Here is a 230,686-nt window from a genome sequence, read left to right as displayed (position 1 = left end):
CAATAAGAAAATCGAACGTTTCATTGGAATACTATACCTCATTTTATCCTGTATTGTCTATCAATACGGTATGTGTAACAACAAAGAATTATATTTGAAGGTTACGGGTTGCGTGACAAGAAATTTTCAAAAATACCGGCCAGTCCGGGAGTTCCGCAGGTTTTCATCTGTCTGTTTGGCCGCTTTTTACAAAAGGCCGCTGTTTTGGACAGCCCTTACCTGACAAACCTGAAAAAATTGTGTATAACCATAGTATAATCAAACCGGCTGCAGAATTCCGTTCCCGTCCGCCGGGCAGAGTTACGGTATCTCACTGTATATAAAAGAGGATGATATGAGTGCTTTTGTTATAGATGGTTTTTCAATTGCGGCTTCTGTCCGCTCCCGGATCACTTCCGAAGTGTCCCTGCTTAAGGAAAAGACCGGCGTCCATGCCTGTCTGGCTGTTATTCTGGTAGGCGAAAATCCTGCTTCAGTGTCTTATGTTACCGGCAAGGAAAAGGCTCTGGCTGAAACAGGCATGATTGACCGGAGTTACCGGCTGCCTGAGTCAACAACGGAAGATGAATTGCTTGGTTTGATTAAGACGCTTAACAGCGACGATAGCGTCCATGGAATCCTGGTCCAGCTTCCCCTTCCCGGACATATTGATGAATCCCGGGTAATTATGTCGATAGTACCTGAAAAAGATGTAGACGGATTTCATCCGGTTAATGTGGGAAATATGGTAATAGAACGCCCTGGTTTTTTACCCTGCACGCCGAGGGGAGTGCTGGTTTTGCTCAGAGAAGCAGGCATTGAAACAAAAGGCGCACATGCAGTGGTTGTCGGGCGTTCCAATATTGTAGGAAAACCCCTGTCGATCCTGCTTGCCCGCAGAGAATATAATGCGACCGTTACTGTTTGCCACACCGGGACGCGCAATCTTCCTGAAATGACCAGGCAGGCCGATATTCTGATAGCTGCCGCCGGCAGCCCCGCCATGATTACAGCCGGTATGGTAAAACCGGGAGCCGCGGTAATTGATGTGGGGGTTAACCGTGTTGAAGATCCTGCCGCAAAAAAAGGCTTCCGGCTGTGCGGTGATGTTGATTTTGGACCTGTCAGTGAAATAGCTTCATATATAACGCCTGTTCCGCGCGGGGTAGGGCCAATGACAATCGCAATGCTTATGGAAAACACGCTTCAGGCGGCAAAAAACACTGCGGAAAAATGAAGTACCCTGCCGCAAGACAGCGGGGGAGTTTCTGTTTTCCCGTGGAATTGTTCTCGGGTTTAATACCATGGAACCTATAAAAAACACCGCAAACCGGCGGGGTATTAAACCCTCGGCACGAATAAACAAGGAGTATTTTTTTGGTTGATATCCAGAATGAACCGGACAGCCGTGATGTTCCGCTGGAAAAAGTGGGAATAAAGGGACTTAAATATCCCGTACATGTGCTTGACCGGGACAGAAAAATCCAGAATACCACTGCGTCTGTCAATTTATATGTTAATCTGCCCAGACATTTTAAGGGTACCCATATGAGCCGATTTATTGAAGTTTTCCACAGTCACCGTGAAAAACTTTCAATGCCCCATTTTCTTGATATGCTTGAAGAAATACGGCTTTCACTTGATGCTGCCCGCGCTTTCGGAGAAATGACCTTTCCTTTTTTTATAGAAAAAAAGGCTCCTGTTTCGGGCCAGAGTGCCATGATGAGTTATGAATGTTCCTTTGAAGGCACTGTTTCAGGATGTGGCGGCCAGGGCGTTTTGTCTCCGGTTGCCGAACGGAGTACCTTTTATGTATCAGTGGCGGCCCCGGTTCAAACGGTTTGCCCCTGTTCAAAGGCAATTAGTGACTACGGCGCGCATAACCAGCGGGGCATGGTCAGGGTAAAACTTGAACTGGGTCCGTTTTTCTGGATTGAGGATATGGTCGCACTTATAGAGAGCTGCGCTTCAAGTGCTGTATACACCCTTTTGAAGCGCGAAGATGAAAAATATGTAACTGAAACAGCCTATGATAACCCGAAATTTGTGGAAGACATGGTCCGGGATGTTCTGCTTGCTATTCCCCAGCTGGGAGCTTTCCCCTGGTACAGTGTCGAAGCCGAAAATTTTGAAAGTATCCACAATCACAGCGCTTTTGCCTACGCCGAATACCCGCCGGGAATCCAAAAAGGAGATATCTGTTGACCTACTTCTTTGAAACGTACGGGTGCCAGATGAATCACGCCGAATCAGCCTCGGTCGAGCAAACCCTTATTTCAAGAGGCTGGACCCGGGCCGGAGCAGCAGAAGACGCCGATCTGGTAATTATTAATACCTGTTCGGTACGGATAACAGCGGAAACCAGGGTTTTTGGCCGTCTTGCGCATTTTACTGCCCTGAAAAAAAAGAGGGCATTTACCCTGCTTGTAATGGGCTGTATGGCGGAGCGCCTGCATGAAGAATTACAACAGCGATTTCCGAAAGTTGACTTTGTAGTCGGAATGTTTGAACGGCAGATTTTTATTGATATATTCCAGGCCCTTGAGGAAAAAAGGCCCTATATCAGCATTGATGAAAAGCCTGTAAATGAATATTTCTTCGCTCCCTCATCATACGAATCAGGCGCGTTTCAAACTTTTGTTCCTATTATGAACGGATGCAATAATTTCTGTTCATATTGTATTGTTCCCTATGTCAGAGGGCGCGAAGTTTCCCGCGCCGTCGATGAAATTCTTGCCGAACTTGATGTTCTCGCGGACAAAGGAGTACGCGAAATAACCCTGCTGGGGCAGAATGTTAATTCCTACCGTTTTTATGATCCTGAAACAGAAAAAACAGTGAATTTCCCCGCTCTGTTAACGGCAATTGTCCGGCATATAGAAAAAAAAGGCTCCATCCGCTGGGTTCGTTTTATGTCCAGCCATCCCAAGGACCTTTCCGATGAACTGATCGAGGTAATCGCCCGGGAAGAATTGGTGTGCAGCTTTATACATTTGCCGGTACAGCATGGTTCAAACCGGATTTTGCAGGCGATGAACCGCCGCTACACACGTGAATCATACCTCTCTCTGATCGGACGCATCCGGGAAAAAATACCCGGCGTTACATTTTCCACGGATATTCTTGTCGGCTTTCCCGGAGAAACCGAAGAAGATGTGGAACAGACCATCGATCTGATAAAAACAATCCGTTTTGATGCCGCCTATATGTATTATTATAATCCCAGAGAAGGAACAAAAGCCTGCTCCTTCCCTGATCAGGTCCCGGAATCCGTGAGAAAGGAACGGCTTGCCCGGATTATAAAATTGCAAAACAGTCTCTCCGCGGATTTAATGCGGAAACGGGTCGGTAAAACGGTTCCGGTACTGGTCGAATCAACGTCCAGAAACAACCCGGAAGAATTATTCGGACATACCGAGCTTGGCGAAATGGTTGTTTTTGAGGGAAAAAACAATACCGGATTAATCGGAAATTTTGTTGAAGCTGAACTCATATGCTTGCGCGGGAGAACATTTCGTGCGAGAATAAAAGAAGCCGGAACCGATATCCTCAGCCGGTAAGGGGAGATACATATGCCGTATAAATTAATTTTATTTGTAATAATACTTGTCTTTGCCGCTTTTTTTATCGGTTATAATCTTGAGAACAGCTGCAGTGTTTCCGTTGTTTTTCATACCTTCAAGGATGTTCCCGTTTATCTGAGCGTCCTCCTTGCTTTTATTGCGGGAACGCTCTGTTCCATTCCTTTTTTTATAGGATTCCGGAAAAACAATCATTCTGATACCGTACGCAGGGACCAGAAACCGTCAGGTACTTCACCTCTGCCTCCGGGGAAAAAGCCCGCGGAACAGAATCCCGGTACTCCGGGACCAAAAGAAGTAAAATGAACCGGTTAAAGAATAAAGGATTTTTCTTCGGCATTTGTTTTTTTTTATCTTTTGTCCCGCTCTTTCCGGAGCAGTATTCCGTTGCTGTAGCGCGGATCCTTACTTCAGCCTTTGAATCCGGTTCTCCTGAAACCATTATTCCTTCACTGCTGGCTGCCGCAAATGAAATTACAACTCCGGCTGAAAAAAAACAGCTTTTGGCGGCGCTCGCGGGGTACGAGGAAAGAATAGGCTTTCTCGGGGAAGCCTCACAGCATTTTGCCCAGGCGGCTTTTGCCGATCCTGAAGGCCGGGATGATTCCCTGATTCTCGACGCGGCCCGCTGCGCTCTTGCCTGTAATGATATATCACAGGCAGAAGGCTTTGTCCGGGCTGTGCTTTTGACCTGTTTTGATGAAAAAATACTGACGCGGGCTCGTGTGTACAGCGCCTGGATACAGCTCGCATCCGCCGCTGACCGCGATTCGGCAATAAGCCTTATCAAAGCGTACACCCAGCAGCCTGCATATTCCGACTACGCTCCCGGTTTGCTGTTTACACTCTGGTGGTCGGACAATGATAAAAAAGCGAAGGATGATCTGATACGCCTGTATCCGGAAAGTCCGGAAGCCGCAATAATAAACGGAAACATGGAACTTGCCCCTGTTTCTTTCTGGTACCTGATGGAACGGAAACAGGAAAGCCCATTTCCGCAGACAGCAATTCAGATAGCAGAAGTCCCGGGAAAGGTCACTGATATCCAGACTGTTCCCGAACAGCCGGCTTCCGCCGGACCTGAGGCTGAAAAGAGTGATATGTGGCAGCAGGTCGGTTTTTTCAGGAGCAGGGAAAACTCGGAAGACCTTGTGCGGAAACTCCAGAGCCTCGGCTTTAAACCCTTTATCAGAACCACTACGCGCCCAAGCGGTACGGTATACTATCAGGTGCTTGTTCCTGAAGACGCATCCCATTCAACCGGAGCCCGTCTTAAAAATGCCGGGTTTGAATGTTTTCTTGTATTTGAATAGGCCAAGCAGTAAGCTTTCCTGAAAAGGTCCTATATTTTCCGCAAAAAAGTCAGGGCAGGACTCCCTTCAAACAGAATAGTATTCATTGAAATGCTTACCTCTGAAAGGGTAAGGGTCTGTATTGTTTCACCTTTTTCCATTTTCGATCCTGCATCTACAAGATAAAATGTCGATTTTCCATTGGCGGAATCCGGTTTGAACTGAAACACCGGCCTTCCCTGAACACTCAGCAGCGCGCACCGGCCTGTTTCAGACCCCGTCGTTCTGTTCAGGGTATATGCATTATTGGAGAGAATGATTGTCTGACCGGCTGCCGATATCCATTCCTCCTGCGACACGTCAATAATTTGTCTGACCTGCGAAAGAAGCCGTGTGCTTTCATTAACCGGCATAGCCGCCGTATTCTGCATTTTCCGGTATGTTCCGTCCCAGTTTGACCCGACCCCGATTTTCAGCTGAACATCTTCATGAACTTTCATACGGATTTCATCTGTACCCGCCAGCTCGATATCCATCAGCCGCCGGATACTGGCTATGGTCTCATTATGGGTAACCATATAGACCCCGTTTCTTCTGGGAGATATGGAATCCCGTGCAAAGATCTCTTCGGTTTCGCCGGTGTAAAAAACGAGTTCGTTTTTTGCGTTATCAAAAAACAGATAGCGGGAATCCGGTGCTGCAGAGGTTATATACCACAATCCGTCAAGGAAATCTTCAAATGCATTGATATTACCGTTTCTGAGCTGGATCAAAAGCACACTTTCAATTTTTTTACCTTTGATTTCCCTTTCCGAAGCCAGTTCGTATCTCCCTGATATCCTGTTCCATCGGTATGTGCGTTCAATCTGATCAAGGGATTGGGGCGCGGCGGGATCGGAATTAAGGCTGATAATAGGAAAACTATCACCCGAAGTCAGCCCAAGATTATAGGCGGAAGAGCGGCTGTTTTCCTGAATGGTTATTGATCCGTCCGACTGTATTTCAGCCACTGACTGCAAAAAAGTCTTTCCTTCCCGGATTTCAGGCCGGAAAACAGAGAGGACCTGTATGATATCATCAGTCAAACCCGAACAGACTATTGCATAATTCCGGTCTCCGATAACATCCATGGAATAAAAAATAAAGGTCCTTGTCTGTGTGATTGCCGTAGGGACGCTTTCCAGCCGGGTATATACACCTGTTATTGGGTTCTGTATGCCGGGAACCAGGTATATTTCAGGCCGGGTACTTTTTTTTACCGCGCAAATCTGGTCGGGCGTTTCATCCTTGTTTAAATCAACGGTAAGCGCCTGAACAAAAATTTCATCGGGCTCAAGTACAATGAGCGGCTTTACCTGAAGCTCATCATAGGTAAGAATTTCCTGCAAATTGCTTGTTTCTTCTCCGGAAGCAGCGTCTGCATCCGGAATAATAGTCCTTGCCGCCTGTTTTTCGGTGTCCGGACCGGAATTGTTATTCCGTGTGACCAGAACCAGCACAAAAACACCGGCCAGCAGGACCGCGGCAAGTATAATACCTATCAGTTTTTTCATTATATCCCTGTACCAGCTGTTTTTTTCTTCTTTTTCTCATCATCATCTCTCCCCCGTGTAAGACCGGGCAGGATAAATATGAAAAAGCAGATAATCACTATTATGACAACAACAATAATAATAACAGGTATCAGCCACGCAGGTCTTTCTCCTGCCGTTTTAACCTGTTTTTCTGTTTTCTGGCGTGTCTGGGGTGTTTTTTCTTCTATTGAATGGGCAACGGAGTCTCCCGGAAGCATCGGTCCCGCAATTCCGGTTCCGTCTTCGAGTTCAAGATCGGACGCCCCGGGATATGATGAGGCGTGTTCCGCTCCCTGCAATTTTAAAATATCCGAAAAGAGGTCCCGGGTAGTTTTTACGACCTTTTCCTGTATATCCATATCGAGTGTTATTTCATACCAGTTATCATGCTTCACAGACCGCGCCTGTGCGAGATAAGGGCTTTTAAATGGATCAATGACACCGGCATACCGCGATGTCCAGGGGCTTCCTGCCGCAAATCGGTCAAAAGAAGCATTATTTTATACCGGTCATTTTCTCCCCGCTGTTTTAAAGCATCCTTGAGCGTATCCAGCGCAAGGCCGATATCGGTAAAACGTCCGTCAGGCTCAATGGAATTGAAAACCTGTATAATTTTTGCCCGATCCGCCTCTCCTGCAATCGTCAGGGTAAGCAGATGGTCCGGTTTCCCGTAAAAACTGTAAAGGGTAATCCAGTCGCCTTCTATCAGCATTTGGCCGAGCAGCTGTTCCTGCACCCATGTATGCATAGTTTCAAACTTTCCGGGTTCTTCCATTGAAAGGGATTTGTCTATCATAAGGAACATATCAACAGGAATCGTTCTCTCACCCGCAAATACCGGAAAAATTATGGAAAAAAGAGGTATGAGAAGAAGCGCTAATCCATTTTTTTCATCATTACATACTCCTGGCATCAGTTTATCATAGTTTATACCATTATACAGAAAAATGCATCTCACAAAAAAAAAAAATGCTTTACATAAATTTTTCTATGGATATAATAATAGTATATGATTTGTATCTGAATTTCATTGAGATATAATATAGAAGGAAGGAGATGACATTATGGGAAGCATAGATCTGCCCCGGAGTCCGAATGTTTTTCACCCGGAAAAACCCAGTGCCGTAGGGTCCCGAAATTCGCTCGCGCAGGATTATCGTGATCAGCAGAAAGAAGTAAACCAAATAATTGAAGAAGAAACAAACAAGGTTCTTCATCACCTGAATACAAAACTGCCCAAGGAAGTCCTTGAAAGACTTGACGTAATGGGCGGTGTCAAGGAAAAACTCTATAACTATTTTAACCAGAATTACCAGAATATGTTTAACCGCTATATGGTAACCGCTGAAGATGAAATGGTGAAAAAAGTCCGCGGCTTTATTGACCGCGAAGAAATGAAGGTTTTAAACCGCTATACGCCGAAGGAAATTGCCACGCTTCTTGATGAAGTCGGCGGCGCGGACAAGTTTAATACCGGTGAAATTGAAAAATCCATGGTTAACATGTACGGACACCTGCAGGGACATATCCAGCGCGGTGTTAACGACCTGGAAACCCTTACAAACTCCCTGCTCCGGCAGAAGACCGACGTCGGCGCCTTTGTCCGCGGTGAAAACGCATATTCAATTGTAAAATGCGCTTTTAAGGACAATATTTACAAGCCAAAGACCGTTACCGATGTAAAACTGTCGGTTAACATTCTTGATTCCGAACTGATAAGCCCTATTTTCCAGTACCAGGCTACGGTTCAGTATCTTATAAAAGACCTTATCGCGAAACATTATATGGATGAAATTGATAAGGAAATTGAAAAACTGAAAGATGACCGCATCGATCAGGGTGTCGAGGAAATGTCAGACGGCGAAATCATCTTTGCCAAGATGAACAAGGTACGGGACCATGCGAGCGATGACATGGATAATCCGAAGAGCCTCCGCTATGCGGTCATTGCCAAAGATCTGATGGAACGTATCGATAATCTCCGCGCTGAAATTGATCCTGAAACATTTGACCAGCTCAATATCCGTGAAAACCTGAAAAAAATCGTTGATACGGAAAATATCCGGAACCGCGGATTCAATACCGCTATAAATTCCCTTACTTCAATCCTTGATACCTCAAAAATGGGATATCAGTATATTGAGAACCTCAAAAACGCCCGCGAACTGATTCTGCGCGAATATGACGATACGGATGCCGCCCATCTGCCGGATGAACGCTATCAGATCCGTCTGCGCTATTTTGACAACGCCCAGCTGAATGAAGAACGCAAGGCCTATGAAGTCATGATCCGTTCCTTTGAAACGGAAGTGGAACATTTATGGGACGTTCTCGGCATACGTTATGAAGACTCGAAGTTCCTCAAACGCGTTACCGATTTCAACGATCTTGCAAGGCTGTACAAGAAAAAATCAAGAAAAACAAGGACCAGTCGGGCGATCCCGTTTATGAAGGCATAGCCAAGGTATGGGATGAAATTTCCTTCGTAAAGGCGGGTGAAACCGAAGTCGAAAAAATGAACCGCACGTTTGTATATGAAAAAGACAAACTCCGGAAAAGACTTATTATCATGCGCGACAAACTGAAAGGTATGTATGACTACCAGTACCCGATTGAACGCCGCGTAATGGAAGAACGCCTTGATTTCCTTGAAACTGAATTTAACAAATTTGATTATCTTATCAATCCTTACCATCTGCAGCCGGGACTTCTGCTTGATATTGATATTACTTCAATCAAGCGCAAAAAAGCCACTCTCGATGGAATGGCAAACGTTCTGAATGAATTCCTGCATGGAGTCTCAAAAGGCTTCCAGGATGCGGCATTTGCCTCATTCAGCCGCCGCCGTTCAACCGTACGTGCCGACATTGCCCAGACCTTCGGTGCTGATGAAGATCCTGCAGCCGGCGAACCTTCCGCACGCGCTTCATATCTTGATATGATTAACGACAGTCCGTCGGAAGTTCCTGCCATTGAAGCTGCCGCGGCTGACGCTCCGGCAGCGGCCCCCGCTGCTTCCAGGCGCAAACCTGCGAAAACAGCAAAGGCCGGTGTTGTGGATTCTGACAGGAGCCGCAGAGGCAGACCAGCGGCAAAGAAGAGTTCCAGAAAGGGCCTTAAGGAAATCTAAGGTATAGCCGGGAACAAAAGGCGCCCCCGTAAACGAGCTGAAACGTTTCGGGGGCTTTTTTATCAAAACCATTAACGGGAAGCGATTTCAAAACCGGGAAAGTTTTGAAATCGTAACCTCAGATGTAACAAAAGAAAAATCTGTTTCTATCAGGTATAAAGAAATGGATTTTTCTTTGAAAAACTTCTTTCAAAGCTAACCGAGTTTTGAAAGAAGCTCGGGATTTAGCGTATAAATCAGGAGGAAAGTGATGATAGCATCATCAAATTTTTATGCTCGTCTGGCCATGAGGGAAACATTCAATGCTTCTGTCAGGCACATAAACCGGACACTGGATCTTCTGGATGCCAGCAATCCGAAAATGAACCTTGCCGACAATATTAACAGTTTTCTGGACAGCAAGGAACTTGAAGCGGAAGAAATACCTGCGGTAGTAAATATGCTGCTCGTTGAAAAATGGAAATATACGGCTGTCTCACGGAATTTATCCGCGCTGACAATGTATCCGGAACAGATTGCAACTGAAACTGCAAAATGGAAGGCTATTGACCTTATTATCGGGTATCATCATCCCGATCTTGGATTTATTGTTATCAATCCCAAGAACCCCGAAAGTGCGGCGATAATTTCAGGATTCAGAAAGAATGAACTGGTCGTGGTGTATGCCGGTACTCAGGATGAGTCCGCCGGGACAAAAACAACCAAAGCGGCTGCGGCAGCCCTCATGAATCTGCTTGAAAACAAGGCCGCAAAGCCTTCTCCTGATTTTCTTTCAGGCCCCTATATGTATGTGGTTCCGAAAAAGCCCGCAGCAAAAAAAGCTGCGCCGGCGAAACGCCGTGTTTCCGCAAAGGGCGGCGCCGCGCAGGAACCCATGGTCCCTGTATATACGTCCGCTCCTCCTGCGACGGTATCAAAGGATATGGGATATACGTATCAGCCTGAGGCCCCGTCCGCCGTTACCGCTGCTCCAAAACCGGCGGCACCGTCTCATGCGAAAATGTCTAACCTTGTTTCGGTCGTTGTTACCAACGAACTGTTCCATAATGGAAATGTCGAGGCATGGAAACGTATAATACGAAGCTATAATGCAAAATATCCGAACCTGGAAGTGTTTATTTATTATGACGGAGAGCGCATTGTTGATATCAATACGCTGTTTAAATGGGGTAAGGTAAAACACGGCAGTACGATTCAGTTCAGCGTGGCCGGTGAAAATATCCAGGACCTGGCAAAACTGTCCAGATATTTCAAACAGGGTGCAAGTCCCCAGTTTGAAGCCTTCCTTCACGGATCACCTGATACGGTTATGAATCTTTTCTAGGAGCAGAAAAATGACTTCAATAAATTCAATATACTTTTTTAGTCAGAAAGACACACTCAGCAAGAAAATCGATAAGAATGCGCTGGGAATACGGGGCCGCCGTGCACTTGAGTTTACGGAACTTGGCCTTCCGATTCTCCCCGGATTTATTATTGATTCTTCACTTGCTCCGATCCTTGACCGGATTCCGGTCGGCAAGCTGGTTGAACCTCTTTTAACTAAATGCAGCGCTATTGTCGGAAAGCAGTTCGGTGATCCGAAAAACCCTATGCTGGTAAAGCTGGTTATTTCTCCGAATCTTGCCATAACGAATTACCCGACGCTGCACAATTTTGGTCTGACCAGAACAACAATTACCGGTTTTGAAAATGGGGTAGGGGTTAATTTCGCAGCGCACGAAGTATTCTTCCTTTTAAAAGGTATTCTTGCGATTGAAAAACAGTGCGCGGAAATTGAAAACAGGACTGTTGAACTGGAAGCCCTTTCTTCTGCCCTGAAGGAAGTAAGCGAATCTCTTAATGATTCCAAGCTGGCTCTTTCCGGAAGGGAAATCATGGACCGTTACAGTCCTCTTCTGCCGGCCGGTTTCTTTGATTCCGCAGAGGATCAGCTTGAAATTTCCCTTCGGGAAATCAGCCGCCTGCTCCGCCTTGACGATCAGAATGACGCCGATACTGCAATCCTGGTTCAGCCCATGGTGTATGGTAATTTCGGCAAAGGTTCCGGTTCCGGGTCCTTTTTCAGCAGAAATATTGTTACCGGAGAAAAGAAGCTCCAGGGTAAATTCTTTGAAGAAAAATTTGATGATATAAATGCCCAGGGAAAAGATATTAATCAGATGGATCCTGTCTTCCTCAAAAAACTCCAGCAGATTGCCTGGATGCTCGAGGACAATACCTGTGATATACGGAATATCAGGTTTACCATTGAGAATGGCAAACTCTGGCTTATCGAGCAGAAATCGGTAGAATCAAAGAGTACTATTTCCCTGATCAAACTTCTGCTTGATTTGAATAAGCGGAAAGTTGTTGATGACGCTTACGTTGTAAAGGCAGTGAACCCCGGACTCCTGAATGAGATTCTGCACCCGGTTATTAATACTTCCAGCACCAGGGATCTGAAAAAAACAACAGGCGGTATAGCCGGCGCTCCGGGCGCCGCGGTCGGACGGGTCTATTTTACTGCTGATTCCCTTATTGACGCCCAGCGCGTTGCCCGGCAAAACGGAGAAGATACGCGCTGTATTCTCTTGATGCCTGCAACTTACGCCGGCGATGTTAAGGGTATTGAAGTCGCCACCGGTGTCCTTTCAAATGAGGGTGGATATTCGGCGCACGCTTCGGTTGTCGCACGGCAGTACGGAAAAATTTCTCTGGTTCGTTCCGATATGATTATCCGCGGAAAGAAAGCAATTGTTGACGGACATACCATCAATGAGGGCGACTATATCTCACTGAATGTTCCCTATTATGGGGAATCAACCGTTTATTTTGGCAAAGTTGAGCTTATTGAGCCGGATCCGGAAACATCAGGTCTTTTGGATTTTATCAGACTGTCACGTTCCTTTATCCAGGATTTCCATGTCAGGGCAAATGCGGACAGCCCCCACGATGCCAAACTGTCAATCCAGTTCGGCGCCGAAGGGATCGGGCTGTGCCGGACCGAACACATGTTCTTTGACAGTAAAAGAATTAATGTATTCAGGGATATGATCCTCTCAGAGGATGCCTCTGAACGCACAAATGTGCTTAAAAAACTGCAGAAGATGCAGGCGGATGACTTTTACGGAATATTCAAGGCTATGGACGGCAGGGAAGTTACCATTCGTCTGCTTGACGCCCCTCTCCATGAATTTCTTCCGCATAATGCCGCAGAGCTTTCCGAATTTGTTACCTACCTTTCGGAAAAGAAAAAAACAAAGATCAGCCGCGGCGAAATTCAGGAAAAAATTGATGCCCTTGCTGAGATAAACCCCATGCTCGGACACCGCGGCTGCCGTATTGCGATTTCATATCCTGAAATCTATGAAATGCAGATCCGCGCTATTTTCGAGGCGGCCTACGCGCTTCAGAAAGAAAAAATATCAGTTAAGCCTGAAATAATGGTCCCTATTGTGATGAACTTCCGCGAATTAAAGCAAATAGTATACGGAAAGAAAATTGAAGGACATGAGTACAAGGGCATTGTAGGAATTGCGGAAATGCTTCGCGCTGAAAACGGAGGCAAGTCTGTCGATTACCGTGTCGGTACTATGATTGAACTCCCTGCGGCCGCCCTGAGCGCCGGTGAAATTGCACGTTATGCCCAGTTCTTCTCGTTCGGAACAAATGATCTCACCCAGACGACCCTCGGGCTGTCCCGGGACGATTTCAATTCCTTCATGCCCGATTATACCATGTATGATCTGATAGACGGAAATCCCTTTGCGGTGCTTGAACCGCGCGTAAAGGAACTGATTGAAACTGCGGTAAGAAGAGGCAAAACTGCCCGTCCCGATATTGTCATCGGTCTTTGCGGTGAACATGGGGCCCGCCCGGAAAATATCCGGGCCTGTATGGACATAGGTCTCGATTATGTTTCCTGTTCATCGTATTCCGTTCCCATTGCTCTGCTGGCGATAGCCCAGTTAGAGCTTGAAAAAGCCGAAAGTGAGGGGCGGAAACTGGAACCAAAATCCGTAAAGATTATTCCGGCGCCTGTTGTTGAAAAAGCTCCCGCGAAACCCAGTGCTGTAAAAGCTCCTGTGAAGTCCGCGGCCAACCCGGCAGCAAAAGCCCCTGTAAAGAGCGCTGCCAAGCCCGCGGCTGACAAAAAAGCTGCTCCCGCGAAACCCAGTGCGGCAAAAGCTCCTGTGAAGCCCACGGCCAACCCGGCAGCAAAAGCCCCTGTAAAGAGCGCTGCCAAGCCCGCGGCTGACAAAAAAGCTGCTCCCGCGAAACCCAGTGCGGCAAAAGCTCCTGTGAAGCCCACGGCCAAACCGGCAGCAAAAGCCCCCGTAAAGAGCGCTGCCAAGCCTGTTGCGGACAAGAAAGCCGCTCCCGCGAAACCCGGCGCTGCAAAAGCTCCTGTGAAGCCCATGGCCAAACCGGCGGCAAAAGCCCCCGTAAAGAGCGCTGCCAAGCCTGCGGCTGACAAAAAACTGCTCCCGCGAAACCCAGTGCGGCAAAAGCTCCTGTGAAGCCCGCGGCCAAACCGGCAGCAAAAGCCCCCGTAAAGAGCGCTGCCAAGCCTGCAGCGGACAAAAAAGCCGCTCCCGCGAAAACCAGTGCAGCAAAAGCTCCTGTGAAACCGGCGGCAAAAGCCCCCGTAAAGAGCGTTACTAAGCCTGTTGCGGACAAGAAAGCCGCTCCCGCGAAACCCGGCGCGTCAAAAGCTCCTGTGAAGCCCGCGGCCAAACCGACAGCAAAAGCCCCCGCAAAGAGCGCTGCCAAGCCCGCAGCTGACAAGAAAGCCGCTCCCGCGAAACCCGGCGCGGCAAAAGCTCCTGTGAAACCGGCGGCAAAAGCCCCCGTAAAGAGCGTTACTAAGCCTGTTGCGGACAAGAAAGCCACTCCCGCGAAACCCGGCGCGTCAAAAGCTCCTGTGAAGCCCGCGGCAAAACCGGCGGCAAAGGCCCCGCAAACAAAAAAGAAATAAGAAATAATGAGATTGCCATGAGCAAGGCAGGGATATCCTTCATGTCTTGCTCTGTAAAGCAAAGAAGCTGCCGGAAAGAATCCATCTGATTCCCAGGCAGCTTCTTTGTTTTAAAATACCTGATAAATACCAAATTCAGAAAAATCCAGTTTAAATCATGCACAAACAAGCTCCCGCCTCTGCAGAATTATTGCAGGCTGGGAAGAAATGTGATAAAATAAAACATAATGAAACAATTTCTTTTATTTTTGCTTACGGCGTTCTGCCTTACAGCCGTTGTAATGAGTATTTTCGCAGGCGGATTTCTGCATTTACCGGTATGGATTCTTAATGCCAATCCTCTGATGGTAGTAATTGTATGGGCGGCATGTTTTTCAGCCTGTTCTTTCTTTTTCGGGATTTTCACCGGTGATTATTCATGGGTTGACCGTCTTTGGAGTACTCTGCCTGTTGTTTTTGCCTGGTATTATGCCCTGCGCGGCGGATTCTCTCCCGCGCTTCTCATAGCGGCTTCCCTAATTTCTGTCTGGGGCGTGCGGCTGACATGGAATTTTGCGAAAAAGGGCGGTTATACCGGCACCGAAGATTACCGCTGGAGTATTCTCCGCGGCCGCATTAAAAGTCCTCTGCTCTGGCAGGTATTCAATCTTCTGTTTATTTCATTTTCCAGATAGGACTTTTTATTCTGTTTACCTTCCCTGTGTATTATCTGACCCTGCTTCCATCCGGGCCATTGCCGGTGTTCTTTATTCCGGCCGCGGTTCTGTCAGGGCTTTTTATTCTGGTAGAAACAATTGCAGACCGCCAGCAGGAGGTTTTCCAGACGGCAAAGCATTCCGGCGGAAAAGCTGATGTTCCGGAACAATATGAGGAAGACATTCCCCGGGGATTTTTAACCCATGGTCTGTTTTCCGTAAGCCGGCATCCGAATTATTTCGGCGAACTCGGTTTCTGGTGGTCTGTCTGGCTGATGGCCCTTGCGGCCGGTTCGACCGTGGGTTTTGCTGGAACTTTTACCGGCCTGGTTATACAGTCCGGCCTTTTCGGTCCGCTCGCTCTGACCGCGCTTTTTATCGGATCAACTATTTTTACCGAAAGTATCAGTGTGGAAAAATACCCGGCCTATAAGGATTACCGGAAAGAGGTGAGTCCCATTATTCCCTGGGTCCCGCGGAAAAAAACAGCGGCGGCTATGCCGCAAAATCGGAAGGCGGAAAACTAAATCATTGACAAATCCGCCTTCATTCTCTACTATATATAGAATCTATGACAGCTAATGAACTCAGAAAAAAATACATAGAATTTTTTAAAAGTAAGGGTCATGTGGAAATATCAGGGAAATCTCTTATACCTGAAAATGATCCGACCGTACTTTTTACAACAGCCGGTATGCATCCTCTTGTTCCCTATCTGATGGGCGAACCCCATCCTGCAGGAACAAGACTGACCGATTATCAGAAGTGCATACGGACAGGCGATATAGATTCCGTGGGAGACACCAGCCATTTGACCTTCTTTGAAATGCTCGGGAACTGGTCTCTGGGGGATTATTTTAAAAAAGAATCAATAGAATTCAGCTATGAATTTCTTACAGGCGCTGAATATCTGAATATACCGCCGGAAAAATTGTCTGTGACCGTATTTGCCGGGGACGAAGATGTCCCCCGGGATGAAGAATCCGCGCAGATCTGGAAGGATCAGGGAATTCCGGAAGACAGGATACATTTTTTGCCGCGTTCGGATAACTGGTGGGGACCTGCCGGTGAAACGGGCCCCTGCGGTCCTGATACGGAAATATTTATCGATATTGGAAAGCCTTCCTGCGGTGATTCCTGCTGCCCCGGCTGCAATTGCGGAAAGTACCTCGAAATCTGGAATAATGTATTCATGCAGTATAAAAAAATGCAGGACGGAACATACGAGAAGCTTGCAAGAAAGTGTGTCGATACGGGGATGGGCATTGAACGGACTATAACCATTCTTCAGGGCAGGCAATCGGTATATGATACTGAACTTTTCAGGCCTCTTATAGCCTGTGTTGAAAACCTCAGCGGAAAAAAATACGGCGCACAGGAAGCCGATGATATATCCATTCGCATCGTCTGCGACCATGTCCGGGCTTCGACTTTTATTTTGGGTGATCCGAAATGTGTTGCGCCTTCAAATGTCGGAGCCGGTTATGTTCTCCGCCGTCTGATCAGGCGCGCTGTCCGGCACGGAAAAAAACTCGGCATTGACGGCAATTTTCTGTCCGGCATTGCGCAGGCTGTTATCGATATGTTCAGGGAGCCATACCCTGAAGTCGCGGGCAGTTCGGATTTTATCTGTTCTGAGCTTAAAAAAGAAGAAGACAGATTTTTGCAAACCCTCCAAAAAGGCGAAGCCGAATTCGGGAAAATGCTTCCGAATCTCCTCCGGAATCCACAGAAAACCATTCCCGGACGGCTCGCGTTTAAATTATATGATACGTACGGATACCCTATAGAACTGACTGAAGAACTTGCCGCCGAAAACGGTCTCAGAGTCAACCGTGAAGAATTTGACGAAGCTTTTAAAAAGCACCAGGATCTTTCCCGGGCGGGCAGTGAACAGATATTTAAAGGCGGTCTGGCGGATAATTCCGAACAGACGACTGCATATCACACGGCAACCCACCTGCTTCAGCAGGCCCTTCAGGAAGTCCTGGGCGACCATGTTAACCAGAAAGGTTCAAATATCACCGCCGAAAGAATGCGTTTTGACTTTACACATCCCCAGCCAATGACCCAGGAAGAAATCGCCCGGGTAGAGCAGATTGTAAACGACCAGATCGCTGCCGATCTCCCGGTAAAAATGGAAATTCTGCCGCTTGAAGAAGCAAAAAAAATGGGCGCGAAGGCCTTGTTCGGCGAGAAATACGAAGATATAGTAAAAGTATATTGCATAGGGGAATTTTCAAAGGAAGTATGCGGAGGGCCGCATGTGGGCCGGACAGGAAATATGGGTGTTTTTAAAATAGTAAAAGAGCAGTCATCGTCGGCCGGTGTCCGCCGAATTCGTGCCGTTTTGGAGAAAAATAACCGTAACTAGTTGCAATAAAGTCTGTTATACTTTATATGATAAAACCGGTTTTAAATTCCGGTGCAGAAAGAAGGAAAATATGAAGCGAGTAAGTGTCTGTGTAGTTTTATCTCTGTTGAGCCTTAGCGTTTTGACTGCCCAGTCAAATTTGCAGTCAATAGCAAATGTTAAGCTCTATAAAACCGAACCCATTACTATTAAGCAGGTAAAATCACGTGTTGAAGCTTATGAAAAGGAAATGGGACGGAGTTTAACGGTTGAAGAGCGCAAACAGGTGCTTGATTCACTTATTAATGAACGGCTCGTCGTACAGGCTGCTGAAAGGGACGGTATCAGGGTATCGGATAACGAAGTTAACCAGTATTTTACGCAAAACCTTTCCCAGATGGTCGGAAGACCGATAACTGAAGCGGAATTTGCCCAGATGATCAAACAGCAGACCGGAATGAGCCTTGACGACTATATCAAGGCCCAGAACAATATGAGCCTCGTTGAATACAAGGGCTTTATGAAAAACCAGCTTGTCGCCCAGCGCTATGTTATGACAACGAAACAGGCTGAACTCCAGTCCATTTCCGGACCATCCGATACGGAAATACGTTCAAATTATGAATTATATAAACAGAATTTTGTCCAGCCGGATATGGCCAAGCTGTTTCTGGTGGTAGTCCCGAAGGGGGATAACAGTACCGCTGCAAAGAAAAAAATTGAGGAATTGCGCGCCCAGCTTGTAAAAGATCCTTCCGCGATAAATGATGTTAAAATCCGTTCCCAGGCCGCGAATTCCGGCTACCAGGCGGGCGATATTTATCTGAACAAGAACGCGACCGCGGCCCAGCAGATGGGGCTGACTATGGACGCTCTCCTGAAGATTTTCCAGATTAACGTTAATTCGGTTTCTGAAGTGACTGAGACGGCAACCGACTTCCAGTTTTTCCTGGTCCAGGAAAAATATCCTGCAAAAATCCTGGAATTGAGCGATATTGTAAGGCCGGGAACGACAATTACTGTTTATGAATACATAAAAGGTAATTTAACGGAGCAGGCGCAGCAGATCGCGGTCAATGAGGCCCTTACCCAGATAATAAATGAACTGCGAAAACCTGAAAATTTTCAGATACTTAAATCAGGTGAAGAGCTCGATAAAGCTCTGACATGGTAAAATGGCCAGCAGGCGAAAAGGACGGATCATCGCATTCCAGGCCCTGTATGCCTGGGATGTTTCCGGTTTGGAGCTTGCCGATCTTCTCGAATTTGAATGGATAGAAGAGGAAAAACGCGCCCGTCTCGGTGAAGACGGGATTGTATTTTCACGGCTGATGATATCCGGAACAATCGAGAATGTCGACGAAATTGACCGGATAATCAGTGAACACATAACAAACTGGGATTTCAGCCGTTTGAATAAGGTTGATCTGTCCATTCTCCGCATGAGCGTATATTCTCTTTTGTATCAGAAATCCATGCATCCTTCGATAATTATCGATGAGGCTATAGATATTTCCAAGGAATTCGGAACTGATGAATCCTACAAATTCATAAACGCCGTCCTTGACAGTATCAGAAAAAAACAGGAAGGAATTTCCGTGCAGTAATGAAAGGGCAGACAAAGCTCATAATTATTTTATCCGCATTTGCCTGTATTCTTCTGGGCATTTCATTAACTGTTTTTTTTGTCAGCCGTTCGTCATCCCGCGCCGGCACACAGTTTTCTGCCTCTCTATCCGGAATAGATGAATTGATTATTTCCGGGAAAAACCATGAAGCTCTTAACAGACTTCAGCGGCTCCGCAGAAGCGCGGGCAATACCGGCCAGTGGCTTTCAATTGTAAAACGCGAACGCTCCATATCCGCATACGGACAGGCTGCTGAAACCCTGTATACGGCGTTAAAACAGTTTCCTGTAAACGAAATCCTTTTGGCCGTACTTGTTGATACCCTGATCCTTGCCGGCCGGGAACAGGAGGCCGAAGAGTATTCGGATGTTTTGATTTCAACCCCGCTTTCCGCTTTGCCTGCCTATGTCCGGATTAACGCGACTCTGGATAAATCCCCTGCTATTCCTTCGCTTGATCCAAAGTATGCTTCCGCCGCCTATTCTGTTACAGCTGACCCTGTTTTCCGGCGAAACGCCGCGGTGTTGTATGCCCGGCAGGGCGCTTTCCGTCCTGCAATCAGCCTGTACCCGCCTGCGGTGCTTCTTGATGAAGACTTTGCCGGTTTCCCTCCCCAGGAGAGATACTTCGCTTCGCTGTTATATTATGACGCCGGTTTGTATGAACGGGTGTTTCTTTTTTTGCAGGAACAGGACCTTGAAAAGATGAGTTTTGATGAACTTATGCTCTCGGCCGATGCGGCATGGGCGCTCAGGGATTTCCGGTATGCCCGGGCATGCTGGCAGCTTGCTTCAGAGAAATATTCCCGTCTGTCGCCTCTTCCCTGGTATAACAGCGCCGCTGCCGCAGAAGACCCTGTACTGAAAAAAACTATCTTGAAAATTGTTTTCTGTATTTCCCCGCGTTTTATCCTGCCGTTGCGCTGTATGTCCGAAGTGTTCCTGCACCCTTTCCGGCAGATCCTGACGCTATTACCTCCGATCTGGAAAGAGCGGGCTTTTTTACGCTTGAGCGTGAGCAGGAACTCGAATATTCGCCGATTACAAAACAGGATGCGGTCCGGGTACTCGGCGAGGCTGTTGCCGCCTCCGGCGGGGAACCGGACATCCGCATATTGCTTGAAAGATTCAGGTTCAATCAGCGTAATTCAGGTGAGGTTTTTTCTTCTGCGGAAGAACTCTGGAATCTGATGGAGCTGTATCCTGATGAGCCTCTGGTATATGAATACGCGTTATGGTTTTTCGCCGAGAGAGGCGATTTTGACGCTGTTTTTGAATTAAATAATTCCCTGCCTGAGCATGTGCTTTTTTATACAGCCATTGAAGAAGCGTCTTACGGTAATCTGGATTCTGCAGAAGAGAGTTTCAATTTTTACGCAAATGATAAAAAGAATGCCTGGACGGCCCTGGCAAATATTGGTTTGCTGTATAACAAGAGGGGAGAGGCAGAGAAGGCCGTCGATACTCTTTCACTTGCCGCCGGCATGGCCCCTGATAATATCCAGAAAAGCAAACTGCATTACAGGATTGCCGTAATTCTGGTTTCAATACGGGCTTTCGAACGTGCCAAAAGTGTTCTGGGCTATGCCATAGAACTTGACCGGTTCAATTATCCTGCCATCGCGCTCCTGAGGAAGATTGATACGGAAATTATTTTTTAAAATAAAATACCCCGCCGCAAAGCAGCGGAGTATTAACCCTCGCCACGAATAAAAAGCCGCCCGGTAAACGGACGGCTTTTCCGTGTTATCGACTGAAATTATTCAATTACAGCAATAATATCAGCAGCTTTAAGGATAAGATGGTCTTCACCATCAATTTTTACAGGCGTTCCGGCGTACTTATCATACATTACTTTCTGTCCGGCGGAAACGGTTATTTTTTCCTTGTCATCGCCTACTGCGACAACAACGGCTGTCTGGGTTTTTTCCTGAGCCGTATCGGGAATAATAATGCCGCTTGCCGTTTTTGCTTCCAATTTATCAGTTTTTACTAAAACACGGTCTGCCAATGGCTTCAATTTCATTATATTGCCTCCTGATTTGCTTAATAATATACGAATAAAATCCGGCTATGGTCAAGTAATCATGATGGCGGGAAAAATGATTCATAATGAACCAAAAATGCCAGCTATAGCTGTAATTGTGTCAAAATTACACAAATTTAACTTTTTGATGTTTTTCTGTTATCTGTAAATCTATACAATACAAGTATTTATTATTTCTTCTTTGTTGGCACAAAACTTGCTTATATAATGCTACAGGGCATATGACCCTGGGAGGTTATTATGAGCAACACAACAATTGAAAAAAACAGACCGCAAGATGAGAATGTTCTTTCAACATATTTGAAAGAAATAAATGCTATCCCGCTGCTGACCCGTGAAGAGGAATATTCAACAGCGATGGCTGCTGCGGCTGGTGATCCGGCTGCTAAGGAAAAATTGGTGAAGGCAAATCTGAGATTTGTGGTTAATGTTGCAAAAAAATATCAAAACCAGGGGCTTCCGCTTCTTGATTTGATTAGTGAAGGCAATATAGGCCTTCTTAATGCGGTAGAACGTTTTGATGCGACAAAGGGTTATCATTTTATTTCCTACGCAGTATGGTGGATCCGTCAGGCTATTCTTAAAGCTATCTGCGAAAAATCGCGCATGATCCGCCTTCCCCTTAACCGCGCAAATGAACTTGTCCAGATTGAAAAGGCCCGCAAGGAAGTATCGCGGAACCAGTCTGAAGAATCAGAGCTTCGCGAAATTGCCGAGTTTCTTAATATGAAACAGGAACATGTTAATGACCTTGTAAATATCACCAGGGAAATGGTTTCCCTTGATTCTCCCGTATATTCCGACCGTGAAAGCAGCAATGTCGGGGATTTTCTTGAGGATACCCGGTATGAGCAGCCTGAAGATTATGTTATTACTTCAAGCCTCCAGGAAGAAATTGATTCCGTACTTGAAACCCTGACTCCAAAGGAAGCGGAGGTTATCCGTTACCGTTATGGGTTAAACGGTTACCGGGCAATGTCTCTGAAGGAGATAGGCAATAATTTTAACCTGACGAAGGAAAGAATACGCCAGATTGAGAAAAAAGCCATCCGCAGACTGCAGCATCCGGCACGGATGGACCGGCTGCAGGCCTATGTTGCCTAATGCCTGCTGATAGCCCTATAGCGGCTTTTCAGGTATAATCCGCTGTATGATATGTGCAGCGGTTTTTGATATGGACGGGATTCTGTTTGATACGGAGCGCCTTTACGGCGAGGCCTGGAAAAAGACGGCCGGACTCCTTGGGTATCAAATGGATGACCGTCTTTTTTTGTCCTGTGTAGGGCGGAATGCCCGGGACACAAAGCTTACTGTTCTTAAAGCAATGGGCGAAGATTTTCCGTATGATGACTTTTATGCCCGTACCGATACATGGGTCCGTTCCTATATAGCTGATTACGGCCCTCCTGAAAAACCGGGGGCGAGGGAAATATTACAGTTTCTTTCTGACCGGAATATTCCCGCGGGGCTGGCCACCTCGACAGGATCTGATGACGCCAAGGGAATGCTGGAAATGGCCGGTTTTCTCAGGTTTTTTAAAGCCTGTGTTTTCGGAAATGAAGCGGCCAGAGGGAAGCCCTTTCCTGATATTTTTCTCCTCGCACGGGACAGACTGATACAGGCTGCGGGCTTTGATATTCCGGCCGATGCTATTATTGTTTTTGAGGACTCGCCGCCCGGGCTTCAGGCCGCATCTGACGCAGGAATGAAGCCTGTTTTTATTAAAGATCTTATCGATCCTCCCCGGGAAATCCTTGACCGTGTCTGGCGGTCCGTTCCTTCTTTTTATGACGCGCTTTCCTCTGATTTCTGGGCTTGATTTTTTTGAATAAATATACATAAAAATATATAAAAAACGAATAAATATACTTGACAGATAAAAACCTTTTCATTATGATACTATTCATCGGAAAGAACAAAGACGTTCCCGTATTTAATATATGGGGATGTCTTTTTTTTGTGCCTGCGGATATTGTGACAGCAAAAAGTATTTGTATATACTGTTGTTATGATTATGCTTTTTTGTCGTTTGAAAAACAGCTCAATGGATTTGTTCAGACCGGTCTGAACAAAAATAACATGACATGAGGTGAGGAGTCAAAATGCGGAGTATTATTATAGCGTTTTCAAATCCCTTACTGTCGGAGTGGGTAAAAACCATTCTGCTCAGGGAAGGCTATAACATAGAATACTCATGCAAAACAGGCGCCGAACTGATCCGTGTAGCTGACTTCTGTACCAGTATGGTTGTTGTAAGCGGGTTCCAGTTTGCCGACATGACTGCAGAAGGCCTGCAAACTGCCCTGAACGGACGGCTGGCTATGGTCACTGTGGTATTGCCCCACCAGGACGATTTAATAACAAGGGAAGATATGGTTGTTATCTCATATCCTCTCGGATCAATAGACCTGATTGATGCAATTGAACGGGCCGAAAAAGCTGCTGCGGCCGAAGCGGCTTTAAAGGGTTTCCGTCCCGCCGGCAAAGAGTATATTCATGAGCGGTCTGCGGAAGAGAAGCTTCTGATCCTGCAGGCTAAAAAAATGCTTATGGACCGCTATCAAATGACGGAATCGCAGGCGCACCGTTTTCTGCAGAAATCAAGTATGGACCGCGGACTGAAACTGATTCAGGCCGCCCGGATGGTTATTGATGATTCTTTCGCAATGTAGCGCGGAAACAGGAGTCAGTCAATTACTGAAGGAAAAACGGAATTTCATGGAGGTGCTATGAAAAAGCTGGAGATTATTATCCGCTCCGAAAAACTTGAAGTAGTCAAGAATATTCTGAATGATTTGGGCGCGTCAGGTATGATGGTCACAAATATTATGGGTTTCGGAAACCAGAAGGGTGTGACCCATTCATACCGGGGTACCGAATATACGGTTAATCTGCTGCCGAAAATAAAAGTTGAGACGGTTGTTGCGAGTGAAAAAAACAGGAAATCGTTGATGCTCTATGCCGGCAGATTTCCACGGGAGTCCAGGGCGACGGTAAGATTTTCGTATATGACGTTGAAGATGCAGTCAGAATCCGGACAGGAGAAAACGGAAGAACTGCCCTGTAGCAAAAAGAAAGGATCGCCATCAAAGAAGATTGGTGTGGCTTAAGGTTTGCGGAAATAGCAAAACCTGCCATATCAATCTTTTTTTTGACCCGGCAGATTGGAGGTGTTGATATGGATTTAATTGATATTGTTCAGAAAATTGATATGATGTGGGTAATACTGGGCGGTGTTCTGGTATTTTTTATGCAGCTTGGTTTCGCGCTTGTTGAAACCGGTTTTACCCGTTCAAAAAACTCTGTAAACATCATAATGAAAAACCTTATGGATTTTTCACTTGGAACGGTGGCCTATTATGTTGTGGGCTTCGGACTGATGTTCGGCAGCAGTTTTGCGGGTTTTATGGGAATTTCAGGTTTTTTCCGGCCTGAAACATTGAAAGTGGATGTTTTTGAATCCCTTTCACCCGGAGTTTTCATTTTCTTCCAGACAATGTTTGCCGCAACCGCAGCTACGATTGTTTCCGGCGCCATGGCCGAACGGACAAAATTCAAGGCTTATATTGTTTACAGCATAGTTATAAGCCTGTGTATTTATCCGATAAGCGGACACTGGATTTGGGGCGGCGGCTGGCTTTCAAAGATCGGATTTATCGATTTTGCAGGTTCTACAGCAGTGCATTCCGTCGGCGGCTGGGCTGCCCTTACCGGAGCGGCTCTTCTCGGTCCCCGCATAGGAAAATACGGTCCGGACGGAAAGATAAACGCCATTCCCGGACATAACCTGCCGCTCGGCGCCACCGGTGTGTTTATCCTCTGGATGGGATGGTTCGGGTTTAATCCCGGTTCGACTCTTGCTGTAACTCCGGAAATAGGGTATATTGCAATGACAACAAACCTTGCGGCCGCTGTAGCAGCAATTGTTACCATGTTTTTAACCTGGTTCCGCTATGGAAAGCCGGACCTGTCAATGACTTTGAACGGTGCGCTTGCAGGCCTTGTGGCTATTACCGCGGGCTGTCAGGTAGTGACTTTCTATGGCGCGATTGCGATCGGCTTTGTGGCCGGTATTCTGATAGTCTTTGGTGTCGAGTTCTTTGACAGAATTCTTAAGGTTGATGATCCGGTAGGCGCTACCTCCGTTCATCTTCTTTGCGGCATCTGGGGAACCCTGGCTGTCGGACTGTTTGCCCGTTACGGTGAAGGCTCTGACGCAATCCGCGGGCTGTTTTACGGCGGCGGCTTCGCTCTGCTGGGCGTTCAGGTCCTTGGGGTAATAGCTGTAGGCGCGTGGGTCCTTCTGACAACCGGCATTATGTTCTTTCTTATCAAAAAGACCATAGGACTCCGGGTTCCGGCTGAAGAAGAAAAGGCGGGTTTGGACCTTACTGAACATGGGAACAGCGCGTATCCGGAGTGGGGCATTGACAAGAATATCCAGTAGATTCAGTTCCGGTTTATGATAAAACAGATGGTATTCTTGAAAAAATAAGTATATAATATATATTATAAATTGTGCCCGGTCCTACGGCCGGGTGCTTTTTGTTTTATGCCTGTATTCAGAAAAAAGCGTTTTAAGGTTTTCTATAGTATTATTGATTTTTTGGGAAAGGGGATTAAAGGATGGCTACAAAATTTATTTTTATTACGGGTGGTGTTGTTTCTTCTCTGGGGAAGGGTATTGCCGCAGCATCTATCGGACTCCTGCTGAAAAGCCGGGGTCTGAAAGTAGAGAACCAGAAATTTGATCCCTATCTTAATATCGATCCGGGAACCATGGACCCCTTTCAGCATGGTGAAGTTTTTGTCACGATTGACGGAGGGGAAACAGACCTCGATCTCGGCCATTATGAACGTTTTACCGATGTAACCCTGCACAAATTCAATAATACAACATCAGGCAAGGTGTATAAATCCCTGCTTGACAGGGAACGGGCCGGAGATTTTCAGGGAGAAACTGTTCAGGTAATACCTCATGTAACGGATGAAATAAAAAGCCGTATACTGCAAACCGCAACTGAAACCGGCGCCGATGTTGTTATTACCGAAATCGGAGGCACTGTCGGTGACATAGAGTCCCTTCCGTTTATCGAGGCGATCCGCCAGATAAAGTTTTCCGTTGGAAGGGAAAATTGCGCATTTATTCATCTTGGCCTTTTGCCCTATCTGAAGGAATGCGGGGAAATCAAAACAAAACCAATGCAGCACAGCGTCAAGGAGCTTCTTGGTTTTGGAATCCAGCCTGATATAATAATGTGCCGTAGCGAAAAACAGCTGACAAAATCAATAAGAGAAAAACTGGGCTTGTTCTGCAATGTTTCCCAGGACTCAATAATCGAAAATCTTACCGCGAAATCAATTTATGAAGTGCCTCTTATGCTTGAAAGGGAAGGGATCGGGAAAAAACTCATATCCCTTTTGAACCTTCCTGACGCCGAACCCGCCCTGACCGAATGGAAGGCAATGGTTCACAAATTTTATCATCCTGAAACTGAAATAACCATTGCCCTTGTGGGAAAATATATTGATCTGCATGATTCCTATCTCAGTGTCGCGGAAGCATTAACCGCCGGCGGTATTTTCCATAACACACGGGTAAAAATTGACTGGATCGATTCCGAGAATATACAGACTCCCGAAAAAGCCGCCGAACTGCTTGAAAAAGCCGACGGCATAATCATTCCCGGCGGCTTCGGGGACAGGGGAACGACCGGTATGATTCTTTCCGCGCGTTATGCCCGCGAACATAAAATCCCTTATTTCGGGATATGTCTTGGAATGCAGATTTCTGTTATTGAATTTGCGCGGAATGTTCTTGGAATGGATGATGCGAATTCCACGGAATTTTCAAAAAACACTGAACATCCGGTTATTGATCTTATGCCTGATCAAAAAGATGTTGACCTGGGCGGAACACTCCGGCTCGGCGCCTGCACCTGTCTTCTTTCCGAGGGAAGTCTGTCGGAAAAGGCTTATAAGGTCCATGAAGTTCAGGAACGCCACCGTCACCGCTATGAATTCAATAATCTGTTCAGGGAACAGTTTGAGTCTTCAGATATGATATTTGCCGGAAGAAATCCTGACCGTAATCTTATTGAAATTGTCGAACTGAAAAGCCATCCCTGGTTTGTAGGGGTGCAGTTTCATCCGGAATTTGCGTCGAGGCCGAACCGGCCCCATCCGCTTTTCCGTGATTTTATAGGCGCCGCCCTGCAGAATAAATGATCCGCAGGGCTTCCATCCTACTGGACTGTTCCCTGAAGCGCGTCTATTTTGACGGTCAGGTATAGCCGGGTATTTTTGGTAAATTTGAATTCAGTCTTATCATTAAAATGCATAACGACCCCGGCAGCGAAACTGTTTCTGCCGGTCCTGAGTTCAATTTCCAGGCCTGTATGGATATTTGCTTCTTTTGCAAAATTTATGAAGGTATTGTTATCCGGAGTTTCCATCCCCGCTGAATTTTTTCCGAACGAAAAAAGCGTTTCCGCAAATATCCGTTTATTGAATACACCGGGAAAGACGATTCCGGTTTCCAGAATGATTCTTCCCGGATATAAGCAATCGAGTACAGCCCCCGAATTGTTGCGAGCGAACCTGTAAGAGGCGCTTCTTCAGGCAGGTCAAGCCAGCGTGACCGCAGCCCGAATTCCGCCTGAACAAATTCTGTTCCCGCTGAAACTCCCGCAAGCAATTCCCCTGAAACATATGTCCGTGTTGAAATGGTCGGATAAATGGAGATCAGCAGAGCCGGAGTTGCCTTTACTGTTAAAAATAAATCAGTGAGTATATTTTTCCGGAAATAGAAATCGACTCCGGCTCGTCCCCCGATTCCCGCATCATAGGAAATTCCTGCTCCTACTGAAAAAACTTCAGTGTCGTTTCGTCCTGTCAGCGCAAAAAGCCCCAGAAAGGCGGCAAACTCGGTCCTGTTATAGTAAAAAGATCTTGAGTAAAAGGGAACCGCATATGAAAGCTGAAGAGAATTTGTTTCATAAAAAACGGTACCGTCATAGTTTTTTTCAAGGTCCCGGCCAAGGCAGATAATAAACTGACCGGTATACAGCGGGATATTTGACAGGAAAAACAGGGAGAACTGGCCGATGGCCGGATACCATGACCCTCCGGTAACTATTGCCGAATCCGGCATTCCCCTTCGGAGCGGGGCGGAACTGAATATGGCAAATGCGCCTATACCGAAACTCACCGAATCTTCCGGCAAAAATATAATTGTGGGAAGGGGAAGCCACAGATCCAGTTTGGGAATGTTTACAAACCGTTTTTCATTCTGAAGGTTCTGCTGTGTGCCTGTGTCATACAGTGTGGAAATTCCGGGTTCAGGGATATTCTTTTCAGCGCCCGTTGCGGGATATGGGTTAAAACCGGGATAATCAGAAACCAGAGTCCCCAGCGTAATTACTGAACCCGGCGCGGAAGGTCCCTCAAAATCGGGAACAATGGCCCATTCTTTTGCCGGTTTGATTTTTACCACATATCCTGTTGAAGCATAGGACGCGTATACTATACCCTTGGATATTGTTTCACTCCAGAGCGCCCCGACCGGATCTGAAACCACAGGTCTTTTTTGACCGTTTTTATATTCCCAGACTTCCAGGCGTCCCCGTTCATTTGATGAAAACTGTATTGAGCCGTCTTTTTTCCACGATGGATATGCTATGTCTGAAATTCCGCCATTGATATTGACCAGCCGGTTAATATTCCGTTGGGGTACCGGATACGCAAATTCATATTTCGGCATTTGCGATGAGGCAAGTATTGCCCTCTCGCCCGTGATTATCAGAAAAGCTATTTCTGATCCGTCCTGGGATAGGGCCGGTGAAATATAGCTTTCAGTCTCAGACTCTATGAGGACTTTTCGTTCGCCTGTTCTGAGATCAACTTCAACAAGCCGGTAATGAAGCCCGGCAAGTTCAACTGCAACCAGTCTGCTGCCGTCCCGGCTTATTGCCGGCTGAAAAAGACTGGTCCCGCTTGTTAACGGAATTAAACCGGTTTCTCTTCTCCACTTATACAGATCGGTTGAAACCATAAAGCCGGGCATTTTATCCCTTCTGACCGACTGAAGCGCGGCAACAACAGTTCCGTTTTCCGCAGCCGTCAGGGATAATTCGTCAGCAAAATCCGCTTCAAATAAGACGGTTTCTTCTCCGGTATCAGCGGAAAAACTGACAGCTGCCCTCGGCTCATTTCTGGTATCGCGCAGGGTTATAATTGTATCTTCAGTTACCAGCGCCGGCGGAAAGTAATTTGTTTTCGGACTTCTGGGCGAAATTGTTTTTCCTTCCGGAATGGTCCGTTCTTCGTGATATTTTTTTGTAAGAGCGATGCGGACATCCTGGTAAATTTCTTCCGGTGTATATCCGGTAACCATCTTTACTGATGCAGCGTAAGTAAATCCTTTTGACTTATTCTTTTCAATCTCCGCGAGGCTGCTGATACCCCAGCGGTCTGCAATACTCCGCATGATTAAGTAACCCATTACATAAATCTGACCCTCCGGAGGTTCAGTTTCCCTGCCTATTTCCCTGAACTTTATAAAGCCGTTTTCAAGCGCGGGCGCCTTGAAAAGCAATTCAAAGTAAGGACTGCGGCCCCTTCCTCCGTTTGTAAGCTCGGTTTCCAGAACAGTACCCAGGCCTTCAATGGCCCAATCAGGATGGGACATAACACTAAAGGTGTTCCAGAAAGGGCCAAATATAGTTGAAAAAATATTTTTGTGTCCGTTAAAAGTGAAATTGGCTATATGTGTCAATTCATGGGTAAAAAATATTTTTGTCCATTCATCCCTGTATCCGAAAACAGGTGAAAGGGGCGGGTTTACATAGAGTCCTATGTTATACCGGTATGTGTGGGCATAACCGTTAACAATATCCTGTCTTCCTGAAAGAATTATATCGGTTTTCTGCGGAGGACTGCCGTAGATTTTCGAAAGACTGTTCCATGTACTGTCTGCGATTTCAGCGAATGCTTCCGCCTGCGGGCGAAAAGCGTCCTCATAAATGAACCTGAAATGATTTGTGCTGGCCTGTTTCCAGCCCTTATACGGCAGTTCTTCCCCACCGGTTTCTTCTGCAACGGCCCCTGGCACGAATAATAAGATACAGAACAGGGTAAAAATGAGAAATCTGCAGGCCTGTGTAACCTGTTTGGTTTTCATAAACAAATCCCGGAATAAAATAAAGATATTTCAAAAATCGATAACACGATAATAGAATATCGGTAATTGCGGCCCACATCTTAGTCTGTTGTTCCGAAAGTTTTTTATTTTTAACAGTGTTCAGCGGCGGAATTACCGGAGATAGGTATAAAAATTGTAAGTATATTTTGATCTGACGGTTTGAAAAAAGGAATTTGCGGAGAATGATTATAAGGCTTATTCGAGCAGAAGTGAAAAGGCCGCTCTTCGTGCTTCTTCGAGTATTTTCTGATCGCGGACCGGATCGGCGAGAGTGAATGCGGTATATCCTGATTGCTGGAGGCCGGTAATGTCACCGGGGCCGCGCAATTTTAAATCCTCCTCGGCAATAATAAACCCGTCTGTTGTTTCATGCATTATCCTGAGGCGGGCCTTGCCTTCCTCAGTCAGATTTCGGGCGTATACGAGAAAACAGTAAGACTGCAAATCGCTTCTTCCGACCCGGCCCCTGAGCTGGTGCAGGGCTGAAAGTCCGAAACGTTCGGCGTGTTCAATAACCATACAGGTGGCATTTGCGACATCAACGCCGACTTCAACTACACTGGTTGCGACAAGGATATGGACTGTTCCCGCCTTAAACCGCTCCATTATTTCCCGCTGATCGGTCTCGGGAATTTTGAATGAATCAGGGCCAGAGTATTTGCCGGGAAGATTTCTTTCTGCAGAAAAGCAAACATCTCTTCCGCTGATTTTAATGAAAGCATTTCCGACTGTTCTATGAGGGGATACACAAAATAAGCCTGCCTGCCTTCGGAAAGCTGGGTGCGGATAAAATCATATACTTTCTGCTCATTGCCCCTGCGGGCAAGATGAGTAATAACCGGTTTGCGTCCCGGAGGCATTGTTTTTATTACTGAAACATCAAGATCCCCGAAAACAGAGAGTGCCAGCGTCCGGGGAATGGGCGTCGCGCTCATCATTAAGAGATGGGGCGGTCTGTCGCCGCCTGACGTTTTGCCTTTTTCAATAATTGCCGAACGCTGAAGGACTCCAAAGCGGTGCTGTTCATCAATGATAACCAGTTCAAGATTTTTGTACCGGACATCAGCTGAAAAAAGCGCGTGGGTTCCGATTACCAGATCAATATTGCCTGCCTGTAATTCTTCGAGCAGCCTGTTCCGCCCGGCTGCCCTGATATTTCCGGTTAAAAATGCCAGACGGATCCCCGCCGGTTCCAGAATCTTTGCCGCGTTTTCCGCATGCTGCCGGGCCAGGAGTTCGGTGGGGCGAGCAGGGCGCACTGAGCCCCATCTTCAATAATTTTCAGCGCCGCTAGAAAAGCTATCAGCGTTTTACCGGAACCTACATCGCCCTGAAGAAGACGCGCCATAACGGCAGCCCCGGAAAGATCTTTGTTTATTTCATTCAGAACCCTGATTTGATCCGGCGTGAGCGTGAATGGCAGCCGTTCAAGTACTTTTTCCTGCACAGGAAAAAGATGCGGCTGAGGGTTTTCTTCAGGAGCTTTTTTGTTTTCAGAATTATCCCGCGGTTCTGATATATCGGGGAGTCTTCCGCGTCTTTCCAGCGAATTCCTTCCGATTGTATATTCAAAGAAAAAAAGTTCTTCAAAATAAGAGCATACTGTGCGTTCCCGGCTTCCGAGATAGTGACCGGCTTATGCATCATCAGGACTATCTGCTGTTTTGAAGGGAGTTTGTACTGTTCTCTGACTTTTGCAGGAAGTTCCGAATTAATTCCTTTTGCATATTCCGATACTGCGTTTGAAATAATTTTTCTTATTTGGGCCTGTGTTATGCCGCTTGTCAGAGGATATACCGGGAGGACCCGTTCCGGGGCCTTATCCGCCATGTCTATTTCAAATGATGCAGACTGAATAGATCCGTATTTCCACTGGAAACTTCCGTATACAAGAATTCTTGATCCCGGAGGAAACTGTTTCTCCAGAAAGGGCCTGTTAAAACAGATCAGCTCTGCCGCGGTATCTTCGTCATCGCGGATAATGATTTTCAGGGTTTTCATCCGTCCGTAACCGAACCAGTCATGAGCGATAACAGTAGCATGCGTATTGATTTTCCGCGCAGAGTTAAAATGTGACAGAGCCACATATTCTGTTCTATCTTCCCAGTCTCTCGGCCAGTATGAAAGAATATCACCGACTGTACGGAGGCCCATCGAAGAAAGCTGTTTTGTCATTGCCTGTCCGACACCCCGTATGCTGGATACGGGGACGGTAATTTCACGCAAAAACATTTATATAGGAAGTCTTATAAGGAGATTATACAGATATTCAACTCCGATTCCGAGTCCGACACGGATAACAAGCAAAATGACCAGCGTTACAATCAGGGACGCGCGGTATGATATGCCTCTGCCGAAAAAACGGGTCACATATGAGATAAGAGGATTCAGGAACCGGTCGAGCATTGCCCAGAAGGAAGAATATCCGTAACGGTTGAATAAATCATACACAAGTCTGATGATGAGGAAAATAATGAAAAACAGAAGAAGAAAACTGAAAAAGGACCAGATCACTCTCAAGAGCGCGCCCAGAATAAATCCGATTGAAATACGCCCGGTCTGGGCAATCATCGAGAAAATCATGGACACGGCGGACAATACGCCGAGCGCGAGTATGGGAGAGAAATCAACAACCCCGATTCTGGTAAAGGAAAAGCGTCTGAACCAGTTCAGGTACGGGTCACAAATTCTGGATATGAATCTGCCGAAAGATGTGTCTGCCGTCTGGGGAAGCCAGGACATTAAAATACGTATAATGCAGACAAATGAATAAAAAGAAACAAGAATACTGATAACATTAAAAAGAGATTGCATATTATAAATCCTTTAATTTAAGTTTCTGATGTAAGGAATTGGTTAATTCTTTACATCAGAAACACGTACTAGCGGAAACAGTCAAATAATTTAAATTATTTGACTATATAAATCCTTTAGTACAGGGCCTTTCAAAATGTGATTTGAAAAACCGCAGTATATTTAGCTGAAGGAAAAATACTATTTTCTCCGGAAGTACAGAAATAGCATTTTTTTCATAAGCTTTTTTCAAAACTGACTGAGTTTCTAAAAAGCTTTTTACCATTGCTTCCACACTGATGTGAACAAAGCAAAAAAACGGATGGTTTGAGTTTCAGGTTGTTTTTATTCCCTCCATACCTGAACTACTCCGGGTTTTGTCTGGACTTCTTCAAGAAATTCATCATTAGCCGAGGCGCATATCTGGGTTGCCGTCTTAATCATAAACTGCCGGTTCGCATCGTTCATGTGCAAATATACAGAACAATTGCCGCTGGAGCCAAATAAAAAATCCCTGAGCGGATTCAGAATATGGGCTTCCCGTACCGCCGAATCTATTTTTATATGGATTTCGCGGATTGACTTTGTCTGAAGTTCGTCCGGACTTATAAGTGTTTTTACAAGGAAAACAGGAGCGTTTCGCGATAAATCTATTGTTCCGGTCAGTCCCCACACCGTATCAGGCTGAACCTTGTCTCTGCACTGTTCCCAGATTCCCGGAAAAAAAGTCAGATCAATTGTTCCGTTAAAATCTTCAAAAGTCCCGAAACACATCCACTTTCCGGCCTTTGTCTGGTATGGGCGGAGGGACCTTACCATTCCGACAATGGTATATATCTTGTCTTTTTGCGCCCTTTCGGGAAACTGGATATCAAAGGTTGCGGCCCTGTCAAATGCTTTCCGGTATTCATCAAGCGGATGTCCGGAAATATAAAAACCTATAAGTTCTTTTTCTTTCCGGAGCTTTTCTTCCTTGGGCCAGTCTTCTATTTCATCAAAAATAAATTCGGCGAATTCTTCAATTCCCGTATCCTCAAAAAGGCTTACCTGTCCGAACCGGGCCGATTCCTTTTTGTGGGAAGCATAGTCTACCGCCCGTTCAAGATTCTGCAGCAGAACAGAACGATGCTGCCCGAGATTGTCAAAACAGCCGGTCTGGATTAATACTTCCGCCGCCTTTTTATTCAGGGTACGGAGATCGGCGCGGTCAAGAAATTCCATAAACGATTTATAAGGTCCGTTTTTTTCGCGTTCTTCAGTAATCATCTCGGCCGCCTGTTCGCCCAGGCCCTTTATTCCCAGCAGGCCATATACGATCCGGCCTCCGACAACAGTAAAATAGGCTTCGGAACGGTTTATGTCAGGCGGATCGATAATCAGTCCCATCTTCCGGCCTTCGGCAATATATTCCGGCAGTTTTTCCGTAGAAGCTATTTCATTGGTAAGGTTCGCCGCAATGAATTCCGCAGGAAAATTGGCTTTGAGCCAGGCTGTTTGATAGGCGACTATTGAATAGGCCGCGGCATGGCTTTTGTTAAATCCATACCCCGCAAAGGGAATCAGTATTTCAAAGATTTCATCGGCATGGTTCGCCGCAAATCCATTTTTTACGGCGCCTTCCCTGAAAGTGATTTTCTCCTTTGCCATGACATCTTCTTTCTTCTTGCTCATAGCCCTGCGCAGCAAATCTGCCTGTCCGAGAGTGTACCCGCCTATCCGCTGGGCGACCTGCATAACCTGTTCCTGGTATACAATTACTCCATAGGTTTCTTCCAGAATATCCTTCAGACAGGAGTCAGGGTATTTTATTTTTCCCGGATCAAATTTTGATTCAATAAACTGATCGATGTTTGCCATCGGTCCCGGTCTGTACAGGGCATTAAGAGCGATAAGGTCTTCGATTTTGTCAGGTTTTGCCCGTTTAAGGATATTCTGCATACCCTGACTTTCAAACTGGAAAACGGCCGCGCTTTTTCCCTCTCCAAGCATTTTATATGTTGCCGGGTCCCTTTCGCTGATTGTTGTTATATCGAAATCCGCATATGTGCCGCCCCGTTTTCTGATGAGGTCCGTGGTATGCTGTATAAGGGTGAGTGTTTTCAGCCCCAGAAAATCCATTTTTACAAGGCCGCAGCCTTCAATCAGGTCCATGGTAAACTGGGTCGCAATTTTTCCCGTTTTCGAATCCTTGTACAGAGGGACATAGTCCGACAGATCCGTTTTTCCGATTACAATACCTGCGGCATGCAAACTGGTATTACGGTTAGCCCCTTCAAGCGCGAAGGCGATTTCGAACAGTTCTTTATATTTCGGGTCATCTTTCAGGTGGGCCAGCTGCCCGGAACCCGGAATATCATCATTCGGGACAAAGGCATCGGTCAGGCAGGTTTTAGGAGCGTCGGGAATCAGTTTTGTAATCATATTAACATCAGCCAGCGGAATATCAAGGACCCTGCCGACGTCCTTAATGGCGGCCTTTGCCTTCAGCGTTCCGAAAGTAATAATCTGTCCGACCCGGTCGTCTCCGTATTTGCTCCTCACATATTCAATAACTTCCTGCCTGCGTTCGAAGCAAAAGTCAACATCAAAGTCCGGCATTGAAATACGTTCAGGATTAAGAAAGCGCTCAAACAGCAGTTTGTATTTAAGCGGATCAATATCGGTTATTGCCATCGCGTAGGCAACTATGGAACCGGCGCCGGAACCCCGGCCCGGCCCGACGGGAATTTCATGGACCTTTGCCCAATTGATAAAATCCCATACTATGAGAAAATACCCGACAAAGTTCATCTTTATAATTACATCGAGTTCATAATCCGCACGTTCCTGGATTTCAGGAGTGACAACAGGGTAGCGCTTTTTCAGACCTTCCTGGACAATATATCTGATAAAAGCCTCTTTTGTCGAAAATTCGGGAGGTATTTTATATTCGGGCAAAAGCGCGCCAGGCTGGGGAATTTCAACGCTGCACATGTCTGCAATGCGTACAGTGTTTGACAGCATTTCAGGATATTCAGGGAACAGTTCCGCCATTTCTTCAGTTGATTTAAGATAAAACTGATCGCTGTCAAATTTCATCCTGTTTGGTTCATTCCGGGTCTTCTTTGTACCTATACAAAGAAGAATATCCTGCGCTATATAATCTTTTTTTCCGCATAATGGGCATCATTTGTTACGACCATCGGTACCCCGAACCTGCGCGCAATCTGGATAAGCAGTGGAGCGACTTTTTTCTGTTCCGGAATTCCATGATCCTGCAATTCAATAAAGTAATTTTCATCGCCGAATATTTCCCGGTACCGGCGTACAAACTCCTCCGCTTCGGCAAATTTTCCGTCGAGAAGCAAAACCGGAAGCTGGCCGGAAATACAGGCTGAAAGACAGATCAGCCCGCCGGAATAGAGGCGGAGCAGTTCTTCGTCAATTCTCGGCTTGTAGTACATTCCTTCAGTATATGAACGGGAACTGAGAACCATCAGATTACGGTAACCCTGTTCATTCTTTGCGAGCAGAATCAGGTGATAGTATTTTGTTCTGTTTTCGCTTTCGCCCCGCTCTGTTCTGCTGCCGGGCGCAACGTAAAATTCACATCCTATAATCGGATTGATACCCTGCTTTTTGCATTCTTTGTAAAAAAGCAGGACCCCGAACATGTTTCCGTGATCGGTTATTGCCAGAGCCTTTTGTCCCAAATCCTTGGCCCTCCCGACCATTTTTTCAATGGAAGAGGCCCCGTCAAGGAGTGAGAAATCCGTATGCGCATGCAAATGGACAAAATCATTCATATTACAAGTATATCACAGCCCACCTGTTAGGTCATCGTTTGCGAGGCGAACATTAGCATAAATTTTCCATTATTTGCCTTGTCTTTTTGGATGGGACTGGCCCCATTGACAGTCTGCGCAAAAGCAATCATTATCGGGGTATATCTAGTGTGTTCTGGAAAATATGAAACCTGAATTATTCAAATCATTGAAAGCTTACTCGGTAAAAACCTTTATAAGCGATTTTATTGCGGGGGTTATAGTCGGCATTGTCGCGCTGCCCCTGTCCATTGCTTTTGGTATTGCCAGTGGAGTCAGCCCTGCCCAGGGTATTTTTACCGCTATCATTGCGGGCTTTATTATTTCGGTCTTCGGAGGCTGTTCAGTCCAGATCGGCGGACCGACCGGGGCTTTTGTTGTTCTTGTATACAGTATTGTTCGGCAGTTCGGATATGAGGGACTTGCCGTGGCCGGAATAATGGCGGGAATCTTTCTTGTTGTTTTCGGACTCCTGAAGTTCGGAGTTTTCATCAAATTTATACCATATACGATAGTTACCGGTTTTACGGCGGGAATCGCACTGGTTATCTTTTCCGGTCAGATACCTGATCTTTTCGGGTTGACTGTGCAGGATATACCGGGAGATTTTATCGGAAAACTCGGCGCGTACTGGAATGCCAGAGGAAGCCTCAATCTTTATGCTCTGGCGGTTGCTGTATGCTCAATCCTTGTTATTATTTTCTGGCCCAGAATAAACCGGAAAATCCCCGGCTCACTTATCGCCATTATTCTTGCGACTCTGGTTGTCCAGATTTTCAAAATTCCCGTTGAAACAATAGGGAGCCGGTTCGGATCAATTCCGACGGTTCTTCCCGCTCCCCGGCTTCCCGTATTCAGCCTGGAACTGATCCTGAATGTTCTTCCTTCCGCACTGTCTATAGCTTTGCTTGCCGCAATAGAATCCCTGCTCAGCGCCGTTGTCGCCGATGAAATGACCGGGGATAAACATGACCCGAATATGGAGCTGGTCGCTCAGGGACTTGCCAATATAGCCAGTCCTTTTTTACCGGTATCCCGGCAACAGGCGCTATCGCCCGGACCGCAACAAATATAAAAAACGGCGGCAAAACCCCGGTCTCGGGAATTATTCACGCTGTAACGCTTTTTCTTATAATGGTTCTCTTCGGACGTTTTGTTGTGTATATTCCGATGTCAACTCTTGCCGGCGTTCTTGTCATAGTCGCCTGGAATATGACCGGGTTTTCATCAATAAAATCAATTATGAGGGGACAAAAATCCGATATCATTGTTCTTTTTGCCACTCTCATAATTACTGTTTTTGTCGACCTGACTGTTGCGATCGGAGCCGGTCTTGTTCTTTCTGTGGTCTTTTTCCTCAGAAAAATAATAAAGCTTTCATCAATAAATAAAATGCAGGCTGACGCCCATGAACAGGCCGGGTTCCCCGCCGGAGCGGAAGGGCAGATAGCTCCGGATGTTCTTGATAAAATTCTTGTATATGAAATCGGCGGAGTGCTTTTTTTCGGCACTGTCAGAAAACTGGAAACAATAACAGACCTGTCGGATTCGCCGTATAAAGTACTGATTCTCAGAATGCAGCATACCCTGTATCTTGACGCCGATGGACTGCATGTTCTGGAAGAGGTATATAAAAACTGCAAAAAACGGGACATAACCCTGCTTATTTCAGAAATACATACCCAGCCCTATCTGCTGTTTTTTAAATCGGAGATAATCACGAAAATCGGCATTGATAATGTGTTCGGATCATTTAAGGAGGCATACCGGCGCGCGGTGGAAATCCTGGAGAAAAAAGAATGATATTATCTCCTGCGTTCCGATTCAGCCTGGGAGTAGCTGCAGCCGCAGTAACTCTGACGGTATAAGCCGTAATTTTTCGACAGCTCGATTGAACGCTGGTATCCTCCCTTTTTCTTGAAATCTGACCAGAGCCAGCGAACCCCGAATTTTTTTTCAAGCCCAGAACCTATTGTATTAACCCTTTGGGCGTCCTTGTAAGGACTTGTTGTCAGGGTTGAACAAAAAAAATCGGAATGCAGTTTTTGTGCCATTTCCGCGGTTTTTTTGAGCCGGATTGAATAACAGAACGTGCAGCGTTCGCCGCCTTCCTTTTCCTCTGCAAAAGCTTTCGCCTCCTCGGAATAATCTTCCGGCGTATATAAAGCGTCCACAAACCCGATCGGGTGAACCGAGGGCATTAACGCAAGAAACCGTTCCTGCTCGCCTGCGCGTTTGTTATATTCTTCGGCGCTGTCAATATTGGGATTGTAATAAAAAACAGTTATTCTGAAAAAGCCGGAAAGAGCGGCTATTACCGCGCTGCTGCAGGGCGCGCAGCAGGAATGAAGCAGGAGTGCCGGCGCATTTTCTCCCGTTCTGCCGTCAGCTTCGAGTTCTTTCAGTATGGCTTCCATTTTTTTCTGGTAATCGGGTTTATCAGTCTTCATCAGGATATGCCTTTTCCCTGAGATTCTGAAGCGCTTCAATAATCTTTCTGGTAAAAGCCCTGAGATCGGTCATTTCTTTTTTTGTACCCGGAAAGCTATGGCGCCGGGATGCCCGCCGCCGTCAGTAAGGGAAAGGGTTGCAAGAATGTCCCGCAAATCAATATTGACAACATTTCCGGCTGTGCGTACCCTGAACTGAATCAGATCGGAAATTTCCGGTTTATCATAATAGGCTGCCATCCCGAAAGTCCCCGATTTTTCCGCGAGAAAATCGGTAACGGCTTTTATGGTTTTTATGAACAGCCCCTGATCCATTTCGTCAAATTTACGTGATTCTTCTTCATTCAATACAACATAATGAATATGTTTGGCATATTTATCTTTTTCCAGCAGCTTCAGATAGATTTCCTTTTCATCTTCTGAAACGCCCTGAAGTGTTTTATATATTTCATGAAGCGACGAGTAATTGCCGCTGTTTTTCCGGTAAGTCTTTTTCAGAATTTCCGCGAAATACTGACAGAAGAGATTATAGAAAAATATTTCACGGTTGGATTTCAGAGTGAGGCCGTATTTTGTATCTCCTATCATCCCGGTCAGAATGGAAAGAACCAGATTTCGTGAAAAAAGGTCCCGTATATCATATTTTTCAACTACATCGGGCTTGTTATCCAACTTGCAGCAAAAATGCCCCAGAATCTCGCAGGTGCTGGATGCCCTGGCTACAAAACAGTAGCCTTCATCTCCGCAGTATTCCGCGTCCGCAGCCAGATGGTGATCGAATTCAATTACCCGCGCCCGTTTATTTGTAAGATACGGCATAATGGACGGATTTGAATCGATGTGCGCCGGTTTCGGCGTATCAAGCACACAGATAACATCCGGCTTTGCTGTCAGGATATCATCATTAGAAAATATCTGTATATTGTTATAGGTACAGATTTTTTTCAGATACTCGAGCGTTTCCGGTATCTGGTTCCGAAGATAAAGTGAAGCGTTTTTATTGAATTTGGTAATGATTATACCCATGGATACCATTGAGGCAATGCAGTCCTCGTCCGGTATTTTATGGCCCAGCATCAGGAAAGAATCATTTTCCGTAATGACATGTATAATACTATCAATGGTCCGGTTTTTTTCAGCGATTGTCCTGAAATCGTGTTTCCGGCGTCCGGCATTCTGAGTCTCACTTGATTGTTTAAAAACACCAGTTTCATTTTCCATTGCTTCTATTATATATTATACATAATTTAATAGAATTAACTACTTTTTTTGAATTTTCGGTATTTTATGCCGTTTTTTTATGAAAATATTCCTGAAATTGGTATAATTGTGAAAAGTGCCGCTGCCAGCTGATGCGGACATCCCGGCTTTTAAAAGAGGGGTAATTTCCGCGGCGGAACCGGATAAAAACTTTTATGGAGGGTATCCGTTTGAAAGAAATTGAAGCTAACATGAAGGCCTGGTCTCTTCTGGCGGAAGACCATTATAAGCATTTTAAAAAAAGTCTGCAGGAGCGGGACTCCGTTTTGAGCGGCGTTATTGAAAAAGAACTCGGAGATATATAGTCAAATAATTTAAATTATTTGACTATTTCCGATTGTAAGTGTTTCTGATATAAAAGAATTAGTTAATTCTTTATATCAGAAACTTAAATTAAAGGTGTATATCGGGAAAAACCCTCATCCATCTGCAATGCAACACCGGCGCGGATTCAATTTCACTGGCAAGAAAAGGCGCGGTTGTAACCGGAGTAGACCTGGTCCCGGAAAATATCTTTTATGCGCGGAAAATGGCTGAAGAACTTGGTGTGAAAAATATATCATTTATTGAATGTGATATCATGAAATTAGCGGAAATGCATCAGGAAAAATATGATATTGTTTTTACATCGGAAGGGGCGATAGACTGGCTCCCTGATTTGAAAAAATGGACAAAGACTGTGAAGCAGTTATTACATAAAGGCGGATATTTTTATATACTGGATTCTCATCCGTTTTTCCTGATGTTTGACGAAACGGAACTGCGGAATGAAAAACTGGTACTGAAATATCCCTATTTCCTGAAGAAGCCGGATTACAGTGATGATATCGGAGGATATGCTTCGGAAGCCAAAGCAGGGGAAAACTATTTCTGGATGTACACTATAAGTGAGGTGATAAACTCATTAATAGAAGCCGGGCTGAAAATCGAGTATTTGCATGAATCTGATAAACTGTTTTTTGATCTTGGCGGAATGGCGAACAGCGGGTACGGGGAATATCATTATCCCTTTTTTGATACAAAGATGCCCTTCCAGTTCAGTTTAAAAGCAGCACATAGTGATTGATCCGGGCAAACAGAAAACAGTTCTGTATGGCGCTATGTTTTCAGCGCGGCAGGTTTATTACTATAATACCGGAGAAAAAATATGACGGAAGAAATCGGATTTACGGAATTATATGAAGCCGCAAAAAGGGTTTACAATCCCCGGACAGTATCACCTTTTATCGAAGCGGGTTCCGTATCGGCGGCCCTACTGACAGCCGGAGGAAATATATATACGGGTGTCTGTATTGATACCGCCTGTACGCTCGGAATGTGCGCGGAACGGAATGCGATAGCAAATATGATCACCAACGGGGAAAGCAGCATAATAAAACTGGTCTGTTACTGCGGAGAGGGAAAAACAGGCAGTCCCTGCGGCGCCTGCAGGGAATATCTCATGCAGCTTGACGGAAACAGCGGTGATATGGAGATACTCGCTGACCTTGAAACCATGCGCATTGTCCGGCTTCGGGAACTTATTCCCGAATGGTGGGGTGATGACCGGTTTTCCCTGCAGGAAAAAGCATAAACAGGATATTTTTTCATGCTATAACGGCAAAAAAAACGTCCGGGTGAAAGAAATTTATTGACATTGATGCATATTTATACGTATAATACGAATATGAATACATTATTCAGTCTGCTGGCAGTTCTCGTACTCGTCGTCGTCCTTGGTGATCTCAAAGAGAGGGCTGCTTGTATAATGCAGGTTTGAATTTCGTGTGATAGCGAAAAGCCCTCCGGTCCGGAGGGCTTTTTTTATTCGCTGCGGGGGTTAACACCCCGCTGCTCCGCGGCAATGTATTCCATTTGTACGATGAAAAACTTTTTCCGGAACTTGTTTCCGGAACCGTAAAGGAGAAAAAGATGATTGAAGCAACCGGCGCGCAAATTGCGGTAACCCTGCTGGAACGCCAGGGTATCCATATTGTTTCCGGAATTCCCGGAGGCTCTGTCCTTCCTCTGTATGATGAACTCGCGAAAAGTACTATCCGCCATATACTGGTTCGGCATGAGCAGGGCGGCGGTTTTATCGCCCAGGGAATGGCCCGCTCGACCGGTTATCCCGCTGTCTGTATTGCGACCAGCGGTCCCGGAGCAATGAATCTTTTAACTGCCATTGCGGACGCCCGGGCGGACTCCATTCCGCTTGTTGCAATAACTGGTCAGGTGAATACATCCCTCATTGGAACCGACGCTTTTCAGGAAGTTGATACATTCGGGCTTTCGTTTTCAATAACCAAGCACAGTGTAATGGTGAAGTCGGCAGAAGAGCTTCTGGAAGCAATTCCCCAGGCTTTTACCCTTGCCGCCTCGGGCCGTCCCGGTCCGGTTCTCATTGATATTCCTCGGGATGTCCAGCTCATGACAGCCCGTTTTGAATCCTGGCCCGAGCCGGGAAAGCCTGAAAAAAAGGCGGAGCGCTTCCGAACGGACCCGGGTGAAACCGCGCGCATTCTTGGGGGAGCCGCGGACCTCCTTCTTGACTCCGAAAAACCGGTGCTGTATATCGGCGGCGGCTGCAATTCGCCGGAGGCCGCAAAATATCTGGCTGAGTTTCTGGAAAAAATGCCGCTTCCGGTTACTTCAAGTCTGATGGGGATAGGCGCGGTTTCCTCCGCGTATCCGCTTCACCTGGGGATGGTTGGAATGCATGGGACGGGAGCCGCAAATTACGCTATGCACAATGCCGATGTTATTTTTGCTGCGGGGGCCCGCTTCGATGACCGGGCGACCGGCGTTATCTCCAAATTCTGTCCGAACGCGAAAATCATCCATATTGATATAGACGCCGCCGAAATCAACAAGATCCTTCCGTCCTATTATTCGATTGTAGGAGATATTGAATCATCCCTGCCTGTTATTATCCAGCTTCTTGACGAAGCCCCGCGCAGGGACAGACTGCAGACCAAAACCCTCAGGAATCATTCTTTATGGCTTAACCAGCTGGCCGGAAAAAAGGCGAAGGAAGGGAATATGAAAAAAATGTTCCCGGGACTTTTCTGGCATCCATACCGGCTTTTGCGGAGCAGGCAGGGCTGGACCCCGACTCCATTATTGTGGCGACAGATGTGGGCCAGCACCAGATGTGGACCGCTCAGTATTATCCGGTGAAATATCCGAGGCAGTTTCTTACTTCCGGCTCTCTCGGGACTATGGGGTTTGGTCTGCCTGCCGCAATCGGGGCGGCTCTTATGCATCCGGGAAAACGGGTTATCTGCGTTTCCGGCGACGGGTCCATTCTGATGAATATTCAGGAACTGGCCACGCTTGCCGAATTGGGACTTGATGTAACGGTAATTGTTCTGGATAATGGGGCACTGGGAATGGTCCGCCAGCAGCAGGAACTTATTTTTGCGGAAAATTATTCGGCGTGCATTTTCCAGGGACCGCCTGATCTCCTGAAAGTTGCGGCAGGGTTTGGTATCGTTTCAGTTGATACGGCGGAGCCGGGCTGGGAAAAGATTGCCTTTGGAGAAAAGGGTCCCCGTTTTGTAAGGCACCGGATTCCCATGGAAGAAAATGTGTATCCCTATGTTCCCGCGGGAAAAGCGAATGTCGAAGCCCTCCGGGGATAGTATCCGGGAAAATAACGGCCAGGAGGAATTATGCAGATAACATCTTCGGAATTTATCAAGGGGCTATAAAGCCTGTTGATTATCCCTCCCTGCATTTGCCGGAGTTTGCGTTTTTCGGCCGTTCAAATGTCGGAAAATCTTCCCTGATTAATATGATTGTAAACAGAAAGTCTCTGGTAAAGACCGGCTCGCGTCCCGGTATGACCCGCATGATAAATTTTTTTCTTATCAATAAAATTTTTTGCCTTGCAGATCTCCCGGGCTACGGGTATGCGAGGCGTTCCGCGGCCGAGAATGAGGCCTTTAACCGGATGCTGGCCGAGTACGCAAATACACGTAAAGATTTGAAAGCGCTTTTTTTCTTATTGATATGAGACGCGAACCCGGCCGGACTGAAAAAGAATCCGTGGAATATTTTGAAAGGCTCGGAATAGAAGTTATACTTACGGGAACAAAATCGGACAAGCTGAACAGCAGCGAAAGAAAAAAGGCAATGAAAAACCTGTCCGTTTTTTTTGACCGGCCGGAAGAACTGATCCCGGTAACCTCGTCTTCTAAGAAAGACGGACGTGACGTCCTCCTGAATATCATTTCGTCCAGAATATAGCCTTCTGTACCATCCCCTGAAAACAGTCCAGTCTGTACAGATAATCAGAATATGCGGGGCCTTTAGAGACACAGAAGCTTTTGAAACAAAAACGCGTTTCCGTAAAATTATTGGCGGATTGCGGGGTTTCCCCCACACAAATTATTACCTTCACCGGGCAAGCACCCAGACGCAGGGATTAAAATAAAACGACCTGTGTTTCTGATAGTTCTTTTTGTTCCGCGCTCTTTCTTCCTGATGCAGAATCCTGAAAGGTAAAAAGGTTTTCTGTTGCGGCTGCCCCGCTGAACATGTCCCGTTTATACAAACTGCCGGGTACTGAAACCTGTTTATCAGTAACTTGCGATGCGAAGGAAGAGCATATTAGAAACGGCAGACTGGAAAATAAAACATATCAGCGGGATTGCGGCAGTATAACCGCGCCGGAGAAGCCGCAGATACTCTGCTCTGCGGACTTCCCGGATACGTGCTATGAGAGATTTTATTCGTGACGAGGGTTTAATACCAGAGATATTAAACCCGAGACCAATTCCAGGGGAGAACAAAATACCCTGCCGCTTTTCGGCGGGGTATTTTATTTTTTTTCTTTTTTGTGGCCAAGCTGGGTGTACCTGCCGGCCGGTACCGAGAACATGATTCCGATGCCCGGTGTAGAAAGACATTTCAGGGAAGATATTGCGTCCCTGATTGCCTGGGCCTTATCATTTTCGGCAAGAATAAGGACCTGTTCTTTTTCCGGAACAATGGTAACCCCGAAGAATTTTTCATCTCCCGGTTTACCGGTTCCCCTGGCATTAATAATTGTTCCGCCCTGGGCGCCCGCCTTGCGGGCCGCTTCCATAACATCGTCGGCATAGCCGCGGTTTACGATTACCGATATCATTTCCTGAGTTGCTTCAGTATTCATCAATTCTCCTCCGGTCTGGGTAACAAAGGCGACCCCCTGGTTTTTCTTTTCAAATAACGGGGCGTCACATATAGCTTTAAATATGGTTTCACATTCATTATCATTTACAAGTGTTAAAAGTATATCTTTTTCAATATCCGCCATCATCAGTGCGCGGAGTACCTTTGAATCAATACTGCTTCTTCCGACAAGAATGGTTCCGCCGCGCGCCCCGGCTTTTCTGGCTTCTTCCGCAACCTTCTCTCCGAGTCCGTGATTTACAATGGTGAAAATAAGTTTTGTGTATTCCATCACTTTCCCTCCTTCAGCGCTTTCTTTTCGCGTCTGGCATAAAGCCATCCGAGAATCTGAATGGCTACCAGCGGTGTAACCGCGACCATTGCAATAACACCGAACCCGTCTGTCGCGGGATTTCCTCCGACAGCTCCCGAGGCGCCGAGAGCCAGGGATAATACAAATGTACTTGACATCGGTCCTGAGGCAACACCTCCTGAATCAAAGGCAATCGATGTAAAAAGTTTGGGAGTAACAAAGGTCAGCAGCAGGGCAAGCGCGTAAAATGGTATCAGCAGATACCAGATGCTGAACCTTCCGAGGACCCGCACCATTGAAAGCCCGACGGAAACCGCAACACCGGCCGCGAGCGCGACAAGCAGAACCTTTTTCCGGATATTTCCGCCCGAAACTTCCTCAACCTGCTCGGTTAATACCCAGACGGCCGGTTCGGCGCAGACAACAATTGCCCCAGGACGCAGCCGATCGGTATAAGGATCCAGTTGTAGGAAAGACTGCCCAAAGCCGCGCCAAGGGCCTTTCCGACAGGGATAAAAGCTGTATCGGTCCCCATAAAAAACAGGACAAGACCGACATACGCATATACAAAGCCGACGGCGATACGTTTAACCTGCTGTGGCGGCAGTTTAAGAAGAAATATCTGGTAAACAAGCAGGATCGCGGCCAGCGGGCCCAGGGCTATAAAGACATTCCAGCAGGTGGTGGGGAATACATGGGCATATTCGGCCCACAGGCTCATGTGTGCGGCGGCTTCCGCGGTTTCTCCGATTGACCCTGTTATACCGCTTTTTCCTGTCATGGTAAAACCGAGAATGGTCACCGCAAGTATGGGACCAATCGAGGCTATTCCGGTAAACCCGAAGCTGTCTTCCGCGGCGTTTTTATCGCCGCGGACTGAGGCAACACCAATACCCAATGCAATGATAAAAGGAACTGTCATAGGACCCGTGGTGGCCCCTCCCGAGTCAAAGGCGATGGCAACAAAAACCGGATCAATCCGGGACGCAAGGGCAAAAACAATAAGATATCCGATGATTATTACCAGACGGAACGGGATTTGAAAAAGCACCCGCGCCAGCGCCAGCGCAACAAAAACAGCGACTCCGAGCGCAACCGCCATAACAAGGGTTCTCGCCGGAATTGTTCCTGTCATAGCCTCCGCCTGATTACCGAGAACCAGAAGATCCGGTTCGGCTATGGTAATCAGAAAGCCGATCAGGAACCCCGATCCGAGGATAAGCCAAATCTTTTTTGTTCTGGTGAGCTTGGATCCCATATATGAACCGGCCGGGACAATACCCAAATCGGTTCCCGTCAGAAAAATTGTCAGCCCCGAGATAATCAGGACTGTTCCGGCAATAAAGGCAATAATCAGGTCAGAACCTATAGGCGCGATAGTTGAGCCGAGGATCAGAACAATTGCCGCAATTGGTAATACTGCCGAACACGTTTCTTTTAATTTATGTAGAAGATTCATAGAGACAAAATACTAAGTATTGACAGAAAGTTCAAGATTGTGGCAGAATTATATATGGAAACACGAAGTATTTTTTTAAACATCTCTCCTATTGATCACCGTTATTCATTATCCGAATCAGCCGTTTTTGACCGGATTTCCGCCTTTATATCGGAACAGGCCGCGGTCCTTTCCTGCGCCAGGGCCGAAATAGCCCTTATAAAAGCCCATCTTTCAATCAGGGGGTCATTAACCCCTGAAATGGAAAAAAAACTTGATTCAGTAGCGGGGACAATTGATCCAGCCCTTGTATATGCAGAGGAAGAAAAAAACCACCATAATATCCGCGCGCTGGTAAATGTTCTGAAAACCATGGTTCCCGAAGAAGTCGCCCCCTGGTACATCTCGGGGCAACCAGTGTTGATATACTTGATACCGCGCTTTCCGTCAGGGTCCGCGACTGTGTGCAGCAGGTTATTCTTCCGCTCCTCCGCGAGCTGGAAATTCTGCTTTGTGATATAGCGGGAAGAGAGGCGGAAACCCCGCAAGTCGGCCGGACCCACGGCCAGCACGCGGTGCCGATCACCTTCGGCTTTGCCATAGCGGAATATGTAAGCCGGCTCGGCAAATCTGTTCTTGAAATTGAAAAACGGTCTGAAGACCTGCACGGGAAACTCGCCGGGCCTGTCGGGGCCTATAATGGCCCCAGTATGATTGTCCGGGACCCCGAAGAGCTTGAACGGCGGTATCTTGATTATCTTGGCCTCGCCCCGTCGGAACATTCTACCCAGCTTGTTGAACCGGAATATCTGCTCCGCCTTCTCCTGGAGTGCAACGTGGCTTTCGGCGTCATTGCGAACCTTGCTGATGATTTGCGTAACCTTCAGCGTTCGGAAATCGGGGAAGTTTTCGAATATTTCAGCAGTACCCAGGTCGGGTCCTCAACAATGCCCCAAAAGAGAAACCCGTGGAATTCGGAACATGTAAAAAGCTTATGGAAAGCTTTTGCTCCGAGAGTTATGACTTTCTTTATGGACCAGATTTCCGAACACCAGAGGGATTTAACCAACTCTGCGAGTCAGCGTTTTATTGCTGACTATCTTGCCGGATTTTCTTTTGCCGTGGCCCGCATGAAAAAAATTGTATCGGGATTGCAGGCCGACAGGGAGGGTATGGCGCGGAATCTGGCATCTGCGGGGGGAAAGGTCCCGGGAGGGGTGCTGGCCGAACCGGCCTATATTCTTCTTGCCGAATCCGGTGTTTCCGACGCTCACGAAATTATCCGTACAATTACACTCGATGCGGAAGAAAATAAAATAAGTTTTTTTGAAGCCCTGGAAAAAAACGCCGACGCCTTTTCCAGGATAACCGCCCAGCTTGAGAAACTGGGGATTGCCGATCCCGGCGGTTTTTTTGCCCAGCCGGAACGCTACCGCGGGCTTGCCGCGGAAAAGGCTAAAAGGCTTTCCGAAAAATACAGGAAATTAATGGAGGTATAAAATATGTTTCAAATGGAAGAAACTCTTTCTTATGATGATGTGCTTTTACAGCCCGGTTATTCAGAGGTCCTCCCCGTGAAACCAATGTGGGGACTCTCCTTGTAGGGAATGTAAAACTGAATGTGCCTATTATTTCGGCTGCCATGGATACCGTAACCGAAGAAAAAATGGCAATAGCCCTTGCTCTCGAGGGAGCATCAGGCGTTATTCACCGCAATCTGACGCCTGAAATGCAGGCTGAACAGGTATCAAACGCAAAACGTTATTTAAACTGGATTATTGAATCCCCGGTAACAGTGGAAGACCACCGGACAATCGGTGAGGTAAAACAGCTCATGCAGCGTTACCATGTTTCCGGGCTTCCCGTTATTAATGAAGAAGGAAAACTCGTCGGGATTATTACGGGGCGAGACCTGCGGTTCTGCCGCGATGACGCCCTGCATGTACGTGACGTAATGACCTGCCAAATGGTTATTATGGAAGGCCGGCCTACGGTAGAAGACGCCAGAGGAAAATTCGATAAACATCGTATCGAAAAACTGCCTATTGTGGACAGCAACGGCCGTCTTACCGGCCTGATCACTGTAAAAGATATGGAAAAGCAGGAAATGTTTCCGAACGCCGCGCGTGATAAAAAGGCAGACTGATTGTCGGAGCGGCGGTCAGCAATAATGACTGGTCTGTCCGCCTCCCGCTGCTGACGGAAGCGAAGGTAGACTTTATTGTCCTTGATACGGCTCACGGAGATTCAAAGGGTGTACTCGATGCCGTGCGCGGAATTAAAAAACAGTATCCTGATCTGCCCGTTATAGGCGGAAATGTTGCCACAGCTTCCGGTACAAGAAATCTTATAGAAGCGGGAGTGGACGCGGTCAAGGTCGGGGTCGGCCCCGGTTCAATATGCACCACTCGGGTTGTTTCCGGCGTGGGGGCCGCGCAGTTTTCCGCTGTGTGCAGCTGCGCTGAAGAGGCCGCGAAATCAAATATTCCGGTTATTGCTGACGGCGGCATCAAGTTTTCCGGCGATATATCAAAGGCAATCGGCGCGGGTGCCAATGCCGTTATGATAGGAAACCTTTTTGCCGGTCTGAAGGAAGCCCCGGGCCGTGAAATAATCTTTGACGGACGGATTTATAAGGAATATCGCGGAATGGGAAGTCTCGGCGCAATAAAAGACGGGTCCGGCGACCGGTACGGAATTGCAAAGGATGAAACGCCTGTTCCCGAAGGAATTGAGGGCAGGGTACCCTACAAGGGTGAACTGAAGGAATTCCTTCACCAGCTTGTTTCCGGACTCCGCAAGGGAATGGGGTATTGCGGCTGTAAAACAATAGAAGAAATGAAATCTTACCGGAAGTTTGTCAGAATAACGGCGGCCGGACTGAGGGAAAGCCATATTCATGATGTAACCATAACCCAGGAAGCTCCCAATTATTCCAGAAGATAGTTTTTCTTTTCCGGGCAGTTTCTGCCCGGAAAAAGGCTTCCGGGAATTTTTATTTTCAGCAAAAAAAGAAAAATTGATTCTGTTCCGAATAAACCTGTGTAAATATAAATGAGTATTAAAAATATACCCAACATACTATCCATATCAAGAATAATTATGTCGGTTGCATTATTTGCTGTGAATGGTAATACCGTTTTACTTTTACTGCTTTTGTCATTGATAGGTTTGACTGATATACTGGATGGCTATATTGCAAGAAAATATAACGCCGAATCGCCGCTGGGGGCCAGGCTTGATTCTTTAGGTGATTTTATTTTTTTACCTCAATCGTTTTTTATTTTGCGGTGTTCGATATTGGAATAATTACCTACTATAAATATTTTTTTCTTGCCATATTCGCTATCAGAATCGCGTCGCTTATTGTATGCATCATTAAAAACAAAAAAGTATATTATCTGCATACAATAGGAAATAAAATTATCGGAATAATTATTTTTGTGTCGCTGATTTTATATATAATTTTAAAAACAAAAGAAATATTCTATCCATGTTTTATACTGTCATTGATTAGTTCAATAGAAGAATTGCTGATAATGGTAGTACAAAAGGATCCCGATGAAAATACTAAAAGTATATTTACAATAAAATACGAAAACGAATAAGGATACAGACCTCCTGCCGATTACCCGTATTCGGCTTATACTTGATCCAATCCGTAAAGTTAACAGGAATTTTGTTAATCCCGGCAGTTTTTTCACCCATAATTATTCGATATTTTTTTATTGACTCAATTGCCGCTCTGTAGTACCTTACAATATAAGTAATAATCTTATTCCCATAGATCGGAATGCTGCATTTTACGCAAAGTTTTCGGGGTAGTGATATGAAATTGTCAAGAAAAATAACAGCTTACATTGTTATCCTTGTTCTTTTTGTCTCCATAGGAATCGGACTTACCTCAACTGTTCTGGCATACCGGGTTGTAATTAAAATGGCCGAACAGTCACTGACCATGCAGGCAGAAACCGGAAGAAAACTGCTTGATGAGACGATTTTTTCCCAATTGATAATTCTTCAGGAAATAGCGGGCAAACCGGCAGTTGAAACCCTTGACTGGGCCTCACAGAAAGCCGGACTGCGCGATGACGTTGAAAGGCTGGGGTACCTTGATTTCGGAATAATTGATCCTGACGGAACGACCCGCTATGTGCTTGGAGATGAAACCGCAAATCTGGGCGAGCGGGATTATGTCAAAAAAGCCTTCCAGGGGATACCGAATGTCTCTGATGTTCTTATCAGCAAGGTTATAAACAAACCTGTTGTAATGTTTGCTGTTCCCATAACGGTTGACGGGACCGTCCGGCAGGTTCTCGTGGCAAGGCGTGACGGAAATGCCCTGAGCGATATTACCAACACAATGGGATTCGGCGAATCCGGCTATGCCTATCTGATAAATGGAAACGGAGTTATAATTTCACATAAAAATACCGATCTCGTCATGGAACAGTTCAATCCTTTGACAAAAGTATCCGAAGATAAATCACTTAAATCAATCGCGAATGCTTTTGAAAAAATGCTGCGGGGCGGAACCGGGGTCGTTACCTACACATTCAACGATATTGAGGTTGAGGCCGGTTATGTCCCCATTGAATCTCTCGACTGGATATTTATTGTAACAATTGAAACAAAAGAACTTTTTGCCGGGATAAACACTCTGCTGGTTTTTGTCACCATCTGTACTGCGGTGTTTATTGTACTCAGCATTTTGGTTGCGCTTTTTATCGGCAAATCAATTTCGAAACCCCTTTCGGCAATGATGCCTGTCCTGAAAAGCGTATCGGGAGGAAATCTCACCCGGAAATTTGATATACATTCAAAAGATGAAATAGGCGCAATGGCGGAGAGTTTTGACCAGTCCATCGCGGGATTGGCACAGATGGTTTCAACGGCGAAGAATTCAACAAACAGTCTGGACAAAATGGCCGATACGCTTTCTGATCAAATGTCAGAGACTGCAAGCGCAATGAACCAGATGACTGCAAGCATTTCCAATGTAAAAAAGCAGACCGTAAACCAGGCGGCTTCCGTGACTGAAACTGCCGCGACAATGGCAGAAATCAAAAACCAGACAGACAAACTCAATTCTCTTATCGAAGGTCAGGCTGCTGCGATAACCGAATCATCGGCTGCGATAGAAGAAATGGTGGCGAATATTAATTCCGTCACAAAGATTCTCCAGAAAAGCGAACAGTCAATGAATGAGCTGCTCAAGGCGTCTGAAATCGGGAAAACAGAAATTCTCCAGGTGACTGAAATAATAAAAAATATTGAAGCGGATTCTGAGGGACTCATGGAAGCGAATAACGTTATCCAGAGCATAGCCTCACAGACAAATCTGCTTTCGATGAACGCTTCAATAGAGGCTGCGCACGCCGGCGAGTCAGGCAAGGGTTTTGCCGTTGTCGCCGACGAAATAAGGAAGCTCGCCGAGAATTCATCCGTTCAGGGGAAATCAGTTTCCACTGTTCTTAAAGGTCTGAAGGAAAGGATCAACAACGCGGTAGGTGTTTCGAACAAGGCCCAAATGCAATTTGCCCAGATCCTTGAACTTCTGTCACAGGTACAGAACCACGAGACTGTAATCAAAAACGCCATGGAAGAACAGAACACCGGAAGCTTCCAGGTCCTTGATTCAATCAGGGAAATCAACAGCATTACTTCGGAGGTTAAGGACGCTTCAGTCCTGATGACAAGCGGAAGCGAAAATATTCTGGACGAAATGAAGAGAGTTACCGACATAACCCATGAAATGAAGAATGTCATGGATGAAATGACGGAAAGTATGCAAAGCATAAATCAGGCCGTCCAGGCTGTAAGCAGGATCGCGCAGGAGACACGGGAAAGCGTTAACACCCTCTCTGATGAAGTTGATAAATTCGTAGTATAGAATTAATTCCGGAAAAACAGGGTTTTCAAAAACCTGATTTGCCATGTGTATAAAAGTATGAATTCATACACATGGCCGGTTTGTTATTATATAGTATGTGTATGGATTCCAAAAAATATACACATCCATTCTAGTATGGGTGAAGCTTTATATTTTTTGATTTTTCCGCGGGACCGGTTGCGCATTGTCCAGTATGCTGACAAAACCGCACCGTACATTTGTCATTTTTATTGTTGACCGGAACGGAAAAAACTTGCCCCGCAAAAAACGCAGGGCTTTTTGTTTTTCTGCCGTCCCGGTCCCTGATTCTAATCGATATTAAATGTCTTCTTCGTAAATTCAAGATGCTCCCGCGTTTTCGCCGCTATGTCTTTTGCATTCGCGAGTGATGCTTCAATATCCCGGCTGACCTCATGTACATTCTGTACGCTTTCATTAACTTCACGTGATGTTGCCTGGAGTTTTTCTATTTCATCAAAAATCATGCTGCTTCCTGTCTGCATTTCCCCTGAACCGGAACGGACTTCTTCCGCCAGTTCATTCATGCTTTTCAGGCTTTCAAGTATTTGCCGCCCTCCCGTATCCTGCTCAGTAATAGCCTGCGTGACCGTATTAAAGGTTTCATCGATGTCGGTGATCCCCTTGTAAATAACATCAAAAGCATAAGCTGTTTCATCAGAAACACTAACCAGTTCACTAAGGGATTCTTCTATTTCCTGGACTTCACGCGAAATTGCGGCTGATTCTTCTCCTGTCAGCTCTGCAAGTTTTCTGACTTCTTCTGAAACAACGGCGAAACCCTTGCCCACATCCCCAGCGTGGGCAGCCTCTATTGCTGCATTCATTGCTAGTATATTTGTCTGGTTTGCTATACCGGAAATAACCCCGTTTGCTTCCTGCAGTTTTTCGGAAAGAGCGGATACCCTTTTCAATTCGGAATTGAGCAACGCCATTTTGTCTTTACCCTGTTCGGCCGAGCCGCTGAGCTGGTTCGCTGTTTCATTAGCATTATGAACCAGGGTGCGGATTGAATGGATATTTCCTACCATCTCCTCAATAGCGGCGGAAGATTCGTTCAGATTTACTGCCTGGGCCTGAATGGCCCTGTTCAGTGAATTTATATTCTGGATAATTTCTTCAACTGAACTGGAGGTCTGCTGGACCGAATCCATTTGCATGTCAGCCTGCGATTTAACATCCTGCATGCTGTGAAAAATAACTTCCATATCCGAGACTGATTTATCCATTGAAATATCAAGAGATTCTGTGAGCGCCGTTAATTCATTAAGCCGCAGTTCAATGGATTCAATATTTTCCCTGAAGTTATCCCGGATAGTCATCAGGGAGCGCTGCATGTCGCCCATTTCATCTTTCCGTGTGCTTTCAAGCTGTATTTGCAGATTCATATCCGCGAGTTCGAGAGCCGCTTTTTGCAGTGTTTTTACCGGGCGGATAAAGGAAGCGGCAACAATAAATGCAATAACAATGGAAATGAGAACAGCGATAATCAGGGCAATGGCAAGCGATGTCATAGCTCGTTTTTCGAGATCATAAATTTTTGTCATATCGTAATCAAGACAGAGAATACTTCTAACTTGCCCGTCTTTTTCTATCGGAATATAGGCGGAAATAAAGATTCCCCATTCATCAGCAGTTACCGTATCCGTTATCTGTAATTCGCCGCTTTCGGCGGCGGCATCCACATACTCCGTATCTTCTTCATAATAGGTCATGAAAGTTTTTTCGTCATCCCAGAGGTCCGCCGTATCAAGTAAAAACAAATACCCATCGGGAGAATTTTCAACCAGATAAATAAAAGTAAATCCGAAAGCATTATTGAATTGCTCCAGTTCTTTAAGGAGTTTTATATATGCTTCGGAATCAGTTTTTCCTTCTTCCTTTATATACTCGGTTTCCGCAAGAACGGGATAATTTGAATCTATCAGCACCGCGACACTTTCAAGTGTGGTGTGGGCAGAAAAAAGAACATATTGGGAATACTGGATATACATTGTTATACCTACACTCAGGGAAATCAGCAGAGCGAGTGCGATAAAGATTAAAATAAATTGAGTTCTCAGACTTTTCATTACGTACCCCTTGTTATTACCGATAATAAAAACGCCTTTTATGTTTAACAGGCATTTAAACAGGTATTATACAGGGGCAGTAATAGTTTTATCAACATATACAGACAGTTATTATAGTATCTGTACGGTTATTTATTCGATATTAAATGTTTTCTTCGTAAATTCCAGATGTTCCCGCGTTTTCGCCGCTACGTCTTTTGCGTTCGCGAGGGAGGCATCTATTTGCTTGCTGACCGAGCGGACATTCTGAACGCTTTCATTTACTTCGCGCGAAGTGTCCTGGAGTTTTTCCATTTCTTCAGCTATAAGCCTGCTTCCGGTCTGCATTTCTCCGGACCCGGAACGAACTTCTTCAGTCAGGTCATTCATGGTTTTCAGGCTTTCGAGAATCTGCTTGCCGCCGATATCCTGCTCTTCAATGGCCTGGTTGACAGTGCTGAAGGTTTCGTCTATTGCTCCTATGCCCTTGTATATGCGGTCAAACGCTTCGGCGGTTTCATCGGAAACGCTTACAAGTTCATTCATGGCTTCATCTATTTCCTGGATTTCCTTTGAGATGGCATCGGATTCTTCCGCGGTAAGCTCCGCAAGTTTCCGCACTTCTTCGGATACAACGGCAAAACCCTTGCCTGCATCTCCTGCGTGCGCAGCCTCAATCGCCGCGTTCATTGCCAGAATATTTGTCTGGTTTGCTATACCGGAAATGGCGCCGTTCGCTTCCTGGAGTTTCTCGGAGAGGAGCGCAACTTTTTTCAGTTCGGCGGCAAGAAAGCCTATTTTTTCCCGCCCGTGTTCGGCTGACCCGCTGAGTTCTCCTGCGGTATCATTTGCATTCCGTACCATGGAGCGAAGCGAATGGATATTGCCGACCATTTCCTGAATGGCGCTAGATGATTCATTCAGGTTTACTGCCTGCGTCTGAATGGTCCTGTTCAGGGCCGCAATGTTCTGGATAATTTCCTCAACGGAGCTTGATGTCTGCTGGACTGATTCCACCTGTATCGCGGCCTGTCCCTGCACATCATTCATACTTCTGAAAATGACATCCATGTCTGTGACGGATTTATCCATTGACGAATCAAGGGACGCGCTGAGGTCGCTCAGTTCATTAAGACGCAGGGTAATTGATTCGATGTTTTCCTTGAAATTGTCCCTGATTTTTATGAGGGACCGTATCATATCTCCTATCTCATCTTTCCGTTTGGTTTCAAGAGGAATAGCCAGGTTCATTTCAGCCAGAGAGAGCGCCGCCTGCTGTACCTGCCTGATTGGCCTGATGAATGAATTCGCGACCATAAAAGCAATAACCACGGAGAATAAAACTGCTATCAGAAGTACAATTCCGAGCGAAGCCATGGACCTTTGCTGTAAATTAAAAATATATGTTATGTCATAGTCAAGCCCAAGGATACCGACTGTTTTTCCGTCTTTAATAACCGGAATATATGAAGAAATAAAAGTTCCCCACTCATCGGTATACAGCTCGGTGGTTATCTGCACTTCCTGCGTTTTGGCGGCCGCGTCAAGTTCATCCAGGTCTTCATAGTAATAGGTCATGAACGTATCTTCGCCGTCTTCTATCAGGCGTTCGGTATCAAGAATAAACCGGTAGCCGTCGGGAGTCACTTCCACAAGATAAATGAAGGTAAAGCCGAAGGCATCATTAAATTTCTGCATTTGCTCAAGCAGGTCCTTGTAGGCCGGAGAAAATTCAGAGCCTTCTTCTTTTATGTATTCAACATCGCTGAGAACAGGGTAGAGAGAGTCTATCAGGACTGCTACGCTACGGAGCGTCTGCTGGGCTGAAAACATAACATAACTGCTATACTGGATATACATTGTTACCCCTACGCTGAGTGAAATAATCAGTCCAAGGGCAATAAAGATCAGAATAAACCTGGTCCGAAGGCTCTTCATACATACCTCATAAACAAGCAACTTTTCGCAGAAAAAAAAATTCCTGCAATATACTACTTTTAATTAAATATAATACTGATTTATCAGGATAAATCAATTTCTTTTCATGAAATTTCTGAAAAAAGGCTTTTCCGCCGAATCCTGCCCTGGCTGCGGCGCCGAACCGCTTTTGCCGCCGTCATTTGCCGGTGTTGCCCAGGAAAGAGCGGAGATCGGACGGTACCGGACTGAAAAAGGCAGACGGCTGCCATGCTCACTCCGCCAGCCTCCCGGCCAGTTCGGCCGCTTCATCAAAATCGGAAACAAGAATACTCCGGCTTATTTTTTCAATGATTTCTCCGGTTTTTCTGTCCCGTGTTTTTTTCCGTATCAGCAAAAGGAGCCGGTCAATTTCACCTGTATCCATTGTTTCAATGGCTGTTTTCAGTTCTCCGGACAGTTTTTTCAGTTCACCCGGATTGTCTCCGGTTTCTTCCCCCCAGTGTTCCTCGATTGCTTTTTCTATCCGATCCAGGAGGGATTCAAGTTCTGAAAGGAAATGTTCATTATTTTCTTCAATATATTTGATGTCACCCGTGCCTCCGGCATGTTCGAGTGCCTGTGCCAGAACGGAAATATCCTTCGCGCCTACGCTTCCTGCCGCGCTTTTTATGGCATGAACATAGGTCGTATACAGGGAAATATCCTTTACCGCTGTCCTGCGTATTTCACTGATCCGGTCACAGCCGTCTCTGTAAAAAACTGCGAGGGTATCAATATAATTATCAGCGGAGCCTCCGGTCAGCTGAATACCGTTTCTTACGTCTATGCCCTCAATGTTAATTCCGGCAGCCTCTTCTGTTTTTGTACCGGAATATTTTTCTTTTTTTTCAGCCGGAATCCATTTCTCCAGCATGCTGTTCAGCCGGGAGATTTCAATCGGTTTCGCAAGAAAATCACTCATACCGTTCTGAAGAAACATTTCCTTTACCCCGGATACCGCGTTTGCGGTCAGGGCAATGACAGGAAGGTTCGTAAAATATTCCTGATCGGGTCCGTCCATATTCCGGATAATCGCGGTCGCTTCTATTCCATCCATTTCAGGCATCATATGATCCATAAAAATAAGATCATACCGGTTCGTTTTTACCAGTTCGACAGCTTCGCTTCCGCTTTTGCAAATATCTATCTGCATTCTGTAGGGCGCTATAAGTCCTTCCGCGACCTTCAGATTTGTAGCGATATCATCCACAATCAGTATCCGCGCTGTGGGCGCCGTAAAACGGACATCAAGTTCCCTGCTGTCATGATACATTTTGCTGTCATCCACATCATTGAGAATATTCGCAATGGACAGACTGTGCGCCGGCATATATAAGGTCCGTATATTCTGTGTATTTATTTCATTTCCATATTCCGCCATCAGAATCAGGGGCGCCTTTATACGCATTTTTTCCGTGATTGTCAGCGCGGCTTCGTATAATACGTGGGAAACAAAAATAAAGGAGTACTCACTGTCCCTGAGGGATTCATAAAATTCGGACTGGATTTCTGCAGCCGTATACGGAACTCCAAGGCTCTCAAGAGAAAATGCAATCGAGTTTGAGTATAATTTATTGATTTCATACACCAGAACTTTTTTGCGCTCGGGGTTCCTGACGGAAGCGAACGCCGCTGTTGTCTGTGTTTTTTGCGGTATGAGTGCGGTAAAGATGCTTCCCCTGCCGTATGTGCTTTCAAAATACACATCTCCTCCCATACTGAGACAGAGATTTTTTGTAATGGCAAGGCCCAGCCCTGTTCCTTCGATTCCCTTATTTTTTGATATATCAACCTGGACAAAATTTCCAAACAGTTTGTGTTTGTCTTCATCTTTTATGCCGATGCCGCTGTCGGCAATTCTGAAGTTCAGAATTATAGTCCCTTCTTCACTGTATTCTCCGGTAATGCCCAGGGATATAAAACCTTCTTCAGTATATTTGACCGCATTGCCGAGCAGATTCAGAAGAATCTGTCTGATTCGTATTTCATCGCCGAACAGATTGTTCGGCAAAGACGCGTCGATATTTGTAATAAAGATAACAGGTTTTTCACTTACCTTCATCCGGATAATATTTATTACATCATTAACAAGCGAAGCAAGAATATAATTGACCGGAATAATTTCCAGTCTGCCGGATTCAATTTTAGAAAAATCCAGAATATCATTTATTATTGAAAGCAGGTTCGCGCTTGCCTGTTTTATTCCCATTGCATGTTCATAAACCTCCGGTGAAATATCTTCACGGAGAATGAGTTCCGCCATACCGACGATCGCATTCATCGGCGTGCGTATTTCATGACTGGTATTCGCAAGAAAGGTGCTTTTTGCCCGGCTGGCGGTTTCCGCTTTTATTCTTGCCTGCTCGAGTTCATTAATCATTTCAATTTTATCAGTCATATCATTGATTATAAAAATAGTGCAGATAAGTTCGGAATACTTATCGTAAATATAGGTTATATCAATTGTACATTTTGCCTTATTATTTACCGCTTCGGCTTCGTAGTGTTCTATAGTATTTTCTTCCCAGTTTTTGAGAAATCCCGGTATGTCTTATCAAAATGAAACAGTGTTTTTATGTCAGTTCCCAGCAAATCCTTCGAGCTTTTTCCGAAAAACTTTGATGCGCTGTTATTTGATAAAAGAATGGCCCCTTTCTGTGACAGCACGAGGAAGGGCGTATTAACTGAAGAATACACATACTCTGCCACATTGATTGTGTTAATCGCTGACGCATTATATTTCAGAGAGAAATTGTACAGCATTACGAGGCCTGCAAACTGGACAAAGCAGCCTCCCCCGTACATAATATTCAATTCCGGAATATACCGTATCAGGAGAAAACCGATACCCGCCAGAAGATAAAATATCCATGAAATTGCCTGATGCCTGTCCCGCTTATATTCGGTATATTTGATGCTGTGGGCGAACATAATGATATTCGCGAGCGGACACAAAACATTGTATGAAATAAAAAGATAGTAGGTTATGTTTTTTATAAACTCCAGCTCTGTTTTGCCGTTTACGATAGTAACCTTTACAAAGCCGTGGAAAATATTCACCAGGATCAGGGTTATGGTCAGAATAATCTGAATGACAAAGACTGATTTTGATAACCTTGATTTGAGACCGAGAACAACAATAAAGTAGCTGGTCAGCAGGGGAAAAATAGCAGCAACGCAGCATTCGATAAAACTTACAGCAAAGGTACACAGTTCATCGGATATTTTTGCCATGTACAAAGCGGCGACCAGACTCCAGATAAAAGAGCAAAAGGCGAGAAGCACAAAACTCCAGTTTACGGACGCGCCCTTCCGTCCGTTATATATGGCGTAGATCCCGAGGAGCAGCGCCATAAAACTGATTACAATCAGAATGCCGGATAAAGTCATTTTTACCTCCGCTTACTAAACTACATAGCCGGCTGCCGCCGGAATGCTAAAATTACTGAAGAATAAGCAGTCCCCGGCCGTTTTCAGATTTCTCCCAGCAATTCATCAATGATAGCAACCGCGCCTTCATAATCAGAAAGAAGAACATTATGTGATATATATTCTATCCCGGAAACAGCCTTTTGCGGCAGGTTCATTTTCTGCAAACCTGTGATAATAGTATCTGCCGTTCCCGTGTTCATGTTTTCAAGAGCGTCTTTCAGTCCGGACAGTTCCGATTTAAATAAAAGCGGGTCGGTCATTTCCTCCGTTATTTCGCTGCCGCTTTGACGGTATGCGGAAAGCGCGTCATCAATATTCTGCAAAAGTGTTTCCAGCTGTGTCAAAAAGAAAAAACTGTTCATTTCAATGAATTCCGTATCTTCATTTTTTCCCGCCCGTTCAAGATCTCTCGCAAAATCGGACAAGCCCTGCGCGCCGATACTGGCTGCGGCGCTCTTCAGCGCATGAACATATGTGGTATACAGATGAAGGTCTTTATTTTCAATACTTGTTTTGATCTGCTGTATTTTTTCCCTGCCGTCCGAAAGAAAGACCTTCAGCGTTTCCATATAGGTTTCAAAATTCCCGCCGGTCATTGAAATGCCGTTCCTCACATCTATTCCCGCTATCTTCAGGTTTGAGGCGTCAATTTCCCGGACCGCCTCATAATGCTTTTTCTGTTTTTCCGGCGGGACCCATTTTTCCAGTATGCTGTTAAGCCGCGTGATTTCAATGGGCTTTGATAAAAAATCATTCATTCCGTTCCGGAGAAACATTTCCTTTACACCTGAAACCGCATTTGCCGTGAGCGCAATTATGGGAACATTTTGGTAATACCCGTCCCCGTTTTCCATATTCCGGATAATAGCGGTCGCTTCTATTCCGTCCATTTCAGGCATCATATGATCCATGAATACAATGTCATACCGGTTTGTCCTGACCAGCTCAACAGATTCAGCCCCGCTTTTGCATACATCAATATGCATCCTGTAGGGGCCATAAGTCCCTGGGCGACTTTCAGGTTTGTCGCTATATCATCGACAAGCAGGATTCGTGCGTCGGGGGCAATAAAGCGTATGTCATTTTCATCCGAAATAACATAATTTTTTTTGTCCTCAACTTCATTGAGAATATTTGCTGCCGCGAGGGTATGGGCCGGTCTGTACAGAATCCTGATATTTCTTCCTTCCGGTTCCGCCCCGTAATCCGCCATTAATACAATTCTTGAACGGACATGGGCCTTCTCCACAATTTTTTTCGCGCCCTCATATAGGGTTTGCGAAATAAATATAAAATCATACTCATCCGCTTTCATGGCTTCAAAAAAAGCGGACTGCATGGTAACCGAAGAAGCTTTTACTCCAAGGTTTTCAAATGTCTGTATCAGTGATTGGGTATATATTTCGCGTATTTCATACACCAGAACTTTCTTCAGTTCGGGATTGTCAACCGAAGCGAATTTTTCGCTGCCGCTTATTTGCTGGGGCAGGATCGCGGTGAATATGCTTCCCTTCCCATAGGTGCTGACAAAAGTGATAGTCCCGCCCATACTGAGACAGAGGTTCTTGGTGATGGCAAGGCCCAGGCCTGTGCCTTCAATCCCCTTGTTTTTCTGCACATCGACCTGTGTGAAGTTTCCGAATATTTTTCCGGTGTCTTCCTCTTTGATTCCGATCCCGCTGTCCGCGACATCAATCCGTAAAAATACCGTTCCGTCTTCCTTGGATTCTCCTGTTATGGAAAGCGAAATAAATCCTTCGCTGGTATATTTTATTGCGTTTCCGAGAAGATTCAGAAGTATCTGCCGGATGCGTACCTCGTCGCCAAAGAGCCTGTTCGGTAAATCGGCATCAATGTTTGTAACAAACATAACAGGCTTTTCGCTTACTTTCATCCGGATAATATTTATTACATCATTAAGGACTGAGGCCAGCATATACTGTACCGGAATAATTTCGAGCTTGCCCGATTCTATTTTGGAAAAATCGAGAATATCATTTATAATGGACAGAAGATTGGCGCTTGCCTGTTTTATACCAAGCGCATGTTCATAAACCGCCGGAGAAACCGGTTCCCGGAGGATGAGTTCCGCCATACCGACAATCGCATTCATTGGTGTGCGTATTTCATGACTGGTGTTCGCGAGAAAGGTGCTTTTTGCAAGACTTGCGGCTTCCGCTCTTGCCTTTGCATCTTCAAGCTCGTTAATCATTTCAATTTTACCGGTCATGTCATTGATAATGAAAATCGTACAGATCAGCTCCGAATATTTGTCATAAATATAGGTTATATCAATTATACACTTCGCGCCGCCGGCCAGAGCCGTAGCGTCATAATGGTCCGCGGTATTGCCTTCAGGATATTTTGAAAAATCCTTAAACTCTTCATTGAACAGAAAAAAAGTACGGATGTCCCGGCCCGCCAGGTCCCGGAGGTTTTTCCGGAAAAATCCGGCCGCGCTGTTATTTGCCAGCAGAATCCTTCCGTCCTGGGATAACACAAGAAAGGGCGTATTTACCGATGAATATACATATTCCGCCATGTTAATTGTATTAATAGCCGAAGCGTTATATTTAAGCGCAAAGTTGTACATCATCAGAAGTCCGATAAACTGAATGCAGCATCCCCATCCGTATATCTGGTTGATCCAGAAACGGCTGAGCAAAACGGCAATGGCGGCAAAAAGATATATAATCATGGTCAGTGCCTGGTGCCTGTCGCGTCTGTAGCCCAGTTTCCGGTAGCTGTAAATAAGCATAATAATATTCGCGAGCGGGCAGGCAATATCATAACCGGCGCTGAGAAAAAACGGTATTCCGGTATCCAGTGAATACAGCAATTGGTTGTCGACTATATCAATTATAATAAACTGTTCGCGTATATATAAAAAACAAGAACAAGGGCAAGCAGGATCTGGACCACCAGTATGCATTTTGCAAGCAGAGAATTCAAATCAAGGATTTTGATGAAATAGTATGTAATTATGGGAAAAACAAAAAGAATGCAAACCTCGATAAGATATATACCGACCGTACTTATCCGGACAGAATACATGGAAAAATATAAAGCTCCCCCGAAGTTCCACAGGGAAGCGCAGCAGGCAAGCAGCAGAAATCCCCAGTTTTTCTTTGCCGATTTTCTTTCCCGGTATATTGCATACGCTCCGAGTATGAGACTCAAAAAACTCAGTATAATAAGGAGATTCGCGAGCGACATAGTTTTACCTCTTAAGCACACCCTTCATGCTATGGACAGCATTTCCGCAATCCGGTTTTTCAGAATAATCAGGCCCCTGGCCGCTATACTTTCCGCTGGATCGCTTCAAATTCCCCTGCTACGGAAAGAAAAAGATCAACAAGCACGGGATCGAAATGAGTGCCTTTACTATCTTGAATAATTTTCACGGCTTCCTCATGCGAAAAAGCCTCTTTATACGGGCGTTCTGAAAGAAGCGCATCATACACATCCACTATGGCCATCATGCGGCCCTGAAGCGGGATATTCTTTTCACGCAAACCGCCGGGATAGCCCGATCCGTCCCACTTTTCATGGTGGGTTCCCGCAAAAATTTTCGCGTGATTCAAAAACGTCTGCTCCGTGGTACTTTCCGCTATCTTTTCTATAACATGAACGCCGAATGTCGTATGTTTTTTCATTTCGTTGAATTCTTCCTCTGTCAGTTTTCCCGGCTTCAGGAGGATACTGTCCCGTATCGCGATTTTTCCGAGATCATGGAGCTGGGCAGACTGAAAAAAGAAATCATTGTCCCAGCCGACGGTTTCTTCCGAATACAGGTTCTGTTCCCTCAGCGCCCTCAAAAGTATCTGCAGATAATTCTGGGTCCGTTCAATATGTCCGCCCGTAACCGAATCCCGGCATTCGACCAGCTCCGAAACCGTTTTAAGGATAGCGTTCTGAAGATTCAGCACTTCCCTTGTTTTTTCCATTACCATTTCCTGAAGATTATCATTATACTCCTTCAGCTCCAGTTTCTGTGTTTCCACAAGCAGATGTACTTCTATGCGTTTCAAAAGAAGGGGCGGAGAAAAAGGTTTTGTTATATAATCTATTGCGCCGAGAGACAGTCCTTCCAGCTCGCTCCCCGTATCGCTTTTGGCGGTCAGAAAAATAACCGGAATATGCGCCGTTTCCTTTTGCCTTTTGAGGATTTTTATCACGTCATACCCGCTCATTTCAGGCATTTCCACATCAAGCAGAATCAGATCGGGGATTACTTTTTCCAGGATTTTGAACAGTTTTTCACCGGAAGGGATGGTAAAAACATCGTATTTGTCAATCAGCGTGTTTTTGCCGACGGTCAGATTTGTAATATTATCGTCAACAAGAATGATTTTTTTCCGAGTATTTTCCATTAATTAACCCCTTCCGTTCATTAATGTGTGATACTTTTTTCTATATAATTATTGTACGTCCTTCCTCCCATTCCTGCAACAATTCATTTTCATTAAAATGAAAATAATTCCGTCCGGTCATAGAATTTTCCGCCGGGAAACGGTATAGTCTAATATATGTAATCCATGAAACTGCGGGAGGATCGGCTTTTTGAGAAGATTAACTTACGGCGGCATCTTTATTGCCATTATCCTTATCTTTGTATCCTGCCCGGTCACCATAGAGATCGAGCCCGCCGTGACATACACTGTTTCCTATAATAAAAACGGCGCTCAGGCAGGCACCGAACCGGCAGATCCGGCAAAATATTCCTCAGGCGCCTATGCCGTTATCAAGTATAATACCGGAAATCTGTCGAATGACCCGTTTGTTTTTGCCGGCTGGAATACCGCGGCGGACCGCACCGGGACCAGCTGCTATCCGGGAGACCGCTTCAGGATTACAAAAAATATAACCCTGTATGCGCAGTGGGAAGATGAGGCTGATACTTTCAGTCTGACATATAACGGAAACGGCGCGTCATCGGGAATGCCGCCTGTTAATGAGAATAATTACCTTGCCGGCACAAGAGCCCTTATTGCGGGGAATTCAGGAAGTCTTGCGAACGCCGGCTATATATTTGCCGGCTGGAATACGGCCGCCGATGGGACGGGAACGGTCTATTTCCCCGGAGATATGATGACCATTCCGGGAGATACGGTATTATATGCTGACTGGAAAACGGGCCGGGAATTTAACGCAATCAGTTATGTTACCGATGCGTGGTACACACTCGATGCCATAATGCTGGCGGAAAGCGAGCACTGCATTATTTATGCGGAAGTAAATGACGGTTCATACCAGATAAACGGGCAGACCGCGCTGGAAATAGCGGAGGAATATGACAGGACTATTCATGACCGGATAACAGCCGCCTTTGGGACAGTTCTTGATGTGGATGCGAATAACAAGGTCATACTTTTGCTGCTTGATATTCCGGACGGATTTACCGGGTCCGGAGGATACGTGGCCGGTTATTTTGACCAGACCCATATGTTTTCCAAAACCGTATCCGGATATGCGCGTTCAAATGAGGCCGATATGCTCTTTATAGATATCAATCCCCAGACTCCCGGCGGCAGCGGTTTTTATTCGACAATCGCCCATGAACTCCAGCACCTGATAAACTGCTCAAATACTGTATTAAAAGACAACAGAAGCCAGGACCTCTGGATTAACGAAGGCCTTTCTTCGGGGCCGAATATATATATGCCGGCGGACATATCCAGGAACGGATTGACTATTTTAACTCGGACCCGGTGAATACAATCGTGTACGGGAATAATTTCTTTGTCTGGAACGGCTTTTGGGAGTCGGATCAGGGCGGGGGCGATGTACTCGCCGATTACGCTACCGTTTACCTCTTTTTCCAGTGGCTCCGGATACACTCCGGCCTTGATACCGGAATCTATAAAAAAATAATTGATTCGGATTACAGGGATTACCGGGCCGTGACAGAATCCGCGGGCGCGTATATTGACAGCTCCTTCGGGAACTGGGAAAAACTTTTAAGCTACTGGATGATGTCAAATTATTTTAATAATACATCCGGCTATCTGGGATACAATAACGAAATCAGGACGCGGATACGGTATCCTGCAAATTTGAGCCAGAAACGCTATGTCCTTTCTCCCGGCGAGGGCTTTTTTTCCTATCTGGGGAGCAAGAGCTTTAACAGGGATTCCGAAAGCGGGACAAATATCCGCTACCGGAGTTTCTCGTCAGATTCCGCAACTATTATTGCGGCGGCTCCGTATTCCGGGGATACACTCCTTGCCTTCAACGCAAACAGCAATAAAAGCGGCAGCGATGAGTATGGGTACGCCGCAAACACCTCCGGCGCCATCCGCACCCAGTCGAGGCAGTTAACCGTGATCAGTGATTCCGTGCCGGATATGTACCCGGTCAGCGTCCATCCGGCCGGAGGCGGCGGACTGGATGCCGACAGTCACCGCATTCAAAGGCCGTCCGGCATTGAAAGAAAAGCAGGAGTCCGCAGATGAACAGGGTTTTGATATATTTCATAACAGCTTCCTTTCTGATTTTCGTACACACAGATATGCATTCTTTCGGAAAAAAAGAAAAAAAAGACACGGAACCCGCGGTCCGAATTGAGGCCCCTTCCGGGCAGGAGGAGGTCTCTGCCCGGGAAACGGTCTCCTCCCTGTATGAATCGGCGGCGGCCGGGCAGGTCGTTGAAATTACCGGACGGATCCGGCTTGTGGGCAATGAACCCTTTCCCCAGCTGGTCCTCACCGATATGGACAGCAATGACTGGTTTATATCGGATGAAAGCCGGAAGCTCCTCGCGGGATATGAGCAGCAGACCGTTTCAGTCAGGGGGAGGGTCGAACTTCTTGAAATGAAACTCGCAAACGGCAGTGTAGTGGGAACCCGCCGGATACTGGCCGATATAACAGTCCTTCCCTGAATTTATCATTTATGAACAACTGTTAACCTGCAGGTTAACAGTTGTTCATATGACTGACCGTCAGTCGGTTTCTTGCCGTTTATACACAGGTACCCTGCCTGGTCTTTCTCTCCGGCGGACTGTGCATTCAAAATAACAAACGGATATATCCTTCATTCTTGGCCATTCTTTATCCGGGGAACAGGGCCTGGTGTATGCTTCCTGTAACGTCCGGGGAAAAAGAAAATGTATAATTCTGTTTTTTGCCTGTTTCCTGCCGTTTTCCGGCCCTTTTTCCGTTTTTAACAGAGTAAATCTCTTCTTTTTCCGCATCCCCCGCAAAAGACCAGCCTTGAATCAGTTGCGGTTCTATGGCATCATAAATGTATGTCTGATAAAAAAATTATACGTGTTGGTATAGACGTCGGGTCTACAACAGTTAAGGTAGTGGCTCTGGATGAAAACGGGGCCGTGGTGTACAGCCAATATGAACGCCACCGTGCCGATATTCGAAGTACTATTGTTTCTGTTGTTGAACAGGCTCTCAATGAAATAGAAAAACAGTCTGTGGGGCAGGATTTGCCGCTTTTGAGCATAAAAGTAACCGGTTCCGGCGGACTTGCCGTATCCCACTGGCTGTCTGTTCCCTTTATTCAGGAAGTTGTGGCTTCAACAACTGCCGTACGCAAAATAATCCCCAGACGGATGTTGTGATTGAGCTCGGCGGGGAAGATGCAAAAATTACCTATTTTTCCGACGGTATCGAGCAGCGGATGAACGGTACCTGCGCGGGCGGGACCGGTGCCTTTATTGACCAGATGGCGGCCCTTCTTGAAACAGACGCAAACGGCCTGAACGAACTCGCCAAGGAAGCCAAGACCATTTATCCGATTGCCGCCCGCTGCGGTGTTTTCGCAAAAACCGATATTCAGCCTCTGATAAATGAAGGAGCCCGCCGTGAGGATATCGCGGCCAGTATTTTCCAGGCTGTGGTAAGCCAGACCATTTCAGGACTGGCCTGCGGAAAACCCATCCGTGGAAAGGTTGCCTTTCTGGGCGGGCCTCTCCACTTTATGGACCAGCTCCGCCTCCGTTTTATTGAAACACTTAAACTGAAAGGTGATGAAATAATTGTTCCCGAAAATTCCCAGCTTTTTGTGGCCGCCGGCGCCGCCTGGTCAGCCGAAATTTCCTCTGAAAACGCTGAAGGCGGGGAAACCGATGCTGTTCTGGTTTCGGTTTCCGATCTCCGGGAAGGTCTGAAAAAGCTTGAACACGCCGAGATGAAGGAAATTCAGCGGCTTGAACCCCTTTTCAGTGATGAGAAGGAGCTTGAAGAATTCCGCATTCGCCACGCGTCTGAAATGGCCGCTTCGGCGGACCTGTATACGGCAAAAGGCCCTGTTTTCCTCGGACTTGATGCCGGTTCTACAACCACAAAAGCGGTTCTCGTAGATGAACAGGGCCGGATACTGTGGCGGTTTTATGATGTAAACGCGGGAAATCCCGTGGAACTGGCTGTTTCCGTCCTGAAGAATTTGTATAAAAGCCTTCCCGCAGGGGTCCGGATCGTCCGGTCCTGTTCAACCGGTTACGGCGAGGCCCTTTTTCAGGCCGCGCTCGGAGTTGATACGGGAGAAGTTGAAACCATTGCCCATTACAGAGCCGCAGATTTCTTTGTTCCCGGCGTTGAATTCCTTCTCGATATAGGCGGGCAGGATATGAAGTGTCTCCGCATGAAAAACGGGGCCATTACCTCGATCCAGCTGAATGAAGCCTGTTCTTCAGGCTGCGGAAGTTTTCTTGATAACTTTGCCCGTTCCCTGGGGCTGGATATTCATACTTTTTCAAACAAGGCCCTCCTGGCCGAAAATCCTGTTGACCTCGGAAGCCGGTGTACGGTATTTATGAACAGCCGGGTCAAACAGGCCCAAAAGGAAGGCGCCTCGGTGGGAGATATTTCCGCGGGACTTTCCTATTCCGTTATAAAAAACGCCCTGTTTAAGGTTATCAAGCTCCGTGACGCTTCGGCAATCGGGGAGAAAGTTGTGGTGCAGGGCGGTACCTTTAATAATGACGCCGTTCTGCGCGCCTTTGAGAAAATTTCGGGCAGAAATGTATTCCGGCCGGACGTTGCCGGTCTCATGGGTGCATACGGAGCCGCTCTTATTGCCCGGGACCAGTGGAAGGACGCCGGATGTCCCGCAGACGCAAGGACCGGTCTCGCAACCCTGGCGCAGCTTGAGAATTTTGCGGTTGACCTCGAACTCAGGCGCTGCGGCAAATGTTCAAACAACTGTCTCCTTACTATTAATACCTTTACAGCCGGAGTTTCGACCGCCGGTCCTGTTGAGCAGATGGTGGCGCCTCCCCGGCGTTTTATAACAGGCAACCGCTGCGAACGCGGTCTTGAAATTGATATTGAACCTAAAAAGACAGGTAAAACGGATGAAGCCGATCCCGGGCTTAAAAAACCCGAAAAGAAACCGGTCCCGAACCTTTTTGACTGGAAATACCGCAGGGTTTTCAGGTACAAGCCCCTTGCCGCTGAAGATGCGCCGCGGGGAGAAGTTGGTATTCCCCGCGTACTTAATCTGTATGAAAATTACCCGTTCTGGTTTACCTTTTTCACAAAGCTGGGTTTCAGAGTGAAGCTTTCACCCAGATCGAGCCGGGCGATTTATGAAGAAGGCCTGGAAACCATTCCGTCCGAGTCCGTCTGCTATCCGGCGAAGATCAGTCACGGCCATGTTGAACATCTCCTGAATGACGGCTGCCGGTTTATTTTTTATCCCTGCGCTCCCTATGAACAGGTCGAAGACCCAGGCGTCGGTAATCATTACAACTGTCCCATTGTTACCAGTTACCCGGAAGTTCTGCGGAACAATATTGATATTCTTCGCAAGGAAAACAGCGGATTTCTGTATATGAATCCATTTCTTCCGATTGATGATGAAAAACGGCTTGGCGAACGCTTGTATGAAGAAATGGGTGAAATCTTTGGCATTTCAAAGGAAGACATTGTTGCGGCTGTCCGGGACGGATGGCTTGAACAGGAAGCTTTCAGAGATGAGACTGCCCGCAAAGGTGAAGAAGTTGTTGCGGAAATTCACGAGCGCGGACTCAAGGGCATCGTTCTCGCGGGCCGGCCCTATCATCTTGATCCCGAAATCAACCATGGTATTCCCGAACTTTTGACCGGACTCGGACTCGCTGTTCTTACCGAGGATTCTGTCGCCCACCTCGGCGCTGTTGAACGGCCCCTCCGGATTGTAGACCAGTGGACCTATCACAACCGGTTATACCGGGCGGCCCAATATGTTACGTCAAACCCTGATCTTGAACTTGTCCAGCTGACCAGTTTCGGCTGCGGCCTCGATGCTGTAACCGCCGATCAGGTGCAGGAAATTCTGGAAGCAAAGGGACGCATGTATACCCTGATTAAAATTGATGAAGGGTCGAATCTGGGCGCTGTCCGGATCCGTATGAGGAGTCTTATCGCGGCGATCCATGAGCGTGAAAGGAACGCCATTCAGGCAAAACACCATTCCTCGAGCCATAAAAGGACCATTTTCACCAAGGAAATGAAGAAAGATTTCACAATACTTGCTCCTCAGATGTCTCCGATCCATTTCAGGCTGGTACAGCACGCCTTTGAGTATTCGGGCTTCAATTTTGTAATTCTTCCCGATGTTGACACAAAGGCCGTTGATACCGGACTCCAGTATGTGAATAATGACGCCTGCTATCCTTCCATTATTGTAGCCGGGCAGATGATCGCAGCGCTCAAGTCCGGGGAATATGATCTTGATAAGGTCGCCCTTCTGATAACACAGACCGGGGGCGGCTGCCGCGCAACGAATTACATAGGTTTTATCCGGCGGGCTCTTTCAGATATAGGCTGGGGACATATTCCGGTTATCAGTCTGAGCGCCCAGTCTCTGGAAAAAAACCCAGGCTTTAAGATAACGCTGCCTCTTTTACACCGGGCAATGATGTCGGTCATGCTGGGCGATCTGTTTATGCGCGTACTCTACCGGACGCGGCCATATGAAGCTGTTCCGGGGTCGGCCAATGCCCTGTATGAAAAATACAACGCGATGGCAATCGAGCAGATAAAATCCTATTCACTGAGCGGATACAATAAACTTGTCAGGAATATTGTCCGCGATTTTGATAATCTTCCGCTCAGGGATGTGCATAAACCGAGGGTCGGCGTGGTTGGTGAAATCCTTGTGAAATTTCATCCGACGGCAAATAATGATATTTTCGGACTCATTGAAAAAGAAGGCGCCGAATGTGTTGTTCCCGATCTGGCGGACTTCCTGTTTTATTCTTTCAGCAACGGTGTGTACAAACACCAGAAACTGGCTTTCCCGAAATCATCGGAGCGAGTCGCCCGGCTTCTTGTCTGGTTCCTGGAATTGTACCGGGGTGAAATGAAAAAGGCCCTGAATGAAAGCCGACGCTTTACTGCGCCCGAATCGATTTACAAACTTCAGGAAGGTGTGGATGATATTGTCCAGCTCGGGAATATGACCGGAGAAGGGTGGTTCCTGACCGCTGAAATGGTTGAGCTTATTCATACCGGTGTTCCGAGTATTGCCTGTGTACAGCCCTTTGCCTGCCTTCCGAACCATGTTACCGGAAAGGGAATGATAAAGGAACTTCGCCGGCGCTTCCCCATTTCGAATATAGCGGCCATCGACTATGATCCGGGCGCGAGTGAGGTCAACCAGGTTAACAGACTCAAACTTCTGCTTGCGAACGCGCCGCTCGGTTCCCATCCCGATGAAACAAAACTTCAGACGGAGACAATACCGGAAGCCGTCGGAAAATAAAAGCAAAAGTGCGTTTTTTCTTCTTCCGGGCCGGCAGGTTTCAAGACATCAGGTTTGCCTGCCGATAAAGGAAGAGGTATGAAACGCAAATTTGCCTTTTTGTGGCTGTTAACACTTTTTTTTCTCTGTTTTCCGCTCCAAATGGTCCGGTCTTCTGAACTCTGGAGCGGATCGGGTACACCTCCCGGTTTTATTGAATCAGATCTGATCAGAAAACAGATTTCATCAGAATGGTTTGAGGAAGAAATTTCACGCGTACTTCCAAAAAAGCCGGCGTCATATACCGACCGGTATGCAAATGTGTTTACCGTTGCAGGCAGTATAGACAGAACAAACGGTTTTTTTTCAGTCTCCGTGGTACCCGATCGCGCGGACGGCGTGCAGGGAACCTGGATCCTCACCCGGAGGCTCTCGGACGGGCAGCCGGATCATATTATTATTTATCCTCTTTCAGATGATCAGGTATTTGTGACTCTCAGACCGATTGGCTCCAGCCCGGAACAGGGCAGAACCTCCGTAAGCATAACCGTTTACGGCGCCGATGTGTGCAGAAATGTCCCTGCGGGCAATTCCCTGGTCAGATTATACACAAGACCTTTTTCTTCGGTTATGGAAATAACCGGAAAAACCATTCCCTGGAATATTCTCCATCCCGACTGGGCAATGTTTGATGATTCAATGGCCGCTGTACATACCATTCGCGAACGCCTCCATACATTGGTTTACTATGACGACGGCGCTTTTGATGAAAACGGACGTCCGGTTTTCATTAAAGACGGATCTCCGCAAAATCTTGAAATAGTAAGAAATTTTGCTGAAGACTGGCAGTCCAGGGATAAAATAATCGGGGGCGTAAACTGTTCCGGGTTTGCCAAGTGGGTTATAGACGGAATAATCAAGCCCTCTGCGGGAGCAGGCCTGTATATTAATCCATTAAAAAGCCAGACTGCTTCGCCGGATACTTTTTTTACCGAGCCATTCAGGGAAATCAGAGACCTTTTTTTTGGTTTGGACTGGACCAGAAATCTTGCCGCAGCGGTAGTGAGCCTTTCCCTGGGACGGACTGTTTTACCTGATTCCTCCGGAGCTGATATTACTGTTTCCGTACTCGCCGGCAGACCGGGATATTTTAAGAATGTCGGCTATGAAATGCAGGATTTGCTTCCTCTTCTGTACTGGCTTGCCGTACATGAACCCGGACACCTGTATCTGGGGGCCGTAAGCAGGGAGCGGGGAGAGCCGCCGATGAGGCAGTTTCACCATGTTGCCGTTTTTTTTCCGCATTTTGACAAAAACGGGACTTTTTCAGTCGTTGTCTTCGAAAACGCGGAAGAAACCGATATAAACCGCTTTATCAGGGTCAATTCGGATGCCTTTATTAACCTGGTACGGGTTAAAATTCCGGAAGACGGTTTTTTCGATCCCTGATCTTGTGACCTGAAACTGTCAATAATAATCTCCGGCCGCTTTGTTACCTTTTTTCATCTATAATTATTATATTGAAATACAGGTGCTTTAAAGCATATTAAAAACACTATGCCTGAAATTACTCCGGTCCGGAAAGTTCCGGGTACTTTTATGGGCGGGCAAATTTATAATAGCGGATTCGGCCGGTGCCGAAAAAATGAGGATTATAACCGATGTATGCCAATCACAGGAGCAGGCTGACATTTTTTATCTGCGTCTTTTTTGTGCAGTTTTCACTATATATTTTCTCACAGACCCCGAGGGACGTTTTTGAGCAGTCAAGGCGGACGCAGACAATTCCTGAGGCAATAACGCTGCTTGAAAAGAATCTCCCGAATGCCGGTATATTTACCCCGTATTATTTGCTCGAACTTGCCCGTTTGAGCAGTGAAAACGGCGACTGGAAAGCCTCTCTGGAATGGAGCAAAAAACAGGACCTCGCGGCTCTTCCGGTTGACCTTGCGGACCAGGTGTACTATCTGTACGGACAGGCCCTTGAACAAACCGGTCAGAAGTCCGCCGCCGCGGAACTGTATAAGAAAAGGATTGAGACAAAACCGGCTGCAATTCCCCTGTTATACCTTTCATATTTCCGAATAGGTTCTTCGGATGCGGAAAAACTTTCCGGACAGCTTGACCGGATATGGCCTGATCTGAAACGGCAGGACCCGGAAGAATTTGCGCTTTCCCGCTATCTTGCAGGAATTTGCGCTGTCCGGGCCGGCGAATGGGGTTTTGCGGCCCGTTCTTTTGCCCTTTTTTCACCTGAATATGATAAAAAATTCCCCGACTACGCGCCCTGGAGCTGGTACTACCGCGCGTGGAGTCTGTACCGCCAGGGAAACTGGAAAGAAGCCTCGTCTGTTTTCAAAACATATCTTGATACCTGGCCGAATCACGCCGGGAGCTGGCAGGCCGCGACAGCGGCAACTCTTGCCTCAATCCAGGCCGGAACCGATGCGCTTCCTTTTGCCGCGAGGGCTGTCCGCCTTGCGCCTACAATGGATGATCTCGCCGAATCAATGCTTTTACAGGCGTCTATTCTGATAGACAGGAAAGATTTTCAGCAGGCTTCCGGAATACTTGAGGGTATTGCGGACGGTACTGCCACTTCAGGCCGGACCCCGTCCGCGGCAAGGGCGCAATATATGCTGGGAGATATTGCCTTCCGGCAAAATAACCCCGGACTTGCGGAACAGCGCTGGCTGGCGCTGTCGGAACAGTTTCCGAAAGATCCTCTGGCAGAAGAAGCCTGGTTCCGCAGCGCGGAGGGCTGGTATATTTACGGCAACTGGCAAAAAGCGGCTGATCTTTTTTCCTCTTACCGGCAAACCTGGCCCTCCGGACGCTTTATTGATTCTGTTTTGCGAAGCGGCGGAGACGCATGGAACAGGGCGGGCAATCAGGCTCTTGCCATTCTCTGGTGGGAGGAACTTCTGAAAAAATTTCCGGACAGTCCGGTTGTTCCCCGCGCTTATAATGATCTGGTTGACGCCTACCGCTCCTCCCGTGATTATACCGCCGCCCTGAATACAGCGGAAACATATCTCTCCCGCTTTCCCGAGGAAGCAAGACTGGATGGAATTCCTGAAGAAATAGATTTTCTGCAGGGACTGATAAACGGTAATTCTCCTGACACCACGGCCCTTCTCGCGGCTTATAACAAGGCGGGAAAAGCTTCTTCGGCGGAGGGGAGGGCCGCGGGACTTACGCTGGCCCGCCAGTACCTCACCGATTTCAGCAAACGAAATGATGCAAGGACTATTTTGCGGGATATTACCGCAAAGGCTCCAAAAACTCCGGCGTCCCTTTCAAGGGAAGAAATCAGTGTGTACGCTGCTTCCTGGCTGCTTTTGGGGAATATATACCGCGAGGACGCCAATTTCCGCTCGGCCGCGTCCGCGCTGCTTTCCGCGGGAACCTATTATGCTCCTATAGACGGCGACCGCTCGGCGGAAGCCTTGTATGGAGCTGCGGACAGTTTTATCCAGGCCGGTCTCCGGGCCGATGCGGCAAAAACGGTAGAAACCCTGAAATCGACCTGGCCCGATTCGGTTTGGACCCGCAAGGCGGCCCTGCTTGCTTTATAATTACGGGAGAACAGTATGATGAATTACGGAATTAAAAATATACCGGCCCTGCTTCTTATAAGTTCCGCCTGTTTGTGGATATCGGCAAATGAAATTGATGTCCCCGACCTTGAGACAAGAATAATAAGCAGCGGAGGTACTGTTTCCGACGCCGCCCTGCCCGGACTGAAATCTCCCGCGCCCGCCGGGCTCCCTGATCCGGGGCCTGACGAATCCTCTGCGCCTGAAATCGTAATTGAAGTTCTTCCCGAACCGGAAACAGTACTGGCGGAGATTGACTCTTCCGTTCAGGACGAACCCCGCCGGATTTCTAACAATATTACCGGTCAGGCTGTATTGGGAATAGGCGGGCTTGAGACTATTTTCAGTGATTTTTCCCTCCGCATTAACCAGGAAAAAGACAGTTCTCCTGATACTGATAGGGTTGCGCTTTTGCCCGAAATAGGAATTGACTTTGTTTTTGGAACCGATGATGGTTATGGAACAAAAAAGAGCGGGGCCGGTTATTTTGACCGGAGGCTGTTTATTGACGCTTTTATGCGCGATAAAACACCTGCAGGCGACTGGTTCGCTGCGGTCGGCTTTTCCGGTTTGTCCGACGGGTTTCAGGGGAAAAATGCGGATTACTTTTCCATAAGCCATCATTATGCATTCTGGGACGCAGGCTTTACCATACCGGTCATCAAGCCCGAACTCTTTTCCCTGACCGGAAGACTGAACGGAAATGTTTTTTCAAGCTTTCCTGAACGCGCCGGCAATGAAGTCTCCGGCGATCCGGGGCCGGCTTATCCGATCGAGAGATATAATGGATATTATTTTTCTCCCGATTTTCTCTTTTTATTTGTCATGAACGGTTTTTCCGCGGGAATTTTCGCCCAATACGGATTTGAGACTGTTGACGGCAGCGGTGAAATCCATGCAGGAAGCGGCGGCCTGCAGCTGGGGTACTCCTCGGAATATATTACTTCGATAGCTGACGTCGCTTTTTTTGCTGATTCTTCCGATGGTATTCTTGTTCCTTTTTCAATTTCTCTTGGATATACAAACGAGACTTTTGTTCTGAGGGACGTATATCTGCGGGGCGGACTTTCCTCTGACCGGATAAGTTATTATTCTGTCGCAGTTAAAGAACCCTTCGCGCTGTATAATGATGAATCCGTATATGCGGCTGACTGGAATGCGGCAGGCGGGTTTACTCTCGTTCCCGTAGCGGGCCTCGCGATAGGCATACAGGCGGAATTCCGCACAACAGCGGCCAACAGGGGTATCCTTGCCGTTTCGGATGTACTTGACGATTCCTGTATGCTTCCTGTTCTCAGAGTGGAACGCAGCAGTCTCCGGACAGACGCGGAAATAGGCTGGACCGGCTCCTTTTTCAGCGCGGCAGTAAGTTATTCCGGCGAGTGGCTGGACCGGGTGTACCGGAAAACCCTGCACTGGCTTGATGCGGAAATATCGGTATATGACAGGGGACAAAACCAGCGCTGGAAAGCCGGAATCCTTGCTTCCTTTGCGCTTGACAGCAATGAAATCCCCATACTTTCGCTGGAAGGTTCATTTAAACCCATTCCGAATTTTATGCTGAAAATTTCCGCAAATGACTGGATTCCGCGGATAATCGGAGAGGAACGGAAACGCAATGGAATTTTTACCGAGCAGTATGCTTCAATTATACTGTCCGGTACTGTATGGTTTTAGGGATTTTGCCGGATTTTATACCATGCCCTGATATATTTCCGTAACGGAAAGAGCAGGATAGGGATAAAACCGGAAAACAACAGCAGATTTGCCTGAAAAGCCTGTCGGTTATCGGACAAGTCAAATATACTGGTAAAATACATAACGCTGATTCTGGAGGATTTATGCTGTCAATTTTAATATCCGGTGGACCGGTAATGATTCCTATCATTCTTTGCGCGGTAATTGCAACGGTGATAATTATTGAACGCCTGCTTTTTTTTCATTCAGTTAAAAAGGGCCAGCGAGATTTAATGCCCCGCCTGCGGTCCGCAATTGATAAGGGCCATTTTGAAGAGGCCGCCGCGATTTGTGATACGGTAGACAGCCCTCTTTCCCGGCTGATGAAAACAGGAATTTCCTACAGGGAATATTCCGAATCATCCATCAAGGAAGCTGTCATGAACCAGGCCAACAGGGAGATTCCCCGTTTTGAAAAATTTCTTTCCACGCTTGGTACAATCGCCAATATCGCGACCCTTCTCGGGCTTCTCGGAACCGTTACCGGGAATATTCAGGCCTTCGGTGTTCTTGGCGATATGGGAACCATGGGGAATCCTGCGGTTCTTGCCGGCGCGATTGCCGAAGCCCTTGTTACCACGGCCGCAGGTCTTGTCGTTTCAATTCCTGCCATAATCTTCTATAATTATTTTATTTCCGAAATGAACAGGATGATAACTGAAATGGAATCTTCTGTCAGTGATCTGGTCCTTTTGCTTGTGGGGAAAAAGAAAAATGAGATTTAAACGGAAACTGGAAACACGTGCCGTTGTTGATCTTGTGCCAATGATTGACGTCGTTTTTCAGCTTATATTGTTTTTCCTTGTTTCAACAACCTTCGCGGTTTTGCCCGGGATAAGCCTCGAGCTTCCGCAGTCCTCAACATCTGAAGGCACCCGGACAAACGGAATAACAATCACTGTCAGCCGGACCGGTGATATTTTTATCAACTCCGAACCGGTAAAACTCGAAGACATGGACGCCGTCCTCCTCAGTTTTCCCAGTACAATCCCGAAAGAAACTGTTCCTGTAAGCCTTGAAGCTGATGAGGATGTAACAAACGGACTGATCGTACGGATTCTCGATTCGCTCAGGCGGACCGGTTTTGTCAGTATCAATTTGCGGACCAGAAATTAGGCGGGAGAAATGCAGGCAAGCGCAGGGGACCGAAAAAGACTTTTCCGCAGCGGACTTATCAGCTTGGGAGTATGGCTGGCCGTTTTATTACTATTGATTTTCATTCCGGCTGCCCCGCGCAAAAAGCCTGACCGTGATTTTTCCGCCGTACAGATAACTCTTACCGCATCTGCCGTCCCTGAAAGAGCGGCTCAGGCAGCGGCTGTTCCGGCGCAGCAATCCCAACCCCGGCCTGTACAGCAGGACACTCCCAGGTCTCCCGAAACGGCTTCGCCCGCACCTTCTTCTTCCGGAGCGTCCCGCCCTTCTGCACCCGCGCAGTCAGGCGCGGCAGCCCCCTCACGGACGGCCCCCGCTTCCTCCGCCGGCCTCGGGATTCCCGACTTTGATACGCCGCTCCCGTCTTCGCGGGAACATACCGGTGAAGGCTCTTATCTGGATTTTTCCAGTCCGCAGAATACGAATCTTTCCGATACAAGAAACAGCCCGGGCGCTGCGGTTACGGAGTTTGAAGGAACGGCGGGGGCTGTGGAGCAAAACAGACAGTCCTCAGCGTCGGTATCGTCCCGCCGGACTGACAGCGGGTCAGGAACAGCTGCTGAAGAAACAGCCCGATCTCTTGAACAGCTTCAGGGTGCGGCGCAGGCAGGAGTACAGCAGGGTACTTCCGGCGCAACCTCCTCACAGACAGGCACCGGTCCGGCTTCTTCCGTTACCGAAGGGAGAACCTCTACAGTCGGAAATCTTGTTTTTGAGGGAATACCCCGCAGGCTTCTATATCCTGAACACCCCTCAATAGAACTTCCTCCCGATCTCGCAAGGCTGGTGGATTCGGATCGCTCGGTTACCGTTGAATTTGTTGTCCGCCCTGACGGAACGGTACCCGGAGGACTCGTAAGGTTCAGCCCTTCCGCTGTTTTGCCTCCCGACATAAGAAATTATCTTGTAAACCAGTTTTCACGCTGGCGTTTTGAACAGGGAACACAGGATGGACACGCGCGGTTCCTCTATAGTATAAAAGTTCAATGAGAAAAAAAATTGACGCAATTGCCTTTGATATTGACGGGACACTCTATTCCAACTGGGCTTTGTACCGCAGGCTCGTCTTTTTTGCGCTTAAAAATGTCCATCTGCTCGTTTCTTTCGGAAAGGTCCGCAGGGAAATAAGATATTGGCAGCTTGAATACCCGGGCGAAGCTCATCCGGATTTTTTTGCCTGGCAGGGAGAACTTCTTGCTCCCTATCTCAAATGCACGCCCAAACAGGCAAGTGAAATCCTCAGAAAGAAAATATATGAGGGCTGGCGGCCTGTATTCAGAAAAGTAAAACCATTTCCCCATGTCAAGGAAGCCTTTCAGGCCTTTAAAGATTCGGGCCTGAAAATAGGGTTATTATCCGATTTCCGGCCTGATCAAAAGGAATCCCTGTGGGGTCTTGAACCGTACTGTGATGTTATCCTGGGAGCGGAATTAATCGGAGCGCTTAAACCGTCGCCGGTTCCTTTTATTGAACTGGCAGACTCTCTTTGCATTAAACCGGAACGGATTTTATATGTAGGCAACAGTTATACCTCAGATGTTGAAGGAGCGGCCGGAATTGGCATGAAAACAGCCCTGAAAACCTCTCACGGGAGCCATTCTTTGGCTAAAAAAAGCCTTCAGCCCGATATTTCTTTTTCAAACTATCGCCAATTAATCCGTAATGTGCTAGAATAGGGTAACATTTTCTTAAAAGGGTGGGTAGAGAATGACTTTTACTCTGGGTAACATTATAACCCTTTGTATATGCCTGGTAATGGTTTTAATTTTCCGGCAGCTGGATAAAAATAACCGCTCAATGGAAAAACTGAAGAAATTCGGCGAAAAACTGAAAGAAGAGCTGGCGGCTTACAGTGACCAGAAAAAGGCAAAACTGGATGAATCAGCAATTGATTTAAAAACAATGATGGACAGGGCAAACGCCGCCGCTGCCAGCCTGAAAGACACCCGGGAAAAACTGGAAATCGCTGAAAAGAACCTCGTTGACAGACGAAAAGAAGTTGATGATTTCGGAAAACAAATCGAAACCTATGATGCCACCATCCGGCAGCTTGTGGAAATGACCGAGTCAGCTGAAAAAAACCTTGTTCAGATTACCTCGGAATCAAATTTTGCCGATACTCTTGCGAAAAAACTTGCAGCCTCACAGAAACAGCTTGCGGAAATCTCCGCCGCAATACCTGCCCTCAAGGAACGTTTTGCCGAGGAAAACAGAAAAAGCCTGGCCGAAATCCAGTCAGATACGATCGGTAAAATATCCTCAGAAATTTCCGCTCTGCAGAACAGAATGGATGAAATAAATAACGGCACGGCGGTCCTTCTTGATAGCGCAACCGAAAAGATAAAGACTGTATATCAAAAGGCCCTCCAGGAAGCGGCAAAACGGGCCGACAGCATGGAAGACGCCGCTTTTGTCAAACTTAAGGAACAGGCGACTGAACGCGTAAGCCGCTATAAGGAAAATATAGAAGAAAAGACAACCCAGCTTCACGAACAGACAAAGACAAAACTCCAGGAAGTCCAGCAGCTGCTCAAAAAAGAACGCGCCGACTGGAAAGCCGAGGCGGATGAATATCTCGAAGCGTTCCGTACTGAAATAAAAGAACTGGACGTCGGCGGAAAAGAAGCCGCCTCGCGCGTGGAAGACCAGGTCAAAACCGCGGCGGCCCTTGCTTCTTCCAGATTTGATGAAATACAGGCGGACATACATCATTTTGAATCCGCCATAAATAATGACATATCGGCTTTTGCGGAAAAAACAAGAAATTCCTGCGGCGAAATCGAACAGAGTATTCAGGCTCAAATTGAAAAACTCTCGGACGGAAACGAAAGAAAGACGGTCGAATTTACGGAAAAAATTCAGAAATTTGAACGGCAGATAGGTGCCCTGCTTGACGCGACAACAAAGAAAGCCGAATCCGACATAGCAGAATTCAAGACAAAAAGCAGTGCCACAATTTCCCTCATAGAAAATCAGGTACTAAATGCGGAATCTCTCTCGGCCGAGCGCATGGAAAAGATGCAGAATGACCTTGCCCAGGCGGAAAACAGCGTTTCCGCAGAAATCACCGCATTTACGGACAGTATGAATCAAACCCTTTCCGGAGTGGAATCATCAATTGCTGAAAAGCTTGAAATGGTATCCGAGGCAACCGGCGAACGGTCAGCGGAAATAGAAGCGAAAATACAAAACGCCGAAGCCCTTTCTTCTGCCCGTATTGAAAAACTGAAATCGGAACTTGCCCGCGCCGAATCCGAAGTAAACGCGGAGATATCGGCCTTTGGCGAAAAGATCAGAAACTCGTTTGCTGATATTGAATCTGAAGTTTCCGCGCGCTTTGAAAAAGTATTCTCGGGGACAGATGAACAGACTTCGGATATCAACAGTAAAATAGCGGAACTCGAAAAATATATGCAGGGGCAGTTAAAAATATCCGCTGACAAAATCGAAACGGAAATTGTATCGCTTGAGGAAAAGCTGCTGGATAAACTTGAAGCAAGCAATGACGGAACAGAAAAACGTTCGCATTCTATCCTCGAGCAAATGAGACAGCTTGAACACCAGGTGAATCAGTCAATTCAGAACCTTTCAGAGAAAACCGGCGAAGCAATCACCGGTTTTGAAAAGAAGTTGAGGACAGACTCGCCGGGGAGGACAGCAGATTGACTCCCATACACAGGAAGTGTTCAGTAAAATTCATGATATAGAAGAAAAAATAGCGAAATCGGTAGATAAACTTTCCGCCGATGCAAATACAAGTTTCACAAATGTAGCGGCTTCCATTGAGGCAAGTCTCGAGACCTATCAGAAGGACATTGATTTCAGAATAGCAAAATTCGAATCCCTCGGAAGCGACATTGAGCGGCTTAATGATCAGCTGCATATTGCGATACAGGAAGCCGAAAAAAAGGTCACCAGTGAATTCTCATCGTTCACATCCGAACAGACCGGCCGGCAGAAAGAATTTGAAAAGAAACTTCTGGATGACGCGGCTTCGCTGGCGGCGCGGATGCAGAGCCTCCAGAAAGATTTAAATGAACTGAAAGCGCACGCCTATGACAGTGTTTCGGAAAACCTGAAAGTGTTCGAAGATTCCTTTGCCGCGGACCTTGAAAAACGGAGTGAAGCTATCACAGCTGAGCTGGAACAATGGCGAACCCATGTCGACGAAAGGCTCAGCAGCGTATTGTCTGAAAACGAAGCTGAACGGAATGATCTTGAAAACGAGTATACCCGCAAACTCAAGGACAGGCTTGCCGAAATTTCCATGCAGTATAACGGATACACCGCAAAACTTGAAGAGCAGATCAAAACGGTGGAAGCTGAACTCCATTCACGCATAGCGGCGAGCGATCAGTCCATACTTGCCTTTTCCGAACAGTTTAAAGTGGAATTTGATGAAGCAAAGGAAACCGCATCTCTCCGCGCGAAAAATGAACTTGACGTACTCTCGGGTGATATAAAAGAACTGCTCCGCAAGCAAAAACAGGAAATTGAAGTCAGGATAAAAGAATTTATTACGGAAATCGATACGGCAAAATCCGATTCGGAAGAAACCCTGTCATCAATCAGAAGCGACTTTGCGGAATGGCAGGCAAAGAATGAGCAGCAGCTTGCAAACGCAGGCTTAATGCTTGATGAAAAAATTGACGGTCTCGGAAATTCCGTCTCCTCCGCAATCGGTGAACTGGATAGCGCCTATCAGTCAAATTACCGACATTTTGTCGCCGAAACCGAGGAAGAACGGAAGCAGCTCAGAAATTCACTGGATAATCTGAAAGAAAATCTTGACAGCGTAAATGCGGAATTCGACCGCCGGTCAGATGAGGTAATAACCGAATTCAGGCGCCTTCAGGAAAGTCTCACGGAAGAAACTGAACAGAAAATCAAGACAGCAGGCGAGGAAATGGACCGTGCCGTCGCCACTCTGAAAAACCAGGTTGGAGAAGTCAGAACCGGCATTGAACAGACAAGGGAAAAACTGCTCCAGAAACTTCATTCCGATACGAACCAGCTTGAAGAAAATCTCGGGGAAATCGCAAAAAGCCAGAAAGCCTTTATCGCACAGACCCGTATCTTTGACCGCGCGGATGAACTCAGAGTTGCCCTCGAAGAAAGTATTGAAAAACTGAAAGCAGAAATCGCAGGACTTGACGGCTACCGCAATACCATGAATATGCTTGACCAGCAGTACACAAAAGTCAGAAAACTTGAAGAAGAAGCGAACCAGAAAATCACACGGTTTATGGCTGAGAAACGCAGAATAGATTCACTGGAAAGCGATTTCACCAAGCTGCTCGGCATTGCTGAATCCATTGACACCAAGAAAAAGGAACTTACGTTTACTGATGATAATCTCCAGACCTACCAGGTACAGATACGCAGATTGGAAGAAACTGTAGCTGAAGTCAATCTGAGGTATGAAAGACTGGAAAAGAAAGAATCTGTTCTTGATAAAACGGTTGAGGATATTAACAAGGCCTTTGAAAATCTGAAGAAAATTGAATCGGATATTCATTCCTACCGGGACCAGCTTGCCTCCTTCCCTGGTGAGTTTGAAACAGTCAAAAACGAGATAGGTATTCTTCTTGAAAACCGTGAAAAAACTGCGGATGCGGTAGAAAAGCTGGTTGAACTTGATTCCCTCATGGAAGAAGTGGAGAGCAGGACTGAAAAGATGCAGACTGCCCGGGAATGGCTTGCCCGCGCTGAAAGCAGGTTTATTGAAATAAACAAGCAGGCGGAAGAAAAATTAAAACTTTTTCAGGCATTAATCAAGAAAGACCTTCCGGCGTCAAAGGAAAAGGGCGCCCCCGTTATCAGCGTCAGGGAGAATGTTATCCAGCTTGCCCACCAGGGCTGGACTGTTGATGAAATAGCCCGCGGCCTGAAAATGTCAAAAGGAGAAGTTGAGCTTATCCTTGAAATGCCCCAGCATTAACCAGCACGTAAAATTTTATTCCCTGGAAAGCAGGCATACTGCCCGTGCTTCAACTGCTTCCCCGGAGCCGATGTGTCCGAGCTTTTCTCCTGTTTTTGCCTTGACAAAAATACGGTCTGAAGATGTTTTCAGTATCCGGGCAATCCGTTCGCGTACCTGCATTCTCCACGGAAGAAACTTCGGTTCCTGAAGGGTAATTACTGAGTCAATATTTTCAAGAATCCAGCCATCTTTTTCAATGAATTGCCAGGCAAAGGCGAGCAGATCAGCGGAATCCGCATTTTTCCATTCCGGTTCGGAGGGAGGGAACATTTCTCCAATATCCCATAACCTGCTGCCCCAGAAGGGCGTCTGTTATTGCATGAAGTAAAACATCTCCGTCGGAATGGCCGTCTTCGCCTTTTTCAAAAGGAATATGAATACCGCCCAGCATGAGATTCCTGCCCTCAACAAGTCTGTGAAGGTCATAACCCAGCCCGACACGGATCACTGCAGATCTTCCGGATAGGTAATTTTTCTGTTTTCCCGGCGGCCTGCACAAACATACACATCCCCTGCATACTGCCCCCATATTTCGGTATCATCCGTATAGAGCGTATTGCTGTGGGCCGCTTTCCGGTGCGCTTCAAGAATCGGGGTAAAGCGGAACCCCTGCGGCGTCTGGACGGAGACAATACTGTCCCGGTCAAGATGCCGGATAATCTTGCCTGTCCCGTCAATTTCTTTCTGGGTGTCTACGGAATGTATTGCGGGAACCGCGGCCCCGTGCAAAACGGTTTTTTCAAGAACAGTTTTTATTAATTCTTCGGAAACCCAGGGCGGGCCGCATCATGGATGAGAACGGTATTTATATTGAAATCATTTTCGTCTGAAAAAGCGGACAGATATTCAAGTCCCTTCAATACGGAAGCCTGTCTGGTTTCTCCGCCTTCAACAAAAAGTATCCGGCAGGCTGTCTCCGCAATCAGAGGCATAATTCGTTTATCTTTTGCCAGAACCTGTTCCGCTTCCGCAATTCCGCCTTTGGGAACAGTAATAACAGCACAGGAAAAAAAACCGGTTTTCAAAAAAGTGTGAAAAGCCTCAGACAGAACACTGGACTGGAATTTATTCTCATCACACACTTTTCCTCCCGGATGCACCGGAAAGGGAAGATATTCTTTTTTAATTCCGCTGCCCATTCTATGCGAAGACCCTGCTGCTGTTAAAATCAGCGTATTAGTCATAGTCTATTCTTCCATATCCTCTGAATCATCGCTGTCATCTTCATCATCCAGATCCGTATCATCAATAAAACTGTCGTCTTCATCAGTTTCAGTCAATTGATCTTCAGCCTCAGGATTTTCCGCCCCAAGCGGCTCAAGATGGGTATGAATAAGGGCCTCGACCTCTTCCCTGGGAAGATTCAGTGAGTAAGTGATTTCATCTTCAAGCAGTTTTCTGGCGGAGTCATATAATTTGCGTTCAAGGATGGGAAGTTCCTTAATTTTGCTGCGATGATATAATGACCGGACAATGGTTGCTATATCAACGACGCTTCCCTGTTTAAGAAGATCCAGATTTATCTGATATCTGAGCTTCCAGTCAGAAGGAATAGGCTCAAAATCCTGTGAGATGAGTTCAAGCGCTTTTTTTGCTTCGTCCGGCGAAACAATAGCGCGGATGCCCAGTTCTTCAGCTTTATCAACAGGTATCATTATAGTCATATCAGAAACATCGAGATAGATGACATAATAAAGCATCATTACGTCTTTAAACATTTTCTCTTTTATCTCGAGTATTTTACCTACACCCTGACTGGGGTATACAATTTTTTGATCAACCTTAAATGTTGTTTTCTGACTCATATAATCATTATAGCATAAAAAAATAAAGCTACAAGTTAAACCGGGTTACGGAAATTCCCCGCTATATACCGACTGGTATGTATAATACGTAAAAATCACCATGCTCCAGGCTACTTGACAACCTTTTGCCGGAAAGTTATTGTTTAGCCAATAACAAAGACGGAGACGAGTACGTCCGGAACCATGCCGAAAGAGAAGCGGTTCTGAATTGAACGGCAAGCCGCCGGAAATTCAGGCTGAAAGACTGCTGACACAGGCCGGACAGAAAACCCCTCCCGAGTTGCCGGTGTGAACGGGTATGTATCCCAGTATTTCCGGCCGTTATCCTTGCGTTAAAGGCGATGAGTGCGCTCCCTGTCATGGGGATTTGAAGCGGGGTGGAACCGCGGAATTCATTTGATTGAATTTCGTCCCTGCAAAGATCTATACCGTATCAGTTACGGCGGATTCGCCGGCAATTATTACGGAACCCTGAAGGAGCGCACAAATGCAGCAATCAAAATGCGATGACCCTGACCGCCTTTCCATTATCAGACACAGTACTGCACATATTATGGCCGCCGCGGTAACAAAACTGTTTCCGGGAACCAAAGTTGCTATCGGGCCTTCAATTACCAATGGCTTTTATTATGATTTCCAGCTTCCGGCCCCGCTGACACCCGAAGACCTTCCTGTGATCGAAAAGGAAATGAGACGGCTCATTAATGAACACATCGATTTTATCAGACGGGAAGTGAGCCGGGATGAAGCCCTCGAAATGTTTAAGGATGAACCCTTTAAAACAGAATTGATAAATGAGCTCCCCGACGGTGAACCCATAACAGTATATCAATCCGGCGATTTTATTGATCTTTGCCGGGGGCCTCATGTCGGAAATTCAAAAGAAATAAATGTTCAGAGTTTCAAGCTCATGAAAACAGCGGGGGCATATTGGAGGGGTGACGAAAACAAACCCATGCTGACCAGAATTTACGGAACCGCATGGGAACGGCCCCAGGATCTTACCGGCTATCTGAATATGCTGAAAGAAGCTGAAAAACGGGACCACAGGAAACTGGGAAGAGAGCTTGACCTTTTCCACATTGATGATGAAAATCCCGGACAAATTTTCTGGCATCCGAACGGATGGCTTTTATACCGTATAGTTGAAAACTATGTCAGGGAAATGATCCATGAAGACGGATATGTTGAAGTTAAAACGCCTTTTGTAATGCCCCAAAGCCTGTGGGAACGTTCAGGCCACTGGGCGAAATACAAGGAAAATATGTTTATTACGGAGAGCGAAAAGCGCATTTTTGCATTAAAACCGATGAACTGTCCCGGGCATATCGAACTGTTCAAACAGGGACTGAAAAGTTACCGGGACCTTCCTCTCCGTATTGCCGAATTCGGTTCATGCACCAGAAATGAGCCTTCCGGTTCACTTCACGGGATCATGCGCATCCGGGGATTTGTACAGGATGATGCCCATATTTTCTGCACTGAGGAACAGATATCCTCGGAAGTTGTCAAATTCTGCCGGCTTTTGAAAAGAGTATACAAAGATTTCGGATTTAATCCTGACGAAGTTCTTGTCAAATTTTCAACCAGGCCTGAACTCCGCATCGGGAGTGATGAAACATGGGACCGCGCCGAAGAGGCCCTGGCAAAAGCCTGCTCCGAAGCCGGTCTCTCTTATGAAATTGCTCCTGGTGAAGGAGCCTTTTACGGACCGAAACTGGAGTTCAGGCTGGTTGACGCGCTTGGCAGGGAATGGCAGTGCGGAACGGTACAGGTCGATTATCAGCTGCCTTCAAAAGAACGGCTCAATGCTGAATATACCGGCGAAGACAATGCAAAGCACACCCCTGTAATGCTGCACAGGGCCGTCCTCGGTTCACTTGAGCGGTTTATAGGAATTCTGATTGAAAACTATGCGGGACTTTTTCCTGTCTGGCTCAGTCCGCAGCAGGCAGTAATAATACCGGTGGCCCCTGCCTTTGACGCCTATGCCGAGGAAATCGCAAGGCAGCTTGCTTCAGAAGGTTTCCGTATTACTGCAGATACTGATAATGAGCGTATGAACATGAAAATACGCAAGTATCAGGGATTAAAAATACCTTATCAGCTTATTGTAGGACAAAGCGAGATGGATGAAAAATCGGTTTCAGTCCGTTTCAGGGACGGAAAGCAGAATAAAATGACCGTCACTGAATTTGCATCATATCTCAGGGATAAGGCTGTTTCAAAAGCTATTGAATATTAAGCAGCATCTTCCCTGAAAACAGAAAAGGGTCCCGGAATAATCTTCCGGGACCCTTCTTTATTATTAAGCCATGTAAATACAGGCTTACTGTTTGCTTTCCGTGCTTTACTGAATTCCGTCCGGAATTTTTATTTCCAGAAGTCCTGTTCTGCCCGTTTCAAAAAATCTTTGTTCTTCCCAGGCCGCGAGGAGTCTGTCTCCCGTCAGAATAAAGTTGGTATAGACATATCCGTTTGAAAGAACGGGGAGCCGCAGAATATAGCGCTTCCCCTCCGCAATGTTCGGACTGTAATAAAAAGTTCCGTCAGCAAAGAGTACAGCGGTTTTTTCTTCTGAAAAGAAGGCCGACCCTTCTACAGAGGCTGATATACCGGGACTCGTAAAAGTCTGGGTGGTTTCAAGGTCAGGGGAATATACCCGAAGCGAAAAGGCCGTTTCATCGGGAATCCGCGAAAGCAGATTTCTGAGCTGGACCGGGGCCTGTGAAAAATCAAAAGGTTTCACCGAATTGCGGTATGCTTCAGTTGACAGTTTTTTTATTCCTGAAACAGAGTATATATTTGGGATTTCTTCCGGGCAGGGTACCAGCTCAAATTCCAGATAGGTAAAATCAACCTTATTGTCTTCCTCCAGTTTAAATGCCGCATACCACCTTGAGCCTATTTTATCCAAAGCAACGCACTGCGAGCCTGCGGCAAGGCCTATATCAGGCGCTGTGAGTTCCGCGGCAAAACTTCCATCCGATGTCTTATATCCTGCCAGAATTACCGACCCGCTGCTTTTCCCGTTCTTTTCCGAAAAAAAACTGCTTTTGTAAAAATGGATCGCTGTTTCTCCCGCTGATGTTAAAAAACCGGCCGCTGTATTTGATTCAAAAAACTCTGCCGCCGTATGAAGGGCAGGGGGAGTATCCGGTGATCCGCTTGTCATAATTCCGAGCCGGTTAATTAAAAAGGCAGGGACTCCCTGTATAATTGCGGCGTCTGAAACCCGTACGGCCTCTGTCCAGGGACGGAACGGACGCTGCGGTATCTCCGCAGGATTTTTTGCCTCATGAATACCTGTATTTGAAAAATAATACCATCCCGATTTTTCCTGGGGGACAGCCTCACCCATAATTCCTTCTTCAGAAACAGGAGGAACAGAGTTCTTTCCCGTACATCCCAAAAAAACAACAGCAAAACACAGACAGAAAAAAAATAAGCGCTTCATATACTTACAGTATCGGAGCCTTATCATTATTGCAATAGTTCTCTTTTATATTTCATATCGATAAAATCCCGCGCAAACCAGCCTTCCTTCTGAAACCTGGATTTCCAGATATCCTATGGCGGAAAAAAAGAAACTTTGTCCGTCCTGTACATATATAACAGGCTCCTTCTGGTTTTCCCATATAAAACCGCTCCTGTCCGGCCAGGCTGAAATAAATCCGGTGCCGTCGGGAATTGAGCCGCAAAGGAGGGTGAGGGTAATTTCCGATATGCTGCCCTTTGCAATATCGGTTGCGCGGAATTTTCCCGAAAACAGGGCGGAGAAAAAACGTTCCCGGTTAAACTGCTCGGGGAGTTCAAACCCTGCCAGTTTTTCTTCAAAACGTTTCCAGTTAAACCTTGAAGCAATAACATACCCATCCTCCGAATGCCGGAAAATCTGTTCCGCCGTATTTGCTGTGATCCCGCGCATCCAGGTCATATCTACGGTCTGCGATTTTTTCCCTGCCCCGGCATGGAGAGGATACAGAGCTCCTGCCGCCGGTAAGCTTCCCGGCGGAATGCCATGTCCGGCTGTTCCGGGTTCTGCGAGGATGGGCGTAAAAGACCCCGCCCGGAGCTTTATGCTGCAGCTTTTTCCCGAGGCGAAACACCTCTCTTCCCGGCCGCCTTCAGTATACCAGCGGATTGTCCATGTTCCGCCGGTTCCCGACCCTTCGAGCATAAGGGCGGGATGGATTTCAGGTAACTCTATGGTAATTTCTTCCATCCCATTGAACAAATCCACGGCGGCTGAACATGAGAAGACGGAAAACAGCAGGATTGCATGCAAAAAATATAACAATTTCATGTATGATTTTATCCTCATTGTTTGTCATTTTTGCCATGTAAAAAGACAATTTTGTCCTGTATTTCATGTCAATTTGTGGTATACTGTATAGTGAGATACTGTATATTTTATTTTTCTTTGGGCAAAAAACAGGTGATTTTCAATAATATAAATAGCCGGGGTGCGGGGAGATATGGTAAATGAAAAGTAAGAGAATTGTTTCACTTGGAATAATCTGCGGTTTTGTTATGGCAGGATTGCTTTTTTCCGCCTGCTCCTCCGGGCTTGAACCCGCATGGAAAAACAGTGAAAAAGCCGTCGTCAGTCTCAATTTCAGTGGAGATACCCGGTCCGGGGCGGAGCGGGCCATTGTCCGTGGAAACGCTTTTTTGTACCTGATGACCCGCGAGAAAAGCGCAAACACATACCGTTTTTACGGACCCTATTCCGTACGTTCCGGGTCAGTATTTGAAACTGAGGACATCCCCGCCGGGACCTATTCCGAATTCGGACTTGTATACAGTTCGGAAAAACTGGAGGAACTGGAGGGTAGTTTTTGGAATTATATAGATATTTATGCTGAAATGAGCTATGAATCTACAGTTTTTTCATATATATTTCAGCAAATCTTTTGGGATTATCAAAATGCCGCTATTTCCCAAACTGTCCTTGAAAATGTGAGCATAGCAAGCGGCAGGACAAATTCCTTGAAGGCTACGCTTATTCCGGTAATTACCTATTATGAGCCAGCAGTAGATGATGATATGTATATATATACCATTACCTCTGATGATTCCTCGCCAGTAAAACGGTTTTATTCTTTGCCTTATCAAATGCTAGAGTATACTTCTATGGGAAATACTAAACGTATTACTGTGGAAATTGACTCCGGATCATCCGCATACATTGCCCTGTATAACCGTGCCGGAAAATATATTAAGCCGATAGAAACGTCCGGCGGAAAATGGGTTTGGAAAGCAGAGCAATTTAACAGTGTTGAAGAATCCGGAGCCGGCAATTATGAAAGTAGTACATACAGTCTGTATGTGGAAACCGATGGAACGGAAGAGGTTATCCTGTCTATGACCTTTGAAAACGCGGAACAGACATATTATGTAAGTGGTTCTGCTGGACAAGGCGGAGGCGGAACAAGAGATTCTCCGTTTCAAACTATCAGTGACGCATTTGATGCCGTTTCAAAAAATGAAGACTGTACAGATTTTCTCATATGCATCGCAGACTATTCAACCGGATACGTGGTCAATGAAACAATAAAACTGGATTCGGCGAAAACAGTAACCCTTGACGGTGAGTATGACGAAAATTTTGAATACTCTGATGATCCGGTTCAAATAATAGTTTCAGACAGTCTGGAGGACAGCCTGATAGAAATTTCAGAAGAAGGTGCGGGCATAACTATCCGGAATGTGACTCTTACCGGTGGAGCTTCAAACAGCAAGCCGGATAAGGGCGGCGCAGTTCATATAGATAAAGGCTCATTTATCATGGCAGAAAACAGCGAAATAACTGGTTTTTCAGTAACTGATTCCGGCGGCGCTGTGTATGTAAAAGAAGGTTCCTTCACCATGACGAACGGGAGTATCACTTCCTGCAGCGCCGGTGAAAGCGGCGGCGCTGTATATGTGGAAGACGGTGTTTTCAATATGCTGGGAGCATCAATTACTGACTGCACTATTTCTGAAAATAATTCCGGGGAGGCTGTGCATATAGAAGTTACAGGAACGCCCGGTTTGGTTTTGGGAGATGATATATCTATTAGTTATTCCACCTTCTCCGCCTATGTCTACCTCGCAAATGGCGCCTATATTTCCGGCAAAGACGGTTATTGGCTTGGCAGTGATATCTATATATCAATTAAAGTGGAAGACCCCTCGGAAGGCCTTCAGGTTTTGGAAGAGGGGTTTGCCGCTTTGTATTTTGACAGATTTTCACTTATCGATCGGGGGTATACTATAGGCTTAACCGGCCGCCTTGAAAGCAAAGAGGTTTCATAAAGGGAGCTGTTTCAGAAGGAAAAGATATGAAAAATAGAACTATGTTATATGGGGGATTGGCCCTTTTGCTGGTCTGTCTCATTATATCAGCCTCCTGTTCATCAGGACTCGATCCTGCCTGGAAAAATGGCGAGGCCGCTGTTTTATCAATCAGCTTTGCCCGCGTCAGTCCTCCAGTGCAGGAGGAAGAAAGGGCCATTGTGAGGGGAGACGCCTATCTCTACCTGTGTACCAGGACAAGCATAGCCGACATTATCAATTTTTATGGCCCGTACTCCGTAAGCGACGGGACTCTTTTTGAAACCGAGGATATTCCTGCCGGAACATATAAGGAAGTCGCTCTTTTATACAGCTCGAGTAATATAGAAAATTTCAAAACAATTATGGAAGATGCGCTTCCTTCCCGCTATGATATCGATTCGTATGACAGCCTGTTTGCCGAAATATTTTATGAACATTTCGGCACCGGTTCCAGCGATGTTTCGGCCAACGTCATTACCGATGTGACAATAGCCGCAAGAAAGGTGACGCCTCTTAAAACTACCCTGATTCCAATTGTAGGGGAGGAGGCCTGGATAACGATCCCCGGCTTGCCGCTGGATATTGCTTCCCCCGCGTCAGGAACTGTCAGCAGACAATTCTACGGATTAGTAGGTCTGTTTTCAGCGTCCACGCTGACAATTACCGATACCACCACGCTGGATATTACGGATAAATTTTTATCATTGTATGATGAAACGGGAAAACAGATACCCCTGCAGCAGAGCGGCCGGGTATGGAGTACCACTGAACCTGTCGATGGGACGATGTTTTTTCTTTATGCTGAAACTCCCCGTGAAATGACCCTGACATTTTCATATTAGCCTTTCCGCCGGTTCTCCGGCAGAAAGGCTTTTCCCGGTATACCTCAGGCAGCTTTCAGAATTCTCAGCCATGAAGATGGAACGGAAAGGCTGAGGTTTCCTCCTTCACAGCGGAACCGGTGCCCTTCCGGCGCGAGAATATCAACCCAGTCCCTGTGCGGCGACGCCAGCAGCTGTTCAGGAATCTGTACGGGTGCTTCAGTTTCACCGGAATTAACGGCTATTATAAGCTGCTCTTTTCCGTTGTCCCTCATAAAGGCGAACCGGTCCATGTCTACAAAAAGCTGGCGGTACGAACCGTTTTGCAGGGCCCCATGTTCTTTTCTGATGCGGATAAAATCCGATATGGTTTTCTCCAGATGGGCTGATGATTCAGACGGTTTGCATGCCAGGGAAAGCTCGTCCGCAGAATCAAGCAGGGCAGGACGGAGTTCAGCGTCACTTCCGTTCTGTTTGCTTCCCCTTACGCCGTTTTCGCTGCCGTAATAAACAGAAGGGACTCCCGGTATGGTAAAGAGGAGGCCGTACAGAGGATACAGGTGGGCAGGATTTTTCAGGACGCTGGCAGCCCTGACAACATCGTGATTATCCACAAAATTATATAAATGCAGATGGGGATAGAGGCCCTCCCTGCCAAACTGCCTGTTCATACTCCATGCGATTTCAAAAAAGTTCCGGTCATTAAAGCTGGACCAAAGTCCCTTATAGGATTCATAATTGGTTACTGAATCAAGGCGGCCTTCATGGGCCCAGTTACGGTAATCACCGTGGACAACTTCTCCCATAAGCCAGAAATCAGGATCTATGGCCCGGCAGAAACCTGACAGCGCGTCCATAAAATTTCCGTCGAGAGAATCTGCGGCGTCAAGGCGGAGTCCGTCAATATTGAATTGTTCGATCCAGTAACGCACAGCCCCAAACAGATGTTCTCTGACTGCAGAGTTTGAAGTATTCAGTTTTACCAAATCATAACATCCGTTCCATGATTCATAGGTAAAAGAATCTCCTTCCGGACTTCTTCTGCTGAAATCAACATTTACATACCAGTCCTTATATGCTGAATCCCATCCCTTTTCCTGAATATCCCTGAAGGCAAAAAAATGTCTTCCCGTATGATTAAATACGGCGTCCAGTACCACGGCAATCCCGTTTTCATGTAACGCAGCAACAAGTTTTTTCAGATCGTCATTTGTACCAAGCCTTCGGTCAACATGATAGTAATCAACAGTGTCATAACCGTGAGCGCTTGATTCAAACAGAGGCCCGATATATACAGCGTTTATCCCGAGCGAACACAGTTCAGGTATTTTCCGGATCAGGCGAAGAAGGCCGTTTCCGGCCGGAGATGAAAAATCATTCTGTTCCGGCGCTCCGCACATTCCGAGCGGATAAATGTGATAAAAAATCCTCGAAGTGATACTGGTTTTCATATTTTTTCTCCTTGTCTGTTGTGTCCCGGATATTTTCCGGTCAGTAATATTGCCATTTTATATGATTCTATACCGACCGGTCGGTATAGAATCATATAAAAAAATCCCTTTTTCTTTTCGTATAATTTAACCTGCTGTCTCCTTTCATAATTACTCGCCATATTATCCGGTTGGATTGATTTTTTATAAGAACTGTTTTTTCAGCGCTTTTATAAAATCACATCCGGCTTTTTGAAAAGATTTGATATACTTTTCTATACCGACCGGTCGGTATAGAAAAACGCCAAAAAAACTCACGAAAAAATTCCATACATAAACTGATGCACTGACGAATAAAGTACGGCATCAGTCAGTGTAATTTCCTTATTGAGAACAAGCAGTACCCAGGTATTAACCATCCCCTGAAATGTTCTGCTGAGGGCCTTTTCTTTTCCTTTTATATTTCCATGATCGGTTCCCGCCGCATAAAACAATTGCTCAAGACAAAGGCTTACTTCCTGTCTGAGAGATTTACAGGCGTCAAAACTGTCCGTTTCCGGAAAGGATGAGGCGCATGCGAGGTACATTCTATAGAAAGAAGTTTCTTTCAGCGCAAAACTGATTATTTCCCGGGTAAGCACAGTCAGATTCAAAACAATATCATGGTTGTACTCAGCAGCAGTTTTAACAACCGAATACAGTCTGGAACCCCAATGCTCAAAAACGGCGTCAAGCAGTCCCCGTTTGCTTCCAAAATAATGATATAAAGTGGGTTTTGACACGCCTGATTTTTCAATTATTTCCTGAATTCCGACTGATTCATAACCGCTTTTCGCGAAAAGCATCATAGCCGTATTGAGAATTGTTTCTTTGTTATCAGGATTCTCTGCCATGTCTATACTATACTTACCGGTCGGTATATTGTCAAGTAATTTTTCTTGATATTGAAGAAAAATATCCGACGCCCCTGATTTTTATTATTCAAACTGATGAAAAATAATGCGGACCGTAAAACTTTCTGCCCAACCGGTATAACTGCTATCGCCTGATGTACTAAATGAATATCACTTTCAGAATAAGCATATCGCCTCTGAATTGTAAATTCGGCTGGTCATTTCCCGCGATGTCCGAAGAACACATAATACCAGTCTGGCCTGTTGCACTCATAAAGTACCTATACTTTTGACATAACCGCTGAAAAAATATCCAGGGCGGTGATACTCATTTATATTTTTTAACCCCTCAGATTTTTTACAGTAAAAATCCGCATCACAATCCTGTTAACTATACTACCGACCGGTCGGTAAAGTCGTCTGTTGCCCCAGCTTGTTCAGCTAATTTATTTTACGCTATAATATCGGGCGGGGATAATATGTGCGGGATTGTCGGCTATATAGGTGAAGAAAATGCAACGCCTGTTCTTGTAAATGCTTTAAAAAAACTAGAATACAGGGGATATGATTCAGCGGGTATCGCAGTCCTTGACGAAGAAGGTCTGCTGGTCAGAAAGGCCAAAGGTGCGTTAAAGTTTCTTGAGGAAAAAATTTCAACTGAAATCATCCGGGGAAGCATGGGCATCGGGCATACCCGATGGGCAACTCACGGCGAACCCTCGGACATCAATTCTCATCCTCATACCGATGTTGCCGGAAAAATTGCCGTGGTACATAACGGTATTATTGAAAATCATGCCAAGCTGAAAAACTGGCTTGAAGCCCACGGCGTTGTATTCCGCAGCGAGACAGATACCGAAGTTATAGCCCATCTTATCGATTTTCATTATAATGGAGACCTTCTCCTTGCCGTGGAGGAAACCATAAAGCGGCTCGAAGGCTCCTATGCGCTTGCGGTAATTTCCGAAAATGATCCTGACAGAATCGTAGCGGTCCGGAAAGACAGCCCTCTTGTGATCGGGGCAGGTAAGGGTGAAAACCTGATAGCTTCCGATGTCCCCGCATTGATTGAATATACCAGGGATGTATACTATCTGGATGACCGTGAAATAGCCGTTCTTTTTCGCGATCATGTCGACTTTTATGATGAAGACGGGGTTCCCCATTCAAAGGAACTCTTCCATGTTGAATGGGATGTCAGCGCGGCGGAGAAGGGCGGTTATGAACATTTTATGCTCAAGGAAATTCATGAACAGCCCAAGGCCCTTATTGATACGCTGCGTGCCCGGATAAAAACCTATACCACGAAATCAATAAATCTTGAAGAAGTCGGATTTGACGCTTCCTGGGCTGATGCGGGCAGGGTCGTAATTACTGCCTGCGGGACTGCATGGCACGCCGCCATGGTTGCAAAATATGCTTTTGAACATTTTGCCCGTATTCCGACAGATGTTGATATTGCATCCGAATACCGGTACAGGAATCCAATCATTGACCCTAAGAATATTTTCATTATCATCAGCCAGTCCGGAGAAACGGCCGATACGCTTGCCGCCATGAGGATGGCGAAAAAAGCGGATCAAGGATTATTGCGATAACCAATGTAGTCGGTTCAACCCTTGCGCGTGAGGCTGATCTTGTCATGTATACATGGGCGGGACCGGAAATTGCGGTGGCATCAACGAAGGCCTTTACAACCCAGCTTATGTGCATATATCTTATCGCTCTTCAGTTCGGAGTTTTGCGCGGGAATATTACCGAACCCATGCTTGAAGAATATATTGAAGCCCTGGAAGAACTTGCGCCCCAGGCCGACCGGATTTTATCGGAAAAGGAAACCATTCAGCGGTTTGCTTCCTGTCAGTTTAACAAAACAAAGGCCTTTTTTATGGGCCGTCTTTTTGACTATGCAATAAGTCTGGAAAGCGCGCTGAAGCTCAAGGAAATCAGTTACACCCACTCTGAGGCTTTTGCGGCGGGAGAACTGAAACACGGGCCGATAGCCCTTGTGGATGATTCCACCCTTGTAGTTGCCATCTGTACTCAGACAGCTCTTTTTGATAAAATGGAATCAAACATAAAAGAAGTAAAAGCCAGAGGCGCTACTGTCCTGGTTATTACTTTTGAAGACGAGCCATATTTCAATAATACGGCGGATGAAGTATTTCGCATCCCTCGGACACTCGACAGCATTACTCCCATCCTGTCCGTTATCCCCTGCCAGCTGTACGCCTATTACTGTGCTGTACAGCGGGGCCTTGATCCCGATAAACCCAGGAATCTGGCAAAGTCGGTAACTGTAGAATAGTTTATCCGAAAACGGCCGGGCAGCCTCAGTTGTTGAATAACTCTATTATGCTTTCCCGCGCGGCAAACGCATACAACCGGAATTTCCGTTATTCCTGATGAAGACAGAAATAAGTCTCCGGAGTTTATTGAGCGGCACCTGAGTGTATAGCTGCTAATCACTTTTAACAAGAGTAAATATTATAGTTTTTGAAAAAAGTGTATAGATACTAAACACTTTTAATGAACCACAGAGAAGTCTGCTGAAATAAGTGTATAGGTGCTAAACACTTATTTGCCGAAGAGATATATTCTGAAAAACAAGGCGGCTGCTTTCATAGACTTTCGCGGCAGCTTTCGAGCCTTTTCAGCCTGTCCTGTTCAAGAGATACAGTCAGGTTCTTTTCATTTGACGGGAGTACCGTTCCCCGGGGAGCATTCTTTGCCCGTCTGAGGTGTTTTACCTGAGTATAATACAAATCTCCCGTTCCTGCTTTTCTCCCCTTGGAATAAAAAAGGGCAAGGGTCCCCGCGTCAAGAAGAATATCCAGGGGTACTGTTTTTCCAGGCCTGTTTTTGATAAAAACATAACTTCCCGGCCAGTCGCGGGTATGGAGCCACATGTCAAGCCCTTTTACATGGCGGCGCAGAAGTTCATCGTTTTCTGAGGCTGTTCTGCCCACAAGAAAGGTCCAGCCATCCCTGCGGAATACAAGGCCGGGGTACCGTTTTTCAATCTGCTGTTTCGGGGTATTTTGCCTGCGCAGTTTTTTCTGAATAACAAGAGGGTTTTCTTCTTTTTCGAGCGACTCGAATTCTTCAGTCAGCTTCTCGAGAGTTGCCCGGGCTGCCGCAATATCATCTTCCAGTTCGCTCAGTCCTGAAACCGCTTTTTTATACTGCTCGTAATATTTCGCCGCGTTTTCCTGGGGCTTCAGCCTGGGGTCGAGTTCAATACGGACCAAGGCGGTCCCGCCGTCAGCGGATTCATAATCGGTCACTTCAATACTTGTCATTCCCTGTTTAATCATCCACAGGTTGGCCGTGAGCAAATCTCCCTGGTGCCGGAAACGGTCGGCGTGAAGAAATGACTGTCTTTTTTTCTCCAGCCTTTCAAGCGCGGCTTCCAGCCTGGACCTGCTCGTTTCATAACGCCTGCGCGCTTCTTCCAGAAGGGCTTCCCGTGACAGGGTTTTTGCATGAGTTCCGTACCACTGATCGATTTTTTCATTGAAGGAAAGCTCCCCGGAAACGGGCAGTTCCCTGATTGAATACCTGTGTTCCGGAGCATTTTCCGGCGGCAGCGGAGGATCCCAGTATTCTCCTGTTATTTCATTCCGCTTTGGTCTCCGGAAAAATACGTCAAGGATAGTATGGTTTTCATCGGTTACAATAATATTCCCCGCGCCACTCCAGAGTCTGATATACAGGTAAAATGTTTCTTCTCCCCTGCTGAGGGTAAGCCGGACTATCCTGTCGTTATGCAGCTGGACTGCTTCCAGAATCCGCGCACCTTTGATCCTTGAGCGTAAAAATTCCATAAAACGCAGCGGCTTGTCATTTTTCGGGATCTTTCTGTCTGTTTCGTGGAGCCTGCAAACACCGGGCGCGAGACAGACCAGCAGTGTTTTTGAAATTCCCCCCGGTGTATCGGCGGCGGCCTGCTTGTACAGGTACAGGGCTATGGTATCATATGAGGGCTGAATTATATTCTGTATAAATGAACCGGGAAGATTCAGTTCTTCCAGAATCAGGTTAAGTTCCGCGTGATTCAGAGACATATTACTGTAGCATACACCGCAAATGGAAAAAATCCTATACAGGCGGAAGAAATTTTACGCATGGATGCTTATATTGGGGTACTTGCCCCGATTTTGTCCGGCTGGTACACTGATGGCGCATGGTTATAATCCATATTACGGAACCTGAAATATGAAAATAAGTGATATTCTTGAAAAAAAGAAACTGACTGTTTCATTTGAAATATTCCCTCCCAAGAAAGAGGCCGCTCTGGCTGATGTCATGGCATGCTCTGATGAACTTGCCCTTCTGGGACCTGACTTTATCAGCGTTACCTATGGCGCGGGCGGCGGTACTTCAGCCCATACGGTAAAAATAGCTTCCCATTTGCAGAATGCCGGCGTTACTCCTATAGCCCATATAACCTGTGTATCATCCACAAAATCCGATATTTCCGAGCATATCGGGATACTTAAGGACCAGAATATACGGAATGTGCTTGCCCTCCGGGGCGATTATCCGAAAGACTCCGGTTTTGTTTCTCCGGGCGATTACCGGTTTGCGTCAGAGCTTGTTGAAGAAATACGCAAGTCAGGCGATTTCTGTATAGGCGGCGCCTGTTATCCGGAAGGACATCCTGAAAGCGGAAACCGGGATGCGGATCTTGATAATCTGAAAAAAAAGGTTGACGCGGGCTGCAGTTTTTTAACGACCCAGATGTTTTTTGACAATAATATGCTGTACAGCTTTTTGAACCGGGCCCAGAACAGGGGTATTACAGTTCCCGTGCTGGCCGGGATTATGCCTCTTACCAACGGGGCCCAGCTGAAGCGGATGATAGCCCTTTCAAACGCCTATCTTCCCCCGAAATTTCTTGCCCTTGTTGACCGTTTTGGTGAAAATAATGAGGCCATGAAACAGGCCGGAATAGCCTATGCCACGGACCAGATAATTGAACTTATTACAAACGGTATCAGGGGAATTCATATTTATGCCATGAACAAGCCCGATATAGTCCGGAAGATCATGGATAATATTTCGGACATTGTCCGGGAGGCTGAATGAGCGGAAACGGAAAGGCTTTTTGCGAAAAACTGGACCATGATCTTGTCTTTTTTGACGGAAGCATGGGGACCATGCTGCAATCAGGAGGTCCGGCTTCCGCTCCTTTAATAAACAAACCGCCCTCAGGCTGGAAGGTTCCGGAAGAATTGAACCTGACAAGCCCGGATACTATCGCTGAAATCCACAGACTCTATCTTGAAGCGGGTTCCGATGTTATTCTGACAAACACCTTCGGCGCGAACCGTCTCAAACTGGAAGAATCCGGCCTTGATACAGGGGCTGTTATCAGCGCGGCTGTTGCCCTTGCCCGCAAGGCAGTTTCCTCTTTTGAAGGCCGTTTTGTCGCCCTTGATATAGGACCGACCGGAAAGCTCCTCGAACCGATGGGGTCCACCGGTTTCGATGAAGTATATGAGGCCTTTGCTGAAGCTGCAAAGGCCGGCGAAGCCGCCGGAGCGGATATCGCAGTTATCGAAACCATGAGCGATCTCTATGAGCTGAAAGCAGCTGTTCTTGCCGTAAAGGAAAACACCTCCCTTCCCGTAATCGCGTCCGCGACTTTTCTGGATACAAACCGCACTCTGACCGGAGCTGATCCGGCAACAGTTGTAGCTGTCCTTGAAGGACTGGGCGCGGTCGCTGTCGGATTTAACTGCGGAGGGGATCTAGCGCACGCGGGCCAGCTGGCGAAATCCTTTCTCGCTGAAGCCTCTGTCCCCGTTTTTATGGAACCCAATGCCGGTATTCCCGCGATAGAAAACGGTCAGGCCGTTTTCAGGGTTTCCGCCCGGGAATTTGCGGAAAAAGTATGTGAATGCGCAAAGCTTGGAATCCGCGTTCTCGGGGATGCTGCGGAACAGGACCTGAACATATTGCGGCCCTGGTTGAAGCCTGCCGGGATATGCCTCCTGTTTCTGTTTTTCCGAAGCACAAAACGGTTGTTTCCTCCTGGACCCATACAGTTGAAATCGGGACTCCTCTCCATTCCGGAGGCAAAGGCCCTGTTATTGTGGGCGAACGGATCAATCCGACCGGCAAAAAACGTTTTAAGGAAGCCATACTCAATAATGATATCGAGTATGTACTGTCCGAGGCCAGGGACCAGATTGCCGCCGGGGCCCATGTCCTTGATGTGAATACCGGTCTCCCGGGTATAGATGAAGTTTCGGTTATGCTCTCAACAGTCAGGTCCCTGCAAAAAACCTTTCCCATACCTCTCCAGATTGATTCAGGGAACCCTGCCGTGCTTGAAAAAGCCATCAGATATTATAACGGAAAACCTCTTATCAATTCGGTTAATGGAAAAGAACAGGTAATGAGGGATATTTTTCCTATTGTGCGAAAATACGGCGGCGTAGTCATAGGCCTTACGCTTGATGAAAACGGAATACCGTCCACTGCGGAGGGACGCCTTGCCATAGCCCGCAAAATTGTTGAAACAGCGGCCCTCTGCGGTATTGAACGGAAAAATATCATTATTGACGCTTTAACCCTCACTATAAGTTCGCAGCAGAAGGAGGCAATGGAAGCAGTTCGGGCCCTTCAGCTGATAAAGGATGAATTACAGGTAAAAACGATTCTTGGTGTATCGAATATTTCCTTCGGCCTTCCCCGGCGTGAATTAATAAACGCAGCTTTCCTTGCCTCCGCGCTTTCAAACGGTCTCGATGCCTGTATCATTAATCCTCTTTCTTCCCAGATAATGGCTGTATATTACGCATACCGGGCGCTGGCGGGTTTTGACGAAAACTGTCTTGAATATATTGAAAAATACATGCATAGTGAGACCGATGATTCTGCAACCAATGCGGTCATTCCCGTGTCTAAACCTGTAATCAGGCCGTCAGATCGGGAAAACGCCTGCGGGAATGCCGATCTCAGGGCTATTATTATTAATGGAATGAAGGGGCAGGCCCGCGAAGCCGCGGGATTGCTCCTTGAAACAAAGACTCCGCTGGAAATTATTGATGAGTATATAGTTCCTGCTCTGGATGAAGTGGGAAAAGACTTTGAGGAAGGCAGAAAATTCCTTCCCAGCTCCTCCTGAGCGCGGATACTGTGTCACAGGCCTTTGAGGCTGTAAAGAACAAGCTTGCCGATACAGGGGTAAAAACAGAACCGAAAGGGAAAATCCTGATTGCCACTGTTCAGGGCGATATTCATGATATTGGCAAGAATATTGTTAAGGCAATGCTTGAGAATTATGGGTACGAGGTAATAGATCTTGGAAAAGATATTTCTCCGGAAGCCATAGCGGATGCAGCGGAAAGGGAAAAACCGGGACTGATAGGACTTTCAGCTCTGATGACTACAACGGTTGTCAGTATGGAAAAAACAATTAGTTTGCTGCGGGAAAGAAACATATCTGTGCCTGTGATGGTGGGAGGAGCCGTTTTAACACCGGAATACGCCGAATCAATAGGCGCCGATTATTACGCAAAGGACGCGATGGCCTCTGTAAAAATCGCGAAAAAGGTATTTGAAAAATGAAGAAAAATGAGAGTGAAAATTTGAATTCTGATTATACATGCAAGGATATATCCGTTTTTAAAATATATCTGCAGTCTTTTTTCCATAAATCAACAAGAAAATCAATGCTCCGCTATCTTGGAACTGTCCTCAAGGATTTTTTCCTGCTCCAGTTTTCCGTAAAGCTTGGATTTAAAAAGATCCCGGTTGTTAATGTGGACCATCCTCTCGACGAGACTGTGCCTTTTACCCCCGAGCGGGTTTCGGTATATCTGGATTTTATCTGTTTCTGGATCAGGCCTCTTGTATATATCGGGAGAAGGTTCGGCAAGGAAGCGCAATACAAGTATACCGAGCAGTTTCTCGATTTGGTCAATACCTGTTATCTCAGGGCTGCCGAGATTTACCGTTTCCGCATGAGTACCACCCGCAGGCCGAAATACCTTAAAGGGCAGTTCTTTACTATCCACGCCCTTGATCCCCATTTTTTATGTGTTCCGAGTCTGCATGTTATCATTGTTGTTCTGGCCTATACTTTTTACCGCAAAGCTTTTGCCGAACTTAACATGCTGAAGGATGAAATGGATACTCTTAGCAGGGAACTGTTTGCCGGGGCAATAGAAATCACCGAAACTGTATTGTATATTAAGCAGCACAGTGTTAACTGTATTCCTGCCGCTCTGTATACTATCGGCAATGTAACGCCGGATGAAGTATCTCCTGTCGAGGCAGCTGTTTTTATTGAATCTCTGTTTGCCGGGGCCGAGGATATTCATCAGGAAAACGTTGCGAATATCCGCCGGCACATTTTTGAAATATATGAAAGGCTGCTGCTTGAAGGCTGCCATGAAAGCGACTGGAGCATACCGTTAAAACGCTGGCTCGATGACGCCTATCCTCTCGAAGAAACTGCTCCTGAAGATATTGCGATTTCAATACAGGAAGAAGAGACTGCCTTTGCCGCAGTCGCGGAAAGCTGAGCTTTCAGCTTATTCAGTATAGTTTAATTTCACTAAGTATTTTTCGGATATCTTTTTCTATTTGAGTTGATACTCCGGGACGGATTCTCTATCCTGTTCCGGTGTTAAAAAAAATCTTCTTATCAGTTTTGCTGCGCTTTAGACCGGATCAATCAATATAAGATTTTTCTCAGGACAATTAACTGTGATATGGATTTTATCTCCGCATTCATGTTTAATCATATGAATGCGGAAATGATAAATCTGAGATTTACTAGGACTGCTTTTGCTTGCGGTATATTTCTGCTCCGGCAGTGTGGGGGCCCCTGCTGTATGTTCGCATGTTCCGGCGGGAAGAAGATGTACCGTCTGTTTTTCCTGAAAAGTTACCGCCTGCATTCCGCTGCGGTCTTCCTGCGTACTGGTTCCGGTCCCTCTTTTCATTCTGAAACCGGGAGTTTCTGTCATTGCGCGGATTTTGTTTCCGGGATCCTTCATTAAAAGTATTTCCGGGGTCTTTTACGTCTATATGAATATGGGGCATATTTTTCCTGTTTTTTGAAAGATCCAGGGCAGTACGCGCCGCATCTGCCGGAAGCGTTGCCAGAGAAAATGAGTCCATGACTTCTATGCGGTCTACAAGCCGTTCGGGGATTCCAATTGCTGTTTTGAAAAACTGGGCAATACCTCTGCGGGTCATTCCATCCCGTCGGCCAAGTCCGATATACAGGCGTATATGACTTCGGTCAGTGCTTCCGTTTTTAACAGACTTAATTTCCGAATAGTGTTCTGCAGAAAGAATTTTTCCGTATTGGATGGCAAGTACGGCAGCAAGAACTTCCTTAGGCTCACGGTTTTCTGTCAGGGATTCTGCAAAGCGGAGGAATTCAGGAGAGATAGAATCAATCTTTTTTTCTGCACCTGAAGAATTCTCCTGGCCGGCAGTGATGCCGTCTGCAAGGACCTCTTCCTGGGAATATATGTTCAGGTCTGTTTCATTTTCGAAGACTGAGATCATTTCAGGAAAAAACTATTTATCGATTCAGTTGTATTTTTTATTAATCGTTCCCGCTTTATATCCAGGACTTCTCTGATTGTAGGGATTTTGCCTTCTTTTAATTCTCCGCGTCCGTGCAGACGCAGATAGCCAAGCCGCCTGCGTTCATCCGGCCGGACAAAGGTCACAGCCACCCCTTTTGCGCCGGCCCTGCCTGTCCGCCCTATACGGTGCGTGTATGTCGGGCCGTCATAGGGAAGGGCATAGTTGACTACATGGGTTAACCCTTCTATATCAATTCCCCGCGCCGCAACATCGGTTGCAACCAGAACGCGGGTTTTTTTTATTCTGAACCTGTATAAAATCTTTTCGCGCTGGGTCTGGGCTATATCGCCGTGCAAAGCGGCCGCCTGATAATGGCGTTCATCAAGTTCTTTTGCTACCGCATCAGCATCCGCCTTGGTTTGGCAAAATATCAGGCCATAGAAATCATCCGAAGAATCCATCAGCCGTACCAGAGCTTCAGTTTTATCATCTTCCCGGACCATCCAGAAAAACTGTTCGGTGAGAACAGGTTCTTCAGCGGGTGTTTCTTCTTCAACTATTTCATACTCGCCCATGAAATTGGATGCTATGGAGAGTATAGGCTGTGGCATTGTTGCCGAAAACATTAATACCCTTGCTTCCGCATTTGCCCTTCCGAATATGGCTTCTATATCTTCAATAAAACCCATATTAAGCATTTCATCAGCTTCATCAAGAATAAAATATTCGATTTTTGAAAGATCGAGAGATCCCCGTTCAAGGTGATCTATTACACGCCCCGGTGTGCCTACGATAATCTCAGTACCCGCTCTGAGTTTTCTCAGCTGATCAACAATTGATGATCCGCCGTATACGGTGGTCGTTCTCGGGTATGCTTCCGTACGGAAGGAATCAATTTCAGTGCTTACCTGAATTGCCAGTTCTCTTGTCGGAACCAGTACAAGGGCTCTGGGACATCCTTTGTCCGAGCTCAGTTCCTGAACCAGAGGCAGTCCGAATGCAGCTGTTTTTCCTGTTCCGGTCCGGGCCTTTGCAATAACATTTGCATCACCATTCAAGAGGCGGGGAATTGCAAGTATCTGGATTGGGGTCGGTTCCGTAAAACCTTTGGCCGCTACGGCCTGCAATACGACCTCATCCAAACCGAGGTCATCAAAAGAGATAGATTCCATTAGTGTTTCCTTTTTCACGCTGGTGTGTACCGGCATTCAGTATACGAGCAGTACCGAATAGTTCGGCGAGCGCACGCAGATAATGCGTGAAATCGGAAAACGTTCAGACTGATTATTAACTGTTCGCAATATGATACCGATGCGAGACAAAACGCGGCGAACCGCCGCTCCTCGGAAAAACCGGATTTTTCGGTTTTTCGACTCATCTATTTACTGATAGTAAGTATATATTTTTTTTAAAATGCTGTATAGCGCAATCAGATGAAAATAGTGTTATTTGTTGCAAATTAATGACATATTTCTGTTAAAAATTGCAGAAAAAGGTTTTTTACTTATACCGACCGGTATGTATATAATAACAAATTACACCTGCCGGTTGATATAATCCAGCGCTTCCGGCATTCCCTGTCACAGGAAAAGTGGTTATATGCTTATACTGTTAATGTAATAGAATACTTTTTTCAGAAAAAATATAAGGATTTTGATGGTTTTTGCGAAAGGGTACAACTGAAAGGCTGAATGCAATATACTGATCAGTATACATATGAAAGCTGTTTATACCGACCGGTCGGTATAAACAGCAATAAAAACCGCGCAAGAAGCGGCGAAAACTGCCGGAGCTTTCCGCCGCAGGACTTGAAAAGCAGTCTAAGCTCATTTATGATATTGCCATGCATGATTATACAAAAGAAGATATTATGAGAATGGTTTCGGACAATGACGTCCGGTTCATACGTCTCCAGTTTACCGATATTTTTGGGAACCTCAAAAATATCGCTATTACAACGAGCCAGCTTGAAAAAGCACTTGATAATAAGTGCCTGTTTGACGGTTCATCAATAGAAGGCTCCGTCCGGACCGAACAATCAGATATGATCCTTAAGCCTGATCTCAACACTTTTTCGCTTTTTCCCTGGAAGCCGGCCCCAAACCGGGTAGCCAGGCTTATCTGTGATATTTATTCCCCTTCTGGAGAGGCCTTTGGCGGATCCCCCGGCAGATACTCAAAAATGTAATTTCCCGGGCTGAACAAATGGGCTTTTCACTGAATGTCGGCCCTGAACTCGAGTTTTTCCTTTTTCATACAGACAATGAAGGTTCGCCCACGCTGAAAACACTGGACAAGGGCAGTTACTGTGACATGGGTCCGGTTGATCTTGGAGAAAATGCACGCCGGGATATGGTCCTCACACTGGAGGAAATGGGGTTTGAGGTAGAGGCTTCCCATCATGAATGGGCCCATGGACAGCATGAAATTGATTTCAGATACGGCGACGCTCTGGACGCCGCAGATCAGATAATGACCTTTAAACTGGTAGTAAAAACAATAGCCCAACGGCACGGGTTACATGCAACTTTTATGCCCAAGCCTGTTACCGGTATCGCAGGAAGCGGTATGCATATGAATATGTCTCTGTTTAAGGAACGGAAAATATTTTCGCGTCAAAAGACGGCGTAAGTTTTTCACCGACTGCCGGTCAGTATATTGCAGGAATCCTGAAACATATTAAAGCAATCACTGCTATTGCAAATCCTCTTATAAATTCATATAAACGCTTGTCATCTGAACAGGAGGCGCCATCATATATTACCTGGTCGCCTCATAATGTAAATTCTCTTATCAGAATTCCCACTGTCTCACACAGTTCGTCTTACAGAATAGAGCTGAGAAGCCCCGATCCTACTGCAAATCCCTATCTTACTATAGCCTTAGTTCTGGCAGCAGGCCTTGAAGGTATCAGTGAAAAAATGACTCTCCCTCCTGCGTTCGATATTCCTGTTCATACCCTTACCAGGACAGAATTCAAAAGGAAAAAAATTGAACCGTTACCACGGGATTTATACATAGCGCTTGAAGAAATGAAAAAAGACTCTCTGGTACGTTCCATTCTGGGTGAACACATTTTCAGCAAATATGTTGAAGCTAAAGAACAGGAATGGGATTCTTATAAAAACTCGGTATCGCAATGGGAAGTAGAAAACTATCTGGCAAAATATTAGCCGGACTAAAATCTGACTTATCCGGAAAACTCAAAGCTGTATTTCCCGTGCCGATTTCCGGACAAGTCTGACTTAACGGAATTTATCCGGAAACTAAAATTGCCTGGCAACTCTGCCGGGTTTTTCAGAGAGTTCAAAATTGCGTTTTTTTTGCTGTTATGAACAACTGAAAATTCTATATATGGCTATGCCCCTGCAGGCGTAAGTTTTTCTGAATTAACCGGAAAATTATACGTATGTAGTATATAAATGGAGTAAGGAACAGTATGGAAAATAAAATACCGGTGAGATTTTTTGTTGTAACTTTTGTATTTTCATGGTTATTGTGGGGACTCGCTATATTAATTGGACATGGCAGTCCTCAAGATAATGTCTATCTGGCATCCGGAATAGTAATGGCAATAATGTTAATCGGGGCTTTTGGACCGGCAGTAGGAGCATTTGTTTCAGTACGTTCAATCGAAGGAAAAGGATCAATAAAAACATTTTGCAAAAGATTCCTTTCTTTGAAATTCGGTTGGAAAGTATGGCTTTCAATTTTTTTGATTTCAGGTCTTTCTTATTTTGTTGCATGGATTATTCCTGAATTATTTGGTGAAGAAAGAATATCTTCTTATTTGCCCAATTTTTATATCTTCCCTCTCTATCTCATCCTTATGATATTTTTCGGCGGAGGCCAGGAAGAAATAGGCTGGAGAGGTTATATATTACCGTATCTTGAAAAAAGATATGGATTAATTTTTGGTTCATTAATACTTGGGATAATTTGGGCAATCTGGCATATTCCATTGTGGTTTATACCCGGCTCTACTCAAACGTATATGAATTTTATCGCATTTACGTTTATGACAATAGGATATTCATACTTTTTTCATGGATAAAAGAAAAATCGGGCAACCGTTTATTATCCGGACTTATTGTGCATGGAACCGTTAATGCTTTTGCCGCTCTTTTTCCAACGCTCATAATGGAAAAAAATGCAACCCAAATTCGCTTTTGGATATATAGCATTATTGTATTAGTAACCGGAATAATTATAGTTGCAATAAGAAGTTATAAAAACAGAACCTCCCGCGTTTAACAAACATATATACCGGGTTATGCATATTGGTTTTCGCTTTGGATGAATCTGCTGCGCTGTCCGCATATACCTGACAGCGCATATCCGCGGCCATGCAAAGTTATATCTTGCTTACTCGGCCCGCTCTCTTGTCATATCGCATATATCAGATCCATACATTTACTTGAAATACTTCTTCCTGCAATATATAGTGCTGGGTGTGACCGAATATACCGCACGTATTATTGACGCGATAAAAGCTGTACCTCCAGGCAAGGTTTCAACCTACCGTAATATAGCGCTGTGCGCGGGAATGCCAAACGGCGCCAGGCAGGTTGTGCGGGTCCTTCATTCAATGTCTTCTCTTCATAATCTTCCCTGGCACAGAATAATCAAATCAGACGGAAGGGTTGCCCTGCCTGCCGGGTACGGAAAAGAAATGCAGATTGCTCTCCTGCGCGATGAAGGTGTTGCCGTGACGGATGACGGAAAGATCGATCTTGATATGTATGGTTTCCATGCATAGTTTTCCTAGTATGACCAGTAGGAAAAAGCATACTTTTCCTACTGGTCATATTCAGTATTATCATATTTGTATGAATCATTGCAATTGCAATATTGTGCTGCAAAAGGATTTATTTGTCCATATATATTTTCCTTCATCCGGTGAAAATATCTGAGGAATACTATTCATGCAGAGAAAGTCTGCTTTTTCATTATACAGATTTTGAATTCAATACCTAACCAATATTATTTTGCCTGTGTAAATAATTTATATGCCTTCCCCTAAGTTTTTATAAAAATATATATTGCTGCCTGAAAAAGGTCTTTTTTTCTATTTTAAATCTGATATTTTTTAAGTCCGGTCTGATTTATTCCCGCTTCTCATAAAATAGCTGTAATTTTCTATTTTTTTGACTGAATTTATTGTTTTTTTATAAATTAATGTCTTTAAAAACTTGTTTTTAACAATATTGAATTTTTTGATATCTTTTTTTAAAGAAAACTCGCAAAAATAATAAAAAACATTGAATTCTATAAGGTAAAATGCTATCTTTTTGAAAATGACGATTTTTCAACCTTTTTTAGGATAAAGACATGAAAGGATATCTGATACTGGAAGATGGCACGGTTTTTGAAGGAAAGTTTTACGGACCGGAAAAGGAAACGCTCTGTGAAATTGTCTTTACCACAGGAATGACCGGGTATCAGGAAACGGTCACCGATCCTTCTTTTGAGGACAGGGCGTTGTTCTTACTTATCCTATGATAGGCAATTATGGCGCAAATAGCGCCGATATGGAATCGGCTGTCCCCTGGATTTCGGCATTGATTGTGCGTGAGCTTTCCTCTTTTCCGAGCAATTACCGGTCAGAAGAACCCTTTGCCGACTTTCTCATAAAAAAAGGCATAACTATTCTTTCCGGTGTTGATACGAGATCCCTGACACGACGGCTCAGGGAAAAAGGAACAATGAACGGCCTTATCACATTTCAGAGGCCGGGAAATATAACGCAGCGGCTCGAAGAAATCAGGCAGCATTCAGTCCGCCACAGTGTTATTCGGGTGAGCAGAAAACACCCTGAGATAATCGGCGGCGGCCGATGGAATATCAGTCTTATCGATTTCGGTGCAAAACAGAATATTATTAATTCGCTGACTGAACGGAACTGTACGGTCAGAGTCTGGCCCTGGGACACTCCGGCATATATAATACTTGACTCAAATCCTGATGGTATTATGCTGTCAAATGGCCCGGGAGATCCGAAAGAATGCAGCGGTATATTGAGGCATATTTCCGAACTCGCGGAATCAGGCATTCCTCTTTTTTCCATATGTCTCGGACACCAGCTTCTTGCCCTGGCCGCCGGTTTTGATACCGGAAAACTGAAGTTCGGCCACCGGGGCGCAAACCATCCTGTCAAGGATTTAGCGACCGGCAGGGTGTATATGTCGAGCCAGAATCATGGCTATTGTGTACTTGCTGAATCGGTTGATCCTGCAATTGCCGAAATAAGCCACATCAGTGTGAACGACGGATCTGTTGAGGGCCTACGGTTTAAAAACAAACCGGTAAGTTCGGTTCAGTTTCATCCTGAGGCAAGTCCCGGGCCGCGTGAAACAGCGTATCTGTTTGACCGGTTTATTGAACAGGTCGATACCTTAAAGGAGCAGAGATAATATGCCGCTTAATCCCAGCATCAGGAAAGTTCTGGTTATTGGTTCAGGTCCTATTGTTATCGGCCAGGCTGCGGAATTCGATTACGCCGGCACCCAGGCCTGCCGCACTCTTAAAGAAGAAGGTCTGCAGGTCGTTCTTATAAATTCCAACCCGGCGACAATTATGACTGACCGGGAAAATGCTGATATGGTTTATATCGAACCGCTTACTGTTGATAGCGTTAAGAGGATAATCGAGACAGAATGTCCTGATTCAATACTGCCCACCCTCGGCGGGCAAACCGGTTTGAATCTTGCAATGAAGCTTGCTGAATCAGGCTGGCTGGAAAGCAGGGGAATAACCCTGCTGGGGACCACCGCAGAAACAATCAAAAAGGCTGAAGACAGACAGGCATTTAAAGACACAATGGAATCGATAGGTGAACCGTGTATTGAATCAAAGGTGGTAACCTCCTGGGCTGATGCCCGGGATTTTTCCCGTGAAATAGGATTTCCCGTAATAGTTCGGCCCGCGTACACTCTGGGAGGAACCGGCGGAGGAATCGCGGCCAATGAGGGTGAACTTGAGGAAATCGCGTGCAACGGACTTATTCTTTCCCCGGTAGGTCAGGTTCTTATTGAAAAATGTATTTCCGGCTGGAAAGAAATCGAATATGAAGTAATCAGGGACAGCCTCGGAAATTGCATAATTGTATGCAATATGGAAAACTTTGATCCCGTGGGCATTCATACCGGGGATTCGATTGTAGTGGCTCCCAGCCAGACTCTTTCGGACAGAGACCATCAGATGCTCCGAAGTTCGGCAATAAAAATAATCAATGCCCTTGGAATTGAAGGAGGATGCAATGTCCAGTATGCGCTTCATCCTGAATCCGCTGACTATGCCGTTATTGAGGTGAATCCCCGTGTCAGCCGTTCCTCGGCGCTTGCTTCAAAGGCAACCGGCTATCCGATAGCTAAGGTCGCCGCCCGCATCGCTTTGGGATATGCACTTGATGAAATAAAAAATTCCGTTACTGGAAAAACAACCGCGGCCTTTGAACCCGCTCTTGACTATTGTGTTGTAAAGATTCCCCGCTGGCCTTTTGATAAATTTGTAAATGCAAAACGGAAGCTTGGTACACAGATGCAGGCGACCGGCGAGGTTATGGCCATCAGCTATTCCTTTGAAGGCGCCCTGATGAAAGCTGTCCGTTCCCTTGAGCAGAATATATATTCACTCTGGCATCCGAAATTTGAACGGATGCAGACAGAGGAACTGTTTTCCCGGGTCAGAGAAAAGGTAAGTGATGAAAGACTTTTTGAAATCAGTGAGCTGATGAGACGGGGACGGCCGCGGAAGTCATTCATGATATAACAAAAATAGATCTCTGGTTTCTGAATAAAATACAGAATATTCTCGATATAGAAAAAGAATTTCGTTTGGGGCAAAAGATTTTGAGACCCTGCTTGAAGCAAAAATTGCAGGATTTCCTGACAGAGAAATAGCCCGTCTTTTGAATATGGAAGAAAAGGAAATCAGATATCTCCGTAAACGCCTGAATATTATTCCAGGTTTTAATATGGTTGATACCTGCGCCGCGGAATTTGAAGCTGTTACTCCCTATTTTTATTCGGCTTACAATACTGAAAATGAAGCTGTCGAGAGGGATGCCTCCGGCCCAAAAAAGGACGGCAGCCAAAAGAAAAAATCCTTGTGCTTGGTTCCGGACCGATACGGATAGGGCAGGGCATAGAATTTGATTACTGTTCAGTTCATTCGGTCTGGGCGCTGAAAAAGCTTGGATATGAAACTATCATTGTCAACAATAATCCGGAAACGGTAAGTACCGATTTTGATATTTCCGACAGACTGTATTTTGAGCCGCTGACTCCTGAAGATGTGGAGGCTATCATTGAAAATGAGAGGCCATCCGGCGCTGTTGTCCAGTTCGGCGGCCAGACTGCAATCAAATTGACCAGGGTTATTTCGGATATGGGCGTCCCCATTCTCGGGACCTCGGCCCGGAATGTTGACCGGGCTGAAGACAGGCAGCTGTTCGATCAGGTACTTGAAAAAACAGAGATACCCCGGGCGGCCGGAACCACTGTATATACGGAAGAAGAAGCTCTGGCTGTTGCAAATAAACTCGGTTATCCCGTGCTTGTCCGGCCGTCCTATGTGCTTGGCGGGCAGGGCATGGAAATTGCGTACAATGACGCTGATATCAGCGAGTTTATGGATATAATAAATCAAACAAAACAGGAACATCCCATTCTCGTTGATAAATATATAGAAGGCACGGAAACGGAAGTTGACGCGGTTTGTGACGGAGAGGATATTCTGATTCCGGGAATTATGGAACACATAGAGCGTACCGGTATCCATTCCGGAGACAGCATTTCCGTTTATCCTGCTCCCGGCTTAAGCGATGACCAGAAAAAGAAGATAGCGGAATACTCAAAACTTCTTGCCAAAGAATTGCAGGTTATCGGACTCATCAATATTCAGTTTATCGCAAAGAATGATGAACTGTATGTTATTGAAGTTAATCCGAGGTCAAGCCGGACCGTTCCATATATAAGTAAGGTCACCGGAGTTCCTATTGTCGAACTTGCCGTCCGCTGTATGCTCGGTGAAAAACTGAAGAATCTGGGATTCGGAACCGGTTTATATAAAGAATCTCCTTATAGCGCAGTAAAGATGCCTGTTTTCAGTTTTGAAAAGCTGTATGGAGTAGAAACAGCTTTGGGTCCGGAAATGAAATCTACCGGGGAAGCTCTGGGAATTGCCCTGAACTGGGAAGACGCCCTGTACAAGGGGTTTCTTGGTTCAGGCAGTCTTATCCGTGCGGGCAATGCCGGAAAGAAAACCCTCTGCGTTTCTCTTCGCTCCAGGGATTGGGAAGAAGCTCTTCCGATTATTACCCGGTTTGCAAATAACGGTTTTCACATAACAGCCACTGAAGGGACCTGCCGTTATCTCAATGAACACGGTGTACAGGCTGAACGGATCAGCCGCCCTTCAGAAGATTCTCCGAATATACTTAATGCCCTTCAAAAGGGAAGTCTGAGCCTGATTATCAATACACCGACAAGGGGCAGAGACAAAAACCGTGACGGTTTCCGCATCAGGCGGGCTGCTGTCGAGCATAATACAGCCTGTCTTACTTCCCTTGATACTGCCAAAGCTTTTATTTCCTGCCTGGAAAAAGGTGATGAGCAGGTTCTCAAGCCTGTAAATATTGCCCGGATATTTTAAGTTCCTGCTTTCTGATCATATAATTTTCCGGAAAATGGTCTCTTCGGGGTGAAATACACGATATTTATATACCGACCGGTCGGTATAATTTAGTTGAAAAAGAAAGGTACCTTGATATTTTTATCGTATATATATTAAAAATTAAAAGAAAAATAGCATAAATATGCAAAAATATATTGATATGCTTTTTATTTTGTGATACTGTATGAGCCAGCCTGCAGGAAAAAAAACTGCGGCATGAAATTAACTGAGGAGGAATGAGCTATGTGCGGAATAGTCGGTGCGTTTGACATCAAACAGAATACGGAGCCATTCCGTAATCAGATTCTGAAAATGGCGGGAAAAATCCGCCATCGCGGGCCTGACTGGTCAGGAATTTATTCAGGTGAAAAAGCTGTCCTGGCACATGAGCGCCTGGCAATAGTTGATCCGCTTTCCGGAAAACAGCCTCTGTTCAGCCAGGACGGAAAACTTGTTCTGGCAGTAAACGGTGAAATCTACAATCACCAGGAAATCAGGGCTACCTATGCGGAAAAATATGATTTTCTTACCCATTCTGACTGTGAAGTCATTCTTGCCCTTTACCGCCATAAGGGTACGAATTTTCTTGAAGATTTGAATGGGATTTTTGCCTTTGCTCTCTATGATATTGAGCAGGACAGATATATGGTTGCCAGAGATCATATCGGGATTATTCCTCTTTATCAGGGCTGGGATGCGGAAGGCCGGTATTATATTGCCTCCGAAATGAAGGCTCTTGAGGGGATATGCACGGAAATCAGGGAATTTCAGCCGGGAACTTACTACGACAGTAAAACTGACAATATTTATACCTGGTATGAGCGGAACTGGATGGGTTATGACAATGTCAAAAATAATACAACAGATATACAGACGCTGCGTACCTCGCTTGAAGCTGCAGTTAAACGCCAGCTGATGAGTGATGTCCCTTATGGGGTCCTTCTTTCCGGTGGCCTTGATTCTTCAATAATTGCCGCCATTACCCGGAAATATGCGGCGAAGCGTGTTGAAACAAATGACACCCAGGAAGCCTGGTGGCCGAGGCTCCATTCGTTTGCCATCGGGTTGAAAGGTTCGCCCGACCTCATTGCTGCCCAAAAGGCGGCTGATCATATAGGAACTGTTCATCATGAAATTCACTTTACGGTACAGGAAGGCCTCGACGCCGTGCGTGATGTTATTTACCATCTTGAGACATATGATATAACCACAATCAGGGCAGCCACGCCCATGTATCTTCTAGCCCGCGTTATCAAATCGATGGGAATAAAGATGGTGCTTTCCGGCGAAGGTTCCGATGAACTCTTTGGAGGATATCTGTATTTCCATAAGGCCCCCAATGCAAAAGAATTTCATGAAGAAACAGTGCGAAAGCTGGGCAAGCTTCATCTATACGATTGTCTACGCGCCAATAAATCCCTGGCCGCCTGGGGTGTGGAGGGCAGGGTCCCGTTCCTTGATAAAGAGTTTATCGACACAGCAATGAATCTGAATCCTGCGGATAAAATGAGCGGAAACGGACGTATTGAAAAATGGGTTTTGCGTGAAGCGTTTAAGGATATGCTTCCGGAAGAAATCATCTGGCGTCAAAAAGAACAGTTTTCAGACGGCGTCGGGTACGGCTGGATAGATTCGCTGAAACAACTCTGCAATGAAAAAATATCCGATGAACGCTTTTTGCGGGCTGCCGACCGCTATCCGGTCAATCCCCCGATGACTAAGGAACAATACTATTACAGGACTCTGTTTGAAGAGTTCTTCCCTTCAAACAGCGCTGCTAAAACAGTTGCTTATGAGGCAAGCGTCGCATGCAGTACCGCCAAGGCTCTGGAATGGGATGCTTCGTTCAAAAATGTGAATGAACCTTCGGGACGCGCCGCCTCCGGAATTCATGAACAGGCATATTGAAAGTCCGGGACGCCCTGATGAGGTGTCCCGTTTTTTACTTATCCGGCATTTCTGCGTTTTCATCTGCCAGTAACTCAATACCACCATTTGCGGTAACATTACCCTTCCGGACAAAATCAGAAACCATTTGCAGCGTCCGCCGGGACATGGCTCCGTCAACTTCGATTGTTTCAAGAAACAGTTCCCCCGGTATCCTTAACAGGACACAGTCTGTTTCCGCTATTGCGTTTCCTGTCCGGTTTCCTCCGATAAGGCTGGCAAATTCTCCGAAGGTTTTTCCGGTTCCCAGCTCTATAATCTGGTTTGTCATGTTCAGCCTGACTGTCCCCTGGATTATATAATAAATTTCTGTCGTACTTTCTCCGGCATGAAAAATAATATCCCCTTTGTTTTTTCTTACTGCATAGCGGCGGTATAAAAGATTCGGTTTAATGAACATTATCCGTTCAAATTGACGCCGCGGATTCGGATCACTGTAATCAGGCAAAAGATAAATCTGCGCAAGCAGAAAGCTCTCATAAAACTGCACAACATACTGGAACTGGGCGAAGAAAAGGAAGAGAACAAAAAAGATATATACTTCAAAAAGAATAACAATTACATTGCTTAAAATCCCGTAAACGAGGTTATACCGGCTGAGATTCACAAAAGAATTAAAGATAATCAATACAATAACAAAAGTAATTGTACAGCAGGCTGAAGCGACAAGACTGTATGCAGCCGGCGGCCGTGTCCTTGGCGTAAAGTGGTATGCCAGAAAAAGAAACAAAAACACAAGTGTAATGGGCACAAAACGGAACAGATTGGTAAGCAGGGTGACCATGAACGGCGAAAGAAAATTCTGAAGCAAGGCCGAATTTAAAAAAGCATTTCCCGCAATTAACATAATAAACATAATGACAATAAAAAAAATGAGAATAATTTCTCCCGCAATAATTATCAGATTTTCCTTTATTGCCTTGCCATGCCCCCTTTTCCGGTAAATGGTTTGCATGCTCTGTGTAAGTGATGCAAAAAACCTCCGGGCCATGCGGAAGATAAAGAAACCGATTATTATTTCGAAAATGCCAAGCGAGCGTATTGAGGTTACGGAATCAAGAATCGCTGAAAAATTAAACGAGTTTGAAATAAGATTATCGGTTTCAACAAGCATTTTGATATCTTCGATGGAAGTATGAAAAATCCTGACCAGAATAATAACCGCCAGCAGAATAATGGGCAGCGCGGACAAAAGGAAACTGTATGCGCCTGCCGCCGCGTGCGTCAGGAGATTATTGGAGAGAAAGGATGACGCTGTAATATATACCCTCTGGAAAAAGCCAAGGAGCCTGTGCCGTTTTTCTTCCATAGTTTAATGTACAGTATACCCTGTTTTCAGAAAAATTTATAGAAGGAAATACATTAATTTATCAGAGCCACTTGAATCATATATAATTATCATGTATAAATATGTAATAAAATAGCATAAAATTGCATACGAAAGAAAATTTGCGAAAATGAATCCGGTATTTCCGTGAAATTTCGAGGAGATGACGCTATGACAAAACTGCGCGGAGCTTTTACCGCTCTTGTTACACCGATGTTTGATGACGGCTCGGTCGATTATGAAGGATTCCGCAGGCTGGTTCAGTTTCAGCTTGAAAACGGCATATCCGGTCTTGTTCCTCTTGGAACTACAGGAGAAACCCCGACACTGGATGAGTCGGAAGAAATAAAACTGATTGAAATTGTGATGAAAGAGGCCGGCGGTAAAGTTCCGGTAATAATAGGCGCAGGAAGCAACAGTACCCGGGATGCGGTACGCTATGTGCAGCGGGCCAAAGATGCCGGAGCTGACTATGCCCTTGTTGTAACGCCCTATTATAATAAACCGACGGATGAAGGATTATACCGGCATTTCGCCGCCTGTGCGGAAGTGGGCATACCGGTAATTGTATATAATATTGCCGGCCGGACCGGAAAAAATATTTCCACCGCGCTTTTGGCCCGTATCGCAGAACTGCCGAATATAGCCGGCGTCAAGGAAGCTTCCGGAAGTATTGACCAGATGATGGAAGTCATTCAGAAAATTAAGCTGAACAAGCCTGACTTTGCCGTTCTTTCCGGTGACGATTCACTCAATCTGCCTCTTGCGGCGCTGGGCGGCGACGGCGTTATTTCCGTTGTTTCCAACATTGAACCGAAACGGGTAACGGAACTGACTCTTGCCGCGCTCAAAGGCGATTTTGAAACGGCGAGAGCCCTGCACTATGAATTGCTGCCTTTCTTTAAAGCGGCTTTCATTGAAACAAATCCGGTGCCGATTAAGGCTGCCATGAACCTGAAAGGATTGCCCGCAGGTTCTCTCAGACTGCCGCTCTGTTCTCTTCAAAAAGAAAATGAACAGAAATTGCTTGATGCAATGAAGGCAGCAAAAATACTTGACTGAAAACACGGAGAAATCAATATGAGTAATAAAATTCCCGTAGGTATTCTCGGCGCAACGGGCGCTGTCGGACAAAACTATATCTTTCTTCTCAAGGATCATCCCTGGTTTGAGGTAACCTGGGTTGCCGCGAGTCCCCGCTCAGCCGGGAAAAAATACTCTGAAGCGGTCGCAAACCGCTGGCTTCATGGTCCCGATATTCCGGAAGGTGTGAGAGATTTGCTTGTCTATGATGCGAACAATGCTCTCAATGCGGAAGGCAAGTGCAGGTTTGTATTCAGCGCGCTTGAGCTTGATTCAAAGGATGCAATCCGGGAACTGGAAAATTCTTATGCCGCGCTGCATATTCCTGTCATTTCAAACGCGTCCGCACACCGCTGGACCGATAATGTGCCTATGCTTATCCCTGAAATCAATCCGGACCATATATCGGTAATAGACGAACAGAAAAAAATGCACGGATGGGACAGAGGCTTTGTCGCCGTGAAACCAAACTGTTCGCTTCAGAGTTATATGACGCCGGTTTATGCGCTTATGAAGGCAGGCTATGATGTAAAGCGCCTTTTTGTTGCGACCATGCAGGCCGTTTCCGGCGCCGGCTACCCTGGAGTCCCCAGCCTTGATATGATCGATAATGTTGTTCCTTATATAGGCGGAGAAGAGGAGAAGAGCGAACAGGAACCTCTTAAAATTCTCGGGACTGTATCCGGCGGAAAAATTGTTAACGCTTCCGGTCCTCTGATCACGGCGCACTGTAACAGGGTGCCTGTGACCAACGGACACACGGCCTGTGTCAGCCTGGAATTCGGAGAAAAAAAACCTTCACTTGAAGAAATAGAAAAAATATGGACTGAATTCCGGGGACTACCTCAGGAATTGGGCCTGCCCTTTGCGCCGAAGCAGCCTATCATTGTGCGGCATGAAGTAAACCGTCCCCAGCCCCAGCGCGACCGGGATGCCGACAAGGCTATGGCTGTTTCTGTCGGTCGTCTCCGGGCGGACCCGGTATTTGATATCCGCTTTGTCGGTCTTTCTCATAATACCGTGCGCGGCGCGGCAGGAGGCGGTATTATGAATGCTGAACTGCTGAAGGCAAAGGGTTACCTGGTATGAGCGGGAAATGGTTTCCCCTTGATAAGGATGAGCTTGCCGGACTCGCGGAAAAATATCCCACGCCCTTTTACCTGTATGATGAAAAAAGCATAAGGGAAAATGTCCGCCGTTTTATAGGCGCGTTTAAGGACTTCCCATCCTTTAAGGAATACTTTGCGGTCAAGGCCTGTCCGAACCCTTATATTCTGAAGATCCTTGCGAGCGAGGGCTGCGGCGCGGATTGTTCCAGTATGCCCGAACTTGTTCTCGCGCAAAGGGCCGGTATTACCGGAGAGGATGTAATATTCAGCAGTAATGAAACTCCTGAAAATGAATATGTCTATGCAAATTTAATGAATGCCATTCTCAATCTCGATGACATTTCACATATAGATTTTCTGGAAAAGGCCATAGGAGGAATTCCTGATCTTGTATGTTTCCGGTATAATCCCGGCCCGCTGAAGGAAGGAAACGCAATAATAGGAAAACCCGAAGAGGCAAAGTACGGTTTAACAAGGGAACAGATATTCGAGGCATACGCCGAAGTAAAAAAAAGAGGCGCGACCCGTTTCGGTCTCCATACAATGGTTGCCTCCAATGAACTTGATCCTGATTATTTTATTGAAACCGCGGTTATGCTGTTTGAACTTGCTGCTGAATTGAAAAAGAAACTGGGCATCAATTTTGAATTTATTGATTTGGGCGGCGGTATTGGTATTCCGTACAAACCGGACCAAAAGGCTGTTGATTATTCTTATATTGCAAAGGGAATAAGGGAAGCTTATGACAGGATCATTGTTCCGAATGGTCTTGATCCCCTTCGTCTCTGCTTCGAGTGCGGGCGTCCGATTACCGGACCTTATGGCTGGCTTGTCACCAAGGCGATTCATACCAAACACATTTACCGCGATTATATCGGTGTTGATGCAAGTATGGCCGATTTAATGAGGCCCGGAATGTACGGGGCCTATCATGAAGTTACTGTTTCGGGAAAAGAAACAGCGCCCAGGGATCATGTATATGATGTGGTGGGTTCTCTGTGTGAAAACTGCGACAAGTTTGCAATTCAGAGAAATTTGCCTGAAATAGAAATAGGCGATTTTGTAATCATTCATGATGCCGGCGCGCATGGCCGGGCTATGGGATTTAATTATAATGCAAAACTCCGGGCAGGCGAGCTGCTCCTCCGCGAGGATAACACAATAATGGAAATCCGCCGGAAGGAAACCATCAATGATTATTTCGCTACCATCGATTTCAGCGGACTTGACGGTTTTAAAGTATAAACCTGTTTATTCGAGGCGGAGGGTAATCAGCCTGCGGCTGGTTCTGTAAGGTATGTAACGGCCGCTTCCGCGACCTGCGAATACTCCTCTGCGGAGTATTTTATTCAGCTCCCGGTAACAGCTTCCATAAATTTATTACCGCGGTCAAATTCATTAATAAACATACCGAAGCTGGCCGATCCGGGAGAGAACAATACAATATCTCCCGGATTAGCTGCTGCCCGTGCGGCCGCAACCAGACTCCGCATATTATCATATGGACCTTCAAAAGATATTTTTCGTTCCCTCAGCATTGGAATCAGTTTGTTTGTTCCGCTGCCAGCAAGAAGCAATACCTTTTTTGCCCGGTATGCTGCCGACGCAAGCGCAGTGAAATCGAGTTCCTTATCAGTACCGCCTGTCAGTAAAACAACAGGTTCAGGAAATGAATTAAGCGCTGCTGCTGTTGATTCGGGAATGGTTGCCGCCGAGTCATTGTAAAAGCGGATCCCGTTTTCTTCATAAAAAAACTCAAGCCGGTGCGGAACTCCCCGGAAACGGGAAAGGGCCTCCGCGGTTTTTTCCGGATCGCCGCCGTATAATACAATTGCCTGAGCCGCATTCAAAAGGTTTTGCCTCATATGTATCCCGGGGACAGACAGCTGACGCGGAAGGATTTCAAGAAGCTGTTCGGATTGCTCTTCCAATTCCTGGCAGCGCATTAACCCTGTTCCGTCCATCTCGAGCCAGCCCCCGGAAATTTTTTCCGGCAGTCTGCCTGCGCTGTACCACAGGACTTTTGCCTTTGTTTCCTCCGCAAAAATATGTCCCCATGCAGTATCATAATTGCATAAAAGAAAATCATTCTCATCCTGGTCGGCATAAATAAGTTTTTTATCGGCAACATAGGCTTCCATATTGCCATACCAGTTCTGGTGATCAGGAATTATCGGAGTAATAATCGCGATGCGGGGTTTCAGGAGGCCCCGGTCTTTTATATCAGCGAGCTGCCAGCTTGAGAGTTCCAGCACTACGGGTGTTTGTCCGGAAGTCTGGTCAAGAAAGGTGAGGGGACTGACCGTTATGTTCCCCCCAAAAACGCCGGATAGCCCAGTTCCTTTAAACCAAAATAAATCGCGCTTACTGTCGAGGATTTTCCCTTGCTTCCCGTGACCGCAATAATCGGACTTTTGGAAAACCGCAGAAAAACGGAAATATCCGTTTCAATGGATTTTGCAACTGAAAGATATTTATTCCCAGCCAGCTTAACTCCGGGATTTTTTATGACAGTATCAGCGTTTTTAAAATCTTCAATTTTATGGCCGCCGAGAACATATTTTATTGAGGGAAATTCCTCAAGGCGTTCGATTGACGGGGCAAGTTCCTGCGCGGTCTTTTTATCGGTCACAGTCACTTCCGCATTATGGCGGGCAAAAAACTGTGCGGAAGCAAGCCCCCGCCGTTCAGACCTAATCCCATAATTGTAACTTTCAGTCCGGAGAGATCGGCTGGTGTTTTAAATGGCGGCGTATTAAAATTCAATAACGTACTCCTTCTGTTCCTGTGTATTCAAACATATCTGCACAGAAAGATTTTTCCAGTGTGCCGTAATTTCATGGGGGACTGTTTTTTTTATTTTCCGAAAAAGAGGCAGCTGTTCGGAAAAAGCGGAAACCTGCAGTTCTTCAAGTATGTCATCAAGACATGGTTCAATAATATGACGTATTTCATGCAGCAGTCCCGGTCCTGTGTTCCCGAGCGCATTCAGGCTGATACAGCGGTACTTGCAGGTGACCGGATAGTAGGGATGAATCCGCTTTCCGGCCGGTATCACCAGTTTACTGAAGAATTTATTGATATCGGCATCCATCCATATCCCGTAAATCATATAACCCTGTCCGGCTTCACCTTTCCATGTGTCGGGAATTGTCTGGTGAATGATCAATTCTTTTTCCGGCTGTACCCCGGAAAGCGGCAGAAAGTCGGCTTCCACATACAGGCGGTTTGTCCGGTAATGCGCCGTTTTCGCATTTGTTTTATGAGAGATAACTTCGCTTTCGAGAGGCCTGCAAAGAAGATTTACCCGCAGGAGATATACATAGGTTTCTTTTTCATATTCATACAGACGGTAAAAACAGGGCTGATGAATGGTCACCGGATTGAAAAACCATTTGGTATCTTTGACCAGAAAGGGGCATTTTTCGGCCAGATAGGAACACAGCCCGGAGATCATATTCAAATATCCGGCGGGAGGGGTAGTTTCTTCAATAGGATGATGAACCGGCATTTCAGGTATTTCAAGAGGCGTTTTAAGAAGAATAAAGGATTCTTCTCCCTCATTGTATCTGAAAGCAGGTATCGTTTCGGCCTTTTCCGGAACACAGGCGCGCAGAATCCCATTAACCATATCATTTGTAAGGGATATATCAATAGAGGTTGTTTTCCGGTTCATTGTGTATTATAATATAGCATAATTAACCACACATCAAGCAGGATTTGCAGGTCCATTTATACCGCATAATCCGGCAGGGTATTATTTTATGATCAATAAACGATTAATCGCCGCGGGTTTCTGTTTTTTTCTCTTTTTCCTTCCGGGATTTGCGCAGGACAGGTATGCGGAAATCTCGGGTGGCGAAGGCGGTTCTTTTGATATAGTCCGGGGGCAGATAATTGAAACATACTCCGTGCGGAACGCCAATGTAATAGGCGTGGAAATCAATCCCGGGGATATGATAAAAACCTATGCCACAACTTTTCTGGAAATTATAGTTTTTCCTCTTTCAGCGGCAGTCCATCTTGCCGAAAATACGGCCTTTGTGTTTACTGACGGAGCGTCGGTGAATACCAGTCCCGGCGGAGAGCTTTTATACGGGCGAATGAGGGTTTTGGCGTCCGCGCAGCCCGGATCTGATTTCTTTTACGTTACAACAAACAGTCTGACTGCCGGTGTTCATGAGAGTGATTTTGGGGTGGATGTTATTCCATTTCAAGACACTTCTATTGAAGGGGCGTCTTCCGCGAGAAGTTCCGCCATTCTCTACCGGGTATTCTGCTTTGAAGGCTCCGCTCTTGTGAAAACGGAAATAGACGGCCGGGCAGATTCGCTGGTAATAGGGAAAAATGAAATGATTGAAAAAGTTGTGACTGAAGACCGTTCCTATTTTAATCTTGGTTTGTCCCAGCTCCCGACACAGCTCATTTCACACGAAGTTGAAGTTTTCTGGAAAGTTAATTCTCCGTTTTTATATACATATACTTCCGGAACAAAATTAATACCGGAACCTTCCTCTCCGCTGGGTTTTACGGCCCCTCAGGTATGGCAGGAAGGTGATTTTACCGTAAGTACCCGGTACTGGCCGTCGCCTGAGGATACGGGAGGCGCTTCAATTAAAAGGAATAAATTTGCTTCCGGGGCTATGATTGTGGCCCTTTTCGCCCTGGGTTCAGTTTCCTGCGCCTTGGGTAATATATGGCCGGTAATGGTAAAAAATGATCCTCTTGTTACGGAGCCTCTGGTTATTAACGGATGGGTAATGATAGGATCGGGGACAATTCTTTCGCTCTTTACCCTGTTTGGCCGCTGACAGACTAGTTGTTTTTTGCGGAGGTCTGATTATCCAGTCTGCTGCTCAAGGTATATCAAATTTGCCTTCAAATAAATATCCGCCTGAACCGATAACCTGTAATTCATTTATTTTGGTATTCCATACTACCGCGAGTCTGCGTGAATTATCGGTATCCTGTGCAATGACTGTATCCGGCTGACCGTCAGTACCCGTCTGTTCAAACATAACGACTGCCTCCGTGTCCGCGCTTCCAGCGCACACCGCCGCAGTAAGTGCGGCGCAGGCCGCGGCACAGGCGCCGGATTCACCCTTTGGATGAACGCGTAAAAGAAGTGTTTCGGAAGTTATTATTCTGGCGATAACAGGCAGTATTTTTTTTCCGGGGAATGTCTTATTAACGAGTGCTGAAAAGTCCGAATAGGAAAGCATGCCAAGGGCCTGCGGAAAAGCGACCACTACATCTTCCCGTATATGCAGGGCGGAGTATGTTGTTTTTATACCTTCCCTTTCTATAATTGCCAGAAGATTATCGGAATCGGGTGTTACGACAAGACCGTTCAGCAGTGAAAAGGGAGCTCCGCATATAATCTTGAATTCATGGGAACCGAGGATTTCAATTTTTTTTCTTCCCTCGGAGTGGTGAATACAATGGTATGATTTTTCACCCTGCCGGAATCAAACGCAAAACGCGCCGCGCAGAGAAGGGCGTCATCCGCTTCGGAGAGAAGCTGCCCCTGCGGATTAAAAACCCTGATAGTGTTGTCTTTAGCAAGAAAAATTACTGCGGAAGCGCCGACTCCGTAACGCCGGTTGCAGAGCCGCTGGGCAATAACCGGATAATAATCCGCAGGAAAAAAGTCCTGCCCGTCAGGCTGGTTTTGTTCCTTTTGCAGGTTGTCAGGATCAATAAGAATAAATCCGTTTCCCGCAAGCTGCATTTTCAGAAAAGGTATGGTCATTATCGGCTTGTCCGTAAGGCTTTCCGCGAGTCATGCTGCGCCTTTGCCTGGCCCAGCAGTTTCAGAATAAGCTCATTATAGGGAAGCCCGGACGCTTCACACATTTTCGAAAACATTGAGATTGATGTAAAGCCCGGAATGGTGTTTATCTCATTCAGGTAAATGGTGCCGTCCCGTTTATCGATAAAGAAGTCAACGCGCGCCATTCCTGTAACATCCAGGACCTTATAGGCTTCGATTGCCATAGTCCTGATCTTCTCGGTGGTTTCTTCGGGAATGTTTGCCGGAATATTAAAAGACGCGCCGTCAGGATCTGTGTACTTTGCTTCATAATCATAAAACTCATGTGTCGGTATTATTTCTGCAAGAGTGTAGGCTACCGGCGATTCGCTTCCCGTTACGGAACATTCAATTTCACGGGCCGGAATAAAGGATTCAATAATAATTTTATTGTCCCACTGGAACGCCTCTTCCATGGCTCTTTCCAGTTCGTCTTTTCCGGAAACCTTTGAGGCGCCGACCGAACTTCCGGTTGAAGCCGGTTTGACAAATACAGGGTAGGGAAAATTTTCCTCAATTTTCCTCAGCAGGGAAAACTTTTTTGTTTCATCGGTCCACTCAGGAATTTTAACCGCTTTGTACGGAACAACGGGAAGGTCTGACTCCTGCCAGATCATCTTTGTTTTTTCCTTATCCATTGACAGGCTGCTGGCCATAACACCGGCCCCGACATAGGGTATATCGGCCATTTCAAATAATCCCTGAATACAGCCGTCTTCCCCAAACGTCCCATGCAGGATCGGAAAGACGACATCAATACGCAGAACAGTATCCCCGCATTTGAAAGCTCCTTTCGGTCCGCCGCCGGGAACAATAGTAACTCTGCTGTTTTCATTCTCTGTTACCTGAAGGGTTGCCTCTGCGTTACCGCAGACCTCTTCAAGTAAGCTTTCATCCTGAAGATACCAAAAGCCGTTTTTTGATATGGCAATAAGATATATTCTGTGGTCATGAGCAGAAATATTCCGGACAACTGAAGCAGCTGATATAAGCGAAACTTCATGTTCTCCGGACTTACCGCCATAAATGATTCCAATGTTCATTATTTTCTCCAGGTACCCATTGTAGCAGTACGCCCTTGTGTTTGCAACACCTTCACTGTATTATATGTGTATGTATGAAATAAGAGTTGAAGCTGAATTTGCAGCAGCTCACTATTTAAAGGATTATCACGGAAAATGTGAAAATCTGCATGGACATAATTACCGCGTGCTGGCTCATGTCCGGGGAAATGTTCTTGATTCCGGCGGAATGCTGGTAGATTTTGGAGTTCTGAAAAAAGCATTACGGGATGTATGTGCGGACCTCGATCATACCAATCTGAATGACTTGCCCGTTTTTTCGGAAAATCCGAGCGCTGAACGTATTGCAGAATATATTTTTTTTGAAATAAAAAAACTGCTGCCCGAGGCCCCTCTCTATGCGGTTGATGTATATGAAACTCCTTCAAGCAGGGCGAGGTATATACATGAAATATAGAAGTCTGGAAAAAATACTGACATATAGTCAAATAATTTTATTATTTGACTATTTCCGATTGTAAGTGTTTCTGATATAAAGAATTTATTAATTCTTTATATCAGAAACGTAACTTAAAGGTGTATAGTGCTGTCATATATTGCATGATATAGTTTTTTAAACTCATTTTTAAGGAAGAACAGCATGCTGGAAATACCGGAGACACGGACTATTGCGGAGCAGTGCAATAGCGTAATCAGAGGAAAAAAAATCCGTTTTGCACAGGCAAACGCATCTCCTCACGGGTTCGCTTTTTACCATGACGATCCCGCTTCATATCCTGCGTTACTGGAAGGCTCTACTATCGGTGAAACATACGCCTATTCAGGGATGGTAGAAGTGGAGGCCGGAAAAACAAGACTGTTGATCGGGGACGGGATAAACATGAGGTATCTGGCTCCTGAAAAAGAACCGCCAAAAAAACATCAGCTGTATATACTTTTTGAGGACAGTTCTTCTATTGTATGTACCATTCAAATGTACGGAGGTATCTGGGTATATTCCGAAGGTGAAAATGATAATCCGTATTATCTGATAGCGAAACAAAAGCCGAACCCTCTCACCGATGAATTTACGGAGTCCTATTTTATGGATCTTTTTGACGGTGTAAAACCTTCCATGAGCGCGAAGGGCTTTCTCGCAACGGAACAGCGTATTCCGGGGTTGGGCAATGGCGTTCTTCAGGATATTCTTTTCAACGCCCGGGTCAATCCGAAAACAAAAATCCAGTTTCTTGATACAGGAGAAAAAAGAGTCTTTTCAAAAGCGTGAAAAAAACACTGTCCGAGATGGCCCGGAAAGGGGGAGGGATACTGAAAGGGATTTATTCGGAAACAGCGGATCATATAAGACAATTCTTTCAAATAAAACACTGAATGATCCCTGTCCGCAGTGCGGCGGAATGATAACAAGGCAGGCTTTTCTGGGAGGAAACATATATTTCTGTCCTGTGTGCCAGCCTCTGAAAAACAGCTGATTTCAGATATTTCCGAGATATACATATTTCAGTTTTTGTTTTGCCTGTCCATATATTGATTCGAGGGTTTCCCGTTTTGTCTGCGGGATTGTCATAAACCTTCGGGGAAAATACCTGTTTATGTGAAGCGGAATTTCCGGATTAACGGAAGCTATAAAATCGATGATACCGGTTACCGTTTCCGCGTCACTGTTTTCGCCGTCAATAACAAGAAATGAAATTTCAATATGGCATCCCGCATCAGCCGCAGTGCGGATGGATTCACGTACGGCAGTATAGGCCTGTTTACCTTTGCAGATTTCACGGTAAAAACGGTCTCCGCCTTTTAAATCAAAATTAACCGCGTCAATAAACGGTAAAAGATTTTTTAAAGGTTCCTGATTTATATATCCGTTGGAAACAAGGACCGCTTTTTTATCCGGGTATTTCTGTTTTAACAGAAAAGAGGTATCATACACGTACTCGTACCAGACAGACGGTTCGTTGTAAGTAAATGCGAGCCCCAGATTATCCTGGCGGAGGGCCGCGGCATCGCACAGTTCTTCGGGTGAAACATATTCCAGGCTGTCCGCGTATTCCGAGATCATATCAAAACTGTTTTCTCTTTTTCCGGTATCATTTCCGCCGCACACAAGAGAGCTGTTCTGGCAGAATGAGCAGTCAAGGTTGCAGCCAAATGTCCCGGCAGAAAGAATTTGACTGCCGGGAAAAAAACAGTACAGGGGCTTCTTTTCGATGGGGTCCATAGAAAGGGCCGCAATTTTTCCGTAATTCAAGGTGTATAATTTTTCATCTTTTTGTGTATTGCCTGCCGGCATTCCCCTCGCCCCGCAGAATCCGCAGAACCCCGGTTCTATTGTGCAGATTCTCGGACAGAGCTTGCAGGTTATTCCGCCTTTTCCGTTTCGTGAGTAATACTGCGTTTCATGCATTTTTGTCTTTCTCTTCGTAACGCCTGACCCGGAACCGCTGGATATGGTACTGTTCGGGCGGGTCTATTCCGGCTTTTTGCAGTGCGATTGCCACCTGCCGGTCGACCGTATCGACTCCTTCGAGATCCGGCAGAAGCAAACCCCGCCGGTATCCGTATGAGACAATAACCCCATATATCGAAGGATCAAGGTCCTTAATTGCCGCGTCTTCGGGTTCATCAAGAACATCAACACTGATATGAATATCAGGCATTTCGTTTTTTGTGACAGGCGGAAATCTCGGGTCCCTTGTTGCCGAGGAAATCGCATTCGCCATGATTTCCTCTCCAAGGGTTTCCTGTACCGGTTCTATGGTTCCGATACAGCCGCGGAGGTTTCCGTTTTTTTTCAGGCTGACAAAGACCCCTTTTGATGTTCCGTTCAGATCGCCGGATTCAGGGACGGAAAGAGATTTGTTTTCAAAATAATGTTCAAGGGTTATTCGTGCAAGCTCCGGATAGGTCATGGCTTCACCTCCGTGAAATTAAAATGTTCCTTCAGCAACACAGTAGCCGACCCCAAAGGGGCCTTCGTAACTGAGTACTTCTGATTTTGACGGCTCGCCTTCCGCGAACATTCCGGCAAGCATGATGAGACTTCTGAGTCCGCACTCGCCGGCTTCTTCCGACAGTTTCAAATCAATGTCTGCGAATTCAGTAAAAGCCCCGCGTTTCAGTATGTCAACAACCTTTGCGTCGAATTCCGCTCCCCGGGGACTATATGAATAAGGGCCGCCCCTGGTGAGACGGTGGGATAAATCACCCGAGGCAATGCAGGCTGTCCGGGATTTGGACCGGTCCGCGGCGTCCCGGATAAGTTTTCCGAGTTCCAGCAGTTTTTTAAATGGGAGCATGCCGTAAGTTATATGAACGAGTGACGGCATTACCGGCATTGAAGCGGTCGCGTAATAGAGCGGTACCAGGGCGCCATGATCAAGGACAATATCAAAACCATTACGTTTTGCCGTTTCAGAATCGAGAAGATAAAACGGTACTCTTCCGCTGAAGGGCATCTTTGCTGCAGAGGAAACAATGTCTTCAACCAGCGGTTTGTTTACCGTAAATTCCATCCGGGCCTGCGGCGCGCCAAACCGCTCCATATCACCCTCAAGAGTATTGGTGCCAATTATTGAGACGGCGTCCCTGAACATGATCCCATGGGGGGAAATAATGATAATCGTTTCTATTCCGCGCCGGGCTATGTCTCTGCCCGCCGCCTTACAGGCGTCAAGAGTAGCCGCGATTTTTCTTTCTTCGCCGCGTCCGACATCCGGAATAGCGAGAGGCGGATGCGGCATAACATACCATGATTCCATACAGTAAATATACTATATAATTCCGGAATATGCACCAGAAATTATTTTATTGACGGCGAGAGTTTAATACCCCGCTGCAGTGCCTCGCGGGGTATTTCATTCAGAAAAATAAAACCTATGTGCAATAACGCCTTCATAAGCAGCTTTTTTGTATTGCTCATTAACCTAATACTGAAAGTATCTTTCAGTATTAGGTTTTTTTGCACCGGTGTCTGGTTTTATCCCTCCGTGCCGCAGTCAGCCTGCGGTATATCTGTCTTTTGACTGTTGTCCGGAATGCTGCTGTTATTGTTCCCGTTGTTCTGTATGCCTTTTTTTCCGGACAGTTCATACCAGTCAATATTTCTGGTTATGAACATAACAAGGACCAGGATTACAAATAACCCGATTGAACCGATAAGAAGGGCATAGTCCTGTGACTGAAGAGCTGAATATAAATATGCGTATAACAGGGCCATGAGCGGCGCCAGGATAAATCCCCGCCTGAAATTTTTCAGAATAGCTCCGGAATATAAACTGATTGCGAGTATTACAGCCCCGGCCGAGAGAATATAGGCAGGAAGAAAATCTATCTGTTCCGCGAGCGAAAGAAGCAGCGTATAAAAAATGACATCAGCGAAACCTATCAGAATATACTGGATGGGATGTATGCGCCGCTTTGTGAATAACTCAAAGAGAAAAATAACAATGAATGGGACTATGATAAAGAGGAGGGCGTACTTAAGCGCGCGCTCTGTTTTATGATACACTCCTACGGAATCAAAGAACTCAACCCCGACGCCTTCGTTATTCCGGAGGTAATAGGGAATATTTGCGGCATCAAAATATTCAGGCCACTTTCCTGTCCCGACTGCCTGCTGCCACTCCGCGGTAAAACCGTTATCATGGACATCCCTCGTTACCGGCGAGAATTCTCCGACAAATGAAGGCGTCGGCCAGTCGCCCTCAATCAGTATATCATTTCCGAGTCCGACCGGCACAATTTTCAAAGACCCGCCTCCGCCGATTTCCGCAGCAAAGGAAACTTCAAGTATTCCTTCCGTGAGCGCTATATTTCCCGTAAGTACGCTCTTGCTGATATTCATAACCGGAAAATCCGAACTCATTTCTATTATGCGTCCGTCCCCTGTCTTTATCACGGGCAGTTCTTTCAGCGCGCGCGGGTCGGTCAGCTCAATCTGGATTTTTGCTTTTTGCGGAAACGACGACACTGATCCGGTAAAAACCGATTTTATTTTTGCCTCACTGACATTAAACACTGCGGTGATGATAAAATTTCCGTTATATACCGGCGCCGAGTAAATGCCCCGCGATCTCAGTTCCGTATTTACATTTGCTTTGACCGTAAGTTCCCGGGGAAGAATAACTGTATTTGTATTGATTGTTTTTCCTTCCTTCTTTTCAGTAACAGGAATTACCAGTACCGGTCCAACCAGAAGCAGTTCTCCCCCGCGCCGCGGGCTATGTCTTTTTCGACGGAGCGCGCAAGCATTTGCCGTTCCCGCACAATAGATGAAATCATCGTAATGGGAATAAGTAACGCCAGTGAAATGCCTGCGATTATAAGGGCCTTAAGCCCGTATAACGTGCCATGAGATTGTTTTTGCATGATATACTCCTTAATGTAAGTTTCTGATGTGATGAATTAACTCATTCTTTGCATCAGAAAAAGTTGCAGCCGGAAATAGTCAGATAATTTTGATTATTTGTCTATCAGCCTTCTGATGAAATCTATTATGAATTGTAAATATGGTGAAAATATGGCAAAAATCAGGTATTTCGGGTGAATTTCACATATATCATTATTCAGCTGTTTTTCGGAAACTGCAGAACCATGCAGGTCCCGGGGCCGCCGGAAATTTCAGATATAAAAACGCGTCCTCCGGCATTTTCCGCTATGGCCCTCACAAGCGCAAGTCCGAGTCCCGAATGATCCCGTGAAGATTCTCCCGGTCTGTTTGAATAAAACCGCTCAAATACTTTTTCCCTCAATTCTTCCGGAATTCCCGGCCCCTTGTCGCAGACCTTCAGGTCAAAAGTGTCTCCCGCAGCGGAAATTTTTACGCATACTTTTTCGTTTTCCGGAGAAAATGAAAGCGCATTATCGAGCATATTTCTGACAGCTGTTTCAAGATTCTGGGTTTCCGCATTTATAATAATGCGGGAGAAATCCCCTTCAGTCTCCAGTTCAATCCGGTCTTTCCCGAAGGAGCCGACAAGGTTTTTAACCATTTCCAGAAACTGCAGTGCCTCAGTATGTCCTCCCCGGCGTTCAAGGACGGCGAGCGAGCGGAGACCCTCTATGGTTTTTTCCATACGGCCGCAGGCGTTTTGTATTGATGCAATAATTTCCTTTTGCTGCGAATCGTCCGTTTCGAGGAGTTCCGTGTTCGCGCGGATACCGGTAAGCGGATTTTTCAACTCGTGGGACGCGTCGGCGGAGAAACGTTCCGCCCAGTCAATTTTCAGCTCAAGCCTGTTTACAAGATCGGAAAACGCCAGAGCCAGCGTATCGATTTCGTCTTTTCTTCCGCTTCCTGAAAAAGGCCGAGGACCGCCGCCCTGTTTTCCCGAACGCCTGAAATTGTCGGCCTGTTTTTTCAGTCTGCCTATTGGCCGTGAAATTGTCAGGGCAAGTATAAGGGATACCGCAATGGCTATGGCCAGGCTGTAAAGAAAAACCCTGCCGATTCCGAGCCGGAATGTGTAAAGATCATTGAGAATTCTGTATGTTGACTGGGAAACAAGAACCGCACCCTGAACCTCATCGTTAAGAAAGACGGGAATCGCTGAATACAGGGTTATGGATTGCTGTCCTCCGCCGGAAACCCGGGTTGTCGAACCATAATAACCATTGAGAGCCGCGCGGATTTCGGGTCCGTCAAACTGCTTTTTCCCTGAATAATAGTCCGCGGTCTGCAGGGGAGGGCTGGGCGGTAAAAAGTATTTTCTGTAAAGCCGGACGGGAGTCGAAAGAAGCCGGTAAATAAAGGTAGACTGCGGCGCCTGTTTTTCAGATGACCCGCTCTGCGCCGGGACTTCTTCCGGCTGATATATTTCACTCCTGCCGGAAACAGCTTTCAGTCCGGTTTCTTCTTCAGAATTGACGGGAGCTGCTATTGTTTCCTGTGTGCTGCTGTCGGCAAGAAGAGAACCGTCATTTGAAATGATTCTGATGCGGCTGGTATGTTTTTTTTCAAGTTTTGAAATAACCTCTCCGGCAAATTCTTCATTCAGGGAGGCGGTCCCAAGCCAGGCGGACAGGACGCGTCCCTCCTGAACAAGCGAATGTTCAAGTTTATCAAGCAGGGCTTTTTCATAGGCTTCAAAACTGAAAAAACCTGCAACCGGAACAAATATGAGCAGGCTGTTAAAAAGAAAAAGCCGGAGCGCAATGGGGCCTCGGAGTATCGGTTTAATCCGCACTGTCTTCCTCCAGCCGGTAACCCAGTCCGTAGACTGTTTTGATAATATCCGCGGCGCCGGCTTCCTGAAGTTTCTGGCGAAGGCGCTTAACATGACTGTCAACACTTCTTTCATCGATCCATGTGTCCTGGGGCCACGCCCGGCGGAGAAGCTGCTCCCGTGAAAGAGCGCCGCCTGAATGTTCCTGCAGCGCGAGCAGAATGCGGAACTCGCTGATAGTCAGTTTTAATTCCGCGCCGTCATACCAGCAACGGAATGCCTCACTGTCAATACGAAGTCCCCTGGACTGAAGGGCAGGAGTTTTTACACTTTGGCTTCGTCTGAGTACCGCGCGGACCCGGGCGCAGAGTTCCCTGACTGAAAATGGTTTGCCGATATAATCATCCGCGCCTATGGAAAACCCTCCGAGCCGGTCAATTTCATCATCCCGGGAAGTGAGAAGTATAACCGGTAGCATGTTTGCGTTTACCCGTAACCGGGAAAGAATAGCTGTTCCTTCGAGGCCGCCCATCATAATATCGAGAACCGCCAGTTCAATCCCGGGCTGATCTTCAATAATTTTCCATGCGGAAACTCCGTCGGCGGCTGAATAAACCTCATGCCCGTCCCTGGTCAGAGCGATCCGTACCGCGTCTCTTACAGAAGGTTCATCATCAGCTATAAGAATAAGAGCCATATCACGGACCCCCTGTTTCCTTCTTTTTATTCGCGGCGAAGGCTTTATCAGCCTGCGGCTGGTTCTGTAAGGTATGTAATGGCCGCTTCCGCGACCTGCGAATACCCCAGACCGAAGGTCTGCCCTGCTCTGCGGCGGTTTTTATAACAACCTGTAAAAACGTTAGTTTTTGTAGGTTCCATGGTATTAAATCCGAGACCAATTCCACGGGAGAGAAAAAATACTCTGCTGTTCTGCGGCGGAGTATTTTATACTTCATATCTGTTAGTATAGCACGTTTTCCGCCGGGCCGGAAGCTGTGCCCCCTTTTTGAAACCTCCGTATACTGCTATAATAAGGAAAGTGGAATCAAATCAGGTAGAATATAAACGGGAATTGACCGAGAATCTTGAAAAGAAGCGGTAGCCTTTCTCAATTATACCGGCGGCGGCGTGATTTATATAGGCATTGATGATGCAGGAAGGGTTTATGGCGTCAAAGATGCCGATGAACTCCAGTTAAAAATCAAAGACCGCCTGAAAAACAATATCCTTCCCTCCAGTCTTGGCCTTTTTGATGTAATTCTCGAAAAAAAAGACCGCAAAGATGTAATAAAAATTTCCCTGACAAGCGGACCTGAAAAACCGTATTATGTGAGGAAATACGGTATGTCCGAAAAGGGCTGTTATATCAGAATAGGAAGCGCGGCTGAACCCATGCCTACGCGTCTTATCGAAGATGTATTCGTCCGCCGTGTCCGCAATTCAATCGCGCGAATCCGCTCTCCCCGGCAGGATATAACATTTTCGTTTCTCAGGTCCTGCTATCATGAAACAGGAGTGGAAACAGACGAACATTTTGCTGCGAATCTGGAACTGTACTTTGATGAAACTATATATAATTATGCGGCCTATTTGCTTGCCGATATAAACAGCATATCCATACAGGTTGCGCGCTACCGGGGTACGGACCGGACGGTTAAGCCCGAAGTTACGGAATACGGATACCGCTGCCTTATAACGGTATGCCGGGACGTACTCGAGAGGCTTGAACGAGAAAATCTTGTATCGTCAGGTATTCCGGAAAGCGGAACTTCATACCGCTGGGCGCCGGTTGCCCTGCGTGAAGCTGTTCTGAACGCTTTTATCCATAACGATTATACAAATGAAATTTCTCCGCATTTCGAGATTTTCGATGACCGCATAGAGATTTCCTCCGCGGGGGAATCCCTGCAGGCATTGAGCAGGATGAGTTTTTTCAGGGTTTTTCCGCGCCCCGGAATAAAATCCTCATGCGTATTTTCAAGGACCTCCGGATTGTGTCTTACCTCGGCTCCGGCCTGCCCCGTATTCTGAAAGCCTATACCAGAGATGTATACCAGTTTACTGCAAATTTCATACGGGCGGTTTTCCCATCCGACAGCAGGAAGAATTAAAGGGAAAGGGTATTCTTCATTCTGATTATACCGCCGGTAAAACCGTTATGGTTGTATCTGTACCCTGACTGTCATATATACTATATATCTATTCTCTTACAGGAATATTTTCCCGGGCCAATTCCGTTTTTATGGACCCTATGGTATATTCGCCGCTGTGGACCATTGAAGCTATGAGGGCTGCGTCGGCCCTTCCTTCCGTAAGGACTTCCGCCATATGCCGGGGCGTTCCCGCTCCGCCTGAAGCGACCACCGGAATTCCTGTCTGCTCCGAAATCATCCGGGTGAGAGGAATTTCGTAACCGTCCCTCGTCCCGTCCGCGTCAATTGAATTCAGGACTATTTCGCCGGCGCCCAGTTTTTCCGCCTTGACCGCCCATTCAAGAGCGTCCAGTCTGGTGACAGTTCTTCCGCCATTGATATATACCCGGTAGCCGGAGGGTGTGCTTGCGTCCCTTTTTGCGTCCATCCCGAGTACAATACACTGGTTTCCGAAAATGGCAGCGCCCTCTGAAATCAGGCGGGGGTTATTTACGGCAGGTGAATTCAGGCTTACTTTTTCAGCTCCCGCAAGAATAATATTCCTTATATCATCAATGGATGAAATTCCGCCGCCGACGCAGAAGGGGATAAAAATTTTTTCCGCGACCCGGCGTATCAGGTCAAGGATCGGTCCCTTGCCTCTGGCTGAAGCCATTATATCGTAAAAAACCAGCTCATCGACTCCCTGCCGGTAATACTCGTCGGCCATTTCAACCGGATCACCTATATCCCGGTTATCAAGAAATTTGACACCCTTGGTTGTTCTTCCGTCTTTTACATCAAGACAGACAATAATTCTTTTTTTCAGCATAGAGCCGCTCCCTCCGCGCCGGTAAAATGGGCCAGCATTCTCAGTCCGGGCAAGCCTGATTTTTCAGGATGAAACTGCAGGGCTTCTATATTGCCTTTTTTTACCGCGCACGGAACGGGAAAACCGTAATCGGTTACCGCGGTAATGATATCCGTGTCGGACGGCTCAATATAATAGGAATGGACAAAATAAACATCGGTATTTTCCGGAACACCGGAAAAAAGTCCGGACCCTCCGTTTTGATATTGAAGATTATTCCACCCCATGTGAGGAATTTTCAGATTTTTTGCTGCAAAATACGACGGGAACCGCCGGATTTTTCCCGGCAGCAGTCCGAGACAGGCGGTATCGCTTTCTTCGGAATGTTCGAAAATGATCTGCGCGCCGAGACATATCCCCAGCAGGGCTTTTCCCGCGGCTGTCTGTTCCTTTATAAATAGGTCAAATCCCGTTTTTTTCAGCTGGGCCATGGCAAATCCGGCCTCGCCGACGCCCGGGAAAATCAGGCGGTCTGCTTTTTCCAGATCTTTTGGATTTTTTGAAATAACGTACTCGGTTTTAAGAAACTGAAGCGCCCTTTCGACACTTCTGATATTACCGGCACAATAATCTATTATTCCTGTCATAATTTATATCCTATCGATGAGGGAAGTACTGGTCAAGCGGAATACAGGATGTACCGATAATGAAGGCATAATGACAATGCCCGAATTGCTGAATCTGTTAAAATCGGTTATTCTTTCTCCCCAGGTAATAGGTATCACTATTGTCCTTGTATTGTATTTTAACCTTGTTTTTTATGTTTCAAGTTCCCGGAAAAAACGCCAGGTCCGCCAGCAAAAACGCAGGACGCGGACGCCGCCTGCAGCCCCTCCAGCACCGGAGGAAGGCGCGGCTGAAGAAAGCGGACAGGAAGAAACAGCAACGCATGATGACGAGGTAATGGTATAGATTTTTTACCGCGAAATGAGCGGAAGCCATCAAAGATATGATTTTATACTTCCGGTTTCCCCGGATCCATGATTTTTTGTAATTGTTCTTCAGTTTATAATGTACGTTCCGTTTGACGTATTCCCGGTTTCATTAATAACGAATTCACTTGCCCTGTCCGCGGCTTCAGTGTCCGTCCGAGGGAGAAAATAAAGGAGACATGGGAAAAAAATTCCGGCAGGTGTGAAAATTTTTCCAGGCGGTTCACCGGAATCAGGCTTTTTCTTGCCTTTTTCTGCTGTTTTTGGGTATTTTATAGTTGGCATGGATATTGCTTATATATTAATAACACTTTTTTTTAAGGAGTTTTATTATGAAGAAAGCATTAACCGGAATACTGCTTATCAGTTTGTGCGGAATGTGTATGTTTGCTGCGGGAGCAAGGGATTCCTCCACCTTTGAAGGAAAACTGGCTGTTACGGATGCCCAGCCTTATATCACTACGGCAAAAGGCGAAACCCTGTATCTGCCCGCGCCGGCGTTTTACCAGCTGGCCTGGGAAAACAGCATAAAGGTCGGCGATACGATTAAGGCCGAAGGGTTCCAGCGCAAATTCCAGACCCCGGACGGCAAGGAAGAAAAACGGTTCTTATGCCGTCAAAAGTTTGGGTCAACGGCAAGGAAATTGATTTGAGCACCATCAGGATGCCCAGGGATGATTTCCACCACGGCGGGATGATGAGAGACGGCCGGCCCTCAAATATGCAGGGCAATGGCAGAAACTCTCCCCGAATAATCCGGGCATGCATCATCAAAGGCACTGGTAGGAAACTTTTCTGTCCCGGGCTTTATACATAAAAAGGCCGGGGCAGAAAGGCCTTGCTAAGCATTATCCTGTTCATAAAAAAGCCGGTATTTTTCCGGCTTTTTTTATGTCCGAATATTATGAATTCCTGCCTGGCCGTCTGAAAGAAGATCCTTCTTTTTCAGTTTTATGCATACCGCCAGTTTATTTTTCCAGGGAAAATACGGAATTGTCCTGATGCATTTTGTTTTTTCCAGTTCATCAAGCATTTCGGTAAAATCGGAAATCTGCCACTGCGAAAAGCCGTTTTTTTCACGGGATATCCGGTTTCCCCTTTCTGCAAGATATTGAGCCGCCTCTTCCGGGGAAAAACAGCGGTTATTTTTCAGAATAAAATCGTATACCAGCCGGAGGTCCGCCGGTTCGGATTTAGCCGTTCCGTCGCATATATCACATCCTGAACAGGCGGGTTTTTCCGTTCCCGCATCAGAACCTCCGCTCATTGCGTCAAGCAGTATTTCCCTTCTGCACAGGCCTGATTCGGCATAGCGCACAAAAGGCATTGCCCGCAGTTTCTCTCTTTCAGGCAGGGCTTCGATTCTCCTCCGGTCTTTTTTACTCCAGAGCAGAATGGCTTTTGCCCGGTTTCCGTCGCGTCCGCCCCGGCCTGCTTCCTGAATATAGGCTTCCGGTGTGGGAGATATATCCCTGTGAATAACCGTGCGGACATTTTTTTGTCAACGCCCATTCCCCAGGCGCAGGTTGTGCATAGAATTCCCCGCTCGTGTCCGTGAAACCATGATTCTATTTTTTGCTTTTCTTCTTTTTCGAGTCCGGCATGATAAAAACGGATATCAGTATCATTCAGGGTTTCCCGGAGAAGAAGGGCCGTCCGTTCTGTCTGTCCCCGTGTGGAACAGAATACAACAAGAGGTCTCTGATTTCCGGCGACCGCCCTGATAAGGGCCGCCGGTTTATTAAAGCAGTGGATAACGGAATATTGTATGTTAGGGCGGTCTGAATCACCGCGTACAATATGGGCTCTTCCGTCAAAAAGTATCTCCGCAATACGTTCCAGTACGGGAGGGGAGGCCGTCGCCGTAAAGGCGGTAACAGCGGGCGGGTTCAGTTTTTCAATGATTTTTTTCAGGTCCAGATATGCCGGCCGGAAAGAGTCTCCCCATTCGGAAACGCAGTGGGCTTCATCTACCGCAATATGACCGACGCCCCTTTCGGCAATTTTTTTCAGGATTTTCTCAACGGACAGAATTTCCGGATTCGCGATAATCAGATTGGCCGGCGGCTGTCCGTCGCGTCCGTCCAGCCTCCGGTACTGATTTTCCCGTTCTTCTGTGTTCTGGTTTCCGCGGAATAAAACAGGCCGTATCCCGTTTTCCTCCATCCGCCGAAGCTGATCTCCCATAAGGGCAAGAAGGGGATAAATAACCAGGGTCGGTTTATCCAGTACCAGGGCCGGGAGCTGAAAGCAGAGTGATTTCCCTGCTCCGGTCGGCAGCAGAATTATCTGCCTGCCCCTGTGTGCGCCGTCCTCATCATAGCATTCATCATCGCTGTCTTTATTTTCAGCAGCCCTGACCGCCTCTATTGCGTCAAGAATATTTGCGATTACAAGCCGCTGCCACGGAAACAGGTAGGGGATTCCGAAGGCGCTTTCCGCGAGCGCCGATATGCGGTCGGATGTCCGGGTTTCTCCGTATTCGGGCGAGCCGGAATCCGATAAGAGCGGACAGGCTATATCATCAGGCGCCCATTCGCAATAATCCTCGGCGGAAAAATTCTGTCCGGGAAAAAAATCCATACACTATGTATATGCTGTATATGCTTTTTTGCCCGGACTTTATTCGCGGCGAGGTATTTCGTTACGGTTACAATAAAATTTTTTCCAGTTCTTCCACAATGCCTGAAAAAGCCCCGCACGCGGCTTCAACCGGGGCGGCGCTTTCCATATCAACCCCCGCAATCCGCAGGGCTTCTATGGGATAGCGGGATCCGCCCGATTTGAGAAAAGCGAAATAATCATTTCTTTCTTTTTCACCGCCGGTGACCACCCGTTCCGCGAGAGCAAGTGAGGCCGATATTCCCGTGGCGTATTTATATACATAGAAAGCGTTATAAAAATGGGGGATTCGGATTCCCTCAAGATCGCTTGTTTCCTCAAATATCATCTCGGGTCCGAAATAGATTTTAAGAAGGTCTCTGTATTCCCTGCGGAGAACATCGATTGTGAGAGGAATTCCGCTTTCCACCATTTCATGGGTTTTGCTTTCAAATTCCGCAAACATTGTCTGCCGGTAAAGTGTTGCGAGTATATCTCCCGCGCGGCTCGCAAGGAGATAGGCTTTTATTTTCGGATCGTCAGTTGTTTTCAGCAGATACCGGAACACCAGGTCCTCATTGAATGTTGAAGCAACCTCAGCTTCAAATATTGTATAATTATAGGACATAAAGGGATTGTTTTTTGCTGAATACCAGCTGTGCATGGAATGCCCGCCCTCGTGGGCAAGAGTGAAAACATCCCGGAGTACATCTTCCTTATAGTTCATGAGAATATACGGCGACCCTTCATATCCGCCTGAAGAAAATGCTCCGGAACGCTTGCCCTTGTTTTCATAGCGGTCAACCCATCCGTTGAGCAGTCCGTCTGTAATCGTTTTTACATATTCATTGCCGAGCGGTTTCAGCGCCTCCCCTATAAGGCTTACGGCTTCGTCATAGGGCGTGTGTTTTTTTACTTCGCCGACCAGGGGAACAAGGACGTCATAGTGGCGGAGTTCATTCAGTTTGAGGACTTTTTTTCTGAGCGAATAATAACGGTGGAGCGGGGCAAGATTTGCCCGTACCGTTGCGACGAGATTATCGTATACGGTTTCGGGAACGCGGTCAGGAAAAAGTTCCATTGCGCGGGCGGAACTGTATCCCCTGATACGGGCCGCGGCCACATCCTGATTAACGCTTCCGGCGTACAGGGCCGCTATTGTATTTTTGTGCGTGTCAAAGGTCCCGTAGAATTTATCATATGTTTCTTTTCTTACCGATCTGTCCCGGTTTTCCATGAGCATGGACCATGTTGTCTGGCTCAGGGGGCGGTCGCCCTCCGGTGTTTTAACTGTCCCGAAATCGAAATCGACATTTGTCAGAACGGAAAACGCCGACTGTGGGGTTTGATGGGCCTCGCTCAGCAGGGCCAGAATACGTTCCTCTTTTTCACCGAGAATGTACGGTTTCATTCTGAGGAGTTTTTCCAGCCATATCCGGTAATCCGCAAACCGGGGCATTTCCATCCAGCTCTTCATTGTGTCTTCGCTGATGTTCTGGATCGCGGGAACAAGCCAGCTTACCGAAGCTTCAAATGAACTGGCGGCCATCATAAACCGTCCGAGTCTGTCCAGATTTTCACTGTCGCCTTCATCGGCCGATTTTTTAAGAAAGGCGTAATTTCCGAGTTTATCAGCCAATTGCAAAGCATCGCTATAAGCTTTCAGGCAGCCGGCAAAATCTTCAGGCGTTATATCCGGAGACAGAATACTGTCGCGGAATTTATTTATCTTTTCAGCACTTCCGGAAAACTGTTCAAGCGCGGAATTCCATTCATTGTCGCCGGCAAAAAGCGAAGAGAGGTTCCACTGATCGCCGGGGGCGACTTCGGAACGGTTTGGTATAGCAGTCTGTTTCATATAATAAGAATACTGCATTGGCCGTCCGTAGGCAACAGGTCCTGAAATGACAGCTGCAGGCAGAATGCTTTTCCCCTGCCGGGGCTGAATTAATACGATGTCTCATCGTATCCCGTATCGTATCTGAACGCGGTTTGGTTCATTTGAACAGACCGTATACTCTATCAGTATAGTATGCAGTTATAGTATAAGATACGCCGGGATTCCGAAACCCGGTCGAGAGGGTATGAGTTGTTCCACAACTCAGAGAATCCTTGAGAAATGACTTGCAGAGTCAAGTCATTTCTCAAGATTCGGAACGAGGAGGAGCAGTGCCGCAGATTTTGGCCGCGGGAACGTTCTGATTCGCTGGAAGGCGTTCCCCCCTTATATGAGATATACTGAAGCCTCATACGGACTGAGAATCATTTCGCGCGAAAAAACGCGGTTATCACTATTTGATACAAGCAGGCCGCTTTCCGCAAATTCTTCAGGCGGGTTATATGGAATTTCCTTTGAAGTAAAATTGCAGATAACCAGTATTTTTGTTTTTTCAAGCGTACGTGTATATATAAACAGATTTTCGTTTTCAGGTTCCAGCAGTTCGTATGTACCGTAGACAATAACCGGGTGGGTTTTTCTCAGCCTGATGAGGTTTTTATAGTAACTGTATATTGAGTCAGGGTCATTAATCTGGGAGGCTGTGTTTATTTTCTTGTAATTCGGGTTAACTGCCAGCCAGGGTGTGCCTTCGGTAAAACCCGCGTTTTTGTCCCCATTCCACTGCATGGGCGTGCGCGCATTGTCCCTTCCGACCAGGCTGATATAGCGCATCATGGTCTCGTGCGGGACCCCTTCCTGTTCAACCTTTTCCCGGTATACATTCAGGGTTTCAATATCCCGGCACTGGTCCAGTGAGGTAAAAACCGTATTGGTCATTCCCAGTTCTTCACCCTGGTAAATGTACGGGGTCCCCTTTTGCATGTGCAGACAGGTGGCCAGCATTTTTGCCGATTTTTCCCAGTATTCCGTATCGTTTCCGAACCTTGAAACACTCCGGGGCTGGTCATGGTTTTCAAAATACAGACTGTTCCAGGCCTTTCCTTCCAGTTCGGTCTGCCACCGGCTTAAAATTCCTTTCAGCGCGGGAAGGTTAAAGCGCCGGTCTGTCCATTTGCTTCCTCCGGCGGATTCAGTCCCCATATGCTCAAACTGGAAAACCATATTCAGTTCTCCGGCGTCAAATCCCGCGTATTTTTTTGCTTCTTCTATTGTTACATTCGCGGCTTCGCCCACAGTCATAATGTCATAGCGGGAAAGGACCCGTTTGTTCATTTCCTTCAGATACTCATGCACATGGGGGCCGTGCGAAATAAAGGGGCCTGCGTCGCCGTAGAGCGCGCCCGGCCATTTTTTTCCGTCAGGAAGGCCGGGGACCTTGCTTATCAGACTGATAACATCCATTCTGAAACCGTCAATGCCTTTTTCGCACCACCAGTTCATCATGTCAAATATTTCATCCCTGACTTTCGGATTGTCCCAGTTAAGGTCAGGCTGTTTTTTTGAAAAAATATGGAGGAAATACATATCGGTATTTTTATCATATTCCCAGGCCGGGCCGGAAAACCAGCTTCCCCAGTTGTTCGGGGGATTTCCGTTTTTGCCCTCGCGCCAGAAGTAGTAATCCCGGTAAGGGTTGTTCCTGCTTTTTCTGCTTTCAATAAACCAGGGGTGTTCATCACTGCTGTGATTGACTACCAGATCCATAACTATTTTCAAACCTTTCCGGTGGGCATCCGCAAGCAGGGCGTCAAAATCGTCCATCGTACCGAATTCGTCCATTATGCCGCGGTAATCGCTTATATCATAACCATTATCGTCATTCGGGCTTTTAAAAAAGGGACTTATCCAGATAACATCGATCCCGAGACCGGTCAGATAATCCAGCTTTTGGCGTATTCCGTTCAAATCACCGATTCCGTCGCCGTTTGAATCCATAAAACTGCGCGGATAAATCTGATACACCACGCTTTCTTTCCACCAGGTTTTTTGTTCCATATTGTTCCGCTCCCGGAGAGTTATGTCAGACGTATAAAAAATATACCATAATATCGCTGGTTATGTAACCGAACAGCGGGTAAAATTATTAAGGTGGAACAAGGAACTGATTGAATATTCACATACAATGAGGTATTTTATAGTCAAATAATTTAAATTATTTGACTATTTCCGATTATAAGTATTCCTGACAAAAGGAATTAGTTAATTCCTTGTGTCAGGGACTTAAATTAAAGGACTATAATAGTATGATAAATTCTGCTGAATATAAACGTGTTTCTCTCCGGCTCTTTTTTTGCTGTTAACAGGACTTTTGTTTTTTTCCTGTGCCAATCATATCGGCTACGGAGTTCTGACCTGGTCTCTGCCCGAATATGACCTTACCGCAGGAGATGTTGTGCCCGTTTTTATTCAGTCGAATATCAGTCAGGTTTATGTTATCGGAATCGGAAGCAGGTCAAAAGAACGCATTGAGGTCCCTCTCTGGCAGCTGTCTCTGTATAAATCAAAATCCCAGGCTCAAAAAGCCGCCGCAGGTCTGGAAGAATACCGGTATATCTATGCAATGGTTAAACTGGACGGACTCCCGATACGGGCCCAGCCGGACAATACTGCCCGTCAGGTATACCGTCTGCGCAAGGACCAGAAAGTAAAAATCATCAGAAAAGGAGAAGGCGTTCCGGTTATTTCAGGCAAAGCTCCTCTTGAAGGCGACTGGTATGAGGTTATGTCCGACGATGGGACGACGGGCTGGTGTTTTTCATATAATCTTACCCTGTTTGATGAACGGGACGCGGACGCGGCCCTGAAGATCATTGTCGATACGGGGCCTGATCCGGTACTTGATAACCTTTTGGCGTATACCTGGTATCCCGACAGTTACCGTACAATGATTCAGAATAACAGGGTCGATATTTCACGGATACAGCCCCAGTGGGGTTTCTATCCCGGAAAAACTTCGGGCATAGCCCGTGTGGAAACGGCGGACGGAGTTGTATCGTTCCCGTACACGGGCGTTACAAAAATGGATAACGGAGCTTACCGGTTTGAAGGAACATCTCTGACCGTACAGGTGCGGAGAAACAATACTATTCTGGTCCAGTATGCCGATGAAATAGGCATGCCTGTGGCCCTCTATTTTGCCCGTCTTGATATTGCTCCGGAGCAATTAATCGAAAACGAGCAGGAACGCCGGGATGCGATTCTCGCCGGGATAAAAAATACAGGGCCCCGGTTTGTTTCCGGAAATTATGGCGTTATCCAGTTTCTTGATGACGGACGTTTCCTGTGGAGCGGTTATCAGCTGCTGACCCCGGCAATTATTCCCGCGGGCGCGGGCGGCGGCGGAACCGTTGAAGTCCGTTACTTTCTGAATTCGGCTCTGGCAAAAGACTATAACGGCGTTTTATCATTCCTGTTTGATTCCACCGGAAGATGGGTCCACTTCCTGTATACTATTGATTCCCAGGGGCTTCGGCTTGAGCAGGTAAGTGAATCAAATATCAGAAATGCGGTTGTCACAGCGCGGAACTTAACTCCTACAATACTTTTCTTCAGGCCTGAAAAAGCCGCGGATGAAAACTGATGCCGTTTGTCCAGTTTTCGCGGGTTTCAGTTGCCTTTGGGGACAGGGATATTCTTGACAATGTATCGCTTAACCTTGCGGCGGGAACAAAGGCAGCTCTCGCGGGCGCAAACGGATCGGGAAAAACGACCCTGATGAAAGTCCTGTCCGGCATTATACCTCCGGACAGCGGCGACAGGGCAATCCAGAAAGGTACCCGCATATCATATCTTCCCCAGTCCGGGATCGCGCATTCCGGACTGACTCTTCTGGAAGAAGCGGAAAAGGCTTTTTCATACGGGGCTTCGCTTGCGGCCCGGCTTGAAGAAATAGGAAATACTTTAGCCGTGAATCCCCCGGAAACGGAAAACAGAACGGATACGGACCCCCAGACCCTCCGGCTTCTTGAGGAATATCACGAAATTCAGACACAACTTGAAGATTCGGGGTGGTACCGGCGGCGCATGCTTGCGGAACAGACCCTTCTCGGTCTCGGATTTCTCCCTTCCGATTTTAACCGCCTGACGGATGAATTTTCCGGCGGGTGGCAAATGCGTATCGCGCTTGCTAAAATCCTTCTGGAGCATCCCGATATTCTGTTATTGGATGAACCGACGAATTATCTCGATATTGAGGCCCGCACCTGGCTGGAAAAATGGCTCAGGGAATTCTCGGGGGGCTTTCTTATTGTAAGCCATGACCGTTATTTTCTTGATATAACGGTAACCGAGGTTTTCGAACTGTTTAACGGCGAACTGAAGCGCTACGCGGGAACTTACACAAAATATGAAAAAACCAGGGAAGAAGAACTGAAGGCCCTTATCAAACATTATGAAGAGCAGCAGGAAGAAATTGCGAAAACGGAAATTTTTATCAGGCGGTTCAGATACAAGGCCACAAAGGCCGCCGCCGTACAGGACAGAATCAAAAAGCTTGAAAAGCTGGAGCGCATAGAGATTCCTGAAAACCTGAAAAAAATCCATTTTTCATTTCCTCCGGCTCCGCATTCAGGCCGGATTGTTATAACCGCTGAACACCTTACCAAAAAGTACGGAAACAGAACCGTTTTGAATAATCTCGATCTTGTTATCGAAAAAGAAGAACGGCTTGTTGTTGTCGGAAGAAACGGCGCGGGAAAATCGACTCTGCTCCGCGTGCTTTCCGGAACAGACGCGGATTTTTCCGGCAGTGTCTGTTACGGAGCCGGTGTCAGTCTGGGGTACTTTTCACAGGAATCCGCGGAAGAGCTGAATGGTGATGAACGGATAATTGATTTGCTTGAAAATGAGGCTCCCCTGGAAATGATTCCGAAACTCCGGGATATGCTTGGTTCTTTTCTGTTTCGCGGAGATGATATTTATAAACCGATCAGCGTGCTTTCCGGAGGAGAAAAAAGCAGGCTGGCCCTGCTTCGCCTTTTATTCAAACCGATTAATCTGCTTATTCTGGACGAACCGACTAATCATCTTGATCTTCATTCAAAGGATGTATTGCTTTCCGCCCTGAAGAGTTTCGGCGGAACCATTGTCTTTGTGTCCCATGACCGCGGTTTTATTGAAGGTCTGGCTTCAAGAGTCCTTGAACTTACCGCGCCCGCTGACGGTTCTCCTACCATTGTACGTAATTTTCCCGGTGATTATAAATATTACGTTGAGCGGCTTGAGCGCGAGGCCGCAGGAACTTTTTCCGAAGAAATAGTTTCTTCCGAAAAAAAAGATACTGCGCAAACCTCTTCCGGAGACGCCATGATAAATGAAAGACCCTATTCCTATGAAGAGGAAAAACGGCTGAAGGCGGAACGGAGAAAACTCGAAAAGATAGAGGCAAATCTGCTTGCTGAAATTGCAAAAGCCGAAGAAGAAAAAAAGAACAGGAAATCCGCCTTGCCTTACCTGATGTATACAGTGACGGTCTGAAAAGCCGCGGGGTCCAAAAGAAATAGAGCGTCTCAGCGAACATATAGAACACTTATCTGAAAAGTGGGAAGCAATTTCACTGCAATTGGAGGAAAAGGAATGAATGTACTGGTTATCGGCGGGGCCGGCTATATAGGGACCCATGTTGTCAAAGCCATGCTGAACGCGGAGCATGAAGTCACTGTATTCGACAATCTTTCATCAGGACAATTGGGGAATCTCTTTCCCGAAGCCCTCTTTGTCCCCGGTGATATACGTCACCAGGATGATATACAGGCCGTCTTTGCCCGCGGTTTTGACGCCTGTATTCACCTTGCGGCCTGCAAGTCGGTGGGTGAATCCATGCAATCTCCCGAAAAATATTCAATTAATAATATTTCGGGAACAATCAATATTCTCAATGCGGCCTGCGCCTGGAATTGTCCCAATATTGTTTTTTCATCTTCCGCGGCAATTTTCGGAACTCCCCGGTATGTTCCTATTGATGAAAATCATCCGCCGAATCCCGAGAGCTATTATGGCTTTACTAAACTTGAAATAGAACAGATGCTGAAATGGTATGATATAACCAAAAAACTTAAATTTGCCGCGTTACGGTATTTTAATGCGGTCGGATATGATCCTGACGGTGATATAATAGGGCTTGAGCGGAATCCCGAAAACCTCCTTCCCATTATTATGGAAGTTGCCTCGGGATGGCGTAAGGAACTGCAGATATTCGGAAATGACTATGATACCCGCGACGGGACCTGTATCCGTGATTATGTCCATGTCACCGATCTGGCTGACGCCCATGTTAAGGCGCTCGAATATATCAGCAAAAAAAGGAAAGCCTGACTGTCAATCTGGGTACGGAAAAGGGCATTACCGTAACTGAAATGGTTGAAGCTGCAAGGCGCGTAACCGGAAAAGACATACCCGCGCGGTATGCTCCCCGCCGTCCCGGAGATCCTCCCGAATCTTATGCGTCTTCTGCTCTGGCAGAGAAACTGCTCGGCTGGAAACCCGTTTATTCCGACATAAATACCCTTATCGGGTCAACATGGAATGTATATCAAAAATACTCGTCTCCGGGAGTTTTATAGTCAAATAATTTAAATTATTTGACAATTGCCGATTGTAAGTCAACTTTCCAGTTGACTTTTTATAGGAGTATAAAATGAAAACATCAGAAACACTGACTTCATTCATCAGGGAGCAGGTCCCCGGCATGATATCCATGCAAAAACTGCTTACCGCAATACCGGCAATGGCGCCGGAATCGGGCGGAGAAGGGGAGCTTGCAAAATGCGAGGCCCTGATCCGTACGCTCCGCGAAATCGGGTTTACCGATTTTGAACGGTACGATGCGCCTGACCGCCGCGTTCCATCAGGTATACGGCCAAATCTGGTTGTTACAGTCCCCGGTGTTGATGACAGCACCCGTATATGGTTTATGTCGCACCTTGATGTTGTCCCGCCGGGCGATCTTGAAAAATGGACGTCAGACCCGTGGACAGTGACCGAACGGGACGGAATGCTTATCGGCCGCGGAGTAGAAGATAACCAGCAGGGACTCGTCGCTTCTGTCTTTGCCGCCCTGTCATTTATAAAAACAGGAACCAGGCCTGCCCATACTATCAAACTTCTTTTTATTGCGGATGAAGAAGTCGGGTCCGCATACGGGATTCAGTATATTCTGCGTGAACATACTATATTCAAACCCTCCGATCTCATAATTATCCCGGACGGCGGCGATCCTCTGGGAGAAACGATTGAAATTGCGGAAAAAAACCTTTTGTGGCTCCGGATTAAAACACAGGGAAAACAGACCCACGGATCCCGCCCGGATGAAGGAATAAATGCCCATCTTGCCGCCTGTGATCTCGCGCTGCGTCTTAATAACCTGGAATCGGTCTTTGACCGCCGCGATCCGCTGTTTGAACCGGACCGTTCAACCTTCCAGCCGACAAAAAAAGAAGCCAATGTTCCGAATATCAATACTATTCCCGGCGAAGACGTTTTCTACATGGATTGCAGGATTCTCCCGTCTTATACCCTGGAGGAAGTCCGCGCTGAAATGACAGGAATTATCAGGGAGACTGAAAAAAAGCACGGTGTAACAATAAACTGGACTGAAGAACAGGCCGTTGAATCCCGAGCTACGCCCGAGGATGCGCCGGTCGTTAAAAAACTGGCTGAGGCTATTTCGGATATTCTCGGTGTCACGGCCCGCCCCATTGGAGTCGGCGGCGGCACTGTCGGCGCCTATCTCAGGAATGCCGGTTATAATGCGGTCGTCTGGAGCCGCATGGAAGAAACAGCCCACCAGCCCGATGAATGCTGTCTTGTAGAAAATATGGTCATGGAAGCCTGCGTTATGGCCTCCCTTTGCGCCGAAACCTGACAATGACAGAACATGATCCTCTTTCATATGACTGGAGAAAAACCAGAGTAGATGGGAACAATCCTGCTGATCTTCCTTTTCTGGTTTCTCCAGCCTTTAAAAAACTGATAGACCTGGCCGCATCCCCGGCGGACAGAGAGGCCCTGCGGAAACAGGTTGAACCGTCGGAAAACGAACACCTTATTTCTCCCGCAGAAACGGCGGACCCTCTCGGCGAATCCCGCTATTGCATTACGCCCCGTCTTGTTCACCAGTATAAAAACCGCGTATTGCTTCTTGTAACCGGCCAGTGCCTGGGATATTGCCGGTACTGTTTCCGGCGGACATATACATCCCGCTCTTTCGGGTTTATCAGTAATGATGAACTTGAAAAAGTATGCGGATATCTTGAACAGCACCCGGAAGTCCGGGAAATTCTTGTATCCGGCGGGGATCCGTTAAGCGCTCCGTATAAACAGCTTGCAGGGTTTTTAGAAAAAATAAGAGAGGCCAGAACCGATATTTTGATCCGCATAGGAACAAGGGCTCCTGTTTTTGCTCCCGGATTATTCTCCCGGAAAATACTTTCCTTTTTCCGTTCACTCCGTCCGCTGTGGGTCATCCCCCATATCAATCATCCCGCCGAGCTTGGCGAGGAACAGAGAAAATGCCTGGCTGCAATACGCGATTCCGGAATTCCCATGCAGAGCCAGACAGTACTCCTCCGGGAAATCAATGATACTCCGGAAATCCTTTCCTCACTTTTCCATGAACTGGTCTGCCTCGGAATAAAACCGGGATACCTTTTCCAGTGCGATCTTGCCCCAGGCACTTCCCATTTCCGGGTTCCTCTGGAACAGGGAATAAATATATGGAAAGAACTGCGGCAGCAGCTGTCAGGACTGTCTCTTCCTGTTTTTGCAGTTGATCTGCCGGACGGCGGCGGAAAATTTCCCTTATCCGTTCCCGCACTCTCGGCGTCGGTTTTATATGATAAAACCGGAGGTTTCCTGTCCGCCGCAGGAATTGATGGAAAAGTATACACCTATAAACCCGATTCTGTATAAAAAAAGATACATTTTTTCGGGTATTTTTTTGTTCCTGAAAACAGGCACTTCAAATATATTTTTTTGAAATTAAGCTGATAGTACGCAGTTTGTTTCCCGGCTGACAAATTCATCTGCAGGCAAAAAAAACGTACCCTTTTCCGCCGGCAAAGCATGCTGTTTTCCGGCTATCCATAAATACATTTTAAATCATTGTATAATAATGATTTAGTAATAATTAAAAAACAAACTTGACAGGCTTTCTTTGGCTTTTTTCATTATTTCCCAAAAAAAGTATTTTTTTCTCCGGGCGCATCTTTCTGAATATAAAGAATACCAATAGTTGATATACCCAAAATCATGCAGGTTTTTATTCATAATGCCTCAGTTGGCACATTTTTTGCTTGTATTATATCGAGGTGATTTTATGGTAAAGTATGATTATAATGAACTTGCAGACTATCTGAAAGATATAGGCCGCTTTCCGCTTCTTTCTTTTGAGGAGGAATTGGATCTCGCGCGCAGGAATAAAAACGGCGATGCAGCAGCTCAGAAAAAGCTGATTGAATCGAATCTCCGCCTGGTTGTAAATATTGCAAAAAAATATCAGATAGACGGCTTTACGCTGCTTGATATTATTCAGGAAGGAAATCTCGGCTTAATAACCGCAGCGCAAAAATATGACGCGTCATATAATGTCCGTTTTTCCACATATGCCTGCTGGTGGATCAAGCAGTCAATCAGCAGGGCTATTATGAACAAACGGCGGCTTATCCGGCTTCCTTTCCGGCGGGAAGAACTTGCCGCCCGGATCAGAAGAGTTTCAAACCTTCTGTACCAGAAAAACTCAAGGTATCCTTCAATGGAGGAAATTGCGGCGGAAACCGGAATGACTGCACGTCAGGTTTCAGACATTCTCCAGAATGCTGAATACGTTGCGAGCCTTGATGTTTCTGCCGATGACGATGATTCAGCGACTCTAAACGAAATGATTCCGGATATGACCTATAATCCGGAAGAGATTGTTATGAAAAAGTATACAAAAGTATGTATGAAAGAGATGCTGGATACATTAAAAAAACGCGAACGTGAAGTCCTTGATAAGCGGTACAACCTGACGGATGATAGAAAAACATATACATTCAAAATGCTGGGCAACAGGTATGGCGTATCGGCTGAAACTGTCCGCCAGATTGAACTGCGGGCTTTAAGAAAACTCAGAAAAAACTCTGAAGGAATGAAGGAAGTATTATACAGCTGAATAAATATAATTAAAAAATCTCCTTGCTCGCTCTGGCAGGCAGGATGACGCGGTCCTGCCTGCCTCTTTTCTGTTGACACGTGAACGGACTCTCTTTATCCTGATACATGATGGAGAACGGAAACAGGAAAAAACCTTCGGGAACCGGCACGCCCAAATCCCCAAAAAGGACCGCCGCGCGGAGTTCCGGAAAGTCCCCGAAGAAAAATACACAGGGAACAGCACCTAAAAAAAAGGCCCCAAACAAAAAAACAAAAGGACTGAAAGACAGAATCAGAATCAATCTGATATTGCTGGGTGCAGTATTTGCTTTTTCCGTACTTCTTTTCCTCGGAAAAGTTCTTATTTCAGGTGTTTCAGATCCCTCCGGAAATGAACCTCCGCTTATTACTGAAAACGCTCCGGTTGCCGGAGAAAATAAACCTCCGGTAACTGAAACTGTCCCGGAAAAACCTCCTGAAATTCTTCCCGAAATTCCGTCCCGGCCCGCTGTTCCCGCCGCCCCTCCCGAAAAGCCGCTGCCGCCTGTGCCGCGGAAATCTTCAGGGACCCTGGTTTTTGTATTTGACGATGCCGGACATAATCTGAACCAGCTCCAGCCGTTTCTGGACCTGCCCTTTCCCTGTACTATTGCTGTTTTGCCCGGTTTGCAGTATTCTAAAGAAGCTGCCGACCGGATCCGGGCCGCCGGAAAGGAGTTGATTTTGCATCAGCCCATGCAGGCGGAAAATCTCTCGTTCGATCCCGGCCCGGGCGCGATTATGCCCGGGATGACGCGGGCTGAAATAAAAGAGATAATACGGAAAAATATCCGGGAAGTCGGACCTGTCGCCGGCATGAATAATCATGAAGGTTCGCTCATTACCGCGGATTGGGATGCTATGGATGCGGTTCTTGAATTGGTCCGGGAAGAGGGAATATTTTTTCTTGATTCCAGGACAACGGCAAATACTGCGGCTCCGGCTATTGCGAGGGAGAAAAACATGACTATTTGGGAACGTTCTGTATTCCTGGATAACAGCCAGGAAAAAAAGATATAATTGAAGCGATCAACAGTGGTCTGAAAATAGCGGGAAAAAATGGATCGGCAATAATGATAGGCCATATCTGGTCAAATCAGCTTGCGGAAACGCTTAATGAAATGTATCCCGAGCTTGTCAGCCAGGGTTTTTCTCTTTCCACCGTTGCCGATATTGCAGTGAAAGAATCCTTTGACGAATGAAAATCCTTGGAATCGAAAGCTCCTGTGACGAAACTGCCGCTGCAGTCGTTGAAGACGGCAGGACAATACTCAGTAATGTGATTGCCACACAGATACCTTTTCACGCCGTGTATAACGGTGTTGTGCCGGAAATTGCGAGCCGCAAGCACACCGAATGGATTTTGCCTGTTGTGCGGCAGGCCCTGTCCGAAGCGTCAATAAGCATGAATGAAATCGACGGCATCGCTGCGACCAATTGCCCCGGGCTTATGGGTTCCCTGCTTGTCGGTCTTACCTTTGCGAAAACACTTGCATGGGCAACAGGCAAACCCTTTGCTGCCGTTAATCATATGCTGGGCCATCTCTATGCGGCCCATCTCGTACAGGATATCCGGTATCCCTATCTTGGTCTTCTCGTTTCCGGCGGACACTCTATTATCTGTAAAGTTTCAGATTTTGACGATATAGAAATTCTGGGAACAACAATGGATGACGCTGCCGGAGAAGCCTTTGATAAGGTCGCAAAATTCTACAATTTCGGTTATCCGGGCGGAGTTATTATTGATAAACTTGCAAAAAACGGAGACCCCCGCGCGGCAAAGTTTCCCCTTCCGAAAATAAACAAGGAAGGACACCGGTATGATGTTTCATATTCCGGATTAAAGACTGCCGTCATTAATCAGATAGACCAGTTCTGGAACCCTGATTTTCCCAGGACGCCGGAAAACATTGCGGCCTCCTTCCAGGAAACGGCCATTGAGATACTCCTGTCCCGGCTGTTCAGAGCCATTGAAGATACGGGCCTTACTACAGTTGTAGCAGGCGGCGGCGTGGCAGCAAATTCCCGCCTCCGCGAACGCCTCGCGGAACGGAGTGATCTGAACTGTATTTTTCCTCCCCTCAAACTGTGTACGGATAATGGTGCAATGATAGCGGGTCTCGGGTTCCGGTACCTTTCAAGCGGAAAAGCAAGCCCGCTGTCTTCGAATGCCTGCGCCCGGGTCCAGGGCTTCCGCCGGCTGGGCCGCACCCCCGCTTGTTGACTTGTGCATTTTGATATATTACACTTTCCAATATGAATGAAAATTTTTCTCTTGATGAGGCGATCAGGAAAATTCCTGATTTTCCGAAGCCGGGTGTTTTATTCTATGATGTGACAGGAATCCTTGTATATCCTCCTGCTTTCCGCTATTGCATAGACAGGATGATTGAACTGTATAAAGATGAAAAAATTGATGCTATTGCTGCAATAGAAGCGAGGGGCTTTGTTTTTGCCGCGCCTTTTGCGGAACGCCAGGGAATACCTCTTATTCTGATCAGAAAAAAAGGCAAGCTTCCGGGAAAAACGTATGTCTGCAAATATGAACTGGAATACGGAGCAGCGGAAATCGAAGTACACCAGGCTGATGTTTCTCCGGGACAGCGTATTCTTGTCATGGATGACCTTATTGCTACCGGGGAACCCTGTATGCGGCCCAGAATGTACTTGAGCAGGGCGGGGCAAATGTTATCGGATTTTTTGGTGTTGTCGGCCTGCCTTTTTTGAAGTATGCCGAGGCGCTTGGAGATGTCCCGATAAAAACTCTGATTGATTATACGAGTGAATAATCAAGACAAATGGCTGAAATGCAAAGACTGAAAATCATTATAGGCGCAGTACTCTTTCTTCTGGCAGCTGTTCCGTTCTGCGCTCAGGGAAACAGTGAACCGGCCTCTTCCGCGCCTGATACTATGAGCGGCGCCAGTGAAAGCATTTCTTCCGGTGAACAAGCGGAAATGCTCCGGCCAGGAACGAATTCTGCTGCCGGCGACGCTCAGCCCAGCAGCATTTTTGCCAGGACAACTGCCCGTGCCTTTGCCCAAACTCCGGTAACGGAGGCCCGGATTGAGGACCTGCTCCGGGCTGCCTTCGCGTCTCCCACCGGGGGAAATCAGCGGGCCTGGGAATTTATCATTATTACCGACCATTCTGTGATGAAGGCAATTCAGGCCGGACATCCCTATGCCCAGGCCCTTTCTTCGGCACCCCTCCTTATTGTAATAGCGGAAGATACTTCCGCGGCCCGTTATCCCGAACTTCTGGAATTCGATTCCGGCATTGCTGTTCAGGCTATCCTTGTCCGGGCAGCTGAACTTGGGCTGTCCAGCGTCGCCATGAGCGTTGCTCCCCAGGAAAAAAGAATCCGGGCCGTCGCCCGGGCAGCTAGTCTTCCCGATACGGTCATTCCCCACATGATGATTGCCCTGGGATATCCGGCATCGGACGCAGTCAGTTCCGCCAGCGTCAGTTTTTATGATGCCCGGAAGGTACACCGTAACCGGTATTAGCCGGCGGGTTATGAAACCGGTTAGTGTTATTTATGAATCCGGTTTTCAGCACCTGTGCGGACTTTTCCCATGATTTTCAGGCAGTGAATAACTGAGGATACGGCTCCGTCAATTCCAAGTTTTCCTGTATCAATACAGAGGTTATAGGTAGAAGCGGCATTCCATTTTTCACTTGACAACTGGTTATAATATGCGGCCCGTTCCCTGTCCATCCGTTTAATAACAGAAACACATTCTTCTTCCGGTATGCGGTCTCGCCCGGCCACTCTTTTTATCCGGTCCCTGAAAGGAGCTGTAATAAAGACGCTGAATACGTCATATGCTTCTTTTAATATCCGGTCGGACCGGCGGCCGACAATAACGCAGGCCCCTTTTTGTGCGGCCTGTTCGATAGCTTCGCGCTGGGCAGAATGGGCGATTTCTTCCATAGACCCGTATCCCGCGTCGCCGGAAAAACTACGGATTGGTGCCGCTTTCGCGGACCGTTCGTCAATGGATTCAATATATTTTTCATTCAGTCCGCTGCTTTCCGCCGCCGCGGTGAGGATTTCCTTGTCATAATACGGAATATTCAGTCTTTCAGCGAGCAGCTTGCCCACTGTCCTCCCGCCGGAACCGAAAGATCTTCCGATCGTGATAATTGCGTTAACCGGAGATACTCCTTCTGTAATCTGTTGTCCATGGTTTTGATCCGCGAGGTCTTCAGCGGCCGGAGAAATATGTTTTCCCAGGGTTTTATATGTATTGACGATCACAATAACCGACGCAGTGAAAGTCAGAATGTCTGCCGCGGGCATGGAGTAGAGTACACCGTCGAGTCCCCAGAATACGGGAAGCAGGAGGGCCAGACCCACACCGAATATCACTTCCCTGAGCATGGATAAAAAGGTTGACACCCAGGGTTTTCCCATTGACTGGAGAAAGATAAAGGCTGCTTTATTAATGCAGGCCGGTACCACCATGCACAGATAAATCCGGAATGCCTTTACCCCGAATTGGGTATAATAAATACTTTCATTTGCCGCCCCGAAAATACTCAGCAGCTGCTGCAGAAAGAGTTCAACAGCAAGCAGGGCGGCAATTCCTACGCAGGTTTCGGCAATAAGCAGACGGGTGAAAAGTCCTCTGGCCCGGTCATACCGTTCCGCGCCCATGTTATAACCGACAATGGGAATACATCCCGCGGCCATACCGACGACTACGGAAATTACGATTTGAAAAAACTTCATCACAATGCCCACCACGGCCATAGGTATCTGGGCGTACTGCGGCTGACCGAAAATAGCGTCCATGGCTCCGTACTTGTGTATCATGTTATTAATCGCCGCCATGGCTGCCACCAGGGAAATCTGGGAAAGAAAACTGCAGATGCCCAGGGGAAGAAATTTGCCCATCAGACTTCCGCTAAGCCTGAAACTGCTCCGGCGCAGCCTGGTCGCTTTCATGCGGAACAGATACATAACCGCCAACACCGCGGTCAGAACCTGCCCGAGCACTGTAGCTACTGCGGCACCCATCATTCCCCACCGGAACACAAAAATAAATATCGGATCCAGAATGACATTGAGAATAGCCCCTGCCAGAGTTGAAACCATTGCGAACCGGGGACTTCCGTCCGAACGGATAATGGGGTTCATTGCCTGCCCGAACATAAAAAAGGGAATACCGATGGCAATATACGTAAAATATTCCTTTGAAAGGTTAAAGGTTTCCTGATTAACCCTGCCTCCGAACATGGTCAGGATAGGGTCACGAAAAAACAGATATACCGCGGTGATAACCAGACTGGATGCAACTGTCAGAACAATGGAATTACCGATACTGTGATGGGCTTTTTCATCTTCTTTTGCTCCCAGGCTGATACTTACAAAGGCGCAGCACCCGTCGCCGATCATCACCGCAATGGCCAGAGCCACCACGGTCAGGGGAAAAACAACTGTGTTGGCTGCATTTCCATAGGAGCCAAGATAATCCGCATTCGCGATGAAAATCTGGTCCACAATATTATACAGGGCCGCCACAAGCAGGGAAATAATACAGGGAACCGCAAATTTTCGCATCAGCCGCCCCAGTTTTTCTTTTTCTAAAAAATCATTCGCATTCTTTTGATTCATAATGTTCTGCCTCAGGTGAATAAATAAAAAAAAGCAGAAAACGCCTAAGCCCGGAAAGTCCGGACTTACGCATTTTCTGCTACTCGACATTGATAACTATATCAATTTTTGTTTTTTTTTGCAAAGCGGATTACAGCGTTTTTTTCAGCCGTGCCGGCATATTGCTGCCGCAATAGTCCTTTCGCAGATTTATCCCATGCTTGACAAAAAGCGGCCTGCATGATAAGTTCACAATCGACTTTATTCCCCGGTTGTGTAATGGTAGCACCGCAGATTCTGGTTCTGCTTGTGGGGTTCGAATCCTCCCTGGGGAAATACCTGTTTCCAGACGCCGCAGATACTATCTGTATGATAAAAATCCTCCGGAGCTTCCGAAACAGCGGTCAAAGGAAACCCGTTATTTCTGTTATTGGAAGGTCCCTTCGTCTATCGGTTAGGACATGAGATTCTCAATCTTAAAAGACGGGTTCGATTCCCGTAGGGACTGTAACTAAAAAAAGTTTGAAATTCTATTATACTCCCTTAAATAAAGTTTCTGATATAAGAATCAGGTAATTTTTTATATCAGAAACACTTACAATCGGAAATAATCAAATAATCTGAATTATTTGACTATATAATTCATAATTTTCTTTATAAATTTACATTTTTTTATGGAAAATTTCGGCTTTTGCCTTCATAATGAATCAGTATGGCTGGAAAAATGACAACTTTTGAACAACTTGTGCGTACTCTGGAATCTGCCGAACGACAGGATATGCTGAGACGGCTTGCCGATATTACAGAGGTAAGAACTGAAGAAACGAATATTGCCGGACCGGTAAAAAAGCATGAAGGCCATGCCGATTCTGAAGGAAAACAGGACCTTGTTTCCGAACCCCTTCTGGTAAGAATATGGTATTTTATCACTGCTTTTTTTTCTTCGATTACACCGGAACAGAAATATTCCAAACATTTAATAAGGATGCTTGGAAAACGGCTTGCAAAAACTGACGGTCAGTATATTGATGTCCAAAAACGTTTGTACTCTTCCGCTTTTTTCCAGGAACTGTACACGCTGAACAAGGCCCATGGTTTTTTCTGTTCGCTCATGAAAATTTTTGAAAATGATGAGGGGAATTTTTATATTGTCCTTGCTTCCCTGATGATGAAAAAGACCACCGAAGCCATTGCCGCGACAGCCGATCCCTTTGTCGAGCCCTACGACCGGGAGACGGACAAGGATGTGCGGGCGATTCTGCTGCGCGGAATGAATACGGCGTTTCAGTCTGTTCCCGACGAAGAAAAAAACCAAATGCAGCTGGCGGCCCAGGCCATTGAGTGGCTCCGCAAATTCTGCAATTTCCAAATGAATCATCTTCTCTCTTTATTTACTGAAATACCCGGATATGGCCGGGGATGTCTGATTGAGACAGCAACGGAAGAGATGAAGAATCTTGCCGAGGTTTTGAACGGCGCGGGAAAGGTCCCCATTCTGCTGCTCGAGGCCCTCTTTTTATTTTCAGTCCAGGAAGATGCCGTTAATGAACGGTTCGATATGGAAAAAGAATGCGCAAATTTTATTCAGACCGCAGTGGAGCAGCTTTCGGCAATCCGTCAATTCAAGCTCAGGATTCCCCTGGTCGATTTTGTCCGTTATTCATCCGAGGATCTCGACTGGCATCCCCGGTCGCTCGATAAAGGTTCCGAGTGGTTTAAGTTATTTAAAAACGCCTGGCGCAGCCGGTTTGAAGAGAAATGGGCTGAGTGGAACCGTCTTTACAAGGGAACGCTTATAAGAAAACAGATATGCGCTTTCCTGGGAATACAGGAACTTCCTTCTCTTCAGTATCATCCCTGGGAAGGCCTATGGATTCCCCTTAACCTGCATAACGAACTCCCGCTTCTTTTTTTAAAAGGTTTGTTTACTACTGTGTATCCTTCAGTCATGATGAAGCCGCTCAAAATACTCATGATTGAGGGGGAATTTTACAAGAGGGAAAATCTGATAGAATATACGGAAGCCTTTAATACACTCGAACACCAGAAACAGGATATTGCCAATTTTGAATCGCGCCTTTCCCCGAAAGGCGATATCGGCGGCGGTTTTTTTCTCGCGCATAAAGACCATCTGGCAACAATGAAGGCAAAGGCCCGGCTTGAAAATCTTATGCTTACAACAGAAAACGAAGCCGAAATGATCGTAACAAGGGTCCTTACGGCTTTCCATACTATTCTTGCGATTCTTGCCGGTATACTTGATTATTCGCATACCAGCCCCTATGACCATCTGATTAATCTGTCCTCCATACAGGGTAATATGAACGAGCGGTACCGCAAGGACCTTGCTTCCGTGAGACAGCTCATACAGGATACCTGTAACCTGATTCAGGAAATCCAGGCTATAAGTCTCGATTACCGCTGAAGCAAATGATCCGCTTTCAGTTCGGCCGGGATGATCCGGAAAATGAAAAAGTATCCTTTCCTGAATGCGGCCTGAGTCCCGCCAGCGAAGGGTCTATGAAACCTCTGATGCATGAACAGAACCGGCTTGATTTTTTTTCCGGGCAGAGAATTTCCTATGAGACTGTCATTTCTCCGGTTCAGAGCCATTCTCAGACCGTTTATTTTGCGGAACATTCCGCGTCCGGTGTATCCCGAAACCCGGAAGCGGACGGAATTATCACCGGAAATGCGACGCTCGTTCCCTGCATTACGGTTGCCGATTGTGTCCCCATATATCTTTTTGATCCTGTCAGTTTATGCTTTGGTGTTTTGCATTCAGGCTGGAAGGGTACCGGAATAATCAGATCCGCTGTGGAACTCGCGGCGGAAAAAATGAACAGCAGGGCGGAAAATTTTTATGTCCTGCTCGGGCCCCACATCCGGTCCTGCTGCTATACCGTGGATCCCGAACGGGCAGACTATTTTTCCCGCGCCTTTGGTCCTTCCTGTATTTCGCCGGTACCCGGGAATGACCAGGTATACCGCCTTTCCCTGGCGGAGGCCAACCGCAATCTCTGCCTTTCCCTCGGCATCCTTTCCGTCCGCATTACGGATACCGGACTCTGTACTTCCTGCGATACCCGGTTCGGCTCTTACCGGCGGCAGGGAAAACTTTCTTTCACGCCTATGGCGGCGTTCATCAGGAGACAGGAAGACAGCTGATACCCGCCTCCTGATATTTTCAGCGGTTTATTTTTGATGACCCGCTCAGATTAAACGGAACGCTCGTTTTTTCAAAATAGGGAAGATCACTCGACAATTCCAGATTACCCTTGCTGCTGTAGGAGATTGAAGTGCCTCCCATAATCAGTTTTGTGACTTCCTGGACAATCTGCAATGACTTGATGGAAATATCAAGCGGAATTTCTGTTGTACTGTTCGGAGCTATTACAAGATTTTCTTTTATATTCCCTCTGGCCCACTGTGAAGCATTGATGCTGAGATCATAGTCGAACTGGTCCAGTTTTAACGAAAAACTGTTTCCGTTTTCTATTTCCCAGCTGACAGTAAAATCGAGACTTGACAGGCCGATGTTTTTTGCCTTTATGCCCTTAAATGATATTTTCGGCATTACTGGAATGGGAATTGATCCGAGCTGCTCTATATCGATTTCCTTGCCTTCAAAGGCCGGAACGGCGAAGGCCGCGCCCAGCGACATGGCAAACGCGGCTTCATTTTTGTTTTTTAAGGAAGCAACTGATTTCAGCAATTCCGTGAAGGAAACATGCATGCCTATATCAATCGAGCTTGTACTCTTTGCCGCGAGGTTTTTATCACTCTTTATGCTGCTCATGAGAAAGGGTATGCCGAGAACGGCGTACTGCCAGTTAATTTCAGGCGTGGGAATTGCAAAGCTGTTTTTATTTTCTATATCTACCGTAAACAGCAGATCAAGGCCGCTGAAATTTACTTTTTCAATTTTAAAAGCTTTGAAGGCTATTTCAGGCATCTTCGGAAGAGGGAAACTCCCTTCAAAGTCCAAATTGAAAACCTTTGACTCCAGCAATGGAATCGGGAAGCTGACGCCGAGCGCTATCGCGTACGCGACTTCTTCAGCTCCGGACAGGGATTTGAAGGTACTGAACAGACCTGTATATGTGAGCCTGATCGGAATATCAACGGTTGTCGTTTTGCGGGCCTTTATCCTGTCGCCGGTCTGGATTTCCCCCTGAACGAATGAGTTGGTATTAATCAGAATATCCCAGTCAATATTCGGGAATGGAATATCATAGGAGTTGGGATTTTCAACATTTACCCTGCAGGTAAGTTCTATTCCGTTAAAATCAATACCCGTGACATCAACGGCCTTAATTGACAGTTTCGGTTCCTTAAAGACAGTTTCGAGGGTTTCACAGGAACAAAGAAGTACAATACAGGCCGCAAAAATACAATACACATATCTTTTCACTTTATCCATCCTTGTTTACAGGGTTATTTCCGGCTTTAGCCATACATTTTCTCACAGTAGCAGAAAAGCACAATATGGTGAAGTTATTCCGCACGGAATAAAGTCCGTTTATTCGAGGCGGGGGGGGTAATACCCAGCTGCTCTGCGGCGATGTATTTTATTTTAGCATGAATTCAGCGGATTCATATAGAAATTTTTTATTTTTGTGATAATCTTATATATAATAGTCTATTTTTCCTCAAAAAACCGGTTGAGAAGGAGTAGGGTGTTATTTTAAATTGCGGAATGATTCCGGCTGCAATGTTCGGAAATCATGCGGTTTATTTGATTGCAATTTCTATTAACTGCATGAGGAAAATGCCCTTCTTCCCCGATAACCTGAACGGTAAAATCCCTGATATTTTCGGCAAGTTTTGCGACTTCATAATCCTTGACCATGGGATCCCGGCTGCCGTAAATCAGCAGAAACGGCATTACAATTTTCCGTAAGTCTTCATTGGAAAAACGGGGATACTTTGAACAGTTGGAAATCGTAACATTCAGAAAAGACTGCCAGTCTCCCTTATGCGCTGCGCGGTGATCCTTTTGAATGGCCGCAATAAAATTTTTATACTTTTCCCTGTCGATAGTTTCAGGGTTATACCGTGAAAGGTTTTCCGTAATGCTGTTATTGACCGCGCCGGCCGAACTTATGGACACGACTGACGCGGCTCCAGGATGGCGCAGTACATGGCAATGTCTCCTCCCATGCTGTGCCCGACCAGATGCGCCCTGGGAATATTCAGCCTGTCCATAAACAGGATAATATCCTCCGCCAGCTGGGGAGATGTCCAACGGTACTCTCCGCCCGAGGTATTGCCATGACCGCGCAGATCGGGATACAGACACCGGTTTGAAAACTGGAACGCCTGGATTTGAGATGCGAACGCCGTAATTCCTCTTGAAAGACTGCCGTGAATAAAAATAATAGGTTCGCCTATACCGATATCTTCATAAAACATATTCAGATCATTAATTTTTATATATGGCATTACATATTCCTTCAGTAACCGGCCCTGGTTTTTATGCGGGAGTTATCACGTAGAATAAAACCACTATACAAAACAAAAGGAGAAGAGACTATGCTTCATCTCCCCCAAAAAGAGAAGGCCGGGTACAGTTGTTCCGGCATCTGTGATAGTCAAATAAATTAAAGGTTTGTATTTTTGTCCAAAATAGATATATAATAAATTTTGATTTTTGAGGGCGGGAAAGTGTATGAAAAGAAGATGTCCTGGGTTCGTATATATATCCATGTTTTTGACAGGAGGGATATATCTGTTTTACTGGCTTTTCTGCCAGATTGAAGAGATAAACAGATACAGAAAAACCGAGGTCATAAAATATAAGCGGACCATTGTTCAATTCGTCAGCGTTTTTTCCGTATTTGTAATTTTATTCACTGCAATTTTCTATCAGGATCCTTTTCATGATAATACGCTCTCCGGAGTTGCATATTTTTTTTGCTGTATTCTTGCCGTTTACTGGATAATTCTGATTATTGTGACGGTCAGGAGGATAGGCGCTGAAGTAAAAAAAATCCAGAAAGAAAAAGGCATAACCCGTGAGCTCGATCTGGTAACGCTGGTCGTTCTTTTCTTTATATACTTATCAGCGCCGGCCTATCTGCAGAGCAATATAAATAAAATCATTGATCTGGAAAATCCGCGTGAAAAAAATTCGAAAAAACCTCTCCTGGTCAGCCTGTTTTTTTAGCAGTCGTGCTTTTGGCCGCTTATCCGTCCATCAAACAGCTTTTCTTTTCAGAAAGAATAGCGGCTATACCGAGTGACAGAATTTATGAAATCGATGTTCCCCTGAACGGGCAGATTGAAGACAGTGTTTTTCTGGATAAAAACAGGTACTGCTCGTTTATAGTAGAGTTCAGTATAAAGTATACGGATGAACCGTTTCACCGCATTACAGTTACCCTGCTGAAAGACGGCGCGGAGGTTTTAAAACAGCGGTATATTCCCCGGGATGACGCGGTTATGACCCGGTCTTCGCAAAGAGCGTCGGGGAAATATACGTCGCAGAAATTCAGGGGAACCCTGGAAAGAGTTACCATTCCGGAAGCGGGAAAATATACAATACTGATAGAAAGCTATTTCGATGAAAATCTTGCTGAACTGGATTATTACCGCTTTTATATAAAATGAGAATTTCATCTGTATTGCAGCCCGCCTGTGTGACCAACCGCAATACAAATTGAAAAAAAAATATATATCCGTTACAATATCCGGAAACAGCCCGCTGAAAACATGCAATTCAGTATAAGGGTGAAAACGGAGTATAACAGTGTCTGAAATACGCAGCCAGTGGGCCGGAGCAATTGCTTCGGCGCTTAATACCATAAAAAACAGCAAAAATATTGACGGAGAAAAAATAACGGCCGCGGAAATAACCGCGGAAACCCCTCCGAATCCCGCAATGGGAGATATAGGTTTTCCCATGTTCCAGTTTGCGAAAATGTTCCGAATGGGCCCGCCCGTGATCGCCGCCGAAACCGTAAAACTTCTTCAATCCGATCCTTCCCTTGCCGGTTTCGGGACCGCAAAGCAGGAAGGCCCCTATGTAAATGTCTTCCTTTCCCGTTCCCATGAGGCCAGCCGGATTCTGTCGGAAATAATGTCCGAGGGCGATGCGTATGGTAAAACCGGCCTCCTCGATGGGCAGCGGATTATGATTGAATTTTCCGGCCCCAATACAAACAAACCCCTTCATCTGGGGCATCTCAGAAATGATGCTCTCGGGGAAAGTATTTCCCGCATTTTCGATTTTTGCGGCGCGGAAGTCCTCAAGGTCAACATTATCAATAACCGGGGCGTTCATATCTGTAAATCAATGCTCGCTTACCGGAAATTCGGAAACGGTACCACTCCCGAAAAAGAAGGAATAAAATCCGACCATTTTGTCGGGGCCTATTATGTAAAATTCCATCAGTACAGCAAGGATAACCCCGAAAAGGCGGAGCAGGAGGTCCAGGAAATGCTGCTCGCCTGGGAAGCGGGTGATCCTGATGTGCGCGAACTCTGGCAGCAGATGAATGACTGGGCCATTTCGGGGATTGTGGAAACCTATGAAAGAACGGGAATTTCCTTTGAGAAATTTTATTATGAAAGCGATACCTATCTGAAAGGAAAGGATGAGGTCCTTGCCGGTCTTGAAAAGGGGCTTTTTTACCGGGATGATGACGGTTCGGTATGGGTAGACCTGTCTCCCATTAATCTAGATAAAAAGGTTCTCCTCCGGAAGGATGGGACCTCCCTGTATATTACCCAGGATATTGGTACGGCAATTTTCCGGCACAAGGACTGGCCCTTTGACCGGATGGTGTATGTTGTTGCCAATGAACAGCAGTATCATTTTAAAGTCCTGTTCTATGTTTTGCGGCTTCTTGGCTTTGAATGGGCGGAAAACCTGTACCACCTTTCATACGGAATGGTTAATCTTCCCGAAGGGAAAATGAAAAGCAGGGAAGGAACAATTGTAGACGCCGATGATCTGATAGATAATTTGAGAAACGGCGCCCTTGAGGAAATTGCCGCAAAGGGCAGGGAAGAGGCCGTCGGCGATCCTGAAAAAGTTGCCGAAAAAATTGCGCTTGGAGCCCTTCATTATTATCTGCTTCAGGTTACTCCTTTGAAAGATATGCTTTTTAACCCGAAAGAATCCCTTTCTTTCAATGGCAATACGGGACCCTATCTGCAGTATATGGGTGCGCGGATCACCTCTCTGCTGGGAAAAGCTGGTCCTGAAGCTGACGGAGGTACGGTGAATCCCGGACTCCTAACTCATGAAGCTGAATGGGAACTGTTAAAAGTTCTTGCCGATTATTCCGCCCAGATTGAACGCGCCGCGAAAAATTACGATCCGAGCATTATAGCCTCATATTTATATGAACTGTCCAAGTGTTTCAGCCGGTTTTATCATGAATGCCCCATTCTGGCGGCCGGGACCCCTGATCTGGTCTGTACCAGGCTTGAACTCGCAAAAGCTGTCAGGATTGTCCTGAAAAGCGCAATGCATCTGATCCTGGTACCGTTTCTGGAAGCAATGTAGGCAAAATAGTGACGGAACAGCCTTGACTCTTGGCTTTCTTTCATTGTATAAATATATTTTATAGGAAAATGCCGGTTACGTCGGCTTTTTTGCAATATTGTTTGTATCTTCAATATAAACCCGTTAATATATTGAAGTGCGCATAAATTTATGTTTTAGAGGTTCTGAAATGTACGCACTCGTTGAGTATAAAGGTAAGCAGTACAAGGCGGAAAAGGGCGGCCAGATACAGGTTGACCTGATAGACGCTGAAAAAGGTTCAAAAATTGATATCGATACTGTTTTAATGGTAAGCGATGACGGAAAAACCACAGTCGGTATGCCCTATGTTAAGGGTGTCAAGGTTTCCGCGACGGTTGGTGACAGCTTCAGGGACAAAAAGATTATTGTCTACAAATATAAAAGCAAAAAAGATTATCACCGCACCATTGGCCACCGCCAGCAGTATACCATGATCACGGTTGAGGATATTACCGGGGTATAAAAGGTGATTACGGTCACAATTACAGCGGGACAATACGGAAATCTGATTTCCGCAGAAGCTTCCGGCCACGCCGGTACGGCTCCCCGCGGTAATGATATAGTCTGCGCGGCTGCAACAGTGCTGCTGCGCACAACGCTGGAAGTTTTATCCGGTGAAATAACGGAGCTTGAAGTCTCGGCTCCGGAACGCGGACTCCTGTCTTTCAGGGTCTGCAAATACAATGAGGCTGATATACCTCTTCTGGTGTATGCGGCGGCGTTTCTGTCAAAAGGAATTGCAAGCCTGGAACGGGAATTTCCCGGAACAGTCAGTCTGGATCTGCGTAAAAGCGGCCTCTGACAGGCAGCAGCCGGCGGAAAAGTTTTGAAAGTTCAGTATTTGTGTATTAAAGGGTTGATTTGTTTGGAGGATAACTATGGCACGAAAGAAAGGCGGTAGCGGAGCCAAAAATGGACGGGATTCAAATCCCAAATATCTCGGCGTAAAGGTTTTTGGCGGACAGACAGTATCTGCCGGTTCAATTCTTGTCCGCCAGAGAGGTACAAAAATACATCCCGGAAATAATGTCGGTCTCGGACGGGATAATACCCTGTTTGCGACTGCAGACGGAGTTGTAAAATATCACAGCCGGAAAGGAAGACATCTCGCGTCCATTGAACCTGTCCAGGCATAAACAAGCCCGGATTCGGTTTACTGTTCTTCCGGTTTTGGCCGGAGAATATCTTCCGTGAAAAAACGGTATCTGATTTTTTTATAAGTAACGGCCGGCGAATATTTCGTCGGCTTTTTTTTCATCGGATGATAATAGTCCGTAGTTTTTGTGTAAACTGGTAGTACTTGTATGATTAAATTTGCAGACGAGGCGCTGATAACTGTGTCCTCAGGAAAAGGCGGTAACGGCTGTATTGCGTTCCGCAGGGAAAAATATATTCCGAATGGCGGACCCTCCGGCGGCGACGGCGGCAGGGGCGGCGATGTCATATTTGAAATACGGCCGAATTTAAGGACTCTTGCGCATTTGCGTTATAAACAAACCTTCAAAGCGAAGAACGGTGGTGACGGCGAAGGCAATCAGCGTTTCGGGAAGGACGGTGAGGATTGCACGGTTCTTTTGCCTCCCGGCTGCCTGCTCCGGGACGCGGATACCGGCGAGCTTGTTCACGATTTTGGTATGGATTATGAAGGAAGCCTTGTTTTTCTCCGCGGGGGCAACGGCGGCTGGGGAAACGTACATTTCAAGAGTTCGGTAAATCAGGCTCCCCGGACAGCCCTGCCCGGGCAGGACGGTGAAACGCGCAAACTGAGAGTCGAGCTTAACATTATAGCTGATATCGGTTTTGTCGGTTTCCCGAACGCAGGAAAATCATCTCTTCTCGAGTTTTTTACCAATGCCCGCCCCAAAATAGCGCCTTATCCGTTTACAACAAAAATTCCCCACTTGGGAGTTTTGCGCATTGATGAGACTCGGGACATAATTCTTGCCGATATTCCCGGTATTATTGAAGGCGCTTCGGAAGGACGGGGAATGGGTATCCGCTTTCTGAAGCATATTTCCCGTTCAGCCGGACTCGCATATATCATTGACCTTTCGGAAGAAGATTTTCTCGGAGCCTTTGACAAGCTGAAATCCGAGCTTGAAGAATTTTCCCCCGAACTGGCTCAAAAACAATCAATAGTGATTGCCACAAAGCTTGATCTTCCGGAAACAAGGGAGCATCTCGCCGAACTCCATTCATTTCTCGCAAAAAAATACCCCGGCCTGCCTGTTCTTGGCGTATCGGTACAGAACCGCTGGGGGCTGGAAGACGCAAAAAAAGCCTTTATGGAACTTGTTCAGGCGAATGAAACTGCGGCCGCACCGGAAGACGATGGTTTTTCCGGTACAGCGGCAAATTCTGCGCTCGATTTTATGCTTGCTGAACCTGCGGATCCCGAATACGGTGAAAATGACGGAGGCTTCGGGGCCACTGTAAGTCTGAGCAGGAAACGCAGAGGCCGTAAAAAATGAAAATAGCTGTTCTCGGGGGACCTTTAATCCTGTCCATTCCGGCCATCTTGCCATAGCGGACGAGGTCAGGATAAATTTCGGATACGATAGCGTATTGCTTATCCCGGCGAATATTCCTCCCCATAAGGAACTTGCCGCGGGCGCTTCGTCTTCGGACAGACTGGAGATGCTCAACCTTGCAACAAAACACAGTCCGGGAATCGACGCAGACAACTGCGAGCTTATCCGGGGCAGTGTTTCCTATACATATGATACCATTGAATATCTGGAAGCGCGGTTCGCGGGAAAACTCGAGGGCAAAATCGGACTGATTATTGGGGACGACCTTGTCGCCGATTTTTCGACATGGAAAAAGGCCTCGCTTTTGGCGGAAAAAGCTGATATACTTGTTACCAGACGGCTGTATCCCTCTGCCGATATGAATATTTCGTTTCAATATCCTTACAGGGCCGTACATAATCCGCTGATCGGGATTTCATCTTCGGATATCCGCGAACGGATAAAGGCGGGGAAGAGCTGGCGGTATTTTGTGCCTGAAACAGTGGCTGAATATGTAATTGAGAACCATTTGTATGAATCTTGAGCAACTGCAGGAAGTAACTGAAAAAGTCAATCTGTATATACTCGGCATGCTGCCGCCGTTCCGCTATAAGCATTCGGTCCGGGTCGCGGTCCTTGCCCGAGACTTATGCGCCCGGTTCGCGGTTGAGCCGGCAAAAGGATATCTCGCCGGGATTGCCCATGATATGTGTAAAACTGCACAGGATGAATGGCTCCTCAATATGGCTGAAAAAGACGGGGCCAAACTTACCGGGATAGAAAAATCAAAACCCGCTCTGCTGCACGGACGCGCAGCGGCCCTGCTTCTTGCCGAAGATTTTCAGGTTACCGATCCGTCTGTTCTGAACGCGGTCCGGTATCATACCTTTGGTTCCCCGGATATTGATGATCTGGGAAAAATTATTTATGTTGCAGATAAGATTGAACCGAAACGTCCCGATATTGATCCTGTCCTTCGTGAGAGAATGCTTTCTTCTGACCTTGATACAATGACCATAATGGTTATGGAAATGACAATTTCCTATCTTGCCGCGAAGGGAAAAAAGGTTGCGAAAAATACGAAGTTAATGCTGCAGCATTTGCAGGAGGGGAAAAACAAATGAAATCACGCCCGGTAAATATGAAATCAAGCAATATTTTTCTTATTGCCATTTTGCTGATTTTTCTCGGGGCCGCGGTTATCCTCATTATCGCGATGCGGACCGACCCCATAAAGGAAGTTCTTTCCGGCGAACAGCTTCTGAAAGTTCTTATTGTGCTGGAGGATGAGGGCAGGCCCCTGTCCACAAATATTATTGCGTATTATCCGGGAAGCAAAAGGGCCGCTATGTTTGATATTCCGGGCGAGACCGGACTTATTCTGCGGAGGCTTGGCCGTGTGGACAGGATCGATGCGGTTTATGAAGAAAAGGGAATCCAGGATTATAAAACTGAAATCGAGGGCTTGACCGGAATTTCGGTACCCTTTTACCTTGTTTTCAATCTTGATCAGTTTGTGAGGCTGGCTGATTTGCTTTCCGGTTTTGATGTTTTTATACCGACTCCTATTGATATTCAGACAGAAGAAGGGAGAATCCTTCTGCCCTCGGGTGCGGTAAAGCTTGACGGTGATAAAATCCGTACTTATGTGACTTATTCGGACCCTCTGGACCAGGAAGGGGAGGCTGTCGGGCGCAAACAAAAGGCGGTCCTCGCTTTTTTCCGGGCGCTCAATGACAATTCAGGCATTGCTTTTTCAAATTCAATTTTCCCCGTATTGAAGTCGTGTTTCCGCGCCAATTTGGGGGACGATTCACTTAAGGTCCTGCTGGAGGAACTTTCAAAAATAGATTCTGAACGCCTTGTACCTCAGCGGGTGACCGGGTCCCTCCGCGTCGTTGACGGAAAAACCCTGCTCTTTCCGTTTTATGACGGGCAGCTTCTCAAGGATGTTATCCGGCAAACCATCGCCGGGCTCACTTCCGATGATAATGCCGCGCAGGAAAGAATTTACGCCATTGAAATCCTGAACGGAACAAAAACGCAGGGCCTTGCCCGGAATACATCGGAACTGTATCAGAGTTTCGGATATGATGTTATCCGTGTTGCCAACGCGGAAAGCAGTGAATATGATAAAACAGTAGTAATTGACCGTATCGGAAATGAAACGGTCGCCGCTACCATTGCCCAGGTTATCCAATGTAAAAATATTCAGACAGCGGCAGTAAATCCTTCGGATGCCGAAGAATACGGGACTGAAACTATAGTTGATTACACCATAATCCTGGGAAAAGATTTTACCGGACGATTTGTGCGATAGGGAGAAAATATGGAAAAAAAGACAGAAATACGGGACGCGGCCATTGCGCTCGGAAACTTGCTGACCGAGCATAAGGCACAGAATGTTGTTGTCCTTGATATAAGCAGCAACAATACCTTTGCCGATTATTTTATTATTGCAACGACTTCAAGTTCCACTCATTCCCAGGGGTTGCAGCGGCATATACACGAAGCGATAAAACCTCTCGGGCTTGAGGTATTTCCGACCCGGCGTAAAATTCCTGACGGCGAAGACTGGGTGCTGATTGATCTCGGAAGTATTATCATTCATTTAATGACAGAGACGGCCAGACGGTTTTATGATCTCGAAAAATTGTGGTTCGGTTCGCCTGATCTTCTCCATGAAGAAACAGAACCGGCCTCTGATCCGGAATAAAATACTCCGCCGAAGAGCAGTCAGCTCGAAGAGCTGCAGACCTTCGGTCCGGGGTATTCGCAGGTCGCGGAAGCGGCCATTAAATCATTTCCTTACAGAACCAGCCGCGGGCTGATTAAACCCGCGCCACGAATGAGAATACGGGTATTTTGAAATTATTGGTTTAAAAGTCCGGGAATGCCGTTAATCGGGCGGCTTTCCGTGATATGCAGGCCGGTTTGTGCCGGACTGCCGGCTGATAAGAACAGAATATTCTTATCAGATATTATTCATCGAAATCATCATAATCGAGGTCGTCGTCTTCATAATCGAAGTCGTCTTCCTCATCATCTCCAAAATCTTCTTCTTCATCAAAGTCGTCAAAATCATCTTCTATGTCTTCATCGTCACCAAAATCGTCATCATCTTCAAAGTCATCGAAATCATCGTCCTGGGATTCCTCAAAATCATCATCCTCATAATCATCATATGCATCTTCAAATACATACCTTCCGTGCATTGAATCCGATTTCAGATCAAGATCAGTCAACATTTGTTTCATCCTCATTTTCCCGCAATTTAAGGCGCATATCTGCTTACTGAAAACATAATTGAGACTGTTTATTTCTGTCAACTATCTATTCACGAAATTTGAGTTTTTTCGTGTATTTTCCGGTTTAAAAACTGAAAATCTTCCGGAATATGCGGACCTTAATTTTCCGGCTGTTTCCGGTCCGGTCAAAAGGCTGTCAATAAAGCTCGTATACACGCCGCTGTTTTAAAATGAACCTCATGCTTTGACAAAATCCGTAATATTAGTATAATTCCTGAACCGGGAATGGCAAAACCTGTACCAGGGCGGTAAAAGCCCTCCGGTATTCCGGCTGCCGCCCATCGGAAAGCTGGCTGAATGGCATATAAAAAAACGGTGCGTATTTCCGCGCCCTGCAAACTGAACCTTCACCTGAGAGTTCTGGACAAGCGCGCGGACGGTTACCATGATATAGAAAGCATTTTTCAGCTTGTTTCGCTCGCTGATGAGCTTGAGCTTTCACTTACCGGTTCTCCGGGAGAATGTACTGTTATTTCTCCGGAAATGGCGCTGCCGCCCGATAACACGATATCAAAGGCTGTTTCCGAATTCAGATATGTTACGGGGATACGGGACGGTCTTTCGGTTGTCATAAGGAAGCGTATTCCCTCGGGCGCCGGACTGGGCGGAGGTTCATCCGACGCTGCCGCCGTGCTGCGGGCGCTTGATCTGCTGTTTGGTACGGACCTTGACCGGTCATGCATGCTTGATATGGCCGCAAAAATCGGGAGTGATGTTCCGTTTTTTTTATCCGGGGCCGCAGGAATTGTTGAGGGGAGAGGAGAAAAAATCATTTCCATCCCTTCACGGACCGATATTGCCGGGCTTTTGGTTTGGCCCGCTGTCCACAGTTCCACAGCGGCCGCCTATCGTCTGCTGGATGAATGGCAGAAGGAGGGCGGCGAGAAGGGGATTGACTGGCCGTTGCCGGGAGAGCTTGAAAAGCTGTATAACAGGCCTGTTTCGGAATGGCCTTTCAGGAACAGCTTTACGGCGCCGCTTTCAAGGCAACAGCCGGTAATCGGGGAGATTCGGGATGCTCTTTTGAACGCCGGAGCCCAGTTTTCGGACATGACAGGTTCGGGATCCGCTGTTTTTGGTCTTTTTGAAAACAGGCATTGTGCAAAAAAAGCACAGGAACATTTGTTCCCGTGTTATAAAAATTTATACGGAATTTCTTTTGCTTGCGTCCTTCAAAATGCGGTAGTACAATAGAATTGTGTTCTACTGCAAAAGGGGGGTAAGATATGGAGATAACAGATATCCGTATCAGGAAGGTGACAACAGAAGGCAAGTTGAAGGCATATGTGACCGTTACATTCGATAATTGTTTTGTTATTCATAACGTAAAAATTATCGAGGGTAAAACCGGGATGTTCATTGCCATGCCTAGCCGGAAAATTCGTACCGGTGAATATAAAGATGTCGCCCATCCTATTTGTCCTGATTTCCGAACAAGACTTCAGGACAACATTCTGGCCGAATACGCGGCCGGACATATTGAAGATTCCGTTGCCGCGGAGCCGATTGATATGTAAGTGTGCCTTGGTCCGGTAACTATTACACGGAAAGCACTGTTACTGTCCCGGAAAACGGCAAAAAACGTTTTTGGGACGTCGGCAAGTGGTAAGCCAACGGTTTTTGGTGCCGTCATTCCGCAGGTTCGAATCCTGCCGTCCCAGCTATGAGTATTACGGGGTATACCCGTATTTTCTCTGAAAATCGGTGGATCAGAGATTCGCCGGAGTGTTTTGTTTAAAAAATAAAACACTTGAATTTGCTTCTGCTCAGATCCCGGGCGTGTCCAATAAGTTTGTTGCTTATCGTCCACGCCTTGCGTTTTCTCCCGTTTCAGCGGTACGAAAATGCTGCACTTAAGAAGCTGTCCGAACAAGTATTTCATACTTTTCGAACAGCCCCGGGGAAGGGGCGATGCATATCCAAGGAGGCCATGAGGTATGGCACAGAAAACTATTAACGCGAAAACCCGGACTGAAGTCGGGAAGGGAGCCGCAAAGCGGCTGCGCAAGTCGGGAAGGATGCCCGGCGTTCTGTATGACGGAACAGGAAAATCAGTACTTATTGATATTGATTTTAAAGACTTTTCACAGCTTTTTCATTCAATAACGGAAAGCACCCTTATTGATGTCAAACTGGATGATTCGGTTAATAAAGTCGTCTTTGTTAAAGACGCGCAGTATGACATTATTACCGATTCGGTAAAACATGTTGATTTTTATGAGGTTGATCCTTCCAAAAAACTGCGGACAAAAATCCATATAAAACTTTCCGGATCGCCCGAGGGCATCCGTGTCGGCGGTGTTCTTGAAACCGGTATTTCGGAAGTTGAAGTCGAATGTCTTCCCCGTGACTTACCCGAGCGGATTGTTGTTGATGTAGGAGGCCTGGGCCTTAATCATTCAATTCATGTTAAAGACTTGCAGCTTGGAACCGGTGTAAAAATCCTGACCGATCCGGACATAACCATAGCTGTTCTCAAATACACAAAAGCTGGTATTCCTGCGGAAGGGGAATCTTCCGGAGCATAAAAAAAACATCTGTTTTTTGAAAAGGGTCCCTTCCAGGGACTCTTTTTTTGGTATACTTGATATATGAGCCTTTCGGCGGAAGAAAAATTCAGATTTTCTCTTGAAAATTTTCTCAAAACGGTTAAGGGAAACCTTTCGCAGGACACTGTCGCTCCGCCGCATATCCTTGCCGCGGTTTCTGGAGGGGCGGATTCCATTTTTCTGCTGCATATGCTGCACCGGTTTATGCCAGAATACGGATATATCCTTTCGGCAATAACAGTTAATCATCTCCTCCGCCCTGAAGCGGAAAGCAGCGGAGATGCGGAATTTACCGAAAATATCTGTGCAGGCCTCATACCTCCGGTACCCTGCTTCCGGGTTGATTTTGATGAGGGATATGTTTTGTCTGTTGCGGCGGACCGGAAAAAAGGCATTGAGGAAGCTGCCCGTTTTCTGCGGTACCGTGAATTTGACCGCGCCGCTGACGCATGCGGCGCCGGCCTTATAATGACCGGCCATAATAAAAATGACCAGCTTGAAACCGTTTTAATGCGTTTTTTTCAGGGAGGAGGGGCTTCTTCCCTGTCCGGAATTGCCGGCCGCCGCGGGCGGTATGTGAGGCCGCTTTTAAACATAACCCGCGGAGAAATCATCGGCTGGCTTAATACCTCCGGTTTATTATGGCGGGAAGACGCCAGTAATGCCGATACCCTGTACCTGAGAAACAGAATCCGGCGGCAGCTTGTGCCGCTTCTTGATGAAATCCTGCCCGGATGGCAAAGAGGCGTTCTCGCCGCTTCCGAAAAGGCGGGAATGGATGACGCCGTATGCAATTCCCTTATTACTGCGGAATGGAGCAGGCAAAAGGACTCTGTTTTCTGCGGCGCTTCTTCCTTTTTATCAATGCCTGAGGCCCTGCGGCTGAGGTTTTTGCAGAGGGGACTTTCCGAATTAGGTGTCCCGCACCGTGTTCCGTCAGGATTTTTACTGCGGGCTGCCCGCTCTCCGGAGAGATTTCCGCCGGAAAGCGACTTTCTTATTTCCGGATCGAAACTGAAATTTTACAGACAGGGAAATTCCTTTTTTTTGAAAACTGATATTGTACAGAATAGTAAAAGCGGGTATCTTGTATATATTACATCGGCCGGCAATTATACGCTGCCATTCGGGAACATAACTGTTTCCGGAGAAAAAGACGCGTTCTTTTTTGATGCCTGTTTTGGCCCCTTTCCTCTTCCGCTGATTATCCGGTCACGGATGGGAGGAGATAATCTCCGGACAGCAGAGGGAAAGAAAAAGAAATTGAAAAAATTAATGAATGACTGGAATATACATGACGATGACCGGGAAATAATTCCTGTTATTGAATATAATGGAGAAATTCTTGCGGTTTACGGCAAGCCTCTCGGATATCCGGACTGGTACATTAAAAACTGAGGTTGGAAAATGGCGCAAAATGATCGTGAAAACATACCGGATTCTCCAAAACAATCCTCAACAGGCCGTTTTGGTTTTATTTTTTTTATTATTATTGTTATTGTATTTGTTTACTTTATTTTTTCAGGAAACGATTCGAGGAAACGGCTTGAAATGCCGTATAATGAATTTCTTTCACGCGTAGAACTCGGACAGATTGATTCAATACGGATCATCGGCCAACAGGAAATCCGGGGCAGCTACCGTGATGCGCTTAAGGGCGAAGGTCTCTTTATAACAACTATCCCCTATGAGGACCCACAGCTTATTCCTCTTTTAAAGGAATATAATGTACGTGTCACCGGAGAACCCGCACGTGTTTCGGGCTGGTATATTTTGATGCAGGCAGTTGTGCCTGTCATACTGATTGTTTTTCTGATTATAATGATCCGGCAGTCTCAGGGGCAGGGCAATAAGGCCATGCAGTTCGGAAGGAGCCAGGCCCACCGGTATGAAAAAAACAGCAAGCGGATAACGTTTGCCGATGTCGCCGGCCAGAATGAAGCGAAAAATGAATTGCAGGAAGTTGTCGAGTTTCTTAAAAAACCCCAGAAATTCGTAAAAATGGGAGCGAAGATACCAAAGGGTGTTTTACTGGTCGGAATGCCTGGAACCGGCAAGACCCTTCTTGCCAAGGCTGTTGCCGGAGAGGCCGGAGTCGCTTTCTTTAGTATATCAGGAAGTGATTTTGTCGAAATGTTTGTTGGCGTCGGTGCAAGCCGCGTCCGTGATCTTTTTGAGCAGGGCAGAAAAAACGCTCCCTGTATTATTTTCATTGATGAACTTGACGCTGTAGGCCGGACCCGAGGCGCCGGATACGGCGGCGGACATGACGAGCGGGAACAAACCCTGAATCAAATGCTTGTTGAAATGGACGGATTTGAAACAAAAGATGGGGTTATTATTCTGGCCGCAACTAACCGTCCTGATGTTCTTGATCCCGCCCTTTTGCGGCCGGGCCGGTTTGACCGGCAGGTGGTGGTGGCTATGCCTGATATAAAAGAACGCGAGGCTATTCTGCAGATTCACTCGGCTAAAATTCCCCTTGCGAGTTCCGTCGACCTGTCCCGGTTTGCCCGGGCTACACCGGGTATGAGCGGCGCAGATCTTGCGAATCTTGTGAATGAGGCTGCCCTGCTTGCCGCCAGGAATGACAAGCAGAAAGTTGATACAGACGATTTTGAAGAATCCCGGGATAAGATCCTTATGGGGGTCGCGCGCAAGTCGCTTGTTCTTCCGGAAAAGGAAAGGGAAATGACCGCTGTGCATGAGTCGGGCCATGCCCTTTTGCATTATTATCTTAAAAACGCTGATCCGCTTCATAAAGTAACAATTATTCCCAGGGCGGGGCGCTTGGACTTGCCGTTTCTCTTCCTGAAAATGATTCCTATTCCCGTACACGCGGCTGGCTGATGGACAGAATCTGCATTTGTTACGGCGGATATGCCGCTGAAATGCTTATATACGGTGAGACAACAACCGGCACAAAAGGCGATCTCAAACAGGCCACAGAGATTGCCCGCCGGATGGTTTGTGAATACGGAATGACACAGGAACCGGGCGCTATTGCATTCGGACAGGAAGATGAGCCGATTTTTCTCGGCAAGGAAATTGCCCGCCATAAAGATTATTCCGAGGAAACAGCAAAAGTTATTGATAAGGCGATAAGAGCAATCCTCGAGGAAAACCTTTTGCAGGCCCAGAAAATCGTAAAAGAACACAGACATGAACTTGAATTATTAACCGAAGCCCTGCTTGACCGTGAAACGCTTGATGACGCTGAAATACGTGTTTTGCTTGGCTTGCCGCCCCTGACATCTGAAGCCGCCGTTGCGCCGGACTCTTTGTCTGTTGTTGCACCCGAAGATTCGGAGGCATAACCGAAGTGGGGAAAAAACTGTGAAAAAGACAGGAAGTTACTTTTGGGGCATTTTGTTTTTTTTCCTTTGTATTTTTTGCTTCCCCGCATTTGCCGATGCAAATACTTCTGCCGCGGTCCGCTCTCTGGATCGGGCAATTCGGCTTCTTTCTTTGAGTAAATGGGACCTTGCTTCAAATGAAGCCCGTACCGGAGCTTCCTTTGATCCCCGGCTTGCGGATTTTTCTTATGTTGAAGCTTTATGCCTTACTGCCATAGGAGCTGCACGTGCGGATATTCTCGAACAGCTTGAACTTTCATTAAACCCGGATCTTTTCTGGCGGCGGTATAACAACAATGACGCGGTAAGATTGACTGCCCGTCTCTACGCTGAAACATGCCGTTATGACGAGGCTCTGGCTTTGCTGGATTCCATAACCGACATGCCGACAGCCGACGCGGATTATATACGGATTTTCTCTCTGTATGGAGCAGGCCGTATTTCGGAAGCTAGGGACGCCGCCGTTTTTGCTCTGGACCGCTGGCCTTTTGACTGCCGGTTTCCCCGTATAGTTCTCCAGCGGGAAAACAGTACCGGCGAAGATGCTTCTGCCAGTGAGTTGACAGCACTTGTTCTTTCCAGACTCCATATCTGGGAAAAACTGGACAGGGAACTTTTTCTGTATGCGGTCCGTTTTGAACCCGACCCGAAAAACCGCGAACGTTACATTCGTATGTACCGGGGAATGGGGAATTCTGATTTGAATAATTCCGCGCAGAGATTGCTCCAGCTCTCCTGCATAATTGCGCTTGAAAACGGCACGCTTACTGAAAAGGAAGCTATCGATGAGCTTTTTTCCTATGAAAATGACGGAATAGAAATAAGCAATCTTGTTGCATTGAGCAGTTTGACAGGTTCCCGGGAAAACAGGGAGTATCTCGCTTCCCTGCTGGATAATTATTCCGGTATCCTCATTGATGATACAAACAATGACGGAATAACGGATACCTTTATCAGCTATGAACTCGGCCGTCCGAAACAGGTTGTATTTGATCCAGACCAGGATGGGTACCCTGATTATACAGTCAACTGCGATTATGGGACGCCGGTTGAAATAACGTTACGGAATAAAGAGGTTTTAATTTCATATGATCTGTATCCTGTTATTGAATCGGTAAAAAATACACCGCGCGAATATATCCTGAATCCCGGAGCCTTTTCCTGGAACCCGGTAAGCTGGACCAGGATTGAGGAACTGCTGCCTGAAATCACTTTTTATATTTTCCGCCTCTCGGAACAGCATGCCTTTCCGGGCGAAGAAGAAATAATACAACGTTCTGCTTTTTATCTTGAAACGGAAAAGGCTTCTCCCGATTCTGAACTCCGCGTTGTACTGGAAAAAGGCATGCCTGTTCTTTCTGAGTTCAGGGAAACCGGGATGCTTGTTTCCTGGACGAGTTTTGCAAATGGAATGCCTGTCCTCACAAAAGAAGACAGAAATAATGACGGTTATTTTGAAACAACAATTATATTTAACAGGGACGGTTCAATTTCTTCTATTCAGATAGACCAGAATGCGAACCGGATAAATGAATATGAAGAGTTTTATTATCCGGACGGGTCCTTCAGCATTCACTGGGATACAGATGAAGACGGCACCGCGGATATTATCTGGAGGAAAGACGCGCTGGGCCGTGAGCAGACTGAATGGGTCCATCCTTCGACCGGACTTCCTGTTGTTGTTACTGTTGAAAACGGCATCCCTGTTTCAGTCTTGTCCGGGTCCTCATATTTCCCGGTGGTGAAAGATCCGAAGGAACATCTCTGGTGGCTGGGAAATATACCTGAAAATTCATCTGATTTATCAAAAAAATTGATAGATTTTTTTAACCGAAGTGCCGCAAGTGTTGTTTCAATAACAGTAAAAATAGATGAAAAAATAGTTTATGCTGTTAGTACCGGCGGATTTTTATATGCGGAGATTTTTTAATGCTTAAGGGTAAAAAAAAGGTTTTTTTCATAATCCTGGGGATAAGCTGTTTTTTAGCAGTTTTCTTATCAGGATGTAAAACAACTAAAGAAGTTGAAACTGTTGTCGACTATTCCGATGAGCGCAGTCTTTTATATGCAATTGATCAGGTAAAAAAAATCATGGAAAAAGATCCGGTCAGGGCTCTCTGGCGCGCCCGGATTTTATTTGATAATGCAACAAATAACCGGCATATGGTTGAATCGCTTTACTCTGATGCAGCCATACGCACCGCCGATGAATTCAAAACAATGATTTCAGCGGAAAAATGGAATGATGCCCTCCGCATTTACCGGTCTCTTTCGGTTTTGTCCATGGCGCCCGGAGACTGGTCGGAAGAAAAAATAATTGAAACACGCCTCCGGACTTGGGAAGAGGAAGGGAAAACAACCCTCGCAAATTTGGGTACAGTCCAGAAATCGACGCCTGAAGATGAGGCTCCTTCCCCCAGGATTGTTGCAAACATGATACAGGGAACTGTCACGGTTTGGGTAGACAGAGGCGTGAGAGTGCAGTCGGGCGTAGGCTATGCCGACAGGGTTATCGGCTCCGGCTTCTTTATTGATAAAAGCGGATATATAGTAACGAATTATCATGTTATCGCGAGCGAAGTGGATCCGAAATATGAAGGGTATTCGCGGTTGTATATAAAACTTGCGTCTGATTCTGACACCCGTATTCCTGCGCGCGTAATCGGCTGGGATCCTGTCTTTGATCTCGCGCTCCTGAAAACGGAAATAGAGCCTTCTGTTGTATTTCAGTTGGGAAGTTCGGAATCCCTTGTTGTCGGAACCAGGATTTATGCGATCGGTTCTCCTGCGGGGCTGGAACAAACCCTGACATCAGGTATTGTTTCCGCACAAAAGCGGCGTCTGATTTCCCTTGGAGATATTCTGCAGATCGATGCGCCGATCAATCAGGGAAATTCCGGCGGTCCTATTGTTGATGAAGCCGGACGGGTTCAGGCCATTGTTTTTGCCGGCATAGAATCTTTTGAGGGTTTGAATTTTGCCATCCCGGTTGAATATCTGAAAATCATCCTGCCCGATTTATACGCAGGCGGGGAAGTCTCGCACCCATGGGTAGGCGCTTACGGTAAAACAGTTGCCCTGCCCGGATCTTCCGCGCCGGCCGGAGTCGGCCTCTTTTATGCGGTTCCCGGGGAACCCTCTTCCGTCAGCGGGATTCCGGAAAATGCGGTAATAACTTCAATGAACGGAATACAGGTCAATACGCTTGAAGACTTGCAGTATCAGCTTATCCGGCAAATTCCGGGCTCGATAGTCCGCCTGTCCGGTATTGCAGGAGAGAGCGAAAGCGGCGAACCCCAGACACGTGATTGGTATGTGTACCTTTCAAACCGCCCTGAAGTTCCGGGAAAACTAATTTTTGACCGTGATATCAAAAGCCGTGCACTGTATCCCTTTTTCGGCATGAAACTTGAAAAGGTCGGAAGGTTCAATAAATATGTGGTAACCCAGATAATCAAGGGAGCATAGCAGACGAATCCAGTTTTTCGGAAATGGATGTTGTTGAAATACAGAATATAACTGTTGATCCTGATAACGGTATTGTTATACTCCAGGTATATGCAAAGCGCAGAAAAAAAGGTTATATGGATTCATTTTACGGTATGGGCGCATCGCTGGACAGTCCTTCATTTTTCTAATATAGTTGCCTCTATGACTGACCCTGCTTATATCCGCAATTTCTGTATTGTTGCACATATTGATCATGGAAAATCCACACTCGCTGACCGGCTTATTGAAAAAGCTAAAGTAGTTGATTCCCGGAATATCCGTTCGCAGATGACTGATAATATGGACATAGAACGTGAACGCGGCATCACTATAAAAAGCCAGGCTGTAACCATTCCCTATACATCAAAAAACGGAAAACAGTATCAGCTGAATTTTGTTGATACTCCGGGCCATGTTGATTTTACCTATGAGGTGTCGAGGGCTATCGCCTCCTGCGAGGGGGCTTTGCTTATTATTGACGCCGCCCAGGGTGTTGAATCCCAGACCCTTTCAAATATGTATCTGGCACTGGAACATAATCTGGAAATTCTTCCTGTTATTAATAAAATAGATTTACCGGCGGCGGATATTCCTGCTACTCTTCATCAGATAGAACATGATCTCGGTCTTGACCCTGATATAGCGGTGCCTGTTTCCGCAAAACTGGGAACGGGAATTGATGAATTGTTTGAAGCTATTATCGAACGGATTCCGGCGCCGTCCGGAAATTCCGATGATAAACTTCAGGCGCTTATTTTTGACTGCCATTATGATCCTTACCGGGGCGTTATAGTTCATATCCGTGTTTTTTCGGGCAGAATAAAGCCGGGGCAGACAATCCGGTTTATGAATTCCGAAACTGAATATAAGGTTGAGGAAACGGGAATTTTTATTTTAAAACTGATCCCTTCGGAAGAACTTACAGCCGGAAGTGTCGGATATATAATTGCCGGAATTAAAACAATCCAGGATGTCAGAGTGGGGGATACCCTTACAAACGCCGCTGATCCCTGTGATAAACCTCTGCCCGGATTTAAAGAAGTCAAACCTGTTGTATTTTCTTCGATTTATCCCATGGACTCCAATGATTATGAAGAGCTGAAGGAATCCATCGAAAAGCTCCGTCTGAATGATGCCAGTTTAACCTGGGAAAAGGATTCTTCCATTGCCCTGGGCCACGGGTTCCGCTGCGGTTTTTTGGGGCTCCTCCATCTTGAAGTAGTCCAGGAGCGGCTTGAACGTGAATTCGACCAGTCGGTTATTTTTACGGCGCCTTCTGTCGCGTACCGAATTACCATGCGGAACGGCACAACAGTTCTCTGCGATAATCCGACCGACTACCCGGACGAAGGGAAGATCGAAAGCGCTGAAGAACCTTATATCCGGGCAAGCATAATTACCCCCAGTACGTATCTCGGAAATATAATTACGCTCTGTATTGAAAAACGCGGGATCCAGACAAATCTCCAGTATCTTGATGAAAAAAGGGTAGAGGTAATTTATGAGATGCCTCTGGCCGAGGTCCTCTTTGATTTTTACGACCGCCTGAAAAGCGTGAGCCGCGGATATGCTTCGTTTGACTATGATGTTATCGGATTTAAACCGACCGAACTCGTAAAGATAGATATTCTGATTAACGGCAAACCTGTTGATGCGTTGTCCCAGCTTGCGTATAAGGGAAACGCGTATCAGAAAGCCAGACATATCTGCGAACAGTTGAAAGAAGAAATTACACGCCAGCAATTTAAAATAGCGATACAGGGTGCCATCGGCAGCCAGGTTATTGCCCGTGAAACCGTTAATCCGCTCCGCAAGGACGTACTTGCCAAATGTTATGGCGGGGATATTACCAGAAAAAGAAAACTGCTTGAAAAGCAGAAAGAAGGAAAAAAACGCATGAAGATGGTAGGGGATGTCGAACTGCCCCAGTCTGCCTTCCTTGCTGTTCTGAAAACAAAGGAAAACTGATTTTTCTTTTAACCGGTCCGGGCGTGGTTCAGTGTTTTCAGAAAAAACTCAAGCTCGGCCCGGATTCTTTTTAAAAAAGACGAATCAGTTGACCATCCCCTGTATGCGTCAGGAAAGTGCAGATACAGATAATCCGTCTGTTTTCCCAGAATATCAAGTCTTCTGTCCGCATCACTGCCCGTGATTTTCCCCGTAAGAATATCCCGAAGCTCATTTAAACTCGCGGCTTCCTGTCCGATAAAAGCGGATACCGCGCCGGTTTCCTTTTGTGCATAGTGAAGAAAACTGATATCCCCGGTACTATTTTCTTTTACGGAACTTTCTTTTATTATTTTTCCGCCTCTTCTTCAGTTATGGCGGGTACTTCAAGTTGCAGTCCTTCCCGGCGTATATCAAAAATCCTGTTCGAATTGCTGAACGCAACACTCAGCAGACGCGCGTAATCAGAGAGGGCCGGATTTGTGAAAACAGGATTTCCTGTTTTTCCATCCGTAATGAATACTCCAGGAACGCCGAGCTGTGAAGGCATCGCCGCCGGTTCCAGACGGCCGGCTCCGTACAGTATTTCCCGGGAAGCCGGTGCGCCCTTGCTGTGGGTGAATGCTTTTCCCCAGGAAAAATCGAGTCCGGTGAAAAAAACAGGAAGACTATCCTGCGTTATTCTTAGCGCAAGATAAAGGGCCGTAAGTCCAACGGAACCGAGCGGCGGAATAAGGGGAACGGAAGTTTCCAGGTCTATAAACCGGTCAAGAAATGAGGCTTTTGTATATTCGGTACAGAAAAAACACACAGGTCCGCCGGTAACAGCAACTGCCCCGGGAAATGAAGTCATATCAGCGAAAACAGGAATTCCGGAATTCCGGAGTCCGATAAATGCCCTTTCTATCCAGAATTGGGATTCCACTACAACAACCGCATCCGGCCGGATACCCGCGTCCTGCATTGAAAGAAGCGCGGTATCAACCGCGAGCAGAAAAATATCCGCCCGGTTTTTTTTATAAATGATATCGACAAATCAAGTGAAGGTCCCGCTCCGGCAACGAGTACCGGTTTTGCGGATTGCTTTTCAGGAAACCTGAAGGTATAGGGCAGCAGAGCTGAATTCCTGAAAAAATTCCGCGCATAATTTCTTCCCAGATTTATGAGCGTAATTCTGTTCTTCCATATACGGGATATGTACTCATCTACGGCCGCCACGATCTGCCCGTAGAAATCAGGAAAAAGGGAAGCTCCTCCAGAGAAATCAATGCGTACGCAGCGTCTGAAAACCTTTGCATTGTATGATTCCATTTCCGCAAGAAGCCTGGCAATTGTCTGCGCGTAAACCAGTCTGAATGATGGATGCGCAAGAATATCCGGCGGTATGAGCTGTTCTTCGAAGCTGAACAAAGCGCTATCATGTTCTATAGCGAGAACAAAACTGTCCGGAGGAAGATTACTGAGAAGTTCTTCCAGGCCATATCCCAGAACAGGAGATATACACAGGAACAATGTTTCGGGTTTCAGGGAAAGATCATGAATGGCTGAAAGAATGCTTTTTGAAGGATCGTATTTTGAATATAAAAAACGGTTTTTATATGATACGGAAAATCCTTTTCCCGTATCATATAAGGCCGGAAACTCCCCGGCGGAACCTTCTGACCTGAATGCCCTACCAGAACCGTTCACCTCAGAAATTCATAAAATAAGTATAATATGTATCCCAGAAATTATCTTCAAGGTTTTTGCTGGTCATGATTGATTCGGTAAGAACCTCCTCTTCCCAGTTTGAAACATAATACCGGTATGAACTCGGAAGCATTTCGAGAATTTGGGTGTCAGCGGCAATTTCTTCCGCAATATGCAGGACAAGGACATTATTGCCGAGGAGAACAGGCTCTGAAATCTCTCCGGAACTGAGAGAAAAAGCCGTTCTGAAGAAGCTGACATTATTCACTGCCGCATTGAGTTCCGGGTTTGAGCTGACAGGTATCTGGGTCAGCAATTCATTGTTTCCATAGTTTATGCTGAATGCCGAGGTTGTCTTTTTGCTGAGATTATCCATCTGGCAGGCTCTGTCAAAGCCATATGAAACGGCGTTCTGAACAAAGCCGGAAGCTTTTTCAACAAAATAATCTTCAATCAATCCGCGCTCGAATGACTTCATATATTCGGCCACAGCTGAAATAACTTCATTGCTTTCAAAATCGGGAAGAACCCGTTCGGCATTATTCCGGACAATGGCATATTCCATGTCGGTTTTTATCACCGGGCTTATTTCGGAAATTCCCAGATTCAGTACGGTGTCAAGGTTTTTGGCATCCACGAAAAGTGAATTCAGATTGCTCCTGAAGGAGTTTCCCAGTTTTCCTGAGGGATCCGAACTGCTGTTTGTTGAATACAGGGATACCGCGTCATCAAAGCTTATTTCATCCTTCGCGATCTTTGCGGCAATCTTTTTTGCCTCGGATTCCGAATCCACTGTAATAATCGAAAGATCGAATTTTTCAAACAGCTCGGAATTATTCTGCCCATACAGTATTATTTCAGCCTCAGGATAGGCCGATACATCAAAACTTACATAATTGAAACTTCTTTCGGGACCGTACATCATTTTGAGCAGATCAGTTTCTTTTCCCGATGTTTTCAGTCCGTACATATTATTTTCGGAGCCGAACACATCTTCAACATATCTCAGCGCGGTCATTTCTTCCGTCATAACAGCTCGCCGCGAAGACCTTGTGACTTCCGGGGTCGCGTTAAAAATCCGTGAAGAATACTTGCCGTTTTCATCAAGATAATACTGGACAAGATTTTTATCGACCTGGCTTTTCGGGACTGTATATCCAGCTTTTTCCACTTCCTCAAGGATAGCAAGCCGGATCACTGCCGACCTGAACGAGGTCTGCATAATCTGGTAATAGGCAAACTGGTTGAGTTCCTGCCCGGAATTCTGCCACCTGTTGCTCATTTCCTGTATCTGGCGGACGAAAAAACTGTCCTGCACAAACTCGACGGGTTTTCCGTTCCATTTGCCGAAAGTAATTGCTTTTTGCGAACTGGCGCCTCCGAAGGCGGGGATAAAAACAAAAGAAATAACAGCGAGCACAAGGACAAGAACTGCCCCGGCGAATATTAATGTTTTCTTAATAGCCATATAAAAAGTCCTTTTTTACCGCAAAATAAATTCAAAATAGGATACCACGCATAAAAATCTCTGTCAATGTAAAGAAATACCCCGCGAAAAATACAGTTTTTTTCATTCCTTATTGACAGATTTGCGTTTTTCAGCTACATTTTTCTACATTACGGGGGCGTAGCGAAGCTGGTTATCGCGCCGGCCTGTCAAGCCGGAGATCGCGGGTTCAATCCCCGTCGCTCCCGCTAAACCCGTCTTTTTGACGGGTTTTTTTATTTTTCAGCCGCAGCAGGGTCCTTATAAGCGGCTTAAATCGGACCCTGTTAACATATATGTTGTGGTACTGGAAACTATTTTCAGTACCACTTTATTACGGGCAGTAGCGCAGGGGTAGCGCGCTTGGTTCGGGACCAAGAGGTCGTGGGTTCAATTCCCACTTGCCCGATTGTAAGTTGGTATGATTTTAAAGGTTTGTAATTCTCTGTAAATCAGCTGTTTTGGAAACGGCAATAAAATCAGAATAACTATTTCCTCAAACGGCTGGTGCGGCGAATGGGCTGCCGTCAGATATGTGAAATCCCCGGTAAAAAGCAGAAAAAAATATTTGATTTCCAGCAGGATAAACAGCCGCATAATTCTCCTTTTATAATCGTTTTGTTTTCAAATCAATCAGGACTTTTGTCCGAAAATCTTCAGTTTTCTGATCCTGTTATCATATATCATCTTTCATATATTAAAATAATTTCCTTTAGCTCGACACATATCTGAAATAAATAAGTTTTTCTGTCCGGAAATATCCCGCAATAAAGAACTTCGTCTGGACATATACCCAAAAAATGGCAATACACTTTTTATTTGTATGCGTAAAATAAGTGTGATACAATAATTTCCATATTAAAAACAGAAAAATAAAGACATAAAGAGGACCTGATGACAAAATATGACCTTGATCTGGATTATTTGATTGCCGGCGTTGATATTACCAAAGAAGACCTTGCGGCAATAATTGAAGAAGCTGATATACGTATTGCAAATCCCGGTATTTCCGATTCCGAAAAGGCTCTTGCGTATTTAAAAAAAGGCCAGGCCTTGCAGGAACTGGATAAGAATGACGAAAGCATTGCCCCCATTGAAAAAGCTCTTGAATTATGTCCCGATATGCCGGAAGCGCTCATGCGGCGGGGTATTATCCATGATAAGAATGGTGACTATGACTCGGCGATAGCTGATTTTACGGAAGCAACCAGGCTAAAGCCGGATTATGCTTTGGCTTATTATAATCGCGGAAACGCATATGCAAGCAAAGGTGAAGATGATCGGGCAATAGCCGATTATTCGGAAGCAATCAGGCTGGCCCCGGATGATTCGTCAGCTTATGCTAATCGCGGAAACGCATATACCCGCAAGTGTGACTATAACCAGGCAATAGCAGATTACACGGAAACAATCAGATTAAGGTCAGATTATTTTTTGGGTTATTATAATCGTGGAATCGCATATGCAAGCAAAGGTGAAGATGATCGGGCAATAGCCGATTTTTCGGAAGCAATCAGGCTAGCGTCAGATAATTCGTCAGCTTATTATAATCGCGGAATCGTATTTGATAGAAATAGTGAGTATGACCAAGCAATAGCTGATTTCTCTGAAGCAATTAGATTAAGGCCAGATTATTTTTCGGCTTATAATAATCGCGGAAACGCATATGCAAGCAAAGGTGAAGATAATCGGGCAATAGACGATTATACGGAAACAATCAGGCTGGCGCCGGATGATTCGTCAGCTTATTATAATCGCGGAACCGTATTTGATAGGAATAATGAGTATGATCAGGCAATAGCTGATTTCTCTGAAGCAATTAGATTAAGGCCGGATTATTTTTCGGCTTATAATAATCGCGGAAATACATATGCAAGCAAAGGTGAAGATGATCGGGCAATAGACGATTATTCGCAAGCAATCAGGCTGGCGCCGGATGATTCGTCAGCTTATTATAATCGTGGAACCGTATTTGATAGGAATAATGAGTATGATCAGGCAATAGCTGATTTCTCTGAAGCAATCAAACTAGAGCCGGATGATTATTTAGCTCATAATAACTGTGGAAACGCATATGTTCACAAGGGTGAGTATGACCAGGCGATAGCTAATTATTCCGAAGCAATCAGACTAAAGCCGGATGATTCGTCAGCTTATAATAATCGTGGAAACGCATATGCCCGCAAGAATGACTATAACCAGGCGATAGCTGATTTCTCGGAAGCAATCAGATTAAGACCGGATAATTCGTCAGCTTATTATAATCGCGGAAATGCACATGCCGGTAAAAGTGAGTATGACCAGGCGATAACCGATTACTCCGAAGCAATCAAACTAAAGCCTGACGATTATTTGGCTTATAATAATTGTGGAAATGCACATGCCAGTAAAAGTGAGTATGACCAGGCGATAGCTAATTATTCCGAAGCAATCAGACTAAAGCCGGATGATTCTTCAGCTTATTATAATCGTGGAAACGCATATGCCCGCAAGAATGACTATGACCAAGCAATAGTTGATTACTCCGAAGCAATCAGGCTAAAACCGGATGATTCTGATATGTATTATATTCGAGGTATCATATATGCAGAGGTCGATAAATTTGATCAGGCGATAACTGATTTCACGGAAGCTATCAGATTGAATCCTGATAACCCTTTTACATATTTCTTCCGGGGATTTGTATATATTCGTAATAATGACTATGAACGGGCTTTGGCTGATTTCGCAGAAATGTTTAAAAAAACTGGAACCGATGATAAAGAAATCCGGAAATCTGTACAAAGTATGGTTGATGAACTTTTTCATCAAGAAAAAAAACTCTTTTGGAAAATTGATATAAATGAACTGGAATTTTTTCCCAACTTCTTTGTAAAGATCATACGAAAATTCAGGCAGAATAATTTCGAATCAGAAAATTATCAGGAACTGGTCCATTCTGTGCACGAATTATGGCATTCTCTTTTATGCAATAACTCGGCTATTGAATATATATATCAATATACATCACAGTCTGTTTTAAATATAATGAAAGAAAAACACCGCCTGAGGCTGACTCCCGCCTGTTACCAGAATGATCCTGAAGAAGGAATTGTTTTCTATAACCGGCTGCAGGAAGCATTATCAAAGCGAAACCATCTGTTGCTTGAAGTCCTCGATAAAGTCAAAAATAACACGAACAGCACTTCAATCGCCTTTGTCAGGAGCTTCTCAACAAATGAAGATAATCTTCTGATGTGGGACAGTTCGTATGCGGAAAACGGCAAAGGAGTATCGGTCGGAATATCAGTAAAAAAATAAATAAAGGGTCCGGAATCGGCGAATCAAAAGCCTTTATGAAAGACACCGATTTTTTAGCAGAACTTGATGCCGGCGGCATTAAGCCTGACAGAACGGAAAAAACGGCGGCAGGCGGAAAAAATGAGGAGAATGAAAAATCCGAACTGCTTCCGGTAGAGAAAGCCGGTTTATACAAAGTGTTATATATTGATGAAAAACCAAATGCTCAGATAAAAAAAATATCGAAATGCCTGAAACATATCCCCTCCGGCGATTTAAAAGATGCACACCGTAAAGAAATACTGACCTCTCTGCTGTCGGACCTCTTCACTTCAGTTTCGCATTTGATAAAAGACTCCGCATACGAACATGAACATGAATACCGGCTGATGCATATCGGTTCCATAGAAGACGACAGAAACTACATTAAGGCAAGTTCAGAATCAAATGATTTAAACATACATACGGGTATTTATATAGAAACGGAACCCATCCTTTTTTCCGATCCGGAAGACAGGGAGGTCATTTATTTCGGACCAAAAGTTGACGGTATCGCTGTTTTGCGGGCAAGGCATATTTTTGAATATGAGGACCTGCACGCGGAAATCAGGGAATCAAAGATAAAATACAGATAACAAACCGGGAATACAATTCCAATTCCCTGATTAATAAATCCTTCTATAAATAATAGATGTAAATATCAAATAATATCTGTCCTGTTCGAATCAAAAAGCCTCGGGTTACATATCACTTCCCCAGGAATAAAGAAGACTACCCTGCTATAAAGATTCTCTGTGCCGTTATTCTGAGAATAAAACCGGCTGTCATCTTACCACATCTGTCGACAATTACGAAAAACTATCCTGCTAATATAATTAACAGTTAATCGCATCCGTGTTTTTCCACTATGAATCCTGTTCGACTTATGTGCGGGACAAATTAGAAAATTTCGCCGACCCAAACCTCCGCAAAAAATCCCGGAGCCGGATTTCTCCTTTTCCGGTATTTTTATTATATTTAACGCACAGGCAGGAGGTGAGCCCTGAACCGGCAAGTGTTTTCTAAAGGAGATTGTCAAACACTAATTCCGATCGAATACAAGCTAAACAGGTTCAGCCTTATTCCCTGTGCAAACATTTTTACATACTTCAGTATTCCGTGGCCGGAAATTACGGAATACTAATTACCCCATTAAACAGGAAACAGGAGTATTTTCTGTTTCCTATCCATTTAAAATTATGGCATTCGGTAAAGCGCCGCAAATTTCTGAATATTCTATTCTTCCTTTTTTCCAGTGTCAGCTAAAGACACGCTGTCTTTAGCCGCTGAATTCTGAATTTTTTTTGCATCCATATCGGCTATGAATTTTTTCAGTTTCAGAAGTGTTTCTTCATCCAGAAGTTTGACGGTTTCAATAAGTCTTTTTTGTTATCTAACTTAGTATTCATCACTTTACCTCAAAATTTGACTTAATCAAAGTCTATATCTAACTTAGTTTTATGTCAACTTTTTTTTTCATTGACTTAGTAACATTTCTGTGTTAAGTTTCCTTAATGGGGTGGGAAACTTGCAGGAGTCTCAGTATGTCTTTGGGTGACCGTATCCGGATAATCTTAAATGAACAGCACATAAAACAAATCGAACTTGCGGAAAAACTTGGTATAAGCGCCAATTATGTTAATTTACTTGTCAACGGAAAAAAGACGAGAATATCCGATACTCTGGCGCAATTAATAGAGGAAAGATACGGGTATTCATCACAGTGGCTTTTGACCGGAACCGGTGAAAAACTGGTAGATACAGGTATTTCCGATAATAAAATAGAAATCATTAACAGAATAAAAAAAATGTCGCAGGAAGAAGTGAACGCCACGATGGCATTTATTCACTCGCTTGAAAAAGTACACGAAGAATTCAAAAAATAAAGAACTCCCGGAATAAAAACGAATAGAATTATTTCACACTCTTTTTTGTCACAAAACTGACTGTCAGTCAGTAACAGGTAAAAAATTCCGGTTTTTGTATGCTGATAATTTACCATTGCGGCAGTTTTTATACAGATATTCTGCCAGCCGGCAAGTCCTGTTAAAGTCAACCGGCTGCTGTTACCGCAATTAGAGGCTATGTCTTTGTTTTCTGCGCAGGTCTTACCGGGTGTGATCTTCGCATCAGGTAACCACGCCCAGCGGGCACATACCGTCTTTACCGGTCCGGCGGGCAAGTATGATGGCGGAACAGTCCTATCCGAATTCCGGACAGCCTTTTTATTTACTCTGCATCATGGAAACTCGCGAAGCGGGGGTAGATGCAGAACACGGAATATATATATAATCTGTATGGTAATGCCTTTAATAATGTGCAAAGGCAAAAAAGCGGAACCACAGGAATTCTCCGGAAGTAATATTGTATTTGCTGTTCCTGAATAGGTTCTGTGAAGCGAAAAAGTAGTTCTATATAAAGGGAATAAAGATGCCGGAAAAACAGCTATTTATTATCAGACTGTTCCTGTTCATAGCGGGATTCGTTATTCTGCTGTTTGTATTTTTTCTGATTACGGCGAATGCGGATTTGGGTACGGCCGACCGCTTTATCTGGGCCTCAGCCGGTTCCGTATATATTGCCGCCTTCTGTCCGTTCCTTTTTTCCCCATCGGGCAAAAAAAGCATTTTCGGGAAAATGCCTCCGCATATCCTGCTCTGGCTTGGCGCGATGGCTTACATCATTATTTCGACTGTAGTCATACTTCTGGTCAGATTTATTCTCCCGGTGTATGCCGCGGCAGCAATACAGTGCATTGCCGTTTTTCTGTATGCCGCGCTGATATCTTTCGTATGTTTTTCGAAACACCCTGCAAGAAAAATTGCGGCGCCGGCGATCGGAACATCTCAGACGATTCAGCTGATAAAAAGTGAACTTGCTTCACTGTCAGTCAAAATGGCGGGACTCCCGCAGGAATATAATGAAGCAAAAAAAGAAATTGAAATAAACCTGGAAGCTGTGAAAAAGTTTTTGCCGCTTGAGAACAACACGGAAACGGATATTGAAGCCGGTATACTGGATTCAATCAGGCAAATAGACCAAAGCTCGGATGTTATTCTTTCAGGCGGAAATCCTCCTTCATTCGAAAATGAAGTAAAGGAACTTTCAAGTCTGATAGAAAAACGTGCCATGAAGACCCCTGTCTGAACACAGCGGCCGCCTCATGCAAATCCCTCTGTCATCCGGCGGCAATCCTTCCGTAAACGCCGGGCCGGGAAAAGAAACCGTAGTCACGTAAAAGCGGAGAATGGCCGGTGTTGTTCAATCCTGCAGGATTGAAGCATATTCTTTATCCGCCCGCTCCGCGGCCGGATACACGAATCTTATACAGACTCTGTTTGCATCGGATAGTAGATAATATTGAAAATTACTCATACTATTAGATAGTAATAGTGTGAGATAGTAACTGTGTTAGGCAATTAAAAAAAGGCAGCAATATCACTTTAAACCCCTCACTTTTCCCGGCATCTCCTTTTTCCGGAACTGCATATTTTCGGCTGACCGGGTGCAATAATCTTATTACGGACAGCCGGAAATTAAAACCGATGTGAAATACAATTCTATGCCGCCGGCCGGAATAAAGCAAAATTGCTCAATGGTTCAATATATAAACACTATATAATAAACCGTGCGGAAAAATAAAAAATTTGATGTTTTTTTAAATTGTGTTATACTTGATATGGGGTATATACTTTTATATACGGAGCTAAGAAGTGAAAAAGTTAAAAATATCAAATTATACTGCTTTCATTATTGCGGGCAGTGTGTTCGTCGCTTTCCTTATTTCCTGCCTGTTTTTTATTCATGGCATGAAAAAGAGAAATGAAGCGGAGACATCAACCTTCCTGACCGATGAAACATCCCAGATGCAGACTACGATCCATCTGAGAATAGAAAATGATTTCCAGACTGTCCGCGCCTTCGCTGTCGGCCTGGCTGCATCCGAAATATCTGGCAATGAAAAAGTACGTATGGCAGTACAGCAGTTTACCCGGAGCAACAATTTTATCCGTGCCGGACTGTCTGATGCGGACGGCAATATTGATTTTGTATATTCCAATGGTCTTATTGCTGAAAATGTAAATACATCCTTTCTTCCTTTTTTTTCCGCAGTTATGAACGGAGAGGAGGTCTTTGCGGACCCGGTTTTTGACCCTGATCTTAATGAATATGTATATACATATGCGGTTCCTGTCAGGCAGGACGGAAATATTACAGGCGCCTTATATGCGGCTCTTAGCGGTTCCTTTTTCAGTGAAATTATTTCAACGCCCTTATTCCGCGGCAGCGGATATTATGCGGTTATTAATAACAATGGTATCGTTATGCTTCCTGGCGCGGACCCTAACCCGAAGGTCGTTACCGGGGCCAGTATTTTTGATATCGGTGATTTTACGGATACTGAACATGAACAGATCATATCAGCGCTGACGGAGGGCAGGCCCGGAAGTTTTTCCTTTACCATTGATTCAGTTATGCAGATGGTTACCCTGCATCCCCTTGGTATAAATGAATGGGCTGTAATAAGTGTTATCGGACTTCCGTATATTAATGCCCGTTATAATGTAACCGTTGCGGGTGCGGCGGTTCTTCTGGCAGTTGCCTGTTTTATTTTTCTGTTTCTTATGTACTGGCAGCTGCATACGCAGAAAGGAAAACAGACGGAGCTGGAAACGCTTGCATATACTGACCGTCTGACCGGCGCAAGGAATTTTCTTAAATTTGAAATTGACGCTGGTGAAATAGTAAATAAATATACCGATAAACGTTTTGCCTTGTGGACCTTTGATACAAAAAACTTCAGCAGGATCAATAATATTTTCGGAAATGAAAAAGGAAACAAGGTGTTACAGCGTGTTTCCTCGATTCTCGGCGCCAATAACTCAAAGGATACAATCCACTGCCGTATTTCGGCGGATCTTTTTGCAGGAATACGGCCATATCAGCACCGCTATGAGCTGGAAAAGTGGTTTGATGAAGTAATAGCTACTCTTGCAAAACGGGAAGTGATTGCGGATAATCAAATGCAAATCGATGACGCAATGGGTGTGTACTGTATAGAAGATTTTGACGCGAAAATATCCATAGCTGACATGGTAAATAAAGCAACTCTCGCAAAAAAGGCCGCGAAAGTCAGGGCCGGAAATGTGGTTATGTTTTATGACAAGGAGATGGGCGACAGTCAGCGGTGGAAAACCGAACTGGAGGCGAGGGGGAAACAGGCCGTTGTGAACGGAGAGTTTACCTTCTTCCTGCAGCCCAAGGTTTTTATACAAAGCGGTTACCATATCGCGGGCGCTGAAGTTCTTGTCAGATGGAACTACCCGGAACATGGATGGATATCTCCCGGTGATTTTATTCCTCTGTTTGAAAATAACGGTTTTATCATTGAGCTTGACCGGTATACTTTTGAAAAGGCATGTAAATGGTATGCTGACCGTTCATCAAGGGAACGTGTTCCCGTCCGGCTCGCGGTGAATGTTTCGCGCCAGTGTCTGCTCAGAGACGACTTTCTGGAGTTTTACACAGCAATAAAAGACAAGTATGGTATACCGGATTATGTGCTTGAACTGGAATTCACGGAAAGCGTAATACTTGATGATTATGACCTTTTTTATAATACTGTGGTCGCCCTCCGCCGGAATGGATTCATCTGTTCGATAGACGATTTTGGAGCAGGCTATTCTTCCCTCAATGTTCTGAAAAACCTGCCAATAGATGTTCTGAAACTTGATGCCCTCTTTTTCAGGAAAGGTGATAGTGACGCGCGCGAACAGATTGTAATCGAGAATTTTATCCGGATGGCAAAAGAGTTGAATATTAAAACGGTGGCCGAAGGTGTTGAGACATCCGAGCAAGTTGTTTTTCTCCAGAACATAGGCTGCGATATGATCCAGGGTTATATATTTTCAAAGCCGCTTCCCCAGGATGAGTTCGAAATACTTATCAGCAACAGCGGAGGCGAATTCCTTCTGTAGGGCTTTCCGTGAAATTTATGGTCTCGTTTTCCATTCAGCTGAGGAAACGGTCTATAAAGTTTTTTACCGTCTCCCAATATGCAGCGCTGTCAGCAAGCGCTGCAGCTCCATGACCGGCACCCCTTACAATCAGTTTTTCCTTCGGACCGCCGGCCGCATTATATACCTTATCGAGCATATAGGGCGGGACAAAAGTATCACTGTCGCCGTGGATAAAGAGCATGGGTGTTTTTGTTTTCGCGACCTGTTTGACTGCATCCGCTTCTCCCAGTGTATAACCTGCCCTGATTCCGGTTACCGCAGATGCGAAATACAGCACCGGGAAGGCCGGTAGCCTGAATAATGTTTTCATCTGATACGCGAGTTCTTCCCACACGGAAGAATACCCGCAGTCTTCAATAATGGCTTTGACATTTTCCGGCAGCTCTTCTCCCGATACCATCATGACAGTGGTCCCGCCCATGGAAACCCCGTAAAGTATTATTTCCGCGTCCTTATCTTTGCGGACGATTTCATTAATCCATGAAACTATATCAAGCCGGTCATGCCAGCCCATTCCTATATAGTTTCCCTCACTCATCCCATGACCTCTTGCTTCCGGGATAAGAATATTGAAATCCATATTGTAAAAGGTCATGGCCGGTTTTATCATAGCCGTACCAACGCTGGTATATCCGTGGCATAAAATCGCCCACCTGCCGGTTTTATTTTTATTGGGGATCATATACGCATGAAGCCTCAACCGGTCTTTTGATTCCAGATATATATTTTCATATCCAATGGAATTAAACCATTCTTTTTCTTCCTGCCTGTCCTGCAACGCTTCCGGGTTTACCTCAGTCGAACCCGCAACAACATTTTCCGGCGCATCAAATACGGCCGACTTGTCTGATTTCGGATTTATGGCAAGGTTATACAGTATATTTCCCGCAATAAATCCTGCAACAATCAGTATAAGAAAAAAAATACCAAGCACGATAATCATATTCTTCGCCTTCGCTTTCATATAGTCTCCCGAAAATCCGTTCCCGCACGCAATGGTATGCTCTGTATAAAATCCGAAAAACATCGGGTCCGCGCACTGTCTTTTAAAATAGCTGATACCAAAATAAACATATTAAAAAAACACACAGGGGTCAACTGTATATAACCCGCGGGACTTTTTCTGTTTCCGCATAAAAAAACTTTTTCATTATCCGGGTGTTGAACTGCGCGGCAAAATGAATTAGCATTATTCTGAACAGCTTGTTCAGTTCCGCATATCAACCGGCGGCTTAATAAACTAAGCTTCCGGCTGATAGATTGCTTCTTATGAAGAGGGGAGGATTATCCATGCCAGTACCCATGATCCGGCTTGCCGGTATTGTTGAAGAGTCAACTGTTGACGGCCCGGGCTACCGTTTTGCCATATTTACGCAGGGCTGCCCTCACCGCTGTCCCGGCTGCCATAATCCAGAAACCCATCCGGCTGAAGGAGGTTTTTTTATTTCGGCTGATGAACTTTTTTCGGAAATCATGAAAAACCCGCTTTTAAAGGGAGTAACCTTCAGCGGAGGCGAACCTTTTTTCCAGGCGGCCGGACTTGCGGCTCTTGCGGAAAAAATTCATACGACAGATCTCAATGTAATAACTTATAGCGGTTATACCTATGAGGAAATAATAAAAGGCGCAGATACAGAAAACTGCTGGATGCGGCTCCTCGAACAAACCGACTATCTTATTGACGGACCTTTTGTGCAGGAAGAAAAAAGCCTGGAACTTCAGTTCAGGGGATCAAGGAACCAGCGCATTATCGATATAAAGGCCTCGCTGAAAAAAGACTCCGTTGTAGAGGTTTCTTTTTAAACTATGTTTCCTATCCGAAAGGAATGTGAACAGAAACCGCGGACAGAAAAATATTCCGACACGGTTTTCTGCTTTTTATTCTTCCTTTGATATTTCTATTATCTTATTGATTGTTTTCCAGTTTCTTGTTGTAGCTGTTACCTTCAGTATATTTTCAAAAAAAGTATTTGTTAACTTAGTTTTTCCATACCCGTTAGGACAATTCAAATAAATCATTCTGTCTCTTATTTCAAATACTTCGCCCTGAGTCGCCCTTGCCGTTATTTTTTCCGTATCAATTTTCCGCATATCTACTTTTTTAAAAAAAAGTGTCACATAAAAATTGGAGACATCAGTTATTGTATCCCTGTACGGATTGTTAGTAATTATTGCTTCCATTTGTGAAATGGATATTATCATCACCGGGACTGTGTAATTGAATTCCTGCCGGATTTTGTTTTCAATTATCTTTTCCAGTATATCCGGTTTTTCTTCCGTATGATTTTCGAAAATAATATTTCCGCTTTGCAGGTATGCTTTTACATTGGGAATCCCTATGTTTTCAAAAACTTTTTTCAGGGCCTCCATTTGTATGCTGTTTTTACCGTTTAGGTTTATACCGCGTAATAAAGCCGCATATCTTTCCATAAGTACAATCCTTCTTGCATAGAGCTTACCTGTTTTTTATTATAATACACTTTTTTCTGTTTTCCATAGCCGGAAGCCCTGCATCTGTCCGGTTTTTCCGGATTTTTCACGAATATTCAAAATTTAGGTTTAAAAAACCGGGTTAAACCCGATAATAAAAGCAGATATAACACTATATGCAGTGTTGCTGATGATATTGACACGCTAGATATGTGTTGTTATATTTGTAATAGAGCAGCGGTCCACAGCGGATACCGCTGATGCGGAGGAGTAATATGCACGGAACAAAGGTTCGCACTATCACGAAAAGGGACGGACGTATTGTTTTATATGATGAAACAAAATCGCGCAGGCAATATTAAAAGCCCTTACAGCTTCCGGCAAGGAAGACGCTGCGGCCGCCGCCCGTCTTGCAAATGCGGTCAGAGCCGGTCTGGAAAAAAATGGCCCTGAAAATTACCGCATTGAGGATATCCAGGATGAAGTCGAACGTGTTCTGATGCATGAAGGTTATGATGAAGCGGCTAAACGTTATATACTGTACCGTGCAAAGAGAACGCGGGTACGGGAATCGAATACCGCGCTCATGCACGCCTGTGATGAAATAACTAATGCTGACGCAAGAAAGTCAAATCTGAAACGTGATAACGCAAATGTTGACGGAAATACGGCCATGGGAAGTATGCTCCAGCTGGGATCCGCTGCCGCGAAATCATACAATACCGCCTATTTGCTCTCCGAAGAACAGTCGAAGGCTCACAGTGAAGGATGGATACATATTCACGATTTCGATTTTTATTCTCTGACTACAACCTGCTGCCAGATAGATATCGACACGCTTTTTTCCGGAGGATTTAATACCGGGCACGGATACTTGCGTGAACCCCAGGATATTCAGAGTTATGCAGCGCTCGCATGTATAGCCATTCAATCAAACCAGAATGATCAGCACGGCGGGCAGAGTATTCCGAATTTTGATTATGCGCTTGCGAAGGGTGTTGCGAAAACATACCGCAAAATTTTTGCCGATAACCTCTATAAGGCCCTGCTTCTTTTATCTCCCGGCACTAAAACAGACAAAGACAGTGTTTCCGGACTGCTTGTGCGAGCTGCGGAGCTGAGCGGACATACGCTGAGTCTGGAACAGAATGCGGAATATTTCGACAGCCTCGGATATCTTCTGAGTGAATCGGCCGGTCCCGGAATTATGGAAAAGGTCCTGGAATTCGCGCTTTCCGTATCGGCTTCTGAAATTGAGCGCCGGACTTACCAGGCAATGGAATCGGTTGTTCATAATTTAAATTCCATGCACTCGCGGGCCGGCGCACAGACACCCTTTTCTTCAATCAATTACGGAACAGATACGACTCCCGAAGGCCGGATGATTATTAAAAATATCCTGCTCGCTACCGAAGCCGGTCTTGGCCGCGGTGAAACACCGATCTTCCCCATTCAGATATTCAAACTGAAAGAAGGAATAAATTATAATCCCGGCGATCCCAACTATGATCTCTTCGAGCTTGCGTGCCGGTGCAGCGCCAGGAGGCTTTTTCCGAATTTTGTAAATCTTGATGCTCCGTATAATCTGAAATATTATAAACCAGGCCGCCCGGAAACCGAAGTCGCTACCATGGGCTGCCGGACCCGTGTTGTGGCGAACCGCTATGATCCTGATCAGGAAACAATTTTCGGAAGAGGAAATCTGTCTTTTACTTCAATTAATCTTCCCCGTCTTGCAATAGAGGCCGGCGGAAATGAACAGCGGTTTTATGCCTCTCTTGATAATATGATGGAATTAGTCGCGACGCAGCTGCTTGACCGGTTTGAGATACAGGCAAAAAAGAAGGTGCGGAATTTTCCTTTTTTGATGGGGGAGGGAATATGGCTTGACAGTGACAAGCTGGGGCCTGATGATGAAATCCGCGAGGTCCTGAAACACGGGACTCTTTCAATAGGCTTTATCGGCCTTGCTGAAACTCTGGTCGCACTCTATGGCAGCCATCACGGAGAGAGTGATGAGATGCAGGAAAAAGGGCTGGCTATTGTCAGGTATATGCATGAATTCACCCAGAAAAAAGGTGAGCAGACAGGAATGAACTTTACCCTGCTCGCAACTCCCGCCGAAGGTCTTTCCGGACGTTTTATCGAAATGGATAAAAAACGCTACGGGATAATTCCTGGCGTGACCGATAGGGATTATTACACAAACTCATTTCATATACCGGTGTATTACCCCATTTCCGCTTTCATGAAAATCCGGAAAGAAGCACCGTATCATGCCCTCACTCCCGCCGGGCATATCACCTATGTCGAGATGGATGGTGATCCCTCACGTAACCTTGACGCCTTTATGTCGGTTATCCGTTATATGCATGAAATGAATATAGGATATGGTTCGGTAAATCATCCGGTGGACCGCGACCCGGTATGCGGTTATGTGGGTATTATAGATGATATATGCCCCCGCTGCGGCCGGCGAGAAGGAGAATCGATAGACCCTTCAAAACTCGCGGAGCTGCAAAAAAAATATCCGGCTATAACCGATTTTGTCGGTCATACCTGATGGGAATAACATTCAGAGGAGATACTATTATGAAACATGACCAATCCATTAATGAAGAAAACACTGTACGGCAGAAATCCGGAGGATGCACGACTGCGGGAAAAGGAACCGGCTTTGAAAGAATCAGGCGCATTACAGGATATCTTGTAGGCACTATGGATAAATGGAATGACGCAAAAAAAGCCGAAGAAGCTGAACGGGTAAAGCATAATCTCAGCTGATATCAGCGGTCCTGTTTTTCAGAACCTTTCCGTTTCACCTCCCGGCTCCTCCGTATCAGAAAAGAAGCTGCAGCTGGGTATCTTTTTTTTCCTGCTTTAATTCGCCTTCCCGGAGAAGCGGAATAATTGTTTCCAGCTGATTAAGAAATCTGCTCGGACCTCTTTCCAGCTTTCTGCCGAGGAACATGCGTGACTGCGCCCATGACAGATACAAACCCTTCCGGGCGCGCGTCATTGCGACATAGAGCAGTCTGCGCTCTTCCTCAATCCGTTCACTATCTTCTCCGTTTTCCTTATCATAAAGGGTAAAAGGCAAAAGGCCTTCTTCCAGACCCGCCGCAAAAACATAGTCAAATTCAAGTCCCTTTGAGGCATGAATAGTCATGAGAGCAACACCTTCTTTCTTTGCCGGGGCACCGTCGACCGGACTTCCTATCGCAAGCATATCGAGAAAGGCCGGGAGATTGTCATACAGCTCCGCAAGAGATATAAGCCTTTGTACGGGTTCGGGAATATTTTTCGGCGTCTCCTTCTTTTTTTTATTCAGCAATTCCCAGGCGTGTTCAACTGCCCGGGCCGGAAGTTGGGGCGCAATAATTTCTGCGTCCTGTGTCACTGTATTGTTCCTGTCAGTTTTTTTTTCCGTTCGCAGAATATCGAGAACAGCTCCTGCCTCATTTTCTTCCCACCAGGGTTTTTCACCTATAAAGTCATAGGGTATTCCGTGATCATGGAGGGCCTTTTGTATGGGAGGGGCAAGGGCAGCCGTACGGATCAGTATTGCGCAGTCTCCCAGATTTTTAAGCGGACTCTCTTCCTGAGATAAGCCCTCGTTATATTCAGGAGCAGAATTTACAACACCGCTATCAAAAGCAAAAAAGCTTGTTCCTCCGATGAGTTTTGAAATCCGGCGGGCAATGCCTTCCGCCTCTGATTTTTCTCCCGGATAGCCGCAGCGGTACAGCATGACATCGCTTCCAGTACCTGACAGTTCCGTATCCATGAGCGTTCCCGCCGCGTGAATAATGGGTTCGGCACAGCGGAAACTTTTTATAAGGTTATACTGCGAAGCATTTGAATAGTCGGTAAGAAAATGTTCCACAAAGCGCCGGTCAGATCCCCGGAATCCGTATATGGCCTGATTGGGATCGCCTATAACATACAGCTGGGGAAATGACCCGGAAAAAGTTTCCGTTTTTTCCGAAGGACATAATGTACGGATCAGCGCATACTGCGCGAAATTAACATCCTGAAATTCATCGACAAAGACAAACCTGAAACGGGTCCGGTATATTTCCAGGATTTCCGGATGCCTGATAAAAAGCCTGACAGTTCCCGAAATAAGATCATCAAAATCAAGAGAGCCCAGAAATCTCAGGCGGTCACGGAATTTTCCATACAGCATTTCCATTTCGCTGTCCGCCTCCGGAATTCCTGTTTCGTATGCAAGGGCCAGAAGGTCCGGCTGAAGAGGATTATTTTCACACGGCACGGTATTTCCCGGTAAAAGTAAAAACCGTTTCCTCTGTTCAATATACTTTCCCAGACCCTGAACGGAAATTCTTTTTTTTCCGGCCGGTGCTTCGTTTTTCCGGTAATCGTCTATTATTGTATTCAGAATTTCAATACGCTCTGCTTCGGAAAGAATGGTAAAATTTTCCGACAGGCCCGTTCTGTCTGCGTTTTCACGCAAAACAGACATACAGAAAGAATGAAAGGTTGCCGCGGTTATATCTCCGGCGGCTTCAGGTCCCGCCGAAACCTCAATACGCTTGGCAAGTTCTCCGGCCGCTTTTACAGTAAAAGTAATGGCAAGAATCCCGGAGGCTTTGACCCCGCTGTCCAGTATATGAAGTATGCGTGATACCAGTACCGCTGTTTTTCCGGTCCCCGGACCAGCAATAACAATGGCAGGACCACCTCTGTGCCTGATAGCCTTTGTTTGTTCCTGATCCGGTGTAAAGGTTTTTTCTTCCTTTGCCGTTTTTTTTTCAGTATCTGCAGCCCGTTTTTTTTCAGGCCCTTTTGTCTTTTTTTTCTGTTCAGCGGAATGATTTTTTTTAGCGGCTAGCTTTTCAGCTCCATCGCCGAACAAATCAGGCGTTAAATCTTTTTGTGCCTTTTCTCCGGGACTGAATACATGGATTACACCATACTCTCCGTCATATCCGGGGCTGATTGATACATCTCCGGAACGCATCCGGCCTATGGCTTCCGCCAGAAGCTCTCCCGGCACACCGGGACAGTTCAGTTTTTCCACTTCATGCAGATCAAGCTCTTTAAGGAGCGAAAACTCACTGCCCGCTTTCGATATGAGCGTGCTGTAAGCGGCCCCGACTTTTTTTGAAGATACTCCGCTTTCAATAATTTCAGACAGAATTTCCGGCAGCGGAATAAGGGAAAAGTAGGGACGCCGGTTTGTCCCGGCAGCTGAAACAGGACACGGCGCCGTTTCATTTACCTCAGTGTCAGCGAGTTCAATGACCCGCCTCATTACCCCCTGCGTAAGTGTTTTCCCGCATACAGGACAGCGTCCCCCTGAAAGAGATGTTTCTTCCGGGCTGAGATACACGGAACAATTCCGGTGTCCGTCATAATGGTATTTTCCTTCCTGCGGGAAAAATTCTATTGTTTCCGCAATATCATGTTTTTCATCTTTTCCCTTAATCGCGGAGACGAGCGAAGTATATGACATATCCATTTCAAATACCGTTGCTTCCCTGCCCAGTTTTTCCGGAGAGTGCGCGTCGGAATTCGAGATAATGGCAAAGCGGTCAAGGGACCCGACAGCCCAATTCATGGGCGGGTTTGAAGATAGGCCTGTTTCTATTGCGTAAATATACCGGGTAAGATCCCTGTAACATTCATCTATTGAATCAAACCCTGATCTAGCGCCAAGCGCGGAAAACCAGGGCGTCCAGATATGGGCGGGAATAAGCAGTGAGCGTTCATCAGCTTCGAGAAGAATGGCAAGCAGATCCCGGGAGTCTATGCCGATAATCGGCCGGCCGTCGGAAGTAATATTTCCGATGCGGGCAAGGGCTGTCTGAAAAGCCGCCGCGGCCTTAAAATCAGGAAGAATGACAACATGGTGTACCTTTCTTGTTTTTCCGTCACGGCTGTAAATGGTACTGATTTCTCCGGTGAGAACAAAACGCGGGCTGTTATTCATGTTTCCCGGCACAGGTAATCCTTCCGACAGGGAAAGCCCTGAATTAAATTCCCTGATAATATCCTGCCTGAGGGTGTAAAAGCCTTCTTCCGACTCCTCAAGCTGCCCGCGCAAATCTGAAAGCCAGCGCGGGTGCGTGCAGTCCCCGGTACCGATCAGATGTATACCCTTAATGCGGGCCCAGCGGTCAAGATACAGGGGGTTCAGTTTTGAACTTGTCGCTCTCGAATAATGGGAATGGATATGCAGATCGGCAGTAATACGCATGGAACCAGTATAACCGCATTCATAAAATCCGGCAATAAACCGCAGTTTATTTTAAGACGTGGGGTGATGCCTTTAATCCGGTACGGCTCAGAAAAAGTGATTTGTATCCCATAAAGGAATAAAGGACTGTTTCGCACGGGATGGATATATCCTCGTTTTTTCTTTTTTTGCCTAAAAGAGCGTTTTTTTTTGGAAACATCCCCCTTTTGGGGGATGTTTTGCAGAAAAAGTATGATTATACTTGGATAAAATGCTTCCGAATATACGGAAATTCTGGTATGGTGCATACCGGTAGGTTCCTGTTTGCGGCTCAACGGCCAAGGACGGCAGCTTTCTGAAGAGAGCTGAATGATATATCCGGAAGTAAAATATACATTGTCTACCATGGTTAAAAACAGCAGCAGTATTGAACACACAGCATGGCTGTTTTTATAACCTACTTTACCTGCATGGACTATCCGGGTTACCCCTCCGGCTGGTTCATGCAGGTTTTTTTACAGGCTGTATCAGTCCTGCGATAAAAAACGCCAGTTTTTCCGGGCTTTCCTTCATGCCGTTTCCGGCCCAGTGCCGGATAATTCCTGCGGTACCTTCAATAATAAATTCATTGAACAGAATATGGTTGCCTGCAGGTCCTGAGGCAGCGTGATTCCGCCGGAAAGAAGCTTCTGTTTTATAAACTATTGAAGTAATTTCCCGGATAATATTTCCACCCGCCGATTTTCCGGACAGGATTCCGACCATATCCTTTTCCGTCTTCAGAATTTCGCATACGTCCCGGAATTTCCGGACCAGCTTCTTTTCGCTGTGTTTTCCGGACACGGCCCGTTTTACCTCCCGTATTATTTCCGCCCTGATTGATCCGGCCAGTTCATCCGGGTTTTTATAATATGCGTAAAAGGTACTCCGGTTAATGTCGGCCTGTATACAAATCTCGGTAACAGTTACTTGTTCCGCGGGTTTTTCTTTCAGCAATTCGAGAAAAGCTGTACGAATAATCATTTGGGTTAACGCGGCTCTCCGGTTTCCCGCTGTATTTCCCATCGTGTTCCTCCGGTTTTTTTCATACAGATACCAGGTTTTTGCAGCCTGATTTCATATATATTATTATACCAGCAGGCTGTTATAAAACCAACAGTATGTATTATTTTTTTTTGGTTAATTGCAGATATGGAAACTGAATGAGGAAAACTGCCTGTTCCCGTTTTCCGGGAGACAGGCAGGGAAATATCTGTACTTCAGGCTGTTATGTGCCGGGGCGTATAAAGCGGAGCTTCCTGCGGTGTATGGACCGGTTTGATTCTGTGTTCAGCGCGAAGCCATTCGACCGCGTCGGTAATGGTCTGTTCAAATGGACGTACCGTATATCCGAGTTCCAGTTCCGCCTTTTTACTTGAAAAATTATTATTCCTTGCCAGATTATAAATTGCAAAACCGGTAAGCGCCGCAGGCTTTCCTGTTATTTTTGCGGCAATGCCGGCAACTACGGCGAGAACTTTCGCAACGGGTATGGGCAGAATCAATTTGACTTCCGGCGTTTCTGTCAGCGAGCTTATCAATTTGAACATTTCCCGTATTGTAACATTGCTGTTGCTCATTATATAGCCTTCACCTTTCCTGCCCTTTTCGCAGCAGGCAATAACGCCGGCGGCAAGGTCGCGGACATCAACGGAATTGAAACTGCCGGCGATGCCCGCAGGCAGTTTGCCGTTTACGCAATCAATAATGAATCTGGTTGCGTATCCGTATGCGTAATCATTGGGACCGCAAATCCCGGTCGGGAAAACTATCGAAGCGTCAAGGTCATTTTTGCGTACTGCATCAAGCACCAGCTGGGTCGCGATCGCCTTTGTTTTTCCGTAAAAGCCTATTACCGCTTCAGCTCTGAATTCATTAACTTCGGTGATCGGCTGGCCGTTGGGCAGTTCGGGAATAGCGCTTGTCGAACTGATATAAACAAGTTTTTTTACCTTATGTTCAATACACTTTTCAATAATATTCCTTGTTCCGAAAACATTGACTGCATAGACATCCTGGTCATATTCTTCTGATACGGTAACAATGCTCGCACAGTGGATAACTATGGTTTCCGTTTCCTCATGAACACTGAAAAACTTTTCAAGAGAGTCTGCATCCATAAGATCTCCTGTGACAATTTCGACTTCCGGCGGAACCCTTTCTTCTGCCGGATCATCCTTAAGCACCAGCGCGCGGACATTCCTGCCCTGTGCGATTAATTCCCTGGAAATGCTGCTCCCCAGATTTCCCGCCGCCCCCGTCAATAAATATACTGTCTGTTTCATAGGTAACTCCTTGTCTGTAAGTTTCATTGAGGTAAATGTAAGCGAGGAATGTAAATTCCGAGTAAACAGTGGATAAAATGATTATCAATTCGGCAGTTTTCATGCTGCCCGCACTGGATTTTTTTTCTCAAAGCGCGTACCGTTTTTTTACCGTATTATGATTACTGTATCCAGACGCTTCCTTTTTTTATTCATATTACTCTTTGCCGGTATGGCCGGAACCGGCGCCGCCGAAGAAGGATATATTCAGTCCTTTGATTCAAAGCTTGCCTTTACTTTTTTCCTGAATTACAACTTTACCAATTTCAATGAAGGTGAAACGGATCGTGAATTTACGACAAACAGGCCCATGGATTTCGGGATAGGAATTTCCTACAAACGGCTGGCGTTTTCACTGTCCTATAATGTTCCCTTTTTTTATGACGGCGATTTCAAGAAATCCGAATCGCTTGTACTGCAGCTCCAGTATTTTCACGAACGGTTTCTGCTTGATCTTTCCTATAAAAACTTCGAAGGGTTTCATCAGCCTGACCCGATTGAGTTCGGCGGCGAAGCTGATTTAAAACTGACAAATATCGGTGTTTTTTCGCAGTATATATGGAACAACGAAAGGCATTCTCTCCGCGCCGCCTACACTATGAATGAAAAACAGCTGCGCTCTTCCGGAAGTCTGCTCCTCGGCGCCGGCGTGTTTTATACATCGGTTGTTTCCGATGATTCACTGATTGAGCAATATAACAGAAAGCGTTATTTTATCCAGTTCGGCCCCAATGCGGGGTATTCCTGGACATGGGTGATAATTCCGGGAATGTTTCTCAACTTGTCCCTCTCCGCCGGATTGCACATGGGCGTGGATATAGAGGAAAGCCGCCTGTTTTTTGCTCCGGGCGGTTTCCCGGCATTTTCATTCGGCTATTCCGCTGAAAGGTGGTCATACGGTGTTACCGCTTCACTGAGTCTTCTAACGCTCAATGCAGGGCGGGAAAACTTTGATCTTATTTTTTCAGGCAAGTGCGTAATGATGTTTGTCCTCCGCCTGTAATCCTGCTTTTGCTGCCGGAGATTTTCCGTTTACAGAAATTTATCAGTGAATGCAAATACCCTGTCCCAGTATTCCTTTCCTGCTGTAAGCTGGGCTTTGCCGTGTTTCGCGCCCGGGACCGCGTATTTTTCTTTTTCAGATACGCACGCGTTATACAGCCTGTCCATCATTTCAAACGGAACAAAGGTATCGGCTTCTCCGTGAATGAAGAGGATAGGGGTTTCCGATTTTGTTACCTGTTTGAGCGCGCTGGCTTCTTTCAGGGAAAAGCCCATGTTTTTTTAGCGAGATGGTTGGTAAAATCCATAATGGGAAAGGCGGGAAGGTGATGGGCTGTTTTAACTAAATGGGAAAACAGGTCCCACAGGGAAGTGTATCCGCAGTCTTCAACAATTACTTTCACATTGGACGGCAGTTTTTCGCCTGAAGCCATCATGATTGTTGCCCCGCCCATTGAAACACCGAACAGGACTATGCCGGCCTCAGGATATTTTCTGATGATTTCATTGATCCATAGAATAACATCAAAGCGTTCATACCAACCCATGCTTATTCTGTCGCCCTCACTGCCCGCATAGCCCCGCGCGTCCGGAGCGAGTACATTAAATCCCCGTTCATAAAAATTGCGGCAGAAAACAGCCATCTTTCTTGCGTTTCCTGAATACCCGTGAAAAACAATAACCCAGTTTTTATTCGCGGGAGAACTGATGGAATAGGCGTGCAGTTTCAGACCGTCTCCCGATGAGACATACCAATTGTCTGAACTGTGCTCATCGAACCATTGTGTGTCGGCGTCGGTTTCAGTAGTATCCTGCTGAACCACGACCCGTTTTTCCTTTCGGGGATCAACTGATTTTCCCGGCGGAACATTTCTGGGGGCCATTGAAATCCTGTAAAACCGTTTACTTGCTACAGTTACACCGACAAGAAGCGCCGAAATCAGGACTACAAGACATACGGCGATTATTATGGCAATAGTCATGAATGTATACACCTTTAATTTAAATTTCTGATATAACGAATTAACTAATTCTTTATATCAGAGACACTTATAATCGGGAATAGTCAAATAATGCGAAATTATTTGACTGTATTTCTCCTGTATTAAAAATAAGTAAATACTAATTATTTATATGCTATTCTATTCCAAAATTTTGTGTAATGGCAAGATCTCTGCCGCAGGGAAAACAGTATATTGTGATTCAGAATATGTAAAAAAATGGAAAAACGTGTATGAGGAGAAAATGTTCCTTACTATTACAATTAAAATATGATATACCTGTATAATGCATTACTGCAGCTGGAGAACGAAGCCGTTTTATTCCCGTCTTCATTAGGAATGACGAAAATTCCAAGGTGTATAAATAGCTATGAATTTACTTTTGCCGGGTTACTTAAAGAACATACTTGCTATAATAATTATTCTGTTTTCCCTTGTGGGGATAGCTATCGGACGCATTCCACGTTTCAGGATGAACCGGGCCACTATAGCGTTTTCAGGCGCCGCGTTTCTCGTTGCAATCGGAGTTCTCTCTTTTAATGATGCCGCAGCCGCAATAGATTTGGGGACCCTCATCCTTATTCTGTCAATGATGATTATTACGGCCAATCTGAAACTCTCCGGTTTTTTTGAGCTCGCGGGAATGTCCCTTTTCAAAACGGTCCGCCGGCCTAAAGTTTTTCTTCTTTATGTAATGTCGGCGTCCGCGGTCCTGTCCGCGTTTTTTCTGAATGATACCATTTGCATAATGCTTACTCCTCTCGTAACATCCCTTTGTCTCAGGGCAAAACGCAATCCGGTTCCCTATTTGATAGGGCTTGCCCTTGCCGCGAATATCGGGTCGGCCGCGACTATTATAGGCAATCCGCAGAATATGCTTATAGGTTCGTCAAGCGGCATTCCGTTTTTACGCTTTTTGTCGCGCATGGCTGTTCCTTCAATAGCGGGTGTCGCCGCGGCCTATGGTATTGTGCTTGTCTGTTTTCGGGGGATTTCCGGTCCGGCATACCGGCGGCCGCAGATCCGGAACAATTGCAGAAAGCCGTCGGGGCCTCTGATGAGACAGCCCTTTCCGGCGGCCGGAAAAATGCTTCCCTTATGGTACCGGTATACAAGCCCCTTTTGTATAAAAGTATTTTCGCGATGGCCGTTATGACCCTTGCCTGTATTTTCAATTTTCCCGTAGCGGCTGCTGCTATGCTTGGAGCCGCGATTCTGCTGATTACGCGAAGGATCAGGCCTGAAAAAGTTTTCGCCGAACTTGACTGGTCAATCATTGTTTTTTTTGCGGGTCTTTTTGTAATAACCGATGCCGTTTCACGGACATCTGTCTTTGCTTTTTTTGTCGAACATGGGAGTTCCGTTGTCGGACAGAATATGGTCCGGTTTTCTGTTTTTACGGCTATTCTTTCAAATCTTGTTTCCAATGTTCCCGCTGTGATGCTGCTGAAACCTCTTACCGGATGGTTCGCCGATGCCGAACAGGCATGGCTCGTTATGGCTATGGCCAGTACCTTCGCCGGTAATTTGACACTTCTTGGCTCCGTTGCAAATTTGATAGTTGCCGAAACCGCAAAACGGTACGGGGTTGAGATTAAATTCAGTACCTATCTGAAGGCCGGAATTCCGGTGACGCTCGTAACTCTTGTTATCGGAATACTCTGGCTGCTGTTTACGAAATAAATAATGCCTTTCCCGGAAAAATGAGTATATTATAAATAGTATATCCGGGTTTCCGGATAATTATTTCGAGAGGCATTGATGATTAATAATCAGTGGTATGCCGTTTTGCCTTCATCAAAGGTGAAGCGGGGATCTATTATTTCAGCGAAACGGCTGAGCATGAATCTTGTTTTTTTCGGACCAAATCAGGGGTGCTTTCCTGTGCAGAGGACAGATGCGCACACAGGGGCGCGGCCCTGTGTATCGGTAAGCTGCAGGGAGAATGCATCCAGTGTCCTTTTCACGGAATACAATATGATACGGAAGGGAAAGGTACTTTTGTGCCTGCTCTCGGAAAATCTTCCGCCGCCGATCTGGGCAGATTTCATCTTATCTTCCACAGAACAAAAGAGGAATTCGGCATTATTTATTTGTGGTTCGGCGAAGGAGAGCCGGATAAGGCCATACCCTTTTTCCGTGATGAACTTGATGGTTCGGTTGTGTATTCCGAACTGGAAGATTGCTGGAACGCCTTTTATTCACGCTGTGTTGAAAACCAGCTGGATGTTATTCATCTTCCTTTTGTGCATTATAATACAATCGGCCGCGGCAATAAGACTCTGGTTAACGGTCCCAAAGTTTTATTCGAACACGAAACAATTATTACGAGCGCGAATAACGAAGTTGACAGAGGGCAAACCCCAAAAACTGCGGAAGAATCAGTTATCAGGGAAACCTACCTCAAATTTATTTTTCCGAACCTCTGGATGAACCATATAAGCGAAAAGTTCCGTGTTGTTATTTTTTTTGCTCCTGTCGATGAATCCCGTACGGTTTTATATATACGCTTTTACAGCAGCCTTTCCCGGTTTAAATGTATAAACAGGATTATTGCAATATTCGGCCGTATTGGAAACCGCATAATTGAACGCCAGGACCGGCGGGTGGTTATTACACAGAAGCTGAAAGTTTCAGAATACCATTCAAATGAAAAACTCCTGCCGGGTGACCGTCCTGTCATATTATACAGAAGACTGCGTGATGAATTAAAACAGCAAAACGCGGCAGCCGGCAGTTAATTCGGTTCTGCTGTTGGAATTTGCAATCTGAAACCAAAAATATCCTTTCAGAAAAACCGGAAAAAGTTGATATTGGCGCCGGTTATTCTTATATTTAAAATACTGCCGGTTTGCTAAAGATTCATTTTTTTCTTTCGCGGTTTACGGTTTCTTTGCAGATTAGCAGATTATCTGGGCTGACAGCAAAAATACGGAGGTAATAATATGAATAACACACAGCTTGAACGCATGCATTCCGGAAAGGGATTCATTGCGGCCCTGGATCAGAGCGGGGGAAGCAGCCCCGATGCACTCGAACGTTACGGAGTACACCGGGACCAGTATTCAAACGAAGATGAAATGTTTGACCGCATTCATGAAATGCGTACGCGGGTTATTACAAGTCCTTCATTCTCTTCCGACCATATACTTGGAGCGATTCTGTTTGAAGGTACAATGGAACGGCAAATTAACGGCAAGCCGACGGCCGCGTTCCTCTGGGAAAACAAGGGGGTTGTTCCCTTTTTGAAAATTGATCAGGGAATGGAAGCCGAGCAGAACGGAGTCCGTCTGATGAAGCCGATTCCGAAACTTGACGAATTGTTAAAGCGCGCGCTCACTTACGGAATTTTCGGGACAAAAATGAGATCGTTTATTACAGACGCGAATCAGGACGGCATACGGGAGATTGTCCGGCAGCAGTTTGATTATGCCCTGCAGATTGCGGACGCGGGCCTCGTTCCGATCATTGAACCTGAAGTTGACATCAGGAGTAAAAACAAAAAGGAATCCGAAGAAATACTTCTGAAAGCCCTGGAAGACGCCCTGCAGCCGCTGGACAGCAGCATTAAACTTATTTTCAAGCTGTCCCTGCCTTCAGTTCCCGGATATTATGCGCCGCTCATGAAAGACCCCCGCGTTGTCCGTGTAGTTGCGCTATCAGGCGGGTACAGCAGGGATGAAGCGGACAAACTGCTCTTCCTGAACCATGGGATGATAGCGAGTTTTTCGCGGGCTCTCCTGGACGGATTAACCGCGCAGATGAGCGATGAGGAATTTAACAAGATCCTTGGCCAGACAATCCAATCGATCTATAATGCTTCAATTACCTGATACTGTGTCTGAGATATACAGGCCGGCCCCGTACTGTTTTGGCGCGGGGATCGGTCCTCTTCCGGAGAAAGAGTTTCCCTGTAAATACCGGAGAGGACTGTTTGCAGTTTTTAAAGTGTATAGCAGCTATACACTTTATTATTTGTTTACAAAAGCCATAATGAATGCCATACTGATGTAACACGGATAATAGTATTCAGGAGTAAAACATGAGCAAAAAGATTCTGATAATTTCGGGAAGTCCGAGAAAAAACGGAAATTCGGAGCTGTTGTGCGGACGCTTTGCCTCCGGCGCGGAAGAAGCAGGCAATCAGGTTGAAACAGTTTTTCTCCGGGAAAAAACAATAGGATACTGCCTTGCGTGTGACGGCTGCCAGAGAAACGGCGGTACCTGTGTCCGTAATGATGATATGGCTGATGTGCTTGGAAAAATGAAGTCAGCCGACGTGATTGTAATGGCTACTCCGGTATATTTTTATACGATGGACGCCCAGATGAAGACCGTAATAGACAGAACATATGCCGGATCTGTGGATGTCAAGGACAAGGACTTTTATTTTATAGTCACTGCCGCGGAAAACCGGCAGGCCATGCTTGAACGCACTATTGAAGGTTTCAGGGGATTTACTTCCTGCCTGAACGGGGCAACGGAAAAGGGCATTGTGTATGGAATCGGCGCATGGAAGTCCGGCGATATAAAGGAAAGTCCGGCCATGCAGGACGCGTTTGAACTCGGACAGTCGGTATAAGTTTTTTTTTCGCGATAATACCAGGGAATGTTCCGCCGGCTTGCCGCAGACTTACTGTTTTTCCTGCGTACTTCTGCCGTCTTTTTGCCTGCTCAGGGTCCCTGCGGTCATTTCAGCCCAGCTGTAATTTACCATATACTCATCATGAAAACTTTCTATAGTATGCGGGTCTCCCTTTATAAAGTTATAGTAATCGCATTCCACGCTGTCAGGTATTACGGATAAACTGTTGTGCTGCCGTCTTATTATATCTCCCGCTCCTGCCTCATTCAGCGCCCGGATCATTTCAGAAATCAGAATCTGGAGATATATCTGCGTGTTACGGTTATACTCCCGTTCCTCCCATAAAACTGTAGCCAGTTCCTTTTTTGTCACTGTCGCGCCCCGCCTGTCCACAAGATAGGCAAGAACTTCTTTCGCCTTATTTCTGTGGAATACTACCGGCGTGTCATGCATAAATATTTCAAAGTTTCCGAAGGTTTGTATCCGGACAGGCTTGTTGTTTTCCGACTCGGGAATATGACGCAGTTCTTTCAGTTCTTTTTTTACTGCCTCAGCCGATACCGGTTTACACACATATCCGCTGGCTCGAAGGTTAAGGGCATCTAAAGTATAGTCCGTATAACCGGTCACAAAAATAATATTTATTTTTGGATGGAGGTTTTTCAGTTCCTCGGCCAGGGATACCCCGTCCATATCTCCCATTCTGATATCCAGAAAGGCCACATCCACCTTTGAGTTTTGTGCATGGTAGAGCGCTTCCAGTGGATTGGAAAAAGCGGAAAGGGAACAATCCGGCATTCCTTCCCGTATGGCACCGGTCAGAACATTCAGGGATGGGCGTTCGTCGTCTACAGCAATGATATACATTTCAGCTCATATCTCCTTTTGGAATTGTTATTAATACGGTTGTACCTTTTCCCGGCGTGCTTTGAATATCAAGAGTCCCGGCGCACATGAGAGCAAGCCGCTGTCTGACGTTTTCAATACCGATATGGACTCTGCCGTCCTTTTCCGTCATGGGAGGGTCAAATCCTACTCCATTGTCCGCGACAGTAATCAGAAAGGCAGAGACTGTTTCATCCGTTTGTATACGGATAGTGCCTCCCGCGCTTCGGGTGGTAATTCCATGAAGGACCGCGTTTTCCACGATCGGCTGCAGCGATAGAGAAGGAACGGAGAAATTTCTTACCGTAATGGCATATTCCACCTGGAGCCGTTCCTCAAAACGTTTTTTTTCCAGTTCCAGATATACTTCCGTATGCTTCAGTTCATCGTTGAAGGGGACCGGTTTACTGTTAGACAGAGAGTCCAGGTTAGTCCGGAGGTAACTGGAAAAATCGAGTATGGTTTGCCGGGCCTGCTGCGGATTGGTCGTACACAGACTGCTTATTACGGTCAGCGTATTATACAGAAAATGCGGCTGTATCTGCGACAGCATAATGGCCGTTCTGCTTTGGGCAAGTTCCAGTTCTCTCTGCTTGAGCTGTTTTTCCTGTTCCTGGTGGATATTTACATAAATCAGGAGAACGGAAAACATACAAGCTGAGTTTTCCAGCATGAGGTAGGGGAAAAAAATTCCGATTATAAGTGAGATCGCAGGCAGGATACCATAGGAAAGATATGTCCATGTATCTCTTTTTGTCAGGGATTTTCTGGAGCACAGAATCAGTATCATTACCAGAATCTGCTGTATGAAAGAAATACCGGGAAAAAGAAAATACCATTCTCCCCAGTAATATACGTTGTTTTTATCAATGGAATAAAACATTCCGTTAAAAATATTTATGGTGGTCAGGAAGATTGATATGGCGCAAAGAAAAAAAACTATACGAATAATTATATTGTTCTTGAGTTTTGCTTTCACCGATATACCGAATGCCAGATAGGCCATAAAAAATGCATAAGCCAAAGGGCTGGTCAAAAAAGTAAGAAAATTTCCTGTTACCGAGATCCAGCGCGCACCCGGTTTTGTATCAAAGGCCCATGCTGCCGCATCGCTCAATGTCGCAATTATGAAAAGGGCAAGGCCGATAAGAAAAAGATATTCCTGCGTTGTTCGCTTTTTCTTGCCCATCAAAGAAATAATCAGTATGATAAAAATCATACTGTTCCCAAGTTCCATGGTTATATTGACTGCTGTAATTACTTCTTCCGACAACTGTATTTTCCCGAGGCGTTTTCCGGCACCTGTGAGGAACACCTTTTTCCTTCTATATCAATAGAACCTGTTCCAACACAGAAATAGTTCTAAAAAGTCATGGTTGTATTATACTTGATTGTGTATAACAGATATATAACAAACGTGACCCCGAAGAGTAACATTTGACGATAGAGGTTTATTATTGGCATATTAGTCTATGCGGTATTGGTTTTTTTCGCAATGCTGCGCTGAACCGGAACAAATTTTATAAATTGCGGAGACCCGGAGGGCGAATTTTCTTGTGTGAAAAAAAAACCCGCGGAATTTTCCGCGGTTCAATAGTTTCAGGAAATATCCGGATCTAATACAGATACAAAGACTTCATCAGATCCGTATCTACATCGAGGACAGTTTCCAGAAAGTTTTTTACGCTTCCGTGGTCGGCAATAATCTGATCAATTCCCGCTTTTAAATATGACTCGCGTACTTCAAACATGGGCCTGAACTGGGGGTGTTCCTCAATATTCCGCGCGTATTTTTCCGCCAGATAGATATTGGACAAAAGGTAATCCTGAATGACGGTATCTTCATCCACATCGAGGGAAAAAAGAATAAGGGCAGCCGCCATTCCCGTCCGGTCTTTTCCGGCGGAGCAGTGGAACATGAGCGGCGCATCTTCCCCGCTCTGCAGAAGCCGGAAAAAAGTCCGGTATTGCTCCAGACAGACACTGTCGGTTACAAAAAGCCGGTTCATTTCAATCATGAAACCTTCCATTTCCTCCGGAGTGTATTCTGTCATGGCCTGTCCCGCGGTCAGGTTGCCCGGAGAAATTGAAAGCTGCACCCGTCCGGCAGATTGCGGCAGCAGGTCCGGCTGGGCGTCAATTTCAGACTGGGAGCGGAAGTCCACTACTGTCCGTATCGGTATGGATTCAAGATAGGTCAAATCTTCCGGGGTGAGTGTCCCCATTTCATCCGAGCGGAATATTTTTCCCCACTTCACATATTTTCCGTTTTTTGACCGGTATCCGCCCAAATCCCTGAAATTATAGCCGCCTGTCATCGGCAGATGCTGTTCCGCCAGAATGGCTTTACCTTCTTTGGCGTTCAATTGAAAATAGCTGCGGGTGGCCGCGGGCACATCCAGCTCATAAATACCGAGTCCTTCGCCTTTGAGCAGCGGAGCGCTGAAATCAATTTCCTCCACTGTTTCTCCTGAATACAGCTCAAACGGGCCGGTGAGGTCTGTGACAAATGCGGCCTTTTTTGTCTGTTTGTCTCTGATAATTGTTGCTTTTCCGGCAAGATCTTCACCGCTGAATTCCGGTTTATTGCTCATTGTCTTTTTATTTTCGCACGATGAAAATACACACAAACAAATGGCAAAAAATAAGATGAATTTTTTCATGCGTTTTTCTTTTCTCCTTTAGGCGCAATGCTCCGATCGGCAGCACAGTTATGTGAAATAAAATTCCATATTAAATCTATCATGGTTTTATATTCTTGTCACTCTTTCTTTTGCGGAGGGCTGTTACAAAAGATCCCTGACTTCCAGCATATTTTCCCAGTACCGTTTGGGCATGTGAGTCATACGGCAGCGGGGGTTTCCCCTGTTTTCTACAGCCACTGTATTATAAAAACGTTTCCATAAGGCCTGATATTTGAGTTCCTGTTCGGAATCCCGGTAAAATTCGATGGTACTGTCCCAGAGAATCTCGCTTTTTCCGTTCCGGTACAGGAGGGCTACGCTATGGGTTTTGTCAAAGATTATAAAACTCTCTTCCCTGTACCTGAGGATAAAATGTTCCGCAATAAAAGGCAGTACAAAGTTTTTTGGCGTTATGGTGGAAACCAGGACGCCGTCCGCATCCGAAAACCTGATAAAACCCTTTAAAAGATGGGCCTCGCCGAGGAGATTTTTTTCAGCGGCCAGAAGGGGAGCCATTACGGGATCCCCGAGTTTGTAGAGAAGCTGTCGGCCTTCCCGGTACGCCCGCAGCAGGAAGCCGAGCAGTTTAATCTCCCTGTGTTCAAGTTCGCTCAGAAAAACAGCGATAACAAGTTCCATTGCGCGGTTTGAAAGTTTCGAGGGAATTGAGGAACGGACTCTCTCCGCCTTTTCACTGTCTGTGCTGATCTGTTTAACATCCCAGAGCCCCATGTCCTGATCTTTTCCGGTGTGTATATCAACTGGCATTTCACCCGAGTAAACGCTTTCGAATACACAGCACAAAAAACCCTGAAAACTTCCATCATAGATATATATTATATCAGCCGGAACCGCTAGAGGTTTTTTCGCAGACATAGTACGGTTTCCTCTACGGCTTCGGCGACGGAAGATACATCCTCCGCGGAAGGGAGTTTCTGTATACCGGGGTTCTCCTGAAACAGGGAAAGCTGTTCAGGGCCAAAGGAATAGACTTTTGGATCGATCAGGGCCCGGATCGCGGCCTCCCTGCCTGTTCCTGCGCCGGCTATCCAGTCGGCGGCGTTGATAAAATACTGTGCCCGTTTAAGGACGGTCCCCATGCGTTTAAGTTCAGCTATACCAAGCCTGCCGTTTTTTCTGGCGGTTACGATGCGCCGGGCGCTGGTGGGACCGATACCGGGTACCCGGAGAAGTTCGTCCAGACGAGCCCTGTTTACATCTACCGGAAACAGGTGCATATTGTTGATTGCCCAGTTGCATTTCGGGTCCAGATAGGGATTGAAATTGGGTGTTTCCGGAGTCAGTATCTCCTCTGCGCCAAAACCGTATTGCCTCAAAAGCCAGTCCGCCTGATACAGACGGTGCTCCCTGAGCAGGGGCGGTTTTGTATCCGGCGCAGGCAGGAGGCTGTGTTCTACCGCCGGGATATACGCGGAATAGAATACCCGCTTGAGGGAATATTTTTTATACATGGCCGAGGCGAGATTGAGGATCTGGTAATCAGTTTCCGGGCTAGCGCCTATAATCATCTGTGTCGCCTGCCCGGCGGGCGCGAATTTTGGGGCTTTTTTATAGATAACAAGCTCCTGCCTGCTTTGGGAACCTTCAATACTGATCTGCTGCATCGGGGCCAGGATCGCCTTTTTTTCCTTGTTCGGCGCCAGCTGTCTGAGGCTGCTCTCGCTGGGAAGTTCAATATTTACACTGAGACGGTCCGCCAGCAGACCAATGCGGTGCACCATATAAGGGGAAGCTCCGGGAATGACTTTTGCATGAACATAGCCCCAGAAATTATGCCTGTAGCGGAGAATCTCCAGGGCTTTAATCATCTGTTCCATAGTATAATCCGGGCTTTTGATTACCCCGCTGGAAAGAAAAAGCCCTTCTATGTAATTTCGCCGGTAGAACTCAATGGTAAGTTCCGCAAGCTCGGCGGGAGTAAAGGCTGTGCGCTGACAGTCATTGCTTACCCTGTTTACGCAGTAGGTACAGTCGTAAATGCAAAAGTTCGTCATCAGGACTTTGAGCAGGGTAACGCACCGTCCGTCCGCGGCAAAGGAATGACAGCATCCCGCCATGACAGTTTTTCCCGGACGGTCCGCACCAGAGGAAGTACAGGCGACATCGTATTTTGCGCTGTTTGTAAGAACCGTCAGCTTTTCCATCAAATCCATATCTTCTCTTTCCCTCTTCTATACCATGAAACAAAGCGCTGCCTTCGGTGTATTACCACCTGGTGTGGGTTTCCACGACCTTGCCGAAAATAATCAGCTGTTCCAGATCTGCCCCCTGAATGGTAATTGCCTTGTAAGTATCATTAAAGGGTTCCAGAATGACAGCGTCGTTTTTCCGGCGGTATTTTTTCAGAGTAGCCTCAGCCCCCTGATATATAAAAACACCCAGCTCGCCGTCCTGAAGAGTGGACTGAACTCTGATCAGGGCAAGATCGCCTTCCCGGATAAAAGGAGCCATAGAATCTCCCTTGACCACCAGATAACGGTATTGTTCCGGATCTTTTACTGCCGCCGGAGCTGTCCCCAGTTCTTCCTCGTCGGCAAGCCCTCCGTATCCAGCCTTGACGGAACCGATAATCCTGATCCCGGAGAAGGCCCCTGCGGGGAGCAGGGAATTTGTGATTCCCAGAAGGTAGTCGGAGCTGACATCGAAAAAGGCCGCGAGCCGGGTTATGGCCGCCGGTTCGGGGAGGGAAAGAGCAGCTTCCCATTTGGCGATTGCCTGCTGGGTTACACCTAACAACTTTGACAGATCAACCTGGGTGAGTTTTCGTTTTTTGCGGAGTTCTTTCAGTCTTATTGAGAGCATTATGGTAATCTCCTTATATCAGAATACAACTATAAGTTGTATTTGTAAAGAGATCGATGTCCGTTTTTATAGATTATTATGTATTTTGTCCGGACTGATTATATTTTATTTACGTTTTTTTGCCTGTCCCGCCGGATTTTTTCCATCAGTCTGAGTCCGTAATATGTGATAAACACATAGAGGCCCAGGATCGCAAGGAAGTCCAGAAAGAACAGTACCGGCGGTTTGTCGTAATCCCAGAAGGAAAAGACATTCCGGGCAAAGAGGTTTGTCCCCATTTCCCGGACGGCCGAGGCATATATCCCATAGACAGCAACGCAGGCGGCGGCTATCCGGGCGGCAATGACCGCGGCTTTACCCGGTTTCAGCTTTGCGGCGGCAAACCGTACCAGGCTGTGCCAGTGGAAACCCAGGTGGATGGCCATAAGTACAAAGCTCCAGTAGGCGGAAGCGAGGTGGAACCGCCGGGCCCACATATCCCCCGGATACCCATAAAGGCAAAGAGATGCCGGGAAACCGCAACTGCGCTTGCCACAAGACACACGAGGGCCGCCAGAAACAGAAGATTCACCGCGGTGTGGAGCCGCCGCCCGGGGGTATACCGCCCCTTCAGCAGCGCCCCGTACCACCGGCGGTTCAGGATATTGTGGACAATGGTCAACAGGAACAGAGCCGCCCCGAGGATTTCATGGACAAGGGTATCCGCCACATGGTAGGACATGAGCACAAAGAAGAGTACTGTCATGGTCATATCCACGGCAACGCGGATTACCTTATTCAGTGTCACCGGATGAGACCGTTTTTCCGCAGCCACTGCTCCACATCCCTGCGGGACGACCCTGCGCTGTTGCCCCGGATGGCCAGACCTTCTTTTACCGTTGCTCCGGGAGCGAGTTGGGCAATGAGGGCTTCACTGCTTCCCATCCGGCTCCCTTCGTGAACGCAGTAGGGTACAATGGTCTTCCCCGAAAAATCATGGGATTCCAGAAAATGGGCCACCGGCATGGGCAGCGTCCCCCACCAGTTGGGATATCCCAGGATGATGGTATTGTAGCTGTCCAGGTTTTCTATCCGGGAGGCAAGAGCGGGCCGGGCGTTTTCCCTCTGTTCCCGCCGCGCCACATCGGTGGTCTCCCGGTAATTCCTGGGATAGGGGTCCACCGTAATAATCTGGAACATGTCCGCCCCGCTTGCGTCTTTAATGATATTGGCCACGGTGATGGCGTCTCCCGGCGAAAGGCTTGCGGAGGACACCGCGTCGGTGTCATTGCTTCCGATGGAACTGCCGTGGCGGGAAAAGTACACCACAAGGATATTGTTTGAATTGCTACTTTGACGGTTCTGTCCCTGGACAGCGGCCAGAGCGAGCGCCAGTAATATAAATACCGCGATAATTTTGTGTTTCATGATAACTCCTGTAAAAAATTCCGGGGACAGAGCCGCAATCTGAACTGCAAACCCGGCTTCCGGTTCACTATTCCTTCATATATTTTTCCCAGAACCGGACCGCGTCGTTGAGCCAGCCTTCGGCGGCGGTGCCTGTTCCCAGGCCGAACCCGTGGCCGGTATCCGGGTATATATGAAACTCCGTATCAATTCCCGCGTCCGCCATGGCCCGCACCCGGCGTTCCATGACCGCGGGATTCGCAATTCCGTCCCGCTCTCCCGCCACCGTAAACGTAGGCGGATCATCCTTTGAAAAAGCGGAATGGCCCGTGTAGGCGATGACAAGCGCCGCGGGTTTCGGCAGACTGCCGCCGCCGTACCGGGCGGCGCCGTCGGTACCGATAACGGCGGCCATCCGCGCCCCTGCGGAACCGCCCCAGAGGGAATAATCCTCCGTACCCACTCCCAGGGATTTGGCGTTGGCAAATATCCATGAGAGCGCCGCCGCAAGATCTTCCGCGGCGCGCTGCTGCCCTCCCGTCCTGTACGTTATGACAAAGGCGTTGTATCCCTTCGCGCCGATTTCCGCGGCAAGGGGAAACCCTTCATGCAATGAACCGACATAGGAAAACCCGCCGCCGGGACATATGACGGCAAAAGGCGCGCCTGGTTTTCCCCGGAAGAAAAACAGCCCCGTATCGGCTTTGGCGGAGTCGTCCCGTTTTTCCGCGTCCGTATAGATATCGTAAAATATGGTCACGCCTTCATTTACATCGTCAATCATGCGGTTGAGCGCGCCCGTAACAACGCGGGGGTCAACATAATTATGGTAGGGCATGAGGGAACCGACGCGCGCGATGGGGACGCCTGAATAGTCCCTCCCTGCCCGGGGCATGAGACGCTCTCCGAAACCTTCAAAGGCCGGATGGGAAATAATATCCGTGACCATACTGTCTGCGGAGATATGCGCATGCCCTTTGTCCGCGTTGTCCCGCATCCCGTTTCCTCCGGCGGCTGTAATGCCCGCCGACGCTATCAGCGTAAAAACCAAAATTCCGGCAGTTTTCAGAACCGTTTTCTTTACCATATAATATCCACCACCATGCCGCACACCCAGGCGAAAACAATGGAAAATACAATATACAGAATAAACCGCCGCATCCCCAGGACAATCTTCATGGCCCCCAGGTTGGTAATTTTCGTTGCCGGGCCGGTAATCATAAAGGCGGCGGCGGAACCCAGACTCATGCCGCTGGACAGCCATCCCGCGATCAGCGGAATAGTCCCGCCCCCGCAGGCGTACAGCGGTACTCCGATGGTTGCGGCCATGAGCACCCCGAAGCCCCTGTTGTTCCCGAAGAGTTTTTCCACCACAGAGGCGGGGACATAGCGCTGGAACAGGGCTGAAAGTACAATGCCTATGAGAAAATAAATTCCCGTGGCCCTGATGTTCCGCCAGATATTTTTAAGCAGCCGGAGCACGGGATTGGGGTCCGTGTCCCGGGTCGCGGATTCCCCGAAGCCGGAAAAGTTGAAAAAACTCTTGTTCCTGTAAAAGAGCCGCACCAGCAGCCCCGCGGCAATGCCGCAGAGAAAGCAGGTAACCAGACGGATAAGGAGCACCGTGGTCCCCAGGGAGGCGCTGTAGATGAGCAGCTGGGGGTTCAGGAGAATGGAACTCATCATGAAGGCCGCCAGCCAGTCGTCCTTGACCCCTTTTTCGGAAAAGGAGGCGGCGATGGGAATGGTTCCGTACATGCACAGGGGCGAGGCGATGCCGATGAGGCTCGCGGGCACCACGCCCAGAACACCCAGCCGTTTTCCCTGGAGCGCTCCCAGGAGGGCGTGGATTTTCTCTTTTCCGAAGACGGATATCACCGACCCGATGAGAATCCCCAGTGCCCAGTAGGGAAAGACCTGCTGAAACTGGACGGTGAAGTAGTACCAGAAGTAAACCCACTCGCGCCTGAGGACTTCAAACATCTGCCGCCCGCCTCAGTCCAGACTCACCAGTTCGTAGTCCAGGCTGCCCAGGCCTATGGCCGCGGCGTGGGTCACCGTGAGGATGCCGTTCCGGGACTCGATGCGTTCAATAAGGTCTTTTCCGTCCGGCGCGGCGTAGACCAAGTCTACACAGGCCTTGTCAAGGGCGACCGGGTCAAGCGACGCCAGGATGGCTATGTCTGCCATTGTGGGAGCCGCGGGATTGCTCGAACAGTCGCAGTCCACGGACAGGTGGTTCATCACATTGATGTATACAAAGTTTTCCGGCCCGCCGGCATTCACCACCGCCTGGGCCGCCTCGGCCATGGATTCAAGAAACGCGTTCTGCTCCCCGCCCCAGGGACTGGTGAGGCTCCTGCCGCCGGAGTGGATAAGGCTCTTTCCCCGGGAGGAGGCGTAGCCTATGGAAAGGTTCTTCAGCGCGCCGCCGAAGCCGCCCATGCCATGGCCCTTGAAGTGGGAGAGAACCATGTGGAAGTCGTAGTCACTGAAATGCGCGCCAACGAGATCTTCCGTGAGGTGTTTGCCGTTTGCCACAGGCAGGGGAATGTCCCCGTTTTCATCCAGAATGACCACAGGGGCAATGGCGGTAAAACCGTGGTCCCTTGCAACCTGGTAGTGCATGGCCGTTGCCGCCCGGCGTCCGCCGTAGGCGGTGTTTGCCTCAACGATGGTGCCGTCCACACTCTGGACAAGGTCTTTGATAAGGGCCGGGGCCAGGAAGTGTTTTCCTCCGGGCTCGCCCGTGCTGATTTTCACCGCCACTTTGCCGCCGGCGGCTTCCCGGCCCAGGGCTTCGTATACTGCCGCGAGTCCCGCGGGGCTGATGTCCGCGGTCATGTATACCAGGACTTTCTGCGCGCTGTCCGCGGCCCCGGCGGGGACGCTGCTCACGGATATTACAGGCGCCGGTTCCTGCGCCTGAACAGCGTTTTTGCCGCTGCTGTTGCAGCCCGCCAGCACCATCAGTATTGCGAGTACATACAAAATCTTTTTCATAACATGCTCCTTTTCTGAGTGCCCTGATTATGTATAACCAGGGCGGAACCCAATGACGGTGTTTTCCGTCAATCCTTTGTAGCGTTGATATAAAGTCCCGACAGCAGGGGAAGCAGAACTATCTGCAGGACCATGGCGATGATGCCGGGCCCCCAGGTTCCCCGGATGAATTCAAACGCGGGAACATTGACGCGGCCCAGAAGCAGCGCGATGCCCATGTACACAACCTTTCCCGCCAGAAGTCCGGCTGCTATCGCGCCGAATGAGGTGAGCCGCTTCTTGAGAATACCGCTCACAAAACCATAGACTATGAGTTCAGGAATCATCAGGGGAAGGGCCGCCGCCATGGGCATGCCGGATACAAAAAACGAAGCCGTCGGTACAAGGATACCCAGGAGCGCGCCCGAGAAGGGGCCGTAGGTCAGTCCCGCGAATAAAATCATCCAGTGCATGGGCTGGGCCGCAAGATAATTCAGTCCCAGTTTGTGGGTGACCAGGGGAATGATCAGAGCCATTGTCAGAAATAAGCTCTGCCCCAGAACGGCCCTGGTGGTTTTCATTGATAATTGGGTATAGGCTATATCGCCTGCCAGCGTGGTAGTCATAGAGACCTCCTGTAATTTTTTCCGTATGCGTTTTTAAACCGCTTCTTGATCATGAAAGAATAATACTCCATGGGATTCACCTCAGGTCAAGGCAATCCGGAATTTCTTCATAAAGAATTCACAATTCGGTATGCTCAGGGACGGTAAACCAGAATACCGTCCGGCCGTCCCGGCACTCCACGCCGTAGTCCATGCCGTGGGCCCTGAGGATGGTGCTTACAATGGAAAGGCCGATCCCCGTTCCCTGGCGGCGTCCGCCCTGGTGCTGGCTACGCTGGTACCGCTCCCAGATGAGGTTCCTGTCTTCTTCCGGGATGGGGTCGCCGGGGTTGGCTATGGCGGCCTTCCAGCCTCCGCCGTGTTCCGTGACGGTGACCGTGATAATGTCTCCGTCGGCGGTATGGTTGATTGCGTTGTACAATAAATTGCGGATGACCTGGCTGATTTTCAGCGCGTCCACAAAAACCTGGCTTTCGCTTTCCGGGCTTTCCAGACTGACCCGGATACGGTGTACAGCCGCTGTTTTGCCGCAGCGGAGAATTTCCGACTCCACAATTTCCCAGAGACTGTACCATTCCTTTTTCAGGCTGATGTATCCCGCTTGGAACTGGGAATAGTCCATGATGTCGCTCACCATCTCGCTCATCCTCCGGGCTTCCTGGATGATGAGATTCAGATCGGCGTTCCGCTTGTCTTCATCCTTCCAGTTGATGTCCCTGACCATCTCGGCGTAGCCCGTGATAAGCGCCAGAGGGGAACGGAGTTCGTGCGACACGTTTGCGATCACCTCCTGCCGGAGCACGTCCACCCGCTGAAGGGCTTTCCCCAGTTCCTCCACCGAATCGGAAAGCCGGCCTATTTCGTCCCGAAGCGTAATATTGGGAGCGGCGGTCAAATCGCCCTTTGCGAGGCTGTCCACCGTGTCCTTGATGACCCGGATGGGCCTGACAAAGCGCCAGGTCAGGAACGCCGCGAGGAGCGCCGCAAGCACGGCAAGAATAATGCTCAGCACCGTGAGCTGGCCCCTGTTGATGCGGAGTACCGTGTACATTTCATAGAGGGAGCGGTGGAGAATCACAAAGGCCGGTTCCCCGGCGTAGGTTGCGGGAATTCCCATCTCAAAAGCCATGATACGGGAATCCGCCATACGGAACACCTTCTGGTAGGATTCACCCCTGAGGAGCTGGGGAATTCTTCGCTCCGCTGTACCATGGGCCAGACAAGGGTTTCGTTTTCCGCCGCGGCAAGGTCTATGGGATGCCCGTAGGTGTACATGGCAAGGAGCTGGCCCCGGCGTTGACCAGCATAATCTTGCCGCTGGATGACTTGCTGAGGTAGGGGAGGAGTTTATCGTTCACGGCCAGGTCCTCTGTCCTGAGGTCCTCCATCACCGGTTCCAGCCTGTTCTGGACTTCCGCGATGGTGGCGTTTACGTAGTTCCGTTCCAGCAGAAAAATCTGGGCCACCCACATGAAGACCACGCTGAGCAGCACCAGGGCCATCATGAATGCCCAGAGACGGAGAACCATACCGGAACGGAAGGCCGGTTTTTCAGGTTTCTTCATGATATTCAAATTTGTATTCCACCCCCAGACGGTCTGGATCAGGTTCCTGTACGGCCCGAGCTGTTCCCGGAGGGATTTTATATGGGTATCCACCGTGCGGGTGTCCCCGAAGTAATTGTATTCCCAGACTTTTTCCAGAAGCTGTTCCCTTGTGAGGACCAGCCGCTCGTTTTGGGCGAGGATGAGGAGAAGATCGAATTCCTTTGGGGTCAGGTTCAGGGCCCGCTCCCCGGCATGGACTGTCCGGGCGCCGGGACTGATGCGGAGTTCACCGGCGCGGATTTCCTCATCCGCCCCGGCTCTGCTCCGTTTGAGCACCGCGTTCACCCGGGCCATGAGTTCCCGCGGACTGAAAGGTTTGACCACATAGTCGTCCACTCCCAGGTTGAAACCCAGGAGTTTGTCTCCTTCCTCTCCCCGGGAGGTAAGCATAATCACGGGAATCCTGCTGTACCTGCGGATTTCCCCCAGGGTCTCAAAACCGTCGATGCCGGGCATCATAATATCCAGTATCACCAGATCGAAATTATCGGCCCTGATTTTTTCCAGCGCTTCCTTTCCTGAACCGGCTTCGGCGCACTGGAGGCCTTCCAGCTCTGTATAGGTGAGTACCAGTTTGCGGATATGGATGTCGTCGTCCACGATAAGCAGTTTAGCCATAAGTGCTTCTTCTATAAAAAATAAAAAGTACGTTCCGCGGCTTTCATACCGCGAAACCCCAGGACTTGTGCGTTGGACCGAAGGTCTGTACACAAGTCAAGTATAGCGCGGCTACACCATGAGGGAAACCATTTTTCATAAATCTTACAATTCTTTCACAAATCCCTCACAAAACCGGCGGAGATTTATGATACCAATAGAAGTACAGGGCGTATGCCTTTGATGGAAAAAACAGTAAGGAGTAAATATGAAAAAGAAAACACCGCTGATTATACTGACGGTTCTGGCGGTTTCCGCGGGACTCCATGCCGGAGGAAGGACGGAAGCTCCGGCAGGCGGAATGCCTCCGGTATATTGGGAGGAACAGAATATGAAACAGACAATCTCCGGCCCGTGGAGCAATCCCGCGCGTCCCGGCCCTGCGGAAAATTTTACGGGCAATGTGATGGTGGAGACAGTATATCTCCCCGAATCGCCTTCCATTCAATACGGAAGTTATGTGCATTTTGAGGCCGGAGCCCGGAGCGCCTGGCACACTCACGAGTCTGGGCAGATTCTGGTTGTGGTTTCCGGTACCTGCTGGACCCGGGAACGGGGAGGCCGGAAACAGATAGCGCTGCCCGGGGATGTGATTCACTGCCCTCCGGGGATAACCCACTGGCACGGCGCGTCGCCGGACGGGGCCATGACCCATATCGCCCTGGGTGAGGCGGGCGGATCCGGCGGACTGACATGGCTTGAGAAGGTGAGTGACGCCGACTACATGGGGAGCGGAACCGGCGGGGCGGAAAACCAGAAAGTCATCCGGCTTGGAGACGGAGAGTCCAGACGGAATCCCGAAGAAAACTTTACCGGCGCGGTATTCCTGGAATCGGCCTTTTCCGCAATGTCACCATCTCTTCTCTCCGGATCATTTGTGAGTTTTGAACCCGGCGCCCGGAGCGCCTGGCATACCCACGGCTCCGGCCAGACCCTCATTGTTACCTCAGGCATCTGCTGGACTCAGGAACTGGCCGGCCGCCGCTCCGAAGTCAGGGCCGGCGGAATTGTCCGCTGTCCTCCCGGAGTGACCCACTGGCACGGAGCCTCCCCCGGCGCGGCCATGACCCACCTTGCTATCGGGGAATCCATTCCGGGAGCGGAGTTTGCCTGGCTTGAAAAGGTGAGCGACGCCGAATACCTGGGCGGAGTACTGGAACCGGAACAGTCCCATGACCGCCTGAGTAAGCGGCAACGGAGTATTGTGTCCATTGCCGCCTGTACCACACGGGGCGACCTTGAAAGACTGAAAACTTCCATTAATACCGGTCTCGACGCGGGGCTTACCGTAAATGAAGTCACCGAGATACTCACCCAGCTCTATGCCTACTCAGGATTTCCCCGGAGTCTCAATGCTCTGGGAAACTTAAGCGCGGTACTTGAAGAACGCAAGGCGAGGGGCATTACCGATGTACAGGGCAGGGAAGCCCGGCCCCTTCCGACGGAGATTGACAAGGATAGCTACGGAGCGAATGTCCGGGCCCAACTGACCGGCATGCCTATAGTAAGCGGCGGCCCATCAACTGCCATAGACAGTTTCCTCAAGGAACATCTCTTCGCGGATATTTTTGCGAGGGACATTCTGGATTACCAGAGCCGGGAGCTTGCCACAGTCGGGGGCCTTTCGGGACTTGATGGGGTGAACCCCCAGCTCCGGTCGCACATGAACATCGCCCTGAACACAGGTATCACTGAATCCCAGCTGCGGGAAGTGACCGCGGTGATACGGGAGACTCTGGGCAAACAGGTTGGAGACAATGCTGCTTCCGTGCTCGGCGAAGTCCTTGCGCAGCGGAACTGATACAGTCAATACTTTAGACAAGGAGACATGATATGAATTATGTAACATTGCATAACGGCGTCAAAATGCCTGTCCTCGGTTTCGGGGTATACCAGATAGAAGACGCGGCTCAGTGCGAACAGGCCGTG

At 46.6% G+C, this 230,686-nt stretch carries 179 protein-coding genes, 5 tRNA genes and 24 pseudogenes (2 of these 208 running past the window's edge); 129 read left to right on the top strand and 79 right to left on the bottom strand.

The window, feature by feature from the left end; translation table 11 throughout:
* Positions 1-24 carry the 5' portion of a TP0733 family outer membrane beta-barrel protein gene (locus K7I13_RS04860; RefSeq protein ID WP_255948441.1) on the bottom strand. The gene continues 588 nt to the left of window position 1, outside the view, so 24 of the gene's 612 nt are visible here — the first part of the coding sequence; the start codon lies at positions 22-24; its stop codon lies beyond the left edge, outside the window.
* Positions 25-334: 310 nt separating this feature from the next.
* Here K7I13_RS04860 and K7I13_RS04855 point away from each other — a divergent pair, with 310 nt between their 5' ends.
* From K7I13_RS04855 to K7I13_RS04835, 5 genes are all read left to right on the top strand, one after another.
* A complete protein-coding gene (locus K7I13_RS04855) occupies positions 335-1,216 on the top strand; it encodes a bifunctional 5,10-methylenetetrahydrofolate dehydrogenase/5,10-methenyltetrahydrofolate cyclohydrolase (RefSeq protein ID WP_255948440.1) in 882 nt (293 codons plus the stop codon).
* Positions 1,217-1,356: 140 nt separating this feature from the next.
* Positions 1,357-2,184 carry a GTP cyclohydrolase FolE2 gene (gene folE2 / locus K7I13_RS04850; RefSeq protein WP_255948439.1) on the top strand — a complete coding sequence of 276 codons (828 nt, stop codon included), beginning with the start codon at positions 1,357-1,359 and terminating at the stop codon, positions 2,182-2,184.
* On the top strand, positions 2,181-3,539 hold the full coding sequence (gene miaB, locus K7I13_RS04845; RefSeq protein ID WP_255948438.1) for a tRNA (N6-isopentenyl adenosine(37)-C2)-methylthiotransferase MiaB: 1,359 nt from the start codon (positions 2,181-2,183) through the stop codon (positions 3,537-3,539). Before folE2 ends, miaB begins: the two co-directional genes overlap by 4 nt.
* A gap of 12 nt (positions 3,540-3,551) precedes the next feature.
* On the top strand, positions 3,552-3,866 hold the full coding sequence (locus tag K7I13_RS04840; RefSeq protein WP_255948437.1) for a hypothetical protein: 315 nt from the start codon (positions 3,552-3,554) through the stop codon (positions 3,864-3,866).
* Entirely contained in the window at positions 3,863-4,873 is a 1,011-nt protein-coding gene (locus tag K7I13_RS04835) for an SPOR domain-containing protein (protein ID WP_255948436.1), read from the top strand. The genes K7I13_RS04840 and K7I13_RS04835 overlap by 4 nt, the downstream gene beginning before the upstream one ends.
* A gap of 29 nt (positions 4,874-4,902) precedes the next feature.
* Here the strand turns inward: K7I13_RS04835 and K7I13_RS04830 are convergent, their stop codons facing one another.
* Genes K7I13_RS04830 through K7I13_RS04820 form a run of 3 tightly spaced genes read right to left on the bottom strand, consistent with a single transcriptional unit; the run spans position 4,903 to position 7,339 of the window.
* Entirely contained in the window at positions 4,903-6,405 is a 1,503-nt protein-coding gene (locus K7I13_RS04830; RefSeq protein WP_255948435.1) for a pallilysin-related adhesin, read from the bottom strand.
* Positions 6,405-6,821, bottom strand: a complete 417-nt coding sequence (locus tag K7I13_RS04825; protein ID WP_255948434.1) for a hypothetical protein — start codon at positions 6,819-6,821, stop codon at positions 6,405-6,407. Before K7I13_RS04825 ends, K7I13_RS04830 begins: the two co-directional genes overlap by 1 nt.
* The gene (locus K7I13_RS04820; protein WP_255948433.1) at positions 6,818-7,339 is read right to left on the bottom strand and encodes a vWA domain-containing protein; all 522 of its coding nucleotides are present in this window, start codon (positions 7,337-7,339) and stop codon (positions 6,818-6,820) included. The genes K7I13_RS04825 and K7I13_RS04820 overlap by 4 nt, the downstream gene beginning before the upstream one ends.
* A gap of 151 nt (positions 7,340-7,490) precedes the next feature.
* Between K7I13_RS04820 and cfpA the strand changes: the two are divergent.
* The 11 genes and pseudogenes from cfpA to K7I13_RS04765 all read left to right on the top strand — a co-directional run bounded on the left by cfpA (position 7,491) and on the right by K7I13_RS04765 (position 20,852).
* Positions 7,491-9,556, top strand: a pseudogene (gene cfpA, locus K7I13_RS04815) (cytoplasmic filament protein CfpA).
* A 250-nt stretch (positions 9,557-9,806) separates the two neighbouring features.
* Positions 9,807-10,880 carry a hypothetical protein gene (locus tag K7I13_RS04810; protein ID WP_255948431.1) on the top strand — a complete coding sequence of 358 codons (1,074 nt, stop codon included), beginning with the start codon at positions 9,807-9,809 and terminating at the stop codon, positions 10,878-10,880.
* 10 nt (positions 10,881-10,890) lie between these two features.
* A pseudogene (locus tag K7I13_RS04805) lies at positions 10,891-13,542 on the top strand (putative PEP-binding protein); the annotation flags it as partial.
* A 512-nt stretch (positions 13,543-14,054) separates the two neighbouring features.
* Positions 14,055-14,516: a hypothetical protein gene (locus tag K7I13_RS04800; protein WP_255948427.1), complete on the top strand. Its 462-nt coding sequence runs from the start codon at positions 14,055-14,057 to the stop codon at positions 14,514-14,516.
* Positions 14,517-14,797: 281 nt separating this feature from the next.
* A complete protein-coding gene (locus tag K7I13_RS04795; RefSeq protein WP_255948426.1) occupies positions 14,798-15,190 on the top strand; it encodes a DUF1295 domain-containing protein in 393 nt (130 codons plus the stop codon).
* Positions 15,191-15,216: 26 nt separating this feature from the next.
* Positions 15,217-15,738 carry a DUF1295 domain-containing protein gene (locus K7I13_RS04790; protein WP_255948424.1) on the top strand — a complete coding sequence of 174 codons (522 nt, stop codon included), beginning with the start codon at positions 15,217-15,219 and terminating at the stop codon, positions 15,736-15,738.
* A gap of 44 nt (positions 15,739-15,782) precedes the next feature.
* Positions 15,783-17,585, top strand: a complete 1,803-nt coding sequence (locus K7I13_RS04785) for an alanine--tRNA ligase (RefSeq protein ID WP_255948422.1) — start codon at positions 15,783-15,785, stop codon at positions 17,583-17,585.
* A 70-nt stretch (positions 17,586-17,655) separates the two neighbouring features.
* A complete protein-coding gene (locus K7I13_RS04780) occupies positions 17,656-18,738 on the top strand; it encodes an MOSP complex formation periplasmic protein, TDE1658 family (RefSeq protein WP_255948420.1) in 1,083 nt (360 codons plus the stop codon).
* A 1-nt stretch (position 18,739) separates the two neighbouring features.
* On the top strand, positions 18,740-19,171 hold the full coding sequence (nusB, locus tag K7I13_RS04775; protein ID WP_255948419.1) for a transcription antitermination factor NusB: 432 nt from the start codon (positions 18,740-18,742) through the stop codon (positions 19,169-19,171).
* The gene (locus tag K7I13_RS04770; protein ID WP_255948415.1) at positions 19,171-20,382 is read left to right on the top strand and encodes a hypothetical protein; all 1,212 of its coding nucleotides are present in this window, start codon (positions 19,171-19,173) and stop codon (positions 20,380-20,382) included. Before nusB ends, K7I13_RS04770 begins: the two co-directional genes overlap by 1 nt.
* Positions 20,382-20,852 (top strand): tetratricopeptide repeat protein, encoded by a 471-nt coding sequence (locus K7I13_RS04765; RefSeq protein ID WP_255948413.1) that lies wholly within the window; start codon positions 20,382-20,384, stop codon positions 20,850-20,852. Before K7I13_RS04770 ends, K7I13_RS04765 begins: the two co-directional genes overlap by 1 nt.
* A 98-nt stretch (positions 20,853-20,950) precedes the next feature.
* Here the strand turns inward: K7I13_RS04765 and K7I13_RS04760 are convergent, their stop codons facing one another.
* The gene (locus tag K7I13_RS04760; RefSeq protein WP_255948411.1) at positions 20,951-21,217 is read right to left on the bottom strand and encodes a co-chaperone GroES; all 267 of its coding nucleotides are present in this window, start codon (positions 21,215-21,217) and stop codon (positions 20,951-20,953) included.
* A 261-nt stretch (positions 21,218-21,478) separates the two neighbouring features.
* Here K7I13_RS04760 and K7I13_RS04755 point away from each other — a divergent pair, with 261 nt between their 5' ends.
* The 6 genes from K7I13_RS04755 to pyrG all read left to right on the top strand — a co-directional run bounded on the left by K7I13_RS04755 (position 21,479) and on the right by pyrG (position 27,466).
* Positions 21,479-22,342, top strand: a complete 864-nt coding sequence (locus tag K7I13_RS04755; protein ID WP_255948409.1) for a sigma-70 family RNA polymerase sigma factor — start codon at positions 21,479-21,481, stop codon at positions 22,340-22,342.
* A gap of 70 nt (positions 22,343-22,412) precedes the next feature.
* Entirely contained in the window at positions 22,413-23,057 is a 645-nt protein-coding gene (locus K7I13_RS04750; protein ID WP_439647464.1) for an HAD family hydrolase, read from the top strand.
* A gap of 283 nt (positions 23,058-23,340) precedes the next feature.
* Complete coding sequence (locus K7I13_RS04745; protein ID WP_255948405.1) at positions 23,341-23,910, top strand: ANTAR domain-containing response regulator; 570 nt, start codon at positions 23,341-23,343, stop codon at positions 23,908-23,910.
* A 57-nt stretch (positions 23,911-23,967) separates the two neighbouring features.
* Positions 23,968-24,348 (top strand): P-II family nitrogen regulator, encoded by a 381-nt coding sequence (locus K7I13_RS04740; RefSeq protein WP_439647463.1) that lies wholly within the window; start codon positions 23,968-23,970, stop codon positions 24,346-24,348.
* A 68-nt stretch (positions 24,349-24,416) separates the two neighbouring features.
* Positions 24,417-25,685, top strand: a complete 1,269-nt coding sequence (locus K7I13_RS04735; protein ID WP_255948403.1) for an ammonium transporter — start codon at positions 24,417-24,419, stop codon at positions 25,683-25,685.
* A 179-nt stretch (positions 25,686-25,864) separates the two neighbouring features.
* Positions 25,865-27,466, top strand: a complete 1,602-nt coding sequence (gene pyrG, locus K7I13_RS04730) for a CTP synthase (protein ID WP_255948401.1) — start codon at positions 25,865-25,867, stop codon at positions 27,464-27,466.
* A gap of 17 nt (positions 27,467-27,483) precedes the next feature.
* On the opposite strand, the gene K7I13_RS04725 is transcribed toward pyrG, so the two are convergent.
* The 5 genes and pseudogenes from K7I13_RS04725 to dnaE all read right to left on the bottom strand — a co-directional run bounded on the left by K7I13_RS04725 (position 27,484) and on the right by dnaE (position 37,018).
* Complete coding sequence (locus K7I13_RS04725) at positions 27,484-27,693, bottom strand: hypothetical protein (protein WP_255948399.1); 210 nt, start codon at positions 27,691-27,693, stop codon at positions 27,484-27,486.
* Complete coding sequence (locus tag K7I13_RS04720) at positions 27,663-30,419, bottom strand: TolB family protein (RefSeq protein WP_255948397.1); 2,757 nt, start codon at positions 30,417-30,419, stop codon at positions 27,663-27,665. Before K7I13_RS04720 ends, K7I13_RS04725 begins: the two co-directional genes overlap by 31 nt.
* A gap of 216 nt (positions 30,420-30,635) precedes the next feature.
* Positions 30,636-32,672, bottom strand: a pseudogene (gene recG, locus K7I13_RS04715) (ATP-dependent DNA helicase RecG).
* A complete protein-coding gene (locus tag K7I13_RS04710; protein WP_255948395.1) occupies positions 32,673-33,254 on the bottom strand; it encodes a YggT family protein in 582 nt (193 codons plus the stop codon).
* A 324-nt stretch (positions 33,255-33,578) separates the two neighbouring features.
* Positions 33,579-37,018, bottom strand: a pseudogene (gene dnaE / locus K7I13_RS04705) (DNA polymerase III subunit alpha).
* Positions 37,019-37,181: 163 nt separating this feature from the next.
* Here dnaE and K7I13_RS04700 point away from each other — a divergent pair.
* Together K7I13_RS04700 and K7I13_RS04695 are read left to right on the top strand one after the other, a co-directional pair.
* Positions 37,182-38,260, top strand: a pseudogene (locus K7I13_RS04700) (SulP family inorganic anion transporter); the annotation flags it as partial.
* Complete coding sequence (locus K7I13_RS04695; protein ID WP_369413725.1) at positions 38,249-38,839, top strand: STAS domain-containing protein; 591 nt, start codon at positions 38,249-38,251, stop codon at positions 38,837-38,839. The pseudogene K7I13_RS04700 and the gene K7I13_RS04695, both read left to right, overlap by 12 nt.
* A 2-nt stretch (positions 38,840-38,841) precedes the next feature.
* Here K7I13_RS04695 and K7I13_RS04690 read toward each other — a convergent pair whose 3' ends face one another.
* Together K7I13_RS04690 and K7I13_RS04685 are read right to left on the bottom strand one after the other, a co-directional pair.
* Positions 38,842-39,486: an epoxyqueuosine reductase QueH gene (locus tag K7I13_RS04690; RefSeq protein WP_255948391.1), complete on the bottom strand. Its 645-nt coding sequence runs from the start codon at positions 39,484-39,486 to the stop codon at positions 38,842-38,844.
* Positions 39,487-39,555: 69 nt separating this feature from the next.
* Entirely contained in the window at positions 39,556-40,707 is a 1,152-nt protein-coding gene (locus K7I13_RS04685) for a DHH family phosphoesterase (protein ID WP_255948389.1), read from the bottom strand.
* Positions 40,708-40,916: 209 nt separating this feature from the next.
* On the opposite strand from K7I13_RS04685, the gene K7I13_RS04680 reads away from it, so the two are divergent.
* The 7 genes from K7I13_RS04680 to K7I13_RS04650 all read left to right on the top strand — a co-directional run bounded on the left by K7I13_RS04680 (position 40,917) and on the right by K7I13_RS04650 (position 44,976).
* Complete coding sequence (locus K7I13_RS04680) at positions 40,917-41,051, top strand: hypothetical protein (RefSeq protein WP_255948387.1); 135 nt, start codon at positions 40,917-40,919, stop codon at positions 41,049-41,051.
* A 98-nt stretch (positions 41,052-41,149) separates the two neighbouring features.
* Positions 41,150-41,812 (top strand): class I SAM-dependent methyltransferase, encoded by a 663-nt coding sequence (locus tag K7I13_RS04675; RefSeq protein WP_369413724.1) that lies wholly within the window; start codon positions 41,150-41,152, stop codon positions 41,810-41,812.
* An 81-nt stretch (positions 41,813-41,893) separates the two neighbouring features.
* Positions 41,894-42,319, top strand: coding sequence for a cytidine deaminase family protein (locus tag K7I13_RS04670; protein ID WP_255948385.1), 426 nt, complete (start codon positions 41,894-41,896; stop codon positions 42,317-42,319).
* Between the two features lie 338 nt (positions 42,320-42,657).
* Positions 42,658-43,905: a thiamine pyrophosphate-binding protein gene (locus K7I13_RS04665; protein WP_255948383.1), complete on the top strand. Its 1,248-nt coding sequence runs from the start codon at positions 42,658-42,660 to the stop codon at positions 43,903-43,905.
* Positions 43,863-44,369 carry a thiamine pyrophosphate-dependent enzyme gene (locus K7I13_RS04660; RefSeq protein ID WP_255948381.1) on the top strand — a complete coding sequence of 169 codons (507 nt, stop codon included), beginning with the start codon at positions 43,863-43,865 and terminating at the stop codon, positions 44,367-44,369. Before K7I13_RS04665 ends, K7I13_RS04660 begins: the two co-directional genes overlap by 43 nt.
* Before the next feature lie 95 nt (positions 44,370-44,464).
* Positions 44,465-44,743 (top strand): GTP-binding protein, encoded by a 279-nt coding sequence (locus K7I13_RS04655; protein ID WP_255948379.1) that lies wholly within the window; start codon positions 44,465-44,467, stop codon positions 44,741-44,743.
* A complete protein-coding gene (locus K7I13_RS04650) occupies positions 44,740-44,976 on the top strand; it encodes a P-loop NTPase family protein (protein WP_255948373.1) in 237 nt (78 codons plus the stop codon). The genes K7I13_RS04655 and K7I13_RS04650 overlap by 4 nt, the downstream gene beginning before the upstream one ends.
* 574 nt (positions 44,977-45,550) lie before the next feature.
* On the opposite strand, the gene K7I13_RS04645 is transcribed toward K7I13_RS04650, so the two are convergent.
* Both K7I13_RS04645 and K7I13_RS04640 read right to left on the bottom strand, forming a co-directional pair.
* The gene (locus K7I13_RS04645; protein WP_255948371.1) at positions 45,551-46,174 is read right to left on the bottom strand and encodes a P-II family nitrogen regulator; all 624 of its coding nucleotides are present in this window, start codon (positions 46,172-46,174) and stop codon (positions 45,551-45,553) included.
* A pseudogene (locus K7I13_RS04640) lies at positions 46,174-47,654 on the bottom strand (DUF1538 domain-containing protein). Before K7I13_RS04640 ends, K7I13_RS04645 begins: the two are co-directional and overlap by 1 nt.
* 54 nt (positions 47,655-47,708) lie before the next feature.
* Here K7I13_RS04640 and K7I13_RS04635 point away from each other — a divergent pair.
* The 4 genes and pseudogenes from K7I13_RS04635 to K7I13_RS04625 all read left to right on the top strand — a co-directional run bounded on the left by K7I13_RS04635 (position 47,709) and on the right by K7I13_RS04625 (position 53,526).
* A pseudogene (locus tag K7I13_RS04635) lies at positions 47,709-49,132 on the top strand (lyase family protein).
* Positions 49,133-49,218: 86 nt separating this feature from the next.
* Positions 49,219-50,579: pseudogene (gene guaB, locus K7I13_RS04630) on the top strand (IMP dehydrogenase).
* Between the two features lie 108 nt (positions 50,580-50,687).
* Entirely contained in the window at positions 50,688-50,942 is a 255-nt protein-coding gene (locus tag K7I13_RS15580) for a CDP-alcohol phosphatidyltransferase family protein (RefSeq protein WP_369413697.1), read from the top strand.
* Positions 50,943-51,462: 520 nt separating this feature from the next.
* The gene (locus tag K7I13_RS04625; RefSeq protein ID WP_255948369.1) at positions 51,463-53,526 is read left to right on the top strand and encodes a methyl-accepting chemotaxis protein; all 2,064 of its coding nucleotides are present in this window, start codon (positions 51,463-51,465) and stop codon (positions 53,524-53,526) included.
* Positions 53,527-53,834: 308 nt separating this feature from the next.
* Here K7I13_RS04625 and K7I13_RS04620 read toward each other — a convergent pair whose 3' ends face one another.
* The 8 genes from K7I13_RS04620 to K7I13_RS04585 all read right to left on the bottom strand — a co-directional run bounded on the left by K7I13_RS04620 (position 53,835) and on the right by K7I13_RS04585 (position 65,359).
* Positions 53,835-55,616 carry a methyl-accepting chemotaxis protein gene (locus K7I13_RS04620; protein ID WP_255948367.1) on the bottom strand — a complete coding sequence of 594 codons (1,782 nt, stop codon included), beginning with the start codon at positions 55,614-55,616 and terminating at the stop codon, positions 53,835-53,837.
* A 132-nt stretch (positions 55,617-55,748) separates the two neighbouring features.
* A complete protein-coding gene (locus tag K7I13_RS04615) occupies positions 55,749-57,533 on the bottom strand; it encodes a methyl-accepting chemotaxis protein (RefSeq protein WP_255948365.1) in 1,785 nt (594 codons plus the stop codon).
* Positions 57,534-57,786: 253 nt separating this feature from the next.
* Entirely contained in the window at positions 57,787-59,952 is a 2,166-nt protein-coding gene (locus K7I13_RS04610; RefSeq protein WP_255948363.1) for a hybrid sensor histidine kinase/response regulator, read from the bottom strand.
* A 110-nt stretch (positions 59,953-60,062) separates the two neighbouring features.
* Positions 60,063-60,944, bottom strand: a complete 882-nt coding sequence (locus K7I13_RS04605) for a histidine kinase N-terminal 7TM domain-containing protein (RefSeq protein WP_255948361.1) — start codon at positions 60,942-60,944, stop codon at positions 60,063-60,065.
* An 83-nt stretch (positions 60,945-61,027) separates the two neighbouring features.
* A complete protein-coding gene (locus tag K7I13_RS04600; protein WP_255948359.1) occupies positions 61,028-61,972 on the bottom strand; it encodes a response regulator in 945 nt (314 codons plus the stop codon).
* The gene (locus tag K7I13_RS04595; RefSeq protein WP_255948357.1) at positions 61,885-63,825 is read right to left on the bottom strand and encodes an ATP-binding protein; all 1,941 of its coding nucleotides are present in this window, start codon (positions 63,823-63,825) and stop codon (positions 61,885-61,887) included. The genes K7I13_RS04600 and K7I13_RS04595 overlap by 88 nt, the downstream gene beginning before the upstream one ends.
* A 20-nt stretch (positions 63,826-63,845) precedes the next feature.
* Positions 63,846-64,202, bottom strand: coding sequence for a hypothetical protein (locus K7I13_RS04590; protein ID WP_255948355.1), 357 nt, complete (start codon positions 64,200-64,202; stop codon positions 63,846-63,848).
* Positions 64,203-64,285: 83 nt separating this feature from the next.
* The gene (locus tag K7I13_RS04585) at positions 64,286-65,359 is read right to left on the bottom strand and encodes an HD domain-containing phosphohydrolase (RefSeq protein WP_255948353.1); all 1,074 of its coding nucleotides are present in this window, start codon (positions 65,357-65,359) and stop codon (positions 64,286-64,288) included.
* 190 nt (positions 65,360-65,549) lie between these two features.
* On the opposite strand from K7I13_RS04585, the gene K7I13_RS04580 reads away from it, so the two are divergent.
* The 13 genes and pseudogenes from K7I13_RS04580 to K7I13_RS04520 all read left to right on the top strand — a co-directional run bounded on the left by K7I13_RS04580 (position 65,550) and on the right by K7I13_RS04520 (position 85,100).
* Positions 65,550-66,701 carry an InlB B-repeat-containing protein gene (locus tag K7I13_RS04580; protein ID WP_255948343.1) on the top strand — a complete coding sequence of 384 codons (1,152 nt, stop codon included), beginning with the start codon at positions 65,550-65,552 and terminating at the stop codon, positions 66,699-66,701.
* Positions 66,698-67,441, top strand: coding sequence for a hypothetical protein (locus K7I13_RS04575; RefSeq protein ID WP_255948341.1), 744 nt, complete (start codon positions 66,698-66,700; stop codon positions 67,439-67,441). The genes K7I13_RS04580 and K7I13_RS04575 overlap by 4 nt, the downstream gene beginning before the upstream one ends.
* Positions 67,438-67,869 carry a hypothetical protein gene (locus K7I13_RS04570; RefSeq protein ID WP_255948339.1) on the top strand — a complete coding sequence of 144 codons (432 nt, stop codon included), beginning with the start codon at positions 67,438-67,440 and terminating at the stop codon, positions 67,867-67,869. The genes K7I13_RS04575 and K7I13_RS04570 overlap by 4 nt, the downstream gene beginning before the upstream one ends.
* Before the next feature lie 366 nt (positions 67,870-68,235).
* Positions 68,236-72,689 (top strand): annotated as a pseudogene (locus K7I13_RS04565) (acyl-CoA dehydratase activase-related protein).
* A gap of 78 nt (positions 72,690-72,767) precedes the next feature.
* A complete protein-coding gene (locus K7I13_RS04560; RefSeq protein WP_255948337.1) occupies positions 72,768-74,117 on the top strand; it encodes a DUF8515 domain-containing protein in 1,350 nt (449 codons plus the stop codon).
* Positions 74,118-74,329: 212 nt separating this feature from the next.
* Complete coding sequence (locus tag K7I13_RS04555; RefSeq protein WP_255948335.1) at positions 74,330-76,246, top strand: tetratricopeptide repeat protein; 1,917 nt, start codon at positions 74,330-74,332, stop codon at positions 76,244-76,246.
* Positions 76,247-76,261: 15 nt separating this feature from the next.
* Positions 76,262-77,944 carry a hypothetical protein gene (locus K7I13_RS04550; RefSeq protein ID WP_255948333.1) on the top strand — a complete coding sequence of 561 codons (1,683 nt, stop codon included), beginning with the start codon at positions 76,262-76,264 and terminating at the stop codon, positions 77,942-77,944.
* A 164-nt stretch (positions 77,945-78,108) separates the two neighbouring features.
* Complete coding sequence (locus K7I13_RS04545; RefSeq protein ID WP_255948331.1) at positions 78,109-78,729, top strand: MotA/TolQ/ExbB proton channel family protein; 621 nt, start codon at positions 78,109-78,111, stop codon at positions 78,727-78,729.
* Positions 78,719-79,120 (top strand): ExbD/TolR family protein, encoded by a 402-nt coding sequence (locus K7I13_RS04540; RefSeq protein ID WP_255948329.1) that lies wholly within the window; start codon positions 78,719-78,721, stop codon positions 79,118-79,120. The genes K7I13_RS04545 and K7I13_RS04540 overlap by 11 nt, the downstream gene beginning before the upstream one ends.
* A 9-nt stretch (positions 79,121-79,129) precedes the next feature.
* Complete coding sequence (locus tag K7I13_RS04535) at positions 79,130-80,149, top strand: hypothetical protein (protein WP_255948327.1); 1,020 nt, start codon at positions 79,130-79,132, stop codon at positions 80,147-80,149.
* Entirely contained in the window at positions 80,146-80,835 is a 690-nt protein-coding gene (locus K7I13_RS04530; RefSeq protein WP_255948325.1) for an HAD family hydrolase, read from the top strand. Before K7I13_RS04535 ends, K7I13_RS04530 begins: the two co-directional genes overlap by 4 nt.
* A gap of 31 nt (positions 80,836-80,866) precedes the next feature.
* On the top strand, positions 80,867-82,825 hold the full coding sequence (locus K7I13_RS04525) for a SpiroCoCo family coiled-coil protein (protein ID WP_255948323.1): 1,959 nt from the start codon (positions 80,867-80,869) through the stop codon (positions 82,823-82,825).
* A 16-nt stretch (positions 82,826-82,841) separates the two neighbouring features.
* On the top strand, positions 82,842-85,100 hold the full coding sequence (locus K7I13_RS04520; protein ID WP_255948321.1) for a SpiroCoCo family coiled-coil protein: 2,259 nt from the start codon (positions 82,842-82,844) through the stop codon (positions 85,098-85,100).
* Between the two features lie 15 nt (positions 85,101-85,115).
* Here the strand turns inward: K7I13_RS04520 and ispF are convergent.
* From ispF to K7I13_RS04505, 3 genes and pseudogenes are all read right to left on the bottom strand, one after another.
* Positions 85,116-85,587: pseudogene (gene ispF, locus K7I13_RS04515) on the bottom strand (2-C-methyl-D-erythritol 2,4-cyclodiphosphate synthase).
* A pseudogene (locus tag K7I13_RS04510) lies at positions 85,587-86,281 on the bottom strand (IspD/TarI family cytidylyltransferase). Before K7I13_RS04510 ends, ispF begins: the two co-directional pseudogenes overlap by 1 nt.
* 48 nt (positions 86,282-86,329) lie before the next feature.
* Positions 86,330-86,947, bottom strand: coding sequence for a CarD family transcriptional regulator (locus K7I13_RS04505; RefSeq protein WP_255948319.1), 618 nt, complete (start codon positions 86,945-86,947; stop codon positions 86,330-86,332).
* A gap of 487 nt (positions 86,948-87,434) precedes the next feature.
* Between K7I13_RS04505 and thrS the strand changes: the two genes are divergently transcribed.
* Entirely contained in the window at positions 87,435-89,192 is a 1,758-nt protein-coding gene (gene thrS / locus K7I13_RS04500; RefSeq protein WP_255948317.1) for a threonine--tRNA ligase, read from the top strand.
* Between the two features lie 105 nt (positions 89,193-89,297).
* Here the strand turns inward: thrS and K7I13_RS04495 are convergent, their stop codons facing one another.
* A complete protein-coding gene (locus tag K7I13_RS04495) occupies positions 89,298-90,404 on the bottom strand; it encodes a DUF8086 family protein (protein WP_255948315.1) in 1,107 nt (368 codons plus the stop codon).
* Between the two features lie 45 nt (positions 90,405-90,449).
* Positions 90,450-91,253, bottom strand: coding sequence for a hypothetical protein (locus tag K7I13_RS04490; protein WP_255948313.1), 804 nt, complete (start codon positions 91,251-91,253; stop codon positions 90,450-90,452).
* A gap of 179 nt (positions 91,254-91,432) precedes the next feature.
* Between K7I13_RS04490 and K7I13_RS04485 the strand changes: the two genes are divergently transcribed.
* On the top strand, positions 91,433-93,247 hold the full coding sequence (locus K7I13_RS04485) for a hypothetical protein (protein ID WP_255948311.1): 1,815 nt from the start codon (positions 91,433-91,435) through the stop codon (positions 93,245-93,247).
* Positions 93,248-93,273: 26 nt separating this feature from the next.
* Positions 93,274-94,110, top strand: coding sequence for a hypothetical protein (locus tag K7I13_RS04480; protein WP_255948309.1), 837 nt, complete (start codon positions 93,274-93,276; stop codon positions 94,108-94,110).
* Between the two features lie 44 nt (positions 94,111-94,154).
* Here the strand turns inward: K7I13_RS04480 and K7I13_RS04475 are convergent, their stop codons facing one another.
* Both K7I13_RS04475 and K7I13_RS04470 read right to left on the bottom strand, forming a co-directional pair.
* Complete coding sequence (locus K7I13_RS04475; RefSeq protein ID WP_255948308.1) at positions 94,155-95,540, bottom strand: alpha-amylase family glycosyl hydrolase; 1,386 nt, start codon at positions 95,538-95,540, stop codon at positions 94,155-94,157.
* 293 nt (positions 95,541-95,833) lie between these two features.
* Positions 95,834-96,412: a TetR/AcrR family transcriptional regulator gene (locus K7I13_RS04470; RefSeq protein ID WP_255948307.1), complete on the bottom strand. Its 579-nt coding sequence runs from the start codon at positions 96,410-96,412 to the stop codon at positions 95,834-95,836.
* Between the two features lie 479 nt (positions 96,413-96,891).
* On the opposite strand from K7I13_RS04470, the pseudogene glmS reads away from it, so the two are divergent.
* Positions 96,892-98,720: pseudogene (glmS, locus tag K7I13_RS04465) on the top strand (glutamine--fructose-6-phosphate transaminase (isomerizing)).
* A gap of 313 nt (positions 98,721-99,033) precedes the next feature.
* On the opposite strand, the gene K7I13_RS04460 reads toward glmS, so the two are convergent.
* Positions 99,034-100,479, bottom strand: coding sequence for an NFACT RNA binding domain-containing protein (locus K7I13_RS04460; protein ID WP_255948306.1), 1,446 nt, complete (start codon positions 100,477-100,479; stop codon positions 99,034-99,036).
* Between the two features lie 151 nt (positions 100,480-100,630).
* On the opposite strand from K7I13_RS04460, the gene metF reads away from it, so the two are divergent.
* From metF to K7I13_RS04435, 5 genes are read left to right on the top strand one after another with little or no spacing between them, the layout of a single operon-like run.
* Positions 100,631-101,503 carry a methylenetetrahydrofolate reductase [NAD(P)H] gene (metF, locus tag K7I13_RS04455; RefSeq protein WP_255948305.1) on the top strand — a complete coding sequence of 291 codons (873 nt, stop codon included), beginning with the start codon at positions 100,631-100,633 and terminating at the stop codon, positions 101,501-101,503.
* Positions 101,500-102,639, top strand: a complete 1,140-nt coding sequence (locus tag K7I13_RS04450) for a homocysteine S-methyltransferase family protein (protein ID WP_255948304.1) — start codon at positions 101,500-101,502, stop codon at positions 102,637-102,639. Before metF ends, K7I13_RS04450 begins: the two co-directional genes overlap by 4 nt.
* Positions 102,525-103,550: a dihydropteroate synthase gene (locus K7I13_RS04445; RefSeq protein ID WP_255949220.1), complete on the top strand. Its 1,026-nt coding sequence runs from the start codon at positions 102,525-102,527 to the stop codon at positions 103,548-103,550. Before K7I13_RS04450 ends, K7I13_RS04445 begins: the two co-directional genes overlap by 115 nt.
* Before the next feature lie 11 nt (positions 103,551-103,561).
* Complete coding sequence (locus K7I13_RS04440) at positions 103,562-103,993, top strand: cobalamin-dependent protein (protein WP_255948303.1); 432 nt, start codon at positions 103,562-103,564, stop codon at positions 103,991-103,993.
* Positions 103,990-104,952 carry a hypothetical protein gene (locus K7I13_RS04435; protein WP_255948298.1) on the top strand — a complete coding sequence of 321 codons (963 nt, stop codon included), beginning with the start codon at positions 103,990-103,992 and terminating at the stop codon, positions 104,950-104,952. Before K7I13_RS04440 ends, K7I13_RS04435 begins: the two co-directional genes overlap by 4 nt.
* Positions 104,953-105,205: 253 nt before the next feature.
* On the opposite strand, the pseudogene K7I13_RS04430 reads toward K7I13_RS04435, so the two are convergent.
* Positions 105,206-107,145 (bottom strand): annotated as a pseudogene (locus K7I13_RS04430) (DEAD/DEAH box helicase).
* Between the two features lie 671 nt (positions 107,146-107,816).
* Between K7I13_RS04430 and K7I13_RS04425 the strand changes: the two are divergent.
* The 8 genes and pseudogenes from K7I13_RS04425 to asnB all read left to right on the top strand — a co-directional run bounded on the left by K7I13_RS04425 (position 107,817) and on the right by asnB (position 117,556).
* The gene (locus K7I13_RS04425; RefSeq protein ID WP_255948297.1) at positions 107,817-108,161 is read left to right on the top strand and encodes a glutamine synthetase beta-grasp domain-containing protein; all 345 of its coding nucleotides are present in this window, start codon (positions 107,817-107,819) and stop codon (positions 108,159-108,161) included.
* Between the two features lie 17 nt (positions 108,162-108,178).
* Positions 108,179-109,146, top strand: a pseudogene (locus K7I13_RS15575) (glutamine synthetase family protein).
* Between the two features lie 266 nt (positions 109,147-109,412).
* Positions 109,413-110,027 carry a CPBP family intramembrane glutamic endopeptidase gene (locus K7I13_RS04410; RefSeq protein ID WP_255948295.1) on the top strand — a complete coding sequence of 205 codons (615 nt, stop codon included), beginning with the start codon at positions 109,413-109,415 and terminating at the stop codon, positions 110,025-110,027.
* Between the two features lie 390 nt (positions 110,028-110,417).
* Positions 110,418-110,732 (top strand): MGMT family protein, encoded by a 315-nt coding sequence (locus K7I13_RS04405; RefSeq protein WP_255948294.1) that lies wholly within the window; start codon positions 110,418-110,420, stop codon positions 110,730-110,732.
* Positions 110,733-111,304: 572 nt separating this feature from the next.
* Positions 111,305-112,386: pseudogene (locus tag K7I13_RS04395) on the top strand (carbamoyl phosphate synthase small subunit).
* Position 112,387: 1 nt separating this feature from the next.
* A pseudogene (gene carB / locus K7I13_RS15860) lies at positions 112,388-114,110 on the top strand (carbamoyl-phosphate synthase large subunit).
* Positions 114,083-115,627 carry a carbamoyl-phosphate synthase large subunit gene (gene carB, locus K7I13_RS15850; RefSeq protein WP_439647462.1) on the top strand — a complete coding sequence of 515 codons (1,545 nt, stop codon included), beginning with the start codon at positions 114,083-114,085 and terminating at the stop codon, positions 115,625-115,627. The pseudogene carB (K7I13_RS15860) and the gene carB (K7I13_RS15850) overlap by 28 nt, the downstream one beginning before the upstream one ends.
* A 264-nt stretch (positions 115,628-115,891) precedes the next feature.
* Positions 115,892-117,556, top strand: a complete 1,665-nt coding sequence (gene asnB / locus K7I13_RS04375) for an asparagine synthase B (protein WP_255948286.1) — start codon at positions 115,892-115,894, stop codon at positions 117,554-117,556.
* Between the two features lie 34 nt (positions 117,557-117,590).
* Here the strand turns inward: asnB and K7I13_RS04370 are convergent, their stop codons facing one another.
* Positions 117,591-118,904 carry a YhjD/YihY/BrkB family envelope integrity protein gene (locus K7I13_RS04370; RefSeq protein ID WP_255948284.1) on the bottom strand — a complete coding sequence of 438 codons (1,314 nt, stop codon included), beginning with the start codon at positions 118,902-118,904 and terminating at the stop codon, positions 117,591-117,593.
* Between the two features lie 189 nt (positions 118,905-119,093).
* Here K7I13_RS04370 and dapA point away from each other — a divergent pair, with 189 nt between their 5' ends.
* Genes dapA through K7I13_RS04355 form a run of 3 tightly spaced genes read left to right on the top strand, consistent with a single transcriptional unit; the run spans position 119,094 to position 122,359 of the window.
* Entirely contained in the window at positions 119,094-119,984 is an 891-nt protein-coding gene (dapA, locus tag K7I13_RS04365) for a 4-hydroxy-tetrahydrodipicolinate synthase (protein WP_255948282.1), read from the top strand.
* A gap of 18 nt (positions 119,985-120,002) precedes the next feature.
* Positions 120,003-121,094 (top strand): aspartate-semialdehyde dehydrogenase, encoded by a 1,092-nt coding sequence (gene asd / locus K7I13_RS04360; protein WP_255948280.1) that lies wholly within the window; start codon positions 120,003-120,005, stop codon positions 121,092-121,094.
* Complete coding sequence (locus K7I13_RS04355; RefSeq protein ID WP_255948278.1) at positions 121,091-122,359, top strand: diaminopimelate decarboxylase; 1,269 nt, start codon at positions 121,091-121,093, stop codon at positions 122,357-122,359. The genes asd and K7I13_RS04355 overlap by 4 nt, the downstream gene beginning before the upstream one ends.
* Positions 122,360-122,463: 104 nt before the next feature.
* Here K7I13_RS04355 and murD read toward each other — a convergent pair.
* Positions 122,464-123,817 (bottom strand): annotated as a pseudogene (murD, locus tag K7I13_RS04350) (UDP-N-acetylmuramoyl-L-alanine--D-glutamate ligase).
* 52 nt (positions 123,818-123,869) lie between these two features.
* The gene (locus tag K7I13_RS04345; RefSeq protein ID WP_255948276.1) at positions 123,870-124,790 is read right to left on the bottom strand and encodes a hypothetical protein; all 921 of its coding nucleotides are present in this window, start codon (positions 124,788-124,790) and stop codon (positions 123,870-123,872) included.
* Between the two features lie 88 nt (positions 124,791-124,878).
* Here K7I13_RS04345 and K7I13_RS04340 point away from each other — a divergent pair, with 88 nt between their 5' ends.
* A complete protein-coding gene (locus tag K7I13_RS04340) occupies positions 124,879-125,925 on the top strand; it encodes a FecR family protein (RefSeq protein ID WP_255948275.1) in 1,047 nt (348 codons plus the stop codon).
* A 45-nt stretch (positions 125,926-125,970) separates the two neighbouring features.
* Here the strand turns inward: K7I13_RS04340 and K7I13_RS04335 are convergent, their stop codons facing one another.
* The 3 genes from K7I13_RS04335 to K7I13_RS04325 all read right to left on the bottom strand — a co-directional run bounded on the left by K7I13_RS04335 (position 125,971) and on the right by K7I13_RS04325 (position 127,969).
* Positions 125,971-126,363, bottom strand: coding sequence for a hypothetical protein (locus K7I13_RS04335; protein ID WP_255948273.1), 393 nt, complete (start codon positions 126,361-126,363; stop codon positions 125,971-125,973).
* A gap of 101 nt (positions 126,364-126,464) precedes the next feature.
* Positions 126,465-126,866, bottom strand: coding sequence for a diaminopimelate epimerase (locus K7I13_RS04330; RefSeq protein WP_255948271.1), 402 nt, complete (start codon positions 126,864-126,866; stop codon positions 126,465-126,467).
* Positions 126,866-127,969: a D-alanine--D-alanine ligase family protein gene (locus K7I13_RS04325; RefSeq protein ID WP_255948269.1), complete on the bottom strand. Its 1,104-nt coding sequence runs from the start codon at positions 127,967-127,969 to the stop codon at positions 126,866-126,868. Before K7I13_RS04325 ends, K7I13_RS04330 begins: the two co-directional genes overlap by 1 nt.
* 70 nt (positions 127,970-128,039) lie before the next feature.
* Between K7I13_RS04325 and queD the strand changes: the two genes are divergently transcribed.
* The 3 genes from queD to K7I13_RS15565 all read left to right on the top strand — a co-directional run bounded on the left by queD (position 128,040) and on the right by K7I13_RS15565 (position 129,420).
* Positions 128,040-128,405 carry a 6-carboxytetrahydropterin synthase QueD gene (gene queD / locus K7I13_RS04320; RefSeq protein WP_255949214.1) on the top strand — a complete coding sequence of 122 codons (366 nt, stop codon included), beginning with the start codon at positions 128,040-128,042 and terminating at the stop codon, positions 128,403-128,405.
* Between the two features lie 183 nt (positions 128,406-128,588).
* Complete coding sequence (locus K7I13_RS04315; protein WP_255948267.1) at positions 128,589-129,215, top strand: hypothetical protein; 627 nt, start codon at positions 128,589-128,591, stop codon at positions 129,213-129,215.
* Positions 129,115-129,420 carry a zinc finger domain-containing protein gene (locus tag K7I13_RS15565; RefSeq protein WP_369413696.1) on the top strand — a complete coding sequence of 102 codons (306 nt, stop codon included), beginning with the start codon at positions 129,115-129,117 and terminating at the stop codon, positions 129,418-129,420. The genes K7I13_RS04315 and K7I13_RS15565 overlap by 101 nt, the downstream gene beginning before the upstream one ends.
* 2 nt (positions 129,421-129,422) lie before the next feature.
* On the opposite strand, the gene K7I13_RS04310 is transcribed toward K7I13_RS15565, so the two are convergent.
* The 6 genes and pseudogenes from K7I13_RS04310 to K7I13_RS04285 form a co-directional block, all read right to left on the bottom strand.
* Positions 129,423-130,352, bottom strand: a complete 930-nt coding sequence (locus tag K7I13_RS04310) for a radical SAM protein (RefSeq protein WP_255948265.1) — start codon at positions 130,350-130,352, stop codon at positions 129,423-129,425.
* Complete coding sequence (gene amrA / locus K7I13_RS04305; RefSeq protein WP_255948263.1) at positions 130,345-130,857, bottom strand: AmmeMemoRadiSam system protein A; 513 nt, start codon at positions 130,855-130,857, stop codon at positions 130,345-130,347. Before amrA ends, K7I13_RS04310 begins: the two co-directional genes overlap by 8 nt.
* Positions 130,858-130,875: 18 nt before the next feature.
* Positions 130,876-131,706 carry a class III extradiol dioxygenase subunit B-like domain-containing protein gene (locus tag K7I13_RS04300; protein WP_255948261.1) on the bottom strand — a complete coding sequence of 277 codons (831 nt, stop codon included), beginning with the start codon at positions 131,704-131,706 and terminating at the stop codon, positions 130,876-130,878.
* Between the two features lie 218 nt (positions 131,707-131,924).
* Positions 131,925-133,228 (bottom strand): annotated as a pseudogene (creD, locus tag K7I13_RS04295) (cell envelope integrity protein CreD).
* Positions 133,229-133,512: 284 nt separating this feature from the next.
* Positions 133,513-135,132: a sensor histidine kinase gene (locus K7I13_RS04290; protein ID WP_255948259.1), complete on the bottom strand. Its 1,620-nt coding sequence runs from the start codon at positions 135,130-135,132 to the stop codon at positions 133,513-133,515.
* Positions 135,122-135,808, bottom strand: coding sequence for a response regulator transcription factor (locus K7I13_RS04285; RefSeq protein ID WP_255948257.1), 687 nt, complete (start codon positions 135,806-135,808; stop codon positions 135,122-135,124). The genes K7I13_RS04290 and K7I13_RS04285 overlap by 11 nt, the downstream gene beginning before the upstream one ends.
* A 431-nt stretch (positions 135,809-136,239) precedes the next feature.
* Between K7I13_RS04285 and K7I13_RS15560 the strand changes: the two are divergent.
* Together K7I13_RS15560 and K7I13_RS15555 are read left to right on the top strand one after the other, a co-directional pair.
* A pseudogene (locus K7I13_RS15560) lies at positions 136,240-136,446 on the top strand (AlbA family DNA-binding domain-containing protein); the annotation flags it as partial.
* A gap of 566 nt (positions 136,447-137,012) precedes the next feature.
* Positions 137,013-137,222 carry an ATP-binding protein gene (locus K7I13_RS15555; protein ID WP_369413723.1) on the top strand — a complete coding sequence of 70 codons (210 nt, stop codon included), beginning with the start codon at positions 137,013-137,015 and terminating at the stop codon, positions 137,220-137,222.
* Positions 137,223-137,310: 88 nt separating this feature from the next.
* Here the strand turns inward: K7I13_RS15555 and hisF are convergent, their stop codons facing one another.
* Entirely contained in the window at positions 137,311-138,075 is a 765-nt protein-coding gene (gene hisF / locus K7I13_RS04275; RefSeq protein WP_255948255.1) for an imidazole glycerol phosphate synthase subunit HisF, read from the bottom strand.
* On the bottom strand, positions 138,069-138,701 hold the full coding sequence (gene hisH, locus K7I13_RS04270) for an imidazole glycerol phosphate synthase subunit HisH (RefSeq protein WP_255948253.1): 633 nt from the start codon (positions 138,699-138,701) through the stop codon (positions 138,069-138,071). The genes hisF and hisH overlap by 7 nt, the downstream gene beginning before the upstream one ends.
* A 16-nt stretch (positions 138,702-138,717) precedes the next feature.
* Here hisH and K7I13_RS04265 point away from each other — a divergent pair, with 16 nt between their 5' ends.
* Together K7I13_RS04265 and K7I13_RS04260 are read left to right on the top strand one after the other, a co-directional pair.
* Entirely contained in the window at positions 138,718-139,026 is a 309-nt protein-coding gene (locus tag K7I13_RS04265) for a hypothetical protein (RefSeq protein WP_255948251.1), read from the top strand.
* Positions 139,027-139,378: 352 nt separating this feature from the next.
* Positions 139,379-139,699 (top strand): hypothetical protein, encoded by a 321-nt coding sequence (locus K7I13_RS04260; RefSeq protein WP_255948249.1) that lies wholly within the window; start codon positions 139,379-139,381, stop codon positions 139,697-139,699.
* A gap of 236 nt (positions 139,700-139,935) precedes the next feature.
* Here the strand turns inward: K7I13_RS04260 and K7I13_RS04255 are convergent, their stop codons facing one another.
* The 4 genes from K7I13_RS04255 to K7I13_RS04240 form a co-directional block, all read right to left on the bottom strand.
* Entirely contained in the window at positions 139,936-140,364 is a 429-nt protein-coding gene (locus tag K7I13_RS04255) for a hypothetical protein (RefSeq protein WP_255948247.1), read from the bottom strand.
* Positions 140,310-141,629, bottom strand: a complete 1,320-nt coding sequence (locus tag K7I13_RS04250) for a DEAD/DEAH box helicase (protein ID WP_255948245.1) — start codon at positions 141,627-141,629, stop codon at positions 140,310-140,312. Before K7I13_RS04250 ends, K7I13_RS04255 begins: the two co-directional genes overlap by 55 nt.
* 67 nt (positions 141,630-141,696) lie before the next feature.
* Positions 141,697-143,505 (bottom strand): oligoendopeptidase F, encoded by a 1,809-nt coding sequence (pepF, locus tag K7I13_RS04245; protein ID WP_255948243.1) that lies wholly within the window; start codon positions 143,503-143,505, stop codon positions 141,697-141,699.
* 366 nt (positions 143,506-143,871) lie between these two features.
* A complete protein-coding gene (locus K7I13_RS04240; protein WP_255948241.1) occupies positions 143,872-145,542 on the bottom strand; it encodes a glycoside hydrolase family 13 protein in 1,671 nt (556 codons plus the stop codon).
* Positions 145,543-145,855: 313 nt separating this feature from the next.
* Here K7I13_RS04240 and K7I13_RS04235 point away from each other — a divergent pair, with 313 nt between their 5' ends.
* The 11 genes and pseudogenes from K7I13_RS04235 (at position 145,856) to K7I13_RS04185 (ending at position 157,223) form a co-directional block, all read left to right on the top strand.
* A complete protein-coding gene (locus tag K7I13_RS04235; RefSeq protein ID WP_255948239.1) occupies positions 145,856-147,127 on the top strand; it encodes an SH3 domain-containing protein in 1,272 nt (423 codons plus the stop codon).
* Positions 147,127-149,125: pseudogene (gene abc-f / locus K7I13_RS04230) on the top strand (ribosomal protection-like ABC-F family protein). The gene K7I13_RS04235 and the pseudogene abc-f overlap by 1 nt, the downstream one beginning before the upstream one ends.
* Positions 149,122-150,107, top strand: a pseudogene (gene galE / locus K7I13_RS04225) (UDP-glucose 4-epimerase GalE). The pseudogenes abc-f and galE overlap by 4 nt, the downstream one beginning before the upstream one ends.
* 74 nt (positions 150,108-150,181) lie before the next feature.
* Positions 150,182-151,408 carry a M20 family metallo-hydrolase gene (locus tag K7I13_RS04220; protein WP_255948237.1) on the top strand — a complete coding sequence of 409 codons (1,227 nt, stop codon included), beginning with the start codon at positions 150,182-150,184 and terminating at the stop codon, positions 151,406-151,408.
* Positions 151,409-151,410: 2 nt separating this feature from the next.
* A complete protein-coding gene (locus K7I13_RS04215; RefSeq protein WP_255948235.1) occupies positions 151,411-152,454 on the top strand; it encodes a KamA family radical SAM protein in 1,044 nt (347 codons plus the stop codon).
* Positions 152,455-152,860: 406 nt separating this feature from the next.
* Entirely contained in the window at positions 152,861-153,694 is an 834-nt protein-coding gene (locus tag K7I13_RS04210; RefSeq protein WP_255948233.1) for a sigma-70 family RNA polymerase sigma factor, read from the top strand.
* Positions 153,695-153,801: 107 nt separating this feature from the next.
* Positions 153,802-154,734: a divergent polysaccharide deacetylase family protein gene (locus K7I13_RS04205; protein ID WP_255948231.1), complete on the top strand. Its 933-nt coding sequence runs from the start codon at positions 153,802-153,804 to the stop codon at positions 154,732-154,734.
* Between the two features lie 53 nt (positions 154,735-154,787).
* Positions 154,788-154,916, top strand: coding sequence for a hypothetical protein (locus K7I13_RS04200; protein ID WP_369413695.1), 129 nt, complete (start codon positions 154,788-154,790; stop codon positions 154,914-154,916).
* Complete coding sequence (gene tsaD, locus K7I13_RS04195; protein WP_255948229.1) at positions 154,913-155,938, top strand: tRNA (adenosine(37)-N6)-threonylcarbamoyltransferase complex transferase subunit TsaD; 1,026 nt, start codon at positions 154,913-154,915, stop codon at positions 155,936-155,938. Before K7I13_RS04200 ends, tsaD begins: the two co-directional genes overlap by 4 nt.
* A gap of 32 nt (positions 155,939-155,970) precedes the next feature.
* Positions 155,971-156,503: pseudogene (locus K7I13_RS04190) on the top strand (adenine phosphoribosyltransferase).
* Between the two features lie 9 nt (positions 156,504-156,512).
* Positions 156,513-157,223, top strand: a complete 711-nt coding sequence (locus K7I13_RS04185) for a nitroreductase family protein (RefSeq protein WP_255948227.1) — start codon at positions 156,513-156,515, stop codon at positions 157,221-157,223.
* Positions 157,224-157,249: 26 nt separating this feature from the next.
* Here the strand turns inward: K7I13_RS04185 and K7I13_RS04180 are convergent, their stop codons facing one another.
* Positions 157,250-159,337, bottom strand: coding sequence for an MATE family efflux transporter (locus K7I13_RS04180; protein ID WP_255948225.1), 2,088 nt, complete (start codon positions 159,335-159,337; stop codon positions 157,250-157,252).
* A 244-nt stretch (positions 159,338-159,581) separates the two neighbouring features.
* Between K7I13_RS04180 and K7I13_RS04175 the strand changes: the two genes are divergently transcribed.
* From K7I13_RS04175 to K7I13_RS04160, 4 genes are all read left to right on the top strand, one after another.
* Positions 159,582-159,651, top strand: a tRNA-Gln gene (locus K7I13_RS04175).
* A gap of 101 nt (positions 159,652-159,752) precedes the next feature.
* Positions 159,753-159,824, top strand: a tRNA-Glu gene (locus tag K7I13_RS04170).
* 204 nt (positions 159,825-160,028) lie between these two features.
* On the top strand, positions 160,029-161,741 hold the full coding sequence (locus K7I13_RS04165; RefSeq protein ID WP_255948223.1) for a DUF5312 family protein: 1,713 nt from the start codon (positions 160,029-160,031) through the stop codon (positions 161,739-161,741).
* Positions 161,742-161,746: 5 nt separating this feature from the next.
* Positions 161,747-162,484, top strand: coding sequence for a purine nucleoside phosphorylase YfiH/LACC1 family protein (locus K7I13_RS04160; protein WP_255948221.1), 738 nt, complete (start codon positions 161,747-161,749; stop codon positions 162,482-162,484).
* Between the two features lie 19 nt (positions 162,485-162,503).
* On the opposite strand, the gene K7I13_RS04155 is transcribed toward K7I13_RS04160, so the two are convergent.
* From K7I13_RS04155 to K7I13_RS04145, 3 genes are all read right to left on the bottom strand, one after another.
* Positions 162,504-163,730 carry an LEA/WHy family protein gene (locus tag K7I13_RS04155; RefSeq protein WP_255948219.1) on the bottom strand — a complete coding sequence of 409 codons (1,227 nt, stop codon included), beginning with the start codon at positions 163,728-163,730 and terminating at the stop codon, positions 162,504-162,506.
* A gap of 273 nt (positions 163,731-164,003) precedes the next feature.
* Complete coding sequence (locus K7I13_RS04150; protein ID WP_255948217.1) at positions 164,004-164,429, bottom strand: alpha/beta hydrolase; 426 nt, start codon at positions 164,427-164,429, stop codon at positions 164,004-164,006.
* Entirely contained in the window at positions 164,420-164,761 is a 342-nt protein-coding gene (locus K7I13_RS04145; protein ID WP_255948215.1) for an alpha/beta fold hydrolase, read from the bottom strand. Before K7I13_RS04145 ends, K7I13_RS04150 begins: the two co-directional genes overlap by 10 nt.
* Before the next feature lie 226 nt (positions 164,762-164,987).
* Between K7I13_RS04145 and K7I13_RS04140 the strand changes: the two genes are divergently transcribed.
* From K7I13_RS04140 to rsfS, 11 genes are all read left to right on the top strand, one after another.
* Positions 164,988-165,485 (top strand): hypothetical protein, encoded by a 498-nt coding sequence (locus tag K7I13_RS04140; protein WP_255948213.1) that lies wholly within the window; start codon positions 164,988-164,990, stop codon positions 165,483-165,485.
* A gap of 11 nt (positions 165,486-165,496) precedes the next feature.
* A complete protein-coding gene (locus tag K7I13_RS04135) occupies positions 165,497-165,928 on the top strand; it encodes a hypothetical protein (RefSeq protein WP_255948211.1) in 432 nt (143 codons plus the stop codon).
* A 139-nt stretch (positions 165,929-166,067) separates the two neighbouring features.
* Complete coding sequence (gene argS, locus K7I13_RS04130; protein ID WP_255948209.1) at positions 166,068-167,831, top strand: arginine--tRNA ligase; 1,764 nt, start codon at positions 166,068-166,070, stop codon at positions 167,829-167,831.
* 169 nt (positions 167,832-168,000) lie between these two features.
* Positions 168,001-168,315, top strand: a complete 315-nt coding sequence (gene rplU, locus K7I13_RS04125) for a 50S ribosomal protein L21 (protein ID WP_255948207.1) — start codon at positions 168,001-168,003, stop codon at positions 168,313-168,315.
* Between the two features lie 3 nt (positions 168,316-168,318).
* Positions 168,319-168,654 carry a ribosomal-processing cysteine protease Prp gene (locus K7I13_RS04120; RefSeq protein ID WP_255948205.1) on the top strand — a complete coding sequence of 112 codons (336 nt, stop codon included), beginning with the start codon at positions 168,319-168,321 and terminating at the stop codon, positions 168,652-168,654.
* 76 nt (positions 168,655-168,730) lie between these two features.
* On the top strand, positions 168,731-168,988 hold the full coding sequence (rpmA, locus tag K7I13_RS04115; RefSeq protein ID WP_255948203.1) for a 50S ribosomal protein L27: 258 nt from the start codon (positions 168,731-168,733) through the stop codon (positions 168,986-168,988).
* A gap of 168 nt (positions 168,989-169,156) precedes the next feature.
* Positions 169,157-170,323, top strand: coding sequence for an Obg family GTPase CgtA (gene cgtA, locus K7I13_RS04110; protein ID WP_255948201.1), 1,167 nt, complete (start codon positions 169,157-169,159; stop codon positions 170,321-170,323).
* Positions 170,324-170,375: 52 nt separating this feature from the next.
* Positions 170,376-170,906 (top strand): nicotinate (nicotinamide) nucleotide adenylyltransferase, encoded by a 531-nt coding sequence (gene nadD, locus K7I13_RS04105; protein ID WP_439647476.1) that lies wholly within the window; start codon positions 170,376-170,378, stop codon positions 170,904-170,906.
* Complete coding sequence (yqeK, locus tag K7I13_RS04100) at positions 170,896-171,486, top strand: bis(5'-nucleosyl)-tetraphosphatase (symmetrical) YqeK (RefSeq protein WP_255948199.1); 591 nt, start codon at positions 170,896-170,898, stop codon at positions 171,484-171,486. Before nadD ends, yqeK begins: the two co-directional genes overlap by 11 nt.
* Positions 171,483-172,682: an LCP family protein gene (locus tag K7I13_RS04095; RefSeq protein ID WP_255948197.1), complete on the top strand. Its 1,200-nt coding sequence runs from the start codon at positions 171,483-171,485 to the stop codon at positions 172,680-172,682. The genes yqeK and K7I13_RS04095 overlap by 4 nt, the downstream gene beginning before the upstream one ends.
* Before the next feature lie 9 nt (positions 172,683-172,691).
* Positions 172,692-173,078, top strand: a complete 387-nt coding sequence (rsfS, locus tag K7I13_RS04090; RefSeq protein WP_255948195.1) for a ribosome silencing factor — start codon at positions 172,692-172,694, stop codon at positions 173,076-173,078.
* A gap of 265 nt (positions 173,079-173,343) precedes the next feature.
* On the opposite strand, the gene K7I13_RS04085 is transcribed toward rsfS, so the two are convergent.
* Positions 173,344-173,610: a hypothetical protein gene (locus K7I13_RS04085; RefSeq protein ID WP_255948193.1), complete on the bottom strand. Its 267-nt coding sequence runs from the start codon at positions 173,608-173,610 to the stop codon at positions 173,344-173,346.
* Positions 173,611-173,967: 357 nt separating this feature from the next.
* On the opposite strand from K7I13_RS04085, the gene ispE reads away from it, so the two are divergent.
* From ispE to lepA, 9 genes and pseudogenes are all read left to right on the top strand, one after another.
* Entirely contained in the window at positions 173,968-174,864 is an 897-nt protein-coding gene (gene ispE / locus K7I13_RS04080) for a 4-(cytidine 5'-diphospho)-2-C-methyl-D-erythritol kinase (RefSeq protein WP_255948191.1), read from the top strand.
* 32 nt (positions 174,865-174,896) lie between these two features.
* Entirely contained in the window at positions 174,897-175,187 is a 291-nt protein-coding gene (spoVG, locus tag K7I13_RS04075) for a septation regulator SpoVG (RefSeq protein ID WP_255948189.1), read from the top strand.
* Positions 175,188-175,258: 71 nt separating this feature from the next.
* A tRNA-Gln gene (locus tag K7I13_RS04070) sits at positions 175,259-175,331 on the top strand.
* Positions 175,332-175,607: 276 nt separating this feature from the next.
* Positions 175,608-176,198, top strand: coding sequence for a 50S ribosomal protein L25 (locus K7I13_RS04065; RefSeq protein ID WP_255948187.1), 591 nt, complete (start codon positions 175,608-175,610; stop codon positions 176,196-176,198).
* 63 nt (positions 176,199-176,261) lie between these two features.
* Positions 176,262-177,617 carry a tRNA lysidine(34) synthetase TilS gene (gene tilS, locus K7I13_RS04060; RefSeq protein ID WP_255948185.1) on the top strand — a complete coding sequence of 452 codons (1,356 nt, stop codon included), beginning with the start codon at positions 176,262-176,264 and terminating at the stop codon, positions 177,615-177,617.
* A 9-nt stretch (positions 177,618-177,626) separates the two neighbouring features.
* Positions 177,627-179,536, top strand: a pseudogene (gene ftsH, locus K7I13_RS04055) (ATP-dependent zinc metalloprotease FtsH).
* A 151-nt stretch (positions 179,537-179,687) separates the two neighbouring features.
* The gene (locus K7I13_RS04050) at positions 179,688-181,505 is read left to right on the top strand and encodes a tetratricopeptide repeat protein (protein ID WP_255948183.1); all 1,818 of its coding nucleotides are present in this window, start codon (positions 179,688-179,690) and stop codon (positions 181,503-181,505) included.
* Positions 181,505-183,213 (top strand): annotated as a pseudogene (locus K7I13_RS04045) (S1C family serine protease). The gene K7I13_RS04050 and the pseudogene K7I13_RS04045 overlap by 1 nt, the downstream one beginning before the upstream one ends.
* A gap of 13 nt (positions 183,214-183,226) precedes the next feature.
* Positions 183,227-185,032, top strand: coding sequence for a translation elongation factor 4 (gene lepA, locus K7I13_RS04035; RefSeq protein WP_255948177.1), 1,806 nt, complete (start codon positions 183,227-183,229; stop codon positions 185,030-185,032).
* Between the two features lie 328 nt (positions 185,033-185,360).
* Here the strand turns inward: lepA and K7I13_RS04030 are convergent, their stop codons facing one another.
* The 3 genes from K7I13_RS04030 to K7I13_RS04020 are packed head-to-tail and all read right to left on the bottom strand — an operon-like array spanning position 185,361 to position 188,168.
* Positions 185,361-186,005 carry a 6-hydroxymethylpterin diphosphokinase MptE-like protein gene (locus K7I13_RS04030; protein ID WP_439647475.1) on the bottom strand — a complete coding sequence of 215 codons (645 nt, stop codon included), beginning with the start codon at positions 186,003-186,005 and terminating at the stop codon, positions 185,361-185,363.
* On the bottom strand, positions 185,936-186,700 hold the full coding sequence (locus tag K7I13_RS04025) for a motility associated factor glycosyltransferase family protein (protein WP_255948174.1): 765 nt from the start codon (positions 186,698-186,700) through the stop codon (positions 185,936-185,938). Before K7I13_RS04025 ends, K7I13_RS04030 begins: the two co-directional genes overlap by 70 nt.
* Position 186,701: 1 nt before the next feature.
* Positions 186,702-188,168 carry a SurA N-terminal domain-containing protein gene (locus K7I13_RS04020; protein WP_255948173.1) on the bottom strand — a complete coding sequence of 489 codons (1,467 nt, stop codon included), beginning with the start codon at positions 188,166-188,168 and terminating at the stop codon, positions 186,702-186,704.
* A gap of 153 nt (positions 188,169-188,321) precedes the next feature.
* Between K7I13_RS04020 and K7I13_RS04015 the strand changes: the two genes are divergently transcribed.
* From K7I13_RS04015 to K7I13_RS03985, 7 genes are all read left to right on the top strand, one after another.
* Positions 188,322-188,395: transfer RNA gene (locus tag K7I13_RS04015), tRNA-Asp, on the top strand.
* 128 nt (positions 188,396-188,523) lie between these two features.
* Positions 188,524-188,595: transfer RNA gene (locus tag K7I13_RS04010), tRNA-Pro, on the top strand.
* 485 nt (positions 188,596-189,080) lie between these two features.
* A complete protein-coding gene (locus K7I13_RS04005) occupies positions 189,081-191,486 on the top strand; it encodes a tetratricopeptide repeat protein (RefSeq protein WP_255948172.1) in 2,406 nt (801 codons plus the stop codon).
* A gap of 35 nt (positions 191,487-191,521) precedes the next feature.
* Positions 191,522-192,100 carry a DUF2971 domain-containing protein gene (locus tag K7I13_RS04000; RefSeq protein WP_255948171.1) on the top strand — a complete coding sequence of 193 codons (579 nt, stop codon included), beginning with the start codon at positions 191,522-191,524 and terminating at the stop codon, positions 192,098-192,100.
* 948 nt (positions 192,101-193,048) lie between these two features.
* Positions 193,049-193,390 (top strand): helix-turn-helix domain-containing protein, encoded by a 342-nt coding sequence (locus tag K7I13_RS03995; protein ID WP_255948169.1) that lies wholly within the window; start codon positions 193,049-193,051, stop codon positions 193,388-193,390.
* Between the two features lie 544 nt (positions 193,391-193,934).
* Complete coding sequence (locus K7I13_RS03990; protein ID WP_255948168.1) at positions 193,935-194,651, top strand: hypothetical protein; 717 nt, start codon at positions 193,935-193,937, stop codon at positions 194,649-194,651.
* Between the two features lie 566 nt (positions 194,652-195,217).
* Positions 195,218-197,482 carry a bifunctional diguanylate cyclase/phosphodiesterase gene (locus K7I13_RS03985; protein ID WP_255948167.1) on the top strand — a complete coding sequence of 755 codons (2,265 nt, stop codon included), beginning with the start codon at positions 195,218-195,220 and terminating at the stop codon, positions 197,480-197,482.
* A gap of 34 nt (positions 197,483-197,516) precedes the next feature.
* On the opposite strand, the gene K7I13_RS03980 is transcribed toward K7I13_RS03985, so the two are convergent.
* On the bottom strand, positions 197,517-198,488 hold the full coding sequence (locus K7I13_RS03980; protein ID WP_255948166.1) for an alpha/beta hydrolase: 972 nt from the start codon (positions 198,486-198,488) through the stop codon (positions 197,517-197,519).
* Between the two features lie 326 nt (positions 198,489-198,814).
* Here K7I13_RS03980 and nrdG point away from each other — a divergent pair, with 326 nt between their 5' ends.
* Entirely contained in the window at positions 198,815-199,327 is a 513-nt protein-coding gene (nrdG, locus tag K7I13_RS03975) for an anaerobic ribonucleoside-triphosphate reductase activating protein (protein ID WP_255948165.1), read from the top strand.
* Positions 199,328-199,402: 75 nt separating this feature from the next.
* Here nrdG and K7I13_RS03970 read toward each other — a convergent pair whose 3' ends face one another.
* Positions 199,403-199,954 carry a DUF1697 domain-containing protein gene (locus tag K7I13_RS03970; protein ID WP_255948163.1) on the bottom strand — a complete coding sequence of 184 codons (552 nt, stop codon included), beginning with the start codon at positions 199,952-199,954 and terminating at the stop codon, positions 199,403-199,405.
* Between the two features lie 343 nt (positions 199,955-200,297).
* Between K7I13_RS03970 and K7I13_RS03965 the strand changes: the two genes are divergently transcribed.
* Together K7I13_RS03965 and nrdD are read left to right on the top strand one after the other, a co-directional pair.
* On the top strand, positions 200,298-202,517 hold the full coding sequence (locus tag K7I13_RS03965) for an anaerobic ribonucleoside triphosphate reductase (protein WP_369413722.1): 2,220 nt from the start codon (positions 200,298-200,300) through the stop codon (positions 202,515-202,517).
* 29 nt (positions 202,518-202,546) lie between these two features.
* Positions 202,547-202,738: an anaerobic ribonucleoside-triphosphate reductase gene (gene nrdD, locus K7I13_RS03960; protein WP_255948161.1), complete on the top strand. Its 192-nt coding sequence runs from the start codon at positions 202,547-202,549 to the stop codon at positions 202,736-202,738.
* Between the two features lie 55 nt (positions 202,739-202,793).
* On the opposite strand, the gene K7I13_RS03955 is transcribed toward nrdD, so the two are convergent.
* The 3 genes from K7I13_RS03955 to K7I13_RS03945 all read right to left on the bottom strand — a co-directional run bounded on the left by K7I13_RS03955 (position 202,794) and on the right by K7I13_RS03945 (position 208,480).
* On the bottom strand, positions 202,794-206,177 hold the full coding sequence (locus K7I13_RS03955; RefSeq protein ID WP_255948159.1) for a UvrD-helicase domain-containing protein: 3,384 nt from the start codon (positions 206,175-206,177) through the stop codon (positions 202,794-202,796).
* 480 nt (positions 206,178-206,657) lie between these two features.
* Positions 206,658-207,221, bottom strand: coding sequence for a TetR/AcrR family transcriptional regulator (locus tag K7I13_RS03950; RefSeq protein WP_255948157.1), 564 nt, complete (start codon positions 207,219-207,221; stop codon positions 206,658-206,660).
* A 194-nt stretch (positions 207,222-207,415) separates the two neighbouring features.
* On the bottom strand, positions 207,416-208,480 hold the full coding sequence (locus K7I13_RS03945) for an NAD-dependent epimerase/dehydratase family protein (protein ID WP_255948155.1): 1,065 nt from the start codon (positions 208,478-208,480) through the stop codon (positions 207,416-207,418).
* A 211-nt stretch (positions 208,481-208,691) separates the two neighbouring features.
* Between K7I13_RS03945 and K7I13_RS03940 the strand changes: the two genes are divergently transcribed.
* Positions 208,692-209,522, top strand: coding sequence for a DUF4421 family protein (locus tag K7I13_RS03940; RefSeq protein WP_255948153.1), 831 nt, complete (start codon positions 208,692-208,694; stop codon positions 209,520-209,522).
* Between the two features lie 29 nt (positions 209,523-209,551).
* On the opposite strand, the gene K7I13_RS03935 is transcribed toward K7I13_RS03940, so the two are convergent.
* Both K7I13_RS03935 and K7I13_RS03930 read right to left on the bottom strand, forming a co-directional pair.
* Positions 209,552-209,797 carry an alpha/beta hydrolase gene (locus tag K7I13_RS03935; RefSeq protein ID WP_255948151.1) on the bottom strand — a complete coding sequence of 82 codons (246 nt, stop codon included), beginning with the start codon at positions 209,795-209,797 and terminating at the stop codon, positions 209,552-209,554.
* Positions 209,782-210,504 (bottom strand): alpha/beta hydrolase, encoded by a 723-nt coding sequence (locus K7I13_RS03930; RefSeq protein WP_255948149.1) that lies wholly within the window; start codon positions 210,502-210,504, stop codon positions 209,782-209,784. The genes K7I13_RS03935 and K7I13_RS03930 overlap by 16 nt, the downstream gene beginning before the upstream one ends.
* Before the next feature lie 388 nt (positions 210,505-210,892).
* Between K7I13_RS03930 and K7I13_RS03925 the strand changes: the two genes are divergently transcribed.
* The 5 genes from K7I13_RS03925 to K7I13_RS03905 all read left to right on the top strand — a co-directional run bounded on the left by K7I13_RS03925 (position 210,893) and on the right by K7I13_RS03905 (position 215,104).
* Positions 210,893-211,678 carry an ArsB/NhaD family transporter gene (locus K7I13_RS03925; protein WP_255948147.1) on the top strand — a complete coding sequence of 262 codons (786 nt, stop codon included), beginning with the start codon at positions 210,893-210,895 and terminating at the stop codon, positions 211,676-211,678.
* On the top strand, positions 211,666-212,205 hold the full coding sequence (locus K7I13_RS03920) for an SLC13 family permease (RefSeq protein ID WP_255948145.1): 540 nt from the start codon (positions 211,666-211,668) through the stop codon (positions 212,203-212,205). The genes K7I13_RS03925 and K7I13_RS03920 overlap by 13 nt, the downstream gene beginning before the upstream one ends.
* A 191-nt stretch (positions 212,206-212,396) precedes the next feature.
* Positions 212,397-213,263 (top strand): Rieske 2Fe-2S domain-containing protein, encoded by an 867-nt coding sequence (locus tag K7I13_RS03915; protein WP_255948135.1) that lies wholly within the window; start codon positions 212,397-212,399, stop codon positions 213,261-213,263.
* A gap of 204 nt (positions 213,264-213,467) precedes the next feature.
* Positions 213,468-214,355: a fructose bisphosphate aldolase gene (locus K7I13_RS03910; protein ID WP_255948133.1), complete on the top strand. Its 888-nt coding sequence runs from the start codon at positions 213,468-213,470 to the stop codon at positions 214,353-214,355.
* Between the two features lie 209 nt (positions 214,356-214,564).
* Positions 214,565-215,104: a flavodoxin family protein gene (locus K7I13_RS03905; RefSeq protein ID WP_255948131.1), complete on the top strand. Its 540-nt coding sequence runs from the start codon at positions 214,565-214,567 to the stop codon at positions 215,102-215,104.
* Between the two features lie 51 nt (positions 215,105-215,155).
* Here the strand turns inward: K7I13_RS03905 and K7I13_RS03900 are convergent, their stop codons facing one another.
* From K7I13_RS03900 to K7I13_RS03830, 15 genes are all read right to left on the bottom strand, one after another.
* Entirely contained in the window at positions 215,156-215,974 is an 819-nt protein-coding gene (locus K7I13_RS03900; RefSeq protein ID WP_255948129.1) for a response regulator, read from the bottom strand.
* A gap of 1 nt (position 215,975) precedes the next feature.
* Entirely contained in the window at positions 215,976-217,307 is a 1,332-nt protein-coding gene (locus K7I13_RS03895; protein ID WP_255948127.1) for a sensor histidine kinase, read from the bottom strand.
* Between the two features lie 301 nt (positions 217,308-217,608).
* Positions 217,609-218,655 (bottom strand): tyrosine-protein phosphatase, encoded by a 1,047-nt coding sequence (locus K7I13_RS03890; RefSeq protein ID WP_255948125.1) that lies wholly within the window; start codon positions 218,653-218,655, stop codon positions 217,609-217,611.
* A 123-nt stretch (positions 218,656-218,778) separates the two neighbouring features.
* Positions 218,779-219,552, bottom strand: a complete 774-nt coding sequence (locus tag K7I13_RS03885; protein ID WP_255948123.1) for a TIGR03915 family putative DNA repair protein — start codon at positions 219,550-219,552, stop codon at positions 218,779-218,781.
* Positions 219,531-220,850, bottom strand: a complete 1,320-nt coding sequence (locus K7I13_RS03880; protein WP_255948121.1) for a putative DNA modification/repair radical SAM protein — start codon at positions 220,848-220,850, stop codon at positions 219,531-219,533. The genes K7I13_RS03885 and K7I13_RS03880 overlap by 22 nt, the downstream gene beginning before the upstream one ends.
* Positions 220,851-220,902: 52 nt before the next feature.
* Positions 220,903-221,499 carry a LexA family protein gene (locus tag K7I13_RS03875; RefSeq protein ID WP_255948119.1) on the bottom strand — a complete coding sequence of 199 codons (597 nt, stop codon included), beginning with the start codon at positions 221,497-221,499 and terminating at the stop codon, positions 220,903-220,905.
* 98 nt (positions 221,500-221,597) lie between these two features.
* On the bottom strand, positions 221,598-221,924 hold the full coding sequence (locus K7I13_RS03870; protein ID WP_255948117.1) for a hypothetical protein: 327 nt from the start codon (positions 221,922-221,924) through the stop codon (positions 221,598-221,600).
* Positions 221,864-222,286 carry a hypothetical protein gene (locus K7I13_RS03865; protein ID WP_255948115.1) on the bottom strand — a complete coding sequence of 141 codons (423 nt, stop codon included), beginning with the start codon at positions 222,284-222,286 and terminating at the stop codon, positions 221,864-221,866. Before K7I13_RS03865 ends, K7I13_RS03870 begins: the two co-directional genes overlap by 61 nt.
* Entirely contained in the window at positions 222,283-222,906 is a 624-nt protein-coding gene (locus tag K7I13_RS03860) for a flavodoxin (RefSeq protein WP_255948114.1), read from the bottom strand. The genes K7I13_RS03865 and K7I13_RS03860 overlap by 4 nt, the downstream gene beginning before the upstream one ends.
* 67 nt (positions 222,907-222,973) lie before the next feature.
* A complete protein-coding gene (locus tag K7I13_RS03855; RefSeq protein WP_255948113.1) occupies positions 222,974-223,972 on the bottom strand; it encodes an alpha/beta hydrolase in 999 nt (332 codons plus the stop codon).
* The gene (locus K7I13_RS03850; protein WP_255948112.1) at positions 223,966-224,868 is read right to left on the bottom strand and encodes a permease; all 903 of its coding nucleotides are present in this window, start codon (positions 224,866-224,868) and stop codon (positions 223,966-223,968) included. The genes K7I13_RS03855 and K7I13_RS03850 overlap by 7 nt, the downstream gene beginning before the upstream one ends.
* A gap of 12 nt (positions 224,869-224,880) precedes the next feature.
* On the bottom strand, positions 224,881-225,888 hold the full coding sequence (locus tag K7I13_RS03845; RefSeq protein ID WP_255948111.1) for a DUF362 domain-containing protein: 1,008 nt from the start codon (positions 225,886-225,888) through the stop codon (positions 224,881-224,883).
* A gap of 68 nt (positions 225,889-225,956) precedes the next feature.
* Complete coding sequence (locus tag K7I13_RS03840) at positions 225,957-226,493, bottom strand: ECF transporter S component (protein ID WP_255948110.1); 537 nt, start codon at positions 226,491-226,493, stop codon at positions 225,957-225,959.
* Positions 226,494-226,611: 118 nt separating this feature from the next.
* Entirely contained in the window at positions 226,612-227,640 is a 1,029-nt protein-coding gene (locus K7I13_RS03835) for a sensor histidine kinase (RefSeq protein WP_255948109.1), read from the bottom strand.
* Positions 227,641-227,743: 103 nt separating this feature from the next.
* Positions 227,744-228,718 carry a response regulator transcription factor gene (locus K7I13_RS03830; protein ID WP_255948108.1) on the bottom strand — a complete coding sequence of 325 codons (975 nt, stop codon included), beginning with the start codon at positions 228,716-228,718 and terminating at the stop codon, positions 227,744-227,746.
* Between the two features lie 247 nt (positions 228,719-228,965).
* Between K7I13_RS03830 and K7I13_RS03825 the strand changes: the two genes are divergently transcribed.
* Positions 228,966-230,558 (top strand): (R)-mandelonitrile lyase, encoded by a 1,593-nt coding sequence (locus tag K7I13_RS03825; protein ID WP_255948107.1) that lies wholly within the window; start codon positions 228,966-228,968, stop codon positions 230,556-230,558.
* A gap of 32 nt (positions 230,559-230,590) precedes the next feature.
* Positions 230,591-230,686, top strand: the start of a protein-coding gene (locus K7I13_RS03820) for an aldo/keto reductase (protein ID WP_255948106.1). 756 nt of this gene lie beyond the right edge of the window; 96 of the gene's 852 nt are visible here — the first part of the coding sequence; the start codon lies at positions 230,591-230,593; its stop codon lies off the right edge, out of view.

Source organism: Brucepastera parasyntrophica (genome assembly GCF_022376835.1).
GTDB lineage: Bacteria > Spirochaetota > Spirochaetia > Treponematales > Treponemataceae > Brucepastera > Brucepastera parasyntrophica.
Note: the sequence above shows the minus strand (reverse complement) of the source record. Positions and strands in the feature narration are given on the sequence as shown.

Excerpts from the sequence above, each read along its gene's own strand:
- dapA (WP_255948282.1), top strand. The coding sequence starts at position 119,094 with ATGACAAAACTGCGCGGAGCTTTTACCGCTCTTGTTACACCGATGTTT.
- K7I13_RS04435 (WP_255948298.1), top strand. The coding sequence starts at position 103,990 with ATGAAGAAAAATGAGAGTGAAAATTTGAATTCTGATTATACATGCAAG.
- K7I13_RS03845 (WP_255948111.1), bottom strand. The coding sequence starts at position 225,888 with ATGAAAAAGATTTTGTATGTACTCGCAATACTGATGGTGCTGGCGGGC.
- K7I13_RS04145 (WP_255948215.1), bottom strand. The coding sequence starts at position 164,761 with ATGCCATATATAAAAATTAATGATCTGAATATGTTTTATGAAGATATC.
- K7I13_RS04220 (WP_255948237.1), top strand. The coding sequence starts at position 150,182 with ATGAAAACATCAGAAACACTGACTTCATTCATCAGGGAGCAGGTCCCC.
- cgtA (WP_255948201.1), top strand. The coding sequence starts at position 169,157 with ATGATTAAATTTGCAGACGAGGCGCTGATAACTGTGTCCTCAGGAAAA.
- K7I13_RS03940 (WP_255948153.1), top strand. The coding sequence starts at position 208,692 with ATGGCCGGAACCGGCGCCGCCGAAGAAGGATATATTCAGTCCTTTGAT.
- K7I13_RS04650 (WP_255948373.1), top strand. The coding sequence starts at position 44,740 with ATGAGACGCGAACCCGGCCGGACTGAAAAAGAATCCGTGGAATATTTT.
- K7I13_RS04140 (WP_255948213.1), top strand. The coding sequence starts at position 164,988 with ATGAAAAGAAGATGTCCTGGGTTCGTATATATATCCATGTTTTTGACA.
- K7I13_RS04205 (WP_255948231.1), top strand. The coding sequence starts at position 153,802 with ATGATGGAGAACGGAAACAGGAAAAAACCTTCGGGAACCGGCACGCCC.
- K7I13_RS04610 (WP_255948363.1), bottom strand. The coding sequence starts at position 59,952 with ATGACTGATAAAATTGAAATGATTAATGAACTCGAGCAGGCAAGAATA.
- K7I13_RS04665 (WP_255948383.1), top strand. The coding sequence starts at position 42,658 with ATGATTGAAGCAACCGGCGCGCAAATTGCGGTAACCCTGCTGGAACGC.
- K7I13_RS04065 (WP_255948187.1), top strand. The coding sequence starts at position 175,608 with ATGGCACAGAAAACTATTAACGCGAAAACCCGGACTGAAGTCGGGAAG.
- K7I13_RS04725 (WP_255948399.1), bottom strand. The coding sequence starts at position 27,693 with ATGGAAACTCCGGATAACAATACCTTCATAAATTTTGCAAAAGAAGCA.
- K7I13_RS04840 (WP_255948437.1), top strand. The coding sequence starts at position 3,552 with ATGCCGTATAAATTAATTTTATTTGTAATAATACTTGTCTTTGCCGCT.
- K7I13_RS04180 (WP_255948225.1), bottom strand. The coding sequence starts at position 159,337 with ATGAATCAAAAGAATGCGAATGATTTTTTAGAAAAAGAAAAACTGGGG.
- K7I13_RS03980 (WP_255948166.1), bottom strand. The coding sequence starts at position 198,488 with ATGAAAGCGAAGGCGAAGAATATGATTATCGTGCTTGGTATTTTTTTT.
- K7I13_RS04310 (WP_255948265.1), bottom strand. The coding sequence starts at position 130,352 with ATGCATGAAACGCAGTATTACTCACGAAACGGAAAAGGCGGAATAACC.
- K7I13_RS04570 (WP_255948339.1), top strand. The coding sequence starts at position 67,438 with ATGAACAGGGTTTTGATATATTTCATAACAGCTTCCTTTCTGATTTTC.
- K7I13_RS04410 (WP_255948295.1), top strand. The coding sequence starts at position 109,413 with ATGGAAAATAAAATACCGGTGAGATTTTTTGTTGTAACTTTTGTATTT.
- spoVG (WP_255948189.1), top strand. The coding sequence starts at position 174,897 with ATGGAGATAACAGATATCCGTATCAGGAAGGTGACAACAGAAGGCAAG.
- tilS (WP_255948185.1), top strand. The coding sequence starts at position 176,262 with ATGAGCCTTTCGGCGGAAGAAAAATTCAGATTTTCTCTTGAAAATTTT.
- yqeK (WP_255948199.1), top strand. The coding sequence starts at position 170,896 with ATGAATCTTGAGCAACTGCAGGAAGTAACTGAAAAAGTCAATCTGTAT.
- thrS (WP_255948317.1), top strand. The coding sequence starts at position 87,435 with ATGCAGCAATCAAAATGCGATGACCCTGACCGCCTTTCCATTATCAGA.
- K7I13_RS04620 (WP_255948367.1), bottom strand. The coding sequence starts at position 55,616 with ATGAAAAGTCTGAGAACTCAATTTATTTTAATCTTTATCGCACTCGCT.
- asnB (WP_255948286.1), top strand. The coding sequence starts at position 115,892 with ATGTGCGGAATAGTCGGTGCGTTTGACATCAAACAGAATACGGAGCCA.
- K7I13_RS04765 (WP_255948413.1), top strand. The coding sequence starts at position 20,382 with ATGGAGCTGTATCCTGATGAGCCTCTGGTATATGAATACGCGTTATGG.
- lepA (WP_255948177.1), top strand. The coding sequence starts at position 183,227 with ATGACTGACCCTGCTTATATCCGCAATTTCTGTATTGTTGCACATATT.
- K7I13_RS04585 (WP_255948353.1), bottom strand. The coding sequence starts at position 65,359 with ATGGAAAATACTCGGAAAAAAATCATTCTTGTTGACGATAATATTACA.
- nusB (WP_255948419.1), top strand. The coding sequence starts at position 18,740 with ATGGCCAGCAGGCGAAAAGGACGGATCATCGCATTCCAGGCCCTGTAT.
- K7I13_RS04475 (WP_255948308.1), bottom strand. The coding sequence starts at position 95,540 with ATGAAAACCAGTATCACTTCGAGGATTTTTTATCACATTTATCCGCTC.
- K7I13_RS04355 (WP_255948278.1), top strand. The coding sequence starts at position 121,091 with ATGAGCGGGAAATGGTTTCCCCTTGATAAGGATGAGCTTGCCGGACTC.
- K7I13_RS04370 (WP_255948284.1), bottom strand. The coding sequence starts at position 118,904 with ATGGAAGAAAAACGGCACAGGCTCCTTGGCTTTTTCCAGAGGGTATAT.
- K7I13_RS04300 (WP_255948261.1), bottom strand. The coding sequence starts at position 131,706 with ATGGAATCATGGTATGTTATGCCGCATCCGCCTCTCGCTATTCCGGAT.
- K7I13_RS03930 (WP_255948149.1), bottom strand. The coding sequence starts at position 210,504 with ATGACTATTGCCATAATAATCGCCGTATGTCTTGTAGTCCTGATTTCG.
- K7I13_RS04315 (WP_255948267.1), top strand. The coding sequence starts at position 128,589 with ATGCTGGAAATACCGGAGACACGGACTATTGCGGAGCAGTGCAATAGC.
- K7I13_RS03855 (WP_255948113.1), bottom strand. The coding sequence starts at position 223,972 with ATGGTAAAGAAAACGGTTCTGAAAACTGCCGGAATTTTGGTTTTTACG.
- K7I13_RS04605 (WP_255948361.1), bottom strand. The coding sequence starts at position 60,944 with ATGACTTTATCCGGCATTCTGATTGTAATCAGTTTTATGGCGCTGCTC.
- K7I13_RS03905 (WP_255948131.1), top strand. The coding sequence starts at position 214,565 with ATGAGCAAAAAGATTCTGATAATTTCGGGAAGTCCGAGAAAAAACGGA.
- K7I13_RS04830 (WP_255948435.1), bottom strand. The coding sequence starts at position 6,405 with ATGAAAAAACTGATAGGTATTATACTTGCCGCGGTCCTGCTGGCCGGT.
- K7I13_RS04810 (WP_255948431.1), top strand. The coding sequence starts at position 9,807 with ATGATAGCATCATCAAATTTTTATGCTCGTCTGGCCATGAGGGAAACA.
- K7I13_RS15580 (WP_369413697.1), top strand. The coding sequence starts at position 50,688 with ATGAGTATTAAAAATATACCCAACATACTATCCATATCAAGAATAATT.
- K7I13_RS04185 (WP_255948227.1), top strand. The coding sequence starts at position 156,513 with ATGGCTGAAATGCAAAGACTGAAAATCATTATAGGCGCAGTACTCTTT.
- K7I13_RS15565 (WP_369413696.1), top strand. The coding sequence starts at position 129,115 with ATGGCGTTCTTCAGGATATTCTTTTCAACGCCCGGGTCAATCCGAAAA.
- K7I13_RS04690 (WP_255948391.1), bottom strand. The coding sequence starts at position 39,486 with ATGAAGACTGATAAACCCGATTACCAGAAAAAAATGGAAGCCATACTG.
- K7I13_RS04265 (WP_255948251.1), top strand. The coding sequence starts at position 138,718 with ATGAGGGAAGTACTGGTCAAGCGGAATACAGGATGTACCGATAATGAA.
- K7I13_RS04285 (WP_255948257.1), bottom strand. The coding sequence starts at position 135,808 with ATGGCTCTTATTCTTATAGCTGATGATGAACCTTCTGTAAGAGACGCG.
- K7I13_RS03840 (WP_255948110.1), bottom strand. The coding sequence starts at position 226,493 with ATGACTACCACGCTGGCAGGCGATATAGCCTATACCCAATTATCAATG.
- K7I13_RS04795 (WP_255948426.1), top strand. The coding sequence starts at position 14,798 with ATGAGTATTTTCGCAGGCGGATTTCTGCATTTACCGGTATGGATTCTT.
- K7I13_RS04095 (WP_255948197.1), top strand. The coding sequence starts at position 171,483 with ATGAAATCACGCCCGGTAAATATGAAATCAAGCAATATTTTTCTTATT.
- ispE (WP_255948191.1), top strand. The coding sequence starts at position 173,968 with ATGGCATATAAAAAAACGGTGCGTATTTCCGCGCCCTGCAAACTGAAC.
- K7I13_RS04685 (WP_255948389.1), bottom strand. The coding sequence starts at position 40,707 with ATGGAAAATGAAACTGGTGTTTTTAAACAATCAAGTGAGACTCAGAAT.
- asd (WP_255948280.1), top strand. The coding sequence starts at position 120,003 with ATGAGTAATAAAATTCCCGTAGGTATTCTCGGCGCAACGGGCGCTGTC.
- K7I13_RS04165 (WP_255948223.1), top strand. The coding sequence starts at position 160,029 with ATGGCTGGAAAAATGACAACTTTTGAACAACTTGTGCGTACTCTGGAA.
- K7I13_RS03955 (WP_255948159.1), bottom strand. The coding sequence starts at position 206,177 with ATGCGTATTACTGCCGATCTGCATATCCATTCCCATTATTCGAGAGCG.
- K7I13_RS04210 (WP_255948233.1), top strand. The coding sequence starts at position 152,861 with ATGGTAAAGTATGATTATAATGAACTTGCAGACTATCTGAAAGATATA.
- K7I13_RS04250 (WP_255948245.1), bottom strand. The coding sequence starts at position 141,629 with ATGGATTTTTTTCCCGGACAGAATTTTTCCGCCGAGGATTATTGCGAA.
- K7I13_RS04740 (WP_439647463.1), top strand. The coding sequence starts at position 23,968 with ATGAAAAAGCTGGAGATTATTATCCGCTCCGAAAAACTTGAAGTAGTC.
- K7I13_RS04770 (WP_255948415.1), top strand. The coding sequence starts at position 19,171 with ATGAAAGGGCAGACAAAGCTCATAATTATTTTATCCGCATTTGCCTGT.
- K7I13_RS03825 (WP_255948107.1), top strand. The coding sequence starts at position 228,966 with ATGAAAAAGAAAACACCGCTGATTATACTGACGGTTCTGGCGGTTTCC.
- K7I13_RS04535 (WP_255948327.1), top strand. The coding sequence starts at position 79,130 with ATGCAGGCAAGCGCAGGGGACCGAAAAAGACTTTTCCGCAGCGGACTT.
- K7I13_RS03920 (WP_255948145.1), top strand. The coding sequence starts at position 211,666 with ATGGCCGTTATGACCCTTGCCTGTATTTTCAATTTTCCCGTAGCGGCT.
- K7I13_RS04490 (WP_255948313.1), bottom strand. The coding sequence starts at position 91,253 with ATGAAATTGTTATATTTTTTGCATGCAATCCTGCTGTTTTCCGTCTTC.
- K7I13_RS04200 (WP_369413695.1), top strand. The coding sequence starts at position 154,788 with ATGATAGGCCATATCTGGTCAAATCAGCTTGCGGAAACGCTTAATGAA.
- K7I13_RS03995 (WP_255948169.1), top strand. The coding sequence starts at position 193,049 with ATGTCTTTGGGTGACCGTATCCGGATAATCTTAAATGAACAGCACATA.
- K7I13_RS03935 (WP_255948151.1), bottom strand. The coding sequence starts at position 209,797 with ATGGGCTTTTCCCTGAAAGAAGCCAGCGCGCTCAAACAGGTAACAAAA.
- K7I13_RS04005 (WP_255948172.1), top strand. The coding sequence starts at position 189,081 with ATGACAAAATATGACCTTGATCTGGATTATTTGATTGCCGGCGTTGAT.
- amrA (WP_255948263.1), bottom strand. The coding sequence starts at position 130,857 with ATGACCTATCCGGAGCTTGCACGAATAACCCTTGAACATTATTTTGAA.
- pyrG (WP_255948401.1), top strand. The coding sequence starts at position 25,865 with ATGGCTACAAAATTTATTTTTATTACGGGTGGTGTTGTTTCTTCTCTG.
- K7I13_RS04645 (WP_255948371.1), bottom strand. The coding sequence starts at position 46,174 with ATGGAATACACAAAACTTATTTTCACCATTGTAAATCACGGACTCGGA.
- K7I13_RS04540 (WP_255948329.1), top strand. The coding sequence starts at position 78,719 with ATGAGATTTAAACGGAAACTGGAAACACGTGCCGTTGTTGATCTTGTG.
- K7I13_RS04745 (WP_255948405.1), top strand. The coding sequence starts at position 23,341 with ATGCGGAGTATTATTATAGCGTTTTCAAATCCCTTACTGTCGGAGTGG.
- rsfS (WP_255948195.1), top strand. The coding sequence starts at position 172,692 with ATGGAAAAAAAGACAGAAATACGGGACGCGGCCATTGCGCTCGGAAAC.
- K7I13_RS04750 (WP_439647464.1), top strand. The coding sequence starts at position 22,413 with ATGGACGGGATTCTGTTTGATACGGAGCGCCTTTACGGCGAGGCCTGG.
- K7I13_RS04755 (WP_255948409.1), top strand. The coding sequence starts at position 21,479 with ATGAGCAACACAACAATTGAAAAAAACAGACCGCAAGATGAGAATGTT.
- K7I13_RS04600 (WP_255948359.1), bottom strand. The coding sequence starts at position 61,972 with ATGCATATTGATGTATGCAAAAGCGGGGCTGAATCTGTTGAGCTGGTC.
- K7I13_RS04735 (WP_255948403.1), top strand. The coding sequence starts at position 24,417 with ATGGATTTAATTGATATTGTTCAGAAAATTGATATGATGTGGGTAATA.
- K7I13_RS03885 (WP_255948123.1), bottom strand. The coding sequence starts at position 219,552 with ATGTCTGCGAAAAAACCTCTAGCGGTTCCGGCTGATATAATATATATC.
- K7I13_RS04820 (WP_255948433.1), bottom strand. The coding sequence starts at position 7,339 with ATGCCAGGAGTATGTAATGATGAAAAAAATGGATTAGCGCTTCTTCTC.
- K7I13_RS04855 (WP_255948440.1), top strand. The coding sequence starts at position 335 with ATGAGTGCTTTTGTTATAGATGGTTTTTCAATTGCGGCTTCTGTCCGC.
- K7I13_RS04760 (WP_255948411.1), bottom strand. The coding sequence starts at position 21,217 with ATGAAATTGAAGCCATTGGCAGACCGTGTTTTAGTAAAAACTGATAAA.
- K7I13_RS04345 (WP_255948276.1), bottom strand. The coding sequence starts at position 124,790 with ATGAACCGGAAAACAACCTCTATTGATATATCCCTTACAAATGATATG.
- queD (WP_255949214.1), top strand. The coding sequence starts at position 128,040 with ATGTATGAAATAAGAGTTGAAGCTGAATTTGCAGCAGCTCACTATTTA.
- K7I13_RS04530 (WP_255948325.1), top strand. The coding sequence starts at position 80,146 with ATGAGAAAAAAAATTGACGCAATTGCCTTTGATATTGACGGGACACTC.
- hisH (WP_255948253.1), bottom strand. The coding sequence starts at position 138,701 with ATGACAGGAATAATAGATTATTGTGCCGGTAATATCAGAAGTGTCGAA.
- metF (WP_255948305.1), top strand. The coding sequence starts at position 100,631 with ATGAAAATAAGTGATATTCTTGAAAAAAAGAAACTGACTGTTTCATTT.
- K7I13_RS04525 (WP_255948323.1), top strand. The coding sequence starts at position 80,867 with ATGACTTTTACTCTGGGTAACATTATAACCCTTTGTATATGCCTGGTA.
- K7I13_RS03890 (WP_255948125.1), bottom strand. The coding sequence starts at position 218,655 with ATGAAAAAATTCATCTTATTTTTTGCCATTTGTTTGTGTGTATTTTCA.
- K7I13_RS04160 (WP_255948221.1), top strand. The coding sequence starts at position 161,747 with ATGATCCGCTTTCAGTTCGGCCGGGATGATCCGGAAAATGAAAAAGTA.
- K7I13_RS04480 (WP_255948309.1), top strand. The coding sequence starts at position 93,274 with ATGAAAAATAGAACTATGTTATATGGGGGATTGGCCCTTTTGCTGGTC.
- K7I13_RS03880 (WP_255948121.1), bottom strand. The coding sequence starts at position 220,850 with ATGGATTTGATGGAAAAGCTGACGGTTCTTACAAACAGCGCAAAATAC.
- K7I13_RS03835 (WP_255948109.1), bottom strand. The coding sequence starts at position 227,640 with ATGGCGGATTCCCGTATCATGGCTTTTGAGATGGGAATTCCCGCAACC.
- K7I13_RS04720 (WP_255948397.1), bottom strand. The coding sequence starts at position 30,419 with ATGAAAACCAAACAGGTTACACAGGCCTGCAGATTTCTCATTTTTACC.
- K7I13_RS04545 (WP_255948331.1), top strand. The coding sequence starts at position 78,109 with ATGCTGTCAATTTTAATATCCGGTGGACCGGTAATGATTCCTATCATT.
- K7I13_RS04560 (WP_255948337.1), top strand. The coding sequence starts at position 72,768 with ATGAAACGCAAATTTGCCTTTTTGTGGCTGTTAACACTTTTTTTTCTC.
- K7I13_RS03910 (WP_255948133.1), top strand. The coding sequence starts at position 213,468 with ATGAATAACACACAGCTTGAACGCATGCATTCCGGAAAGGGATTCATT.
- rpmA (WP_255948203.1), top strand. The coding sequence starts at position 168,731 with ATGGCACGAAAGAAAGGCGGTAGCGGAGCCAAAAATGGACGGGATTCA.
- K7I13_RS04590 (WP_255948355.1), bottom strand. The coding sequence starts at position 64,202 with ATGTCGCTCGCGAATCTCCTTATTATACTGAGTTTTTTGAGTCTCATA.
- K7I13_RS04340 (WP_255948275.1), top strand. The coding sequence starts at position 124,879 with ATGATCAATAAACGATTAATCGCCGCGGGTTTCTGTTTTTTTCTCTTT.
- K7I13_RS04670 (WP_255948385.1), top strand. The coding sequence starts at position 41,894 with ATGACGGAAGAAATCGGATTTACGGAATTATATGAAGCCGCAAAAAGG.
- K7I13_RS04695 (WP_369413725.1), top strand. The coding sequence starts at position 38,249 with ATGACCGGGTTTTCATCAATAAAATCAATTATGAGGGGACAAAAATCC.
- K7I13_RS03990 (WP_255948168.1), top strand. The coding sequence starts at position 193,935 with ATGCCGGAAAAACAGCTATTTATTATCAGACTGTTCCTGTTCATAGCG.
- K7I13_RS04550 (WP_255948333.1), top strand. The coding sequence starts at position 76,262 with ATGATGAATTACGGAATTAAAAATATACCGGCCCTGCTTCTTATAAGT.
- K7I13_RS03945 (WP_255948155.1), bottom strand. The coding sequence starts at position 208,480 with ATGAAACAGACAGTATATTTATTGACGGGGGCGGCGGGAAATCTGGGG.
- K7I13_RS04615 (WP_255948365.1), bottom strand. The coding sequence starts at position 57,533 with ATGAAGAGCCTTCGGACCAGGTTTATTCTGATCTTTATTGCCCTTGGA.
- K7I13_RS04325 (WP_255948269.1), bottom strand. The coding sequence starts at position 127,969 with ATGAACATTGGAATCATTTATGGCGGTAAGTCCGGAGAACATGAAGTT.
- K7I13_RS04020 (WP_255948173.1), bottom strand. The coding sequence starts at position 188,168 with ATGGCTATTAAGAAAACATTAATATTCGCCGGGGCAGTTCTTGTCCTT.
- pepF (WP_255948243.1), bottom strand. The coding sequence starts at position 143,505 with ATGAAACAGACTGCTATACCAAACCGTTCCGAAGTCGCCCCCGGCGAT.
- K7I13_RS03870 (WP_255948117.1), bottom strand. The coding sequence starts at position 221,924 with ATGGCCATCCACCTGGGTTTCCACTGGCACAGCCTGGTACGGTTTGCC.
- K7I13_RS04485 (WP_255948311.1), top strand. The coding sequence starts at position 91,433 with ATGAAAAGTAAGAGAATTGTTTCACTTGGAATAATCTGCGGTTTTGTT.
- K7I13_RS04000 (WP_255948171.1), top strand. The coding sequence starts at position 191,522 with ATGAAAGACACCGATTTTTTAGCAGAACTTGATGCCGGCGGCATTAAG.
- K7I13_RS04555 (WP_255948335.1), top strand. The coding sequence starts at position 74,330 with ATGTATGCCAATCACAGGAGCAGGCTGACATTTTTTATCTGCGTCTTT.
- K7I13_RS03830 (WP_255948108.1), bottom strand. The coding sequence starts at position 228,718 with ATGGCTAAACTGCTTATCGTGGACGACGACATCCATATCCGCAAACTG.
- K7I13_RS04450 (WP_255948304.1), top strand. The coding sequence starts at position 101,500 with ATGAGCGGAAACGGAAAGGCTTTTTGCGAAAAACTGGACCATGATCTT.
- K7I13_RS04470 (WP_255948307.1), bottom strand. The coding sequence starts at position 96,412 with ATGGCAGAGAATCCTGATAACAAAGAAACAATTCTCAATACGGCTATG.
- K7I13_RS04625 (WP_255948369.1), top strand. The coding sequence starts at position 51,463 with ATGAAATTGTCAAGAAAAATAACAGCTTACATTGTTATCCTTGTTCTT.
- K7I13_RS03875 (WP_255948119.1), bottom strand. The coding sequence starts at position 221,499 with ATGCTCTCAATAAGACTGAAAGAACTCCGCAAAAAACGAAAACTCACC.
- K7I13_RS03900 (WP_255948129.1), bottom strand. The coding sequence starts at position 215,974 with ATGTATATCATTGCTGTAGACGACGAACGCCCATCCCTGAATGTTCTG.
- K7I13_RS04425 (WP_255948297.1), top strand. The coding sequence starts at position 107,817 with ATGCATGATTATACAAAAGAAGATATTATGAGAATGGTTTCGGACAAT.
- K7I13_RS04240 (WP_255948241.1), bottom strand. The coding sequence starts at position 145,542 with ATGGAACAAAAAACCTGGTGGAAAGAAAGCGTGGTGTATCAGATTTAT.
- K7I13_RS04785 (WP_255948422.1), top strand. The coding sequence starts at position 15,783 with ATGACAGCTAATGAACTCAGAAAAAAATACATAGAATTTTTTAAAAGT.
- K7I13_RS03970 (WP_255948163.1), bottom strand. The coding sequence starts at position 199,954 with ATGGAAAGATATGCGGCTTTATTACGCGGTATAAACCTAAACGGTAAA.
- nrdD (WP_255948161.1), top strand. The coding sequence starts at position 202,547 with ATGAAACATGACCAATCCATTAATGAAGAAAACACTGTACGGCAGAAA.
- K7I13_RS04835 (WP_255948436.1), top strand. The coding sequence starts at position 3,863 with ATGAACCGGTTAAAGAATAAAGGATTTTTCTTCGGCATTTGTTTTTTT.
- K7I13_RS04710 (WP_255948395.1), bottom strand. The coding sequence starts at position 33,254 with ATGCAATCTCTTTTTAATGTTATCAGTATTCTTGTTTCTTTTTATTCA.
- nrdG (WP_255948165.1), top strand. The coding sequence starts at position 198,815 with ATGCCAGTACCCATGATCCGGCTTGCCGGTATTGTTGAAGAGTCAACT.
- rplU (WP_255948207.1), top strand. The coding sequence starts at position 168,001 with ATGTACGCACTCGTTGAGTATAAAGGTAAGCAGTACAAGGCGGAAAAG.
- K7I13_RS03925 (WP_255948147.1), top strand. The coding sequence starts at position 210,893 with ATGAATTTACTTTTGCCGGGTTACTTAAAGAACATACTTGCTATAATA.
- K7I13_RS03850 (WP_255948112.1), bottom strand. The coding sequence starts at position 224,868 with ATGTTTGAAGTCCTCAGGCGCGAGTGGGTTTACTTCTGGTACTACTTC.
- K7I13_RS04330 (WP_255948271.1), bottom strand. The coding sequence starts at position 126,866 with ATGACCATACCTTTTCTGAAAATGCAGCTTGCGGGAAACGGATTTATT.
- K7I13_RS04505 (WP_255948319.1), bottom strand. The coding sequence starts at position 86,947 with ATGAGTCAGAAAACAACATTTAAGGTTGATCAAAAAATTGTATACCCC.
- K7I13_RS04460 (WP_255948306.1), bottom strand. The coding sequence starts at position 100,479 with ATGTCTCTGAATCACGCGGAACTTAACCTGATTCTGGAAGAACTGAAT.
- K7I13_RS04215 (WP_255948235.1), top strand. The coding sequence starts at position 151,411 with ATGACAGAACATGATCCTCTTTCATATGACTGGAGAAAAACCAGAGTA.
- K7I13_RS04085 (WP_255948193.1), bottom strand. The coding sequence starts at position 173,610 with ATGTTGACTGATCTTGATCTGAAATCGGATTCAATGCACGGAAGGTAT.
- K7I13_RS03950 (WP_255948157.1), bottom strand. The coding sequence starts at position 207,221 with ATGGGAAATACAGCGGGAAACCGGAGAGCCGCGTTAACCCAAATGATT.
- K7I13_RS04495 (WP_255948315.1), bottom strand. The coding sequence starts at position 90,404 with ATGAAGCGCTTATTTTTTTTCTGTCTGTGTTTTGCTGTTGTTTTTTTG.
- K7I13_RS03860 (WP_255948114.1), bottom strand. The coding sequence starts at position 222,906 with ATGAAACACAAAATTATCGCGGTATTTATATTACTGGCGCTCGCTCTG.
- tsaD (WP_255948229.1), top strand. The coding sequence starts at position 154,913 with ATGAAAATCCTTGGAATCGAAAGCTCCTGTGACGAAACTGCCGCTGCA.
- K7I13_RS04260 (WP_255948249.1), top strand. The coding sequence starts at position 139,379 with ATGAAGAAAGCATTAACCGGAATACTGCTTATCAGTTTGTGCGGAATG.
- K7I13_RS04780 (WP_255948420.1), top strand. The coding sequence starts at position 17,656 with ATGAAGCGAGTAAGTGTCTGTGTAGTTTTATCTCTGTTGAGCCTTAGC.
- hisF (WP_255948255.1), bottom strand. The coding sequence starts at position 138,075 with ATGCTGAAAAAAAGAATTATTGTCTGTCTTGATGTAAAAGACGGAAGA.